This is a genomic window from Bifidobacterium felsineum (assembly GCF_002802915.1).
Lineage (GTDB): Bacteria > Actinomycetota > Actinomycetes > Actinomycetales > Bifidobacteriaceae > Bifidobacterium > Bifidobacterium felsineum.
The window spans coordinates 225,174-455,859 of the sequence record NZ_PEBJ01000002.1; the positions used below are offsets into that span (position 1 = coordinate 225,174).

The following is a 230,686-nucleotide window of genomic DNA, read 5'->3' on the forward strand; positions in this document are numbered from 1 at the left end:
CTATTCCTGCGTAGCTCAGTTGGCAGAGCATCCGACTGTTAATCGGACGGTCGCTGGTTCAAGCCCAGCCGCAGGAGCCACCTGAAACCTCTTGATTTCCAAGGGGTTTCGTCGTTTTTAAGAATCTTCCATCCGACCAGAATGGGTCCAGTAGTCAATAGTAGTCAATAAATTCACCCTCCCATTTCTTCGAGCATTCCTCAACGATTAATGGCTATTGTGTGCTGTGTCTTCGCTGTTCGCAACGCTGCTAGTTGACGATTTCTGTCGCCCTGCGTGTAGTCGCCAAAACAGCCCCAATATTTTGGGTAAATATCGCTGATGCCCCCATAGTCAGGTTTGACACTCATAGAAGGATTGCTACATGAGTTTATGTAAACAGGTTCGCTTATGTGGATAACTTTGCAAGCTCGAACCACATACCCCGTTTTGGGTAGACAACACTGATGGACATGCCTCAAGGTTGTAGAGGACCGTCAACGTAGACGGTCATACAACAGCGAACGGATAGGCGTGCGCTGATGTATTGAAAGGGGAATTGATGATACATGGGTATTGGTTCGATTGGCGGCGGCAATCGGCTCGACGGGCCGCCAGACAGCGCGAACAGGAGCGAAGACAGGCCGAGGAGCGTCAGACTTGGATTGATGCACTGGTGGCGGCTGCCGTAGCTCTTGGTTTACTGCTGTCTCTTCTGGTGGGATTGCTGGTTTCCGGTTCGGGGAAAGACGATTCCATTCATGTTGGGGATGCGCTGGTACAACAGCTTTCGGCTGATTCCGCCGGATTGATTCCAGCTGATTTTACCGACATGTCAGCGCTGGAACGGCACGTTGATTCCTCATGCTCAGCTCGATTTGATTGGCCTGTTTCGAATGTGCAGATTAACCAATCATTTGACCGTCCTATTACGCCTTGGGCTCCGGGACATCGCGGTGTCGATCTTATTGCTGGTTCCGGTGAGACGATAACGGCTCCCCATGCCGGAACAATCAGTTTCGCGGGGCGCGTGGGCGGCAAAGATGTGGTGAGCATCCGACATCGTGGGGGAGTGACGTCGACCTTCGAACCTGCGACTACCGATTTAACACTCGGTTCTGCCGTCAGCAGGGGAGAGATTGTCGGCACGGTGGAAGGTGATTCAGATCACTGCGAATCGCATTGCCTTCACTGGGGACTGAAACGAGGTGCGGATGATTACCTCAATCCTGAGCGCTACGCGGCCAGCGGCAAAATCGTGCTTAAGGAATGAAGCAACTGGCAGATAATCACAAACCGGCGTCAGCCAGAGTGATGTATCCAGGATCGATCAATGTGGCTTTAAGATTGCTTGCGCTTACGGCTACCACCGGCTCATTCAACGTCGGTATCTTTTTGACGCCGCCAACCTCGGTATTACGTACCGAGGCCATTGAGCTGATGGATTTACCAGTATTGAGTCGTCCGCACATTTCCGCGAGGTCAGAGGCCAAGGCCTGACGGTTTTCAATGCCGGTCATCCATTGTTTGCCATTCACCACGGAAGGGATGCTGGAAATGTACGCGCCATAACCAGTGACCAGCGGCCACTGTGCATCCTTGGCCTTCGCATCGGTGGAGTCATCTGCACCGTCAGCGTTCTGGGAGTCATTGGACTCGTCGTTTTCCGGGGATTTGATTGGATCGGGAACCTGCTGACGAGCAAGATCCTTCTTGCCGGTGATATTGCCCACGATTCCGGAAATGGTGATTTGCGGATTGATATCCGCGGCGGACCCGGTGTATCCCAGATCGTCGAGTTCTTTGACTACTTCGGAGGCGATGTAATCGTTCATGGCGATAATGCCGTCGATGCGAGTCGGGGTCGTTGAGCTGCTGAGCTTCTCCAGACGTTTGGCAAGCACTCTGGCAGTGGCTCCATCCTTGCTCACATCATAGGCGACGCTCATCCAATCGTTTTCAGTTGAATCGCTGGTAAGGGTGCCGGAGGGACTCTCAATCACGCCTTTTTCGTAATAGGAGCCGAGTACCTGCCAGATGCCGCGGAATGCTTCTTGCGCGAAGGTGGAGTCACCGCTTGTGCCGTCTTCGTCGGATATGGTATACGGCAGCATTACCTCAATATGCTTCGGATTGTCTTTGCTCGCTTTGTCGAGTTCGAGCTTCGCGGCGAGTTTTTCTGCTTGCAGATGTCCGATGGTCCGGGCGTCGGAAAACTGCACGAAGGCGTCCGGCTTGTAGCCTTCGATGCTGTTAGCCAGCAACACCACATGCATGCCGGATTCCTGGGCGAGTTTCAAGGAGGAAACCAGCCGTTTCACGGCCTGGGTCTGTGTCTCGTCGGTCGAGGTGCTGGAGTCGCCGTCTGAGGACTCAGCTGCGTTGGAGGACCCGGAAGAACTGTTTGCGTTGCCCTCGCCCTCATCGGCGTTGGCTGAACCTTCGCTGGTGCTTTCTTCGGTGCTGAGTTCCTGGCTGACATAATCGCCGTACTGTCTGGTCGAATCATCGGCCTTGACCACAGGTGCGACCAGCAATGTCATGTTGTCTGGTGTCAGTGCGATGCCCGAATCTTCGGAAGTGGTCTTTCCCGACAAATGATCAACTACGAAATCCTGGATGGCGCGGCTCTGCTTATCCAACGAATCGGAAGTGGTGTGGCTGATATTCTTCTTCTTGAACCCATAGTCGGTCAATGCGCCGGTCAGCTCAGGCGTGAGTTTGGCCCACTTGTTCAACGGTGTCTGCTGGTTGAGCGTAATACCGTCGGAAGGGGTGAAGATTGCCGCCGCACCTACGGAGGAGGAAGTCAGCGTGGTCTTCGAGGTATCAGTCTGTGATTGCTCATCGGTATCGGAAGCGCACGCGGTCAAGGACAATGCCATGGCGCAGGTGAGAGCAATGGCGGTGATGATGGTGGCAGAGCGGCGTGCGAACCCCATAAGCGAACGGAACCTCCTTGGAGAATCGGTATACAACACACTGTGCCACGATTGTAGTAGAGAGGTTATGAAAAATCCCGGATACATGCATGATAAAGGCACATATCCGGGATAAATCAGGGGAGCAATCCGACTATGAATGGTTCTTCAGGCCAGAGCCTTCTGCAGATTCTCGTCCAGCGCATTCATGAATCCTTCGGTGTCGAGCCATGGTTCATCAGGGCCGATCAGCATGGCGAGATCCTTGGTCATCTGGCCTCCTTCGACGGTGTCGATAATGACCTTTTCCAGAGTTTCGGCGAAGTGGCGTACCTCAGGAGTGCCATCCAGGTCAGCGCGATGCTTCAGACCGCCGGTCCAAGCGAAGATGGATGCAATCGGATTGGTGGAGGTCTTTTCGCCCTTGAGCCAACGGCGGTAGTGGCGGGTCACTGTGCCATGGGCGGCCTCAGCCTCGACGGTCTGTCCATCGGGGGTCATCAGCACGGAAGTCATCAGGCCTAATGAGCCGAAACCTTGTGCCACGGAATCGGACTGCACGTCACCGTCATAGTTCTTGCAGGCCCAGATGTAGCCGCCGTGCCATTTGAGGGAGCTGGCCACCATATCGTCAATCAAACGGTGTTCGTAGGTCAGACCTTCGGCGGCGAACTTGTCCCTGTATTCGGTTTCGAACACTTCGGCGAAGATATCCTTGAACTGTCCGTCATATGCCTTCAAAATCGTGTTCTTGGTGGACAGGTACACCGGGTAGTGGCGCATCAATCCATAGTTGAAGCATGCACGGGCGAATCCGCGAATCGAATCATTCACGTTGTACTGCACCTGTGCCACGCCACCGTCCGGCCCGTAGTTGTACACCACATGCTGAATGGGTTCGGAGCCGTCGTCCGGCGTGAAAGTGACGGTCAGCTGGCCTGCACCCGGAACCTTGAAGTCAGTGGCTTTGTACTGATCGCCGAATGCATGACGAGCCACTACGATCGGCTTGGTCCAGCCTGGCACCAGGCGCGGCACATTACTCATCACAATGGGCTCGCGGAAGATCGTGCCGCCCAAGATGTTGCGGATGGTTCCATTGGGGGACTTCCACATCTTCTTCAGACCGAATTCCTTGACGCGGGCCTCATCGGGCGTGATGGTCGCGCATTTGACGCCAACGTGATGCTTCTGGATGGCATGTGCCGCATCGATGGTCACCTGATCGTCGGTTTCGTCACGATGCTGGATTCCCAGATCGTAATAGTCGAGGTTGATGTCGAGATACGGCAGAATCAGCCTATCCTTGATGTCTTTCCAGATCACGCGGGTCATCTCATCGCCGTCTAGTTCAACAACGGTGCCTTCGACCTTGATTTTGGCCATGCTTCCTCCTGATTGTTCTTCGCGGAATGCTCTAGTCATATCGCAAGTTTGTAACGAGGCGATCCATCATTCGAGAATATGGACACAAGCTGAGGGGCGTCCGTCCCGGGCAATAGTCTTAAAGCCATGTCTCAGGAAATTGAAATCGGTTTGGGTAAAAAAGGCCATCTCGGCTATGCGCTTGATGATGTGGCCATCGTTCCTTCACGTCGTACGCGCGACCCCGAGGATGTCTCCACCTCTTGGCAGATCGACGCTTATGAGTTCGATGTGCCGGTGATCGGTGCTCCCATGGACTCGGTCACCAGCCCCGCCACCGCCATTCAGATGGGCAAGATGGGCGCATTGGGAGTGCTTGATCTGGAAGGCCTGTGGACTCGTTACGAGGACCCGACGTCTTTGCTGGATGAGATTTCCCAGCTGCCTGCCGAGGAGGCCACCTCCCGTATTCAGCAGATTTATGCCGAGCCGGTCAAGCCGGAGCTCATCACCCAGCGTCTGCATGAGATTCGCGCTGCAGGCGTCACTGTGGCCGGTGCTCTGTCTCCGCAGCGCACCCAGCAGTTCTACTCGACCGTGGTCGATGCCGGTGTGGACCTGTTCGTGATTCGCGGCACAGTGGTTTCTGCCGAACACGTATCCTCTTCCCATGAGCCGTTGAATCTGAAGAAGTTCATCTATGACCTCGATGTGCCGGTGATCGTCGGCGGTGCCGCCAACTACACTGCCGCTCTGCACCTGATGCGCACCGGTGCGGCCGGCGTACTGGTCGGCTTTGGCGGCGGCGCGGTTTCCGCAACCCGCCAGACCTTGGGCGTTCAGGCTCCGATGGCCACTGCCATCGCGGACGTGGCTGAAGCCCGCCGTGATTACATGGACGAATCCGGTGGCCGCTATGTGCAGGTGATTGCCGACGGTGGCATGGGTGATTCCGGCAGCTTTGTCAAGGCACTTGCCTTGGGAGCCGACGCGGTGATGCTCGGCGCTCCGCTGGCACGTGCCACTGAAGCTCCAGGCAAAGGCACGCATTGGGGTTCGGAAGCCCGTCATCAGACGTTGCCTCGTGGCTATCGCACCACAGTCGGTACTGTGGCGCCGCTCGAGCAGATTCTGTTCGGCCCCAGCCATCAGGCGGATGGAAAGACCAACTTCATCGGCGCATTGAAGCGTGCCATGGCTTCCACCGGCTATGTCGATGTGAAGAACTTCCAGCGTTGCGGCATGGTGGTCAACCCCTATTCCGTTCGCTGAATGAATTCGATAGCGGGGTGGTTGCTCCGCGTCGGTATCCATTGACGAATACGCTCGCGAAATTCGACAAATCATATGCATTCGTCGAATTTCGCGGGCGTTTTTATACGCATAGCTGAGCCGTTTTGATTTTCTTCGGTTTTCGTGGTGGTCTGGGTAATAGATATAGCCAAGGGAGGCTGTGTCATGAAGAAGGGGATCATAGGTGATTTGCCATGGATTATTTTGGCTATTTCTACAACCGTCGTACGCCATTGCCGAGTTTTGATGGTTTTATAACCGTGGAACTCTCGGATCGTCCGGTCCGTTACCATATTCAACCGTTGTTCCCGAGCGGGCTCAACGCCCAGGAATGCCACAGCATGGCGATGGCGGCATGTCGAATCGCATGCAATTGCGCGGACGCCATCCGCGGCAAGCTGAGCGTCGATCGTCTGCAGCGAGCCCTGACCGCACCTTGTTTGGAGCGGTTGCAGACCATGCAATACCTGCTTGACATCCATATGGTCACGCATCCTGATATCAAAGCGAAGTTCTGCTATCTTCCCACTGTTCCCAATCTGATCGATGGCATGATCACCAACGACAAGACCATGGAAATGACGGTGTTGATGACCATCGGACGAGAGAACCTCCGCGTCAACCTGAAGATGCGATATATAGGGTCCCGTTGGATGTGCGTTTTCGCTGATCTGGGCTGATTCAGAGTGGGTCGGCGCATAACGTACTTCACACATGGGCGATGCGTGCGGCGTTGTGATATGACGCTTCGCCTATAGTGGAGCGTATGCGTGAACATGTTGAAGAACCTAGGTACGTCACCACCGATGAGGACACAGTCTTCTCGCTGCTGGCCAGGCGGGCGGCCCGCACCCCGAACGACACCATTGCCGAATGGCAGGACGATGAGACCCATCAGTGGCATAGCGTGACCGCCAATGAGATGCTCGCCCGCGTGCGTGAAGTGGCGAAAGGACTCATGGGACTTGGTGTCAAAGCCGGCACCATGGTGCTGATCTATTCGCCCACCTGCTATGAGTGGGGGGTCGCCGACTTCGCATGCGCTGCCATCGGTGCCGTGGTCGTACCTGTGTATGAGACCGATTCCGCCAAGCAAACCGCCGGAATCATTGAGGAAGTCGATCCCGCGATCGCCTTCGCAGGCGATTTCCAACGTGCCCAGACGCTTGAGCAGATCCGTGTCAATCATCCGGGTATGAAGTATGTCTTCAATTTCAAGGCGGATGGCCTCGATGCGGTGGCTGATTTCGGCCACGGTATCAGCGATGAGGCCTTGGACGCCGCCATCGCCAGGATCAAGGCGGATGATTTGCTCACCGTCGTTTACACCTCCGGCTCCACCGGCAAGCCCAAGGGGGCCATGCTCTCCAACCGCAACTACACGCATATTGTGCTCAACGGTTATGAGATTCTGAACGGCATGCTGTATCAGGACAATCGTTTGCTGCTATTCCTGCCGCTGGCCCATTGCTTTGCACGCTACATCCAGTACGTATGCATCGGTGGTTGTGGCGTGGTGGGATACATTCCCAATGCCAAGCATCTGTTGGCGGATATACGTAGCTTCAAGCCCACATATCTGCTTGGTGTGCCGCGAGTATTCGAAAAGGTGTACAACGCCGCCTCCCAGAAGGCCGGTGCAGGCATCCAAGGCTATATCTTCGCCCAGTCGGTGAAGCATTTCGTCAAGTGGAGCAAGGATGAACAGGCCGGGCGCGGCCACTCGCTGATCGAGCGCATGCGCCACTCCTTCTTCATGGCCACCGTCGGCAAGTCGATTCGCTCCGCACTCGGACCGAACCTGAAATGGCTTGCCTGCGGCGGAGCGCCACTCAACGTCGATCTTGCCCATTTCTTCAATGGCATGGACGACATTACTTTCATCCAAGGCTACGGCATGACCGAAACTGCGGCTCCCATGCTCGTCAATTGGGAGGATGACAACGAGGTCGGTTCCGTAGGCAAGCCCGGTCCCGGCATGGGCGTGCGCTTGGGAGAGGACGACGAAATTGAACTCACCGGTCCGAATGTGTTCCTTGGCTACTACAAGCAGCCGGAACTCACCGCCGAAGCCATGACCGCTGACGGTTGGATCAAGACCGGAGATTTGGGCCGTATCGATGACCGCGGTTTCACGTTTATCACCGGCCGCAAGAAAGACATCATCATCACTGCAGGCGGCAAGAACATCAGCCCGGCACCGATGGAGGACGTTATCGATACCTGTCCGATCGTCGCCCATGCGGTGGTGGTGGGCGATGGCAAGCCGTTCGTTTCCGCTCTGATTGAGCTTGATCCGGACATGCTGCACTCCTGGCTGGAAGGTCAGGGGCTCAATGCCGACATGACTCTTGAGGAAGCCAAGGATAATGATGCGGTTCGCGCATTCATTCAGCAATACATCGATCAGGCCAATGCCAATGTATCCCGAGCCGAATCCGTGCGTAAGTTCGTGGTTCTCGATGAGGAATTCAGCCAGGATCGCGGCACATTGACGCCGAGCATGAAAGTAGTGCGTCCCAAGGTGCTGCAACGCTATGCCTCCATCATCGAAGAGGATCTCTACGCGCCAAAGCCGTCGAACAAGCCGCTTCCTGCCACCGCCAAGATTATCGACAGCACGTCCGAGACGGTCAAAAAGGCTTCCGAGCAGGTCAAGCAGGCTTCCGAACAGGTGAAGACCAGCGTGTCTGATTCGCTTGCTAGCGTGCAGGAGAAAATCAAGAAGACAAAGGCCGAATCCGAGCAGGAAGAACCTGCCGCCGAAGTCGAAGGCGATTCCGCCGGCGTTGATGAGAAGAACGAGGAGTAATACCAGTGGCCATTCGCGAAATCCGAGTCGTGCCCGATCCCGTGCTGCGCACACCATGCGATGAAATCAAGGAAATCACCCCGGCTGTGCGTCGTCTGGTGGACGATTTGCTTGAGACGGTGAACGATCCCGGCCGTGCCGGCTTGTCCGCCAATCAGATCGGTGTGAGTCTGCGCGCGTTCTCTTACAACATCGATGGCAAAATCGGATACATCCTTAATCCGGTGATCGAGGAAACCTCCGGCGAGCAGTATGGCGACGAAGGTTGTCTGTCGGTGCCGGGACTGTGGTACAAGACGCGTAGGGCCGATTATGCCCGCGTGCGTGGCATCGATCTGGATGGCAAGGAAGTCGTACTGGAGGGGCATGGGTTGATGGGCCGCATGCTGCAGCACGAATGCGACCATTTGGATGGCCACGTGTACCTGGACCGACTCGAAAAAGAGGAACGCCGTGAAGCGTTGCGCTATATGCGCAATCGTTCGTCCAAGTGATCCATCCGCATCACCCAAACGCCAAAGCTCTCCTACGCACTGCGAGGAGAGCTTTGGTTTAGGTGCTGTGATATTCTTGAAACTTGTGTGCCACCCCGGCAATGAGCGCGGTCGCAAGCGCTCGGAGCCACCCAATATCGTCTACCGGCGCACAACAAATTCGCGTCATGCTCGCGACGGCCTGTGTCGGTCGGCTACAAACCCGGATAAAACGGGGGAGTTGCTGCACGCAGGTGCGCATGACCAGGCAAGAACCGACAATGAAAGGTAGTAATACCATGGCTCAGATCACTATGAGCGAAATGCTGAAGGCTGGCCTGCACTTCGGCCATCAGACCCGTCGTTGGAACCCGAAGATGAAGCAGTTCATCCTCACCCAGCGCAACGGCATCCACATCATCAACCTGTTCAAGTCGCTCGACATGATCGACAAGGCGTACGACTTCATCAAGACCACCGTTGCTCACAACGGCACCGTGCTCTTCGTCGGCACCAAGAAGCAGGCTCAGGAAGCCATCGCCGCCCAGGCCACCCGCGTGAACATGCCGTACGTTTCCGAGCGCTGGCTCGGCGGTATGCTGACCAACTTCCAGACCGTTTCCAAGCGCGTGAACCGTCTCAAGGAACTTGAGGAGATGGACTTCACCGACGTGCACGGTTCCGGCCTGACCAAGAAGGAACTGCTCCTGCTCGAGCGCGAGAAGGACAAGCTGAACAAGCAGCTTGGCGGTATCCGCAACATGAACCGCACCCCGTCCGCCATGTTCGTCGTCGATATCACCAAGGAATCCCTGGCTGTCGAGGAAGCTCACAAGCTGGGCATCCCGGTTGTGGCCATCGTCGACACCAACGCCGATCCCGACGTTGTCGATTACCCGATTCCGGCCAACGATGACGCCATCCGCGGCATCGAACTGCTCACCAGCCTCATGGCTGACGCCGTCGCCGAGGGCCTGCTGGAGCGTTCCGGCCAGGCTGCCAAGGCCGCTGACTCCGAGCAGCCGATGGCTGCTTGGGAGAAGGAGCTCCTGACCAATGAGGCTCCCGCTGAGGCTGCTGCTCCGGCCGCCGCCGAAGCTGAAACCGCCGAGGCCCCGAAGGCTGAGTGATGCTCTACGATGGGAAGTGCCTGAACAAGCGCTTCCCATCCGTTTTGGGTAAGCAACATCTTCTTAAAGGAGAATAATCAATGGCAGCAATTACCGCCGCACTGATCAAGCAGGTTCGTGAGGACACCGGCGCCGGCATGCTCGACGTCAAGAAGGCCCTGACCGAAGCCGAAGGTGACGTGGCCCGCGCCAAGGAAATCATCCGCGCCAAGGGCATCGCCGCAGCCGGCAAGCGTGAAGGCCGCAAGGCTCAGGAAGGCACCATTGCCTCCAAGGTCGTCGAAGGCGCAGAAGGCGAGACCGGTTACGCCGTCGAGCTGAACTCCGAGACCGACTTCGTGGCCAAGACTCCGAAGTTCGTCGAGTTCGCTGACGAGGTGCTCGGCTACGCCGTCGCCGCCGAGGCCAACAATGCTGAAGAGCTGGAAGCCGCCAAGGCTGGCGACTCCACCGTGAAGGTCGCCATCGAGGAAGCCGCCGCTCTGTTCGGCGAGCACGTCAAGGTCGGCCAGTTCGCCAAGATCTCCGGCGAGCATGTCGAGATCTACGCTCACAAGAAGTCCGCTGAGATGCCGCCAAGCATCGTCGCCATGATCGCCACCGATAAGGCTGGCGCCGCTGTGGCTCACGAAGCTGCTCTGCAGATCTCCGCTATGGGCGCCAAGTGGCTGACTCGCGAAGATGTCCCGGCTGATGTGGTCGAGTCCGAGCGTCGTGTGGCCACCGAGAAGTCCCAGGCCGAGGGCAAGCCCGAGAAGATCATTCCGAAGATCGTCGAAGGCCGTCTCAACGCTTTCTTCAAGGAAGTCGTGCTGCTCGAGCAGCCGTTCGTCAAGGATCCGTCCAAGACCGTCGGCAAGCTGTTCGAGGAAGTGGGCGGCAAGGCCACTGCCTTCGCCCGCATCGAGGTCGGCAAGGGCGAAGAGGAGTGAGCATAACGCTCATCTGATGCGCCTGTCGCATTGTTAAGAAACGTCATCCAAGGCGGAGTCTTTGGATGACGTTTTTTGTTGCGCGGGTGTCGCTGCACAGGGTGTCGTTGTAAGCCGATACCCTTATCTACGGATATTTTTCAGGCACTTTTCGTGGATTCAAGGAAAGGCAACATAAATGACTGAAAGCGATAAGCCGCGTAGGGTCTTGCTCAAGCTGTCCGGCGAGGCATTCGGTGGCGGCAAAGTCGGCATCGACACCCATGTGGTTCGCCGCATCGCAGAGGAAATTGTTCCTGCCGTTCAGCAGGGCGTTCAGGTCGCCATCGTGGTTGGTGGCGGTAACTTCTTCCGCGGCGCAGAACTGCAGCAGGCAGGCATCGACCGTTCCCGCGGCGATTACATGGGCATGCTCGGCACGGTGATGAACTGCCTCGCTCTGCAGGATTTCCTTGAGCAGGAAGGCCAGTCCACTCGTGTGCAGACCGCTATCACCATGGGTCAGGTCGCTGAGCCGTACATCCCGCTGAAGGCCATTCGTCATCTCGAAAAGGGCCGCGTGGTCATCTTCGGTGCAGGTGCCGGTATGCCGTACTTCTCCACCGACACGGTTTCCGTACAGCGTTCGTTGGAAATCCACTGCGACGAAGTGCTGATGGGCAAGAATGGCGTGGATGGCGTCTATACCGCTGACCCGCGCAAGGACCCGAACGCCAAGCGTTTCGTCACCCTGAGCTACAACCGCGCTCTGGTCGACAACCTCGCCGTCATGGATGCCTCTGCACTGTCCATGGCCCGCGACAACCGCAAGCTCATCCGAGTTTTCGGCCTCGAAGGTGCCGGCAATGTGACCCGCGCTCTTGTTGGCGACGAAATCGGCACGCTGGTCTCCACCGCCGAGTCGCGCGTGGCTGAATGAGTTTTGACGCCTACAATCGAATAACAAGCGTTCATCGAAGAACACAACCGTCCAACAACAAGGAGTGAATATGTCTCTTATCGATCAGGCCAAGGAACAGATGGCCAAGACCGTGGAAAACACGAAGGAGAACTTCTCCGGCATTCGCACCGGTCGCGCCAACCCGGCCCTGCTCAACGGCATCATGGTCGACTACTACGGTGCACCGACCCCAATCAAGGCCGTGGCATCCATTGGCGTGCCGGAGCCGCGTACCCTCGCCGTCACCCCATTCGATGCTTCTCAGGCAGCAGCCGTGGAGAAGGCCATCCGCAACTCCGACCTCGGCATCAGCCCGAACCGTGACGGCAACGTCATTCGCCTGACCATGCCGGAACTCACTGAGGATCGTCGTAAGGAATACGTCAAGCTTGCCAAGGGCAAGGCCGAAGACGGCAAGGTCGCAGTGCGCAACATTCGTCGTAAGACCAAGGAAACCATCGATAAGTCCGTCAAGGATGGCGATATGGGCGAGGATGAAGGCGATCGCCTGCTCAAGGACCTCGACAAGGTCACCAAGTCCGTCACTGATGAAATCGATGCTCTGCTGGAAACCAAGCAGAAGGAGATCATGGAGGTCTGAGAGGGCCATTCAGAAAGACGCATTATGGAACGTAACGAACAACTGCACGAAGAGGCCGAGGAAGCTCTCGATCAGATCAACAAGAAGACCGGCCGCAATATGCCCCAAGCCATAGGCACGGCCGTGCTGCTGGTCGCCTTGATTCTGGGATGCCTGCTCCTAAGCGTTGACCTGTTCGTGCTGTTGGTCGTCGTATTCATGATTCTGGCATTATGGGAGCTTAGAGTGGATTTCGCCACGGTCGGGCTTCATATTCCAGTGGTCATGCTGTGGATTTGCTCGGCGTTTACGCTGATCGCCACTTATTTTGCGCCTTACCATCTCATTGCGATGTCGCTCAGCGTCATCGTTTCCATCATTCTCGTGGCCATTGCGGCAAGCGCGAAGCTGAGTTTCGGCAATCGTCTTTCTCTGGCGGTTGCCGGCAAGCTTTCCAGTACAGATGCCAGCGCACGTCTGGAATCCTCGTTCAACCATGATGGTGGCGAACTCCATCATTCACGTTTGAGCCATGTTGCGGTATCGGTGCTCACCGTGCTGTATATTCCGCTGCTGGCCAGCTGCATTATCATCCCTTTGACGTTTAACGGCCACCCGGTAGCCCATGCCATCATGCTCGTCTTTCTGCCGGCCCTTTCGGATACCGGCGGCTTGTTCGCGGGAGCATGGCTCGGCAAACACAAGCTCAGCCCGCGCATTTCACCGAAGAAATCCGTGGAAGGTCTGATTGGATCGATGCTGTTCGCCATGATCGGTGCTTTCGCCGTGTTTGCCTGTACCTATGATTCCGCTACTTGGGCGAGTCGCTGGTGGGTTCCGATTATCGCCGGCGTATTGATTGGCGCAGTTGGCACATTCGGCGATTTATGCGCTTCCATGCTTAAGCGTGATATCGGCATTAAGGACATGGGCCACCTGCTTAAAGGCCATGGTGGCGTGATGGATCGCGTGGATTCCATTCTGATGAGTGCTCCGTTCACCTGCGCATTGCTATGGGTTACTGGCCTGTAGACAGACAGTCGTTCGTTGCAACGAATCATGATGATGGCGTCTTACTCAAGAAAGGTGAGACGCCATCGCTGTTACGATGTGGCAACGCACATCGCCGTGAACTTCTATTTGATTGATGAGAGTGAAGCAGCATATGACTACGCATGACACTGATACTCCGGAAACCGGCATCACGCCCGGCGGCACTTCCGGTGCTTTCCGCGATGTGCTTTCTAAAGATCACGCTCGTCGAGGCAAGCCGCCGCTGCATTTCGTCGATATGACGCCTGAAGAACGAATCGTCAAAGCGGCCGAATTGGGTCTGCCGAAATTCCGTGCCAAGCAGCTGGCCAATCATTATTACGGCCATTTCGATGTGAACGCTGCGGAATTCACTGATTTTCCGGCAGCCAAGCGCGCTGAGGCCGCCGAAGCGTTCTTCCCGCAACTCATCACCGAAGTCACCCGACAGGTGGCCGATCAGGGAACCACAATCAAGACGTTGTGGAGACTATTCGATGGATCGCTGATCGAATCCGTACTGATGCGGTATCCGACCCGCACCACGCTTTGCATCTCCTCACAGGTGGGTTGCGGCATGGGATGCCCATTCTGCGCAACCGGCAAGCTTGGCCTTACCCGCAACATGTCCGCCGGTGAGATTGTGGAACAGGTGCGAGTGGCCGCGAAAATGATGCGTGACGGTGAAGTCGCCGGTGGGGAAGGCCGCCTGAGCAACATCGTGTTCATGGGCATGGGAGAGCCCATGGGCAACTATAAATCCGTGCTGTCCGCCGTCCGGCAAATATCCGCCATGCCTCCTGAGGGCTTTGGCATCTCGGCGCGAAACATCACCGTCTCCACCGTGGGCGTAGTGCCCGGCATCAAGAAACTCACGGCCGAAGGCATTCCGGTGCGTCTCGCCGTCTCCCTGCACGCGCCGAGCGATGAGCTGCGTGACGAACTGGTGCCGATGAACAAACGCTTCAATACCACCCAGGTGTTGGATGCCGCCCACGATTACTGGCTCGCCTCGAAACGACGCGTCAGCATTGAATACGCATTGATGCGCGGTATCAACGATCAGGCTGAACATGCCCGCCTGCTGGCGAAACGTCTGAATCATTATGGCGATAATTGGGCCCATGTGAATCCGATTCCGCTCAACCCAATCGAGGGGTCCAAGTGGACGGCCTCGAAGCCTGAAGACGAGCGTCGTTTCTTGGAAATCCTGCATGATGCCGGTATCACCGCCACATTGCGCGACACGCGCGGTCAGGATATTGATGGCGCCTGCGGCCAGCTGGCAGCCAAGGAACGCTAAGACAGTATTTTGCAGTCGGCCTCAACCTTGAATCACTAAGGTTGAGGCCTATTTTTTGATTAACGGCAGTCCATTGATGCTCCGTCGGCCCGTTCTCATATTGCAGAAACATGATGTACGCATGACATGGGAAGTAGGTAGGCTGAAGGACTGTAGCAATCGAAACCGAACAGGGGAGTGAAGCATGTCGCTGGCGGTACGAGTCATCCCGTGCCTGGACGTGGACAACGGTCGCGTGGTGAAAGGTGTGCATTTCGAGAACCTGAAGGATGCCGGCGACCCGGTGGAACTGGCGGCTGAATACTACCGTCAGGGCGCCGATGAGCTCACCTTCCTGGATGTCACCGCATCCAGCTCGCATCGCAACACCATGATCGACGTGGTTTCCCGCACCGCCGAACAGGTGTTCATTCCGATGACGGTCGGCGGTGGCGTTCGTACACCTGAAGACGTCGACTCATTGCTGCGTTGCGGTGCAGACAAGGTCGGTGTTAATACCGCTGCCATCAATGATCCCTCGCTGATCAGCCGTGTGGCCGAACGATTCGGCAATCAGGTGTTGGTGCTTTCCGTGGATGCGCGCCGTGAAAAGGGCGAACAGCATACGCAATCCGGTTTCGAAGTGACCACGATGGGTGGCCGCAAATCCACCGGCATTGATGCGATTTGGTGGGTTAAGCGTGCCGAAGAACTTGGTGCCGGTGAGATTCTGCTCAACTCCATGGATGCGGATGGCACCCAGCAAGGCTTTGACCTTGAAATGATCCGTGAGGTCCGTAAGGAAGTCAAGATTCCGATTATCGCTTCTGGTGGCGCCGGCAAGGTGGAGGATTTTCCGCCGGCGATTGAAGCCGGAGCCAATGCGGTTCTGGCCGCTTCGGTATTCCATTACGGCATCATGACCATCGCGGATGTCAAGGCCGAGCTGAAAAAACACGGTTACACCGTGCGGTGATAACGTAGCACAAGCGGTTTGGGACTCTGAGGCTCGGCCAATGGGCTGGCCACGTAAAAGATGCAGACGCATCAAAGGCAGATAGGTAAGCATGACTGATATCACGTACGATAATGCAACCGAACTTGATCCACGCATCGCTTCGCGATTGAAGCGTGATGCCAAAGGCTTGGTCGCCGCGGTAATCCAGCAGTACGACACCCATGAGGTGTTGATGGTCGGTTACATGAATGATGAGGCGCTCCGCAGAACGCTGACTACTGGCCGTGTGACATTCTGGTCCCGCTCCCGTCAGGAATACTGGCGAAAGGGTGACACCTCCGGTCATGTGCAGTATGTGAAAGGCGTGTCTCTTGATTGCGATGGTGACGCATTATTGGTTGAAGTCGACCAGGTTGGCGCCGCATGCCATACCGGCAAACGTAGTTGCTTCCTTGAGGGCGGCCCATTGCCGGTAGTCGAAGGACATCGTCCCGCTGAACAGGGGAAAGAGGACTGACTGATGAGCGAATGCAGCGTCAAGCACCTGAAGTGGGGAGCCACATGGCCCAGCCGCGAACAATTCCATGAATTGGCCGATCAGGGGTACCGTGTGATTCCTATTGTCCGTCGCTTACTTGCCGATTCCCTGACTCCGGTTGGCTTCTACGAGCGTCTAGCCGGTGGCCGTAGCGGCACCTTCATCCTTGAATCCGCTGAGTTTGGCGGCAGTTGGAGCCGCTATAGCTTTATTGGCGTCAACTCGATGGCGCAGCTTCGCTCCAACAATGGGCAGGCCGATTGGCTCGGCAAAGTGCCGGTTGGTGTTCCCACCGAAGGCGATGTTGTCGAAGTTGCACATGCAGCGTTGAAAACCCTGAAAGCCCCACACGTAGAAGGTCTGCCGAACCTGACTTCTGGCTTGGTCGGTACGGTCGGTTGGGATGCCATCCGTCACTGGGAGCCAACCTTGCGCGCCAAGGCGCCGAACGAGACCGGCCAGCCGGAGACTGTGCTGGCGTTGGCCACCGATATTGCCGTGGTCGATCACGTTTCCGGATCGGTTTGGCTCATTGCAAACGCCGTCAACGTGGATAACAAGCCCACCCGCGCCGACAACGCCTACAACGAGGCCGTGGCGCGCCTTGACCAGATGCAGCGCGATGCGGCCACGCCAACGCCGGGCGAAGCTCGCGTCAACGTGCTGGACGAATCCGTTCCCCAACCGGAATTGCGGTTCCGCACGGAGAAGAGCCACTATGAGCATGCGGTCGAGGAAGCCAAGCGTCACATCATTGATGGCGACGTGTTCCAGGTGGTTATCTCCCAGCGCCTCGACATCGATTCTCCTGCCGACCCGTTTGACGTCTACCGTGTGCTGCGCACACTGAATCCAAGCCCATACATGTATTTCATGGCGTTGACCGATGCCGAAGGACGTGACTTCAACGTGATTGGCTCCAGCCCGGAAACCCTGATCAAGGTGGACAACGGCCATGCCATGACCTTCCCGATTGCCGGCTCCCGCCCGCGCGGCGCCACCCCGGAGGAAGACGAGAAACTCGCCAAGGAACTGCTCGCTGATCCGAAGGAACGCAGCGAACATATCATGCTCGTGGATTTGTCCCGCAACGATTTGAGCAAGGTATGCGTGCCGCAATCCGTGGATGTCGTGCAGCTCATGGATATCAAGCGCTTCAGCCATATCATGCACATCTGTTCAACGGTCACCGGTAAGGTCGATCCGTCGCTGACCGCCTTCGACGTGTTCAAGTCCGCATTCCCGGCTGGTACGCTTTCCGGCGCACCGAAGCCACGTGCAGTGGAGATCATCGACGAGCTTGAACCCGCGGATCGTGGCATTTACGGCGGCACGGTCGGTTACTTCGATTTCTCCGGCAACATGGATATGGCCATCGCCATTCGCACCGCGTTCCTGCGCGACCATGAGGCAAGCGTGCAGGCCGGCGCCGGCATTGTGCTTGACTCCGTGCCTGCAAATGAATGGCAGGAGACCCGCAACAAAGCAGAAGCCAGCGTCGAAGCCGTGCAGATTGCAGCCCAGCTGCGCGAACTGTAATTCAAGTTGGCAATGTTGTTCTGACATTCCTGAATTGGAAAGAGCATGCGGCTGTTCCACTATTGTGGGTGAAACAGCCGCATTTGCATATCGCTGAGTCAGCTCATAGCATTCATCACAGTCCGTTGACATTCACGCTGGAATAATCGGACCTACTTCGACTCTTTTCTATGCTTACGTTCCAGCAGATAGTAACCTGCGTAACAGCAGATCACGAATGGAATCATGCAGTACAGTGTGCTGCGCTGTGTTTCATCCAACACAACCAACACGAGTGCGCCAATGCACATCACAATCGCTAACCAGGGGAGTACTGGGTATCCTGGTGCCTTATAGCCGAGCTCGTCGACGGTATGGCCGGAAGCCACCCATTCGCGGCGGAATCGGATATGACACACGCATACGGAGAACCACACCACCAGCGTCGCCAAACCGGAAACGGCCACCAGCACCAGATACACGGTGGATGCGGCGATTACCGAAGACAGCAGAGCCAACAGCGAACCGGCCATGCTGAACAGCACCGCCCACACCGGTACGCCATGGAAATTCGTTTTGGCGAATCGTGCGGGAATCAGGTGCTCCTTGGCCAGTGACCACACCATACGTGAGCACACATACAAGCCGGAATTCGCTGCCGAGAGCACGGCCGTCAACACTACAAAATTCATCACATCGCCAGCGAACGGCATGCCGATGGACTGGAATACCAGCACGAACGGACTGGTCTCCACGCCGGCCTGGTGCCAAGGAATCAGTGCAGCCATCACCAGAATCGAACCAATGAAGAACATCGCAAGACGGAACACCGTGGTGTGCACGGCCTTCGGAATCGCCTTGCCGGGATCCTTCGTCTCGCCGGCGGCGACGCCCACCACCTCAGTGCCGGAGAACGCAAACACCACCGTAAGCAGTGTGGCGAACACAGGGGCGATGCCATTTGGGAACCATCCGTCGGCAACGAAGTTGGTGAATAAAGGAGCCTCTGTCTGCCCGGTAATTGGAATCGCTCCGAAAATAGCCAACAAGCCGATCACGATGAAAGCCACGATGGCGAACACCTTGATGGACGCAAACCAGAATTCCGCTTCGCCATACAAACGGACGGACAGGATATTCAGCACGAACACCACGGCGATGAATGCAGCCGACCATATCCATGCCGGCGAATGCGGGAACCACCGTTGCATGAGCAGTCCGGCCGCCGTGAACTCACTGGCCAGTGCCACTGCCCAGTTCAGCCAATACAGAATCGCGATGGTGAATGCAGTGCCGGGACCAATGAAGCGCTTCGCATACATGTGGAAGCTGCCGGCATATGGCATGGCCACGGACAGTTCGCCGAGCGACACCATCACGCAATATACCAAAAGCGAGCCGACTGCATACGCCAGAATCGCACCGAGAGGTCCAGCTTGATGAATCGTATAACCGGAACTGACGAACAGACCGGTGCCGATGACGCCGCCGAGGGAAATCATCGTCAGATGGCGTGACTCCATTTTTCGTTCAAGACCGGTTTCCTCGGTGGATTTGCCTGTGCCGGCGTCCGCCATGCTGGGCTCCTTTATGGTTGTGCACGGCGTGACCGTGCCGAAATAGTGCCGAATATCACATCATACCGGTTGATATGGCAAAACGATGTGGATGCATGGCGCAGCCTTTGGTTTATAAGACTATTTGAGGTATCAAACGCATATAGTGACGAGTGACGAACAAGTATAACAAGCGATGGTGATACAGGGTCGCATGATGGCTGGTAAAGAGGGCTTACATGGCGCAACATCTCACACAACGTCGGATTCGGAATAAACATGGAAGAGGAATTGTCGCTGCAATCATTGCTATCGCATTGATGATTGTGGGCGGCATATCCACCGGATGGTACATTGCTTCACAATTGAAAACCGCACAATCGACACCACCGGCAACGATATCCCAGAAACCGGTGACTGCCACTTACGAGCACAGTCCGGTTGATTTCAATGGCAACGGTGTGGACGATTATGGCGATATCGTAGCCGGTGCGCGCAAAGACGCTGAAGCCAGACCGCAATATGACGATGGCTACTATCAAGGCGGTTACCCGCCTGCTGATCGCGGTGCCTGCACCGATCTGGTTTGGCGAGCATTCCGCGAAGCCGGCTATGATCTGAAGTCCATGGTAGATGCGGATATTGCCGCCGATCCAGGCAGCTACGCATCGGTTGCGCCCAATCCTGATCCCAATATTGATTTCCGTCGTACTGGCGTGTTGGATGTGTTTTTCGCTAAATACGGGCAGACGCTGACCACGAATACCGCGGACATCAGTGCTTGGCAAGCCGGTGATATCGTCGTATTCGAACATACTCGCCATATCGGTGTGATTTCCGACAAGCGAGATGATGGTGGCTTGCCATATGTGTTGCACAACATGGGGCAGCAGCAGCGCGAAAACGACTACTTTGCGTTCAAACGGCATATGACCGTGACCGGTCATTACCGGTTTGACGCGTCAAAGGTGCCACAGCAGGTATTAAAGGCGTGGCAACAGTAGCACCGGCTGAGAATAGATTTATTGCTCCGCTTCCTTGTCGGAGTGGAATACCAGAATGCCCTTGGCGGAATTCGTGATGGAAAATGTCGTCAGTGTCCAGCCCTGGGCTTCCATCTCATTGGCTTTGGCCTCAACTTGCTGTGCCATGCTCGCAGCTCGTGGAGCATAACTCAACACCACTGTCTTGTACATATCGGTCTCCTTGACGTGCGGCTATCCATACGTCTTACGAATGTAGCCTCCCAGTCTTTCAAGAAGACAATCCCTCAATGAATATTTGGTGATGCAGCAGCCTGATGCCGTATCACCAAATATGCTGACTAGAGGTTTTCGATTTGGGCTCCAAACGGCCAGAGCGCCAGCTTCGCCATTTTGAATGACTGCAAACCGAATGGAATGCCGATGATGGTAATGCAGTTGAGCACGCCGGCAGCCACGTAGCCCAGTGCCATCCAGATGCCGACCAGTACCACCCAGACGATGTTGGCAAGCGTGGAGCCGAGCCCGCCGCCGTAACGCACGGTTTTGCCGAACGGTGTCAACGTAAGGCCCGCCATCTTAAAGGCCTGGATACCGAGCGGAATGCCGACAATCGAGATGCACAGCACAAGTCCCACCAGAGCCCAGCCGATGGCGATTTCAATGCCTCCCAGAATAATCCACAGAATATTGCCGATGAGTCGCATCATAATCCTTCCCTCGTAACTCGATTATCGCCAACAACATTCCATTATCATTCAAGTTCGTGTGCTGAATTATCAGGGGCTTTCCGGATGCAACCCTGAATTTTGTTTGGACTGGGAGTACGACGAGAACAATCGAGAGCGTATGTTCGTAGCCACGGTCGATTTCACTTGCGATGGCAGCGACATGTCATTATCCAAGGGACCCCAATCCATGACCTGGTATCTGCGATTGAATAATGATGGCAAGACCTGGACGGACATCGACCACGGTAACGGGTGAGCTCAGGGTTGTTCCCAGCTATGCGTCAGAGAATCACTGCTGCTGAGACTGATCGTGTTGGTTGCGCTGATGGCGCTCCCAAAGATATCCGGCTATGTCCAAGACAAGGCCCAGAACGGCTATAGCGGTGATGAACGGATTCTCACCTATGGAAACAATGAGAAGAAATACATAGCAGACAATCCGCGCTACAAGCCACCAATTGATAGTCATGAATTCATGGTACTGCCGGAAAGCTGGTTTTTCTAGCGATGCTGAGTGTCTCACAGGCGGGGCAAACCATATCGGCTACCGTAAGATAATCGGTAGCAATGTAGTCAATGAAAGGCGAAGATAAGCATGGAATTGTTCATTGGGTCGCATCTGTCAACGACTGGCGGATGGAACGCATTGCTTAAGCGCTCCCATGATGAGAACGGCACGGCATTCGCTTTCTTCCCGCGCTCTCCGTATGGCAAGCGGTCGAAAGCGCTGAGCCCGGCACAAGCAGGGGAGTTCGGTGCACAGTTGAAAGCAGAAGGCTATGGGCCGCTGGTAGTACATGCACCCTATGTCTACAATCTCGCCGGTAAGGATGAAGCTAAGCGCCAATTCGCCATTGAAGCATTGATTGAAGATATTGAGCTGTTGACTCCAATTCGCGAAGCCGGACAGGAAACCTACATCAATATCCATCCGGGCTCCCATGTGGGGCAAGGGTCTGAAACCGGCTGCAGACTCATCAGCAATGGGCTCAACCGAGTCATCGAACGCGCGAACGGCATTCCGATACTGTTGGAAACCATGGCAGGTAAAGGCACGGAGTGTGGCCGAAACTTCGAAGAGCTCGCCACCATCATGGATGGTATTGAAAACAAGGCAAACATCGGCATCACTTTCGACACCTGCCATGTGTTCGACGCCGGCTATGATCTGGTGAACGATTACGACGATGTGATGGGCCGATTGGATGAGATTGTTGGTCTGGACACAGTCAAAGCCATCCATGTGAACGACTCCCAATTCGGGCTCGCCTCGCATAAGGACCGTCATGCCAACATCGGCGACGGGCAGCTGGGTATTCCGTTCTTCACACGACTCGTGAACGACCCGGTTATAGCGAAGCTGCCAATGATTCTGGAAACCAAGGAACAGACGCCGACCACGCATCGTGAGGAGATCGCACTGCTGCGTTCACTCGTACACCAGCAGTAAATAGCCCAGAATGTAGGACGGCTGCGGCCTTTACCCCCATAGTGACCTAGAGTGACGCATGATCGACTACCAGCAAAGGGAGGATCATGTCGGTTCTGGACGAATTGGTAGCGGGCGCGCTGGAGGACCAGCAGACCCGCGAACGCACTGTGTCGTTGGAGGATGTCAAGAAGGCCGCACTTGCGGCACCGGCTCCGATTGACGCGATGCGATGGCTTAAGCGCGCAGACGGCATTCCGGTGATTGCCGAAATCAAGCGCGCGTCTCCGTCCAAAGGTCATCTGTCCGACATTCCGGATCCCGCCGGTTTGGCCCGCGAATATGAGAAGGGCGGCGCAAGCGCCATATCCGTGCTTACCGAAGGCCGCCGGTTCCTTGGGTCGCTTGACGATTTGGATAAGGTCCGCGCAGCCGTGCACATTCCAGTGCTGCGCAAGGATTTCATTGTCACTGATTACCAGATTTACGAGGCTCGCGCGCACGGTGCTGATTTGGTGCTGCTAATTGTGGCGGCACTCGACGATGCCAAGCTCAAGCATCTGCTCGATTTGGCGCACGAGCTCAATATGACTGTGCTCGTGGAAACGCATACGCGTGAGGAAATCGAACGCGCGCGTAAGGCTGGTGCCCGAGTAATCGGCATTAACGCGCGCAACCTGAAGAACCTGCGTGTGGATGTCAACAAATACAATGAACTTGCCGCCGATCTGCCCGAAGACGTCATCAAAGTGGCGGAATCCGGTGTATTCGGCGCAGTGGAAGTGGAAGACTACGCCCGTGCAGGAGCGGACGCGGTTTTGGTCGGCGAAGGCGTGGCTACCGCCGATGACCATGAACTTGCAGTGGAACGACTAGTAAAGGCAGGAGCACAAGTGAAAGCATCCGAAACCACCCCGTTAAGCGAGCATCAGGGACCGTACTGGGGACAGTTCGGCGGCCGTTATGTGCCGGAAGCCCTCATCACCGCACTTGACGAACTGGAACACGTCTACAACGAAGCCAAGGCCGATCCGGAATTCCATAAGGAATTCATGACCCTGCAGCAGCGTTACGTGGGCCGTCCGAGCCCGCTGACCGAAGCTCCACGTTTCGCCAAGCTCGTGAAGGACAAGACCGGCCTCGATGCACGCATTTTCCTGAAGCGCGAAGACCTGAATCACACGGGTGCCCACAAGATCAACAACGCGCTCGGTCAGGCACTGCTCGTCAAGCGCATGGGTAAGACTCGCGTGATTGCAGAAACCGGTGCCGGCCAGCACGGTGTGGCCACCGCTACGGTATGCGCCATGCTCGGCCTCAAGTGCCGCATCTACATGGGCCAGATTGATGCCCGCCGTCAGGCCCTGAATGTGGCCCGTATGCGTATGCTCGGCGCTGAAGTGGTCGAGGTGACGCTCGGCGACCGCATTCTGAAGGACGCCATCAACGAAGCATTGCGCGATTGGGTGACCAACGTCAAGGACACGCATTATCTGCTTGGCACGGTGGCCGGTCCGCATCCGTTCCCAGCTATGGTGCGCGACTTCCAGAAGATCATCGGCGAGGAGGCCAAGCAGCAGTTGCAGGACTGGTATGGCATCGACCATCCGGACGCAATCTGCGCCTGCGTGGGCGGCGGCTCCAACGCCATTGGTGTGATGAACGCCTTCCTCGATGACGATCGCGTGAACCTGTACGGCTACGAGGCCGGTGGCAATGGCCCAGAATCCGGCAAGCACGCCATTCGCTTCGCGCCCGGCACCGGTCAGCTCGGCATGTTCCAAGGTGCCAAGAGCTACCTGCTGGAGACTGACGAAGGCCAAACCCTCGACACTTACTCCATCTCCGCAGGCCTTGATTACGCATCCGTCGGCCCTGAGCACGCTTGGCTCAAAGATATCGGCCGTGTGAACTACTCCTGGGCCACCGACGAGGAGGCCATGAACGCCTTCCGCGACCTGAGCCAGACCGAAGGCATCATCCCGGCAATCGAAAGCTCCCACGCCGTGGCAGGTGCCTACAAGGCTGCTGCAGACTTGAAGGCCAAGGGCTACGACAAGGCTGTGATGATTATCAACATCTCCGGTCGTGGCGACAAGGACATGGCCACTGCTGGCAAATGGTTCGGCTACCTCACCGATGATCAGGCCAAGGCCCTGGACGTCACCGGCGCGCACGGCAACACCGTGGCATGAATTACAGCAAATAAGTAGATAGCCTCCCATCAGTCAGCAATCGCTGGAAGCTCCCCTCCAGAGGGGAGCCAAGGGAGGGCTAGAAGGAGATTTTTGATATGACCAACACAGCAACCACGCCATCCGGCCAGCCGCTGGGCATCAGCCACAAGCCCAGCCAGACCGAGGCCATGTTCACCAAATTCAAGGCTCAGAACAAGCCCGCCTTCATCGGCTACCTGCCATACGGCTTCCCTGATCCGGAAGTCTCTCTTGATGCGCTCAAGACGATGGTCGAGCACGGTGTTGACGCAGTGGAAATCGGTTTGCCGTATTCCGACCCAGTGATGGACGGTCCGGTGATTCAAGCCGCATCCTCCATCGCCTTGAAGAACGGCGAAACCATCAAACGTGTATTCGAGGCCGTGGAAACCGTAGCCAATGCCGGCGGCGTACCGCTCATCATGAGCTACTGGAATCTCATCTACCACTATGGCGTTGAACGTTTCGCCACCGATTTCGAGAACGCCGGCGGTGCAGGCCTCATCACTCCGGATTTGATTCCGGACGAGGCTGGTGAATGGATCGAAGCCTCCGACCGCCACGGTCTGGACCGCATCTTCCTGGTCTCCCCAGACTCCGCCGACAACCGTCTGGAAACCGTGGCTCGCAATGCTCGTGGCTTCGTCTATGCCGCCGCCCGCATGGGCGTCACCGGTGAACGTTCCACCATCGACGCTTCCCCGGAAGTGCTCGTGGAACGTACCCGCAAGGCTGGTGCCAAGAACGTGTGCGTGGGCATTGGTGTGTCCACGGCTGAGCAAGGCGCCAAGGTCGGCTCCTACGCCGATGGTGTGATCGTCGGCTCCGCTTTGGTCCACACGCTGCTCGCCGATGACAACAAGACCGCTCGCGATACGAGCGAAGGTTTGAAGTTGCTCGCCTCCAAGAGCGAGGAACTTGCCGAGGGTATTCATAACGCTCGATGAACTTTCTGGCGAGTCACTACCTTGTTGCGTCCATGACGCAGTAGGGTAGTGACTCGGCAAGTACGAATAACGAGCATGAATACGGCACAACACGAGGCATTATGAATCTGGCTTATATACCATCACCGACCTTTTCGCAGTTCAAAATTGGCCCGGTAACCATCCACATGTATGCCATCTGCATCCTGATTGGCGTCTGTGTCGCGGTATGGATTCTCACCAAACGGTGGAAGCGCTACGGTGGTACCTTCGATCAGATTCTCGATACCACATTGGTCACTGTGCCCTGTGCATTGGTGGGTGCACGCCTCTACCACTGCATTACTACGCCATACGATTACTTCCCTCCAACTGGTCAGCTCATTAACCTTGTCAAGGTGTGGGAAGGCGGTATGGCCATCTTCGGTGGTATCTCCGTGGGTACTCTGGTCGCATTCCTGTGGTGCAGGCACAAGCATTATCCGTTTGCCATTTTTGCCGATGCCATCGCGCCGGCCTTGCCCGTCGCCCAGGCCATTGGTCGTCTTGGCAACTGGTTCAACCAGGAGCTGTACGGATGGCCCACAAATCTGCCGTGGGGTTTGAAGCTCAACGATGCCGAGGCCATTGGCAAATCCGAAATTTGCTACAACGGATCGCAATGCCCGGATTATAAGACCACCTTGTTCCATCCCACATTCCTTTATGAAATGATTTGGAACCTTATCGGGGCAGCGCTCATCATCTACATCGGCTCCAAACTGTACGACCGTCTCAAGGCCGGCCAACAGTTCGCCATGTATCTGATGTGGTATGGACTCGGTCGTACTTGGATCGAGAACGTGCGCATCAACTACTCGACGGTAATCCTGGGCCTCAGGACCAACGTGTGGACAGCCATTATCGTATTCATCATCGGATGTGTTCTCTTTGTGGTGCTGTACCAATACGGGCCGGATTCCAAGGCTCAGGCGCAGCGACTCGCCGCGGTCACCGCCGATGAACTCGAGCGCCAGCGTATCCAAGAAGAGCGGGATGCTCAAAACAAGCGCAAATAACCAGTAAAACGTGGAAAAATAGTAAAGCCTAGTCCCATTGCAAAGATAAGGTAAGGAACCATGAGCAAGATCGCAATCGCACCTAGCATTCTGTCCGCCGATTTCTGCAACCTTGAGCGTGATCTCAAGGCCATCTCCAACGCTGACCTGGTTCACGTTGACGTCATGGATCATCATTTCGTGCCGAACCTGACCCTTGGCGAACCAATCGTCGGCCGTATCTGCCAGGTCACCGACCTGCCGGTTGACGTGCATCTGATGATCGAGGACCCTGATCGTTGGGCCCCCGAGTATGCGAAGCTCGGTGCCGCGTCCGTGTCTTTCCATATGGGTGCCACCCACGCTCCGGTGCGCTTGGCCCGTCAGCTGCGTGACATGGGCTGCAAGGCCTGCTTCGCTGTTCGTCCGGCTGAACCGGTCGAACCGATTTTCGACATCCTCGACGAATTCGATATGATTCTCGTCATGACCGTCGAGCCCGGTTTCGGTGGCCAGAAGTTCCTGGACAACCAAATGGCCAAGGTCCGCCGTCTGCGTGACGAGATCACCCGCCGCGGGCTGAAGACCCGTATCCAGGTTGACGGCGGCGTGAGCCCCAAGACTGCTCACATCGTTGCCGAAGCCGGTGCCGATGTGCTTGTGGCAGGTTCCGCCGTATACGGTGCCGAAAGCCCGGCACAGGCCATCGACGATATTCGCGCCAAGGCCGAAGCCGCTTATAAGGACTGAAATCAGTCATAATGAATGCCCCTAGCAGGGCTTCCACATATAAGGAAAACATAATGAAGACGTTTGAATCCCTGTTCGCCGAACTTTCCGAGAAGGCCAAGACCCGTCCGGAAGGCTCTTTGACCGTTGATGAGCTCGATAAGGGCACCCATTTCATCGGTAAGAAGATCATCGAAGAGGCCGGTGAGACTTGGATGGCCGCTGAATACGAAGGCGCTGACCGTACCGCCGAAGAAATGAGCCAGCTCATTTACCACGTGCAGGTCATGATGATCAAGCATGGCCTCACTCTTGAGGATGTATACAAGCACCTGTGATTCTTGTAAGGCCCGGTGCCGAGTGGCCCGGGCCTACTCAATATTTGGGCTGATTCGCTCAATACTTATCAATAGCCAATAACCAACTCCCGATAGGGGAGAGGAGACATCATGCTGAGAATCGCCGTACCCAACAAGGGAATGCTGTCCGAGCCGGCATGGAACATGCTTGCCGAGGCAGGCTACCGTCTGCGCACGAACACTCGCCAGCTCGTGGTTCAGGATCCCGACAACGACATTGAGTTGTTCTACCTGCGTCCGCTCGATATCGCGGTGTATGTGGGACGCGGTGCCATCGATGTCGGCATCACCGGAGAGGATCTGCTGAAGAACTCCGGCACTGCCGCCCTCGAGCATCTGCCGCTCGGCTTCGGAGCTTCGACCTTCCGTTTCGCCGCCCCGAACGAGTCCCCGATTTCCACGCTTGAGGACATTCAAGGCAAGCGAGTGGGCACCACGTTCGACAAGCTCGTTCATGACTACCTGGTAGAGCATGGTGTCGAAGCGGAAACCATTCATTTGGATGGTGCTGTGGAATCTTCCGTGCAGCTGGGTGTCGCCGATCTTATCGCCGATGTGGTCTCCACTGGTACCACGCTGCGCAACGCCGGTCTGCGTGTGTTCTCCGAGCCGCTGATGCATTCCGAGGCCTGCTTGATTCGCTCCCCGCGTCTGGACAAGGATGATCCGCGTCTGGCTGTGCTGTCCCGCCGTCTTAAGGGCGTGCTCACCGCACACCAGTACGTGCTGATGGACTACGACATTCCAGTCAGCAAGGTCGCTGCCGCCGTGGCTGTGACCCCGGGATTCGAAAGCCCGACGATTTCCCCGCTGCATGACAAGCAGTGGAATGCCGTCCGAGTCATGGTGCCCAAGGCTAAAGTCAACCAGCTTATGGATGATTTGTATGAAGTTGGCGCACGAGGCATCATTGTTACCGCACTGCAAGCCTCCCGTATTTAAACTATTAAGCCGTTATGACCCATCAGCCTGTTGATACGAAATACAGTCCGGAAGCTCGTGATATCTACTTCACGATTCCGAATTTGATCAGTGCGCTAAGAATCATTTCGATTCCGTTCATCACCGCATTGATCTCACACCATCAGATGATTGCGGCATTGTCATTGATTGCTATTTCATCGGCATCTGATGGAGTCGACGGCATTATCGCACGCAAATTCAACCAGGTCAGCAAGATCGGCCAGATTCTTGATCCTCTGGCCGATAGGCTGCTGATTATCTGTTCGATTCTCGCCCTCGGACTTGCGGGCATCATTCCTATGTGGATGCTTATCGTCGTTGGCCTGCGCGACCTATGGATGGCGATCCAGGTGCTGTGGCTCGCCCAATATGGGTATGGGCCGTTACCGGTGCATTTCGTTGGAAAAGCAGGCACTGCCTTGCTGATGATCTCCATCGTTGCGTTGATCGTAGCTGACTTGGGCACCAGCGCATTCTTCCACACACTGTATCTGGCGGCTCTTGCGGCTGGTGTCTGGGGAATCGCAATGTATTGGCTCGCCGGATATATCTATACCCGTCAGGGAGTAACCTTACTGCGCAAGGAACTGGGGGAGAAGTATGGCGCATGATTCCGTTGCACCGGTCTCTTTCCCTGTACCGCAGGAGAATACGCCGGTGCATCGTCGCGCCATTTTCTCCCATTCCATACGTGGCATAGACTCCCATCATGCGCTTGCCGCAACCGATGATGCCGCCATCCGAGTCCGGCGTCGACGTAAAACCGATGATGATTCCCTACGCCTCATCGATGATTTGGTCAATCGTCCGATGGACCCGATGTTCTCGGATTCCAGATTGGTTCATGAGCATCGTTCTGCGGTATCAATATGGTTCAACCGCATTGTCGTGTTCCTCATCTGTGTAGGCGTCGGTTTTGCCGGCAGCCTATTCGTCCAGCAGTTGCAGTCCGATCCCCGCAAGCAGGTCAGGCAGACCCTGATTGGTCAGCTGGAGGACCGAAACGATACGATTACGCAACTTACAGATGACGTCAACGCATTAAAGACCCAGGTCGATGACCAGTCGAAGAAAATTTCCGGCAATGTGAAAAGCGATACCTTGATTCAGGATGAATTGGTCAACGGCACTGTGAGGGTAACAGGCCCGGGAATCACCATGACATTGGCCGATCCGATTGCCGCAAGTCAATCCGATCAGTCCACCTCTACCCGCGTAGGTACCAGCAGCAACATTCGTATCGTCACTGATTTGGATTTGCAGCAGCTTGTATCTCTGATGTTCAGCAACGGTGCAGAGGCCATCGCCATCAACGGCAATCGCATTGGTGCGCAAACCTCCATTCGCAAGGCCGGCGGGCATATTCTCATTGGCATGACCGCCATCGAAAGCCCATACACCATTGAGGCCATTGGCGATAAAAATGTGCTTGCGGAGCAGATGGGCAGCAAAAAACTTGCAAGCCTTTACGATTCATTCAAAAAAGCCGGTATCTACCCTCAGGTAAGTACATCGAATTCGATTACACTTGAAGCAGCAGTAGCTGGTGATATCCAGTATGCAGAGAGGAATGAGTAATGGCAGCGGTTCTAGGTCTGATTATCGGAGTTGTTGTCGGCGTGTTTGTGCGCCCGGACATCCCCGTTGTTGTGCAGCCCTATTTGCCGATTATGGTGGTCGCCGCTCTTGATGCCCTGCTCGGCGCCGCACGAGCTTATTTCGAACGCAGCTTCTCCGACCGAGTGTTCGTCATCTCCTTCCTGGCTAATGTAATCACCGCAACGTTGCTCGTGTTCCTCGGCAATCAGCTTGGTGTGGGATCCCAGTTGCAGACCGCAGTCATTGTGGTGCTCGGCATTCGAATCTTCTCCAACGTGTCCGCCATCAGACGATTTATCTTCAGAGGCTGACCCATGGCACATAGATCCCGATCAGACAACATGCTGGAGAAGCTTCATAACCAGCATGCCCAAGATAAAGTCAACGACCGGATGGAAACCGGTTCGTTCCCTAAAGTGCGCAAAAAACCACGCAGGGATTTGAACCGCCATACCAATCGTTCTCGCCTCATATCCTCCATTCTGGTCATGTTCATGTGCGCGTTGCTGGGCTTCGCCTATATGAGTCAGATCAACAACACCAAATCGACATATGAGACATTGGACGAAAACGAACTGGTTCGTCTGCTCAATGAGTCGAACACGCAGATTTCCAATCTTGAACAGCGTAAAAGCCAGCTTTCCAGCCAGCTCAATTCATTGAAATCCGCTGCCAACGAGCAGGAGCAGGCACGCAAGATCGCGAAACAGAATGAGGAGACCAGCGGGCTGATTTCCGGTAGATTGGCGGCACGCGGCAGGGGAGTGACCGTCACCATCAGCAAAGGAACTTCCGCTAAAGTCGACGCTTCGATTATGTTCAATTTAATCGAGGAGCTGCGCAACGCCGGAGCGGAGGTCATGGCTGTGAATACAGTCCGTGTGGTTGCTTCGACCTATATTCAGGATGCTGACGGCGGGCTGGTCTGCGATGGAATCACTATTGAACCGCCGTATACCGTCAAGGCGATTGGCAATCCACAGGAACTATCCAACGCGGTCGATATCGCAGGCGGAGTCGGCGCTCAACTTCAAGTCAAATATGGTGCTACTGTCGATGTACAGTCTTCGGACAACATCATCATTGACGAAGTGCGTGAAGCTACGCAAAATAAGTATGCAAAGACGGTAGAATGAGGAGTTATGACTGATCCGATTCCAAGCGCAGGCGAAACCACCATCATTGGTCTGCCTGCTATTAATGTGTTGCCCGTTACCTCCACCGGCGATCGTCCGCTGACCCAGGAGGATTTGGATACCATTACCCGTCTGTCTGATGGTACGGCTCTGCTGATTTCCACCAGAGGAGCGGTTTCCGGTTCCCGTTACCTGCTTGATGAGGATGAGATCACCGTAGGTCGCGATCCTCGCGCCGATATTCTCCTTGACGATTCCACCGTGTCTCGTCAGCATGCGGTGTTCCGCCGAGTCAATGGACAGTTCTCGGTCATTGATGCGGGAAGCCTGAATGGCACCTATGTGAACCGTCAGCGAGTCGATCAGGCGGTGCTGAAGAACGGTGACGAAATCATGATCGGCAAGTTCCGTCTCGTCTTCTTTACCAAATCCGCCGTTATCTCTCAATAGTTTTTGACTCTGCACGCCTTACACTGGTTTGAGGAATTGCAAATCATGCGGTTACTCGCCAGTGTGGGTGAAGGAGTGTGTGATGGGAGCAACGGGTCTGCATCTTCATATTCCGCTCGAGGAGCGTGATAGTTTGAACGATGAAGCGATTCAGGGGGAGTTGTTCTCCAATGCTGATGAGCAGGAGGCCAAGCGCGGCTACCGCGGCACTGTGGCCTCCAAAGTGGCTGGCATTACTTATCGGCAGCTCGACTACTGGGCACGTAAGCAGATTGTCGAGCCTTCGATAACCCCATCGCACGGTTCTGGTTCACGCCGACTATATTCGTTCAAGGATGTGGTGATTCTCGCCGTGTCCAAACGATTGCTGGATGCCGGCGTGAATCTGCAGAATGTCACTGCAGCCATTGGTTTTCTGACTCAACGAAGCGTTGAACAGTTGGCTCATGTCACCATCATGTGCGACGGCCAGCATGTGCATGAGTGCACCACCAGCGAGCAAATGCTCGAGCTGCTGCAGAGCGGCAAGGCGGTGTTCGCCGTCTCGGTCGGCTCATTATGGCACCAGATTGAAGCGGCCTTGGAACACGAGGATTACGTTGACTTGGAAGCACAACCAATGAAAATAAGCGCCAATCGGCCAATCGACGAGCTGACTGCCATGCGCATGCGCAAAAAGCTCGAGGCTCGACGACTGCAGCGTGAAATGGCTTGAGACTAGACCCCTGGGACGATTTGTTGATGCTAATCGGCAAATCGTCTTTTTGTTATTCACACATCATCGCTGAATATTACTGACTGGAACTCAACAATACGGAGATTGATATGACGATGTTCGTCGAACTTTTGCCGGCATTGCTATGGATTATTGCAGCGGTACTTGCGGTCAACATCATTGGTCTGACTGTGATACGCGGTCATGTGTTGACTCCACGCAGCAAACGTCCACCAGTATTCCCAGTGAGTTGGAATATGGTGATGTTGCATGTGGTCTCGTTTGTGATGGCAATTGTACCTTTCCCGGTATATGCGTTGACCGCTGACCAGATGGATATCGATGTACGCGAATTCTATGAGATGAATGCGTTCATAGCGGCAATCATCATCATCGTCCTGGTAATGCTTGAAATTCTGGTGATGTATGTTCAGGCGCACAACGCGATGGAAACTGAGATGGACCGGCAACTAGGCCTCGCTGTCCATCACGACAAGCCTACAGAAAAATAGCCGATAATGTACGTTATGTCAGATTGTTTCGCTTCATCTCCTTACCGGTGTATATGGGGACTGCCCCTTTGATCTCGATAATCTGTGATGTGTTTTTAGATATTCGTCATCTCGCCCAATGCAGTGATAGGACACAAGCAGCTGAGGGGTCAGGTATGGTATGTTCGGGCATAAAGCTTGGCCAATGCGCTTCACGCATTCCTCGCAGCATAGCCGCTCACTTCGCCTACGGACAGTTCACTGGACTGTCCGTAATACGGCTCAGCCCAGAGCGATCCCGAACATACCATACCTGACCCCTCAGCGTCAGATGCTATATACCAATCAGTGCGAAGCGAAGTAACGATTCACGGCGTCTTCAAGCTGATCGGTGGTTTCGATGATTTCGTAGACGCCGTGTTCTTCCATTTCACCTTCCGGAGCATATCCCCAACGACATCCAATGGTATCCAGTCCGCAAGCACGGGCACCATCGATATCGGTGTAACGGTCGCCAATCATGACGGCCTTATCCCCTTGTGCCGCGTCAAAACCGATTTTATCGAAGCAGTAACGGATAACCTGATCCTTATCGAGGCGCGTGTTGTCTTTGGACGCACCATAGATGCCGTCGAGCAGTTCGGTCAGATGGAAATGCTCACAAATCGGAATGCACTGGTATTCGGGTTTGCAGCTGGCCAATGCCAGATAGTAACCATCTTCGCGTAGTTTCTGCAGCTGCTCACGAATCCCAGGGAATACGACATTCACCAGGCGGCCAGGCACTTTGTTGCCGGGCTCGTTCGGATCATCGAACACGGCTTTATCCGCGTAGTAGCTTCGGTAAATATCCACTGCGTGGTCGAGCTCATCATCCGGTACGTGATTACGCTGCAAAGATTCGATGATGGCAGGTCCGATGAATCGCTTCAACTCAGCGTCATCGGGAACCGGACGTCCCAATGCCTCAAAGGTTTTAACTACGGAAGCGATGATACCGCCATCGGACTTGGTCAGCGTGCCATCGAGATCAAGTAGAACAACGTTCCTCGGATGCTGTGCCATGGTGAGGTACTCCCCTGTTTTCTTTCTATAGCGTGTTTGTCGCCCACTAATATGTGATGACGGCGACAGGTCCAGCAATGATTATGCCCAGTCGGTTTGACTGGGCATTGGTTTACGTGTTGTTCACCCACGTATAGTTGGAATCCAACGGGCTACTTGCTCACTCGTAATCCGGAATCCAACCGTCGCGATGCATCTGCAGACGCTTCTCCAGCAGCTTGGCCAATTCCTCTTCACTACGACGCTCCAGCAGCATATCCCAGTGAGTGCGGCTCGGCTTGCTGATTTCGTCAGCTTCACGATCCTCATCGCCTTCGCGGTGAGCTACGGCACCACAGCGGCATTCCCACTCATCAGGCACCTCAGCACCTTCAGCAAACGGCAAGATGGTACGGTGACCCTTCGGGCACACGTATGCCACATCGTTTCTTGCAGCGAAATCCACGTTGTCATCAGATTCCAGCGACTTCGCTCCGATGCTCATACCCCTGAGGCTACGTTCTGCCATATTGGCATCCTCCTTGCAATTTCAGTAACCGTACTACTGTACGTAACAGTTCGGACTTGATTGGTATTCCCATGCACGTGTGCTGGCTGGTTATTCCACCCCGGAGTAGGAGACGATTCCACGATTCACGCGATCAGCCGCTTCGTGTGCGATATTCTGCAATGCTTCTCCCCCATCCATCGGCAAGGGCCCGGCGACTGCGATCTGTTGCAAGACGTCGGCCAGGCGTTTTGCTGTGCGTACGAAATCACCGCCGGTCATATCCGTCCCGTAGAGGCATGCCGCCAGTGACCCGCCATCGGCCCACTCATACATGATGTCCACAATGCCGCAATCCGGTTGTGAGGTTTCTTCCAGACCATTGTCTTCGCACAACGCATCAATATTGGCGCAGACGCCTTTGAGCTTGGAAGCTGCGATGGCGATCTTGCCGGAAGTTCCCCCTGGATAGTGGCGTGGCTCCCCCTGCGATCCTCGACGCGACTCATACACGAGGCAGGATAGTACCGCCGCGAATCCGTTGGCATCGAGTTTCTTGAAGATTCCCGCGAGCAGTGCTTCACACAATTCGAGATCATGCTCACTGTAGATTCGACGCAGCAATCGTCCCTTGTCGGTAAGGGTCATGTCGATACTGCCATCTTCGTGTTCATGACGTTCCAGATAGTTGAGCTGACACAGGATATCGCAGATATGGTCGAACTGCCGTGCCACGGAACCGGTTCGGGAATCATAGCGGTTTTGCACGCGTGCAAGCTCTCGCGTCTCTCTGGCCCATCGGTGCCCCCACTTGAGGTGTTGCTGTAGATCCGGGCAATCGCGGCAGGGATGCTCGTGCTCGGCTTTGCGCAAGGTGCGGATTTCTTCATCCAATCGTTGGAAAGCTTCAGAACGTTCCTTATCGGTAAGGAATACCTCATGCTTGAGTTTCTTGCGACCTTCCTTCTCGATATCGCTGAGTTTCGTGCGAATGGTCATGAACTCTTTGAAATCACCGTGATTGCATTGGAATGCCTGTTCATAGCCTTTCAGCGCGGTTTTCAGTGTAGTGATCTGCGATTCGAGTTGCCATGCCGATTCATTGGCCTCCCATTGGGCAAACGACTGATCCAATGTGACGCGGGCCGTTTCGTAATCGCTGGAGTTCAGCAGGTTCACGGCCATATTGAACGTCGGTCGGAAACTGGAATGCAATGGATAGACGCGCTTGGACGACAGTGCGGCGGCAGTGGCTGGTATGAAATCCTGATGATCGACGACGATGGCATGGCCGATGGTATCGATGCCTCGACGACCAGCGCGCCCAGTGAGCTGTGTGAACTCGCCAGGTGTCAATGCCACGTGCCCAGTACCATTGAATTTCTCTAGTTTTTCCACCACCACACAACGGGCTGGCATATTGATGCCTAATGCCAAGGTCTCGGTGGCGAATACCATCTTGACCAAACCCTCTTCAAAGAGCCGTTCGACGATTTGCCGGAAGAGAGCGATCATACCGGCATGATGGGAGGCGAATCCTTCCTCCAAAGCGAACCGGAACTTCGAGAAGTGCAGGGCTTTCAAATCCTCTTGATTGAGCTGTCCCTCCACCATCTCGTCCACGATGCGACGAATCTTGACGGCTTCCTCATCCGTAGTGAGTTCCAGACCGGCATTGATGCATTGTTCCACAGCCTGATCGCACCCATTACGGGAGAAGATGAAGTAGATTCCCGGCAGCATGCCGAGGAAATTCAATTCATCGACAACCGCCCAGCGGCGTGGAGTATGCCGCTGTGGTTTGGGCGTATGCCCCTTAGGTCCTTTGCCTTTGAACCCTTTACGCTTATCCGGCCGTTGTTCGCCGCGGCGTCTTGCCGCCTTGCGATCAAAACGGTCAAGGGTATTAATTAATTCCGGATTCAACTTCGTGGTTTGCTGTCCGCTACCATCACGGCGATAGAGATCGAGCACCTGAGGTTCGGTGTGGTCGTCTGCCTGCACGATAACATGCTGTTCCAATGGCACCGGGCGATGCTCGCTGATCACCAATTTGGTATCGCCTCGAACCGATGCGATCCAGTTGGAGAAATCCTCCACATTAGACACCGTTGCGGAAAGCCCGACGATTTTCACCGTTTTCGGGAGATGGATGATGACTTCCTCCCAGACCGGGCCACGGAACCGGTCAGCAAGATAATGCACCTCATCCAAAATCACATAGCGTAAGGCCGTAAGCGTTGTAGAGCGTTCGTAAATCATATTACGAAGCACTTCGGTGGTCATCACCACGATGTCGGCTTCGGAGTTGATGGAGGTGTCTCCAGTGAGTAGGCCTACCTTATCCGGACCATACACCTCAACGAGATCGTGGTATTTCTGATTGCTCAGCGCTTTGATTGGTGTCGTATAGAATGCTTTGACATTGCGATCCTGTGCAAGATAAATGGCGAAGTCCGCCACCACTGTTTTGCCTGCACCCGTGGGAGCGGCGACGAGCACATTGCTACCTGCTTCAAGAGCTTCATTGGCTTCGGTCTGGAAGTCATCCAAATCAAACGGTAATGTGGCAGCGAATCGAGCCGCAACCGAAGCACGACGCTGTTTGACCTTCTGAAATGATGCGTACCGCTGTGAAGGACTCAGCGTTGTCGTGGATGCTTCAGCCTTCTTGTGATGGTGACGTGCCATGATGCTTTCTATCTCGTGGATGGACCAGTTTAGCTATTGAACTTCTTCCATCTGCTCCAAGTTTGAATATGGCGTTCCCGCTTGGCGGCCTGAAGCTCAATAACCTCTGCGTGGGCATCGGCATAACGTTCTTGTGCCACACGCAATGGCTGGGTGAACGTGATGGGCGTCTCCGGACGCACAACATCATCAGCTTGGCCCATTGCAGCGATTTTTTCGCCTACGCGTGCACCGATCTCACTGGAATCACGTAAGGCTCGCATACCATGCATTCCCGCATATACCAGTCCGGCGATGATCATGGCCAGCATGAACAACGCCAGCACCAGCCATATCCACCAAGGCATAGGAACTCCTTACTTATCCGCACTCAGGCTGAGCTCTCGTTCGGCTCGAGCGACAATCATCGTTCGCAAGGTCTCCGGGGCAACCGCGGTGATATGCCTTGCGTGAGCGATGCAGAATGCCACGAACCACGAATCGGAGGAAACCGTCAGATGGACCTTCTCCCCCGCTCCGCATTGTTCGACTGTGGCGCCAGGCAACGTCTTGATGAATGACAAATCAGCCTGATCGGTGATGAACACTGCTTCAGTACCGTTATCGAAACTCCACTTGCGCAGTTCGCTGACCGGCATGTTCGGCACATCGACAGGCTTGGTGGGCTTGACCATTTCAGCCTTTTCGATGCGGGCTAGACGGAGCACCTGCCAAGTGCGGGGCTTGCCGTTCGCCTTGTCAATGGTCTTGTCTTTGGAAACGTATGCTTTCTTTTCCTTTGGAGCCGCCGATCCAACATCAGTGTATACGGCTGCGTAGTAAACGCCCTCATCAATGAAGATTTTTGCAGGGGCGACAAGCTTGCGACGTGTACGGCCTGTGCTATCGGTGTACTCCATGTCAAGCAGACAATCCGTATTGATGGCGCGCTTGACTACGGAGAAGCTGCGGGGTTCCAGCTCATAGCCGGTCAGGCTCAGCCACGGTGTCTGGCCAGGAGTCACGTGTCGACGAAGACGCTCATACAAAGACTCCGCCTGTGCGCGCTGTTTATCCGGCAATAGTGGCGAATGCGCCAGATAGCTTACGGATGCGGTCAGCATGCTCAAATACTGCGGCGAAATACCAGCAAGACGCTCCAAGCCCAGGGAATTCGTGGCGGAGACAATGCCTTCAGCATCCAGAAGCGGCCAGTCAATGTCAAAGAACTGGCTACCTGCCATCTCACCATCATCGGAGACGGTGGTGAGGGTATTGATGTCCTTGTGAATGATATTGACGAACTTCTTCAGCTCATCATCGTTCTTCGGCTTGCCGATGAAACGAACAGCAAGCTCACTCAAGGAGAATTCCTCGCCAAGATGAGCGGATAGGAACAACATCAAACGCAGTCGGCGATCCACCTCACTGCCGGTCTGGAATGCAGAACCATTTTTCTTGCTCTGGGCTTTGATTGATTCCGGATCACCGGGCTCACTCACATCGCGGCTAATCGATGGAGACACCACGGAAGCGCTGACCGGGCCGGCGGATTCATCTGCCAGGACGAACTGGCTTGCGGCATGGAGGCGACGATGATATGCGTCCACGGCTTCCTGCGGACTCACAATGGTGGCGCCAGGATGCTCAAGCACATACATGGCCAGATCGTCGGAATCCGTGTATGCCACATTCAGGTGTTCGCCATCCACATCAATGGTGGCGGCGAAACGGCGTGAATCAATAACCTTGACGAGAGAATCAGGAATATGCTGTGTTCCAAGTCCAGGCGCGATGGAGTCGAGACCCAGACCGGGAATCGGCGTCTGCGGCACGCGAGGTGTGGTGCGGGAAGCGCGTTGCGCAATCTGCGACTGGTCTGGCTCAGAGGAAATGGCCATCGAGCGTGCCAAATAATTGGCAGAAGCCAACACAGGCATGTCTTCCGGTTCGAACATCAGTCGAATACGCGGCTCATCGCCGAGCTGAAGACGGTAGGAAGCGAAATCCTGTCCCTCTGACTTAGAGGAGTATTCGGGCTGCCGTGATTCGATGGCGATGCCCATGGCGGCTAGCTTGGCGCGGTCGCGCTGGAACTGTTTGGCGAATGCTGCTTTAGCTGCCTGATCAGCCAATTCCCCATAAGAGTCGGCGTATGCCTTGACCCGCTGCGCGATTTGGCGGGAAGTAAGCCATTGCGGGAACGCAGACGATAACACGGCCAGTACATCTAGCTCGTGCTTACCCCACTTGTCGGAAAAACGCCGACGCCCGCTTGTACCTTCTGCCATTAGTCCTCACGTATAGATATTGTTTCGTTATAAGTGTGTGTGAGTTTTTAATCTCACGCTCCCTCTATCTTAGAGGGTTTTTTCTGTAATATGTGTCATTTCACGAAATTTAACGGCTCTTTTTTGTGGGAGCCGTTAAATTCCGTGCGTAAATCACACCCAATCGTCAGGTTCGATGCCCTGCGGGCCAACGTATTCGCCGTTCGGCACGTAGCTGGGTTCTTCCTTGTCTTCCAATTTGGCATCAGCGAACATCATCACATCTCGACCGAACGTCCAATCGCCTCGAATCGTTACCGAATTGGCGGCAGCCAGTGAAGGAACCGCATAGGGGAAGCGCTCGTCAAAATCGTGGATGTTCTTATAGAAGCGTGGATCAAGATCGACGTTCGGGAAGATGTAGTTGCCATCTTCCATTTCATACGTATCAGTCAGATGGAAGCGGTCGGAACGCATGATGAACAGATCATTGGTGGTCTTCACCGGCAGGAATCGCATGCGATCGACCTGGACGCAGATGGCACCATTGAACAGGCCGATCGCGGCCCCCATAGCGGTCTCAAGCTGAATTACCTGCTCGGTGTCCGGGTTTGTGGGATCTACGGTCTTCTTATTGCGAATTACAGGCAACGGCAGCACGCCATTGTATTCGGCCAGCTTGGCCTTCAGCGCGTCAATACGGATCCAAATCGAATTGGTGTTGAAGTAAGGATGCTTCTTGATGTCTTGCGCAGCGGCCTTATCATCCGGATGCACCTGGCTCATTTCGCGTAGCATAAGACGTCCAGTGACCTTATCACGTACGATATGGCCACCTTTGCGGTCGGCCGGGGTACGAGTGGCGACTTCGGCCATGAAAGGTGCGCCGGTGTTTTCGAAATGCTGGGCGAGTGTTCGAGATGGACGAGCGCCAAGGTTGTCTGAATTCGAGATGAACAGATATTTGAAGCCATGCTCTTCGAGTACGTCAAGCAGTCCCGATTCCCAAATCGTGGAGAACAGGTCGCCGTGGCCCGGTGGGCACCATTCCAGTTCGGGGTTCTGCGGGAAGCTGACCGGCTCTCCGGTCGCGGCCACCAGCTTAGGTTCCTGATGTTGGATGATTTCCATGGGGATTTCGGTCTGCTCAAACTTACGATTGTATTTGAGCACCTTCATCGTATCCGAGGAAGTGCGGAAAGAGTTCATGAAGGTCAATGGCAGTTCCACGTTCAGACGCGCGCGAGCGGTGAGCACCTGACCGATGATGATGTCGATGAATCGCATCTGTTTTGCCTTATGACGGCGCACAGGCAGCAAAGACTTCGCGCAATCGAGACCCATGGAAGTGCCGAGGCCTCCGTTAAGCTTCAGGAACGCGGTTTTGGAGAATGCGTCCACGGCCTTGTCATGGTTGATGGTTTCGTATACGTCATGGAAGCTTGGTACGTGTTCCAATGGCTCGATATCATCTTCGCGAATCCAGCTGGATGCCTCTTCATGACGCCATACGTTGAACAGATGATGGAACTGGTTGATGGCGGTTTCGCTCATACCATGCTCGCGCATTTTTGCGGCCGAGTGCTCGAAGATTGCATCATCGGTGTTCATGGCGAGTTTGTCTGCGTTGGTGGCACCAGTTTTCGCGGCGAGGTTTTGCTCCTCATCGTTTGGCTGGAGGCCATCGGTTGGTTCGGTCATTCAGGTCCCTTTCATCAAAACTACAAGGCACTAGTCTATCGCGTGATTGTGCGCAGTACTTCGTAATACGCACAATAAGGTGGTTCTATTCTGGTGAACGGAGCATGAACTACTGATTGCAGTGTTTTTCGTTCCTTATATGCGGAAAAACAAAAGGTCCGGAATCACTCTGATTCCGGACCTATCTGTCGGACCAGCGGGATTTGAACCCGCGACCCCTTGACCCCCAGTCAAGTGCGCTACCAAACTGCGCTATGGTCCGATGTTGCAAAAGCAACAGTCAGGCAATTTACCATGCATTGCCGAACTCTCAAAATCAGAAGCGTGTCGTATGGGAAGATGACTCATGGCAAGTTGAATTCCAACGTAGCCTATAGCTTATAGCCGCAATGTGCTATATGCTGAATCGCACCAACTCGCTGGCCACCATGCAGACGGTATCGTCGGTCATAATTCCATTAATCGCACGCTGATTGAACAGCGTATCAACCCATAACCTGTAGGAGGAATAATCCTGGTCAGTCGGCAGCGGGCTGTGCGAATGTGAATCCATATACGCTTGCCAGGACTTGCGTGTGTAATGGATCGGGTTGGGGAATGCGTGAAGCTCAGGATTATGGAAGAACGCGGCTGTCGTGTCTTTGAAGTGCCGGATGCTGCCTGTGATGATGTCGCCATCCTCACCGTATCGATCTGCGCGCAGTGCCGAGTCGAACGATGTGACGTTGTATAGCGATACCAGTAGATACCGTCCATCACGCGCGATGCGCCGGCATTCGGCCGCGAACCGGTCCGGGGCGAACCAGTGCATTGCCTGGGCCACGGTGATGACATCCACGCTTTGTGCAGGAAGCCCAGTATCGTCGGCTGTGCCATCGTGAACAGTCACATTGGCGAACTCGCGCATATTCTGAACCAGTTCCGTACGCATATCTGCATCTGGTTCTACGGCGTGGACAGGTACACCCAAGCCGGCAATGGCACTGGTGAACTTACCGGTACCGGCTCCTATATCCGCGATTGTCGCATTATCGCGAGCGGTCTCGCCGAGTTCATGCCGTATCACATCATCGATGTACCGGATTGCCGTTGCAGGATAGCCCGGCCTTCCTTCCGCATAGACTTGAGCCTTGCCGTGAAATTTCGTCTGTTCCATACTTTCAGCTTAGGCATTTCTTAAGCAGTATAGACTAACTAGGCCGAATCCACGTCGCCGATTAAGGAAGATGAACATCATGACCGATAAAGTCGCCAACTACCATCAGGCGAGGTTGATTGTCGAACAGATTAACGGTGGCGCTACCATGTGAAGGATTTCTGGGAGTATAAAATCCTCGCACTATTACAGAATCTGTAGGACGATCTTCTGGACGCGGCAGGAATCACGCATAGTATTCTTGACCTTCTGTTGAAACCGATTTGGAGATGGCTTTAAATCCTTCGCTTACACGACCCACAACCATCACGGTATTCCGTGGTGGTTTTTCTTATGCTCGGATTAGCTCGCGCGGTCATAGGTCGGAAAGACAGACTGCAGCATTTATATAATTGTTAGATGCGCACTTACGGGAAGTGCAGGGGAATCATGAGCTACGGACTCTGATGTGTGGTTGACGGAGGCACGCGACATGGCCAGTTATGAGCAGATCAAGCAGTTTGCGGAGTCGCATCCCAATCAGGCCTGTATTATCGAGCATGAAATTGCGATTGTGAATCTGGAATCAGGGGCGAGGGTATTCGACATTACCAAGGCTGCGGCCACCTACATCGTTGAGTCCAAGGAAGGCATGTTCGCTGTCGTTGCTTCAGCTGTGGGACATCTGAAGTGGCGGCAGCTCGGCCGTGTTTTGGGATTGCATCAGATTCATCTGGCATCACCGGAGATGGTCAAGGAACATACGGGCTACGATGTTGGCACGGTCGGTCCGCTGTTCCTGAACGGTGTGCGTATGTTCTTCGACAACAGACTTCTGCAACATGACATGGTGTATTGCGGTACGGAGGATGCACACCACACGCTCGCCATCGCGCCCAAGCTCATCATCGACAGCAATGATATCGCTGGCTATTTCAATAGCGACGAATACCTGAAGTAGAACATCACCATAGAGTAGGGGGCTTGCATGATGCTCATCGAGCATCATGCAAGCCCCCTATCTTCATACAAGCGGCGTATGCAAGCAGCATCGCTGGTACACCGCGCTAGAACACTACTTGCGCTTCTTCTTTTCGCGAATGTTTACCGAAATCTGGATTGGCGTTCCTTCGAAGCCGAACTCCTCACGAAGCTGGCGTTCGATGTAACGGCGGTAGCCGTGCTCCAAGAAGCCGGTGGCGAAGATTACGAAACGTGGCGGGCGCGTGGAAGCTTGCGTGGCGAACAGGATACGCGGCTGCTTGCCACCTCGCAATGGATGCGGATGCGCGGCCTGAATCTTACCAAGGAACGCGTTGAGCTTGCCGGTGGGGATACGCTGGTCCCAGGATTCCAGAGCGGTATGCATCGCATTGGACAGACGATTCGTGTGCCAGCCTGTCTTGGCGGAAAGGTTCACACGCTGAGCCCAGGTCACGCGGTCGAACTCGGTGTTCCACAAACGTTCCAAACGCTGTTTGTCGAATTCGTCCATCGCATCCCATTTATTGAACACCAGCACGATTGCGCGGCCGGCATCCACGGCGGTGGACATAACTTTCAGATCCTGATCGGAAATCGGCTGGGAGGCATCGAACAGAATCAGTGCCAGTTCGGAACGCTCGATTGCGGCTTGGGTGCGTAGCGAGGAATAGTATTCCGCGCCTGTCAGTTTATGCTGGCGTCGCTTGATGCCTGCAGTATCAATGAACAGCCAGTTCTCACCGTCGATATCGATGATTTCATCAACGGGGTCGCGTGTGGTACCGGCCAGATCGTTGACCACCGAACGCTCCTCGCGAGCCAGTTGGTTGAGCAGGGAGGACTTGCCCACATTCGGGCGGCCGACCAGCGCGATACGACGCAGATTGGAAGGAGTCAGGAATCCGGAGGTCTTCTCTGCCTTCTTGAGCTTGTCAAGTGCGGCATCGAGCAGTTCGCCCACACCTCTGCCGTGCATGGCGGAAACCGGATACGGTTCGCCCAAACCAAGCTTCCAGAATTCAGCGGCCATATATTCGCTGGCGTGGTCATCGATTTTATTGACGGCCAACGTCACCGGCTTGCCGGCGGCGCGCAGCATCTTGACAATACGCTCATCGGTATCGGTCATGCCCACCTGAGCATCCACCACGAACACCACAGCGTCGGCAAGCTGAACAGCCACCTGAGCCTGAGAGGCAATGGCGGAGTCGATGCCCTCTACATCGGCCTCCCAACCACCGGTATCCACAAGCTTGAAATCAGTGCCGGCCCATTCGGCATCGTAGCTTACGCGGTCGCGCGTCACACCCGGGGTGTCCTCCACCACAGCGGCGCGGCGGCCGAGGATACGGTTCACGAGGGAGGACTTGCCCACATTCGGGCGGCCCACTACAGCCAACACGCCTACCGGCTTGGGGCCCGACTTGCGCGTGCCTTCGGTAAAGCCGCGTCCGGAAATCAGTGCCTCATCCGCCTCGTCGAGATCGTAGCCTTCGAGATTGGCGGCGTACTGTTCATATTCCTGATTCTCGATGGCGTCTTCCACCAAACCGATGAGCACATCAAGCGTATGCTCGAAATCCATATCGGAGTTGTCGACGGTGGTCACGCCATCCGCCGCGGTCATAAAGCTGGTGACCTTGGAATCGGCCTTATCTCGGGCGGCGACATCTTCAGCACCTACGCCTGAGACGGCTTGACCGGTGCGACGAGCCTGACGGACCTCCTCGCGGGCGGTCAGCAGCACGCGCACCTCGGCATCCGGAGCGACGACAGTCGTGATATCGCGGCCCTCGGCCACGATGCCCAAGCCGCCGGAGAAAGAATCCGCAGAAGCCTCACGAGCGATATAGGCGCGCTGCGCAGCAATCAGCACATTGCGCACGGGAATCACATTGGAGACCTTCGATACATGGGAGGAGACCTCCGAAGAGCGAATGGCCTCGGAAATATCCTCGTCGTCGGCGAAGACTCGTGGATCATCAGGATCCACGGAAATATCGAAGTGATCGCCGGTGAAGAACTCGCCCACCGCTTCGGTGACGATGCGCTCATCCACGGTCTCGGCATCAAGGTCGATGCCCTGCTTCAAGCACCACCATGCACAGGCACGATACATGGCACCTGTATCGAGGTAAGCGTATCCGAAATATTTGGCCAATGCCTTCGATGTGGACGATTTCCCCACACCGGCAGGGCCGTCAATGGCAACGCGGATCACAGACCGACCTCCTTGGAAAGCGAACGCACTTCAGTCTGGGACAGCACACGGTAGGAACCGGATTTCAGATCGCCAAGTTTGATCGGACCAATCTGGGTGCGAACCAGTCGCTTGACCGGGAACCCAATCGAGCCGAAGATACGGCGGACAATGCGGTTTTTACCGGAATGCAGCACGACTTTAACCATCGTGTAATCGCGGTTGGCGTCGATAATGGCGCAGTGATCGAGCTTGATCCAGCCGTCATCGAGCTGCACGCCGGTCTTCACCAGACGACGGCACACGGTGCCGGACAGCTTGCCCTCGACGGTGGCGATATAGGTCTTCTCGACCTCGTATTTCGGATGCATGACGTGCTGAGACAGCTCGCCGTCATTGGTCATCAAGATAAGGCCTTCGGAATCGTAATCCAAACGGCCCATGTGGAAGATGCGTTCGTACTTATCTCCCACGATATCGCGCAATGTATAGCGGCCCTTCGGATCGTCCATTGCGGACAGTACCTTGCGCGGCTTGTTCAGTGCGAGGGTCACATGGTTCGGGTTCACGCGTACACGAGAACCATCCACACGCACCTGCTGAGTTTTGGGGTTCACGCGGGAACCGAGTTCGGTGACCAGTTCGCCATCTACTTCAACGCGACCTTCGATGATCATGTCCTCGCACTTGCGGCGAGATCCGAAGCCCGCCTGAGCGAGAAGCTTCTGAAGACGAATGGAATTGGAATCATCATGCGCTTTCTGAGCGCGAGAATATGCGTTTGGCATCGTTCTCCCAACGTGGCCGGGCAGGTTGTTATGTCAACCTGAATCTAACAATCGGGTTGGCGTGGCTGAAATTCTCAGCTATTTCCAACCTTTACATAATACCGCATGGCCGGACTACTGATAGACTGGCAACCGTTTGTGCGGGTTCTCCCGCCTTCCAATAGATGAAAAGGATTGCAAATCATGGAAGAAACTAAGCAACAGCCTCTGGCCTTGCGCGTCTGCGCCGAATTGGCCGGCAGCCTTCTGCTGTGCTTCGCCATCTACGCGTTCTCCACATGGGGATCCGCCGTATATGGTGTGAATGTCGTATTCATCCCGTTCGCCACCGGTTTGGCCTACGCGGTGATCACTTCACTGTTCTCCCGCATTTCCGGTGGACAACTGAACCCGGCGGTCACCGTGGCCGCGGTGCTGACTTCTAAGACTCCGCTGGTGGAGGGCATCCTGTATGTGATTGCCCAGGTTGTCGGTGCCATCGCAGCTGCGTTCGCCGTAGTCAAGCTGCTTCCTACTTCCGAGCAGGTCGCGGCCAAAGTGTGGCTCTCCCCTGCTGTCAATGGTTTTGAGCAGGGTTCCGTTTCTTACACGCTGCTTACCCAGTATGGTATTACGTTCTCCGTAACTTTGGCGATTGCCGTGGAGGTCGTTGCTTCCCTGATCGTCGTGGGCGCGGCGATGTCTTCGATGAACAAGGCTGATGAATTCAATGGCCGTTACGCACTCACAATGGGTGGCGCCTATGCCATTGCCGTAGCTATCAGCTATCCGGTGACCGGTGCTGGTCTCAATCCGGCTCGCTCCACTGGTATTGCTTTGGCTGCAGTGAATGAAGGACTGACGCAGAATCCGCTGCAGCAGCTGTGGGTCTTCTGGATTGCGCCGGTTCTTGCCGCCGCCATTGTGGCTCTGGTGATGATCGTAGTGCAGATGGCTACTGCCGCAAAGCCGAAGGCTGTAGCCGATGCTGTCGCAGAAACCGCCGAGGGCGGGGACGTCGAGCAGGAGCCGCTTGATGACGCTTCTGACGCGTCAGCGGAAGAAGGCGCTGGAGAACAGGCCGAAGAAGCTGAAGTACGTGATCAGCAGACCGAATCCCAGAGCGATGCCGATGAAGGAGTCGAACGCGACTGATCGCACTTTCCACGGGCTTTTCTCGCGCATAGCCAGTCGAATCAGCCCGGTGGTGATGGCCGTCACGGATAGTAATACCGTGGCGGCCATTGTGTATCCGAAGCCCGCCACGACGGCAACGGCAACGACAACACCCAGAACGATCCATTCGAACCAAGGCTTGCCTTCATGCGCTTCGGATACAAAGGGATGATTATGCATGGTGCTCTTTCCTGCGATACTTGAAAACGATTATTCACATATATGATACGGCTCCCACCACCAATAAGTGATGGGAGCCGCATCGCTTGCTATAGTGTCGCAAGCAAATCAGTGATCAGTAACGATCAGTGGAAGAAGTGACGGGTACCGGTCAGATACATGGTCACGCCAGCCTTCTTGGCGGCTTCGATGACTTCTTCATCACGGATCGAACCACCAGGCTGTACGATGGCCTTCACGCCTGCGTCGATGAGCACCTGCGCACCATCGGCGAACGGGAAGAACGCATCGGATGCGGCAACGGAACCAGTGGCACGATCAGCACCATCGGCCAGCGTATTGGCGCGCTCGACCGCTAGATGGCAGGAATCCACACGGTTGACCTGGCCCATACCGATGCCCACGGTCGCCTGATCGTGAGCCAGCAGAATGGCGTTGGACTTCACGCAGCGGATGGCGCGCCAAGCAAACACCAAATCCTTCAGGGTATCGGCATCAGCAGCTTCGCCGGAAACCAGCTTCCAAGCATCGGGATCGTCACCGGTGGCATTGATCAGATCAGTGTCCTGAACCAACAAGCCGCCATCGATCTGACGCACAGATTCGTGGCCCTTCGGCGGCTCGGCAACCTTCAGAATACGCAGGTTCTTCTTTTTGGTCTGCAGCAGTTCCAGAGCATCGGCGTCATAGTCAGGAGCCACGATGACCTCGGTGAAAATCGGTCGTACGCTCTCGGCCATTTCAAGCGTCACCTTGGAGTTGCAGGCAATCACGCCGCCGTAAGCACTCATCGGATCGCAAGCGTGAGCTTTCTTGTGCGCTTCGGCCGCAGTGGCGCCGATGGCCAGGCCGCATGGATTGTTGTGCTTGACCACGGCAACAGCGATGGCAGGAGCCATATCCCACACGGTACGCCATGCGGCATCGGCATCCACATAGTTGTTGTAGCTCATCGGCTTGCCGCCAAGCTGCTCGGCATGCGCGAAGCCGGTCTGATTCAGCGGGTCAACATACAAGGCAGCTTGCTGATGGGAGTTCTCACCGTAGCGAAGGGTGTGAGCACGATCCCAGGTGCGGGTGTATTGTGCCGGGAACTTCTGGGAGTTGACTTCAGTACCCTGATCATCCTTATCCACTTCAACGGATTCCAGGGAAGCTGGCTTCGTCCAGTGCTTGGAGGTCCATTCATTGATTGTTGCGTCGTAGGCAGCGGTGTGAGCGAAAGCCTTGGCCGCAAGCCACTTGCGTTCTTCCAGAGAGAATCCGGTGCCGTCTGCCACTCGGGCGGCGACCAATGCATAATCGGCAGGATCGGTCACAATGGCGACGGTCGCATGGTTCTTTGCTGCGCCACGCACCATGGACGGGCCGCCGATGTCGATTTTTTCGATGGTGTCGGCCTCATTGGCGCCGGAACGAACGGTGTCGGCGAACGGATACAGGTTCACGACGACCAAATCGAACGGCTTGATGCCAAATTCCTCAAGCTGCCTGGCATGCTCCGGATTGGTCATATCGGCGAGGATACCGGCGTGAATATAAGGATGCAGCGTCTTGACACGACCGTCCAGGCATTCGGGGAAACCGGTGACATCAGACACCTCAGTAACCTTGACGCCCAGCTCGGCGAGCTTCTTTGCGGTTGATCCAGTGGATACGACTTCGGTACCTGCCTTCACGAACGCGTCGGCGAGTACTTCGATTCCCTCCTTGTGGAAAACGGAAACCAGTGCCCGTCGTATCGGCCTGTTCGTGTTTGTCATCCTTGTTCCTCCTTGGATTCTTGGGGTTGTGACACGTCTGATTTCGGCTTGGTGCTGGCACTTGAAGCCGAAGGAACGGTGACGTTGGAAGACTTGGTTTTTCCAACTATCCAGAATATCGAAAAAACGAGTGCTGTGCCAATCAACGCGACAAGCCATGCCGTTGCGAGTCCTAATGCCGTTGGGTGGCCGACGGCCCTGGTGGAGACCATGACATTCACGCCTACATCGGCAAGACGATGCTTGCCCAATGAACCGTTCGATAGCGCGAACAGCAGTGTGAAGCCCAAGGATACGAGTACGGCGCCTATGCAGAACGAGACCGCGGGATAGACCAAATCCAGCACCACTGAGGCGCGCATACGTGCATCGCGCACTTTCATCGGTCGGTACTGGAGTCCCTGAGGCAGGAAAAGCACAAGAAGACCGACGAGAAGAGCGACTGCGAACGGGGTGTACATGGCAACGGTACGCCACATTTCGCTGGTTACCGGTTCGGGAAGAATGCCGAACGCCGGTACCGCGGGCAGTGAATTGGACTGACCCACCCATAGCGTGAAGTTGGCGAGTTCCCCGATGGCGAACCCTGCGCCGAACAGCCAGGATATGGCCCAGATCATTACGTTCGGCAACCATATCAGCATGGCTGTGGTGGTGAGGATTCGTGATCCCATCTCCATGCCCGACATATTGAATATGGACACCACTGCCGCGTTGTTAAGCACTATCCAGATGATGACCGTGATGAATCCGGCAACAAGATACAATGCCGACACGATGGCACCGATAATGCCACCTAAGGTGAGTGAACGAACGGCTTGCGTGGAGAACAGTTCCCGCGCTTTCATATTCATCGACTTCAAGAAGTCGGAGTGAATCAGTACTGCAAGACCGTAGCCTAGAGCAAAGATGAGTGCGGCTTTGAGCAGGACCAGCCATTGCGGGTCAACCAATCCCCCGCCTATCGAGCGTCTGAACGACTCGTTGATGATTAGCCAAGTAACTAAACCGGCCGCTCCCGCATGGATGGAAAGAGCCTTCAGCCTGATGATCAAGGCCTCAATAAGCCAGATCAGCAAAACGGTAAGAAGCAGGGGAATAATGGTAAGCGTTACGGCATCGGTCTCGAAACCGGAACCTTCGCTTAGCAGCACTATCGCCTGCGTAAGCGTTACCGTGCTGCCCGTGAGATTGTCACCGCCTTCTTCCATGGAGATGACGAGCAGCATCAAGGCTATGTAACATCCGATTGCAATGGCATACACAGCCATGGATGCGAGAGCGACAACTATCCCCCGCACCCATTGGCGTATCACTGTTTTCATAAAGACCGTTCTACAGGCGATCAGATGATATTGGCCTTAGCAAGCAAATCACGCATGATTTGCGCAGCTTGGCCAGGAGTTTTACCTACAGGGATTCCCGCTGCTTCAAGAGCGTCCTTCTTGTCCTGGGCAGTGCCCTTGCCGCCGGAGACAATGGCACCGGCATGGCCCATCTGCTTACCTTCAGGAGCAGTGAAACCTGCGATATAGGCAACAACGGGCTTGGTCATATGCTCTTTGGCCCATGCAGCTGCCTCCTGCTCGGCGAAGCCGCCGATTTCACCGATCATCATGACGGCCTTGGTGTTGGGATCGGCCTCGAAAGCCTCCAATGCCTCAAGCAGGGTGGTGCCGACGATTGGATCGCCACCAGCACCAAGGCACGCCGTGAATCCGATGTCGGAAAGCTCACCCATCAGTTGGTAGGTCAAGGTGCCGGACTTCGACACCAGACCCAGAGGGCCACGTCCCACGATGCCGTCCGGGATAATGCCGAGATTGACGCCGGGGTCTCCCAATGTGACCAGTCCCGGGCAATTCGGGCCGATGATACGCACGCCCCTCTCCAGGGCCAGCTCGACGAAGTATGCGGAATCCGCTACCGGAATACCCTCAGTGATTACAACGATGAGCTTGATGCCGGCTTCCACGGCTTCCACAATCGCGTTCTTGGCAAAACGCGGAGGTACGAACACTACACTGGCCTGTGCGCCAGTGGCCTCACGTGCCTCACCGCAGGTGGCATACACCGGTATGTCCACGTCTTCGCCATTGCGGGCGGCTGCAAAGGTCACAGCCGTGCCTGCCTTACGTGGGTTGACACCACCGACGATGTTGGTGCCGGCCTTGAGCATACGGGCGGTGTGAGTCATGCCCTGATGACCGGTTATGCCCTGAACGATGACGGGTGCTCCGTCTTCAACAAACAACATCAGCGAATCTCCTTGGACTGAGTGGCCTCAGCGGCAAGTTGGGCAGCCTTCTGAGCTGCGCCTTCCATGGTTTCAGACACATGAATGGTCGGATTGGCGGCCTCGGCGAGAATATGCAGGCCTTCGGCTGCCGCATTGCCATCGAAACGTACGACGATTGGCTTGGAACTGCCCAGTGTCTTGACGGCTTCGAGAATGCCGTTGGCCACCTCCACGCAGGAGGTGATGCCACCATAGACATTGATGAATACCGATTCGACCTGCGGATCGGAAAGCACGATTTCGAGGCTTTGGGCCATGACCGCGGCGGAAGCACCGCCACCGATGTCCAGGAAGTTTGCCGGTTTGATGCCGGTTCCCTGCTCCTCGCCTGCGCCCGATACGGCGTCGAGCGAGCTCATGACAAGGCCTGCGCCATTGCCGATGACGCCTACTTCGCCGTGCAGGTGCACATAATGCAGTCCATGCTCACGAGCTTTCTGCTCGAACGGATCGGGGATGATCGGGTCGACGAAACGTGTCCATCCATCATGGCGGAATGCGGCATTGTCATCCAAGGAGATTTTTGCGTCAAGTGCGCAAAGTTGCTTGGTGGATTCGTCATCCGGGTCACCGATCTTGGCCAACGGGTTGATCTCCACCAGCGTGGCGTCGTTCTCCTTGAAGCAGCGCCACATCTTCAGCAGAATCTGAGCGGCCTGATCGACGTCAGCATGATAGAAACCGATGCTTTCGGCCATCTTGGTCGCGGCCTCAAGGTCGAAGTCGCCCAGTGCTTCAATGTGCAGGCGCTTGACCGATTCCGGGTGCTCTTTGGCGATTTCCTCAACCTCGGTGCCACCGTTGGCGGTGGCGAGTACATCAAAATCACGGGAAGTGCGATCCACGGAAATGGACACGTAGTATTCGTGCAGGATGTTCTTGGCTTCAGCCACCAGCACACCGGACACCTTGTGACCATGGATGGTCATCGGAAGGATGCTCTCCGATTCAAGAATGGCCTCATCGCGATTGTGAGCGATTTTCACACCGCCCGCCTGACCACGATGTCCGATTTTTACCTGTGCCTTGATAACGCATGGGTAACCGATTTTATCGGCGGCTTCGGCGACTTCATGGGAGTTCTGGGCGAAAATGGCACCCGGAGTGGGGATGTCCTGTTCCTCAAGCAACTCTCGCGCCTGGTATTCGTAAAGGTCCATGGATCCTTCCCTAATGAAATGAATAATCCGGCATGTAACTGTACATGTTACATGCCGGACCTCATAAAGCGGCGATTAACTGGTGAGACAATCAGGCTGGCATCGAAATAAGCGAGCTCACTGGCACATCGCCCAATTTGTCAAGACCATCCAAGCCATTGAGCTTCATCACGAAGCTGAATCCTGCGACCTTGCCTCCGGCCTTCTCGATGAGATCGGCCGCGGCTTTGGCGGTGCCGCCGGTGGCGATAAGATCGTCGACGACCAATACACGTTCACCCTCATGAATCGCGCTGGTCTCGATCTCAACGCTTGCCGTGCCGTACTCGAGGTCATACGACTCGCCGATGGTCTCCGGCGGAAGCTTGCCCGCCTTGCGGACGGCAATGAACCCCTTGTTGAAGTGTTCGGCAAGGGATGGTCCGAACAAGAAGCCTCGGGACTCAAGTCCGGCGATGGCATCGAATTCATCCGGCTTCACTGGCAGCGCTTCCTCAAGCGCCTTGAGCAGGATTTTAAGACCGCGCGGATCGGCAATCACCGGCATGAAATCACGGAAGATAATACCTTCTTTCGGGAATCCCGGTACGGAACGAACGAGGGAGACCAGATATTCGGCATCTTCCTTGCCTACGATGTTGAGTGCTTCGATTGTGATATCCGACTGTGCCATGTTGCTCGCCTTTATCAGTTAGTAACGGATGACTGCTCTACCTAGGAAAACCCTACTTGGTCTCAGTTTCGTTGTTGTTGCCTTCTGTGGCATCGGACTGGGAATCGCCTTCGACAACGGTGGTGTCGATCGGCTCCTGTCCGGCCTCGTCATTGGCGGGAGCCTCGTTGGAATCCTCCTGCTGCAGCGGGTTGCCGTTCTCGTCAACCTCGTCATCGGAGACGTACGCGGGGCGAACATATTCGCGGGCAATGGCATTGAAACCGAAACGAAGCTTGGAGCCTTCGGAGTCGATGACGATCTCCTCGTACTGCTCGTCGACTTCCACGACCTTACCGATGACCTGACCAATGGTGATGACCTCAGTGCCCGGCTTCAGGTTACGACGGAAGTCCTGCTTCTCGGCCTGCTGCTGCTTGGCCTTCTTGGACTGCCACCACATCATGCCACCGATGACCACGATCATGACGATAAGCATTGCGTATGAAGAATTCACGGAAAACTCCTTTAGAACAACGGCTAAGACATCTATTGACATATAGCCGGATTGTGCAAACAGGCAAAAGTCTAGAAGAGCTTGCTGACATCATCGCTGGGAGTGAGACCCAGATGCTGCCATGCCTTTTCGGTTGCCACACGTCCCTTGGGCGTTCGAATCAGGAAGCCTTCACGCACCAGATACGGTTCGCATACCGTCTCCACTGTCTCCGATTCCTCGCCTACCATAGCGGCAAGATTGTTAAGTCCTACTGGCCCTCCATTGAAGTTGCGCACGATGGCATTCAAGACGGCGATATCCAAACGATCCAAACCTTCCGAATCGATTTGATACAAGGCCAAGGCTTCCTTTACATCCGCCGGACGTACCACGATAAGGTCATGGACGATGGCCCAATCGCGTACGCGGCGCAGCAGCCGGTTGGCGATACGCGGTGTGCCACGGGAGCGTAACGCCAATTCATGTGCCGAGCCTTCATCCAAATTGACGCCCAACACATTGGCTGAACGTTCGATCAGCTTCTCCAGCTCCTCATGTGGATAGAAGTCCAAATGGGCGGTAAAGCCGAAACGAGCTCTCAACGGGCTGGGCAGCATGCCCTCGCGCGTGGTAGCACCAATTACGGTAAAGCGAGGAAGAGTGAGCGGAATGGAGCTTGCTCCCGGGCCCTTGCCGACCATGACGTCCACACGGAAATCCTCCATGGCAATATAGAGCAACTCTTCCGCGGCTCTTGGCAGACGATGGATTTCGTCGATGAACAGGACCTCTCCAGTGTCCAGAGAACTCAGAATCGAGGCCAAGTCCCCCGCATGCTGAACAGCCGGCCCGGAAGTAACGCGAATCGGCACCTCTAATTCGTTGGCTACAATCATGGCCAACGTGGTTTTACCGAGTCCTGGAGGACCCGCAAGCAGAATATGATCCGGTGGAACATCACGTTTGCGAGCGGCGTCCAGGAACAACTGGAGCTGAGCTTTGAGTCTAGGCTGGCCGATGAAACCATCCAGAACATGTGGGCGCAGCTCTTCGTCGCTGACGGGCTCATTGCCGATCGGCTGCGAGGAAACCATGCGCAGGGATTCCTCATTGGCACCGGTGTTTGACGTGCCGAAATCCAGTGATTCGTTCATTAACGTCCCCTATCCATAAGCGCGAGGGCGAAGCGTAGCACTCGTGGCACGTCCTCAGCGGCCAGCGGTGTATTGATGTCGTTGTCGGCAATGGCTTCTTTCACCGCCTGCTGTGCATCCTGCTGACGCCATCCCAGGGAGATCAGACCTTCCACAACCTGTTCCATACCGGCGTCCACTGGCTGATGCGTTGCGACCTCAGGAGCCTTAGCTCCTTCGATTTGAGACAGGTCAATAGATCCTTTCAGTTCCAGAATGATTTTCTGCGCACCTTTCTTGCCGAGGCCCGGGGCCTTGGCAAGGGCTGTCGCGTCATTATCGGCAATGGCATGTGCAAGTTGGATCGGAGTCAGTGTGGACAGTAACGATTGCGCGACCTTCGGCCCGATACCGGATACCTTGATGAGTTGGAGGAAGGTTCTCTTGGCGTCCTTATCAAGAAAACCATGTAACGTTACGGCGTCCTGAGAAATATTCATATAGGTATACACGCGGGTTTCCTGGCCGACGTGTATTCTGCCGAGATCGGAAACCGACATCCGAACCTCGTACCCGACTCCCCCAACATCGATGAGTGCGCTATCGGATTCCACCGACTCGACTCGGCCGGTTAGCATACCAATCATTTATGCTCCCTTCACGCCGTGGCATGCATGCATATGGCAGTAATGCATGCGCAATCACATAATCGAACAACTGTTCGAAGTATACTACATACCACGGTCGTGGTTCATACGGCGACGTGCCGTGTGCTGTGCGGCTTCGGCCCATTGCCGTTGTGCGGGAGTCAAGTGTTGCTCCCGTTCTCCGCCTTGTAGTGCGCCTGCTGGGCGCAGAGCATGACATATGGCCAATGCCAGAGCATCGGCGGCGTCGGCCGGAGTGGGCATTTTCGTGAGATTCAGGATACGTGTGACCATACGCTCCACTTGGATTTTCTGCGCCTGTCCATTGCCGGTGATTGCCAATTTCGCTTCGGTCGGTGTATGCAAGGCAACAGGGATATTGCGCTGCGCGGCTGCCAGCATGGCCAGTCCCGCAGCTTGTGCCGTGCCGAGTACGGTGTTGCGGTTGGACTGTGCAAACACACGTTCGATGGATACGCTATCGGGGGCGAAACGATCCATTTTTTCAGACAATCCATTGTAGATTGCTAACAGACGCAGATCTTGGGAGATGTCCGGAGAAGATCGAACAACGTCGACGTGAATAAACGAAAGCCGGCGATGCTCGCCGGCTTCGATCACGCCGACCCCGCAGCGTGTAAGCCCGGGATCGACGCCAAGAATAATCACTGGTGATTACTCCTCATCAAGCTGGGCCATGACCTCGTCGGAAGCGGTCCAGTTGGAGTAGATGTTCTGCACATCGTCCAGATCATCGAGGTTATCGATGAGTTTGGAGACCTTGCGAGCATCGTCGAGGCTCAGTTCCACCTCGTTCTTCGGCTGCATGACCTGATCAGCGGAATCGTAGTCGAAGCCTGCCTCCTGCAGGGCCTTACGTACGGTGAACAGATCGGACGGGCCGGTGATGACGGTGTAGACTTCGCCGTCATCGGTCACATCTTCGGCACCAGCCTCAGCGGCAGTCTCGAAGAGCTTGTCGTAATCCACGCCTTCGGAAGGAACCACGATCTGGCCCTTACGCTCGAAGTTGAAGGACACGGAACCGGAGGTGGCCAGAGAGCCGTTGCCCTTGGTCAGGGTGGAACGGACTTCTGCGGCAGCACGGTTGCGGTTATCGGTCAGGCACTCGATGATGAGGCCGACGCCTGCGGGAGCGTAGCCCTCGTATACGATGTCCTCGTAGTTGGCGGCACCGTCTTCGGCACCGGAACCACGCTTGACGGCGCGGGCGATGTTATCTGCCGGCATGGAGGCCTTCTTGGCCTTGTAGATGGCGTCGTACAGGGACGGGTTACCGTCCGGGTCACCACCGCCGAGACGGGCGGCGATTTCGATGTTCTTGATGAGCTTGGCGAAGAGCTTGCCGCGCTTAGCGTCGATAGCGGCCTTCTTGTGCTTGGTGGTCGCCCACTTGGAATGACCTGACATTGGTGCTCCTAGCGATTAAACGAATGATGTCAAACGGAATGATTGTAGGCCGGTAATCAGACATAGCCGATTACCGGCCTTATGCATCTGCATTGAGATTGAGGAGATTAGTCCTCGACGGCGGCCTTGAAGTCGTCGGCGGAGTTGACCTGAACGCGCTTCTTGATCACAGTGAGAATCTGTTCGCGGGCCTGGTCAACCGGTACACCATTGAGCTGGCTACCGTCACGGAAGCGGAAGCTCACGGCGTTGTTGTTCATGTCTTCCTCACCAACGATGAGGATGAACGGCACCTTGGACTTGGATGCGTTGCGAATCTTCTTGCCGAAGCGATCGTCAGAGTAGTCGATCTCGCAGCGGACCATGTCCTCTTCCAGCGACTTGACGAACTCGGCCAGATGCGGTGCGAACTCGTCGGCAACCGGAACGCCAAGTACCTGGACCGGCGCCAGCCATGCCGGGAACGCGCCTGCGTAGTGCTCGAGCAACACGGCGAAGAAGCGCTCGATGGAGCCGAACAGTGCGCGGTGAATCATCACAGGGCGCTGATGGGTGCCATCCTTGGCGATGTATTCGAGCTGGAAACGCTCGGGCAGGTTGAAGTCGAGCTGGATGGTCGAGACCTGCCAGGTGCGGCCGATGGCGTCACGGGCCTGCACGGAGATCTTCGGGCCGTAGAAGGCGGCGCCACCCGGATCAGCCACGAGGTCGAGGTGGGATGCCTCAGCGACTTCACGCAAGGTGTTGGTGGCTTCCTCCCAGATTTCATCGGAGCCGACGTACTTGTCTGGATCCTTGGTGGAAAGCTCCAGGTAGAAGTCGGACAGACCGAAGTCGCGCAGCACCTTGAGCACGAAGGTCAGGAGGTTGGTCAGTTCGTCCTTCATCTGCTCGCGGGTGCAGTAGATGTGGGAATCGTCCTGAGTCAAGCCGCGCACGCGGGTCAGGCCATGCACTTCGCCGGACTTCTCATAGCGGTACACAGTGCCGAACTCGAAGAGGCGCAGCGGCAGCTCACGGTAGGAACGCTGGCGGGACTTGAAGATCAGGTTGTGCATCGGGCAGTTCATTGGCTTCAGGTAGTAGTCGGCACCCGGCTTGGTCACGTTGCCTTCCGCGTCGTATTCCTCATCGAGGTGCATCGGCGGGTACATGCCGTCCTTGTACCAGTGCAGGTGTCCGGAAGTCTCGTACAGACCGCCCTTGGTGATGTGCGGGGTCTGCACGAAGCTGTAGTGGTACTTGCGGTGCATCTCACGGGAGTAATCCTCCATCGCGTTGATTACCGCGGCACCCTTCGGATGGAACACGGCCAGACCAGGGCCGATTTCCTCCGGGAAGGAGAACAGATCCATCTCGGCACCGAGCTTACGGTGGTCGCGCTTGGCGGCCTCCTCCAGACGGGTCTGATAGGCCTTCAGATCTTCCTTCGTGGCCCATGCGGTGCCGTAGATGCGCTGCATGGTCGGGTTCTTCTCGGAACCACGCCAGTATGCGGCTGCGGAACGCTCGATCTTGAATGCCTTGATGTAACGGGTGTTCGGCAGGTGAGGTCCGCGGCACAGATCCTTCCAGACCACATTGCCGTCACGGTCCACGTTGTCGTAGAAGCTCAGTTCCTTTTCGGAAATCTCAGTGGCTGCGGCCGGGTCGAGATGAGCTTCCTTGTCCTTGATGAGCTCGATCTTGAACGGCTGGTCAGCTTCCTCGGCCAGTGCTTCCTCTTCGGTCACGGAGCGGCGGCGGAAGGACTGGGAGGATTTGACGATGCGCTGCATGTGCTTCTCAATCTCCTTCAGATCTTCCGGCGTGAACGGCTTATCAACCTGGAAGTCGTAGTAGAAGCCGTCCTTGATGACCGGGCCAACGCCGAGCTTGGCGTTCGGGAAGAGTTCCTGCACGGCCTGGGCCATGACGTGGGTGGCCGAGTGACGCATGATGGCAAGGCCGTCTTCGGAATCGAGGGCGATCGGCATTACGGAGTCACCGTCGTTCAGCGGAGTGTAGAGGTCACGATTCTCGCCGTTGATCTTCACTGCGATGATGTTCTTGTCTTCCGCGAACAGCTCTACGCCAGTGGTGGTTGCTTCCACCTCCTTCGCTTCGCCGTTGACTGTTATGGAGATGGTAGCTTGCGCCATGATTTGTCCTTTTCTATCGGGGCCCGCGGTACTAATGTGCAGGCCTGGACTGGTTAATCAACAGTGGACACGATAGGCACTGCATCAGACAATAGCTCAGACGCGTTGTTATCGTTAACGGGATTGGGCGCTGATGGTTGTGATGCATATGCTCCGGCACACTCAAGGTCGTTCGGCCAAGCCTACGGTCGGAGCACACGCACAACCACCAGCTGCGAATAGCGAATCATGTGTCGGAATATAAGAAAACCTCGCCGAAGCGAGGCTGTTGAACTGGAGCGGACAACGGGACTCGAACCCGCGGTCTCAACCTTGGCAAGGTTGCGCTTTACCAACTAAGCTATGTCCGCAAAGAATCCTGCCGTGAGAAGCAAGATTCAGTGGGCGATGTAGGAATCGAACCTACGACCCCTTCGGTGTGAACGAAGTGCGCTAGCCGCTGCGCCAATCGCCCGAATCAATCGGTATTCAATTATTCCAAGATGAATCTCTTCACCTGTGGTGGGCGATACAAGATTCGAACTTGTGACCCCTTCCGTGTCAGGGAAGTGCGCTACCACTGCGCCAACCGCCCGGGCCTGCATTTGGTGGCAGCAAATTTCTTTACTGCCGTCCGAGGTGGGTACGAGAGTCGAACTCGTCTATACGGCTTTGCAGGCCGCTGCCTAACCGCTTGGCTAACCCACCGTAAGGTCTGTCAACTCATCGGACCTAGAGCGGACAACGGGACTCGAACCCGCGGTCTCAACCTTGGCAAGGTTGCGCTTTACCAACTAAGCTATGTCCGCAATGCTCTCTGCAGTGTTCCCTGCCGAAGCACGAGTGATTACTATACTCACATGCATGTAGTTCGTCCAATCACGGCGTGTCGCCTTGCTGCGGGGCTTGCTCGCTGATGGCTAAAGCACGCATGCAACGCGACTTCGGCACGTTACTCTAGAGGCATGAGTGAAGAAGCGCAGATGTCGAACCCGGTGCTCATTGCCGCGTTCGAAGGATGGAACGACGCATGCCAAGCCGCTACCAACGTTATTCGCTATCTTGTAGGCCGATATGAGTCCCGAGAGATCCGTCATATCAGCTGCGATGGGTATTACGACTATCAAGTGGCTCGTCCTATGATGTGCCATGCCGCCGGTTATGCAAACCTCATCTGGCCTCAGACCACGTTTTATGACATCGCCTTGTCGCCGCAGTACCATCTTTATGCGCAAATTGCTCCGGAGCCCAACTATCGGTGGCGTCAATATTGCAATGAGAGTTTGGCGATTGCCGAGGAACTCGATGTGAATCAAATCATCACCATGGGGTCGATGTTCTCTGATTGCCCGCACACCAGACCATTGCCCTTGTCGATCAGCGATAGTAAATGCCAATGCGAAGGCGATCGTGAGTATAACGGTCCTGTGGGTATTCCCACCGTTCTGGATGTGGCCGCCGCGGATCAGGGATTCGCCCATGCTTCCATGTGGGTTTCCATTCCTCAATACCTTGGCAGTGATGAGTGCGCTGCAGGCACCATACGACTTCTTCATGCACTTGGCAAACACATCGGATACACCTTTGACACCGGCGACTTGCAGTCCAAAGCCGAACAGTGGAAAGCGCAGGCGTCGGTTCTGGTCAGATGCAATGATCAGCTGGGCGATTACGTAAGTCATCTAGAACATGAATACGATTTGAAGAAAAAGGCTGACGAGGAAGCATCACTGGGAGCGCCGCAGGCCGAACAATTGGTCAGGGAAGCGGAAGATTATCTAAGGCAAATGGGCGAATGATGCGGACACGATTATCTGCAGCAGCTATGTGCTTCCGGATATAAGAGTGGGGTACCTGCCATGGCAAAAGGCAGGTACCCCACTCTTGTTCTGTTGAATTGCGTATGGGATTACGCGAGCTAGGCCGCAGCAGCGACGGACGGATCGATAGCCGGCAAGATACCCATCAGCAGTAGGATGGCGACCACCACGGCAAGGCCGATGCGGTAGATGGCGAAGGCCTTGTAGGAGAAGGTGGAGACGAACTTCAGGAAGCCGATGATGACGATGTAGCCGAGGATGAAGCAGACGATGGTAGCTACGATTGTCGGACCCCAACCGGGGAACATTGCATCGGTCTTATAGTTCTTTACGGCCTTAACGGCTTCCAGCAGGCCGGAGCCGAACACTGCAGGAATGGCCATCAGGAAGCTCAAACGGACGGCGGCCTCACGCTCATAACCGAGCGCACGCCCAACGGTAATCGTGCCGCCGGAGCGGGAAACGCCAGGAATCAGAGCCAGGGACTGGCCAAGACCGAACAGGAAGGCGTCGCGATACGTCATATCAGCCATGGTCTTGGACTGACGAGCTCGCGCATCCACAAGCCACAGCAGAATACCGAACAGGAACAGCACGGTCACGGTAATCCACAGATTACGCAGCGTAGTCTCAATCACATTCTGCAAGGTGAAGCCCAGAATGACAATCGGAATCGAACCGACGATAACATTCCAGCCCATCGTGGCGTAGTAATCGCCACGGCCCATGCGGGATTTGAAATCCTTGCCGTTCTTGCCGAACAAGCAGGAGAACCAATGAGTCAGAATGTTGATGATATCGTGACGGAAATACAGGATGACGGCAAGTTCAGTGCCGATTTGAATGATAGCGGTGAATGCGGCACCCGGATCGGAGCCCAGCATCAAATCACCGAAAATACGTATATGCGCGCTGGAGGACACCGGCAGATACTCGGTCAGCGCCTGAATAATGCCAAGAACAATGGCTTGGAAGAAATTCATAACCCCTCTTAATTGCTTACCTATCTCGTAGTTATGACGATGAACACACTACCTAATGGGGTGTAGAACGACACTAAGAATTGCTGACATACTTGGCTTTTACAATACATACGGTACCAGTTACGAGGAAGGGAACAACAATGGCGACGTATCGTAAAAGCAGGGCGTTTGCGCCTCAAGGTTTCTTCGAATGCGAAGGCAAGGGCCTGCAATGGCTCGGTGCAGCACACGCGCAAGGCGGCCCGCGCGTGGTCAAGGTATACGGCTGGGGTAAGGATTATCTGGACATCGAGCGGGTGAGCAGCTCCTCCCCCACGGCGAAGGCCGCATACGATTTTGGTGCCGCTCTGGCTCGAATGCATGACGCCGGTGCCGAATATTTCGGCTCCGCGCCGGATGGGTATGACGGCACTTGCTATTTTGGCCCATTGCAAGATCCGGTGAAGATGGACACCGGTACATGGAACGATCCGATTAGTTATTTCGCCGAAGGGCGGTTGCGCCCGATGGTGGAGCTCGGTGTGAAGCGTGGCGAACTTGACCAGCGCGACGTGGACCTGACTGAGCATGTGATTGAAGCGCTTCCCGATCTGATGGGCCGCGCCGCCGACGATAAGCCGGCTCGAATTCATGGCGATTTGTGGAGCGGCAATGTGATGTGGACGGCTGATTCCGGTCACAGTGAAGCCGTTCTGATTGATCCGGCCGCACATGGTGGCCATCGTGAAGAAGATTTGGCCATGTTGCATCTGTTCGGCATGAGCTACCTGACGCAAATCACCGAAGGCTATCAGTCGGTGCATCCGCTGAAGGCCGGGTGGCAGGAGCGCCTAACCTTGTGGCAGCTCTACCCCATCGCCGGCCATTGCGTGTTCTTTGGCGGCGGTTACGTGAGCGAATACCGTTCGATGTGCCGCTCGTTGCTCGGCTGAATTTGATTCATTAATACGCAATAACTAATAGTAAAAAAAGGTGTGGGTTGTCTTCATCGGCAAGACAACCCACACCTCTTTTTGCGTGTGTGCTCAGCTCAGCGCGTCCTTCAATTTGCTGAAAAATCCGGCTTTCTTCTGCCCGGCCTGCGGGCGGGATGCCTGAGATACATGGGTAGCACCGGTGTCATGCGAGGCGGCGAATTGCTCGATGAGGCTACGCTCATTGTCATCCAGTTTCGTGGGGATGAGCACATTCACATGCGCGATGAGATCGCCGCGTTCATCGTTGTTGCGGATGTTGGTGACGCCGAGGCCCTTCAACGTTACGGTGTCTTCCGGCTGGCAGCCAGCGGGAATGCTCACGGTCTTCTTGCCGTCGAACGTGTCGATATCCAGATCATGGCCGAGCACGGCCCAGCTCATTGGCACCTGAATCCAGCAATGCAGATTATCACCATCGCGGGTGAACTGCTTGTCTGCACGGATGCGAATATCAATGTACAGGTCACCGGCAGCGCCGCCGCCCTCGCCAACTTCGCCCTGATTGGCAAGACGCAAACGCGCGTTGTCCTTGATGCCGGCCGGTACGGTGACGCCGACATTACGCGTCGTGCGCACGCGCCCATGCCCCATGCAGCTTGGACAAGGATTATTGATGATGGTTCCGTGGCCTTCGCAACGTTCGCAAGGCGCGGAAGTCATCATCTGGCCGAGCATGGTACGAACCACTTTCTGCATGAACCCTTGGCCATGGCAATCCGGGCAAGTTACCGGCTGAGATCCGCCCTGTGCGCCGGACCCGCCACATTCCTGGCACAGCGAGAACGTGTTGATCTTCACATGAGCTGTGCCACCGAAGACCGCGGTCTTCAAGTCGATGGAGGCGGAGGCCAGGGCGTCACGACCAGGTTGAGTACGCGGCACCGGGCCCTGCGCGCCACCGCCGAAGGCGGATCCGAAGAACGTTGAGAATACGTCGTTCATATCGCCGAAGCCGCCGGAGAAACCACCGGCACCTGCGTTCGGATCGTTGGGATCCACGCCGGAATCGTACATGCGGCGCTTATCCGGATTGGATAGCACTTCGTATGCGTTGTTGACTTCCTTGAACTTATCTTCGAATTCCGGACCGGCGATGTCGGGGTGGTATTTACGGCTGAGCTTACGGTATGCCTTCTTGATCTCCGTATCGCTCGCGTTACGGTCAACGCCTAGGGTCTCGTAATAATCTGCCACTGATGATTCCTTTTGTGTTCGTTGAGTCTGCGGGTTATTGTGCCACAGCCCTCGGTCAGTCTGAGGTTGCTGATCGCTTTGGGCTGGCGAACCTAGCTTTCCGGACCGCTCTTCGAGATGAATGCGGTGAGATATCTGGCGACGGCCTTGACCGCAGCCATGGTCGCCGCATAATCCATGTGGGTCGGGCCGATGGAACCGACGAATGCGACCGGATCGTTGCTGGTGCCGCCGGTGACGGAGCCTTCCTCTTGCGTAGGGGTGTCATGACGGGAAGAGGCATTGGTGCTGCGACCGTAACCACTGCTGACCACTGAGGCGTGCAGCAGGCCCGGCGTATGGCTTTCCGACCCGATAGCGACTCCCACGCCAGATGCGTTGGACTCCTCGCTAAGGTTGCTCATCAATTTCATCAGCACCACTTGTTCCTCGAGTGCGTCGAATAATGGTGCGAGATCAGCCAGAGAACGGGAATGTGCCAGATATGAGGCGCCTGACATATACAGTTCATTGGCTCGTTCATCCAGCGCCATCGATTCAAAGGCGTCAGCCAATGCTTTGGCCACCTCCCGTACGTCTTCGTAACCGGTGCTGTCCGCAATGGAACGAACTTTCTCCCCCGCTTTCGACAGTGATAATCCATCGCACTGTTCGTTGACGGCAGAGGAAAGATGATTGACTTCGTCGATGACGGGCATCTCATCGACGGCGAGACCATGTTGGGCGACACGTCCTGTGTCGGTGATGATTACGGCGAGCAACGTGTTCATGGCTACCGGAACCATTTCGACGTGGCGAAGCGTTGCCTTGGCGAGCGACGGGGACGCGACGACAGCTACCTGACCGGTGATTTCGGAAAGCAATCGGGCCGAACGCTGCAACGCGTCCTTAAGGCTTACCGATCCGGACAGAAAGCTGTTGATGCCGCGTCTTTGGGCTTCGTTAAGGGGAACTACGGTGGCAAGACGATCCACGAAATACCGGTATCCCTTTTCCGTGGGCACTCGTCCGGCTGAAGTATGAGGCTGAATGAGATAGCCCTCATCTTCAAGTGCCGCCATGTCGTTGCGAATGGTGGCTGAGCTGACACCGAGATCGTGGTCTTTGGTGAGCGATGTGGAACCGACCGGCTCCTGCGAGCGAATGTAGTCTTCAACCACGGCGCGCAGTACCAGCATGCGTCTTGATTGCGTCATGCGCGCCTCCTTTATATATGCACCTAATGTTCATGCGGCGTATATTCCGTGTTCGGTCTGTGTGCTCCTTGGCGACACGCTGATTGGGCATTATTGCAGCGTTCGGCGTGTCTTGCACGGCTCGGATGTCCTTGAAGAGTCCACAAACGGCCTTATGCATATTGTATTAGCACTCATTGGTTTCGAGTGCTAATACGTTCGTCGGTAGCGAAGGAATGTCAATTGTGAACGCTAACAGAACACAACTTACCAAAACACGCCAAATATGCACCACAAACGTCTTCTTACGACGTTAACATGGTAACCGCAATGTGAGGGCGTCTAGCGCCCGGCACAAGCCGGATACGCGGCCCGACCAATTGGAAGGAAAGTAAATCCATGACCGAATTCAAGGAGACCGAGCTCGACGAGCGCGCCATCGCAATGGCGAAGGTCCTTTCGGCTGACGCGGTTGAGAAGGCTGGTTCCGGCCACCCCGGTTCCCCCATCTCCCTGGCGCCTGTCGCCTACACCCTGTACCAGCACTTCATCAAGCACGATCCTAACGATCCCAACTGGGAAGGCCGCGATCGCTTCATCCTTTCCGGCGGTCATGCTTCCCTCACCCAGTACGTCCAGCTGTACTTCTCCGGCTACGGCGTGACCCTGGATGATCTCAAGCACTTCCGTGGCGGCGCCGACACTCGCACCCCGGGCCACCCTGAGTACGGCCTGACCCCGGGCATCGAAATGACCACCGGCCCGCTGGGCCAGGGCTTCGCCTCTGCCATCGGCTTCGCCTACGGCGAGCGTTTCCAGCGTGGTCTGCTCGATCCGGAGACCCCGAAGGAAGATTCCCCGTTCTACCACAAGATCTGGGCCATCTGCGGCGAAGGCGACATCGAGGAAGGTATTTCCGGCGAGGCCGCTGCTCTGGCTGCTAACCAGAAGCTCGGCAACCTGACCGTGATCTTCGACGCCAACCGTATCCAGATCGAAGGCGACACCAACCTGGTGCTGGCCGAGGATGTGCTCAAGCGCTTCCAGGCCTATGGCTGGTACACCGATGAGTTCAGCTTCATCCAGCCTGACGGCTCCTACAAGGAAGACATCGAAGGTCTGGCTGACGTGATCGCCAAGGCTGAGGCCGCCGCTCCGGACCAGCCGAAGCTCATCAAGGTTCACTCCCTGATTGCATGGCCGACCCCGGGCAAGACCAACGATCCGTCTTCCCACGGCTCCAAGCTCGGTGCCGAAGCCGTTGCCGGCCTGAAGAAGGTCCTCGGCTACGATCCGGAAGAGTCCTTCCACGTCGACGAAGAGGCTCTGGCTCACGCTCGCAAGGTTGCCGAGCGTGGTCTCGAGGCTCACAAGGCATGGGATGAGAAGTTCGACGCTTGGCGTAAAGCCAACCCGGACAAGGCTGCCCTGTACGACCGCATCAAGGCCGGCGAGCTGCCGGAGGGCTTCGACAAGGCCATCGATGACCTTGAGGCCACCTTCGAAGTCGGCAAGGGCGTCGCTACCCGTGGCGCTTCCGGCTCCGTGCTGAACGCCATCGCCGCTGTCATGCCGGAACTCTGGGGCGGCTCCGCCGACCTCGGTGGCTCCAACAAGACCGATCTGAAGGGCGCTGCCACCTTCGCTCCTGCAGAGTGCGCCACCAAGCAGTGGCCGAACTGCAACGAGTTCGGCCGTCAGCTGCACTTCGGCGTGCGTGAGTTCACCATGGGCTGCATCACCAACGGCATCCTGCTGGGCTCTCACACCCGTCCGTTCGGCGGCACCTTCTTCATGTTCTCCGACTACGAGCGTTCCGCCGTCCGTCTGGCCGCACTCATGGAGATTCCGAACCTCTACGTCTGGACCCACGATTCCGTGGCCGTCGGCGAAGATGGTCCGACCCACCAGCCGGTTGAGCACCTCGCTTCCTTCCGCGCCATCCCGCAGCTCGAGGTCATCCGCCCTGCCGATGCTTTCGAGACCGCCGAAGCCTACCGTTACTTCTTCGAGAAGAAGAACACGCTGCCGGGCGCCATGGTGCTGACCCGCCAGGGTGTGCCGGTCCTGGCTGAGACCGCCGCCAAGGCTAAGGAAGGCGTCAAGAAGGGCGCTTACGTGCTCGTCGACACCGAGGGCACTCCGGACGTCATCATCATGGCTTCCGGTTCCGAAGTCCAGTGGGCTGTCGCCGCCGCCAAGACCCTGGCCGAGAAGGGTGTCAAGGCCCGCGTGGTTTCCTTCCCGTCCATGGAATGGTTCGAGGAGCAGGACGCCGAGTACAAGGAGGCCGTGCTTCCGGCTTCCGTCAAGGCCCGCGTCTCCGTCGAGGCCGGCGTTGCCATGCCGTGGTACAAGTACCTCGGTTCCTACGGCAAGCCTGTCTCCATCGAGCAGTTCGGTCTGCAGGGTGATGGCGCTCAGAACATGATCGACCTTGGCATCACCGCCGAGCACGTGGTCGAGGCTGCTGAGGCTTCCATCGCCGAGGCCAACGCCTGATATCAAGCTCGATAGCTTGAACAAATAAATATTTCGGTTCCCCTCTTAAGGGAGGGGAACCAATAACAAGGAGAAAAATATGACTGAAGCAACTCAGCGTACGTCTGACAATGGCGTTTCCATCTGGCTGGACGATCTGTCCCGCTCCCGCATCGAGTCCGGCTCCCTGCAGGACCTCATCGCCAACAAGAACGTGGTCGGCGTTACCACCAACCCGTCCATCTTCCAGAAGGCCCTGAGCCAGGTCGGCCCGTACGATGCTCAGCTCAAGGAGCTCGGCAAGGTCGACGTTGAGACCGCCGTTCGCGAGCTCACCACCACCGACGTGCGCAACGCCACCGACATCTTCCGTGAGATCGCCGAGAAGACCGACTTCGTCGACGGCCGTGTCTCCATCGAAGTTGACCCGCGTCTGGCTCACGAGACCGAAGCCACCGAGAAGCAGGCTGTCGAGCTGTGGGAGAAGGTCAACCGTCCGAACGCCATGATCAAGATCCCGGCAACTCTCGAAGGCCTGCCAGCCATCACCGCTACCCTGGCTAAGGGCATCTCCGTGAACGTCACCCTAATCTTCTCTCTCGAGCGTTACGAGCAGGTCATCGACGCTTACATCGAAGGCATCGCTCAGGCTGCCGCCAACGGCCACGACCTGAAGCACATCGGCTCCGTCGCTTCCTTCTTCGTCTCCCGCGTGGACACCGCTGTGGACAAGCTGCTGGAAGCCAACGGCTCCGACGAGGCCAAGGCTCTGGAGGGCAAGGCTGCTGTGGCCAACGCTCGCCTGGCTTACGAGCTGTTCGAGAAGAAGTTCGCCTCCGATCCGCGTTGGGCCGAGCTGGCTGCCAAGGGCGCCAAGGTTCAGCGTCCGCTGTGGGCCTCCACCGGCACCAAGAACCCGGCTTACTCTGACTGCAAGTACGTTGACGAGCTGGTTGCTCCGCACATCGTCAACACCATGCCGGAGAAGACCCTGAACGCTCTGGCCGATCACGGCAACGGCGCTCCGTCCATCGAGGGCACCTACGAAGAGTCTCACGCCATCATCAACAAGCTGGCTGAGCTCGGCATCAACCTGAAGGACGTCACCGACAAGCTGGAGGCCGACGGTGTCGCCGCCTTCATCAAGTCCTGGGATTCCGTGCTGGCTGACGTTCAGTCTGGCATCGATCGCGTGAACGCCTGAGACAAACTGATGTGATGTATTCTTAGTATTGCATCGCCAGTGTTGAGTGAGCCTCCTGACCGATTCGGTCAGGAGGCTCATTTGTTTTTTCACGACACCCAATTATCTGCGACGTCGCACGCATCCCACAAAAGCCGCATCACGCAATAAACAATGACTTCCGGTCAATGGCAGCATTCATGCGACGATTACAATGATTCAAGCCACCTCTGCATACGGCGCAATCCCTCCGCGGTATCTTCCGCAGTACCCACATACGACAAACGCGCATAACCTTGGCCGCGCGAACCGAAACCGGACGCAGGCGTGACCACGACCTTAGCTTCATTCAACAGTCGTACCGCAAAATCGTGATCATTCATTCCAGTATCCTTGACATTAATCAGTACGTAGAATGCGCCATCAGGTGTATTGCAGCTCACCAGAGGCATTTGCTGCACGGCTTTAACGACCATATCCCTGTTCGTACGGTATGCCTCAATCATTGTGGCAAGAATATCCGCGGAACCTTCCAGCGCAGCGACTGCGCCCATTTGCAATGCACCCGGTACGCAGGACACCACATTCTCCTGCATGATCATCATCTGATCGATAACGGCTTTTGGCCCGAATGCACAGCCGATACGCCAGCCTGTCATCGCAAAGGTTTTGGAGAACGAATCAACAATGATTGTATGGTCCAGCATATCAGGCATCGAAGCGATTGAAAGGCAACGAACGTGGTCATCATAAACAAATGCCCGATACACTTCATCGCTGATTACCCATAGATCATGACGTTTCACCACTTCAGCGATTGCAGCAAGCTCGTCCGGTTCAATAATGGCTCCAGTGGGATTGGAGGGTGAGTTCAGCAGCAATGCTTTGGTATTGGGCGTGATTGCAGCCTCAACATCAGCCGCCTGCATACGGAACCCATTACGCTCGTGCAAAGGCACCGGCACTACATTCGCATGCACCATTTGCACTTGCCCAAAATAATTGGCATATCCAGGATCGGGAATCAGAATGTCATCATCCTCATCCAAGGTGGCGATCATTGCCAGATACATGGCTTCCATACCGCCGGCCGTGATGATGACATTATCTTCAGGCTCGTACGCAATACCATCTTGCCGAAATCGATACTGACACCATGCGCGACGCAACGCCGCTGTTCCTCGGTTCGGCGTGTAATGGGTGTCCCCATGAATAGCTGCCTCATATGCGGCATCAATCATTGGTCGAGGCGTGTCGAATCCCGGCTCCCCTATGGCAAATGAAATCGCATTCGGCACATGTGAGGCAAGCTCGAACATCTCCCTAACACTTGGATACATGGCGCTTTGCGCACGATGAGAAATAGCAGGCATCCCCTTATACCTCCCGACACTACAAGATGTTTTTGTCTCAGCAATGGTTGCATTGTAAGACATAGTATGTTTCAAGCCATGTTGAATGGACAGGTATATGGTCGTGAGCGAAGCAGCATGGTGACCGAAACGTGAGCACCCATGTGACATGGCCATACAAGATTCTTGCCGCGATGTTTTGCGACTGGTATGTTCGCAAATTGAGAGAGCAATTGTTTTTTTATACCACCATCATTGGCAGCCGTATGGCTAAGGCCGTTCTGCTGACGTGAAAGGATACCATGCGCACACTGAACAGACGTCAACGATTGGTGATGACCTTCACTTTCTTCTCCATGTTCTTTGGTGCCGGTAACCTCATTTTCCCGCCATTTGTGGGTGCTCAGGCAGGTGCGGCCACGATTCCTGCGGCCATCGGTTTTATCGTGTCCGCGGTTGGTCTGCCTATTCTCGGTGTGCTGGCAGTCACCTTCGCCGGTGGCTTTGACAAGCTTGCTGGCCGCGTCTCCCCCAAGTTTGCGTTGCTGCTGGGCGTTGCCATCATCCTGACCATCGGCCCGTGCTTCGCGATTCCCCGCACCGCCACCACCTCATTTGAAATGATGGTGGCACCATTTACTCCGGATAGTTCTCGTTGGATTGCTCAGCTGGTCTATTCTCTGGTGTTCTTCGCTTTGTCGTTTGTGTTCGCCCAGCATCCAGAGAAACTATCCAAAGTGCTTGGACGGTTTATGGGGCCATTGTTGTTGATTTTGATCGCGATACTATTCATCGTCTGCTTGGTCCATGGCATTGACACTGCCGCCGATCCTTCCGGCAATTATCAGACAAATCAGATGGCCCGAGGCTTTTTGGACGGCTATCAGACCATGGATCTGCTCGCTGCGCTGTACTTCGGCATTGTGATTTCCGCGAATATACGTGCGCTCGATATTTCCGAAGAGGCGCAGGTACAGCGTGAAACCGCTTTCGCCGGGCTTGGCACAGGAGTGCTGCTCATTCTGATCTACGGTGCATTGAGCTACGTAGGTACGGTATCCGGGTCCATCACTGCCATCAATGCGGATAGTGACACCGGCGCCACAGTGTTGACGAATCTCACCGGTGTGGTGTTCGGTACTGCAGGCACGGCTTTCCTCGGTGTGGTGTTCGTCATTGCTTGCCTCAACGTCTGCACTGGTCTTATTTGCACCTGTGCAACCTACTTTCATACCAAGTTCCCCACGGTGGCCGGCCGTTCGGTCAGCTACCGTGCCTGGCAAGTACTGTTTACCATTTTCAGCTTCATTGTCTCCAACGCAGGATTGAGTCTTATCATCAAGGTCTCCGTCCCGGTGCTTTCGGCGTTGTATCCGATTTCGATTGTGCTGGTGTTGCTGGCGATTACCCATAAGGTGTTTGCGGCACGATTCCGTCGCGTGTATTTCTGGACCGTGCTGATGGTGGGCATTGTGGCGTTTATCGGATGTGTCGCGTCACTTGCCACGGTGTTTGGTGGATCGTTGCCTTGGCTGGAGATGGCATTGAATCTGCTCCCGCTGCAGCAACAGCAGCTGGGCTGGCTGATTCCCGCAATAATCGGATTGGCCATTGGCGTGGTGGATTCATTGAGAACAGCTCAGAAGGCTTAAGGCGCCAGGTGGTCCTCATAAACGACGCTCTGTGAGACGATTATCAACAACGTAGCCGCTGCACTGATAAGGTACCCATCGTATGGTTTGCTTGCCGTGCGATGATTGCATGGTCGGCAAATGATGTTGACATAACCGTATTTCATCATGGTTGCTTCAACGTTTTGGCTGAAGAGACCATGTCTCGTTAAGGAGTGATTCCATGACGTATCAGCATAATGCGCCGTTCCGTGCCGACGTGGTCGGTAGTTTCCTTCGCCCTGCCGAATTGAAAGCCGCCCGAGCTGACTTCGAGGCTGGCCGCATCGATGCCTCCGAGCTGAAGGCGGTGGAAGACAAGGCCATCATTGATTTGGTTGCCAAGCAGAAGGCCGCAGGACTGCATGTGATCACCGATGGTGAGTTTCGTCGTGCCTACTGGCATCTTGATTTCATGTGGGGATTGAACGGCGTTAAGCGCGGCACCGCTCCGATTCTGTTCAAGGGCTCCGATGGCACGCCCGTGACTGAAGCTGCTGGCGTTGACGGTGAGCTCAACGGTGAGCATCATCCGTTTGTGGAGCACTACAAGTTTGTAAAGGCTCTGGAGGATGACAACACCATTGCCAAGCAGACTGTGCCCTCCCCCGCTCAGACGCTGTTCGTATTGCAGCAGGGCATTGCCGAAGAGGCTAACAGCCCGTACAAGGATAATGACGCTCTGGCCGAAGCGATCGCCAACGCCTATATTCAGGTGGCGCATGATCTGTATGAAGCCGGCTGCCGTACACTCCAGTTTGATGATTGTACGTGGGGTGCGTTCGTATCCGAAGACTTCAAGGATACGGTATTCGGCGTGGATGCCAAGACCGTGCAACGCCAGTATGCCGCTGTGAACAATGCGGTGATTGCGGCCGTGCCGGCAGATATGGTGGTGACCACGCATATCTGCCGTGGTAACTACCAGTCCCAGTGGTTCTCCGCGGGCGGTTATGGTCAGGTCGCCGACGTACTCTTCGGTGAAGAAAATGTCGCTGCCTATTATCTTGAGTTCGATGACGATCGTTCCGGTGATTTCGAACCATTGGCCAAGGTGTCCGGAGACAAGAAGGTGGTGCTCGGTCTGATCACTTCCAAGAAGCCGGAACTGGAGGATCCTGAGACGATCAAGGCTCGTATCGCCGAAGCCGCACAGTATGTGCCGTTGGAACGCCTATGCCTGTCCACGCAGTGTGGCTTCGCCTCCACTGAGGAAGGCAACCATCTGACCGAAGACCAGCAGTGGGCCAAGATCACTCTTGTTCGTTCCATTGCTGAAGAGGTGTGGGGCTAACTAGTTCATATACATTGATGCAGTGATGGGTGGGGATGCGATGCCTGACCGTAAGCTTGGCCGAACGGCCTTGAGTGTGTCAGGCATCACATCCCCACCCATCACTGCAATAGGAGCTAGTTTTTATTTCGGGACGTTATACGCTCGCAGTTAGTTTCTCTTGTGATCTATTAGCTCAGCTTTGCCAATAATAGCTGAAGAAGTTGGCGATCTTGTTTGTAGCGTCCTTGAGCACTTCGATACGTGGTAGATACACGATACGGAAGTGATCGGGCTCTCCCCAATTGAAGCCGCCGCCGCGCGTAATCAGAATACGTTCATCATGGAGCAGATCAAGGGCAAACTGCTCATCATCATGGATGTTGAACTTCTTCACATCAATCTTCGGGAAGATGTAGAACGCAGCCTTGGGCTTGACCGCAGTCAAGCCGGGGATGGCGTTGATCGCGTTATAGATGTATTCGCGCTGCTCGTAGAGTCGACCGCCGGGCACGATGTAGTCATTGACGCTTTGATGACCGCCGAGTGCCGTCTGCACAATGGATTGAGCCGGCACATTCGAGCAGATACGCATGTTCGCCAGCATGTTGATGCCCTCGATGTAATCCTTGGCGATGCGCTTGTTGCCGGAAAGCACCATCCAACCCACACGATAACCGGCAATCATATGCGACTTCGACAAACCGGAGAAAGTGACACAGAACAGATCAGGGGCAAGCGACGCGATGGACGTATGCTTGAGCCCGTCCATGACCAGGCGATCATAAATCTCATCGGAGAAAATGATGAGCTGATGTTCGCGCGCGATATCCACGATTTGCTGCAGCACTTCCGTCGGGTAAAGCGCTCCGGTCGGATTGTTCGGGTTGATGAGCACGATGGCCACCGTACGGTCGGTAATCTTGGAACGGATGTCATCAATGTCCGGGTACCATTCGGATTGTTCATCACATACGTAATGTACGGCGGTGCCGCCAGCCAGATTCACGCAGGCGGTCCATAGCGGATAATCAGGGCTTGGAATCAATACTTCGTCGCCATCATCCAGCAAAGCGGACATGCACAGATTGATCAGCTCGCTGACGCCATTGCCGGTATAGATATCGTCGATGGTCACGTTTGGCAGGTTTTTCAGCTGTGCGTACTGCATGATGGCCTTGCGCGCGGAGAACAGTCCCTTGGACGGTGAGTAGCCTTCCGTATCGGTCAGCTGATGTGCCATATCGTACACGACTTCGTCCGGCGTGCGGAAGCCGAATGGTGCCGGGTTGCCGATGTTCAATTTCAGGATGTGCGTGCCGTCCGCCTCCATGCGGGCTGCCTCATCAACCACCGGGCCTCGCACATCGTACAGTACATTGTCGAGTTTGTGTGATTTGCCGAATGCACGGCGACGGCCGACTGGAATCTCGGCATCAAGACTTGCATCCTTGCCATGTTCAGGACGGAATTCCCCTGTCGATGTGCTGCCTGTGTCAATCGCTGTTTGAGAATTTGCAGTGCCAGACACCTGATCGGCGGCGTGCTCGCTGGATTCACCGCGCAGCCAGTTCACGTCCACGTCCAATTCATTGGCCAGGAAATCCAGCACGTCCTCACGCGGCATGGTTTTACCAGCAACATATTGGCTGATATGGCTTTTGCCCATTTTGACGCCACGGTGTTCCGCCGCATGCACCAAATCGACCTGCTTCAATCCTCTGCTGTCCATGGCGCTGCGCAAACGCTGGGCGAATACCGTGACGGTCATAGTCCCTCCAAACAGAAGTTCAATTTCATGTTGAACAACGGTTCAAAGACTACACCTAGTTCAATTCGAGTTCAATTTGCGTGTTGTAACAATGGAAATAATAAGAATGCCGTAATGAGGGTCTGCATTACGGCACTGTGCAAACCTCATTACGGCAAAAGGAATACCTATGCGATTGCCGCTAGTTCTTCGCGGGAAGGGCAGGTTGCTGGACCGCGTCGGGTGACGGAAATCGCGGCGGCCACATTGGCCGTTCGGACCGCATCGTGAAGTGATGCTCCTCGAATCAACTCCGCACTCATCACGCCTACATGGCAATCGCCGGCCCCATTGGTATCCACTGCATGCACATGATGAGAGGGAATCAGCTCGGCTTGCCCACCGGGCTCGGCGCACAGCCAAGCACCTGATGCGCCGGCACGGAGAATAACCGGTGCCTGAACAGCCGTGCTTAACAATGTGCAGGTGCTGCCAGTGTCATCCAATGAAGAACCGGATATGCCCAATCTACGAGCTAATGCAAGGGCCTCTTCATAATTGCACGACCAAATGGGTCTATGCGCGATGATTGCGGACAGCAAACGATCTTCCGCCCCCGCGGTAACCGAGGATGGATCGAAAACCGTAGTGAATTCGTGGGATCGGTATCGTTCAAGGAATGTCAGCAGGCCGCGAGCCGTGGGATGTGCGAACGTATAGCCGTTGATATGCACGATATCGTCTTTCGCCGGCTCAATCGTGTCGAAGCAATGTTCATCGCCTTGGGTTTCCGCGCCTCGCACGGTGACGAACGTACGTTCGGCTCGAGCATCCGTCATGGCCATGCAAATACCGGAATCGCGGGAGAAATCGGTAAGACCGATATGTTCGATGCCATCGGCGGCCAAGGCCTCACGAATCTGTGACGCCCATGGACCGGTACCGATAATGCCGCCATGAGCAGCAGCGACTCCCATTTGCCGCACAGCATGCAGAATATTGAAACTGGAACCCACACGCGCCACGGCCTCATCGGCGAAGGCATCGCCACCTGGCTCAGGAACACGGTCGATGCGCATGGTCAGATCGACCAGCATCTGTCCTAACGAAATGACTTTGCTCACTGTTCACCGCTCCTGGAGATGGCCAGCAGTTCCTTGGCTACCTGCTTCATATCGATATGGTTGACTTCCTGAACCGTACGGACCATATCATCAGGGAATCCTCCGGTACCGTGAACGGCACCGAGCATGGCACCGACCATCGCGCCAATGGTGTCAGTGTCGCCACCGATATTCGCGGCCACGCACAATGCGTCATAGGGACGCTGTGCATATCGTGTGGCGATGGCGAAGGCCGCGGGCACGGATTCATTGGCTTCCACGCTGGTACCTACTAGCGCACGCAACTGCTCGCCGAACATGTCATGGTCATAGATATCGCCGGATTGCGAATCAGCATGCTCTCGCGCCCAATTGATGGCCCAGCGGGTACGAGCGATTACCGATGCCTTGGGGGACCAATGCCCCACTTCCATGCCTTCGAAACGGTTCATGGCAAGATATGCGGTGACATAATTCAATGCCATCATCATGGCTTCGCCGGCGTCGGCGCCTTCCAGGCCGTAGCTTACGGTCGCCGCGATGAGCATGGTGGATTCAATGCCTTGCGTGGTGTTATGAGTCACGATGGAGGAACGGCGAGCGATATCCGCCAAATGAGTGTCCGGTCGGTTGGCGATTCCTATAGGGCAGGCGCGCATGGCACCACCATTGGTAGTGCCATGGATACCCGTAAGGTTCACGTCCACGCCGGCCTTGAACTGTTCCAACGCGGATTTGGTGGAGGGGCCAAGCAGGTCAAGAGAGCCCTTGGCCTTCATATCATCCTCCCAGTTGAGCAATGACTGTGCGTACTGGTGGATGTCCAGTTCGCCTGCCCCGGCAATCAACTGGTTTGCCAATACCAACGCCTGCTCGGTGTCATCAGTGATGGAGCCGGCTTTCATATTGGGAGCTATTGGTTGCTTCGGTGAGGCGTCCACGAAGGTCCGTATGGGTTTCACGCCATATTCCGAACGAATTTGATCGGCTGACATGCTTTGCGTGGGCATGCCCAGCGCATCGCCGATGGCAAGCCCAATCAGCGCGCCATACGCGCGCTCCTCCAACATATTGTTGTTCATAATTCCTACTGTAGCCACGACTCAATCCATTGGGCGACGCCGTCCTCATTGTTTGTGGGACAGATTTCGTCTGCGATTTCGAGCACTTTCGGATTTGCGTTGGCCACGGCAACTCCCCTGCCTGCGGCACGCATCATATTGATATCAATCAGATCATCGCCGAACGCGACGGTGTCTTCGATTCGCACTCCCAGTCGTTCACAGATCACACTGAGCGCATGCTCCTTGCTCGCCTGCGGGTTCATCAGCATCCACATCACACCTTCCGAGATGGATATGCTGAAATCATCAGGAATCAAAGGGCGCAAGGCATCCCACTGATCCGGTTCCGGGAAGATCGTGATCTTGTCAGCGATTCCTTGCGGCACATTGCCATCGGGTTCCATCTGGAAGTTCGTATATTGGAATGCCTGGGTTTTCCAATACTGGCGAACATCGAAATTGGTGTATCTGACGTCGTTCATCACAATGCCCAATTGCAGTCCCGGCATTGACTTGAGTAACTGCAGACATACTTCACAGGCACGTTGGGCGGGAAATCCAATTTTCACCAGATTGGGATTATCCTCAGCGGACGCGGAAGTGAGGGATTCGAAATCGGAATGGGATGGATCGAAATCAATTAGTGCTCCGTTGAGATAGATCACAGCGTCTACCGGAAGCATCTGAGCGAATCGCAGTCCGGTGCTGACCGGGCGCGCGGTGGCGATGGCGAATTGATAGCCGGCATCATGAGCCCGTTCGATGACATCGATGCTGCGCTGGGTGATGGAACGGTTTTCGAACACCTCTGCATCGTGCAGCAACGTGCCATCGAGGTCAGCGACCAGAAGTTTGGGTCTATTGGTCGACGTGTTGGTCGGCATATTGGTCACAGCAGCCCCTTGCAATGTTCGCGCACGAGTTCGGCGGAATGATGGAGCTTTTCCCGCTCGTCATTATTAAGATCAAGTTCCACGATTTCGTTCGCACCGTTGGCACGCAGTTCGGTGGGAACACCGAGGAATACGTCATGTTCGCCGTATTCACCATCCAACAGGGTGGACACCGGTACGATACGTCGTTCATCCCACAGGATTGTCTGCACGATGCCGGCCACGGTGGATGCGATACCGTAGTTCGTACCGTGTTTGGCGGCGACGATTTCATTGCCACGCGTGCGGGTTTTCTCTTCGATTTCAGTCGTGGACACAGAAGAGAATCGATCTTGATTGTCAGCAAGGAATCGGCTGAATGGTTTGCCTCCGAGTGAGACCGTGGACCATGCGGTGAACTGGGAGTTGCCATGTTCGCCCATCACGAAGCCGCCCACATTACGAGGATCCAGACCGGTTTCCTCGCCGATGATGGTCTTCAGGCGGGAGGTGTCGAGTGCTGTGCCAGTGCCTAACACCTGCGTGCGGGGCAAGCCTGAACGCTTCCAGGCGTACCAGGCCATAACGTCGACCGGGTTGGAAACCATGACTATGACACCGTTGAATCCTGAGGCCATCACATGGTCGACTACATCGCCGACTAGGCCCACGGTGAAGCCAAGCTCAGCCATGCGCGTTGAATTCGCCGGTGGCTTACGGCCTACGGTGATGACTACGATATCGGCGTCCTTGCATTCGGTGTAATCTCCGGCATGCACCTTGACATGACGATCCTGGAATTCGCTGCCATCATCAAGATCGTGGGCTTCGGCGATGGCTTTTTCCATGAAGTGGTCGATGAGCACCAGCTCATTGCATAGACCATGTGTGACGATGGCATATGCGGCAGTGGAACCCACTTGGCCGGTGCCGACGATAACGACTTTATTACGGTTCATCGTAACCATATTGCTCTCCTCTTGTTGAATGCCTGTTGCTGGACGCCGCCGTGCGCTCGATAACGTAAAGTCGCTTACGGATGAGCGAAACGAATACGACCCATGACCGATGCACGGTCATGGGTCGTATGAAGCATATGCGAATAATCAGCCCAAGTTGAACTTGGTCATCATATCGAGGCCGATAATCAGGGCCACCCAAATCAGGGCAATGATGACGGTCCAGCGGTTCAGGTTCTTCTCTGCCACACCGGAAGTGCCAGCATTCTGGGTCAGACCGCCGCCGAACATATCGGACAAGCCGCCGCCCTTGCCCTTGTGCATGAGGATGAGCAGGGTCAGCAAGCAGCTGAGCACGACGACAATAACTTCGAGCGTGATCTTAAGAGCGGTCACAGGGTACCTCCGAGTTCAAATTACTGTTGAATAGCATAGCGCACATGTGGGAAAACTGTGGCATTATGACCGAGATTTTGTGGTTTTCAATGCCAACCGTGCGATTTTGGTCAGTTCCTGAGCATCCAGCGACGCGCCTCCGATAAGGAATCCGTCCACATCTGGCTGGGAAATCAGTTCCGCGGCGTTCTTCGAGGTGACCGATCCGCCGTACAGGATGCGGGCGGTGTCAGCCACGGATTGATTGAATGTCGTTTTCAAATCTTCACGGATGGCATTGGCCGCCTCCTGAGCTGTTTGCGGAGTGGCGACCATGCCTGTGCCGATGGCCCAGACCGGCTCGTAGGCAACGATAAGTTTGGAGGCTTCTTCGGTGTTCAGGTCGCGGGTCACATCATGGACTTGCCCTACTGCGAAATCCAGCTCAATGCCTTGACGACGCTCCTCGAAGCTTTCTCCCACACAGAGAATCGGCTGCATGCCCGCAGCAAGAACGGCTCGTACCTGGTCGACGATGTTGGCATCGTCTTCAGGATGATACTTGCGGCGCTCGGAATGCCCGACAATCACATATTTGCAGCCCAAACTAGCCAGCATATCAGCGGAAACATCGCCGGTGAATGCGCCTTGGGTGGTTACGGAAACCGATTGTGCGCCATAGTTGATGTGCAGCTTGTCCGCTTCGACAAGTACCTGCACACTACGCAGGGAGGTGAAGGAAGGGAACAGCGCGACCTCGCAGCGTTTGAAATCGAAATGCGCGTCTCGCAGTAGCCAGACCAGCTTCTGCACGAAGTAGGTGGCTTCCAAATGGTTGAAGTTCATCTTCCAGTTACCGGCTACCAGCGGAATACGTCGCGATGCCATTCTTATCCTTTCCCCCTCAAGCATGCCTTAAAGCATAATAGGCTCCCCTATGGTAAGGGGAGCCTATTTCAACCGGAAGCCGGTTACTACTCCAGAACCTTCAGGCCCGGCAGCTCCTTGCCCTCAAGGAATTCGAGGGAAGCGCCACCACCAGTGGAGATGTGGGAGAAACCATCCTCCGGGAAGCCGAGGTTACGCACTGCGGAAGCGGAGTCACCACCTCCAACGATGGTGAATGCGCCGGCTGCAGTGGCGTCGACGAGGCCCTGAGCCACAGCCTTGGTGCCAGCTGCGAACTCCGGAATCTCGAACACGCCCATCGGGCCGTTCCACACGACGGTCTTGGAGTCGACGATCTTGTCGTGGAAGAGCTTCTGGGACTCCGGGCCGATGTCCAGACCCATCTTGTCGGCTGGGATGGCGTCAGCGGCAACGACCTCCGGGGCGACCGGGGTGTCACCAGCCGGGAAGCCGGGGTTCACGACGATATCGGTCGGCAGCACGAGCTCAACGCCGTTCTTCTCGGCGGTCTCGATGTAGCCCTTGACCTTGTCGAGCTGATCCTCTTCGAGCAGGGAGGTACCGACCTCGTAGCCCTTGGCCTTGAGGAAGGTGAATACCATGCCGCCGCCGATGACCAGACGGTTGGCTTTATCGAGCAGGTTCTCGATCACACCGAGCTTGTCGGAGACCTTGGAACCGCCGAGCACCACGGTGAACGGACGCTCCGGGTTCTCGGTGGCCTTGGACAGAGCCTTGACTTCCTTCTCGACCAGCAGACCTGCAGCAGCCGGCAGATCAGCAGCCACATCGTAGTCGGAACCCTGAGCGCGGTGCACGACACCGAAACCGTCGGAAACAAAGACCTCGCCGAGGGCGGCGATCTTCTTGGCGTACGGAGCACGTACGGCCGGATCCTTGCTGGTCTCTTCCGGGTTGAAGCGAACGTTCTCGAGCAGCACAACGTCACCGTCGTTCATTGCGGCAACCTTGGCCTGGGCGTCCTCGCCGTAGGTGTCCTTGGCCAGCGGCACGGTGATGCCGAGCAGCTCGCCGAGGCGGGCGGCAACCGGGGCCAGGCTCAGCTCAGGAACGACCTTGCCCTTCGGGCGGCCGAGGTGAGCCATCAGAATGACCTTTGCGCCTTCTTCGCGCAGAGCCTTGATGGTCGGCAGGGCGGCCTTGATACGACCGTCATCGGTGATCGTAGTGCCGTCCAGCGGGACGTTGAAATCAGCACGCATCAGAACGCGCTTGCCCTTGAGATCTCCAAGATCCTTGAGTGTCTTCATGAATATCCTTTCCTTGACGTTCGACGCCAAAGTGGCCAGTTTTGCCAATTTGCATATTACAGGCATTGAAGAACAAAACACCGCATTGCCTCACAGGGCGAATGCGGTGTTGTGAATTCGTTATAACACGAGCTGAAAGTCTTACTTCGCTTCCGCGGCACGTGCCTTCTCGGTCTTCTCGGCGAGCTGCAGCAGACGACGGATTCGGCCTGCGATAGCATCCTTGGTGATCTGCGGCTCGGCGATTTTACCGAGTTCCTCCAAGCTCTTATCCACATGGTCGATACGCAGTTGGCCGGCCTGACGCAGATTCTCAGGGATGTTATCGCCAAGAATCTCGAATGCACGCTGCACCTTTTCGCTGGCCTCGGCTGCCGCCTTGGCGCTACGACGCATATTCGCGTCATCGAAGTTCGCCAGACGGTTCGCCTTGCCGCGGGTCTCGCCATCCGAACGCTTGCCAGTCCACTCACGAACCGAACGGGAGGCTCCCATCGACTTCAACATGCGCTCAATGGCATCGGGATCCTTGAGCGTCACGCGTTCCGAGGTACGAGTAGTGCGATGCTTGGCCTGGAATCCCAGACGACGAGCCATACCGCACAATGCCATAGCGGCCTCTTCGGAAGGACATGCAATATCCAGGAAGCTTGCCTTGCCTGGTTCGGACAGCATGCCGCGAGCCATGAATGCGCCGCGCCAGGAAGCCTTGATCTGGGCGATGGAGCCATTGACCACTTCGGCCGGCAGACCATGAACCTGCTGCTTGCGGCGGTCAACCAGACCGGTCTGCAATGCGAGTGCCACAACGTTGCGGGTCACCAGCACGATATAGGTCTCCACCGGACCGTTTTGCGTCTGACGAGTCTGATGCTTGATTTCGGCTTCATGCCCGAATACGTTCCTTAACGTATCGCGCAGCCATTCCGCCGCTTCGAGCGAGGTGTATATGGATCGAATCACATATGCGTTCTGCACGCGGTGAAGTCCACCACCAAAGCGAATCATGGTTGCCGCCTGGGCCTTGATCGCGGCTGGCGAATCACCTTCAAAAGCTGCCAATTCGCTTTTGACGTCGTCCAGAAGAGCCAAGATCCAACCTCCTACAGTCTCGTTCTTCCCAATGCTTCAGCCGCTTCGTGCCGTCGCACGCCGGAAGCCATCGGCTTACTGTGATACCTAATCTCGTGGACAAGCGAACCCGTTCGATAGGGTTTTCGGGCATCGCTTTCTCGCAGTGTGGTCACTCAGGATGAGTGATGTTTGTGCTGCTCCCTTGCGGAAACAGTGACTTTCAGCCCATGAGCTCGAAGCCTGCGAGCTAACTCCTCACTCATGGCGACTGAACGATGCTGACCACCTGTGCAGCCGATGGCAATAGTCACGAAATGCTTATCCTCGCGTGCGTAGCCTTCCAGCGCGGTTTCGATGGCTTTTTCGTAAGCGTCTAGAAATTCCGTGGCGCCTTTGCTGGAAAGCACGTAATCGGCAACCGGTTTGTCGTGTCCGGTGAGTTCTCGCAAACTCGGCACCCAGAATGGATTGGGCAGGAATCGAACGTCGGCAACGAAATCGGCATCGATGGGGGTGCCGTATTTGAATCCGAAGCTGAAGATGTGTACGGCCACAGTGGTCGGACCGGAGCCAAGCATCGTCTCGTACAGTTTGGTGGATAGCTGATGAATGCTGAGCGCACTGGTGTCGATGACCCAGTCGGCACGTTCCTTCAGATTGCTCAGCAGATGGCGTTCCTCCAAAATGCCATCGATCAGACGGTTACCGTGCTGTAATGGATGCGGTCGACGCACGGATTCATACCGCTTGATCAGCACGTCGTTACTGGCATCGAGGAACAGGATGCGGGTTTTGACGCCAAGGTCATCCAAATGGCTTAATACGGCGGCCAAATCATCGAAATAGCTGCGGGAGCGCACATCGATGACTGCGGCAAGCTTATGGATGCCACTATCGGAACCTGATGTGGTCATCATGTCTACAAGCGGCACCAACAGCTTAGGCGGCAGGTTGTCGACCACATACCAGCCCATATCCTCCACGGTCCCTGCAGCACGAGAACGCCCTGCACCGGACATGCCGGTGATGAGCAATACTTCGAACGCATCAGCCGGGTTCGGCTGGTCCGTTGCATTCGTATGTGCGGATTCGGACTGCTTGCTGGCAGGATTCGGTGTTTGTAAATCCATCACAAAGCCTCCTCAAGTGCGTTACGCATGGCAATTTCCAGCTGATCGTCTTCCGTGGTGGTGTCTTGGAGGCGCTTATCCGCGTCACTTGGCGGATCGTTATCCCAGATACCGGTCATGAGCAGTACTTGAATAAGAGCTTGGTACAGCAGCATTCCCTCACCGCCAATAGCATTGCCGCCATGCGCACGCCAAGCGGTCATGAGTTGCGTGGGACGCGGATCGTACACCACATCCAGCAGGAGGCCGGTCAGTGTCGCTTGAGACGTGCTAATGCCCGTAGCGATACCATCAGCGGCATGACCGGGAATCGTATTAATCACATATATGGATTCCTGAGCGGCTGCGAGCAAAGCCTCTTCGTCGGCAATATTGATTTCGCTATATGGTGCCGCTGTGGCGATATAGCGTTCAGCCAAGGGCCGCAGCGCTGTGTTCTTCCCCGGATGGCGTGCCGCAATGGTCACGTGTCCGATTTCCGACATCATGCTTAATGCCGCCAATGCCGAAGTGGCGGTATTACCATTGCCGATGATCAACGCTTTGCCAGCTCGATTCGGCTGATGATGGAGGGCAAGTTCGCGATTGGCATGATCAAATGCCAATTGAATGCCAACGACATCGGTGTTGTACAACTTGATATCTGGCTTGCCATGCGGCCATGCCGGGTCATCAGTTGTATTGGACCAATCGAACACCGCGGTGTTGGCCACCTTCAGTTCTCGCGCCCAAAGGTTTGTTGGAACACCATAGGGCTGAATGGTTCGTTTCAGCGGCATGGTCAGACTGAGACCAGCCCAAGACGAATCCAAGGACTTAAGGAAAGCATCAAGATCGCCTTCGTCGACTTCATGCTTGTCATAGAACCAGTCATCCAGATGTAATGCCTTATATGCCGCATTATGAAGTACAGGTGAGAGTGAATGTGCAATCGGTCTGCCAAGCACCGCGCAACGATGGTTGATCATTTCCCCTCCTTCGACTGCTCTCCATGCTAGCTGAAGTTATAGGCAGATGCGGTTACGTCATAAGAAAACATACCGTTGTGCAGGGTTTGTTGCGTTGTATCGGGAACTCATACGTTTTCCGATGCGGTTGCATCAGCAACATGCAGCGCCTGATATAACGCCTCGGCCTTCGCTTTGCCGATACCGTTGACTTTCATGAAATCGTCTACAGTGGCTTCTCGCATGGCTTTGACGGAACCGAAATGATTGAGCAGCCGCTTCTGGTAGCTTTCGCCGATTCCCGGGATCTCATCCAGCGCACTGCGTAAGGCACCTTTACGCCGCTGCTGACGATGATAGGTGATGGCGAATCGATGCGATTCGTCGCGCACTCGTTGCAATAGGTACATGCCCTCGGATTGGCGCTTCAAGATAATCGGGTAATCATCGTCCGGCACCCAGACCTCTTCCAATCGTTTGGCTAGTCCGCATACGGCGACATCATCTACTCCGCAATCCTTAAGTGCCTTCGCTGCGGCCATGACCTGCGGCTTGCCGCCATCGACCACAACAAGATTTGGCTTGTAGGCGAAGTGATGACGATCAGTGTTCTGCTGCACGGTTTCAGCAGGCTGCTTATTGATTTCGGCATTGGCCGTAGCTGCTGCTTTGGCTGCTGCAACCCGATGCTCGGCGTCCATGCTCTCGCCGGAATCTCCAGCAATATTGCCGTGTTTGAACCTACGGGTGAGCGTTTCATAGAGCGCCGATAAATCATCCACTGCACCTTTGCCATCCTTGCCACGAATAGCAAAGCGGCGGTATTCGGACTTTTTGGCGATTGCATCCTCGAACACCACCATTGAAGCCACCTGGAAGGCGCCGCCGACGGTGTTGGAGATGTCGTAGCACTCGATGCGCAGCGGAGCCTCATCGAGGAACAGCGCTTTGGCCACATCATTCATGGCCTGTGTACGAGCGCCCATATCCGAGATACGGCTGAGCTTGCTGCGCTGCAACGCCTGGTTGGCGTTTTCATTGGCACGGTCCATCAGCTGTTTTTTGTCGCCGCGTGAAGCCATGCGAATGCTGACCGCTCCCCCGCGTAAACCAGTCAGCCAATCCTCCAGTTCTGCTTGGCGACTTGGCTCGATGGGCACGATGATTTCACGCGGCACGGGTGCAATGGGCGCCAACAGATCTGCACGTCCGGTAACTTCCTGACGATTGTTGCGCTCACGGGTCGCTTTAGCCCGGGCGACGGCATCGGTTGCGGTGATGGTTTGCGTGGAACCAATGGCTTCGCGTTGTTCTTGTATAGATGCTGCTCCCCTATTGACCTGTTTGGCCTTCGGCTTGCTCGCGGCCGCATCCGAATACACCTGTACAATCAGATCGGCCATCAAATCGCCGTCGGAGATATCTTCGACTCGTTCCACGCTCCAGTTGCGTTCGCCGCGAATGGCACCTGCGCGCACATAGAACGCGTGCACGGAGGCTTCCAGTTCGTCTGTGGCGAAGCCGAATACGTCGGCATCCACATCCTGATCGAAAACGACGGCATTCTGCTGCACCACGGTTTCCAGCATCTGAATCTGGTCACGCAGGCGAGCGGCTTTCTCGAATTCCAGCTCAGCGCTGGCTTCTTTCATTTCTCGTGTCAGCTGTGCGATATATGAACGACCGAGACGCCCAGTCATGACGCCTACCAATTGTTCAGCGAGCTTGCGGTGCTCTGCGGGGGCAATCTTACCGATGCAAGGAGCGGAACATTTGCCAATCGAAGCAAACAGGCATGGGCGTCCTGTCAATTCAGCTTTGTGAAAAACGTTAGGCGTACAGGTGCGTACGGGGAATGTGCGCAGCAGCCTATCTAGGCTATGACGTAGTTCCCAGACCTTCGCATATGGTCCGAAATATCGGGTATCCCGGCGTTTGCGTGAACGTGTGACCCAGACGCGTGGAATCCGCTCCCCTGTGCTGACCGCCAGATATGGATAGGTTTTATCGTCACGGAATTGCACGTTGAACCGCGGGTCAAACTCCTTGATCCACGTGTATTCCAACGTCAACGATTCCAGCTCAGTACCCACCACTGTCCATTCGAGACTTCTGGCGGTGAGCACCATCGTTTGCGTGCGCGGATGCAGAAGGTATAGCGGCTGGAAATAATTGGTCAGGCGATTACGCAGGTTCTTTGCCTTGCCCACATAAATGACTCGGCCCTCACCATCGCGCCATTTGTAGACGCCTGGTTTCGCTGGGATATCCGATGTCTTTGGACGGAACAGATCACGCGAATCACCGAGCAGTGGAGCGCCATTCGCATTGACCGGCGCTTCCACTCCGCTTTCAACCGCTGCACTGCTGGTCGTGCTCTCTGCTATCAATGCCGAAGCGGTCTTCCGCCATTCATCCGGACTATGCCGTTCAATATCGTTCGTCATAACCCTTCCTTGCTCCGGATTGTTGCTGATGGGAGGTGTGGGCTGGGGTGAGTGTTGTAAGACCGTAAGCTTGGCCGAACGGCCTTGAGTGTGTCGCACAACACTCACCCCAGCCCACAGCGGTCAACTCAAATCGAGGTTCACAGCATTGGTTTAAGGAACTTGCCGGTCCAGGACTCGGCGCATTCAGCCACCTGCTCTGGCGTACCTTGCGTGACGATGGTACCGCCTCCATCGCCGCCTTCAGGCCCCAGGTCAATCAGCCAATCCGCTTCCTTAATCACATCGAGATTATGTTCGATGACAATCACCGTATTGCCCTTATCGACCAAAGACTGCAGCATCTTGAGCAACTTGTTGACGTCTTCGAAGTGCAGACCGGTGGTCGGCTCGTCCAGGATATAGACGGTTTTACCGTCCGAACGACGTTGCAGTTCAGTGGCGAGTTTCACGCGCTGTGATTCACCACCGGAAAGTGTTGGAGCGGGTTGTCCCAATCGAATATAGCCAAGTCCCACATCCACCAAGGTTTTCAGATAACGGGAGATACCGGTGTATGCCTTGAAGAAGTCAGCGGCCTCTTCAATGGGCATATCGAGAATGTCGGAAACGGTTTTCCCGTTGTATTTCACTTCAAGGGTTTCACGGTTGTAGCGTTTGCCATGGCATGTTTCGCATTCCACGTACACGTCCGGCAGGAAGTTCATCTCGATCTTCAGCGTGCCATCACCATGGCAGGCTTCACATCGACCGCCTTTGACGTTGAAACTGAAACGGCCGGGACCATAGCCACGTACCTGTGCTTCCGGCGTCTTGGCGAAAAGCGTACGGATCTTATCCCACACGCCGGTGTACGTGGCGGGATTGGACCGTGGCGTACGACCGATCGGGTTCTGGTCCACGTGGATCACCTTGCGCACCTGGTCCACGCCTTCGACGCGCGTATGCTTGCCTGGCACGATGCGAGCACCGTTGAGCTTGTCGGCAAGCACCGGGTACAGAATCGTGTTCACCAAGGAGGATTTGCCGGAGCCGGAAACACCGGTGACCACGGTGAAGACACCAAGCGGGAAGCTCACGTTGATGTTCTTCAAGTTGTTCTCACGGGCGCCTACCACTTTAAGCATCTTGGTCTTATTGACTTTGCGCCGATGGGTCGGCACGGCGATTTCACGGCGGTGCGCGATGTAATCGCCGGTAATGGAGCGCTTGGCTTCGATCAAATGCTTTGCAGGGCCTGAGTAGATGACCTCGCCACCGTGTTCGCCGGCACCTGGGCCGATATCCACCAGCCAGTCGGCCTGACGAATCGTGTCTTCATCATGTTCGACCACAATCAGCGTATTGCCGAGGTCGCGCAGATGATGCAAGGTCTCGATCAGACGTTCGTTGTCGCGTTGATGCAGACCGATGGACGGCTCGTCGAGCACGTACATGACGCCGACCAAGCCAGAGCCGATTTGCGTGGCCAAACGGATACGCTGCGCCTCGCCGCCGGAAAGCGTGGCTGCCGCACGGGACAGTGTCAGATAGTCGAGACCGACATCGTTGAGGAAACCAAGACGGGCCTTGATTTCCTTCAAGACTTCGCCGGCAATCAATTGCGCCGAACCTTCGAGTTTCAGTCCATTGACCCATTCGAGCTCACGGACCACCGGCATATCGCAAACATCGAAAATGGATTTGCCGTTCACGGTAACCGAAAGTACTTCCGGCTTCAAACGGCGGCCATGGCACACCTGGCATGGCACTTCACGCATGTAGGACTCGTAATATTCGCGCATGGACTGCGAATCGGTTTCATCATGGCGACGCATCAACGTGCGTACCACGCCCTCGAATCCGGTGGAGTATTCGCGCAGACGGCCCCAACGATTGCGGTAGGAAACATCCACCTTGAAGTCGTGACCGTAGAGAATGTCGTGCTTGACATCCTCCGGCAAATCCTTCCATGGGGTCTTCATCGAGAAACCCATCTCCCGGGCCAGACCTTCGAGCACATGACCGTAATACTGGGAGGTCATCTTCGTGTTGCTCCACGGTTCGATGACACCTTCAGCCAGTGACTTCTCCGGGTCGGAGATTACAAGTTCCGGGTCGATTTCCAGTTTGAACCCAAGACCGGTGCACGCCGGGCATGCGCCATAGGGGGCGTTGAAGGAGAAGGTACGTGGCTCGATTTCGTCGAGCTCCAAGGTGTGCCCGTTCGGGCAGCTGCGATGTTCGGAGAATGGTCGGCGGCGGGTCGGAGAGCCCGCTTCTTCGTCCACGAAATCGATGACGATGCTGCCGTTGGCCAGTTTCAGTGCGGTTTCCACTGAATCGGTCAAGCGCTGACGAATACCGTCCTTGATTACCAGACGGTCCACCACCACTTCGATGGTGTGCTTCTTCTGCTTGGTAAGCTTGATGTCTTCCGAGAGCTGCTTCATCTCGCCGTCGATCAATGCACGCGCATAGCCGTCGGAGCGCAGCAATTCCAGCATATCCACGAACTCACCCTTACGGCCTTTGGCCACTGGTGCGAGAATCTGGAATCGCGTGCGTTCAGGATAACCCAGCAGCGTATCAACGATCTGTTGCGGGGTCTGCGAAGCCACTGGTTCGCCGCATTCCGGGCAGTGTGGAACACCGGTACGTGCAAACAGCAATCGCAGATAATCGTAGATTTCGGTAATCGTGCCCACAGTGGATCGTGGGTTGCGATTCGTGGTTTTCTGGTCGATGGATACGGCCGGGCTCAGTCCTTCGATGAAGTCGACGTCGGGCTTGTCCATCTGTCCTAGGAACTGACGTGCATAGGCGGACAGGGACTCCACATAGCGACGTTGGCCTTCGGCGAACAGGGTATCGAAGGCGAGCGAGGATTTGCCGGAACCCGACAAACCAGTAAACACCACCATGCGATTACGAGGAATCGCCAAGTCAACATTCTTCAGGTTATGCTCGCGCGCACCCTGGATCGTAATCTTCAAGTCGTTGGGAATATGGGAGATATCAGCCACCAGCGAACCGTCATGCTCGATAAGTGGGGCTTTTTTGATTTCGCGGCTCAGAAATGAGTCACTGGTCATCACTTTTTCTACGATGACCTCGCCGTTCTTGCCTTTTCCGGCTTTCACTCCCCCAGCCGTGCGCTTTGTGCCAGTCTGCGCTGCCGCCACCGCAATCCCGCCTTCCTATGCGTGCATACATGAGTACCAAACCAAGGCACCAATTGATATCAATCTGCCCCAAGAATACCCGAACACCAGACTACAGTCGAACGCTTGTTCGATGGCGTGTTCAAAACGTAGATGCATGCCAAACGTACAAAAAAGGCCTCGGACAATACCTCCGAGGCCTTAGTGAATCATTGAGAATTATGCGTAGCGCTTACTCGAGTGCAATGCCCTTCTTCTCAGGGATGAAGAACATCGTGATGAACGCGATGATGTAAATGGATGCGACGGCAGCCAGCGCGAAGCCGAATCCATGGCCGGTGGCGATGGCTGCGATAACGACCGGGCCCAGACCGCCGCCGATGAAACGACCGGTGTTGTACAGGGCGGTTTGTGCGGTGGCGCGCAGTTCGGTCGGGAACAGCTCGGAAATCAGTGCACCGTAGCCACCGATCATACCGTTTGCGAACATGCCCATGAAGAAGCCGCCTACCAGCAATGCGGTCGGATCCTTCAACTGGCTGTAAATCACCACCATGATGGCGGCACCGATTTGGAAGATCCAGAATGCCGGACGACGACCAAGATGGTCGGCGAGGAAGCCGAACACGGAGATGCCAAGCATCATGCCGAGCACGGTGACGGCGGTCCAGATGCCGGTGGAGGTCAGGGACAGGTTCAGTTCGGTGTTGAGGTAGCTGGGCAGCCAGGTCATGATGCCGAAGTAACCGCAGTTTTGCACAGTGCACAGGATGATGATGGCGATGGAGAAACGCACGCGTTCCGGCGTGGAGAACAGCTGACGGATGGAGCCATGTTCCTTGGCGGTTTGGCGGTGCTTCAAATACAGCGGCGGTTCAGGTACGAACACGCGGATGAAGATGGCCACAATAGCCGGGACGATGCCGATGGCGAACAGGCCACGCCATCCAAAGGCGGTCAGAATCGGAGCGCTCAGCAGGGAGGCCAGCAGTACACCCACTTGGAAGCCAAGACCGACGCCGGAAGTCGCCTTGGCGCGGTTTTCCGGGCTGGATGCTTCTGCGGCGATGGCCATGCCGATGCCGAATTCAGCGCCGATGCCTACGCCGGCGAGGAAGCGGAACAATGCCATCAGGAAGAAGTTCGGCGCAAACGCGGAGAACAGCGTGAATACGCCGAAGAAAACCACTGAATAGGTCAGCACGCGAATGCGGCCGTACTTATCTGCCATGCGTCCGAACACGAGGCCGCCCAGGAAGGCGCCGGCCAACGTGATGGTGGTCAGTGTGCTTGCCGTGGTCTTGTCGATGTTGAAGCTGGCCATGATGCCGGACATCGCGAAGCCCGGAATCATCAGATCAAGGCCGTCGAGCGCGTGCCCGACCGCCGAGGAGAATACTGCCAGGCCGGCGTAATGCTTCATGCCGCTGGCCTTATCCACCGTTTCCTTTTCTGCCATGAACATGGCTATCCCTCCGCTCTTCTCGTTACGGTTCGGCGGAAGATTGTAATAGATAAGGCGAACAGACGGTGAACGAGGTATGTCGAATCGTCTGTTCTGACTTACCGATCCATGCAGCACCGCAGCTGTTCATCAACAGATTTACACGTCAGAATAGGCTAGGCGTATGCATTTGCCGCAATGGGCGAATCAGCTTATGCCCATTATCGGTTGGACCGAATGCGGCAACCTCATGAAAGGCGAGGTTGCGGGAAATCTCGACACCGCGTTTCTGTATATCCGGAATCAATGAAGCACCATCGACTGAGCGATCAAGCCATGCATCGGTGAAATCGTGCGACACAAGCACCGGCATACGGTCATGAACCGTGGCAGGGCCGTCCACAGCCTGGCAGGTGAGTATCGTCGCGGTCAACAGCCACGGGGATTGCCCTTCTCTCCACCACGAAAACAATCCGGCCAGATACAGTGTTGCGTCATCCGGTGCGTGAAAATAATACGGCCGGCGACCGTGAAATTCGTAGTACCCGGAAGCGGGAATGATCGCTCGCATTGACCTGGCGGAATCCGCGAACGTAGGCCTGTTGCAAGCCGATTCGACGCGGGCGTTGTATGTGGGGTATGTCAGTTCTTTACTGTTGTTCCATGCCGGAATCAATGACCAATATGCGTTGGCCAGATGACGCCGTCCATCCTTCCCCTGCGCCACAATGCCAATGCTCTTTTTGGGTGTGATGTTGTACGACGGCTGCGGGAGTTCGGCGGGGTCCGAATCGTCCTTATCCACGCTGAATTGCTCCGCAATCGCATCCCAATCCAAGTCAGCCGCAAAACACCTGCACATAGCGTGAAGCATACCATCGCGTAATTCGCGAGTGGGTTCTTGGTCTGTCAGTCCAATCTGTTCGCATCGATGATTCGGTCATCAAGGAACCAGTAATCGTGCGGGTCACCACGCAATGCAGTGAATGGCACCGGCTCCACATTAGCGGCGGCTGCCTTGTCAAGCAGATAACGGCGTACGATCCACGGATATTCCAGCACACCGGACTTGAGCTCGATGATATTCGTAACGGTCGCACCGGAAACTCCGAAATCCGCGCCGATCTGTTCCGCAGTCAATCCAAGCAAAGCCATATTCTCACGGAATTCACGTATGGTCGCCATACGTTGCTCAGTAGTCAAAGACATGTCACACTTCCCCCTCTTATCAGTGCAAGATTCGGTATACAATTTACTTTCGAATTATGCGCACAGCAACATACCGGTTTACTGCATGGATAAGAATGAATTATCAGTAGTTGGTCATTTCGAGTTCCGGCCCCATGTCTTCGGTTTGGGTGCGGCCGGTCTCGTGGAAGCCGATATGCCGATAGAAACCTTGTGCGTTGTCGTTGAACCCAGCGACCCAAAGCACGAGCCGGTCGTTACCGATGGCCTGTTTCCCGGCTTCGACCAGCATGCGTCCGACGCCCCGCCGATGCCGGTCGGCCAGCACGTACAATGAGGCCAGTTCCGTCGCCTCGGGACGATCGGCCGGAGGGCGTGGGGATCGCAGCAGTTCGGCGAATCCGATCACATGATCGTCGTCAAGCGCCACCAGCATGACCTGATTAGGGTCCTTGGCGTGAGCCTCGGTGAGCCTCAACGCGAACTGCGGTGTGATGATATCCACGATCTCCTGTGGGATATGCCCCTGATTGAGTTCCCTCCATGTACGGGATTGCACCTGCGCCTTCTCCTCGAACCATCGAGGTTCAATCGGAGCAATGCGAATTATCATTCCGTCTCTCTTTCATTTTCATTGTGGTTCAGAGGGACAGGATTCTTGGAGGATACTTCATTGGCTTCTCCGTTCGCGCCATTGCCTCCGGATGCCCATATGAGAAGGGCTCCAGCGAAAGAAACAACGATAATGCCGGACACAGCCATAAGTGTGATTGTTTGTCGTAGAATCAACGCGGCGATAACCACGCTCATAGCCGGGTCGATGGAAAACAGCGTACCAACCACACGAGCTGATGTGATGCGTCCCGACAGTGTGTCCATCGTGTAGGGAATCACTACACCTAACGCGGCCGAAGCAGCGATAATGCCCCATTGGGAGGGCGTCACATGCGTGGCGTGACCGATAGATATCGGTAACGTGGCGAGAGCGGCCACCGTGACGGACAGGGAGAGCCCGTCCAACCCACTGCCTGACTTGCCGACCTTGTCGGCGAACAATGTATAAAGGCCGAAGCAGAAAGCCGACCCTAGCGCGAACAGGTAGCCAGTCGGGTTGAAGTAGCCGCCCGGCGTGAATGAGATCAATCCAACACCCGCCAGCGCGACTATCGCGCACAGGCCTTCGCGCCAGTGATGCGAACCAGCTAGGGCGACCACGCAGGGGCCGAGGAATTCCAAAGTGACGGCCACACCCATCGGGATGCGGTCGATGGCCGAATACAGGCAAATGTTCATCGCCGCCATCGCCAGCCCATAGACCACGATGCCCAGCCATTCGCCTTTCGACCTGCCGGTCAATTTCGGACGAACCAGAGCAAGCATGACGATTGCGGCAACGAGCATGCGCATTGAACTGACCGGAATTGGTTTCAACGCATCGAACAATGATGCCGACAGTGAAGACGAAGTCTGTATGCCGAGAGAACCGACCATCACCATGACAGCCGCAGCCACCACGCGGCCACGTTCAGAGCGTAGTATTTGAAGCTTCTGCAATATTCCCCCTCCAATCGTGAATGCCCCCACTATCACGCGTCACCAATGATACTATTCAGCTTTCTCATCGCTTCTCGAACCAGCCGGACCAGTCGACTACGGCCTCGATATTATTGCCGTCCGGATCCAGCACGAACGCCGAATAGTAGCCGGGATGGTAAGGCCTAGGCCCAGGCGCGCCATTGTCCCGGCCACCAGCTGCTAGCGCGGCTTGATAGAACGCCTCTACGGCTTCATGATCGGGGGCGAGGAACGCGATATGGGTGACCGGCGAGGATTCCGCATCATCCATCGGTGAAACATAGAAATCGGAGTGGGGTGTGCCATCGTTCACGCCGAAGCCGATTGTCGGTTCGTGATGCGCTTTGGCGATGTATCCCAGTGGCGCGAGCGCCTTTTCATAGAACGCGATGCTGCGTTCAATATCTTTTACATGTAACGTGATGTGGTCCAACATGACTGTCACTGTACGCGGCGGTGTTTGAAGACGCATGTGTGGCGTGTTTGCAACTAATCAACGGACAGTCTGCATTGGTGTAACGCCTTAGTACATGGATAGTGGTCACCTTCAGGCTGGTACTTTGTTGACCGCATTCGCGAGGTTTTATCAGCCGGCAGAGGAACGGCTCGCGCATGAACGGCCTGCTGCGTGACAATGATGGGGACGTGAGGCACGGGCGAAGCAAGGATGGCGGCATGCCGGCCGTTCGACCGTGGGACGTCGCAACAATTCCATACGTTGTGTGAAGGGATGACATCATGGCTGATCAGCGTGTGAAGATTGGCGACAGCGATCTGGAGGTGTTCCCGCTGGTTTTGGGTGGCAACACGTTCGGTTGGACGAGCGACGAGGCGACCAGCCGCAAGGTTTTGGATTCCTATGTGGAAGCCGGCGGCAACTTCATCGACACCGCCGACGTGTATTCGGCGTGGGCTCCGGGCAATGCGGGTGGTGAGTCCGAGATTATCCTCGGTCGCTGGCTAGCCGTGCGCGGCCATCGCGACCAAGTGGTCATCGCCACGAAGGTGAGCGAGCACCCGCAGTACAAGGGCCTTACACATGACAACGTGATCGCCGCGGCGAATGAGTCGCTGCTGCGTCTCGGCGTCGATACGATCGATCTGTACTACGCGCACTTCGATGACAAGAGCACGCCGCTTGAGGAGACCGCAGCCGCGTTCGACGAGCTTGTCAAGGCCGGCAAGATTCGCGCGATTGGCCTGTCGAACTATACGGCCGACCGTATCGAGGAATGGTTCAGCATTGCCCGCGAACACGGCTATGCGCTGCCGGTCGCCTTGGAGCCGCACTACAACCTCGTGACTCGCGGCAACTACGAGCGTACGCTTGCGCCGGTCGCCGCACGTGAGAATCTCGCCGTGTTCCCGTACTTCTCGCTGGCCGCTGGCTTCCTGACCGGCAAGTACCGTTCAGCAGCCGACGCGGAAGGCAAGGCGCGTCAGGGCATGGTCGCCGACTATCTCAATACCGACGGTTTCGCTGTGGTCGATGCGCTTGACGCGGTGGCCAAAGCGCACGGTGTGGCAATTGCCACGGTCGCGCTAGCCTGGCTGCGCCATCGTCCGCAGGTTGCTGGCCCGATCGCTTCCGTACGTACGCCCGAACAACTGCCGGCGCTGCTCGATTCCGTGGACCTCAATCTGACGGATGATGAAATCGCCGCACTCGACAAAGCATCTGAACCGTTCGCTAAGTAACGCCGCGATGGTTGGAAACGAAGGGCACAACATCGACGTTGTGCCCTTCGTCAGTGGGCTATCATAAGTAAATAGAAGCGTTGCGGGAACGGTCAGTGGAGACTCCCCGCGACGGATCCATCATTATCAGTCATAGGAGACTTGCATGTACGTCGTTCTGGAATCGTTCGCATACGACTAAGCGGATTGACGGTTCTTTTTCACGTCGCTCCCCTATCGCTGCGAGCTAATTAAGGCTCGCGCGATATGTCGTTATGCCTGATTTCCGAACGTTCCCATGAACGTGATTTGCGATTGTCATAATCAGCCGTAATCCGATGGGCTATCGCATGCCGTTCATAGCAGTCATGAAACGAGTTTCACCATGAACACCGATATCCACTCGCCCAATCATCCCGTTGCCAAGTCCGCGCACAATTCTCGTTCACTATGGTGTTTGTCCGCATACCGCAACTGGTTCATTGCCGATACAGCCGACGTGTTCGCAGTCAGTTTGCGAACATTTGTCATACCGCTGATTGGTCTCGCCCTGTCCGGCTCGACTTTTATCTCGGGGTTACTGGTCACCATCGAATCCGCTATAGGGCTGGTACTTATGTCGATTGGTGGCGCAATAGCCGATCGTCACGACCGTAGACGGTTAATGATTCTGCTCGGTCTTATCGGCATGGTCTTATCTGCTGCACCGACTGTTCTTCTCGCTTTCGACATAATGAATACAACAGCATTCATGCTGTTTGTCATTTTGTTCGCCGTGATGAACGGTCTGTTGGGGCCTTCCAACGATGCCATGCTCAAATCAATCGTACCGATGGAACGATTCGCCAAAGCACAGGCAATACGCGAGGCGCGCGAATCCTGCGTCGAACTATCCAGTGGCGCGATTGGCGGATTATTGTATAGGATTGCCGTCTGGTTCCCGTTCCTCGCATCCACAGTGCTTTATCTGGCAGCGGCCCTCACCACATTGGCATTGCCGAGGAAGACGGCAGTCGTAACCGAGAACGGACCATCAGATCAGCAAACTGACAGTAGCGCAACGACAAATCCGCCATTTCTCGACCAGTTCATTGAAGGTTGGCAATGGACGCTGACCAGACGAACGGTTCTTGCAACCATCATTCAAGGCGCGGTCATCAACGTCGCCTGCTACGGAAGCATCATTGGCGTGCAAATCATGCTCGCATCACGCGGCACAGACGCTGCACTCATCGGCCTAGTGAGCACAGCCACAGGCATTGCCGCATTGATTGGTTCGCTTGCCGCCGGTTGGCTGGTCGAACATATTCCGACCGGCAAACTCATCATGCTCACTTTTACCGTGTTCACGCTTGCGATGATTCCTCTGCTGTTTGCCGATTCATACATCGTAATCGTCGCATGTATGGTGGCTGCCTCCCTACTGTTCCCGGCACTTAATGCCGGTGAACTCGGGTTCATCTACGGACGGACGCCGGATGATATGCAAGGAAGAGTGTCTACCGTATTCGAGACTGCAATCGGTGTCCCCGGCGCTTTGACGCCCGCACTGGTCGGCTGGCTGTTGCAAACACCTCAGTTTGGTTTCCAAGCGGTCATGATGCTGGTTGTTGTCTGTTCGGGCGTTGGTCTGCTGCTTGCTTGCATCACTCCAACGCGGAATATCCCGCTGCCGGCGCAGTGGGAACAAGCTGAGCTTTAAGGCAAAAGTTTTATTGTCATCCATTGCTATCTTTGGGCAATGGATGACAATGAACGTGGAACCCCGATACATTGCCATAATTGGTATGTCTAGAGCAGGCAGATTCACGGTTCGAATGAAAAGGAAAACAACATGGGTAGCAGTACAGAGGGCAACCAGGAACAGACTTCGAATGCACAACGCGGATATTGTCTGCCAACTGGCTTTGAACGGTGCTCGAAGCTGAAACCAGTCGCACAGGCTTCGAGTGCGTTGGAGCGGGTCAAGGCCATTGTGGACATCCTGTATTCGCCGGGTGGCTGTCCTTGGGATGGCAAGCAGACGAATCGTTCGCTTCTTAAGCCATTACTTGAAGAGACCTATGAGTATGTAGATGCAGTTGAAACGAACGACAGGGATAACATGCGCGAAGAACTGGGCGACGTGTTGCTGCAGTCGGTGTTTCAAGCACGGGTATGTGCTGCCGACCTCACCGATCCGTTCGATATTGACGAGGTGGCCGATCGTCTGGTGAACAAACTCATTACCCGCCATCCGCACGTCTTCGAGCCTGATGATGACGCTGATGATGCAGAAAATGAGGCGCAAGTCAATGAGTCTACGCTTTCCACGGAGGAGACACTCGCTCTGTGGGAACGGATGAAACAGCAGGAGAAGCATCGCAAGTCCGTACTCGAAGGCATTTCACACGCACAAGGTGCGTTGCCTCGTGCCGCCAAAGTGGTTTCTCGCATCATGAAATCAGTGCACAAGGATGAACTACTCACCGTATTTGATGATGCAATCAAGACGAATAATGCTCAGTACTACAATGAAGAAGCCATATCGGATTCACCAATCACAACGAATCCTTCTCATTCGAAGGCCTCGATTTATGCCGACGAAATCCTCGCCATTGTACGTCATGCTCAATCTGAAGGAATCGACATCGAAGCTGCGTTACGCAATCGACTGCGTGACGCAGAAACCGTCATCGTCTCGCATGAGCAAAAACTTGACGACGAAGCATGATTATTGTTAGAAAGCGCTCCGCTATGTAAGCCGTTGAGTATGCGCATGGTTCGGTTTAGCGTGTACTTTTGCCGTTAACCGGGTCGCTTCGATTTTCCAGACTGTAACGGCATTGACCTGTGCATCGGTGAATTCGACGTGTGGCATGTGCGCTTGATGTGCCATAAGCAGCTGTAATCCACGCCGACGTTCCTCGATATCGTCCACAATCGAGGCGATTCCATTGCCGATTACCGAGGTAAAAGCCTCACCCCAATTGCAGGCCATGCGGCCTTCGATGACCTCGCAGTCAGCCCGCATGGCGAACGATACCGGCAGACGATTGTTTGCAGCACGGATGGCGTCAAGTTTACGCCATCCATGCGGATATTGATTGCGACGCTTCAGTCGTATTCATGTCCTCTTCGTCCAGACCGTCCAGGCTGGCTTCGCGCAGGGAGGTGAGGCCGGTGTCGGGATCTTTGTAGGTCACGTAGGCCTTGGTGGATACCTCGAGGATCTCACTGGTCTTGCTTTCCGGAGCGGAGACGATGACTTGGAAACCGAGACGCGGCAGCACACTCAACGCACGCTGCGTGTACCGACCATCCGCCTTGATCAACGCTTCGTCAAGGAACAGTGTGGTGTAACTTGGCTTCAACCGGTTCTCCATGCCGCCGCCAAGCAGATAAATCAGCGCAGCACCATAGACGAACGAAGTGAGCTCCTGCAATGCGCCGCCTGATCGGCCACCGGTCGAGGTAATGCGCTCATCCGGGCCATCCGCGTGATGCACGATGGCGTAGAATGAGGAACGGCATCGCGGGTCAAGATTACGGGCGCCATACTGTTTGATGCCATTGGCATCCTTGACTTGAGCGAGCTCATCCTTCAGCAGCGTAATCATTGGAGCGCACGCGGCAAAAGTACGGCGGGACTCAGTGCGCTTTGCAGCATCATTCACCTCCCCATTCGCGCTTTTCCAATCATTCAAAATGCCGATGGCTCGAGTGAGCTGACTGGAGAACACGCGCTCCGGTCGACGCACATCCGCCTGCAGGGACAGGCTGCCGTGCTTGGGGCCGAATTGTTGGCCTTTGAGCATGGCGTTGATGCGATCGAGCTGGTCGTGGATATCGGTGGCATCCGTATCGATGGCACGTTTGATGGTCAGGAAGCTCATCAGTAACTGTTCAAGGCAACGCTGGTATTCGGCTTCCGTGGCCGTGGTGGCAGCCAGTTGCGTGAGACTTTCGAGCTCATCGAGATAGTAGCGGTAGTCTTCCACGCTGGCGGTGAGCGCGTCATCGTCCGCCGCCCAAATGCCGATATAGGCACTCATCTTCGATTCGACGGCCGTACGTGCGGCATCGGCTTGCGCTTTCAGCATGGTGATGCGCGCATCAATATGCTTGATCATGCCGTCGAGCACGCGTTCGGCGAAATCAGACGAAGCAGCACCAGCGCCAATAATCATATGTGCGCGCATCGCCGCACCTTCCAGGCCGGCGAAGCGATTCTCATAGGCTTCGGCCAGTGCGGCAGCCACATCGTCCGGCATGGTTTGCGCGGCTGAAGATTCCTTACCCGCATGTTCCTCTGTAGCGTACGCATGATGATTCAGCCACAAGAGTGCCGCTTCCACAGCCTGCGAGGCTGATGTTGCAGCCTGTTCGGCTCGCATGCGGCGCTCATCCAATTGCTCCAGTTCAGCGGACAATTCATCCTTGCGCGCGGCAAGTTCGGCGAGCTTGGGATCGTTCTTGATGGAGGCAATAGAAGCTTCGATATCCGCGATGGCCTTGCGCGCTCCATCGATGTCGATGCGCTCCCACGACGTGTAGGCAAGCTGATTGGCGAGTTCGAGTTCGCGATGTAGCTTATCCGACTGCTGCCTGGCTGCTGTGTAATCGTCGTTCGCTTGTTCCAGTGCTTCCTGAGACTGGCTAATCTGCTGCTCAAGACTCTTCAGATAAGCTTCATTGACGAAGCCGATGACCTGTGCGCGATCTTTGATGCCATGTTGGCCGCGTGCACCGGATTTGATCTGACCGTCTGTCTGCACTTGGCGCGTGGAACGGTCGCTGTCATCGATAGCGTTCACGCACAGTGCATCGTAACGTTCGGATTGGGTCTGCGAGCGCAGCCATCCGACGAATGGCGAATCCTCGCGGTAACGCAGTTTGCCGGAGAGCCATTCGTCTTCAGCATGTTCGGATGCTGTGACGTCGGCTCCATCGGCATGTTCATAATCGCGCGTGGTATCCACGAATTGCCATGTGCGTCGGCTCATCGCGTGCGGGTCGATGGTGCTAACTTTTGCGGCGAAGCCTTGTTCGTGGCGCTTATCAACCAGAATGGTTTGCGCGAAAGATCCGTAGGCCACGTTCATGGCGATGCGCCAACGTTCGTCGCCCTCCTTGACATCCATGAGTTCTGCGACATAGGGCAGATCCGTCGGCATGAGTCCGGTGGCGCGAGCCAGCATCGCACGGGTTTCATCCATGTGCTGGGTGATGCGGGTACGTTGGGATTTCTGTCGATCGTAGTCGCGCTGCAGCTTTTCGAGTGTGTCTCGGGCGGCTGCTCGTGTGTTCATGGCCGAAGCGAGCTGTTCCTCGCATTCGCTGATACGTTCATCGTAAGTTCGTTTGAATTCCACGGCGTTGATGCGTCGTTCGGTCCATGCTTGTTCGCTGGCGGGTAGCTGCTCATCTATGGATACGAACGTTTGTTCGATGCGTTTGCGGGTGGATTCGGTCTCCTCCAACGCGCGCTTGGCTTGGCTCAATTCCATTTCGAGTCGGGTGAGATTGCCGCCATCCAATCCTTGCATTTGGCTGCGGATCATGTCGATACGGCTGCGCAGGTTTTCCGCATTGCGTCGCGCATTGCGCGCTTCGGATTCGTAGGCCTGTGCTTCGCTGCGGTCAATAGGCAGCTGTGCGCTGACTTCCGCGCACATGCGCGTCATGGCCCAGTCGCGCAGCGTTTTCGACACTTCCGCAGTGGAATCATCGTTCGACTTCACAATATCGAACATATGTACGCACTGATTGGCTTTGGCATACTCGCCATAGGCGTCCTGAATGCCGTGCAACGCATCCATGCGCTTGGTCTTCTCCTCCATCGCATGGAAGTTCGCATCGTAGCGTTCGTAATCCTCGACCGCGGTGCGTGCGAGTTCCAATGCCTCCGGCACACCAAGTACACCTTGTTTGAAGATGTCGTCGAGCCTAGATGGAGCGTCTGCGGACTGGATCTTATGCAGCAGTCGGCAAGCCTCCTCGCTCAAGCCCATGATCGACCAGATATGACTGTGAAAAGCTTCCGCACTGGGGAAAGTCAGGCAGTCGGGGTAGGTATCGCGCAACTGGCCGGGCGTGAACGGGGATTCGCGGTATTGGTCCATGAGCCTTGGATCGATGGACTTGCCCCAGACCGCGTATTGACGGCGAACATCGGCGCGGCCGTCGCCGGGCTGCAGATAGAGGAATTTGGCGCAGGACAGGATCTGCCCGGAAGTCTGGTTCCGGTAAGTGTCCACGATGGCGCCCCATACCGCCTGCGGCGCGCCGGTCGTCTTGTCCTTGCCACGCAAGTAGATGGGCTCGTCACCGTGCTCGGTGCTGCCAACGCCGATCATGCCTCTCAAATACGTGTAATCGCTGCGCTCGGAGCGCCCGGAGTTGGATGCCTTGTTGAACGGGGTGCCGGTCGGATACAGCAGGGAAATCTGCGCATCCACCAATGTGGATTTACCGGATTCGCTGGCACCGGCGAGCAGGGTCACAGGGAGGGCGGAGTCCGTAGATGGACGGAACTCATGGTAGCCCTCATAGGAACCCCAGTTGACGAGTCTGCGGCTGACCATCATCCAACGGTCGGCGATCATCTGCAGTTCTGCGGCTGCCATCGTCACTCCCCTTCCTTCATAATGCTGTCGGTATCGTTCGCGGCGCCATGCTCATTTTCGACATTGCCAATCGTCGTTTGAGCGTCACCATCTGCAGCATCGAACAATGGTTCGGTAAAGAGGCTTTCGTCTGGGATATCGTCAGTTGATTCATTCGAATCAACATCTGAGGATTCCGCCGATCCGGCATCCATGACATTCGATTCGCTCGAATCAGCCGTATCACCCAGATTCCTCGCTGCAGTATCCAACCAGGTATCAGCCAGTTCACGATCAAGCACCACAGGCACCAGCGGGGTGATAAGATACATGGCTTCATCGTCCAACCGGTTCAGATACCCGTAGGTGATCATCGCGGAGACGATGGCGCTCACCTGCTTCAGCACGCTCTCCTCATCGTTGCGTGAAGCGAGATATCCAGCACCCGAGGCGAGTGCGGCGCGAATCTCCTCGAAGCTCACCAGCCATTCGGACTGGTCGGTTCGCGTGTTCTCATATTCGAGCACGCGAATACGGAGGAACGCGAGCAAGGCCGCCTCCTCGCGTTTCAGGCTGGCTCGGGTTTTCAGGGCACGCAACGCCACATTGTCATTGGCCACTGGAGTGGCGTACATGATGCGGTAGCGTTCGTTGACCACGAGAGCGAGCAGATCGTTGTTGAGCGAGCGTTCCACTGCCTCACGATTGTCGTTGACCAGATCATAGAGTTGCCCGGAAATATAGCGTTCGCGTTTCAAAGCGATGGCGGCCATGCGCGCGTCCGCAGTCATATCGCCGTGGTCGTCTTCAAACAGGGCGTACGGGTTGGCGACTGGTTCGCTCATGCTCATCCTTCCTCCACGATGCTGTCAAGTTCTTCCAATGTTGCCCAAACCGGGCTCGTAATCCAGTCTCTTGGCGTTCCATCCAAGGCGATGCAATGCCAGACCACGCCGGCTGCAGGGCTTGCCGTTGACTCGTCGCTTGGAATTCCGTTTGATGCACTCGCCGCCGGCAGGCTTCCGAGGAATCCGACGATTTCGCTTTCTCGGCGTTCCCTCTCCGGTAGACGATTGAAGCTGGCGGCAACATTGACTGTGCCGTGTTCGATGGCAGGATTGCGGCGAATCAGTTCCACCATGTGCTTGAGGCGCGGGCCTCCGCCTTCGACCATGTCCTTGAGATTGACTTGTGGAACTTGTTGATCGTCAGCGTCCAAGGATTCCAAGCCTGGGGTTTCGGTGTAGGTCATCGAACGTGCCGGACGCATCGGCAGCGGGGCGAACAAGGCACTCGCCGTATCGGTGTCATATGGTCGTGCACTGTCGCCAGCATGGGCTTTCGCATCCGCGTTGAGGCTCACATAGAGTCGGTTCAAGCGGCTCATCATCGTGCGGTAACGCGTATCGGTCTGCTGGCGGACCAGTCGGCTGATGGCCTCGTCGGAGACACGCATCTGATGGCGTACCGCTTCGATACCGTCATAGATGCGGGAAAGCTCGTCTCGAATCTGTCCCAATAGCGCCGCGGACTCCCCTGCCAGGTACGGGGTTTTGGCGATGTCTCGCAAAGCGGAGTCGATCTGCTGGCGGCCTTCGTCGGTGATGATTACTTGGAAGGCGTCTTCGAATCGGCGGCCGGAATCGGATTCGCTGAACGATCGACGGTATTCCTCGTGATACCGGTTCAGGGTTTCATCCACACTCATGTCTCCGGCCTGCATGCGGCGGCGCAACGCATCGCCGTTGTCACGTTCGGTAAGCACCAGTTCGCGCAGATCAATCGGCACGCCGCGCAGCGTGTTATGGATTACGGCAATCACATCCTCCACCTGAGCCTGGCTCAACGTGGCATGCTGTTGGCCCTGTTGGATGCGTTTGATTTCATGCTTGCGTTCCTTAATCTCGCTGTTGAGCAGCCGGACACGTTCGCCGGGGTCAGCGGTCAACTGCATGCGCGCATGTTCGATTTCCATGATGATGCTGTTCGCTTGAGCGCCAGACAATGCGCGGGATTCGTCTTCCAAGCGGCTTAAGGCTTCGATGGCGCGATGTGCGCGGGCGGTGAGCCTGTAGAGGAATCGGTGGGAGACGGCATCATGCGAGTTGGCGAGCCAGGCGTAGTCGCCTTCACCTTCGCGGGTCAGATCGGCGAGAATGCGATGGGCGGCTTCTCCGTAAGACTGGTCTTTCAGTGTGTATTCACCGCTGGAGGCCAGCAGTTCCAGACTGTTTGCGAACCGCTCCTCCACGGTTTCGCGCGGCAGCTCACCGGTCAACGGGTCGAATGCTGCACGCAGTAGTGCCACATACAGCATGGCATGCTGACGCAAAAGAAGACGAAGCACGCCGGTTTCGTAAATCGGCCGCAGACGTTCCATTTCCCGTCTGATATCGCCCATGCGTCTCCTTTGCGTCGTGCCAGAACAACGTATCGACGCTAGCACACTGGGAGGAAAGAACTACTCCCCGCGCAACGCCTCCGTGGGCGTGAGTCTAGCCGCGCGCGATGCCGGATAGAAGCCGGCGATGATGCCGACCAACACTGCGGCACCCCATGCGGCAGGCAATCCAGTCCAATCCAAGGTCAATGGCTGGCTGGCGTTCACAGCAACGCTTATGGCAGTAGCCGCTCCGATTACAACGCCTGCCAGTCCACCGATAGCTGACAATAAAGCCGCCTCAGTAACAAATTGCATGCGAATATTGCCGGGCGTGGCACCGAGCGCACGTCGCAATCCGATTTCTCCGCGTCGTTCCATCACCGTGACGATCATCATGTTCGCGATGCTCATGCCACCCACGGCGAGCGCGATGGCACCGATCATGAGTCCTAACGTGGTGAGCGAGTCATTGGTGGCATTGCGAGCTTGGGACAGGTTCGCCGAAGCCGCAACGGATACGTTGCCTCCGGACAGGTTCGCCGCATGAGCGATGATGCGGCGCAAGGATTCGGCGTTGCCTGGCTTGGTACGCACGTAAATCTGGCTGATCTGCTGTATTGATTCCTTTTGATCGGGATAGTGATTGATCGCCCATTTGGCTCCGATGATGACGGATGAGTTGATAGATTGCGCCTGCGGGGTGGCTTCAAGAATGCCGATGACGCCATACCATTCGTTATCGATGAGAATACGGTCGCCCGGCTGGTTAACGCCGAGCCGATAGGCGGCCTCGGAGCCAAGGACCGCGACCGGCAGGCTTTCATTGTGCGTGTTGATTCCATGACCCTGGCCGAAAGTGGCGTCGACTGCTTGGAGCGCGCCCGGCTTCATAACGGATACGGCAAGGGCGTTGCCGTTCGTCTTGGGGACAAGCTCGTTTTTGAAAACTTGCGCATCCTTGGGTGGGGTGAGGAATACGCCGACTTGTTCAACATCGGGTTGGCGGGCGATGGTGTCAGGCGCATAGGCGGGCAATGGGACGGACTGGCCTGTTGCATCCTGACCGGGGGCAACGACCTGCAGGTTCGCGCCGAGCGCGTCGAGTTGAGCAAGCAGAGCGGCCTGATTGGAGGCGGCGATGCCGGAGAGTGCCACATAGGCGGCGACTCCCAGTGCGATGCCCAGAGAGGCGAGAATGGTACGAGAGACACGGCCCGTGGCGCCAATCCATGCCGTGTGCAGGAGATCGGCCAGACGCGTGACGAAGGGCTTACGCATGGTTATCTCCTTATCCGAGTTCCGTAACCACACCGTCCTGGATATGCAGACGGCGTGGGAATCGTGCGGCAATGCTGGGATCATGGGTGACAACTACAAGGCTTGCGCCCTGATCGGCAGCACCCATGAGCAGTTCGATGATGGCGTGGCCGGTGTCGGTATCGAGTGCGCCAGTGGGCTCGTCAGCGAAGATGATGTCGGGCTGCTTGACCAATGCCCGGGCTATGGCGACGCGCTGCTGTTCTCCGCCGGACAGTTGGGAAGGTTTGTGGAATATGCGTTCGCCAAGACCAACCTGTTCCAGCGCTTCCGTGGCCCGTTCTCGACGAGCGCCACGAGGCAACGTAGTGTATTGCAGTCCGGTCATCACATTCTCCAGAGCCGAGACGGTGGCGATGAGATGGAACTGTTGAAATACGAATCCGATGCGCGCGGCTCTGAGCTCACTGCGACGTTTCTCCCCCATTGCGGCCACGTCCGAGCCATCATAAGACAACGTGCCAGAGGTTGGCATATCCAAAGTACCCAGCAAAGACAGCAAGGTGGATTTGCCGGAACCGGATGGGCCCACGATGGCGACGCGCTCGCCGTGGCCAATGGTCAACGTCGTGCTGTGCAGAATCTCCAGCGGACTGCCGTCCCTGCCGGTAAACGCTTTGGTAACACCATCGAGCATCAGTAGTGCGGTCATGAGACCACCACCTTGTCGCCTTCCTTCAGACCGTTGGCTTTGGTGATTTGCGCCTGAGCGCCCGCCACCAATCCGATCCCCACAGTGATGCGTTTGATCTCGTTGCCGCGAATTACCTCGACCGCATACGAATTGCCTGCACCGGCAATCAGTGCGGTGACCGGTACGATGAGCGTTTCCGTGTTTGCCGCTGCAGCGTTCGGCACGATGACTTGAATGGCTGCGGGGCCGAATTGCGCCACCTGCGTCTGGTCTGGGAAATCGATGCGTACGGATGGTGAGGTGACCTGCCCATCCTTGCCAGTGGATTGGCCACCTTGGTCGACAGTGGCGAGTGTGGTATCGACTGTGGTGTTATCCGGCAGAATCACCTGCGCCTTATCCCCGGCTTTGAATGTGGCGGCCTGGGTTGCGGTAATCGTGGATTGCGCATGCAGGGTCACGCCCGTGTAACTGGCTGGGCTCACGTTGGTGTCTCCAAGTTTGGCGTTTACGGTTTTGATGCGAATGGGAGCTGAAGCTGACAAAGCAACCGATCCGGGATTGAACACCCCATTGACCGCGTCGCCGGTGAGTCCGAGAGACCGCTGCCATTGTTTGATGGCCTCCCGGGTCAACCAATTGGCATGCGGCCCGACTTCGCCGGTATAGAAACCAAGTTCCTTAAGATTCTGCTCCAACTGCGTCACATCTGGACCATCCGCAATACCCACTTCGATAGTGCGCCAGAATGGGCGCTCGCCGTGGAAGAGTGGTACCGGCACGCCATCCATTTCATACACCTGTTCGCCGGTGTTGATTTGCTTGCCGGCGACCGGCAGTTGGGTGATGATGCCGGTTGCGGCGGCGAAATCGGAGGCATCATCGTATTGGAGAGTCGCGCCTAACCGTGTTTCGGCATTGAGCACGCCTTTCGTGACCGGCTGCGCGCGCAAGGTTGTCACATCTATGTTCTGCGAAGACGATTGACTACCAGCAGTCATGTGACCGATAAGAGTCCACGGGCGTGTGATCACGCAGGTAGCGGTGAGGCCTATCACTGCGATGAGCACAATGATAATGGTGATGATTCTGCGGCGTTTGGAGAATCGTCGTGCTTCCGTTCGCGTCATGATGATGCTCCTATCAATGTGCCGCCTGTTGTACGGCGAAGGTGTCGTATGGGTAGTCGCCTATCCAGCCGAAGATTACGGGCGTATCGTTTGCCGGGCATTCCTGGAAGAAGCGCCGTACATCCTCTTCCGGCACAGTGTTCGGAATCACGATGGTCAATGGGTGTTCGCCGCTTGGATCGGCGATCCAGCTAAAACCTTTGGCTCGGGCATCCTGTGCGTATTTCAATACGGCGGCTTTATCTTCCTCTGATGCATTGGCATCTTGGTCCGTAGCGCTGAACGTGGACTGCGAAAAGGCAGGGACTGCAACTTCACAGGCAGCGTAGTCGGCTTGTTTGGATGCGTATGGTGATCCGGCCATGTCTGTCGAGGTCCGGAAAATCACGTAGTTCCAGTCCTCTTTGGTGATGCTGTTGCCGATGCCACCTGACGATTTAACATTTGGATAGAGTTCAGGTGGCGTTGTATGGTAATGCTCCTCTGTGCCGTCCTCAAGGTATCTGATTTCGGATTGTGCGGGATTACCGGCCGCATCAAGTTCCACCACGCCTACTTGACTATTGTCCCATCCGACCGATCGCGCATCGAAGCCTTTGCTGGTAAGGCAGGATACAAATCGTTTGACCTCGATACTGGGTTCTTCCGGCCCATCATTATCCTTTGAGTTCGAAGTGCTGATGGAAGTGTCGGTTTTGTCAGCAGCAGCCGCATCGGCTCTACTGTTCACGGTGAATGGCGATGAGCATGCCGCCAACATGATCAGACACAGTGCAGACGCAGTAGTGCCGACTATGACCTGCTCGAATCTACGACAAATGTTCCGCCCCTCGATATCCTGATGCGGTTTCATGGCGTCCCCCAATTTCTCATTCCAATCATCAACGATCGGATACAAAGAGATACTGATGTGAAAGCATTCCGTGCTTCATTGCCGGATGGATGCGCGTTCAGGAAACCACTCCCATGGCTTCATCCATAACTTTAGTGTAGTCGTAACCGAAATCATCTGGCGTTCCATCAAAACCGTAGGTGATGTGCGCGTCGCCGACAGGACATTCCTTGAAGAACCGACGTAATTCGTTCTCGCTTACGGTTTTGGGAATAAGGATGGTGGTCGGCTCATTACCGGTCGGATCGGCCACCCAGCTGAAGCCTTTTTCACGGGCATTCTTGGCGAAGTCGAGTGCCGCCTGCTTATCCGCTTCGGAATAAGTTGGCGTCTGGCTCAAATCCTGTGCAGGTTGGGCGAAGTTCGGATTCTTAGCCTCGCAGTCCGCATAATCCTGCCGCTTCGACTCGTAAGGGCTGCCAGCTAGTGCGGTGGAATCTTTGAACGCCACCCATATGGTGCCGTAGTCGATGGAAGTGAACATGGAATTGGCGTACATCTGCTGGGTAGTGGAATCGGTGTTCACGCTCATGCCGTTATCGGCGGCTTCAACCGGTTGACCATTAGCGTCGAGCATGCGCAGCATGACCATGTTCTTGGTGGTTGGAGCCTTCCTCTTGTTGGACGAATCAGGCATTCCGGGCGCAGCCGCAGCTTGTGCTTCGAAGCCTTTGTCAGTCAGGCAAGAGACGAACTTTTTGGCATTGGCATCGGTCGCAAGATTATCCGTAGACCCAGTGGTATTACCGGCATCACTGGTATTCGATGCCTGATTGGTGAATGGTGTGGAGCATCCAGCGAGCGCAATCAAGCACAATGCCGATGCGGAAGCAACCGCTAATGTGCGCCTTAGATGTTGATCAGGAATGTGATTGAAGATGCTAACCATGATGGCTCCTTTCGGCAGACGATTCACATGTGTGATGGCTTCATCAAACCTCGTCCGCAGTGGCATGTCGGTGAGAAATCGTTTTACTTTCGCCTTACCTGGTTTTCGAATACTTCAGACTCCAGCTAGGTTCGCTGAGTCTACTGCTGTCGTTCGTTGAGGATTTGGTTGTAGGCGGCGCATTCCCCGGAGCATGAGGCCCCGAACGGAATACCGTCATGACTAGGCCACCGATCGCCGGAATAGGTGTCGAAGAACCGCTTTAGCTCCTCATAGGACACATCGGAGGGAATCTCAACGGCCTGAGATTCCCCTGGCTCGGGGTCGGCCATCCAATTGAATCCGTCCGAACGAGCTTTACGGGCGAAGTCGATTAAGATCTGCTGCTTGTCGGAATCCGTGGATGTTGAACCGGCTGAGCCGCCGCCCGAGGTACTGGAGCTCGAATAATTCGGTTGCGCGAAATCAGGATTCGCGGCCTCGCATGCCGCATAGTCGGCTTGCTTGTCCGCATAAATGGAGCCGGTGAGCGACTTGGAATTCTTGAATCCCACCCATGCGCCTTCCTTGGCGGAGACGATGGTATACATCACGTCCGGGTAGAGCGGGTCCGAATCCGCGCTGATCACCACTCCAGGACCAGGCACAATTGGAGTACGGTCTGCTCCGAGCCGCCGAACCACTACGGTGGTTTGCGGCGCATCATCGGACGATGAGCCGAGAGGTTGCAACGCATAGCTTCCCGTGACTTTCGCATCGAAACCTTTTTCAACCAGACAGGCTGTGAATCGTTTGGCAATGGTCTCAAGTTCAGCAGTACTGAAGTTGGCTGATGGATTGTTGCTGGAGTCGTCTGCCGTACTTGTATCAGCGTTCTTGCCACTTGATTTCGTGCTGACATTGTCTGTGTCAACGGTCATAGTCGAAGATGAGCATGATGCCGTTCCAATTAGGCAGGTCAATACCAGAAGACTCGCCATCATGTTGCGAATAAACATTCGGGCATGTGCTCTGCCGTCGCTCTGTTCGCGTGTCATGATCCCCTCACTTCCCGCTGAATGAATCACCGCTTCGCTGCGGTTACTATCATTCAATCTCTGTTACGGTGCATCGACAGTGAGGAAAAGGATTACTTTCGCCTTACCTTAAACGCTCGAGAATAAACGCATAGCGCATAATTAGGCGGATAATTGAGTGTACTGGACATGGGCGAAGGGGCACAGCATGAGGATTCTGATTGTTGAGGATGACCGCGAACTGGCGGCCGCATTGGATGATGCCCTGCGCTACGAAGGGTACGCCACGAGAATGGCAGCGACCGGCGTTGAGGCGTTGAGAATTCTCGCCGAGCAGAACATAGACATCGTGCTGCTGGACCGAGATCTGCCGGTGCTGTCCGGTGACGCGGTAATGGCTACCATCGCGGCGAACCGTATTCCCGTGGCGGTGATCATGCTCACTGCGGCCGCTGAGATAAGCGACCGGGTGAGCGGGCTTGATCTTGGTGCCGATGATTATCTGACTAAGCCATTCGCCTACCCGGAACTTTTGGCTCGAATCCGAGCACTGCAGCGTCGTGCAGGCAAAGGCCAGGCTACGGCCGCGGTGCTCACGCACGGCGATCTGACCCTCGACACCACACGGCGTCTTGTGTTTCGCGATCAAGGCCGCACTCTCGTCAAACTCACTCCCAAGGAGTATGGCATACTGCTTGAGCTCATGCGTGCGGACGGCGGCTATGTAAGCGTGAACGAACTTTATGAAACCGTTTGGGATGACGCATCCGTATCCGAACCAGCTGACGTGATCAAAACCACCATCTACTCATTGCGGCGCAAACTCGGCGATGCCCAAACCATCGAATCCACGCGCGGGGAAGGATACCGTCTCGCATGAACCGTTGTATGAACTGGGGCTTGGTTCCCCTTGTCAGGGGAGCTGGCATGCGAAGCATGACTGAGGGGTAGTCCTATGCAGGCATTCCAATCATTACGCACCCGCGTTACCGCCGTTGCCAGCAAGCTCGCACCAAAATCATTCCGTGCGAAAATCACCCTGGCCATCGCGCTCATCATCATTTTGATGATGACGGCGTTGATAGTCACGCAGAACGTCATCGTGGCACGCACCACCGCGGAAGCAAGTCAGACGATGACAATGTGCGCTAATTCGGACGGCACCATTTCCGTCACCACGGGCGCGGACGCCGAAACCGGTCCTGCCATCAACGGTACTGGAGACAGCGCATTAGTCTGCTATACGGGTACGAGGCGAAACCTCGATGGCATGAAACTATACGTGCCCTTTAATTCCGGGGAATGGGACACGGCGAAGGAACAAACCAAAAACGGTGGCCCTTGGATTCTCGACGAATACAACGGCGTGATGATCAATACGGCGAATGTCGTCACCAACACATTGACCACCACCATGCGCACGGTCTCGATCATCGCACTGGCGATTTTTGGCATCATCGCAGTGCTTGCAGCATGGTTCATCGGCACGATGCTTTCCCGACGAGTCACCACAGTGGACCGCCAAGTGGCAGCCCTGCAACCGAACGATTTAAGCGCCAGAATCAACGTGCACCCCGGCAATGACGATATCGACCGACTGGTCGATTCCATCAATGGCATGCTCGATCGCGTGGAGGCCAGCGCGACTGCCGAACGACGATTTGTATCCAACGCCTCCCACGAATTGCGCACGCCCATCGCCGCCGTGGAAACCAATCTTGACGCGCCACTAACCCAAGGACGCTTTCCCGCCGACGTGGAACCATCGGTGCGTCGTGCGCTCGCAGCCAATAGACGTGGAGCCGAACTTGTGCAGGCGCTGCTTACCTTGTCTCGCATCCAAAGCGGCACGATTGGCGGCGATGCAACTCCCGAAACCTCAGGCGATATCGACTTGCGCGAATGCGTAAACCAAGCACTCATAGATGTCGATACGGTAATTGCCGATAATGCGATTACCGTCAACGTGGAAGGCGATGCCGCTGTGTCTGCTAACCCGGCATTGCTGAAACTTGCCGTAGGCAATCTGCTACGCAATGCTGCAATGCATAACGTGGAGAACGGGTCCATTGACGTGGCAATCAGTTCCGTGCAAGATACTCATGGCGACAGCGACAATTCCACGACTCAAGTATCACTGACCGTGACCAACTCCACCGATGAAACACTGCCCGATGATTTGACCGAGCTTATCCAACCGTTCCATCGCGGCCAGAATTCACGTATCAGCGCCGCGCCCGGCGTTGGCCTCGGTCTTTCCATTGGGGATGCCGCCTGCCAGGCCATGCATGCTGCCCTGGAACTCACCCAGCCCACCCCCAACACGTTCCAAGCCACCATCCGATTCCAAAATTAGGTATTGCCTTTCCCTGCAATCCCCGATACATTGGCGAGAGGTATTTGTTCCCTCGTATGAAACGGAAAGTATTGTGACCGCTTCGAATTCGCCCGCTGACAACACCATTCAGACTTCCAACCAGAACTCCGGCAAGCCAACCGAATCCGGCAAACTCGAAGTCGCCGACCTGATCACCATTGGCGTATTCGCTGCGCTCTACTTCGTGATGGTGTGCGTGGCCACGTTGGTCAGCACCCTGTTCACCGGTGGCTTCGGTTCCATCTTCCTGCCCGCCATCGCCGCGCTGATTTCCGGATGCGTCTACATGTTGCTTGCCGCTCGACTCGGCAAGTTCGGCGGCATCACGGTCATGGGCGTGGTCATTGGCTTGTTCCTGTTTATCTCCGGTCATTTCGTGCTTTCATTCATCGCCAGCATCGTGTTCCCGGTTGCCGCCGACCTCATCGCACGCGCCGGCAGGTACAAAAACAAGGCATTACTGCTCGTCAGCTACGTGGTGTTCTCCTATGGACTTACCGGCCCGATCTTGCCGCTTTGGTTCATGAAAGACGCCTACATCGCCAGCCTTCAGGCTCGCGGCAAGGATGCGGCCTACATTGATGGCGTGTTCGCCAATATCAACACCGGCACGTTCTTCATCTCGATGGCCGCGATTCTGGTGTGTGCCATTATTGGTGGTTGGTTTGGTCAGAAGATGATGAAGAAGCACTTCATCAAGGCCGGCATCGTCTGATGCATTCCACCAATACTTCGACTAAGGCGTACCTGTCCGATACAGGTACGCCTTTGTGTGTTGAGAGCGTTGCTATGACCTTCAGCCACAGCTCAAATCAACGCACGCTAGACCCTCGAACCAAACTATTTCTTCTTTTAGCCGCCAATCTCATGTTGTTCTTCCACGTGAGCGTCATCACACAGCTCATCATGGTCGTGCTGTTTTTGCTGCCACTTGCAGTCGCGGGCCGTTGGAAGCTGACTGTAAATTTCGCTCTTACTTACGCAGTTCTCACAGGACTGGGTTTCCTGGATCCAGACGCTTTAGGCTCGCCGTGGCTCCATGTGGTTTCCGCGTTGGCGGTCGGCTGCACGATGATGCTGCCCTGTTTCATCACCGGCGCGTATGCATTCACCACTACCTCTCCCAGCGCATTTATCTGCGCGATGCGGCGCATGCATGCGCCTGAATCCGTGGTGATTCCTTGTGTGGTCGTGATTCGATTCTTCCCCACCATCGCCGAGGACTACCGGCAGATTCGCAATGCGATGGCTCTGCGCGGCATTGCGGCAGGCGGTTGGGGTCTGCTCCGGCACCCTGCACAATCATTGGAATATATTCTTATCCCACTGTTGATGAACGCCACTAATGTGGCTCAGGATCTGTCCGTTGCGGCACTGACCAAAGGGCTCGGCCGTGAAGGAGCGCACACCTCTCGCACTGAGATCCGCATGCGTATCGTGGATTGGATCATGATGATTGTTGCACTGATTCCGTTGGCGCTTGATATTGCCGGAGTGATTCACTGATGACATCCGAAGTTTATTCCAACAACGTGTCGTTTACTTATGAACAGGCTGACGAGTTGTCTCTAATCAACACCATGTTGAGTATTCCGAGCGGACAGTGCGTTGTACTTTGCGGTGCCAGCGGTTGCGGTAAGACCACATATTCGCGCATCGTCAACGGCTTGATTCCGCAATTCTTCCACGGCGAATTCAGTGGAGAACAGCATACTTGCGGCATCGATACAGCTGCCGAGCCCATCGACAAGCTCACTCCCCTGGTCGGCAGCGTATTCCAGAATCCCAAAACGCAATACTTCAACGCCAAAGTCATTGACGAGTTAGCGTTTCCCGCGGAAAACATGGGACTGTCGCCGGAAGAAATCAACCATCGAATCGCTGAAATCGCACAACGATTCAATATCGAACCATTGTTGCAGCGCAGCATCTTCCATCTTTCCGGAGGTCAGAAGCAGCGCATCGCCCTGGCTGCAGCATCCATGCTGAGTCCAAGGCTGCTGGTGCTGGACGAGCCCACCAGCAATTTGGATACGGTGGCGATTACGGAAATGCGTGAGCTTGTTGCACAACTCAAGGCTTCAGGCATAACCATCGTCATAGCCGAGCATCGTCTCGCTTGGCTGAACGGCATCGCCGACCGATACATCATTTTCGACAGCGGACACATTGCACACGAATACGAAGCCGACGAATTCCTTGCGCTCTCCCCTGGTTGCATTGCCGCGATGGGAATGCGTGCTCTTGATTTGCAGCCATACAGGCAACGTATCAAAGCACTCGAATCACTAACTGATGTGAAAAAAACTTCAGCTTCGGACATCAACGATTCAGGCTCTGCGTCGACACAACATGACGATGCTACGGCAACCCATTTAGGCTCATCGCCGTTGCTGTCAACGCACGATCTTGTTATCGGCTATCGAGGACGCGACGGCTTCTCGAGAAGCATTCCAGACATTGATCTCTACCCCGGCCAGATCATCGGGCTTATGGGTCATAACGGCTGTGGCAAAACCACGCTGGTACGAACACTAACCGGCCTTATCAAACCGGCATCCGGCACAGTATTGCTGAACGGCAAGCCGACCAAACCTCGTGCCCTCACACGCGCAGGATTCCTGGTCATGCAGGACGTGAACTATCAGCTGTTCTCCGACAGCGTGCGCGAGGAACTGCTACTTGGCCTTGACGAAAGCGACCCAGCAATCATCAAACGCTGTGATCAAGTGCTCGAAGACCTTGACCTCACACGCTTCGCCGACCGGCATCCGATGAGCCTGTCCGGAGGTCAGAAGCAACGCGTAGCCATCGGTTCGGCATTGATGTGCGGCAAAGACCTCATCATTCTGGATGAGCCGACCAGCGGCCTCGACCGCTACCACATGGAACAGGTAGGCGAACTCCTCCGCCAGCTCGCCGAACAAGGCAAAACCGTGCTCGTAGTCACCCACGACGAAGAACTCGCCGCCGGCTGGTGCACCACCATCATCAACCTGGAACACAACGGCAGCACATCGAAACCAAACAGCTAAAGGCATACGCACATTCTTTACGCTAACCGGTCTATTCAAACCGGTAAATATCTACTGCCGCGATTGATGCGCTCATATATTCGAGGCATGAGACGCAGAGCAACACAACACGATAACAGCACGAATGATTTCGAAGAATGGCCGGACACCAAACAAGCCTTCGGTAATTTCGTCGTCAATACATCCAACCAATTGGCGGTGAGCAAACCATGACGATAGTCAAACTTGAATGGACCGCTGATATGCCGTCGAACTCACCTTATGCTCTTGACGCGAACCATAGAAGAAGGATGAGTCGAAAGAATTTTCATCAGGCGGGAGAGGCTCTGTCGGATCTTCTGAATGCCGTTCTCGAAACGAGCACTACGGTTGAATGGTATAACGATTATTCGGCTGAAATTGTTCCGATGATTGATGAGGAACAGGAATGCTCATCAGACGATGGCGTCCATACAAACGACGTATTCGAGCTCGATGAGGCTTTGTTCGATGATATTGATTGGAAGTTGCAGGATGCGCTGACTTTAATCGCGGATGTTCAACGCATTGGCCAGAAGGGAGTAGTGAGCATCGATTTTGCCGATGGCTGCATCCAATTACCGCAGCACGATTTCATCCGAATGAGCAACAGATATGCTCTACTGAATCGCGTTGCAACTCATCGGGATTCGTTAACGCGAATCACAGAATTCAGAACCGGATTCATGACCGTGCGAACTGAAAAATACGTGATCCCTCTGAATCGACATTGGCTCCGCGACTTCAACAAAGGACTCGAAATCGCACTCTATGCCATGCGCATCAGTCAACTGTCATGATTCGGCAATCCTGTACTGCCAACATCTGCATAAAGACTTGCAAGGTATTCTCCATCCCCTCGCAAAGTATCGCACAGGGATGGCGGGGATAGTATTTCGATGATGCGATCGTCGGCATATTGCAATGCCCACCAAAGTGTCGCTTTTTCATTCGCAGTGATCCACACATCATACGTGTGCTTATCGAGCTGAGTGACTTGCGCCGCATCAAACCAATCGTAAATGGGCTCAAGAGTATCCTTAATCCGCAAATGAATTGGAATTGCTTTGTCATCCATTGGATATGGGCGCTCCCCCATGTGTTTATCCCAATCGAATGGAGTGCCCGGCTCAGGGTTGAAACTGTCCAGTGTGCGCATCAACGAATGATTGCTTTCATTTACCGCTAAATCACGGAAACGTTCCACATGCAGATAGCTCAAATTGTTATGCTGATGCATGTGGCAAATCAGATAGTATTTGCCGTTTCGATACATCAATCGGTATGGGTCAGCTGCATATTTTTTCACATTGCCATCAGCGTCTTTCCTCGGCACTAAAGTCCCGTCAACATCATAGGTGCAGTAGCGGAATGTAATAGCCCACTCATGAACGATTGCGTCATTTAGCAACTCGATATTATTCAGGAACTCACGGTTGTAGTTGCGCGGAGTGCTCATCTTGCCGAGAGCACTGAGCTGACTGGATTGCCCGGCAAAAGCATATACTTTCGCGATAAGGTCATGCAGATATTCACTATCCGATCGAGAAAGGATTGCCCCGTCGGCAAGCAATCTCATTTGAGCGGTATCGAAAATAGGTTCGATATACCAACCCGGGCGCGGGTCGGCGCTTTCGGCATGCTTCAAATCCTTGTGCTCAATTCGTCCAATCTTACGACCGAATGGCTGCATTGCCTGCAACGTATGGCAGATGGGAACGAACCGTTTTTTCCGTGACTCCAAGCTGATTGGCAATCCAAACCGCTGTAATGCCATGCTCCCGGTCAGTGTTCTTATCAAGCAGTTCAAGAATGATTATAACAATCTCTGCAGTGGACACTGCTGCATAATGCGAAACAGCCATGCTCGATCTCCTCTAGAAGCACGAACCCATGAAACAACCGGGAGAAATATACGCTAGATTGCGCCCCTCATTTCCCCTAATTCTCAAGCTTATCGAGATACTCTTTTTCTTTTGAGAGCATCTTATCGATTGCGGTGCGCAGCTTATTCTCTACTGCTTGAGGATTTACATCGGTCTTATCTTCATATTTCAGCGAATCAATATGAGTTGGGACAGAGATAATCTTCCTGTATCTGTTAGTCGGGAGAACAGTTTGTTTGTTACCAATTTCTTTGACCAGTCGATTCATGCGTTCAACTACAACTTCTGATTGGTTTAGAGGCCCAAGTTCAAGTTTGATTGAGGGATTACTCAGCGGTGGATAAACCCAATATGTATAGGTTCGGCTATTATCTCCCCAACTGCCCCTCCGGTTTTGATTGTTGAGTAGATATTTATCCATACGTCCTGTAGTGAATCCAAGGTACCGTCCTGGCTCATGTTCACCGTGACACCACGTAAACGCTCCCTTACTCTTATACTCATTAAGTACTTTAAGATAGATGGCTCTCAGCTCTCCATCAAGACTGTCATCACCGACATAACGCGCATATACCATGTCAAATACAGGGGCATATTTCAAGTACAAGTTTTTTGCTAGTTCATCGAGCTCTTTGTCTTCCACAATAGCCTCTTTCTTCAACATCCGAACATAATCATTAATGATGGTTCCACTTTTCGATTCGGCGTATGGCACAAGACCATCAAAAATGCGTGCAATGGTCTCATAACTTATGGGTATCCATTCATCTGGATTCTTGCACTGTTGCTCAGGCGCTGGTTCTCCTCCTGGAGATAAAAGCACATACACCCTGCACCAGCCAGGATATGTATTTTCTACATAATCGTAATAATTATCCAACTGCCGGTCATGTAATTGAGAGTCAACCTTGTTCTCAATACAGAGCACCAGACGTTCATTACTGTCATAACAAAGTATGTCAATACGCCTTTTTTTCGCACCCGTTGTGACCTCACGCTCAACCGCGAGATTGGATAAATCCTTCACCGCAAAAGAAGCGAATCCTTCCGGATGGGCCTTATAGAGCTCGGCAAGGAGACGGCGAATAAATAAATCGTCCAGCCCATGAGGATTAGACGGTTCAAGAAGCCATGCAAGGAACGCGCTGTGGCGTATTTCCTGACGACTCATGCCGACCATATCGAACATGTTAGGTTTATGCAACAAACTATTGGCCTCAAGGAAATCCAGATCCGACAGCATAGTCATTGCTAAACTTACAGGCTCTATCGTTTTTACCGGTTCACTCATACCAGTCATATTACCTATTGTCACCCGTATGATTCCATTAGTAATCTCAAGAGTAATCTTGGAATCAATAGGCAATAGAGATGTTGCCAGTAGGCAATACTACAAAATTCCAATGGCCAATCGTACCGATTACCTCAAAAACAAAATGCACTGAAAAGAGGAGCACATGACCGATACATCCACAAGTTTCAACCTAACTGATTGGCTAGGCGATTGGGAGAGCTTCGAGCATTACATTGATGCTGAGGATGAAACCGTTCGCGGCACTTGGGATGAGGCCGAGCAGGCTGTGCTCGCCAATCCTCAGATGGCTCCGATGGCAGCTAACGGCATCCGCAAGTTCTGGGCAATGGCCTGTTCCACCACCAGTCCGGAGAACATCATTCATATTGGGTATTGGACTGTGGGCGAACCGAACAATGCCGATGCCGACGTGAGCATTACTTGGTATGCGGAAGACAACACCAACCTTGACGCCTATGACTATCGCATCGATCATGTGATTGCACATGGTTTGGAAGGTTCGCCGACTTACGTGTTCGTAACTGATGACTCACACGCGGAAGATAGTCCATTCCGTTGGCTGTTGGCCATTGCGCCACTGCCTTCGCGCACCGCATTCGCCGAGGGTGGTCTGCTCAGTCACCTACATTTCCAGTATGCCAACGACTTGCACACGCTCGTTGAGGCTGACGGTTCCGGTACAGAGGTCCTGCGCAATCCGCGCTGGTATGCGACGATGTGCGCGGATGAAGGCACGGCTGAAGACCGTTGCCGGATTATTCGTGCGCTGCATCATCTGGACTGAGTCACTAATCCGCGCAGTTACTGCCAGTATTGGGCGGAAAAGCGGCAGTAACTGCGCGTCTGCATCGTTGACACGCGCAGTTACTGCCTCTCCGACCGTCAGAACAGGCAGTAACTGCGCGGAAGTTGGACTCTGAACCTCAGCTGTTGCGGTTGATTTCGATGTCGGTGACGGTGAGGTTTGCCTCGTTGATGAGGTTGAACAGAATCACCTCGGCCAGCGGGCCGGGCTGCATGAACGTATGTTGCTTTTCTTCGGACACGTAATCGTGGCTATCGCGGTAGAACGCGGTGTCGATGCCACCCGGGTAGACGGCTACGACCTTGACGCTGGTGCCCTTGTATGCGGCTTGCAGGCTCTTGGTGTAGCCTTTCTCACCCCACTTGGTGGCGCAGTACACGCTTTCGTTCGCATTGCCGCGGGTGGCGGCGGTGCTCATGATCTGCGCGATCTTGACGTCCTGCTCGCCGCAAGCTTTCAGGGTTTCCACGGTCCACAGAATCATACCTTTCAAACCTTTGAGGCACTTGTCCACGTCCGCGGCTTCGTAGGCGGTCGGCACTTTGAACGATGGTTGGCCGGCGTTGTTGATGAGCAAATCGATATGGCCGAGGGAAGCAATCTCCGCCACGGACTTGCGTACGAAGTCCTCGTCGGTGATGTCACCCACGTAGGCGCGGTACGATTCGGCCGGCCATTGCGCGGTCAATTCGGCTTGGCGTTCAGCGTTGAAGTCGACGCCAGCCACCAGCCAACCGGCTTCGATCAGCTGGCTGGCGAACTCGTAACCGAGTCCCAATGCGCTACCGGTAACAATGGCGATCTTCTGTCCTGCTGCAGTGGTCATAGCACTCCCTCCGTTGTGATGTATCGAGGATTACTGAATTGCCTTCATTATCTCGTGAGGACTCCCCGAGTCGCGCACCTACTGCTGAGGAATAACGTGTGCGGCCTCAAGGCGTACCGAAGGAAGGCGCACGAAGGTACGTAGACTGAGGAGCAACGCAGAGTACACTCCGTTATTCCTCAGCAACGAGCTCCAGGTAGGAGTCGTTCCACAGATCCTCGTCGCCGTCAGGCATGAGCAGCACGCGCTCCGGGTTCAGGGCCTCAACAGCGCCCTCATCGTGGGTGACGAGCACGATGGCGCCCTCATACTTGGCAATGGCCTTCAAGATCTCTGCGCGGGAGGCCGGATCAAGGTTGTTGGTGGGCTCATCGAGCAGCAGCACATTGGCGCGTGAAGTCACCAGAGTCGCCAATGCCAGACGGGTTTTCTCGCCACCGGAGAGCACACGCGCCGGCTTCATCGCGTCATCGCCGGAGAACAGGAACGAACCCAAGATGGAACGCGCATGGGTATCATCCAATTCGGGAGCCACATGCTGCAGGTTCTCCAGCACGGTGGCATCCAAATCCAACGTATCGTGCTCCTGAGCGAAGTAACCGATCTTGCAGCCGTGGCCATAATCCACCGAACCGGTATCCGGCTCCTCGATGTGTGCGAGCAGGCGCAGCGTCGTGGTCTTACCGGCACCGTTGTATCCCAGAATGACCACGCGCGAACCCTTATCGATGGCCAGATTCACGCCGGCGAACACGATGTTAGAACCATAGGCCTTGGAAATATCCTTGGCCATGATCGGGGTCTTGCCGCATGGTGCAGGCTCCGGGAAACGGATGTCCGCCACCTTCTCTTTCTTCTGCGCCTCCGACGTGTTTTCCAACAGCTTTTCGGCACGGCGCATCATATTCTGGGCGGCCACGGCTTTGGTCGCCTTGGCGTGCAGGCGAATGCCCTGCTTCATCAGACGTTCAGCCTTCTTCTCCGCCACTTCGCGCTCACGACGGCGACGCTCCTCGTCCACCACGCGCTGATGCAGATAAGCCTTCCAGCTCAGCGAATACATGTCGATCTGGCCAAGCTGCGCGTCAAGATGCCAGACCTTGTTCACCACTTCATCGAGTAGTTCGGTGGAGTGGGAAATCACGAGGAATCCACCCTCGTACTTCTTCAAATATCCGCGAAGCCATTCAATGGAATCGGCATCTAAATGGTTGGTGGGCTCGTCAAGAATCAACGTATCGGCGTCGGAGAACAGGATGCGCGCCAGTTCGATACGACGTCGCTGACCACCGGAAAGCGTGCCGAGCTCCTGCTGCATGGTCTCCTGCGGCAGGCCGAGCGACGCCGCCATGGAAATCGCCTCGGACTGTGCCGCGTAACCGCCGGCCTTGTCGAAGTCCTGCATGGCCTTGTCATAGCGGGCCATAGCTTTCGTCATCACATCAGGATCCGGGTCGGTCATCTCCTTCTCGGCCTTGCGGATGCGGTTGATGATGGTGGCGATGTCGCGTGCGCTCATCATGCGGTCCAGCGCTGTCTGCGAAGGATCTGCGGCATGCGTATCCTGCGGCAGATAACCGAGCTTGCCGGACACGCGAACCTTACCGGCAGTGGGCAGCATATCACCGGTGATCACGCGAGTCAGCGTGGTCTTACCGGCACCGTTGCGGCCAACCAGACCAATTTTGTCGCCCTTGGCCACATGGAAGTTGGTGGGGTGCAATAAGGTACGTGCGCCGATCTGAATCTCCAGACCCTGTGCCTCAATCGCCATACCTCACCCTTCGCTTTCCATACCATGCAGTAATTGCAGCATCTCAAAAATAACCAACAGACCATAGTAACGGATGCCGTGAAGAATCAGTCAATCATCAGATTCATACCAGCGTTCGCTGCGGGCAAGGACAGCATAAGACAGCTAAAATCAGCATCAGTACATTTCCGCACCGTGAAGGGGACTGCTATGGAATACGCCGATGATGTCGACCGCCGCGAATTGCTGCTGCACAGCGCTTATGATGCGCAGACGGTACGTGATATGGAACGTCCGCTTCTTGATAAAGGAATACCGCTGATGCGCATGGCCGCACAAGCCGTGGCACATACAGCCGCTGGCATGCTTGACGATGAGGATCTGGCACTTGAGGATTCGTCCGTCGTATTGCTTGCGGGCGCAGGCGACAATGGTGGCGATGGCCTGTTCGCTGCGGCCGCGTTGGCTCAGGAGGGCGCAGCAGTGACCGCTGTGGCTGTGGGCAAGTCGCTGCATGAGGCTGGATTCGCGGAATTCGTGCGCGCCGGAGGCAAGGTGCTGGTGCTTGATCCCGCCGCTGAAATCCCAGGATGCGCTTCAGGATTCTCCGCTGGCGAAGCCGGCGAACGCCTGCAGGCCGCTGTCTCGCTGATTAATAAATCTCACCTGGTAATCGATGCAATGACCGGCATCGGCATTCATGGCGCGCTTCGCGGCATTCCAGCAGCCTTGGCCGCAGCCGTTGGGCTCGACGGCGAAGTGCCGAACGAACCAGCTCTGCCCGGCCGCGAATCCTCCCGTGATTATCCGCTGATTCTTGCCGTGGACGCACCTTCCGGCGTCGGTGTGGATGATGGTTCGCTGCCCGGCCCATACCTGCCCGCAAACGTGACAGTGACATTCGGGGCGATGAAACCGTGCGCTGTACTGCCTCCTGCCACGTTCGGATGCGGTCGCATTCAACTGGTTGATTTCGGTTTTTCCATTGATGATGTGGAACCCTCCGTGGAGGTCGTCGACCACCTGTTTGCCTCGGATGCGATTCGACTCCCCCACTATGAGGATTCCAAGTATGCACGTGGCGTGGTCGGCTTGGTGACCGGTTCGCAGCGTTACCCCGGTGCCGCAGTACTCACCGCTCGTGCAGCCGCGCGAGCCAATACCGGCATGATTCGCTATCTTGGCCCAGAGCGCGCGCAAAACATGGTGTTGGCTGCACTGCCGGAAGCCGTGCTGGGCAAGGGCCATGTGCAGTCCTGGGTTGTGGGTTCCGGTGTTCCCGTGGCGGATGCGGCAGGCGCGGATGCCGATGCGCAGCGTGACACAATCGGCGCATTGCTCAAGCATTATGCGCTTAACGGAGACGCTGCAGCTGATGATATCGCGTATGACATGCCTCCGATTGTGGTGGATGCCGGCGCGCTTGATCTGCTCCCGTCCCATGTTCCCAACCAAGTGGTGATCACTCCACATGCCGGTGAAATGGCGGCATTGCTGAACAGGCTGGAAGGTATGAATCATGCTGATGCCGATGAGACTCATTCGGCTTCCCAGTCCGCCGATCAGTCTTCGCCGCTTTCCGCTTCGGCGGCCAATCCGATAGCACAGGAGAATGCTGACGCCGAGGCTGCCCCCTCTGGCCGTCCACAGCATGCGTCCGCCAATGAGGATGCCCGCTACACCGCACAGGACGTGCAATCGAATCCATTGGCCGCAGCCCGTCGCGTGCACGAGCTGACCGGCGCCACGGTACTGCTCAAGGGTGCGATCACCATTGTGGTGGATGAGGACCATGTGTATGTGTCCGGCAGCGCTCCCGCTTGGTTGGCCACGGCTGGTGCCGGCGATGTGTTGGCAGGATTGCTCGGCGCGTTGCTTGCCCAACAGCCTGACGGCATCACTACGGCGGAAACCGTGGCCGCTGCAGCCTATCTTCATGGAGCGGCGGCGGCCATCGCATCTGAATCCGAACAGCATGGCTGGCAGGAACCGGAATTGATTGGTGGACGTGAACACCGTCAGCAGTTCCTGACGATTGGTCATCCGATTGTTGCCAGTGATGTGATCCGCGCGATTCCAGATGCCATCGCCGATGTGATTGCTTAGCCCCACCACAACGTACACTGAAAACCAAATACCGTTCCCTTATTCATGAGGAGCTTGTATGGCTAACTCCCCCATCACTGATGTGATTTTTGATTTCTGCGGCGTGCTGCTGGATTGGAACACCCGCGCCTGTCTGGAAGGCAAGTTCCCTGACGACGTAGTGGCCGCCATTTGCGCGCCGGATGATCCTCACGGATTCTTCCACTATGAGGATCGTATGGATGCCGGTGAGGATTTCGCCGACATTTACCCAGACGTGGTACGTGAGCAGGGCGAAGACATCGCGCAGATATTCAAGTACTACATCGACCATTACGCGGACGCGTTGCCGCGCACGCTACCCGGCATGGTCGAGCTGCTCGCCGATTTGAAGGCTCACGGCTATGGCGTATGGGGTCTGACGAACTGGTCCCATGAAACCTTCCATCTGGCATTTGAGAAGTTCCCACGCATTGAGCAGCTGTTGGACGGCACTGTGGTGTCCGGCGTGGAGAAGATGCATAAGCCGAACGCGGACATCTATGAGTTGGCCTTGAAGCGCTTCGGTTTGAAGGCCGAGCAATGTGTCTTCTTTGACGATACTGCCAAGAACGTGGTCGGAGCCAACGAAGTGGGCATTCACGGCGTGCTGTTCGAAGGCGCCATCGCAGCCCGCGATAGTCTCACTCAGCTTGGTGTACGACTGTAAGCTGTCATTGCAATCGATAGCAATCGTCATTACCTTTGTATGTTTGCGCAACAACCAACCCTGCGCGAACATACAAAGGATTATTCATCTATTGCGTCAAAACTGATCGTCAGTTTGCGGCCCATTCCCTGCGCCAAGGCTTCCAGAGAGCGGAACGAGGGATTGATATGCGCCTGTTCGATGCGGCTGATGGTGATGCGTGAAATACCGGAGCTATCCGCCAGCTGATCCTGACTCATGCCAGCATCTTCGCGAGCCTTGCGCAACGCTTCACCCACTTCCGGGTACACATGTTCCTTATCAGCCACCACTACCCCCTTTTATGCGCCGATGCATAATCACAACCATCGCAATTATAAGCTGAAGAGCTTGCATATCTCACTATTCGCTCGCCGTAGTGGGCAACATCTGGTATAACTGTACCCCACGGCCATGCTCGCTGATATAACTGTGGTTTATGACTCTGCTTCAGCTGAAATACATCGTCAAAATCGTCGAATGCGGTTCGATGAACGAGGCCTCCCACGCCCTGTACGTCTCCCAGCCGGCACTGAGCTCCTCCGTCAAGGAACTGGAGAACGAGCTCGGCATTGAAATCTTCACCCGCTCCTCCCAAGGCATCGCCCTGACCGTGGACGGCGCAGAATTCCTGACCTACGCCCGCCAGGTGCTTGACCAGGCCGACCTTCTGGAAGAGCGTTACAAGCATGCCAAGCCCCGCAAGCAGCTGTGCCAGGTTTCCACCCAGCACTACATGTTCGCTGTCGAGGCATTCGTGGAAATGATCAACTCCATCAAGTCCGACGAGTACGAGTTCACCATCCGTGAGACCCGCACGCGCGATATCATCAACCAGGTCGCCAACATGCAGTCCGAAATCGGCATCCTGTATTTGTCCGATTTCAACAAGGATGTAATTGGCAAGCTGCTGCGTGAAAAGCATCTGGAATTCCACCCGCTGTTCCGTGCTCCGCTGCACGTGTTCATCTCGCGCAACAACCCGTTGGCCGCCAAGAAGCTCATCACGATGGAGGATCTGAAGCCGTATCCGTTCATCCAGTATGAGCAGGGCGAGGAAGGCTCCTTCTACTTCTACGAAGAAGCAGTCTGGCCGGAATACTCCCCCAAGCAGATTAATGTGACCGACCGTGCCACGATCTTGAACTTCATCATCGGTCTCAACGGCTACACCGTGTGCACCGGCATCGACAACGGCGACCTCAACAATGAGAAAATCGTTACGGTTCCGCTCGATTCCGACGAGACCATGCTGGTCGGCTGGATCACCAATGAGCGCGCCAAGCTCTCCAAGGCTGCCGAAACCTATCTTGAAAAGCTCAAGTCCGTGGTTGCAGACCACGGCTACAAGCTCATCGACTGACACTGCAGGCCGTCCGGCGACATTGGTGGCGAGGCGTCCGGTCATTCCGGCATCACGATAGCTTGCAATCATGCCGACGGGGACTATGGCGCCAGGCTGCAGTCCCCGTCTGTTCTACCGCCGCACCCTGCGCTCATAGCGTCGATAGAATGCCCCGAGTAGTAACGCCGCCGCCAGCGTGAACGGGATGCCCGCACCCGCGGCGACCCGGTAATCCATGGCGGCCATGTTCAACGCGACGCCACCGATCGCAGCACCGAAAGAGTTGCCGAGATTGAAGCCGATCTGCACCAACGCAGATCCCAGCATCTCGCCGCCGCCGTCACCAACCTCCCCGGCCTCGACCATAAGCAACTGCTGCGGGGCATTGACGAAGAACATGCTGCATGCGCACAGGAACGTGAGCAGCACGGCGAGCACCATCGGACCATGGCTCAGGGCAATCAGCACCAAGCCGATGCAGGACGCCGACTGTCCAACCGCCGCCGCGCCTCCCGGCTTCCACGCGTCCGAAAGCCGCCCACCGGTCAGCGCGCCAACCACCATGCCGAGCCCGGCCACAGCCATCAGTGCCGGCACCGCCGCCGAAGCGAAGCCGTTGGTCGAGGTCAGCCAGGGCGACACGTAACTCCACCAGCAGAAGATGCCAGTGTTGCCCGCTAACACCGCCAATACAATCATCCATGGGCCGGGATGTTTCAGGAATGCGAACTGGCCGGCCAGACCAGTGTCCTTGATGGCAGGCACCTGCGGCACCCAGGCCACCAGCATCACAATGGTCAGAACTCCCCACGCGCCCAGGAATGCAAAAGCGAGCCGCCATGACATGAACTCGCCAAGCACGGTTCCCAGAGGTACGCCCAGCATGTTGGCTATGGTCTGCCCGGTCAAAGTTACCGCCACTGCCCGCGCCTCCTTGCCTGGCTCGGCAAGCTCCTTGGCCACAATCGCTGCCGTGCCGAAATACGCGCCATGCGGTAGACCGGAGATGAACCGTGCCGTAATCATCATCGCGTATCCGCCGCTGAGCGCCACCATCGTATTGCCTAGAACAATCAGTACCGCGAAAAGCACCAGCAACGTCCTTGGCATAATGCGCCGACCAAACACCAGGAACAACGTGCCCACACATACGCCAAGCGCGTATGCAGAAATGAAGTGGCCAGCGTCAGGAATGCTTACCGCCATATCCAGCGCGGATTGAGGCAACACCCCCATCATCACGAATTCGGCTGCACCAAGCGCAAATGTGCCAACCGCCAATGCCAATAACGCCTTGCTGTTACGATGACGCGCGGCCACTGTTTCTATAACCACATACAGCCTTACTACTTGTGGCATCATTGCCATAACCGGATAGATATCGCTAACACTAGCGTTCTTCAAGTTTTTTTAACTTTCATTCTTATCTGATAAATGTACTTAATTCCGATGATTTGTGACTTCTTATTGCTCTTGTCTTAGTTTAAATCCTAGGAATATTAGCTATATATACGAACTAAAAAGAAAAAAATCCTGTCACAAAGCATCGTTCCTCAGCCACAAACATTGTACGATTCCCCGTTTCTAATCATCTTCTACGCCCTAATCTGTTCAATCGTCAGCCCTAAAAACCTTTTAGAAAAAAGGGGCAGACAGAAGCCAATAGTTACAAGCCGCGACTCGCGGCATTACAAAGGAGTTAGATGATGGACGGAATGATGAAGGCAGCATATCTTCCAGGTAACAGCACTGTTGATCTGCGTGAAATTCCAATTCCGACCCCTGGTTACGGCCAGGTATTGGTCAAGATGAAAGCCTCCACAATCTGCGGAAGCGATATTCGCGCAATCTACCGCGAGCACACCGGAAAGGGCCCAGAAGGATACCAAAACAAAGTTGCCGGTCATGAACCGTGTGGACAGGTAGTCGAAGAAGGCCCCGGCGTACGCCGATTCAAGGCCGGATCACGTGTAATTGTCTATCACATCTCTGGCTGTGGTCTGTGCCACGACTGCCGTATGGGTTATCAAATCTCCTGTTCCTCCCCACTTCGTGCAGCCTACGGCTGGCAGCGGGACGGAGGCATGGAAGAATATGTGGTTTGTGATGAGAAAGATCTTATCGAGCTACCCGACGAGCTAACTTATACAGACGGCGCTCAAGTAGCCTGCGGCTTTGGCACCGTATACGAGGGAATCGAAAAGATTGGCATTTCCGGAAACGATGCCGTACTAGTCACCGGCCTTGGTCCAGTCGGTTTGGCTACTCTAATGTTGGCTCGTAAGCTTGGGGCCAATAAGCTTATCGGCGTAGAAAATAACCCGTACCGTCTTGAATTAGCAAAAAAGATGAATCTGGCGGATGTAGTTCTTGACTCAAATGAAAACACTGTTGATGAAATTCTCGCCTTGACCGGCGGCCAAGGCGTAGAACGTGCCATTGATACTTCCGGTGCCGACCCGGCACGTCAGATCGCTATTCGAGCCACTCGAGCATGGGGCCGAATCGCCTTGGTTGGCGAAGGGGGCACTGTGCATTTCAACCCCAGCCCAGATATGCTACATGGGCAAAAAACTGTCTATGGAAGTTGGGTCACCAGCCTGGCTCGCATGGAAACACTCGTTGAGGAACTCGTCCGGTGGAATCTTCACCCAGAGGAACTCGTTACCAATCGTTTTTCAATCGATGACGTATCCAAAGCCTATGAACTGATGGATGAAGGTAAGTGCGGTAAAGTCGCCATTTGTTTTGACGAGGAACTGAGATAACCCTTATCAAGTATTTCCGCATTTCCCTACAGCAAGCAACAAGGAGGTTGTTTATGAAACTGTATTCCATCCATGATCCGGAGTTCGCATCCTATGGCATGCCCTTGCCTGGAGGATATGACTTTTCGCGATTCATCTCAATCCTTAACGCGATTACTGAAGCACCTTCTGACAAGGTAATCTACGTTCCTGATGACAAACGACTTTCAAGTGCCATTCCTGGACTCGATTTGCGTGATCGATTATTTGGTGGTTTAGACATTCAAGTCGGTTATTGCAACGGAAGCAATACAAAGCTTAATTGTCTTGAATGCCATAGAGGACTTGAAGTCCTTGTTGCTGCTGATGACGTCATTCTGCTATTGGCACATAAATCCGAAATGGTTGATAACAGACTAAATACAGACGCCGTAAAAGCCTTTTATGTTCCTAAAGGTGAAGCCGTACTGTATTACGAAACAACCATGCATTATGCACCGTGCCGCGTTGATGGTCCATTCCGTACCGCAATCATTCTTTTCAAAGGAACCAATACCGAAAAACCACGAATTACTGAAAAGAACTCTGAGGACCAAATTCTTTTTGCACGCAATAAATGGCTGATCGCGCATCCCGATGCCCCTGAGGTAAACGATGGAGCGGTCATCGGTCTTGATGGCAAAAATTTGGATGTGCTCATCGATCTCGATTGAAGCCAATAACCATAGCAAGGCACCAAGCACTGTCGCTTGAATCCCTCAAGGAATCATATTCAACAATCATCAAATTACAAAAAGGATTGGAACCATGAATAACGTAAAAATCATGAAAGCTCTCGCTTCAGTTTCCGCGCTCGCTCTTTGCAGTGGATTATCCGCATGTGGGTCCAAATCAGCACAAGACGATAAAACCCTGACCTTCTTAGATGGGTATTCGCAATATAACGAAGATACCCCCTGGGCTAAAGCAATACGTGAATGTGCCCCTGATGGTTACACGGTTGAGCGTCTACTTCAAGACGAAACTCTGAGTCCGTTAACCACATCAGTAAGAGAGGACAACGCTCCGGATATTTCCATGATCGATGTCACAGTTCTACCTACTGTCGTGGATGCCGGCATGGTGGTCGATCTTGAGGCCGCCGGCGTTGATACCACTGGTTTCTATGACAGTATTATCGACTCCGGTAAGGTTGATGGTGTTCAGTATGGCATCAGTTATGGCATCAATACGTTGGGCTTGTATTACAAGCCGGACATCCTCGAGAAGGCCGGCGTGGACCCGGCCTCCATCACGGATTGGGATTCGCTGAACGCGGCGATCGGGAAGGTGGTGGACGCCGGCTACAAGGGCATCACGTTCTCGGGCATCGCGACCGAGGAGGGCGTCTTCCAGTATCTGCCGTGGTTCTGGGGTGCGGGCGGGGACCTGTCCAAGCCCGATTCGCAGGCCGCCCAGGACGCCCGCGACCTGCTGGCCGGCTGGGTGAGCAAGGGGTGGGCCCCGAAGTCCTCCACCACGAACAACCAATCCGCAGCATGGGACGTGTTCTTAAGTGGCGATTATGGTTTTTCGGAAATGGGCTCTTGGCAAGCGAAAAGTGCCTCAGAAAACGGATATAAGATTCTTTCCATTCCATCAAAGAATGGAGGGGAAGGAGCCCCCGTCCCGGCTGGTGGTGAGTTCCTTGTTCTTCCGTATCACAAGACCGCCAATGACGCCAAGCAGAAGGCCGCGGCCGAGTTCGTCAACTGCATGACTGACACCAACCTGCTCGCGGTTGCCGAAGCAGCTGGATATCTGGCGTCAAAAGAAGATGTCCGACAGCAGCAGTTTGAAGATGAGCCCTATATGAAGGAGTGGGAGGATCCAGCAGAGCATGCACAAGGTCGCACCACCAAGCTGGGAATCAAATATGAATCCGTGTCCTCTGGATTTGCACAGAAATTGCAAAGTGCTTTAAACGGAAAGTGAGAATCATGTTATGTGGTGTTCGAATCGTTTATAACGATTCGAACACCACCGAAATTCTTTACTAATTTATAGATTTACCCTTATTGGTAAGAGGAAGAATGAATATTAAATGTAACAGTTCTCCCACTGTAATAACTCGGCAGATTTCCACTAGTTTCTTTTATCGGTATCGTTCGCGGTTGGCTGCGTTTGGTTTTGCTGCTCCGTTGATTGTGTATTTGTTGTTGTTCTATGTGTCGCCGTTGGTGCAGAACGTGTCGATGAGTCTGCATCGGTATACGCGTAGGACGTTCGTGACTGGTGATGCGCCGTTCACGGGGTTGGATGTGTATCGGGAGGTTGTGTCGTCTTCGGAGTTCTGGGTGACGTTGGGGCAGACGTTGGTGTTCGTGTTCGCGTCAATCGCGGTGCAGTACGCGTTGGGGTTGGCGTTGGCGGTGTTCTTCAACCAGAATTTCCGTCTGTCGGGTTTCCTTCGTGGCATTTTCCTGGTGCCGTGGTTGTTGCCGCCGATGGTGTCGGGCACGACGTGGCAGTGGATGATGGACGCGGACAACGGGATCCTGAACCGGTTCCTGGGGTTGTTCGGCGTGGGGCCGGTGTGGTGGTTGCAGGCGGACAATTCCCTGTGGGCGGTGATTATAGCGAATATCTGGCTGGGTATCCCGTTCAATCTGGTGATCCTGTATTCGGGTTTGCAGAACATCAACGGGGATCTGTACGAGGCGGCGTCGATCGACGGGTGCAACGGGTGGCAGCGGTTCTGGAGGATCACGTTCCCCCTGTTGCGTCCGGTGACGTTGATCACGCTGATGCTGGGTTTCGTGTACACGCTCAAGACGGTGGACATCATCTGGCTGATGACGCAGGGCACGGGCACGTCGCAGACGCTGGCGACCTGGGCGTACGCGCTGGCGTTCGCGAAGGGCAGCCATATGACGATCCAGTATTCGGAGGCCTCGGTGATCGGCACGATCCTGATCCTGGTGGCTTTGGTGTTCGCGTTCGTGTACCTGTGGGCGCAGAAGAGGGAAGAGGAGGCGTGAGATGAGGCATCGTCCTACCTGGTGGAAGACGCTTGTCGCGCTGGCGTTGACGGGGATCATGCTGTTCCCGATGTATTGGATGGTGAACATCTCGTTCACGCAGCGCCGGTCGATCCGTTCGGCGGACCTGTGGCCGAGGGACTTCACGCTGGCGAACTACGGGTCGGTGTTCAGGACGCAGCTGCCGTATCTGGGCACGTCGCTGCTGATCGCGTTCAGCGTCGTATTGGTGACGCTCGTGATCGCGCTGCCGGCGTCGTATTCGATCAGCTTCCTGGATTTCGCGGGCGCGAGGAGCATGAACTTCGTGCTGATCCTGGCGCAGATGATCCCGGCGGTGGTCATGTCGCTGGGCTTCTACTCGCTGTTCAACGACCTGGGGCTCCTGGACTCGATACCGGGGCTGATCCTGGCGGACAGCACCCTGTCGATCCCGTTCGCGGTGATCCTGCAGACCGCGTTCATGCAAACCATGCCGAAGTCCCTGATCGAGGCCGCGAAGATCGACGGCGCGTCGGACTGGACGATCTTCACGCGGATCGTGATACCCCTGTCGCGCAACACGATCGTGACCACGTCCCTGTTCGCGTTCCTGTGGGCCTGGTCCGATTTCATGTTCGCGTCCACGCTGAACCCGGGAGGCGGCAAGCTCAGGCCGATCACGATGGGCATCTACGACTTCATCTCCGCGAACAACGAGGAGTGGGGGCCGTTGATGGCCACGGCCGTGCTCGCCTCCGTGCCCACCGCGGTGCTGCTGCTGGTGGCCCAGAAGTACGTGGCCGCGGGCGTGACCGCCGGCGCCATCAAGGACTGACATATTCGTTCGCGAGAAACGTAAACAAGATCGTCAAAGGAGAATGATCATGACCCAATTCACGTTATCCGCCGACGGGTCCGCGCTGCTGTGGACCGGAGACGGCGAGTACCTTCGTGTCGAGCCGTGGGGAGACAACAGCGTGCGCGTGCGCTCGGCGCGCATGCACCCGGTCGAGGACACCGCATGGGCCCTCACGGGGAAGCCATCGACAGAGGGCTTCCGTATCGAGATCGACGAGGAAAAGGACGAGGCCGTCGTGTCGAACGGCGGGATCGTCGTCAGGGCCCGGGCCCGCCACTGGTGGAACGGGTGCCAGGGGTACGAGGCGTTCGTCTGCCGCCTGTCCTTCCACAAGGCCGACGGCACGCTCCTGTTCGAGGAGACCGGCGAGGGCGGCTCCCTGAACCTCAGGGCCCGCGCCTACCGGCCCATCACCGGCGGCGACCACGAGATCTCGGTCTCCTTCCTGGCTCCTAGGGACGAGCACCTGTACGGCATGGGCGAATACCAGCAGGACACGCTCGACCTCAAGGGCTGCGCGCTCGAGCTCGCCCACCGCAACTCCCAGGCGTCGGTGCCGTTCGTGGTCTCCTCGGCCGGATACGGGTTCCTGTGGAACAACCCCGCGATCGGCTCGGTCGAGTTCGCGTCCAACCGGACCCGGTGGGTTGCGCGCTCGAGCCGCCAGCTCGACTACTGGGTCACCGCGGGCGACACGCCCGCTCAGATCGAGTCCCAGTACGCCGACGCGACCGGCCACGCGCCGGCCATGCCCGAATGGGGGCTCGGCTTCTGGCAGTGCAAGCTGCGCTACTGGAACCAGGAGCAGCTCCTCGAGACCGCCCGCGAGTTCAAACGCCGCGGCATCCCCCTCGACCTGATCGTCATCGACTTCTTCCACTGGCCCCGCATGGGCGACTTCCGCTTCGAGGACGAGTTCTGGCCCGACCCCAAGGCCATGTGCGACGAACTGCACGACATGGGCGTCAGGCTCATGGTCTCCGTATGGCCCCAGGTCGCGCTCACCAGCGAGAACTACGTCGAGCTCAAGTCCAGGAACCTGCTCGTGCGCCCCGAACGCGGCGAGGACATCGCCATGATGGCCTGGGAGCCGTGCACGTTCATCGACGCGACCAACCCCGCCACCCGCGACTACGTATGGGACAAATGCCGCAGGAACTACGCCGACCTCGGGGTCGACGCGTTCTGGCTCGACGAGGCCGAACCCGAATACGGCTCCTACGACTTCGAGAACTGGCGCTACCACGCCGGACCCAACGAACAGGTCGGCAACATCTACCCCGTCGAATACAACCGCGGCTTCTACGAGGGCCAGCAGGCCATGGGACGCGACGGCGAGATCGTCAACCTCACCCGCTGCGCGTGGGCCGGCTCCCAGAAATACGGGGCCCTGGTCTGGAGCGGCGACGTCGGCTCCACGTTCAAGGACCTCAAAGCCCAGATCACCTGCGCGATCCACATGGGCATGGCCGGCATCCCCTGGTTCACCACCGACATGGGCGGCTTCCACAACGGCGACATCGAATCCGACGCGTTCCGCGAACTGTTCGTCCGCTGGGCCCAGTTCTCCTGCTTCCTGCCCGTCATGCGCAACCACGGCAACCGCAGCCTCCACGAGCCGGAACACACCCGCGACCAGGCCACCCCCCTCGACAGGGGACACGAGGCCATCCTCTACGAGGAGGGCGCCCTCAAGGAAATGGTCCGCGCCAAGGACGGCACGCCCCGCTTCTACTCCGGGGCCGACAACGAGCCATGGAGCATGGGCCGGCAGGTCGAGGACATCCTCGTCAAATACATCCGCGTGCGCGAGGCCATGCGCCCCTACACGCGCGAACTGTTCGACCAGGCCCACAGGAACGGCCAACCCCTCGTGCGCGGACTCTTCTACGAATTCCCCCACGACCCGAACACCGCCGACATCAACGACGAATACATGTTCGGCCCCGACCTGCTCATAGCCCCCGTCACCCAGGCCGGCGCCACCAGCCGAACCGTCTACCTGCCCGGCGGCCCCGACACCACCTGGACCAACCTCCACGACAACACCACCCACCCAGGCGGCACCCACGTCCAGGCCAACGCGCCACTCGACGTCATCCCCGTCTACGCACGCAACAACCAACACCACAACCTAACCAACCTGATATAAGTGAATGGCCGAGGCATATTTTACCCAATCAATGCCCCGGCCATTCACTTATATGCAATGCTCTTTTCCACTCATCCAAGAATGGCACGTAAAAAATTGAGATTGATCTCGGTATCATTATGCAATCTATCCCTCTGCTGTCGGTAGCGGGCAGGAGTCATAGCATATATGGTTTTAAACTGTTTCGTAAGCACTTCCACACTTCCATACCCACAACGCTTAGCAATCTCGTTAAGACTCATATCCGTAAGCATGAGAAGGTCGCTAGCCTTTGTTACTCGAATACGATTTATGTAGTCCTTAATTGTCAAGCCTGATTCACGACGAAATTCACGAGATAAATAGCTACGATTCATATTCAATTGGGCAGCGACTTCATTAACACCAATTGGCTCTAGATAATGATCGGCAATATAATCCATAGTTCGCCTAGTAATCTCTCCGTATGCAAGATTCATACCAGGCACAGTTTCAGAAACAATTTGTTCCGAAAGCTGATGAAGAAACTCATACGTGAGTGAGTTCAGTTTCAACTCATCTTCCGGAGTACTTCTCGAGTGGGATAGGCAACTAACGATAATACGGAGGAATTCCAACGCATTTTTGACGCGCAATGTATCATGACCTCGAGCTAAGCCCAATGCAGCAAGATAATATTCAGCATTTTCACCATTGAAGCCAAGCCATAGATACGTCCAAGGATGTGCCTGTGATGTTATAAAGGATGCTCCGTCATCGGGACGAATTATAAAACCTTCATTACGATTTAAATGGTATTGCATTCCATTAGAAATGAGTCGCCCTTCACCCTCAATGACCAAGTAAATCGTGTAAGCGCTACGCATTGCAGGCCCGTAACCGTATCCAGGCTTTGGCTGAGAGATACCGCAAAAAGAAAAGCCCAACCCTCGGATCACATGCGTTGGACGCAATATGTAATATATAGAATCTTCCGCCATTGGAATCCAATCTACAGTCCAATTTATCCTGAAGACTCAGTATAAAATTTGTAGAACAAATCACACGCAGCGACTCTCGCTCACAAGAATAAAAAAGGCAATGTGGATAAAAAAGTATAAGCTTTATGTACTTAAATACATTCAGAATTGTCTGTTGACCGCGTCAGCACCGTATCTACCGAACTGGGAATCACTGCTCGCGGTGCTTGTGCTCCAGAATGTGGGAATGATTCGTGTACCTGAAGGACTGTAATTACTGTACGTCTTAACCACGCAATCGGCACCAGGCTCACATGTAACACCACTGTCGCCTATTGCATAACCTGCATCCACGACATTTCCCGCAGCATCCACTGCCTGGTAATACACCTCAAAAAATGTCAATGCATTCTGCGAATTATTATGCACCGTAATTGGCACCCGATATGAGAATGACGATTGCTGCAAGATATCACCAATTGCCGTCACCGTCAGCATCGGAGTTTCGGACTGTTGCTGGGCCTGCTTGATTTCCTGAATCAGCTGCCCATACTTTTCCTGGTCTCGTTTGAGCTGATCGACCTGACTTCCCGCTTCCCGCAGCTGCCGCTGCCGGTTGTCTACATCCTGCTTTGATTCCTCGAGATCACTGTTGGCCCATTTTAGGTTCTCGGCTTCCTTGCGGTATTGCGGGCTTTCCTGGACAACCACGGAACGGCCGCCCATATTCCATCCGACAATACCTGCGCCAATCAATGCGGCAACACAGGCTAAAGCCATCAGCACTCGTGCACCTATAGCAAGACGCCGGGCGAGTATCCCATTATCATCGCGGGAAACCATCGTCTTTACAGCGGTGAACGCATCATCGACAATATCGAATAATCGATCCGGCAAGACCTTCCCTTCAACGTCACGCTCACGAAGGAACGGATGCCATTGTGCACCGTCATTGCGAGGATCGGCTTCCTTATTCGTCGTTTGCGTCGTCTTCGAAGCGTTGCATTGTGGTTGTTTCTCACTCATGGAATCACCGCCGTTTTCACGTCCTCGGTGTATTGACCGTCGATGCTTTCTGTCGAATCAGGATATTTGGTACTTGTTACTGATGCTTCGAACTTTGTTGGCTTGATGGTGGCACCGGAGAATCCTGCATCTTTGACCATGTCCTCCACCACCACCGTCTTACCTGGGTACACGACGATATTTGATGCATAGGCGCTTTCGTCACCGTCAAGCACCGCACCATCTTTGCCAATGATCTGGTAATCCACATAAGCGCTGTACATCACATGGCCCGTATTATTCCGTATGGTAATCCTCGGGTAATAGTACAGGTCAATACCTCCACCTAGCTCCGTGTACCACGGGTCAATATCCGGGCTTATGGATTCCACGATCAGACCAGGCTGGCCAGCCTGAACATCTGCCGCATATTGTTGATATAGCTTCTTGTCTTCGTCAAGCTGCTTCTGCTGCTCGACTACTTTCTTGCGTAAATCGTCGCGTTCCTCGGTCAGGTCTTTGGTTTTCTTGCGATTTTCGGCGGTCTCGCCTTTGACTTTCTTGGTTTGTGCTGCCAAAGCCAGATATGTCTGATCAGTGGTGGGATCTTTCGTGGCACGTCCGATGGCAAACGCTACACCAAACGCTAATGCCACGGCGGCGATAACCGCCACAATCATCCCAACGATGCGCCAGAATCCGGAACCTTCCCTCATACCTCCACTGTACTGAGGTTGATAGTTATGCTGAGGCGAAGTCACCTAAAGTTCATTTTTGGATATCGATAATCCGCAATGAAACATGCTTTATTTGGTAGGAATCACCGCACTGGCAGCAGTCGCCGCGAACCCCTTGACCACTTCGATCATCACATCGCGGTCTTCCGCGTCGATGTTGCGCGCTGCCGCCAGCATCAGCGGCAATGATTGCGTCCAGTGCGCGGTCAGTTCGCCGAATGTACGGTATCCGCCGGCTTCGAAAATGGCGAATAGGTTTTCGATGAACCTGCGGCGATGCTCGTCGTCATACTTGGCCATCCAGCCGTTGACTGTGCGCGCCAAGTATTGTGCGCTGGAAGCCAGCCCTGACGCTTGGACGAACCGACCATGATCAACCTGCCAGTGCAGGGCGAAATGTTGCATGATGCCGATGCCATCGCTGCTGACTACCGTGTAGCCATCGCTCAACTGTTCGCGGGTTTCGAACAGCATGCCGATAATCGAGGAGCCCGGTACTGACTTATGCACTTTGGATTCAATGCGCTGGAAGCCGGGCATGGCAAAGAAATCATCGTCAAAACCAGGACCATCATGCGAAAAGATCGCTATAGTACGGTCTTGGATCTCACGCGCCGCACAGGCGGCGGCATATACCGCGAGATTGCCGCCTTTGGAATGGCCACCAACCATGATCGGACCTTTCCAGCACCGCGCCACATGAGTGAGATATTCCGTTGCCGCTTTCTGGGATGCGACCGGTCTGCGGAAGGCCATGGTGAAATCCTCTTTCCATCCGACGATGGAGCTGTCAGTACCACGGAACGACACATATAAGGTGTTGGATTCATCACCGAGAGCGAATGCGCATGCCGAGAATTGCTTGGTGGTTTCCGGGTCGAATTCATCCACATATTCGCCAACACGAACGTTCCGCCAGCGTGGGCTTTCGCACATCGCACGCAGCAAATCCACGTTCATCTGCGGCGACCATACTTTGCCAAACATGGCGTCGTAGCATTCGGCGCGCAGCAGATCGCGGATGGAAACCATCGGCATTGATGATTGCTCAGTTGATTCGATTGATATCGGTGAGCTCGCTTGATATCGCCGCACGTTATCCGGCATGCGCGCATATGCCAGCTGCGCCAGTGCCAGACTGTCCGTCTCGTTGAACAACGAAGCGGCAAACGTATCAAAATGCTCCCGGATATCGTCCGTGATGTTTCCCATGGCAGTTTCCTTGTATGGCTTAGGCAAGTAAAGGGAGGATTCTCAACGAGACCCTCCCTTTACTGCAACACTTTAAAACGCCGCATCATCATATCGACGGATAATACTTGTGCACATCAACTTTGTCGGCAAGTTCTCGCATTCCCTTGGCATTCTGCCTGTCGAGAGTCCCACCCTTCGCCAGCTTGTCCGCTTTAGAGTCAATGGCATGCTGCATGCCTGAGAAATACGACAGCGCCATTACGATTATCGCCAGAACCGCAACCATTATTTCCATGGTCATCGCCCCTTCATTGCACTGTAAAACGTGTGCATGTTCATAATAGTCCCGTAAATGAAAAACGCTCCTTGTACAAGGAGCGTTTCCAATGGCGGCGAACAGAATGCCGTTACGCGATCATGCGCCGTACTGTTCGAGGTAGGCTTCGGCACGCTGCTTGATGTCATGGTCGAGCAGCGGAGTGCCGTCGGCCTTCTTCATCTTGGCGGCGGCGTCGAAAATCTCACGCACGTTGGCGATGGCGAGCACCGGGAAGCCGAACTCCTGCTCCACGGCCTTGACTGCGGACAGGTCTGAATCCTTGGTCTTCTCCATACGATCCACGGAGAGCACCAGACCCACGACTTCGACGTTGGCTTCGGCCTTGAGCTTCGGGATGACTTCGCGCACTGCGGTACCGGCGGTCATCACATCGTCCACAAGCAGTACTTTCATGCCGTCGGTGAGCGGGGTACCAACCATCCAGCCGCCATCGCCGTGATCCTTCTTCTCCTTACGGTCGAAGGTGTATCCGACGGCCATGTTATGGCCCGCGGTCAGTGCGATTGCCGTGGAGACGGCCAGCGGAATGCCCTTGTATGCCGGACCGAACACGGTGTCGATGTCGCGCGGGATCGTGTTGTGTACGATGGCTTGGCTGATCTTCTCGGCATAGAAGGCACCCAGAGTCGCGATCTTCTTGCCGTTATCGAATGCTCCGGCGTTGATGAAATACGGGCTCTTGCGGCCGGACTTCAACGTGAAGTCGCCGAACTTCAATGCGTTGGATTCCAACAGGAATTCCGTAAAACGATGTGCAAGCGTTTCTGCCATAGCATTTACCTCCAAGTTTTGCCTGCGGCCAGTTTAGCAGCGAGCTCGGGACGCTCATCCAGCAGGTCATCCAATTCACGGGCGATGCGCAGCGGCGCCACCGGGTCGAAGAGCGCTGCCGCACCCACTTCCACGGCGTTCGCGCCGGCATACAGGTATTCCAATGCCTTCTCACCGGAGTCAATGCCGCCAATGCCAATAATCGGAATCTCCGGCAACGCGGTGCGCACACGGTACACGGCGGCAATGCCGATAGGCAGCACAGCCGGGCCGGATACACCGCCGGTCTTATTGGCGATAATCGGCTCACCAGTGCGGATATTAAGTCTCATGCCGAGAACGGTGTTGATCATGCTCAGCGCATCGGCCCCATGTTCCACGGCCACGCGAGCCGGCACGGTGATGTCGGTGACATTCGGCGTAAGCTTGACGATCATCGGCTTGTCAGTCATCGGGCGCAGTTTGTCCATCAACGTGGCCAGAGCCACCGGATCGGTACCGACGCTCATGCCGCCATGGGTCACGTTCGGGCAGCTGACGTTGATTTCAAGCATGTCCGCTTCGGAGTCGGCGAGCTTGGCGACCACCTGCATGTAATCGTCATCGCAGTGTCCGGCCACGTTGGCGATGACCATTGCGCCGGCCTTCTTCAGCTTGGGCAAATCGTCTTCAAGATAGTGATCCACGCCGGGATTCTGCAAACCGACAGCGTTGAGGTTCGAGGCTGGCCCTTCCGCGGTACGCGGGGAAGGATTGCCTTCCCATGGAATCGGTGAGCATCCCTTGGTGCAGACGGCACCAAGCTGACTGACATCGTAGAACCAACGGACGGCCGCATACTGGAAGGTACCGGAGGCAGTGCCGACCGGGTTCTTCCAGGTGACGCCGGCAACCTGAGTGGAATGCTTCCACTCGTGCGGCTCGTAGATGTTGATGTGCTTGTCGGCTTGCTGTGCAGCGGTTGCAGCAGTGTTGGCGTTCATCGTCACTTCCCCCATCCGAGCTGTTCGCGGGTGAATACCGGACCGTCGGAGCAGACCTTGAGGCGGCCGTCCACCGTGTCCACAGTGCACAGCACGCAAGTGCCGTATCCGCAGCCCATGCGCTGTTCCATGCTCAGCTGTGCCGGCATATCACGTTCGGCTGCCCATGCGGCGACTGCCTTCATCATCGGCAGCGGACCGCAGGAAAGGATGGTGGGTGAGTGATCGGTGACATAGAGGTCACCGGACTGCTCCAACTGATTCAGCAGGTCTACGACATTGCCCTGCGCATTGTCGATGTTGAAGGAGCGGTCGGTGTAGCGGGAAACGAATTCCTCACCGAAGTGGGCGTCACGGTAGCCGATGACGGAGGTTGCCACGGAACCGGCCATATCGGCGATTTTCTGGGCCGCATACACCAGTGGCGGCACACCAAGTCCGCCGCCGACGAGGATATAGTTGGCGTCCTGTTTCAGGTTGAAGCCACGACCAAGCGGACCGAGCACGTCCACAGTGTCGCCGGCTTCGAGCTGAGCAAGCTGCTCAGTGCCGTGACCGATAACGGCGAAAATCACACTGACTTCGTCGCTTTCGACTTCGCTGACGCCAAACGGGCGGGGCATCAGCATGAAATCGTCGTGCGTGAACAGGTTCACGAACTGGGCAGGCTTGGCATGGGATGCGATGAATGCGTCACGGAAAGTAAGACGCACCACATGGTCGGTCAGTTCGCGCACAGCCGTGACTTCCACGGTGTGACGCGGCGGGAAGAATCCCGATGCAGTGGCTTCAGCCACCACATCATGCGTTGGGGTGAAGGTAGTCATGGGAATCCTTATCTAAGTCCTGGTCTGCCAATCAGCGATAGACGGCGATACGCAGGGCGTCACGCATATCGAGAGCAGCTTGGCGGGCGCTTTCAGCAACCAGATTCAGCGCATCATCAGCGCTCATAGATTCGGAGTACTTGCCGCTCTTCTTCCATGCGCCGATGATGCCGCGAGAGGAATTGACGAGTGCGCCACTACCGTTGGCATCGAACATACCGGCAACGTCCTGAGCGGTACCACCCTGGGCTCCATAGCCTGGCACCAAGAAGAAGGTGTGCGGCATGCGGGCACGCAGTGCGCGGCCCTCTTCTGGATGCGTGGCACCGACCACAGCACCAACACGGGAGTAACCGTGCTCGCCAATGGTTTCGGCACCCCAGCCTTCCACAAGGTCGGCCACATGTTCGTAGACCTTCTTGCCGTCAGCCAGATCAAGCATCTGCAGTTCACTGGACGACGGGTTGGAGGTACGCACCAGCACGAAAATGTCCTTGTCGGCTTCGGTGGCAGCCTGAACGAACGGAGTGATGCCATCCGTGCCGAGATATGGGTTCACGGTCACGGCATCCTCGTGCCATGGGTCGAAAGCAGAGCCATCTTCCGCAGCGGCGGCCACGCCGTTCAAATGATGCGCGTAGGCGGCGGCGGTGGAGCCGATGTCGCCGCGCTTCACGTCACCGAGTACATACAGACCCTGCTGGGCCGCGTATTCGCAGGTCATCGTGTACACGTCCACGCCAGCCGGGCCGAGTGCCTCGTACATGGCGATTTGCGGCTTGACCGCTGGCACGATATCCGCCACGGCATCAATGATGGTGCGGTTGAATTCGAAGTAGGCGACCGCCAGCTGGGCTGCAGGCAGCTCTTCCGGGGAATCCACCGAATCGCGCACCTCATCGGCGAAGCTGGCCACCACTTGCGGCGGAACCAATGCCTCGGTAGGGTCCAGTCCCACGACGGACGGGTTCTGTACGTTATTGATTGCTTCGATCAGGCGATCCATCGAAGTCCTTTCTGTTGAGTCTCTCCCCCAGTCATGCTTCGCATGACAGCCCTCTCGTCAGAGGGGGCCTGTTCTTTACAATCGGCTGAACATGAATTGGGAGCCGATGATGGTGGCGAGTGGACGACCGGTGACCTTCCAGCCGCCGAACGGGGTGTTGCGTGCCGCGGAGTGGAATTGTTCCGGGTCCACGGTCCATTCCTCGTCGGTGTTGAGGATGGCCAAATCCACATGCTCGGCATCCTCCACGCGGCTCAAATCAAGCAGACGGTTCACGCCTTCGCGCTGAGCCGTGTGGCCCTCCCCTGCCGTGGTATCAGTAGCTTCTGCGGTTTCCTCGGCGATTACACCTTCCGGGTCATCACCAGTAGGTGCCGGCTCAGCCCAGTCCTCCACGAGTGCGGCGATATCCGTGGCATCGTGACCCATCAGAGCCTCCGGGGCTACAGACATGAGTTCAATCAGTCGCTCATCTGAAATATGGCCACCATCCACCAACACCTTGTGGCATACGCCGTACGCGCATTCCAGACCAATGATGCCATTGGGCGCTTCAAGGAAGCCCAAGGCCTTCTCATCCATTGTATGCGGCGCATGATCAGTGGCCAACAAGTCAACCGTGCCATCGGCAATGGCTGCGATAGTGGCCTTACGGTCAGCTTCAGAACGCAACGGCGGATTCATCTTGGCCAGCGTGCCGTATTCCAACAGCGCTTCATCACTCAGGGCCAGATAGTGCGGTGCGGTTTCGCAAGTGATTGGCAGGCCTTCGGCCTTGGCCTTACGAATCGCCTCGAACGAAATCGCAGTGCTCACATGCTGGAAGTGCACATGGATGCCGGTACGACGTGCAGCCTCGATATCGCGAGCCACAATCTTAAGCTCAGTATCTTCTGGAATACCGGGAACACCAAGCTGGCGGGAAACAGGGCCTTCATTGACGGCACCGGTATCGTGATGCTCACAGTGTTCAATCAGATACAGATCGGATGCCTTGGCATTGGCCAGTACTTCGTCCAGAATCGGCTCAGGAACGGCGGCACCATCGTCGCTAATGGCGGTAACCGGATGCTCGTTCATGGCCGGGGTCTTGAGCTCATCATCGAATCCAGGCACGTACTTGAGCCAATCGGCGGTATCGCTTGCCTCCTTGCCTGCACGATCCTTGGATGCGCACACGCACAGGTCATAGCGGACCGGGAGCTTCACACCATGTGCGGCATCGTAGTTCTGCAGGAAATCAATGACGTTGCTGAAGCCGGCCTCGCGTACCTCGCGCGCGCCCGGCTTATCGGCGGCAGCGTCGGCATCAGTCACCGGCTGGCCATCGAGCGCAGGCAACGTGTTCGGCATGATGAGCACGTTCGTGTATCCGCCGGATGCCGAGGCACGGCAACCGGAAATCATGGACTCTTTATAGGTCTGGCCGGGATCGCGGAAGTGCACATGCGGGTCTGCGAAACCGGGGGCCGCAGTCAGTCCTGTGGCATCGATATCAGCACCGTCGTGCACGGTGTCGGTATCGGCGAAGTAGGCGTCGGCAAGGCCTGGAACCACCAAATCGATGATTTCGCCGGTGTTCCAGACCTTAATGTTGCGCAGTGTGATGCTCACAGTTTGGCTTCCTCGTCGCAGTAGTCGCAGCGGTATTCGAGGCGATCGGAATGCACCAGATGGAACATCTGCTTGATGTCATGCTCGCTGGTGGTCACGCAGCGTGGGTTGACGCACTTGATGACGCCGACGACATGTTCAGGCAGGTGCGGCTGCTTCTTTTCGACAATGTGTCCGCCGCGTACCACGTCCACCGTGGCCTGACGTGCCACGAAACCAAGTACATCAAGATCGATGTCCTTGTCATCCTCGATTTTGATGATGTCCTTGGAACCGAAGCGCTTGGACGTGGTGTTCATAATCAGCGCGAGCTTGGTTTTGGATGGATCTATCTTCAGATATTCCAGTACCTTCAGAGAGGTGCCGGCCGGCACATGATCGATGATGATGCCGTTAACGATGCTGGTGACTTCCATCAGGCTTGCACCTCCTTGGGGTTAAGCGGTTCGTAGCCGGGTAGGTCATCGCCTACCACGGAGCTTTCTAGGGCCATGCGCATGAGCATGCCGTTCTTGACCTGTTCGAAGTAGGCAGCGCGCGGATCGTCGTCCACTTCCACAGCAATCTCGTTGACTCGTGGCAGCGGATGCAGCACAGCCATATGCGGCTTGGCAAGCGCCAGCTTGTCCTCATCGAGGATGTAGGTATCGCGCAAACGCAGGTAATCGTCTTCGTTGAAGAAGCGTTCCTTTTGCACACGGGTCATATACAGCACGTCAAGGTCGCCGATCACAGAGGCCAGATCGCGCACTTCCACGTAGGAGCAGGTCGGCGTGGCGTTGATGCGGTCGATGACGTATTGCGGGGTCTTGAGCTCGTCCGGACTGATGAGAATGAACCGCACGTTGCCGAAACGGCAGAGGGTTTCGATCAGGGAGTGCACGGTACGGCCGAAGGTCAAGTCGCCGCACAGGCCCACGGTCAGATCGGTGATGCGGCCGAAGCGGGACTGCAGCGTAGCCAGATCGGCCAGCGTCTGGGTGGGATGCATGTGGCCGCCGTCACCGGCGTTGATCACCGGCACGGAAGCGGCGCGGGATGCCACGAGGGCGGCACCTTCCTTCGGGTGGCGGATGGCGACCACGTCCACGTAGTTCGACACGGTTTTCAGGGTGTCGGAAATCGTCTCGCCCTTGGTCACGGAGGCCAGCTGGGCGCCAGCGAAGCCGATGACCTTGCCGCCGAGTCGCAGCATTGCGGTTTCGAAGCTGAGGCGGGTGCGGGTGGAAGGCTCGTAGAACAAGGTGGCGAGCACGCGGCCTTCGCAGGTGTGGGAGACCTCCTTGCGATGGGCGTCGATGTACTCGGCCTTATGCAACATTTCGAGAATCTGATTGGTAGACAAGTCGTCAAGCGTCACAACGCTTTTGCCGACCATGGGTGTTTCTTTAGACAAGGCTCACCTTTTCGCTCGTGGTTACAGGTGGCCACCCTTATGTGACCTTATCTAACTTACGCCATTTTTCGGACAGCTGCGTTCACCGAGTGTTCACCCTATCGCTGGGCGCGGCGGCGGTTGGCGGCCAGACGCGGAGCGATGACGTGCATGCGTGGCTTTGCGGGCTTCTGCGGCGCGCCAGAGGCTCCCGAACGGCCGGCAACTGGCACACCACCGGTAACAGCATCGTCTTCGACCTGACCGTAGAACAACCGCTGGCATACATCACGGCATTTACGCATGACACCAAGCAAATCGTTCTCGAAATGCTGACCGCGATGGGCACCATAACCAAGGTATACGGCAATGCCGCCCAGCGAGTACATGTCATCCGGCAGAATATCCGCCTGGTTGGCACGACCGGACCATAAGTAATTGCCGTTGCGCGCCGCTGTGCAAGTGGTCCATGCCTTGCGAAGCTGGATGGCATCGATAGCACTGATCAGCTTCTTATCTTCCAGCACCTGCAACGCCTCCAAGGTGCCGTTGACACGCAAATCCTTGATGTCGCCAGCATGTTGGAGCTGGAGCAACTGCACGGTCCATTCCACATCGGAGAGTCCACCCTTGCCGAGCTTTAGATGGCGTTCGCGACGCACACCACGCGGCAGCCGTTCGGCTTCCATACGCGCCTTGAGCTTGCGAATGCTTTGCAATTCGGCGTCGCTAAGCTCCTGAGTCGGATAACGCAGCGGGTCGGCGATATTGATGAGGAAGTCGCGTGCCAGTTCCGCGTCGCCTGCCGCATAGCGGGCGCGCAACAGTGCCTGATGCTCCCAAGTCGAAGCCCACGATCCGTAATATTCCTCGCAGGAGGCATACGAGCGCACGATCGGACCGTTCTTGCCTTCCGGCCGCAGGTCAAGATCGAGTTCAATCTTCGGTTCAAACGTGGTCGGACCCTGCAAAATATTGCGCAGATCCTCCACCGTCTTCTTGGCGAACGCGTTCGCCTGCGCATCATCGGCATCGTCTGCCGGTCGATAAATCAGAATGGCATCGGCGTCGGAGCTGAAGTTCACTTCGCGCCCACCGTAGCGGCCCATGGCGATCACCGCAATGTCAGCCGGAGCGGATTCCAAACCGAACGCAGCAGTCTGATGACGTACGGCCCATGTGAGCGAAGCATCGATGATGGCATCGTAGACGTCGGTCATCGCCTTCAGACAGGTTGCATCGTCCATGACTCCGCTCATCCAGGCCAAGCCGATGCGCTCAATCTCATGGCGTCGCATCGCGCGCACGGAATTGGCGAATTCGTTCATGCTTGAGCCGAATCGTTCCAGAGCGGAATTCGTTTGAATATCCAGAGCCTTGCGAGTGCGGGCCTTGAGATTGTCATCATCGCCAAGCCAACTGATGGATTCCACTGACTTGTTGAGCGCGTCGCCAAGGAACCGGGAGTTGGAGAGAATATGGCACAGGCGCTGTGCCGCCGACGTGGAATCGCGCAGGAAACCAAGATAACCGGATTGGGTGCCGAAGTTCTCCTCCAGCTTGCGCCAGTTGAGCAGACCCATATCCGGATTCTGTCCCTCCCCCAGCCATTGCAATACGGCTGGCAGAATAATGCGATTGATTTTCGCCGCGCGCCCGACGCCTGCAGTGAGTGCCTGCACGTGCCGGATGGCGGCATCCGGATCGCCGAAGCCGATGGAAGCGAAACGCTCCTGTGCCGCGGCATTGCTCAGCGTAATCTGATCATTTTCAAGCTGAGCACTGACCGGCAGCATCGGACGGTAGTAGATATCGAGATGAAGATGACGAACCTCGCGGCGGGTGTCATCGTACTTCTCCACGAGCTCTTCGGGATGCAGACCGAAGGCACGGGCCAGTCGACGCAGTTCCTGATTCTGATTAAGCTCGTCGACATCGATATCACGCTTCTTTTCCAGACCGCCAACAGAGGCGCGGCCCAGATCCGGGAAGAGATGCGTGCGTTTCAGCGACCAGATTTGCTGGCGATGCTCCATCACACGTTCGAAACGGTAATCCTGGGACATACGCACGGCCTGTTTGCGGGAGATATAGCCGCCTTCGGAGAGTCGTTGCAGCGAGTCCAATGTATTGCTGGTGCGCAGTGATTCATCGGTTCGACCGTGTACCAGTTGCAGCATCTGCACGGTGAACTCCACATCCCTCAGACCACCGCGACCAAGTTTTATTTCACGGTCTTTCAGGGGAGCCGGAATCAAATCTTCGACGCGCCTGCGCATTTTCTGGCAGTCATAAACGAAGTTCTTGCGCTTGGATGCACTCCATACGAACGGACGGGTCATATCCATATAGGCTTGGCCGAGCTCCGGGTCGCCGGCCACTGGGCGCGCCTTGAGCAATGCCTGGAACTCCCAGTTTTCCGCCCACTGCTCGTAATAGTTCTTGTGCGATTCAAGCACGCGGACCAGCTGACCGTCCTTGCCTTCCGGGCGAAGGCCACCGTCGATTTGCCATAACGGCTGCTCGGCGACGCCCATAATCGCCGACTGGCATACGCGCTGCAATGTGGTGCCCATCTTGGTGCCCACACGAATCAGCGTCTGATGGTCAACTTCTTTGCTGGCCGGCTCCACCACGTAAATCAAATCGACATCGGACACATAATTCAATTCCTGAGCACCGAGTTTGCCCATGCCGATGATGGTGAAGCGCACCTGATCGCTGCCTTCGACTTCCTTGCGGGCGATGGCCAGAGCACCTTCCAATGCCGCGTCGGCCAAATCGGAAAGCTCGTGGCTGATGGTCGGCTGGATAACGGTAGGGTCGTCGGCGGTGGCATCCTGTGCGATGATGGCGGCAAGCTGCCGGCGGTAGCTTGCGCGCAAGGCAGTCGCCGCTTCGGCAAGATCCTTGGTTGCCTTGGGACTGGCTTTTTCCTCCGGGTCCGCGCCCACAGCGTTGAGCAGGCGCGCGCGACGCTGGTCATGATTGAACAAGTGGCTATTGCAATGGTCGACGGCAGCCGCTTCCACCAAATCCGGCTTGAAACACATGAACTTGCCCACGGCATCGGACACACCGAGTACGGTGATGAGACGTTTGAGCGCATCGCCATCCGGCATAACTTGCTTGAGATCACGGCCGCTGGATTGCATGGCGTTGACGATGTCCACAAAGTTGCGCAGGGCAATGTCTGGATCACCGGCGTGGGAGAGATAACCGAGCAGTTCGCTGCGATGGGAATCAGAGATCCCATCTGTCTTCAACTGGTCGAACAGCTCACGAGCCTTATCGAGGTCCTGCAATCCCGCCCTGATCAGCGACATGGCACTGGGTTTGAACGTCGTCATTGCTTCCATAAGTTTCCACTATATACGCTTGTGGCCTCTGCGCCTTGCATTCTCCTATCTGAATGCTCCGCACAGAGGCCACAATTCAGCCGCAACTACTCGCCGAACAGGGATTTGACGTTACGCCAGATGCGGCGGGTAGTGGCCGGATGGTTCATGGTATACAAATGCACACCATCAACGTCGTGAGCAACCAAATCGGCAATCTGCTCGGACGCGTACAAGATACCGGCATTGTGTAGTGCCTCGGCATTGCCTTCCCAACGGGTGAGCAACTCATCAAGATGCTCTGGAATGCGCGAGGCATTGCGTTCGGCCATGCGGCGGACCGACTTGGCACCACGCACCGGCATGATGCCGGCTTCGATTGGCACTGTGATGCCAGCTGCGCGAACCTTGTCGCGGAAACGGTAGAAATCATCATTGTCGTAGAACAGCTGGGTAATCAGATGGGTGACGCCGGCATCCACCTTGATTTTCAAATGTTCAATATCCTTATCCAAGGATTCGGCCTGATAATGGCCTTCGGGATAGCATGCGCCGAATACAGTGAAGTTTGGTTTGCGTTCGCGAATATAGGCCACCAAATCGCTGGCGTGTTCGAATGCGCCAACCACTTGTTCGCCGTCAATGTAGTCGCCGCGCAAGGCCAGTACCGTGTTTACTCCGGCGTTCTCGAACATGTCCAATGCCTCATCGATTTTGGCTTTGTCCGAATAGAGGGCGGTCAGGTGGGCGACTGCCGGAATGCGGTATTCGTTCACGATGGTGTTGGCTATGCGGGCGGTGGCGGTGCGGTCGGAATGCGTGCCGTGACCGTAGGTGACGGAGATGAAGTCCGGCTTCAGATCTTCGATGCCATCCAGCGTGTCATAAATGGTTCCCACCGGAGCATCTCGCTTAGGCGGGAAAACTTCCAATGAAAACATCGGCGTATGCATAATAAGGTCCTTTGATATAAAGTGGCTCCCTCTGTTGAGGGAGCCACAACATAAGATGCGTTACTTAGCGAGCTTGGCGCGGACGGCCTTGGCGGCGGCGACCAGATGCTCGAGGCTTGGCCAGGTTTCGGCGTTGCCGCGGGTCTTCAGACCGCAGTCCGGGTTGATCCAGACCTTGTTCACGTCCATCTTGTCAAGGATTTCGTAGATACGGTCTTCGATTTCCTTCTCAGACGGGATACGCGGCGAGTGGATGTCGTAGACGCCCGGGCCGGCTTCGGTTTCGAAGTGGGCATCGTGGATGGCATCGAGCACCACCAGGTCGCCACGGGAGGCTTCGAAGGAGATCACGTCGGCATCCATCGCGTCGATGTCGCGAATGATGTCGTTGAACTCGGAGTAGCACATGTGCGTGTGAATCTGGGTGGTGGGCTTTACTGCGGAGTGCACCAGACGGAAGGCGGGCACTGCCCAGTCGAGGTACTTGACATGCCAATCAGACTTGCGAAGCGGCAGTTTCTCGCGCAAAGCGGCCTCATCGATCTGGATGACCTTGATGCCAGCGGCTTCGAGGTCGAGCACTTCGTCGCGGATGGCGAGGGCCAGCTGCTTGGTCTGCTCCTCGTGGGTGATGTCCTCACGCGGCCAGGACCAGTTCAGGATGGTGACCGGGCCGGTGAGCATGCCCTTCATCACATGGCTGGTGCGGGACTGTGCGTATGCGGACCATGCCACGGTGATCGGCTTGGCGCGGGAGACGTCGCCCCAGACGATCGGAGGCTTCACGCAACGGGTGCCGTAGGACTGCACCCAAGCGTTCTTGGTGAACAGGAAGCCGTTCAGGTTCTGGCCGAAGTATTCGACCATGTCGTTGCGTTCGAATTCGCCGTGGACCAGCACATCGAGGCCGATTTCCTCCTGATGCTTGATGCAGGCGTCAATCTGAGCTTTGATGAACTCGTCGTAGGCTTCCTTGGTGATTTCGCCCTTACGGAACTTGGCGCGCTCGGCACGCACTTCCTTGGTTTGCGGGAAGGAGCCGATGGTGGTGGTAGGCAGCAGCGGCAGACCCAGAGCTTCGCGCTGCAGCTTCTGACGCTCTTCACGAGCGGGCTGGCGCACGTAATCGTCGGCGGTCAGGCCGTTCACGCGCTCGGCAACGGCCGGGTCGGCAGCCACGCGGGTGCCGTCGAACAGAGCCTGGTTGGCGGCGAGGGCCTCGGAAGCCTTCTTTTCGTCCTCAGTGGCGTCGGCGAGTACAGCAACTTCCTTGAGCTCGCCGAGCTTCTCGACGGCGAAGGCGAAGTGCTTCAGGTCTTCAGCCGGAATGCCGGTCTCGCCTTCGGTGCTGAATGGCACGTGCAGCAAGGAAGATGCGGTGGAGACGGCCACGTTCGGGGTAACCTGCTTCAGTGCGTCCACGAGGCCAAGGGAAGTGGCGTAGTTGTTGCGCCAGATGTTGCGGCCGTTGATCACGCCGGCGAAGATGGTGGTGTTGGAAGCCACGCCGTACTTGGCCACGGCTTCGAGGTTCTCCTCGCGGCCTTCGTTCAGGTCCAAACCGATGCCGTCAAAGCCGAGCAGGTTCACGGTTTCGTACACGTCGGCAATGTGGCCGAAGTAGGTGTTGAGTAGCACCTTGACGCCGGCCTTGGCGGTCAGGATCTTGGTGTACAGGGCCTTGAAGAGCTCCACGTCGCCCGGTTCCTTGTCGAGCACGAGGTATGGCTCGTCAAGCTGCAGCCATTCGGCACCCAGTTCGTTGAACTTGGTGAGCACTTCGGCGTAGACGGCGGCGACGGCATTGACGAGGCCCTTGTCGTATTCAAGCTTCTGGGCGTTGGTGCCACGGGCCAGCTTGAGGAAGGTGTACGGGCCGATCAGCACCGGCTTGGTGAGGACGCCGAGGGCCTTAGCCTCGTTGAACTCGTCGAACGGCTTAGTGGAGTTGAGCTTGATCTCCTCGCCGGGCTCAACTTCAGGCACTAGATAGTGGTAGTTGGTGGTGAACCACTTCTTCATCGGCAGAGCGGTGACGTCGCCCTTCTCGCCCTGGTAGCCACGGGCCATGGCGAAGAGCGTGTCTTCCTGGTTTTCGAAGGCGAGACGCTCGTAACGCTTCGGGATGACGTTGAGGAGGATGGCGGTGTCCAGCAGCTGATCAAAGTAGCTGAAGTCGTTACTTGGAATCAGGTCGATACCAGCGGCCTGCTGCAGCTTCCAGTGCTTGGCGCGCAGCTCGGCGGCGGTGGTCTTGACGGCGGCCAGATCGTTGGCGCCCTTCCAGTAACCTTCGATGATCTTCTTCAGTTCACGGTTCTGGCCAATACGCGGGAAACCGGAGACGGAAGTCAGAGTGGACATGAATCCTCCAATGTATGCGTTCGTAACCCGACTTAGGCTATCAAAACATCACAGATTCAGACTCATAAGAACACTTTGAGTGTCGTTATAGGGGGAACTTATAGCCGCATTGGAAATCAGTCAAAATCCTTGACGTTGATTACGGCGAGCAATTCTCCGCTGTGCACCTGCCATTCGTCGAACGGCTTATCAGAGCCGAAAATCACAATGGACGCCGGTGAAAGTCCCAGGTTCAGCAAATCAAGACGCTCGGCATCGGAATCCGCGGAGGCGATCCATTGCGAGGCGATGGACACCGTGGGCTCGTGGCCGACGATCATAAATACGCGCTGCTTGGGCTTGACGTGCGCCAATTCATCGAAGACGGCCTGCACTCCCCCGTCATACAGATTGATACGATAGTCCACTATGGGATCGTCGCCGAAGATCTTCAGCATCTTATCCAAGGTCTGGCGCGTGCGGGTCGCCGCCGAGCAGGAGATCTGGTCAGGCTTAAGCCCAAGCACTTCGATGCCTTTGCCCACGGTCTTGGCTTGCTTCAAACCCTTGTCCGTGAGCTCGCGTTCAAGGTCATCCTTGCCGCCGAACGGCTCGGCCTTGGCATGCCTCATGATGATGAGAATATGCTTGTATTTCTTGGCCGCTTTGGCTACTTTGCTCAGCTTGATGCCCACTTTGAGGCTCCCTTTCTAAAGGTATGCAACGCTCACAACAACCGCATATAGAAGATTTATTATAGTCCTGTTGTGAGCGTTCACATAACCATTCAGGAATTCTCCTCACCAAGTTGGTTCAATTCGCCGACCTGACGGTTCAAATCGCGCAGCACCTTGCGTAGCTTGTGATCGGAGATGTCGCGCAGTTCCAACTCCTCCAGACGTGCTTCGCGTTGCTCATCGGTCAACTCATCCACGTCGGTCACCGTATCCTTGGAATAACGTTCGCGCTTCCTCAATGCGGCGAATCCCGGTGCCATCGCACGCGAAATCACCAGGAAACCGGTGTGGCCAATCATTTGATGGTCCGGGCGAACCGCCAATCCCTGTGCCTTCCATGTACGCTCAAGTGTCTCCTGAATCTGTGGCTCGGTCCAGCAACCTGCCGCGCGCAAAGCCTCAGCCAGTCGGCTCATCTGCGTGGTGGTAGTCACGTAGCAGACCAGCACACCGCCTGGGGCGATCACCTGATACGCCTGCTCCAAGCGATTCCAAGGGTCAAGCATGTCGAGCATGATGCGATCGAACCAATGTTCAGGCAGGTCGGTGGCCACAGAGTCGAAGTCACCAGTCAGCAAACGCCACCACGAAGGCTTTTCACCGTAATATAGCGTGGCGTTCGCCTCAGCAACGCGAGCAAATTCAGAGCGCAATTCGATGGTGGTCAGATGGCCCGACTCCCCCACGGCATCCAGCAGGTTCAGGCTCATGGCGCCCGAGCCGGCGCCGGATTCCAGCACTCGCAGACCGGAACGAATATCGCCGAGTTGAATCACCTGAGCAATATCCTTCGGGTACATGATTTGTGCGCCGCGCGGCATCGAAAGCACGTAGTCGGCCAAACGCGGACGCATCGCCGCGTACTCCCAGCCACCGATGGCACGCGAGGACTTCCACGGCTTGTTCTTGTCTTTCTCCGGATAGACCTGGTTCACCTGCGCCTCGCGCTTGGCGTGCACGGTGGTGATCACCGTGCCCTCCACTGCACCAATCACATCGTCGTGCAGGATCAGACCATGCTCGGTTTGCGTGGAGCCGCCCGGCACCAGCTGGTCGGTGATTTTCTTGCCCTTACGGTCGGTGAACTGCACCTTCTCACCCGCAACAAACGCTCCACGCCTAGGATTCATGGATTTCTCCTTGCCGATAACTCAATGAATTCGCTTTCAAATCTGATATAAGATGACTCAGTCTAATGCTGCCATGAGAGAATCTCTCACCTTGCTCTAGCGAGACGGAGCACAGCATTCCTTCAAATGCTGCTGCAGTCCCTCATCGACTGCAAACAGGTAAAGGCCATGCACTCCACGCTTAAGGAGAACATTTAGTTCATGCTTAATGTTCTCTTCAGAATAGTCCGTCTCCAAATCCTTGCGTTTGTTGGTCGCTAAATAATTGTGGCTCTTTTGAGGATTGAAGATAATTTTTCCATTTCGGTATTGCACCGAAGGACCAATAATCACTCCAGCATAATTCAAATCAAAACCTTGGATGGTAAAGGTGGAACCAATTTCATCGATGGTATATTCCTTTTCCGCCCATGCCAGATTCTTATCGATAGACTTTTGAGCGGGATCAGTCAGTTGATAGTTCCAAGGCTTGCAGAAACGACTTTGATCTGTATCGCCCGGAATATACCCTTTATCGTCACCATCATTAAGGCCCATACACCAGTGTCCTGAGTCATCACGATGCATCATCACATTCCAGTATCCATTGGGATCATCGTCATTGGTAGATGAGGAATATTTCCAATCATATGTAGCGAGCACACGGGATAATCCGGAACCATTCCATCCACCAGCAGTAAGTTGCGATTTCTCCTTTATCGCTTCAAAGAGCGCGACAGGGGAATCGAACACCTTAATGTCATAAGGCTGGCCATCAGGACCGTAGTTCGCATGATCCTGAGGAATCGGCCCGAAATCCTTTCCCTCAGTAAACCGATTAATCCAATCGACAATTTCTTGACTTGCCGCAATGCGGAACTGGTCCTTCAACTGAATATGAGCAACATCGATAGGTACGGATGGCAGTCCGTCTTCTTCGCCTAAACAAACAGTGCAGAAATCACCGATTTTCCCGACGCTCTGAGCGCTTTCCTCATTTATCGGCTTATTAGTTTTCCTCGGGAACAACCGTTCAAGAACAGACGAATGCCATTGTTGTCGAGCCTGAAGTATTTGCTCTGGATCGAATACCGCGATGACCATACGCGCGCGTCGGAGAATATCATAAAGCTGGTTCTTGCCTGAGTAGCCCTGAGTACCTTGCGTTGTAAGAAGATGTGCTTCGTCGATAAGCACAATATCGGCTTTACCTTTCGGCTTATCAGGGATGCCTCGCCCATGACCATTCGTTTCACTAAAGCGATTGATAAACTGGCTGGGAAGCATCACCACTTCATTTGATTTCTTCTGCAATCCAAGCTTTAAGGCAATTTGGTTATAGACGTGTACTTGTTCCTTGTGATTGACCAGGAGATACGTGGAGAGATTGCCATTCCGCCAGGAATATAATGTCGATTGTTCCTCGTCATCAGAATATGTATCACCCTGAATACCAATCTCCGTGGCAATACGGTAAAACAGATGGCTCAACAGCACAGTCTTCCCTGTTCCAGCAGCACCTTGGACGAAAATAAGCTTGGAATTCTTTACCGAATCAGTATCATGCAGACGAGGCATGAATAATGCATCAAGCTGTGCAAGAATCTCCTCTTCGGCATCAATTTGACGAGAACTTAGACGATGGAAAGGAGAGGCTTTGAACAATGCCGAATCGCGAATGATTTCCTCTGCTGGGAAAAGTTCAGGGGCATCCTGATGCAGTCCCAGCCATATCTTAGAAAAGATGTTGTTGAACTGATCGGATGTGTAATATTTCCCTTGCGCATTCGTACGACGATTATTCAGTTTCTTGACTGAATCAGTACTTGACATGTAATGCATGAGACGGTTTTCGACGTCCAACGTCAAAGACTTGTTGAATATCGGATGCGCAATCACATACTGTTCGAATGCATCGGCATCCTTATTAACCGCCTCGGCAACTTCCCGCCAATCATCCCGTTTCCGGGCATCCTGTGTAAGGTGCTCAAATGTCCGATGCCTTATATCATTTGTTTCACCGATATATACCGTATATTCGTTTTTATTGGAGTATCGGTTCTTTCCTTCCGAATACACGATGTATACCGTAGGATACGACAGAATGTAAGACATGATTTCTTCCAGGTTAGAGCCATGCTCAATCATGTCTTTCGACCGACCATCGGAACGTTTGTTCAGCGCATCTTCAAAATCTTCTTCCGCATACTTGCCGTACGGAAGCTTAATAATGGTAGGTCTCAAATGCTCAATGCCCATAGATACATTATGTCCATCACCACCAAAGTCTGAGACAACGACATTCAACAGGCTCTAGAATGACAAATATGATTAGCGACGATACTGTTCAGTCAATACGCAAGTTCACAGCAGAACGCAATTGGGAACAATTCCACACACCAGCCAATTTGGCGAAATCCATATGCATTGAAGCAGCGGAATTATTGGAATGCTATCAATGGGTTCCGGAAGCCCCTGCCTCAGATACAGAACATGCTCAAGAAGAACTGGCGGACGTCCTCACATATTGCATTATGATGGCCGATGCACTGGGCGTTGATATGGATGACATCATCACGAATAAGCTGGCAAAGACGAAGCTCAAATATCCATCCGATGCCGTTCGTAATAATTTCAATGAATACGAAGCCAGACATCACAGTGCAAGATTGAGAAACTAATGACTAATTGCATTAGGAGTAAAACCATGCGACTTCAGGTGAACGGAAAAATCAGCACGCACATTGATGGATCTGCAAACAATAGGCCCCTGTTCCTCATGTTCCACGGATATGGGAACGATGAGAACGAAATGGCGCGGATTATTGATGCGGTGTATGCGGTTGAGGACGAGAAGCCCGATTATCTGTCGTTCCGCGGAACTTACGCACGGCCTTACATGGGCGGACACTACTGGTATCCGGACGGCTGTGGCGTGGATGAACGGCAGCGCGAGTGCGCATCCGTGGGCAAAGCATTAGTTCAGTTATTGGATTCCGCAGCCTTTGCGGACCGCAAGAAGATATTAATCGGTTTCTCACAGGGTGGATATCTTTCCTACCGACTAGTTCAGGCATATCCGAATCTGTTTGACGCAGCTATCTTGCTCAGCCCATCGTTCAAGGGCGAAGAGGACGTTCAGCTCAACTCCTCGATCCAGTTCTTCCTGGCTTACGGTTCTTCGGACCGCACGATTCCGTTGCCTGACCAGCACAATGCTCGCACAGTATTGGAAGACGCCGGCCATTTGACGTATCGCGAATACCCAGGCATGGGCCACGCCATCTGCGATGAGGAAATTGCCGATATCCGTGACTTCGTGAACCATTTATAGCTCGGTTGTATGGATATCTCTCTTGCGAGGGGTACATTCAACCGTTCACAGATATCTATCTGCTTTGCGAGGGGTATTCCAGCGTTGAAACATGAAGTATTAACGTTGGAATGATGCCACTCATATATGAGGTTTCCTCATTCAGGTACCCCTTACAAAGCAGTTAGGTATCCGAAGCCCAGCCAATATACCCCTTGTAAGGGAGATATGTACTCGTAGCTCTGCACTGCAGAAGTAGCGAAAGTTTTGAAGCCTCTAACGCACGTCCCATTCGGGCTTCCAGGAGTATTGCATGTCGTAGGCTGAGGCCCAGAACATGTATTCGTTCTCCACGCCGGTCACGAAGATGTCCACGAGTTCCTGCTTACGCTCCTCGCTCAGGTCCTCAACAAGTTCTTCGATGTGTGCGATCAGCCATGCGGAGGAGCTCCAGAATTCCTCGGTCTTGTACATGTCAACCCAGCTCTTGTACGGGTTGCTTTCCAGCGAATCACCAAATTCTGCGGCGAGACGCTGACCGTAGTCGGCATACACCCATGCGCACGGCAGCACGGCCACGAGAATATCCACGAGCGGATTGCCATAAGCGATGGAAAGAATATTTGACGTATAGGCGCGGGCGAATGCGGACTGACGAACGTTGTTCATCTCTTCGGCACTGATGCCGTAGCTTGCCATGTATTTACGGTGCATGGCGGATTCCACGTTGAAAATCGCGTTCTGTACGTTGGCCATGAACCGCATGATTTCAGGATCCTGCGTCTTGGTGAGTGCGAGTGCGTGCACTTTGGCGTAATCGTTCAGATAACGGTAGTCTTGCAGCAGGTAGAACGCGAACTTTTCGCGAGCCAGTGTGCCGTTGCCAAGTTCGCGCAGGAACGGCTGATTGTAGCCTTCCTCCCACACAAGGTCCGCGGCCTTACGCAGTCGTTGAGCGAATGGCGGCAGATGGTCGAGCGTGATGGGTCCGAATGTAGTGGCGTCAAAAGCCATGCGTGCTCCCTTCGATGGTGTTAGCCAACAGGTTCCAAGGGTCAGGCGTCTTGCCTATCTCAACCTGGCATCCCGCATCCCTCTATTCCGCGTAGGATGCAAACAAACCAGGTTCCCCTGCAACGGCCTCATTATACGGGGTCAATGCCATTTACAACACCCCGTACACAGCCCGCGTAATGCAATAATCCGCGAGATTGCCTCGCTATAGTGAGCAATGAGGAAGCCGATTGTATGCCGTTTGTGTGCACATACAACGGCACAAACATCGACAAACCACAACAAAGGAGTTCAGTATGGCACTGATGGAACCACCGGCAATTCCGGTTCGCAAGGCACACGATGGATTGGAGCTCCCGGCCATCGGTTTTGGCACGTATAAGGTCAACGGCTTCGCGGGCGCTGAAGCTATTAAGTCCGCGCTTGAGGTCGGCTACCGTCTGATTGATTCAGCATTCAACTATGAGAATGAGGGCATCGTCGGTAAGGCGATTCGCGAATCAGAAGTGCCGCGCGAGGATATCATTGTGGCTTCGAAGCTGCCGGGCCGCCATCATCAGTATGATCAGGCTCGTGCGACCATTGAGGAATCCGTGGCTCGCATGGGTTTGGATTACATCGACCTGTATCTGATTCACTGGCCGAACCCGTCCCAGGGCCAGTTCGTAGAGGCTTGGCAGGCATTGGTTGACGCTCAAAAGCAGGGCATCGTCAAGCACATCGGCGTAAGCAACTTCCTGCCCGGCCATATCGATCTGCTCATCCGCGCTACCGGTGTGACTCCGGCCGTGAATCAGGTGGAACTGCATCCGTTCTTCCAGCAGAACGAGCAGCGCGCCTACGATGATGCGCACGGCATCATCACCGAGGCATGGAGTCCGCTCGGCCGAGCCAACCAGATGTTGAAAGATCCGACCATCGTACGCATTGCCGAAAAGCATGGCGTCTCCCCTGTGGCCGCGATTCTGCGCTGGCACCTGCAGTTGGGTGATGTGGCGATTCCAAAGTCAATGCACGCCGATCGTCAGCGTGCGAACCTCGACCTAACCGGTTTCGAGCTGGATGAGCAGGATATGCAGGATATTGCTGCAATGGATAATCCGGAGGGTTACACCTTCGGCCAGAACCCGCATTGGCATGAGGAAGACTGAGCCTTTGCCGTGACTGCAGCGTACAGCCTCACACGCTGTCCCTCATGCAAATGTTAACTTCCTGAACTTTTAAGCGAGCCTATCGCAGATACTCTGATTGTCTGTGATAGGCTCGCCCTATTGATGGCAACAATGACGCCGCCACCGAACAGAACGGAGATTATTATGACCGACGCTTCCGTATTCGACCAATATCCACTCGACCAGTGGAAAGAGCCATCCCACCGCATCATGGACCGTTTCTCGCTTGCCGGCAAGAAGGGATTCGTGACCGGAGGCGCAGGTGGTCTCGGCCGTAATGTGGCTGCAGCTTGGGCCGAGGCCGGTGCCGACGTGGCGATTGTGGATTTGCCTCGAACCAAGGAAACGCTCGAGCCACTCGCTCAGGAACTCTCTGAGCGTTATGGTGTAAAGGTTGTGCCGCTCTACTGCGATGTGTCCGATAAGGCACAGGTCGATGCATTGAAGTCCTCACTGGTTGAGTCGCTTGGCACTGTGGATGTGGCGTTCATCAACGCCGGCGTGAACGTGCCGGGCGATAATGCCGACGAGCCATATGAGGTTTGGCAGAAGACCATTGACATCAACTTGACCGGCGCCTATCTGACAGCGCAAATCGCGCAGCACATCATGCGCGAGCATAATCATGGTGGCTCTTTGGTGTTCACATCGTCGCTGTCCGCACACAATGCGAACTTCATCGCCGGCGGTCCTTCCCCGGTGGCCGCATACGGTGCTTCCAAGGCCGGCATCTACGAATACGCGCGCTACTTGGCGGCTGCGCTGGCCCCGTATGGCATTCGCTCGAACGCCATCTCCCCCGGCTATGTTTGGTCCGGCATTTTCGAAGGCCGTATCGTTCCCGAAGCACACGATATGATGACCGCTCCCGTGCCAATGCATCGCTTCGGCACCAATGAGGAGATCGCTACCGCAGTATTGTTCCTCGCCAGCGATGCATCTTCGTATGTGACCGGCACCAACCTACAGGTCGACGGCGGCTACTCCGTGTACTAACTACCCCTGCCGACTGATACCCGTCTCCGCCAAATCCAGCTCCCCTTGTCAGGGGAGCTGTCGGCGTCAGCCGACTGAGGGGTAGTTCCCACGAGTCACTCAGTTCAACTCCCCTGCCGGCTGATGCCGCCTTTGTGACCGGTCGCTTTGAATGGCTGTGCGTGCCGCATCGTCATATTCGATGTTCCACGCACAGCCGTTTTGTTTGCGAGCGCATTGCCGCTATTCGTCTGTTTGTCACCGTCCTTCGCCTGCCCTGGAACACTCATGTTCTTGGCCTGCAACGCCTTCACCCATCGCTCATCCATACACACGCACCTTATCGTTCTATCGTTCAACCGACCATCTATCGTAATTGAGGATCAGCGAAGCGTCGATTGTGTAGGACTGGCAGTGTTTGTCGCGCCGATTCGAGGGCATTGCGATCAAAGTTAGCGGTGATGAGTTCGGGGCTGTTGCTGCCAGCTTCGGCAAGGACTTCGCCAAGCGGACTGATGATGCGACTGCAACCGATGTTACGATGACTAACTTCGCTGCACGCCAGCACATAGCAAGTGTTCTCCACTGCTCGTGCAGCCGTCATCAGTTTCCAATGATATTCCTTGAGAGATCCCCGTACCCATGCGGCGGCAACTACGATGGCATCCGCTCCTCGCACGGCCAGAGAGCGTGCGGTTTCAGGGAAACGCACGTCATAGCAGGTCATGACGCCGACCTTCCAACCATCGATATCCACGATAGGCGGCATTTTTGTGCCGGGCTGAACCACTGCGGTCTCCTTAGCCGAAAACGCATCATAAAGATGCAACTTCCGATAAGTTGCCACAATTTCGCCGCCGCGAATCACCAAAAACACATTGGATACTCGAGAATCCGCAACACCTTCAAGCGAAGCGATATGCACCGTGCCCATCAAGGTGATATTTCGCTTGGTGCTAATGGCTTTGAGCCCCGCAACAAACGCCCCGTCAATAGGCTGCGCATGGGCGGCCGCGAACGCATCATCATCGCCGTCGCGCGCAATCAGCCCTTCGGGAAGCACAAGTAATCGAGCACCCTGAGTTGCAGCATCGCGAACGAATTCATCAATAACCGCAAGGTTACGTTCCGGTTCGCGTGCCACGGTGAACTGCGCGATGGCCACGGGCAATCCGGCAGCACGGCAATCGTTGCTCATGTGTCTTCCTGCTACTCGTCAAAATCCGCTTGCACAAGGGATGCGGATTCCGCGGTCAATGACCCGTTTTCAGATAATAAAGGCGTATCCAATACCGCTTTGATAGAAGCCGCAGTCGATGCCGCCGCCGCTACTGCATGCTTGCTCTCAAGCGTAAATTGCGAATAATCGACGCCCTCAGTATCGATAATGTGTTCCAATTCGTAAATCAAAGGCAGGAATTTAGCATCCAGTCGAGCCAATAACGCATAGAACATGGAGCTGCGTCGGCGTATGGCAACGCACTGATCGATTCCAGCCATCATTTCTTCGCAGTATTGGTCGGTTTTGGCTGACTGGGTTTTGGCCTCTTCGAGATTTTTACCGCCTTTGGCACCAACGATGGCGCCCATCACTAGCAGTGCGGGTCCGGCGACTAATCCTCCAAGAACGGCAGCTCCTCCGGCCACACCCATTCCACCAGCGGCCAAAGAACCACCGCCAAAGAATGCCAGTGTGGCATTGGATGCTGCAGCGCCGCTCAATGCGCTAATGGCGGTTCCAGAGGATGCCGTCGCGAAAGTGGTGGCTGCACTGTATGCGCCAAATGCGGTAAGTGCCCCGCTGGCGATTCCCGTGACCCCGCCTTGCATAAGAGAAGACGCTATATTGCCCATAGATTCAAGCTCTTCAAAAGCGGCTTTATCAATGCGGAGTTTTTCCAATTCATCTAGACCTTCCGATGGTGTGAAATCCACGTTCTTCAGTTGGCCGAATGCGTTAAGGAAGCGCTTCACATTCCCGTCCAGCACAATAATCTTCTCTTTGCCCAGCGCATTGAGCGATCGCGAACACTGCTCACGAAGTTGTTCGAGGCGATTGGCGGCCCAACGAATACGATTATTAGAGTTGACATTCAGACGGTCGGCTTTGAACTGATCCATACCGCCCTTGGCACCCATTCCAACTCCAGCTATACCGCCAACAGCGGCAAGTCCCATGAACAACGGTGCAATGAAAATCGGCATACTATCATCCTCCTCTTTGAGCTCTACCGCTTGCCACCAAATAATCCGCCAACGAAACCTTTAACTGCGTTGGCTGCATTCTCTGCCTGTTTTTGTGCTTCTCTCGCTGCACGATCGGCTTGCTTTCGTACCTCATTGCCAACCGGATTCAACGCATCGCCAACTGTTTTCATAGCGGAATTAACAGCATCGCCAGCTTGCGCCACGCCGGGAGTATTGGCAACAACATGCTTCACCGTATCGGCGGCCTCCTGCATACCCTGCTGCACCTGCCCAACCACTGGAGCCACCGCCTTGTCAACGTTCTCCTTGGCAATATCGAAGACATCTTTTTGCACGGTCATGGCCACAGGCGCCTGCGGGACCATTTCATCTGCCACCAACTGAGTCGCGGCAAGCTGAATCGCCTCTTCGCGTTCGTGAAGAGTCTCGACCACAGGTTGCACTTCAGCATACGGATAATTTGATGACGTGATCCATGCCAACTCCTCCCGTACTGATTGAGCAGCTCTCATCAGGTGCTCCATTTCGGGATATATTGAACGTTCCTTGATAACCGTTCTTGCAATATGGCGGATGAGTTTTCGCTCAGTCTGGTCGTAATGCCCATCCGCATACGCCACAGCCAGCATGTTCCACAGCAGCAACCGGGATGTCACTCCGTTTACGGAATCACCATGCTTCGACACGGCTTGATCAACACCTTCAACTATCACGTCATATCGGTCATCATCTTTATCGGAATACCGCGATACATAACCATCGCAGGAAGCCACCAACTGCTCTGCATATTCGTGGAAATGATTGTTGTCCAATTCCTCACCGATACCGTTGAACAGTTCCAATTCTTCTGCTGTGACGGCACCGTCCACTGCCATCAGATAATAGAATGCTTGCAAAGCAGCTTTGCGCTGAATGTAGGTCATTGCTTCTCCTGACTCTTCTATAGAACAAAGTCTTCGTCGGAGTTCATCATGTCATCGAACTCCTGCTGGGTACGGAATCGCAGCTGGTATCCCAAAGCCTCCTGCACCGTGGCATTGCCGGCCAGGTATCCATTGATGTCATGGGCGAGAATAGCTTCATCCATAGCGTCGAAACTCGCATTGAATGTTTCTGTCTTATCAGCCAGATACCTATCGACCGCTTTATTGAAGTCATCACGATACTGACGAATCAGTTCGACGGCTTCGGCACACTCTTGTTCCACACGAATACGTTCCTCTTTCGCCATTTCGTATTCGTGTAGCGCCGTTGCAAGCTCTTCATATACGGCGATGGCAGCGGCATAACCAAGCGTGCTACCCAACATGCCAGCCGCAATAGCTGCGGCTCCAGTGAAGCCAGCTGCACTGACAGCGGATGTCGCGGCAGCAGTGCCCATTACCGCGCCTAATTGTCCAAGACCCTGCTGCCCCATCTGTTCGATGCATTGAGCTGCGGTCAACTCGCCGCGGCAATACCCTGCAATAGCTTTTGACACGTCAGCGGTTGTGGATACTAGAGTAGCTGCGACATTGGTTTTGGATAGACTACGCACATATCCATTCGATGCATTCTGCATTGCGCTTTTGATGACGGTGCCCGAGAATGCCGTGGCGTAACTGAATGCTGCAGCTGTCGCAGTATCTGCTCCTACACGTTTCGCTGCCTCTTGTGGCTCAATAGTGCCGTTGATGCAACCGACGAGGTTACGAACCAACGAGGTTCCACCGCCAATCAGCGCGCCGGTTTTCGCTTGTGCCATGCCCGAACGATGTGCCAATTTGGCCACGTCCTTGGTCACTGTAAGCTTCGGGTGCACAACTGCCTGTTCAGCTTCGTGTTTGGTTAGCCCGCTTTTACGAAGACTTTTCTTAATAGTGTGGAGCTTATCGATCTCTTGCTGGACACGTTCGGAGGATTCTTTCGAGAGCTGCCCGGAATCCAGTTTGCGTTGCATGTTTTGTATCTGAGCATCAATACCGTCAGGCCCGTTTCCCATCAGCACGTCATAATAATCATCAGGAATATCCATGATGACACCGCTGTCGCGATACTTCGCATACTCCTTGCTCTTCAAAGCCTTCAGCAGAGCTTTAGGACTGCTTCCCACGAATTTCATCTGGGACTCGGAATCAGCCAGAATGTCCCCATAGGCATCAATTTCAACGATGTCGACGATGAGATCGTTGGCTTTGCCTTTCACCGCATCATAGCGCTTGAACCGTTCCGATTCACCGCTGATAATATGCTCAGCATTCCTTCGGGCAGATGATTCAACTTCCGCGCTAAAACCGGCTAGCTGTTTCACCCCTTGTCTGCCGGCCATCTCGGCATTAGCTTTCAGGCTATTGTGCGGCACTGGTTTGACGCCAATACCACCTGTTTCATGATCGACACCACCGTATGCCACAAGATGTTCCTTAGCTGCTGCACCAAAACGTTGCACCGTTTCCGCAGCGGCACCCTCCAAAGCCTGCTGCATAATACGGTGTTCCTTGTCGTGCTGCGATTCATGATTCGCGTGCGTGACGTCATTGTCAGCTTTTGCGACCATTGCATGCTCCTTTCACACGGCCGTGTAAGGCCTTACCATAATGTTCCTCTCGGTCAGCTATCGCTGGCAATCCCCCTTCACACCAAACCGAGAGTGCGGAAGGCGTTGGCGAGGCCGTTGTCGTGGATGTCGCTGGTCTGCAAGTTACAGAATTTCTCGATGCCGTGAATTGCATTGCCCATTGCAACCGAAGTGCCTGCAGCCTTGAGCATGGCAGTGTCGTTATCCGAATCACCGATGGCAATCGTGTCGGCAATGGTATAGCCAAGCGCATCGGCCACGTCGCGCACAGCAGTGCCTTTATCGATGCCATTGATCAGCAGCTCGCCATTGTTCGGGGAGATTTTGTCATACGAGCCGTGCACCGTCTCGAACCAGGGAGACAAATCACGTTTGGTTTGCTCAAAGGTCACATCCGGATCCGGTCCGGTGAAATAAGAGCCTTTGCTGACCTTGATGGTTTCTCCCAGCGTGGAACCGAACGACACTTCCACCTCATCTATGAGATGCCAGAACTTCGCGAACTCACCACGGTTGAACGTCTTGCCTTTGGACTCCAAATGGCGGCGATAGCCTTCGGAAATGTACATGCCGTCCGCACCTTGCCATTGGTAGCTTTCGATATGGTGCAATTTGAAGTATTCCATTGCTGCATCCACCGCCGCAGCCGGCACCAGATGTTGGAACAGCAGCGTATCGCCGACATTGGCTTGTGCGCCGGCCACGGAGACCACGCCATCAAAACCCAAGTCCAGAATGCTGCGCTCGATTTTCGGCATGGAGCGACCGGTGCAGATGAACAGCTTGTGCCCGTTACGCTGAGCCTCATGGCAAGCTTCCTGCGCGGATTCGGGCACTACGTGATTCTCGTCCGCCAACGTGCCGTCAATGTCAATGAAAACAAGTTTGCTTGTGGTCATGATGCCGTTGTATCACACTGCGTAGGCGGACCAGCGGCCGTGGCTGTGCTCGACTTCGATGGGCATGCCAAACAGGTCGGAGAGACGCTCGTCGGTCAGGCCTTCTTCAAGTGGACCTGAGTAGACGATGGTACCAGCGCCGGGATTACCCATCGCGTCGATGCCATCGCTGGTGGCGTCTTCGGCCGGAATGGGCTTCCTTCCCATGATGGCGATGTGGTCAAATCCTGCGGGGATCTCCTCGAGACGGTGGGTCACGAGCACTACCGCGCGATCAGAGTTCTCTTCGCCGATACGGCTCAACGTACGCATCACCTGTTCGCGCCCACCCAGGTCAAGGCCTGTGGTCGGCTCGTCCATGATGAGCAGTTCGGGGTTGCCCATCAGCGCGCGAGCAATGAGCACTCGCGTGCGTTCGCCTTCAGACAGGCGCCACATCTGCTTGCCTTCCAAGTAGCCCACGCGGAAGTCATGCAAAAGTTGACGCGCGCGGGCATATTCCGCCTCGGTGTAGGTGTCCTGCCAGCGGCCGGTCACTGCGGAAAGGCCCGTGACCACGGCGTCCAGCGGATCTTCGAAATCAGGGAATTGACGGCCCAAATCAGCGGATGCGAGACCAATACGCGTGCGAAGCTTAAACACATCGTACTTTCCGAGCTGATGGCCAAGGATGAACACGCGGCCTTCCGACGGGAAGGTTCGGGTGGCGAGCATGCCCACCGCCGTTGATTTGCCGATACCGTTCGGTCCGAACAGCACCCACCGCTCCCCTGCCTTGACGGTCAGGTTTACGTCGGTGATGATCACGCGGCGATTGCGGCGAAATTCAACATTGTCGAGTTGCAGAACGGTGGTAGGCATAGTGAAAAATCCTAAAAAATAACAATTATATTGACAACAGAAAGGGAGAGGCTCGTCTATAGACGGTCTCTCCCTCCGTCACGCTACACGTGCCACCTCGTCCGGCAATTATTGACAGGCTTCGCCTGCTTTTTGCTAGTTTGACTGTCGTCAAACACCTCACCTACGTACAGCCCACTGGACTGTACGCTTTACGGTTCGGTCCTATCAGAGGGAGGCTGGGATAGGTCAATTCAGTAGATACCTCTTGCCAGAGGGAAGCTCAGCAGGGCTTACTTCTTCTGTTCGTCGAGGACGGACTGATAGACCTTGACAGTTTCGTCGGCGATGGATTCCCAGCTGAACACATCGCGGGCACGTTCGTAGCCAGCCTGGCCCATCTTCTTGCGAAGTTCCGGATCGGCCATGATCTTGTTGATTGCATCAGCCATGTCATGCACGAACTTATCCGGGTTGGTCGGCGTGCCAGTACCATCGTGCAGCTGATCGATCGGCACCAGGAAACCGGTCTCGCCATCAACCACAACCTCAGGGATACCGCCGGTGGCGGAAGCCACCACAGGTAGACCGCAAGCCATGGCCTCAAGGTTCACAATGCCCAGCGGCTCGTAAATGGACGGGCAGATGAAGGCATCGCAGCCATGCTCCAGAGCGGACAGCTCGTTCTTCGGCAGCATCTCCTCAATCCACACGATGTTGCCGCGCTCCTTGTCGAGCTCAGCGAACGAGGTCTTGACCTCTTCCATGATCTCCGGGGTATCCGGAGCGCCAGCGCACAGCACCACCTGAACGTCTGGGTTCACGAAGTGCAGCGCCTTCAGCAGGTACGGCAAACCCTTCTGACGGGTGATACGACCCACGAACAGCAGGGTCGGCTTGGAACGGTCGATGTTGTAACGCTCGAAGACCTTCCAGCCCGGATCATCGTCGGCCGGAGTGGCGAATTCAGACATAGTGATGCCGTTGTAGACCACGACCACCTTATCCGGGTCAAGGCTCGGGTAAGCGGCAAGAATATCCTTCTTCATGCCGCCGGAGACGGCAATCACACGGTCGGCATGCTCGTAAGCATCCTTCTCAGCCCAGGAGCTCAGGTTGTAACCGCCGCCGAGCTGCTCGCGCTTCCATGGACGGAACGGTTCCAGGGAATGAGCGGTGATAACCAGTGGCGTGCCATGCAGCATTTTGGCCAGGTAGCCGGCAAGGCATGCATACCAGGTGTGGGCGTGAATGATGTCCGCATCGACATCGTTGGCGATCTGCAGATCCACGCCAAAAGTCTTCAGAGCAGGGTTCGCATCAGCGAGTTCGACCGGAGTGCCATAGCCCACAACCTTGAGGCTGCCCTTGGCTTCGGTGGCATTCGGAATCGCGGGAACATCAGCCTCAGTGCGCTTGCCATCAAACGCGCGCACGGTCACATCGATACGTTCGGCCAGAACCTTGGACAACTCTTCGGCGTGCACGCCAGCGCCACCATAGACGTGCGGTGGGTATTCGCGGGTGAGAATGTCGACCTTCATTGGACTGCCTCTCCTTCTTTCATCAGAACACTGGAAGCAATACCCACTTTAAAGCACAGGGCCCGCAAAAACGCACAACATCCGACGTGCGTTTTGCATTTGCCGGTACATTCGCAACCAACCAATTCTCATCACCCAAGGTCCGTGATTTGACAAGCCTATGAACGCGACACTGGACGGTAGCCATATTCCCATTCTAAACTGAACATATTCGCGCAGGTCTCGAACAAAGGGGTAACATGACCGAGCAACAACCGAAGCATCCATACGGGCAGCCATTACCACCTAATCAATCCAATCCATATCATTCCAATCAGTCCAACCAATATGGTGGATCTTCATATCAAGGAAAACCTTCTCAGCAATCAAATCCATATGTCCAACATCCTCATCCCACTAATCCACAGCAAAGTCCGTATCCTCAACAGCAGTATCCTTACGTTCAGCAAACCAATCCATACGCGCAACCTGGCACATGGTCGAACAATCCGACTGCCTCGTACAGGCCTGCCACCCCACATCCCACGCAATCTCCGTACTATTACGCCCGACCGGTAAAGAAAAGGCGCGGTCTGAGCGGCGGCGGCATCGCAGCCATTGTGATTTCGGTAATTCTGATACCAGTTCTGCTCTTCATAGCGATTACCGCTGGTTTTGCGGCTATGACGAACAAAGCGTTTAATGATGCCGTTCAGCAGTCACAAAGTCAGGCGGAGCAACAGCAGCAGAATGAGCCTAAAGTCACCTATATCACGATGAAGGATCGTCCTTCATATCAGGAAACATATCAGTACGTTAACGGTAAGTATGAGCAGTACAGCCAAGAAGCACTCACCGATTTACAGGGCTTTATGGATAAGTACCGTATCCCCGTCAGCGATGATGGTGGCAAATACGTGACTGACTTCATCGCCGTATTAGGCAAATATTCTTCGAATCTGAAACTTATCGGGGACACCATCGGCATTGATGCCAACGAGATGGACGACGTGATTGCCTCCTACAAAACCGATACGGATACAGTAGAGTCTCATTTCAAGAAAGGCGAGCCGCTTGAGGTGCAGATTACACTCAAGGGCACTAATGGTGATACGTATACAGTCGATGGCCAGAATTCCGTGGAATTGAAACCGTTATGGGCGGACTTGGAACCGAAAATCGCTGCGGCTGCCAATAATATGGGGGCAAATTACAAAGAAAGCGCTCAGAAAATCGTTGAGCTCGCTGGCTTACAAATCAACTGGGATTTCAAAGCCGGCATGCAATACTGCACCAAATCTTCTTCGAATAACCCGGATATGCAAACACTCGAGGATAAAGAAACCTTTGCGTACTATTGCCCGGTTACGCCAAACGTTATTTACGCTAATACGGATGCCAATGGCTGGGATACGGATTATGCGCCCGCCGCAGCGATTCGTCACGAACTCGCCCACCATGCCATTCACATGTATTGCGGCACCATTCAGCCGCCGGTGGTGGTGCAGGACGGTGTGAATCGTTTCGAAGGTGTGACGAACAGCTATGCCATCAAGTATTTGGGAGCGGATGCGAATTGGCTTAAGCAAAGCGCACAGTATGCCGCGCAGAATCATCATGAGCAGTATCTGATGAATGATTTCACCGATAAGGCCGCTGAGGCGATTCATAGAGGTGAATGCGAGGCGATTCAGTAGTAGAAACTGCTCAATGACACGTGAAAGAGGCAGTATCTGCGCTGACCTACCTGTATGCCGCGCAGTTACTGCCTCTTTACATAGCAGAACAAGCAGTAACTGCGCGTCTTATTCGTATGTACGCGCAGTTACTGCCTCTTCTAATAACAAAAAAGGCAGTAACTGCGCATGTTCTTCGTGCAGACGCGCAGATACTGCCTGTTACAAACGATTACCGTTACTACTGCGAGATCAGACGGCGGTGCCGTTCTGATCGAGGTTTGGATTATCCTTCGAGTTACCTGCGGTGAAGAACAGGCTTACCACGCCGACGATGAATACGCCAGACACGGTGGCGATAAGCCACATCGGATGGGTTGGCAGCCACATCACCACGAAGAATGCGATGATGGCCAAGGCGATCAACGTCCAACTGCCCACGCGGAACCATTGGCGAACCGAATGCGGTGCCTTGAACATCTTCGGATTCGAATAGTTCGGATTGGTGGTCAGCAGGGTTTCGGTCTCCTCGACGTTGCCGCCGCTCGGCTTCCATTCCTTGCCATCCGTACCTTCCTGCAGGCGGATGGACTTCTGCTGCAGCTGGTATTCGTCAATCATTCCCGAACGGCCGCGACCCTGGGTCTGATCGTATTGCGACGGCACTCCCCTACGGTTAGCTTTGGCTTGGGCACGACGTTCTCGACGATTCGGCATATGAGTACTCCTACTTTGGAAAAAACAAATCCTGCGGTAGATAATACCGCAGGATTCGCTATGGCAACCGTATTTGGTTAATCAGCGAGGCAACATCATCGGACGGTCAGACGCCTTGATCGGGGCCGGCAGCTCGCTAGTCTTCTCGCTGGAGAGGTACTCGTCCACGGCAGCAGCGCAGGAGCGGCCTTCCGCGATGGCCCAGACCACGAGGCTCTGGCCACGGCCAGCATCGCCGCAAACGAACACGCCATCCTGAGAAGTGGCGAAGTTGTCGTTGCGGGCGATGTTGCCGCGCTTGTCGAGCTCGACCGGCAGCTGGTCGACCAGTGTGGTGGTGTCCGGGTGCAGGAAGCCCACGGAGATGAGCACCAGATCGGCCGGAATCACGCGCTCAGTGCCAGGCTGGCGAGTGAACGGACCGTTCTCGCCGGGGGCCACGTTCACAATCTTCAGACCGGTCACGTGACCATGCTCGTCAGCAACGAAGCCTTCGGCGGTGGCGGAGTTCTCGATGGTGACCTTGGACTGCTCCTCTTCGGAACCAACGAAGTTCACAGAATCGGTGCTGTACAGATAAGTACCACCCTCAGCCATGGATGTGGTCTTCTGGTAGGTGCGGGCGAAGGTCGGCCACGGCTGGTTGGCCGGGCGGGTCTCCGGCTCCTTCGGCATGATCTGCAGCACGGTGACATCCTTGGCGCCCTGACGGATGGAGGTGCCGAGGCAGTCGGAACCGGTGTCGCCGCCGCCGATGACCACCACATGCTTGTCCTTAGCGGTGATGTCGTTGACCGGCTTGACGCCGAAGACGCGGCGGGTAGCGTCCGGCAGGAAGTCGAGGGCGAAGTGGATGCCGTCGAGCTCGCGGCCCGGAATCTTCATATCGCGAGGCACGCGGGAGCCGATGGCCACGACCACGGCATCATAACGGTCGCGCAGTTCATCCCAGGAGATGTCCTTGCCGATTTCCACGTTGGTGCGGAAGCGGGTGCCTTCGGCCTCCATCTGCTCCACACGGCGGTCGAGCAGACCCTTCTCGAGCTTGAAGTTCGGAATGCCGTAGCGCATCAGGCCACCGATGGCATCGTCCTTTTCGTAGACGACCACGGTATGGCCGGCACGGGTCAGCTGCTGGGCGGCAGCCAGACCTGCAGGGCCGGAGCCGACCACGGCCACGGTCTGATCGGTCAGTCGCTGCGGCGGCAGAGGCTTGACGTAATCCAGATCCCATGCCTGGTCGATGATTGTGCATTCGTCGTTCTTGATCATGGTCGGCGGCTGGTGGATGCCGAGCACGCAGGCCTGTTCACACAGGGCCGGGCAGATGCGGCCGGTCACTTCAGGGAAGTTGTTAGTCTGGGAAAGACGGTTATAGGCGTCCTCCCACTTGCCCTGACGGACCAGATCATTGAACTCAGGAATCACGTTGCCGAGCGGGCATCCGGTCATGCAGAACGGGGTGCCACAATCCATGCAGCGTGCAGCCTGTTCGCGAGTCCACGGCTGGAGACCAGATTCGGCGTGCACGTCGAACCAGTCCTTGATACGTTCCTCAATGGGGCGTTCGGCCAGCTCGCGGCGGGTACGGACTTTCAGGAATCCTCTTGGGTCGCCCATGTCAGCGCACTCCTTCCGTGACGTGCTCGTAAACCTTCTCCCAGGCTCCAGGCGAATTGAAATCGATGTTGTTGGCCTTGGCTTCTTCCATGGCCTTGGTCATAGCCAAGTACTGCTTCGGAACCACATGGGTGAAACGCTTGACGGTTTCGTTCCAGTCTTCCAGCAGGGCTGCGGCGAACTGGGAACCGGTCTCTTCAGCGTGCTGCTTGACGAGGTCATGCACCAGCTTGGCGGTTTCGGCGTTCAACGACTTGAACAGCAAGCTGCCGGACTTGATGGCACCCGGGTTGACCTTCTTCATGTCGAGGTCAAGCACGTAGGTGTTACCACCGGAGAAACCTGCACCGAAGTTGCGTCCGGTTGGGCCGAGCACTACGACGGTGCCACCGGTCATGTATTCGCAGCCGTGGTCGCCCACGCCTTCCACCACGAAGGTGGCACCGGAGTTACGCACGGCGAAGCGTTCGCCTGCGCGGCCTGCCACGAACATCTGGCCAGAGGTGGCACCGAAACCGGTGACGTTGCCGGCGATGACGTTCTCGTGCTTATCGAAGGTGACACCTTCCTCGGCACGGATAATCATGCGACCGCCGGAGAGGCCCTTGCCGGCGTAATCGTTGACTTCACCGTAAATGCGCAAGGTTTCGCCGCGCGGGATGAAGGCACCAATGGACTGGCCTCCGGAGCCGTGCAGGGTCATGTCGATGGTGTCGTCCGGCAGACCTGCCTCGCCGTAACGGCGGGTAATCTCGTAGCCGACCATCGTGCCGACCGTACGGTTGACGTTGCGAATCGGCATCTCGATGCGCACAGGCTCCTTGCGTTCAAGCGCCGGCTCGGCGAGCTTGATGAGCTCATTGTCCAGAGCCTTTTCGAGCTCATGGTTCTGCTCGATGGTCTGGTGCAGGATGGTGCCCGGAACCGGGCCGGCCTGCTTCAAGACGTTGCTCAAATCAATGCCGTCGGACTTCCAACGCTTGATGGCTTCGTTCTGGTCGAGGCACTCGACGTGGCCGATGGCCTCTTCGAGGGTCTTGAAACCAAGCTGGGCCAGAATCTCGCGCACTTCCTCAGCGATGAACATGAAGAAGTTGACCACGTGCTCGGGCTTGCCGCGGAAGCGGGCGCGCAGTTCCGGATCCTGGGTGGCGATGCCCTGCGGGCAGGTGTTCTTCTGGCATGCGCGCATCATGACGCAGCCTTCGACGATCAAGGCAGCGGTGGCGAAGCCGAATTCCTCGGCACCGAGCAGTGCTGCGATGACCACGTCGCGACCGGTCTTGAGCTCGCCGTCGCACTGGACGACGATGCGGGAGCGCAGGCCGTTCAGAATCAGCGTCTGCTGGGTTTCGGACAGACCGATCTCCCACGGGGTGCCGGCGTGCTTGATGGCGTTGAGCGGGGCTGCACCCGTACCGCCGTCGTAGCCGGAGATGAGCACCACGTCGGCATGGCACTTGGCCACGCCAGCGGCAATGGTGCCCACACCGAACTCGGAAACGAGCTTGACGTGGATACGAGCCTTCGGGTTGGCCATCTTCGCATCGTTGATCAGCTGCTTCAGATCCTCGATGGAATAGATGTCGTGGTGCGGCGGTGGGGAGATGAGCTCCACGCCCGGGGTGGCGTGACGCACGTGGGCGATCCACGGCGGAACCTTGGCACCCGGCAGGTGGCCACCTTCACCAGGCTTGGCACCCTGTGCGAGCTTGATCTGCAAATCGGTGGCATGCACCAGGTAATCGGAAGTGACGCCGAAGCGAGCGGATGCGATCTGCTTGATGCGGCTGTAACGCTGCGGATCGTTGATACGATCCTCGGATTCGCCACCCTCACCGGAGTTGGAGCGTGCGCCGATGGAGTTCATCGCAAGGGCGAGCGTCTCGTGGGCTTCCTGGGAGATGGAGCCGTAGCTCATGGCGCCGGTGGAGAAGCGCTTGACGATTTCGCTTGCCGGTTCGACCTCGGAGATGTCGATGGGCTTGCGGGTGTTCTTGAACTTCATCAGGCCACGCAGGGTCATGATGCGGTTCGAAGTGTCGTTGATGTGGTGCGAGTACTTCTTGAACATCTGGTAGTCACCGCGCTGGGTGGACTGCTGGAGCAGGAAGATGGCTTCCGGATCGTTCAGGTGGTCTTCGCCAGTGCGACGCCACTTGTAGTCGCCACCAGTACGCAGGTTGCGATGGGGTGCTGCGGTCCACTGGTTCGGATAGGCCACGCGATGGCGGATGGCTACTTCCTCGGCGATCTCATCCAGGCCGACGCCACCCACACGGGAGGTGGTGCCGGTGAAGTATTCGTCCACAACTTCCTGGCTCAAGCCCACGGCTTCGAACAGCTGTGCGCCACGATAGCTCATGATAGTGGAGACGCCCATCTTGGACATGATCTTGAGCACGCCGGTGGAGAGAGCCTTGGTGAGGTTCTTCACGGCGGTGCGCTCATCTACCTTGAGGTAGCCGGTGCGAGCCAGGTTCTCCACGGATTCGAAGGCCAGGTACGGGTTCACGCAGGCGGCACCGTAGGCGATGAGCAGTGCCACATGGTGAATCTCGCGCACATCGCCGGCTTCAACGGCCATGGAGATCTGGGTGCGGGTGTGGCGGCGCAGCAGGTGATGCTGCACGGCTGCGGTCAGCAGCAGGGACGGGATCGGACCCCACGTATGGTTGGAGTCACGATCGGAAAGCACGATGAAGTTCTTGCCGTTTTCGATGGCTTCGTCGATTTCAGCAAAGATCTCGTCAAGGCGCTCCTTCAGAGCCTTGCCGCCACCGGCCACCTGGTAGAGGCCCTTGACCACGTACGGGCGGTAGTAATCGCCCAGAATGCGGGCGCGGTCGAGGCGCTTCAACTGGGCCATCTCATCGGAGTTGACCACAGGCAGCGGAATCAGGATCTTCTTGGCGTGCAGCTCGGAATCGGCCAGCAGGTTCGGCTCCGGACCGATGGCGGATTCGAGGGAGGTGACAATCTCCTCGCGCTCCCAGTCCAACGGCGGGTTGGTGACCTGTGCGAACTTCTGCATGAAGTAGTCGAACAGCATGCGGCTGCGCTTGGAGAGGGCTGGCAGCGGGGTGTCGTTACCCATGGAGCCAAGAGGCTCCTTGCCGGTGTTGGCCATCGGGGTCAGGAGCAGCTTCAGGTCTTCCTCGGTGTAGCCGAATGCGCGCTGGCGGCGCTGCACGGACTGGCCGGAGTGGCTCACATGCTCACGCTTCGGCAGATCGGAAAGCTCCACGGAGTTGCCTTCGACCCACTTGCGGTACGGGTGCTGGGCGGCGAGGTTCTTCTTGATCTCCTCGTCTGGAATGATGCGGCCTTCGGCGGTGTCGACAAGGAACATCTTGCCTGGCTCCAAACGGCCCTTGGACACGATGTGATCCTGCTCGGTTTCCGGCAGCACGCCGGCTTCGGAGGCGAGCACGATATAGCCGTCATCGGTGAGCTGCCAGCGGCCGGGGCGGAAGCCGTTGCGGTCAAGCAGAGCGCCGACCTGGGTGCCATCGGTGAAGACGATGTCGGCCGGGCCATCCCACGGCTCGATCAGCGTGTTGTTGTACTCGTAGAAGGCGCGCACGTCCGGGTCGAGATCGTTGTTCTTTTCCCATGCCGGCGGCAGCATCATGCAGATGGCGTGCGGCAGGGAGCGGCCGGCGAGGTGCAGCAGTTCGAGGCACTCGTCGAAGGTGCCGGAATCGGAATAACCCGGGGTGGTGATCGGCAGCAGCGGCTTGAATTCGCCGAGCAGCTCGGAGCTCAGGCGGCCTTCGCGGGCGGACAGCCAGTTGCGGTTGCCCTGAATGGTGTTGATTTCACCATTGTGTGCGATCAGACGGAACGGCTGTGCGAGCGGCCAGCTCGGGAACGTGTTGGTGGAGAAGCGAGAGTGGACGATGGCAACGGTGGCCTTCATGCGCTCGTCAACCAAATCCGGGAAGAAGTGGGTGAGCTGCATGGTGGTGAGCATGCCCTTGTACGTGATGGTACGGGCGGAGAGGGAGGCGAAGTAGACGCCGACCTCATGCTCCACACGCTTGCGGATGCGGAAGGTCTTGCGGTCGAGCTCCACACCACCCAAGGAACCGTCTTCGGAGGCGATGACCAGGGTCTTGAAGCCCGGCATTGCGGCCAGCGCCTGCAGGCCGAGGCCGTCCGGGTTGGTGGGGACCACGCGCCATGCAAGGACTTCGAGACCTTCCTCGCGCACGATCTTGGCGATGGCCTGTTCCTGCTGGCCGGAGGTTTCGATATCGCGGTCGAGGAATGCGATGCCTGCGGCGTAATGGCCGGCTTCCGGCAGTTCCGCGGGCACGGTGGCGCGCATGAACTCGTCCGGCATGCTCATCAGGATGCCGGCGCCATCACCAGTGTTTTCCTCGGCGCCCACGGCACCACGGTGATCGAGGTTGACCAGCACCTCGATGGCGTCCTTGACGATCTTATGTTCAGGGCGCTTGTTCAGAGTGGTGACCATACCCACACCACAGGCGTCATGCTCGTTGGAGGGGTCATACATGCCGTCCGGAGCATGGACCGTGAGATCAAGCGGGGCTTTGAATGTCACCGAAATCACCTCAATTGCTTATGGGCGCGCTAACAACGTGCCACTTCTCTAAGTTGCTGTTGACAGCGTAGCGTCGCGTTATGTCTTTTACGTTTCGCTGTCCATATACCGAGTAGGCGAAAATGTCAAGAGTCAATTTTACGCAATTTTGGGACACTTATAGAACCGGCCGCGTCACAGGTAATTTCACATCCCATGACGCAGCCATTCGTACTATTCCACCGATTTCAACGCGGCGAGCATGTCCACCGTGCGCAATCGCCGGTACACCACCGCACCCAGCAGCGCCAGCACTGCCGCAATCAGCACCAGGGGCACCACGAACGCGGCCCTGCCGAGCGCCGGATCGAACATCACCTCGTCCGGCGGCACTTCGGTGATGATGTACTGGTGCAGCCATCCGCCGAACGCGTAACCGCCCAGAATGCCCAGCGCGGACAACACGATGGTTTCGCGGTAGATATACATCGTGGTCTCATTCGAATGGAAACCAAGCACCTTGATGGTCGAGAGTTCGCGGATTCGCTCGGAAACATTGAGATTGGTGAGGTTGTAGAGAATCACGATGGCGAGCAAAGCCGCCACCAAGATCAGCACTTCCATGATCTGGTTAAGCGAATCCACGATGGTGGCCACCTGATTCTTCATCGTAGTGTTCTGCACCACTGACCTGACGCCATCCACTTTCATGAATCGTGCGCCTTGCTTTTCGGCGTTCTCGATGCTGTTCTCCTTGAGCTTCACCATGTATGCATTCGACTGGTAATCCTTATGAAATACATGCTCGTATTCGCCAGAGCTCATCACCATGAAATGCCCGATGTACATTTCGGTGACGCCGTCCACGCGCACGCGTCGGTTCACACCATTGCTGTCGGTTACGGTGACGGTATCCCCCACTTTGGCGTTCAGCATGTCCGCCATGCGTTCGGAGATGATCGCTCCGCGATCGGTGAGCACCTGCGGCTTACGCCCAACCCGCGAGCGCAACGTCAGATAATCCCCGAAGTTGTAGGCGTCATCGGTGACCAGCAACGTAATGCTTTGCTTGTCGTGCTCCTTACCGGAGGTTTTAGTGAGTTCCTCATAACGAATCGGCGTAGAGGAGTCGACAGCAGACCTTTCCATGGAGTCGGCCACCGCCTTGTTTTGTTCCTCATTGTTATCGCTGCGCTCGGCCACGATGAGGTCATAGTGGATGATCTCATCGAACTGTCGTTCGCCGATTTGCCCGATGGAGGCCTGTACGCCGAGTCCAGCGGTCAGCAGCGCAACGGCTCCTGCCACACCGAAGATGGTCATGAGGCCGCGCGTCTTGTATCGGAATAGATTACGAGCGGTGACTTTGCGTGTGAAGTTCAGTCGATTCCACAGAGGCTTGATGCGCTCCAAGAAGATTTTCGAACCTTTGGCCGGCGGCTTCGGCAACAGCAGGGCTGCGGGCTTCTCCCGCAGTTCACGGTATGCGGCGAGCATGGCCGGCACCACGGCACTCACCCAAGCGAGCAGGAATGCCACCGCTGTCACAACCGGATGGAACACCAGCGCGATGCGCGGCACGGTGAAGCCGTCGCTGTATGCATGGTAGACGATCATCGGCAGCAGTGTATGGCCGAGGAGCACGCCGAAAATCGTGCCGATGGTGGAAGCGGTGAACCCGTAGAACACGAATTTCTTCAGGATGTCCTGATTGCCGTAGCCCAAGGCCTTCAGCGTACCGGAGTTGGTACGCTCCTCATCCACCATGCGGCCCATAGTGGTGAAGGTTACCAATGCGGCCACAAAGTACAGGAACACCGGAAAGATCATCGCCAACTTTTCCACGATGTTCGCAATAATCTCGTAGACTCGGTAGCCTTCCGAAGTCAATCCTTCTCGGCGTCCATCAATTGAGTACGCGGGTACTTCGAGCGTGTCCACTTTTTCGCGGGCCAATGCGATGTCATGTTCGGCTTTTTTGATTTTCTGCTCGGCGGCCGGCTTGGCATCGTTGAATTCCTGCAACTTCTGGTTGTATTCATCCTCCGCTTTTTCGATGCTTCGGTTGCCTTCGATCAGCTGGCTTGCTCCCGCCGATGCACTGGCCGGGGCACTGGATACAGCCGAGCCCAATTCGCTCTGCTTATTAGCCAACTGATTGGCGGCATCCGCAATGGCTGCAGCGTTCTGCTGGTATTCCTCACTGCCCTGCTCGAGAGCTGAGGCACTGGAGTTCCACTGCTGCAACGCCGTGTTGTATTCGCCGAGTTTGTTGTTGTATTCCTTCGCTGCATCGTTGTATGCCTGCAATGCTTTGTCATACTGCGCTTTCACGCTGGTATACGCATTGCCGGCGAGCCCGGAATCGGCCCAGGATTGCAGCGCCGCACCTGTTTTATCCAGCACTGTTTTGGATGTGTCCAACGCTGTGCGAGCCATATCCAATTGTGTTTTGGCGTCGGAAAGCTGTTGCCAGGCCACACCAAGCTGACCTTGTCCTTGGCTCAGCTGCTGCCCACCCGCTACCAACTTGGTTTGTGCCGCAGTTAATTGTGAACCTGCGGAGGCGATCTGCGCACTGGCACCAGAAAGTTCTGCCAGTGCCGATGATGCCTGATCAACTGCTTGAATGCTGCCATCGGCCAACTGGTCTTTGCCTGATTCGATTTGCGCTTTGGCATCATCCAACTGTGTCTGCGCGTCACTGAGCTGCTGCTTGGCTGCATCGACTTGGGACTGTGCCTTATCGATCTGTTGACGGCGTTCATCTTTAATGGAATTCTCACGGGCCTTAGGCTGATCGGCAAGACGCTTGGTCAAGGTGTCCTTATGCGCCTGCACAAGGTCTCGGTATTCGCTGGTCCAATAATCGACATTTTGCGTGTCGTTGAAGGTCACGCGGCCGATCATCTTCACCTTGGATTCGAAAGCGGCATCTGTCACCACTGCGTAACCGTCGAGTTCGCCGGTGCCCGCCGTGGATTGGCCGAGGTTCACGTTCGATAATCCTTCAGTGGAATTCACGAATCCGACTACCGTGTATCGGCTATGCTTCAGGACCTTGTCTCCCGCAATATCTGGCTGTTCGCTGATGGTGATGGTGCTATCGATGGCGTACTTACTCCGCTCGGTGCGGTCCAATGCGATTTCGTTGGCCTTATTCGGCAGCCGACCTTCTTCGACGGCGAATGTGGAGATGGTTTTCGGATTGGAGTAGACGCGCAGGCTGTGGTTGCTGTTTTTGATGGTCACGTCTTTGAAATAGCCGAATTCCGCGGATTTGACGCCGGTGGTATTGCGAACGATGCGCGCATCTTCATCGGTCAGACCATAGTCGCTGATAACAGTAACGTCAGCCAGATGATTGGTGTTGTAGTAGTCGGTGCCGGTGATACGCATGTTCGGTCCAGTAACGAACAGTCCGACGAGCGCGAAAGATCCGAGCAGCATCAGGCTCACGATGGAAAGAAAACGGCCCTTGGATTTGTTCAGGGTAGCGAAGATATCTTTCCAAAGCATGTGTTTGCGCAGCATCCCAGTCTTTGTCGCCCTACTTCGTCTATGGCTGCGGCGAGCCGATGCCATAGAATCATCAGTTTCGTCGGTAACCAGAAAATCATTGAAATCGGCCATGTTTACCACTCCAAATCCTTGATATCCATCGGATGTTCATTGATTTCAATGGATTTGACGCGCGCATCATGCATATGAATGACACGATCCGCTATAGGTGCGATGGCCGAGTTATGCGTCACAATCACCACGGTGGCGCCTTTCTTGCGGCTTTGGTCCTGCAAGATCTGCAGCACCTGTTTGCCGGTGTTGTAGTCAAGCGCACCGGTCGGCTCATCACACAGCAGAATCTTCGGATTCTTTGCCACGGCTCTAGCGATGGCCACACGCTGCTGTTCGCCACCGGAAAGCTGGGCTGGGAAGTTGTCGATACGATCCTTGAGCCCAACGTCGATCAACGTCTGTACTGGGTCCTGCGCGTCTTTGACGATTTCCGAGGCAAGTTCCACGTTCTCCTTGGCGGTCAGATTGGCCACGAGATTGTAGAACTGGAAGACGAAGCCGATGTCGTAGCGACGATAGTCAGTGAGCTGGTGAGCATTGTAGTTGGAGATGTCTTTGCCGTCGATGATGACTTGGCCTTCAGAATTGGTGTCCATGCCGCCCAGAATGTTGAGCACAGTTGATTTGCCGGCACCGGACGCACCGAGGATGATGGCCAATTCGCCTTTCTCAATGTCGAAACTGACATCATTATTAGCTGTGATGGTGGTGCTGCCCGTTTGATAGCGCTTGAAACTGTGGACCATTTCGATGTATGCCATGAAGATTTCCTTGATTAAACAACGTGTTGATTTATTGCCTGCATCGTAATTTCGTGAAGAACAGTCAGTCAATGACCACAATTAGGCAAAATGTCTAAATTGGACACTTTCGGGAATATTGCCGATTCTGCACACTAATCAGACAACGTGTTGATAGAATCGATGATTGCGCGATGCATAAAAGAGAAGAGCAGAACAAGAGCGGAGGCAGCAATGACTGGTAAGCGCAATACCAAAACCGAGGCGAAAATCAAGGCGGCGTTTACCTCACTAATGCAGTCCAAAGGATTCGATGCCATGACCGTGAGCGACATCGCCCGCGCGGCCGGTATCAATCGCGGCACGTTCTATATGCATTACATCGATAAGTTCGACCTACGCCAGCAGCTCATCGACGACACCATCGCCGATCTGACCGAGATTCTCGTGGAGAATTCGGATGATAACGGGCAGACCGTGACCTCCGACGGCAAAGCGATTTGCGATGCCTTCAAAGAAGAAGCCATCGCCAAAGCGCTGCATTACGTCAAGGATGATTACGCCTTCTTTAACGCGATCTCCCGTTCAGGTACCGATATGCAGCTGTACGACCGCCTGAAGAACGTGCTGAAGCAGCTTATCGTAGCCCAAGCCAAGCGATTCGACGAAGAGCCCAAGCATGACTACAACGGCATTCCCGCCGATTATGCGATGGAGATTCTCGTTTCCGCCGTCTCCTCAATCATCTGGCTGTGGATTCGCCGTGGCTGCAAGGAGACCCCGGAACAGATATGTCACATCATCGAAACCAATAAAACCACAGCACCGGTTGACGTGCTGTGGTGATCATGCTGCAACGGGCGCTGTAGACCGACGCACCACCACGTCAGTCGGCATGATGACATCGCGAATGTCATTCAAACCGGCATCGGCGGCGGTCTGTTCATCGCCATCGACCAGTCCCTGATGACCTCCGTGCTGCCGAACCCAGATCAGGCCGCCAAGGACCTGTCCTTCATCAACGCCATGGGCACCGTCGGCCAGATGCTCGCCCCGCTGCTGGGCGCCTGGGTCTTCCACCAGTTCGGTTACGCCGGCCGGTTCCCGATGGGCTTCATCGTGCTCACCCTCGGCGCACTGTCCATCCTCGGTATGAAGAACGTGAAGTGATTCTCGTCAGCTTCTGACTACTCCTGTTTAGGGGCGTGGCTCGTCATGGCCACGCCCCTTTTCCGTATGTACTACTCTCCCAGACGTTTCCGCACCTCATCCGGGTCGACGTTCAATTCGGGCCAATGTTGGTCCATACGTCGCATTGCATCACGTAGTAATTCACTGACCACCGCACGGGAATACCAACGGTTATCGGCAGGAACCAAATACCATGGCGCGGTATCGGTGCTCGTACGTTCGAACACCTCCTGCCACGCGGCCATGTAATCATCCCAACGTTCACGAGCATCCAAATCAGAGATATCGAACTTCCAGTATTTTGTGGGATCTTCCAGTCGCCCCAGAAAATGCTTGCGCTGCTCCTCCTTGCTGGACACCAGAAAGATTTTAATGATCGTGCACCCATCTGCAACCAATTGTGATTCGAACTCATTGATACGCTCGTAGCGCGGCCGCCATACCGATTCCGGATATGTGCCGTATACATGCGGCATCACCACATCCTCATAATGCGAGCGATCGAATATGGAAATCCAACCCGGTTGCGGCAATTCCTTCTCCACACGCCACAGAAAATCGTGGCCGAGCTCTTCTTCGGTGGGCTTGCCAAATCCCTTGTAATGCATACCCATCGGATTGCCCTGATTGAATACATGACGCACGATGCCGCCTTTGCCCGAAGCATCCATGCCTTGCAGCACGATCAATAGACGTTGATGAGAGCCACGTGAACCATTGGCATACATAAGCATCTGATATCTGGCCAAATCATCGGAAGACAGCTCGATGAAACGCTCCCCATCCGCCTTGGATCCTTCAAATCCCGGAGTGGAACCTGGGTCCACATCCGTAAGGCTCATATTTGCTTGAAACATGAGCTGTTGCGCCGGAGACAACGACCATACACTGCTCAGCAGTTCACTTGCCTTCGCGGCGGCTGCAAGCTGTCCGGCTGCAGTATGTTCCTCACTGATTGCGGATATGCAATCCGAGGCGCGGTCCAGCATCTTATTCATACGCTTTGATTGCTCCCGCTGACGTTTGACCGTATCTTTACGCTTATCGTCTTTGCTCATCAGCGCACCCCCATTGGTATAGTCTCCAGTGACTATTTGAGAACCACAATGTACTCTTCACTGAAATTACATCTATCGTACACTGCGTTTTTAGTTTGCATGCCAACTAAAAACGATAGTATAGGAATCAGAACAACGATCATTCGCTGCCGCTCATCGCACTTGTATTAAAGGAAGCAAAACAATGCTGGATGACGAACTGCATTTCCTGCTGTTGCGCGCGTTCAACCATTCCAATCGAAGAATCGATGAGGCGATTCGCCGCATCGGCCTTCTGCCGGGACAACCCAAAATCATCGAGTGTTTAGCCGAACAGGATGGACGTACCGCCAAAGAAATCTGCGCCGAATGCATTCTCGATAAGTCCACAATGACCGGCCTGCTGAACCGCATGGAACTACGCGGCCTTGTACGGCGCGAAGTGCATGAAACCGACAAACGGTCATATCGCGTGTTTCTTACCAAATCAGGGCGCGACTACGCCACCCGCATCGCAGCAATCATGCATCAAGCCGACGAATTAGCCATGCAAGGCATGAGCGAAACGGAACGAAAGACTTTACGCGAAGGTTTGCGCCATGTCATAGCCAACATCGAACAGGAGGAAGAGGAATAAATCATGCCATATTTCGCGAAGCGTTTGGTATCGATGCTCGTGGGACTTGCCATCGAGTCGTTTGGCATCGCGCTGATCACCAAAAGCAATCTCGGCACTTCGCCGATATCCAGTATTGCATGGGTGGTGACGTTGAGATTCCCCTGGATCAGCTTCGGTATCACCACGTTCGCGATGAACGCGATATTCGTTCTTATCGAAGTCATATTGTTGCGCCGCGACTTCCATCCAGTACAGTATCTGCAATTGGCGGTCACGTTCTGGTTCGCCGCCACGCTGGATGTGAGCATGGTGTTGCTTCAATGGTTCTCCCCACTTCATGGTGGCTGCACGGCATCGGTCTGCTGTTAGGCACCACGCTGCTGGCGTTTGGCATCTGTATGGAGGTCGCGCCAAAGCTCATCATGGTGCCCGGTGAAGGTATCGTGCGCGCGTTTTCCATGGTGACCAAGGTGCGCTTCGGCACGGTCAAGGTCTGCTTCGATATCTCACTGATCGTGATCGCCAGCGTACTCTCGTTCATCTTCTTCGGCCGGCTTAACGGGCTCGGCATCGGCACAATCATCGCGGCCGCCATCACCGGAGTGATCGTGAACTTCTTCAACCGCCACGTCCGCTTCGTCGCGCCCACGGATCCTCGCATCAAAACCACCGGCACCACAGTACCTTCTCAAACCACCGACTAACAACAGTTGCTATTACGATGGGAACCATGACGAATACAGAACAATTGACCGAATCAACTGCGACTCATGCACCAGCGCGCCTCGAAGCTGGCGAGTACGCACCGGACTTCATGCTGCCAGCCGTCAACCCGGACGGCAGCGAATCTGAAATCACGCTTTCCAAACTCACCGCACAGGGTAAAAGCGTGATTCTGTACTTCTATCCGGCTGCGATGACGCCCGGCTGCACCACAGAAGCATGCGATTTCCGCGACAATATGGCGCGACTAAGCACACTGGGCTATACGGTTCTCGGAGTCTCCAAGGATCCGGTAGCTAAATTGCAGAAGTTCCGCGAACGCGACCATCTCTCATTTCCATTGCTTTCTGACCCCGATTTGACTGTTCATAAGCTGTACGCCGCTTACGGGGAGAAAAAGCTCTACGGCAAGACGCATGTGGGCGTATTGCGATCCACGTTTGCGATTGACGCCAACGGAACCATTGAACTGGCACGCTACAATGTGCGCGCCAAGGGGCATGTAGAGTCGTTGCTGAAGAAGCTGGCCTAACAGGCCGCTTCCGAAGCACGCAGACATGGCCGCCCCTGCACGATTTCAACTTGGGCAGGTGGCATATCAACACCTTTTCGCTTGGCCTGAATTTGTTCGAAGAGCATCCGAAAAGCCCGCTGCCCCATCTCATGGAAGTTCTGCGTGTAGCTGGTCAGCGGCGGCTCCCACAGAGCGTCGAACGCCATGTCATCGAAGCCGATGACGCTTATGTCTTGGGGAACCTTGCGGCCAGCTTCTCTCAGACCTTTGATAACAGCAATGGCCAGCTCATCGGTTGCGGCGAAAATCGCCGTGACACCCTTGCGCCGCCCTAGCTTTTTACCTGCCGCAACTGCCTTATCCAATCGTCCGACCGGCACCGTAATCGACTCGGGTACGTCAATCCCCTGCTCTTTAAGTGCATCCCGCCAGCCATTGGTGCGGGAATTATCCCCTGTTTCCTGATCCCATTGCACATGGAACACCATCTTGTGTCCCAAATCAAGCAGATGCATGGTCATCCACCGGCCACCTTCACGTTCAGCGTTGATGACCTGATAATCACCATCGCCAAATCCGCCACCGACCACTACGGTTGGGATGCCTTGTGGAATCACTTTCAACGCTTCCACACCGGCCCAACCGTACTCATAGACGAGCACGCCAGCGGGTCGTACGGCTAGACCCATACGTACACGAGCCTCCACGGAGGCAATGTCTGATTCATCCAACGAGACGATATTCAAAAGAAAACCACGCTTGCGCGCCGCCGCCTCAACCCCGTGATTGGTGGCGGACGTAGAGAATTCATCCGGCTTGGAGGCGAACACCACCACCGAATCCATCTCCTGATTGGACAAGGCGCGAGCCGCCATGCTCGGCTCATAGCCAAGTTCCTTGATGGCTGCCGCAATACGTTTACGCTTGTCTTCGGCGATTTTCGCAGTGCCGTTAAGATATCGGGAAACCGTTGGCGCCGAGACGTCGGCAAGTTTGGCCACATCTTTGATGACCGGGCGTGAATGCCCCGTAGTTCTCGCCATGGTCTTCCCCTTCGAACTCAAATCCTCAGCAACGCACTACCTGTTCCCACAATAGAAACACGTCGGCACAAATATGTTCGCCGTAGTGCAACCCACGTCCGCTACGTATTTCCCCACCCCACAGCCTCTTAATCACTCGAACATGTCGAACCGGTTCGATTCAAGCGGGAGTAAGAATGGCGGAATATCAGGCGAAACGCCGATGACCTTGCGGTAACTTGTCAAGAACGATTTCCCGCGGTATTCTGAAACCGGTTTCAAACGAAACCGCAAACAATTCAAAGCCCTCCGGCTTTGACTAACGAAAGGAAACAATCATGTCTCTCAAGGATTCTATGCTGCGCGGCCTCGCTCTCTACGGCGCCAACTCCATGGCTCAGTCCGGCATGAAGAACGGCCAGGTTATCGCTGACATCGTCAACGACGCCGAGAAGATCGCCCGCTGAATCATCGGCGCTTAAACGCTCACGAGATCGCATATATCGGCGTTCTCAACCGACCGAATAGGTCACACAACTGAAGATTCGATAATTCAACAGTCAGCATGCAGCTGGCATAACTGAATAATCGGACAACGGCGTCCGCTTCATTCTTTTTTCGTACATGTACTAACTATGTATGGCTCCCCTCAGAGAGGGAAGCCTAAGGCGAGGTCACTCATACACGCGGTCCAACATTTGGTCGATTTGTTGGAATCGCTCCACACTTGGCCTGAATACCGGCCGTCCAGCGGCCACCACCAGTGCCGGATGCTCCAACGCATGCAAATCCTGAAGCGGATTCGTATTCAACACCAGCAGATCAGCGGCTTTACCCACCTCCAGGGAGCCGGTCACATCATCCACGCCAAGCACTTGCGCATTCACCTGCGTGGCAGCATGAACCGCCTGGGCCGGTGTGAAGCCAGCGAAACGAGTCAGCAGCACCAGCTCACGCCAGGTGGCATACTGCGGTACGAACGTCATACCGGTATCCGTTCCGACACCCACCATGAGGCCCGCCTCATGCGCCTGACGGGCACCGGTCACCATGCCCTCGACCACGGTCTTGGAATTCTCCAGTTGAATGTCCGTAATACCAGTCACCTTCTGGTCAATCATTGTGAGTGGCAATCCAGCGGACAATGTCGGCACCAGAGCGGAATAGCCGCGCAACGAATTTGGATTATGACGGAACAGCGCAATCAGCTCATCATCGAGAACACTGCCGTGTTCGATGGTATCCACGCCGGCTTCAAGCGCACGGCGTACGCCTTCGGCACTTTGCGCATGAGCTCCCACGATAATGCCGTTTTCATGTGCCACTTCGCAAATGGCGCGCATCTGTTCCACGCTCATCTGCGGACTGCCGGCCTCGCCGATTTTCTGCGCATCGGTCACTCCCCCGGTCGCCGCGATTTTGATGGCATTAGCGCCATGCTCAATATTGCGCAATGCACAAGCGCGGGCTTCTTCAGGCGTGGAACTCGTGAGCGCAATCAACGGCGCTCCGTGTCCTTCTGGAATCGCCATCAGTGGGCCAGACGCCAGGATTCGCGGTCCAGCAGTCTCGCCAGCGGCAATCCGCTCTCGCAAATCCACCACTTCGTAACCCACATCGCCAAGCGTGCGGATAGTGGTAACACCAGATTCCAGTAAGGTTTTCGCGTTTTGCGCAACCGTCGAAGCCATATATGGTTTGCCGAGTGCCGAATGCACGAATCTTGCCACCAGTCGCTGCCCCTGAGGCGTGGCAAGCTTGGGATTGAGCGGCTTGCCTTGCGCAAACAGATGCGTATGCGCATTAATCAGGCCAGGCATCACGGTTTTGCCGGTGCCGTCCAAGTAATGGTATTCCTCGGGAATGCTGGTTTCGGTGCTGGGCGCCACCTGTTCGATACGACCGGCCGCATTCACCAGAACGGTCATGTTGTTGCGCACGGTTCCCGATTCGTCGCCTGCAACAACACGAACATGGGCTAGCGCAAACGGTTCGATAACAGACTGGTAGCGACTCATGGCATAGGCTCCTTCATCGGATGGCCGGCGCTATCAGTCTCGTATATCTGTCTCACGTCGACCGAGTAGCGCCCTTTCCCATAAGCCTACCCCTATTGCAATCACTATTTCAGTTCATCGTCACCGTACTGGAGGGCAGCTTGTTGGTTTTTGCCATCGCACGGCTTACCGGCGTATACAACGTAAAACCAGTGAGCAAGGCAATGGATATATGCCTACACGTCCCATCTGCTCCCAATAGGTGGTGGTCGAACCGACCGTCGCAGAATTCACCGGCAAGGATGTGTCATACGCCAGCATCGATGACATCGCCGGCATCGTCTCCTGCCATCCCGTTCGCGACGCTATAGGCCCCGACCATTCGTACCGCCCGAGTCCAGGCGAGTGAACCGTGCCATAACCGTTGCGGGAACAAGCTTGGCCGCCAAACGGTACGCCTTGTAGAACATCAGCGGCGTGTATTCGCCGCAGCCGCGCTCCGCGAGGCTCAACGACCGTTCGACTGTCCTGGCAAGGTTTAGGTACGGCAACATGCCGATTTTGCCGCCGCCCGAACCACGCACGTTCATCTCGGTGTCCATGTTGCCGGGACTGAGCAGCATGATGTTCACGCCGCGGCGGCGTTCCTCCTCGCGAATCGCGAATACGAGCGAGCGCACATATGCCTTGCTGGCCCCATAGACCGCCTGCCACGGCATCGGCGCGAATGCGGATACCGAGCCCGTGACAATCTCGAAACTTCCCCGGCTCATGTATGGCAGACATGTACGGTTGATCATCGTCATCCCCTTAACGTTGAGATCAATCATCGCAAGCATGTCGTCCGGTTCCATGTCACGCAGCAGGCCTTCGCGCTCGTAACCGGCGTTGTTGACGAGCACGCGTATCACCGGCTTCGCGTCGGCCAGCAGTTCGCCGAGGCCGCCGTAATTGGAGGAGTCGGCAAGGTCGAGCGGTACGACGCGAAAGGCTGCGTGCGTCGATGAGGCAAGCTCCGACGCGAGCGCCTTGAGGCGTTCGCGCCTGCGCGCGATCAGCCATATTTCATCGAGCTGTTGATATCGGTTGGCGATATGGCGCGCGAATTCGCGGCCAAGGCCGGACGACGAGCCGGTGATGATGGCGATGTCCATTACATGATCCTTTCTCATATATTCCCGCGTATCCCCATCGGCACCGTTTCAATGTGCACGATGGCTTGTTCCGGTCGCCCGTTGGCGTCCTCGAATCACTGCCGTCCTTTGCGCCGGCGAGGGGTGAGCGCAGCGGGACCATGCTGTTTGAGAGCGAACAGTAGCGCACGCATTCCGCCGATACGCGGATTCGGGCGTTTGCCACGCGCGATGCGGTGCATTTGCAGTTCGAACCAACTGATGACGAGGATGCCGCCGAACGCCTTGTCGAGCGGCTTGATGCCGGTCGAGACCCGCGGCAGGTCCACACTTCCCTGCCAACCGTCGCGAATGATGCGGTTCGGCAGGTCAAGCACAAGTGCGAGCGGGCGTGCGATGCCGATCATCTGCGTGATACCTTCGCCAAGCGCATGCTCCATGTCGGTCGCGTTGCGGAATCCGCCGGTCAGAGCAATCGGCACATTCAGCTCACCTTTGATGCGGCGAGCGAAGTCGGTGAAGTAGACACCTCGCCTGCGATCCTCAGCGGCGCCATCATTGGTCTGGATGACCGGCTTGGAGTATGTGCCGCCGGAGATGTCGATGAGGTCGACGCCACGCTTCTCCAGCTGCTTCATGACCCAAATGGATTCCTCTTCATTGAACCCGCCCGGCGCTCCATCCCGCTCGTTGACTTTGATGGCAATCGGCACATCGGACGAGTTGAGCTTCACGGCAATCGGGAAGTTCGGCCCGACCACAGCACGCACCGCATCAAATACGTCAAACAGGAATCGGGCGCGGTTTTCTAGGCTGCCGCCATATTCATCGGTACGACGATTATCAAGCGGCGAGAGGAACTGGTTGATCAGGTAGCCATGTGCCGCATGAATCTCCACACCGGTGAAGCCGGCCTTCTTGGCGATGCGTGCCGTATTGGCGAATCGGCGAATAATGTCATGGATCTGCTCATGCGTCAGCTCGGTTGGTTCGGCGAAGAACTTGCCGTATTCGCCGTCCACTTTGCCTGCACTCGGGGCAAGAGGATGCCGGTTGATGGTGATGGGCGACTGGCGGCCGGGATGGTTGATCTGCATCCAGCAGTGCGCGCCGTTTTCGGTGCCGGCTTCCGCCCATCGGCGCAGCATGGCGAGGTCTCGCTCATCTTCGACGGCGACGTTGCCTGGCTCACCAAGCTGCGTGCGATCGACCATCACATTGCCTGTGACGAGCACTCCGGCGCCGCCTTGCGCCCAAGTGCGGTATAGGTGCACATGCGCTTCGGTCGGCGCGCAGTCGCGCCCGGCGAGCGCCTCGTTCATCGCGGACTTGTAGAACCGGTTCTTCACCGTTACGCCGCAGGGCAGGGTCAGTGGTTCAGCAGTAAGCGTTGCAGCCATGTCATTCGCCATGATATTCAACTTTCCATACGTCCATATTTTTACAGTTGTCTAAATTAGCATAAGCTTGGACAAGTGCAAAATTATGGACGTTAGACTATGCTGCCAATTATGAAGAAAGACCTCACCGGCAAGATCACACGCGGCACACAGCGCACGCTCGACGCATTCTTCTCGGCAATCACAACATTGCTCGCCGAAAAACCTTTCGCCGACATCAGCGTCAACGAACTGTGCGAACACGCCGGATATCCGCGCGCCACGTTCTACAACTACTTCGAGGACCGCGACGACCTGCTCGCCTACTGCTGGACCGCACTGTCCAAACAGGCCGACCTCGCCGACCTCACGTCGACCGCGCCCGAACATCGCGTCGATACGGCGCTTGACGCCATGGCTGATCTGCTGGAGTCCAACACCGAACTGCTACGCGCGATCCTGAGGAATAATTCCCCCGAGGGACCACTGTTCTCCAGCCTGCACGGTTTCATCGAGCGTCAGGCGCGCGCGATCATCCGCACCTGCATCGACCGCGATCGGTTCACGCTGCCGGTGGACCTGATCGCCGACCATTACGCGAACACGGTGATGCTGGTGCTCGACTGGGCATACCTGCGCGGCCATGCACTCAACCGTGAGCAATTGCATGATTACACGCATGCCCTGCTGCATGGCGTGGAGTAGCCTTACTTTCCCCTGCGCAAGAAAACAAGCGGGATGATAATCAGCGGCGCCGCGCAGACGCCCATGGCAATGAACGTCAGGTTCAAGCCATGCATATCCGCCGCGATCGTATTCATTCCGCCGGCATGCGCGGAGGCCGCCAGCGCGGTCATGAGGCCCACGAACACCGCCTGACCGATTGCGCCGGCGATTGTGCGCAGCGCTGTGAGCAGCGCATTCGCATCGGCAAGACGCCCCTCCCCCGCCGAGGCGGTGCCCCATGTCACGAGTGGCATCATCAGGCAACCAATCGCCAGCGAGCGCACGACATTGATTGTGGCGGCCACCCAAATCGACGCCGACAGCGGCAACAACCCCATGCACAGGTTGCTTACAGTCAGGCAAATACCACCAATGAGGAACAGTCGCCGCACGCCGAACCAGTCGTACAGCCGGCCTGCCATCGGACTGATAATCGCCATGGCAAACGAACCAGGCAGACTCACCAAACCTGCCATTGACGCGGAACCGCCTTTGATGGTCTGCACGTAGAGCGGCAGCATCACAGACGAACCCATCATCGCAAAGTACAGCAGCATGCTGCCGATCACACTCAACGCGAATCCGCGGTTGCGCAGAATGCGAACGTCCAGGAACGGGCGTTCACGCTTGAGCTGTAGCACTACAAACCAGACGGATGCCGCAACGCCCAGCACCAGCGGCAGAAGTACCGTTGTGCTGACGAACGGCATGGAGCCGATGTTGCCAATGCCGAGCGTCACGCCGCCGAACGCGATGATGCTCACGGCGAAGGACAGCACGTCGAAGGACCGCTTGGATGTTTTGAGCACATTGCCGAACACTAGGCATGCGGCGACGAGAGAGACCGCCATCACAGCGATCACCAAGTAGAAGATCGAACGCCATCCGAATGCGTCGACCATCAATCCGGACAATGTCGGTGCAATCACCGGCGTGACGCCAACCGCGAGCCCATACCAGCCCATAACCGTGCCGCGACTGTCCGGATAAATGGTCAGGAGCACGACCTGCGCCATCGACATCAACAGTCCGTTGCCACAGGCCTGCACCACGCGACCAATCATGATGACGGCGAATGGTACCGGGAGCACACAGACCAGCGAACCGACGATGAATAGCATCGCGCCAGCGAGATACAGCGGTTTGGTCGGGAACCGCGTGATAAGGAATGCAGTCAGCGGCATCACGATGCCCATGGCAAGTGAATAGCCGCTGGTCAGCCATTGGCCCGTCTGCATGGTAACGCCTAAATCGGCGGCAATAGGCGGTAGAGCCGTGGTGAGCGCTGTCGCCATGATGGTGGTGGCGATGCACGAAAGCAATATGTTGACGAAAATGAGTGTACGGCGACGGTTGCTTAATGACGGTTGTTCAAAGTAAGACATGATGCCGTTTCGTTTTATTGGTGTTGTTTGTCAAGCTTTTGGTAATGAAATCATCACATCAAACATGTCAAATGCCGACGAAATCGAAGAAATGCTCGATTATCGCATCGTTGAGCAAACGACCTTTGCGCGTAGGAACAACGCGGGTGTGATGCTTGGCATCTGAAGTGATGGTGATGAGTCCTTCTTCGACCATCGGCTGCAATTGGGCCACCTCAATGGGTTTCAAGCTTATTGACGCATCATCCGCGGCGATCGGGCCGTCTATTGCGGCGATTGTCTGATTGATGTGATTCAGATCGAGGCCCTCGTGGATGCGCAGGCCGAGCATGATGAGTTCCTCAAGGTTCTCAGTCGGTGTGATTTCCTCGCTGCCACCCCATGGGATGCGGTTCTCGTTGACGGCAGTGCCCCACAGTCGCGGATGCGCAATATCCCATGCGCGCAAGGCATCGAACGACGGCCGGGCGTTGTAATGGCTGTGCGCACCAGGGCCAAGACCTGCCCAGTCAACGTTGCGCCAGTAGCCGAGATTGTGCTGGCTTTCATATCCAGGTCGGGCCCAATTCGACACTTCGTACCATTGGAGACCAGCTGCCGTGAACAAATCGTCGGCTATCTCATATTTGGCTGCTTCATCATCGTCGTTCGGCTTAGGCAAGGTACCGGCAGCAATCTGACGGCCCATTTTGGTGGTCGGTTCCACAGTCAGCGCATATGCGGAAATATGATTGACACCTAAGTCGATGGCAGTCTGCACTGAGGTACGCCAATCATCCAGGCTCTCCCCTGGCGCGCCATAGATCAGATCCACGCTGGAGCGCAGTCCGGCCTTGTTCGCCGCCTCAACGCCGGCTGCCACATTGGCCGGTGTATGGGTTCGATCCAGCGTTTTGAGCACATGCGGCACCGCAGACTGCATGCCGAAGGAGATGCGAGTGAAACCACCTTCAGCAAGGCGATTGATGTAATACTCGTTGACCGTGTCAGGATTGGCTTCGGTGGTGATTTCAGCGCCTGATTGGATTCCCCAAATTCTGCGGATGGCATCAAGCATGGCCACCAAATCATCGGCTGAAAGAATGGTCGGCGTACCGCCGCCGAAGAACACGGTGGAAACTGCCGGCTCTTCGATTCCGTGGTCGAGTTGCCATTGCTTGGTCAATGCCATCTCGCGAATGACCATGTTGGCGTAATTGCCGCGCGAGGCCCCCGCGCCAAGATCGACTGCCGTGTATGTGTTGAAATCACAGTAACCGCAACGGCGAAGGCAGAACGGCACGTGGATGTAGATTTCGTAGGTCATCCTGCGGAAAATCTCCTTAAACTCTATCCTTGCCGCCTCCGGCTCTGCAATTATGGACCTCGCTGCGCGAGGACCCAATCCAACCTTCGCTCGACTATCGTCTCACTCAGGCTGAGCCTACGAACAGTCCACTGGACTGTCCGCTTAACGGCTCAGCCTTCCGTCTTCTGGGCGGCGCGGATCTTGTCCTTGGTGTCACGGTCGTTGGATTCCTCGCCGGTGGAGAGCGCTGCGATGAATGCCTCCTGCGGGACCTCCACATGGCCGAGCATCTTCATGCGCTTCTTGCCGGCCTTCTGCTTTTCGAGCAGCTTGCGTTTACGGGTGATATCACCGCCGTAGCACTTGGCCAACACATCCTTGCGCAGTGCGCGAATGTTCTCACGGGCGATGATGCGCGAACCGATAGCGGCCTGAATCGGAATCTCGAACTGCTGGCGCGGAATAAGGCCACGCAGTTTCTTGGTCATCATCACACCGTAGCTGTATGCCTTGTCGCGGTGCACGATGGCGCTGAACGCATCCACCTTCTCGCCCTGAATGAGAATATCCACCTTGACCAGATCAGCGGTCTGCTCGCCATCCTCATGGTAGTCAAGCGACGCGTAGCCCTTGGTGCGGGACTTCAGCTGATCGAAGAAATCAAACACGATTTCCGCCAGCGGAATGCGATAATGCATTTCCACACGGTCGGTGGAGATGTATTCCATCGTGCCCATGATGCCACGATGGTCCTGGCACAAATCCATCACAGCACCGATGAATTCCTTCGGCGTGATGATATCGGCGGCCACCATCGGCTCCACGATCTTCTTGATCTTGCCGTCTGGGAATTCGCTCGGGTTGGTCACATGATGTTCGCTACCGTCTTCGGCGGTCACATCATAGGTGACGTTCGGCGCGGTCTGAATCAGATCCAAACCGAACTCGCGGGACAGTCGCTCGTTCACAATCTCCATGTGCAACAGACCCAGGAAGCCGCAGCGGAAGCCGAAGCCCAACGCTACGGAGGTTTCCGGCGTGTAGATCAGGGCGGCATCATTGAGCTTGAGCTTGTCGAGAGCGTCACGCAGTTCCGGGAACTGGGCATTGTCAATCGGGAAGAGGCCGGCGTACACCATCGGCTTGGGATCACGGTAACCGGGCAGCGGCTCGGTTGCAGGGCGAATCGCAGAAGTCAGGGTGTCGCCCACCTTGGACTGGCTCACATCCTTGGCGCCGGTGATGATGTAGCCGACTTCGCCGGCACCGAGCGCCTTAGTGCGCATCATATCCGGGCTGATGACGCCGATCTCAATCGGATCATGGGTCATGCCGATACCCATCATGTGCACTTTTTCACGGTCGCGCAGCTCGCCATCCTCCATACGGATGTAGGTCACGATACCGCGGTAGGAGTCGTAGACGGAATCGAAGATCAGCGCGCGAGCCGGAGCCTCCGGATCGCCATGCGGCGCCGGTACTTCCAAAACAATACGGTCAAGCAATTCGGCTACGCCTTCGCCGGTCTTGCCGGAAACGCGCAGCACATCATCCGGCTTGCAGCCAATCAAACCTGCGATTTCCTCGGCGTGCTTGTCCGGCTCCGCGGACGGCAAATCAATTTTGTTGAGCACCGGAATGATGGTCAGATCATGGTCGATGGCCATGTACAGGTTGGAGAGGGTCTGCGCCTCGATACCCTGCGTGGCGTCCACCAGCAGTACCGCGCCTTCGCATGCGGCCAGCGCGCGGGAAACCTCGTAGGTGAAGTCCACATGGCCAGGGGTGTCGATCATGCCAAGCGTGTATTCAGTGCCGTCGAACGTCCACGGCACACGCACAGCCTGAGATTTGATGGTGATGCCACGTTCCTGCTCGATGTCCATACGGTCAAGGAAACGGTCACGCATCTCACGTTCGGGCACGATGCCGCTCAACTGCAGGATGCGATCGGCCACGGTGGACTTGCCGTGATCGATATGCGCGATGATGCAGAAGTTGCGAATCAGTGACTGATCAGTGGAACCCGGCTGATTGTGTTGGACGACCAACGCATTCCTCCTCTTGGCATATACTCAAACTTCACCTAGTGTAGCCGAGGGACTGTATTCGGCGTGGCATCGCGCGGGTTTTTCCGGGGTGCATGCTATCCTCTTACTTTTGTATGTCCTTGTAAAACACATCGTTTGGAGTAAACGTGGCAAACATTAAGTCGCAGAAGAAGCGCGTGCTCACCAATGAGAAGCGTCACCTTCGCAACGTGGCTGTGAAGTCCGGCCTGAAGACCGCTATCCGCGCCACTCGCGAAGCTATCGCCGCCGGTGACAAGGCTGCCGCCGAGGCCGCCTACAAGGTCGCTGCCCAGAAGCTCGACAAGGCTGCTGGCGCTGGCGTGATTCACAAGAACCAGGCCGCTAACCGCAAGTCCGGCCTCGCTGTGGCAATCAACGCTCTGTGAGCATAAGCCTTTCAAGGTTTTAAAAGCCCTGCAGTCCATCTGGATTGCAGGGCTTTTGCGTATTATTTATGCAACGAATCATTCATCGCGATCAGCTACATCCTTCATATCCTTATCCTTCTCGGAGTGCGGCGTGATATCCGGCCGCTCAAGATAGCGCTTCTCCCTTGGCAAATACACATGCGTGCGAGGCATCGCGCCGGGCATGGTGACATTGAACGCCACCGAAAGCAGTCGAATCGCCACCACGATGATGACGATCAGCACGTCAAGCACCATTTCGGAGCGCATATCGAACCAACCGTAGCGCACACCACGCCATACCAGCACAGTCAGAATGCATCCGACGAATGAAGGAATCGCATAGAGATGCTTATCCCGAATGATCATCGGTACGTCACCGATAAAGATGTCTCGAATCAGACCGCCAGCCAAAGCCGTGAACATGCCAAGGAACACGGCCGTCATGCCGGAGGTGCCAAATGCCAATGATTTCGCAGTGCCGTTGACTGCGAAAAGACCAAGCCCCAATGCGTCGATGAAGGTCATGGTCCATTTGAATTTTTTGATTTCCGGATGGGCGATCACCACAATTACGCCCGAGAACAATGTGGTCAGCACATAGCCTTTGTCGGTGATGCCCACCGGTGGCAGATCCCCCAACATCACATCGCGGAACAAACCGCCACCGAGGGCGGTCAACCAACCGCAGAACATGATGGAGAAAATGTCATAACCTTTTTGGATTGCGGCCAATCCGCCGGACAGTCCCCAACACAGAATGGCGAGATATTCAATGCCGATGAATACCGCATTGCTCTCCAATGCCACCTGCATGAGTCGCTCCCCTTCTTGTACCGCTCACCGGATTCACATGCCGTAACGAGCCTACACCTTTTCCACAACAGAAAAGACCTCTTGGAATCATAACGAATCCAAGAGGTCTTTATCAATCGTTACTGAGAATTATTCTCAGCACACCTTCCACATCCAGTTGTGCGGATCCTCGACTTCACCGAGCTGGATGCCGAGGAGCTCGTTGCGCAGGGCAACGGTCAGCTCACCGGAGTTGCCGTCGGCGACGGTCACGTCGAACTTCTCGGACTTGAAGCGGCCAATCGGGGTGATGATGGCGGCGGTACCGCAAGCGAACACCTCGGTGACTTCGCCGGACTTGATGTCCTCAAGCAGCTGCTCAAGCGGAATCATGGTCTCAACCACGTCACGGCCCTTATCCTGCAGCAGCTGGATGAGGGAGCGACGGGTCACACCCGGCAGAATGTTACCGGTCAGGGACGGAGTCTCAACATGGCCATCCTTGTGGACAACCATCATGTTCATGCCACCAAGCTCCTCAAGATAGGTCTTGGTTGCAGCATCGACGAAGCAGACCTGCTGGCAGCCGTTGGCAATACCGGTGTATTCGCCGAGCAGGGATGCGGCGTAGTTGCCACCGCACTTGGCGAAACCAGTGCCGCCAGGGCCGGTGCGGAACCACTTGTCTTCAACCCAGATGCTCACCGGCTTCACGCCACCCGGGAAGTACGGACCGGAAGGAGATGCGATCACGCAGTAATCGACTTCCTGCGGAGCGCGCACACCGAGGAACGGCTCTGAGGCGAACATGAACGGACGCATGTACAGCGTGTACTCACGACGGGACGGAACCCAAGCGGCATCGCGCTTGACCAGTGCGGCCACAGATCCCAGGAAGTCATCGATCGGCAGTTCCGGCAGGTACAGACGCTTGGCGGAGTTCTGGAAACGCTCGGCGTTAGCATCCGGGCGGAACAGCCAAGTGGAACCGTCAGCGTGACGGTAAGCCTTCAGACCTTCGAAGCACTCCTGTGCGTAGTGCAGCACGGAAGCACCCGGATCCATCTTCAGCGGAGCGTACGGCTCAACGCGGCGATCGGACCAGCCTTCACCCTTGGTCCAGGTCATGTGGGTCATGTTGTCGGAGAACACCTGGCCGAAAGCCGGCTTATCGATGAGGGACTGACGCTTCTCATCAGATGCGGGGTTATCGTTCGGCAGTACGGTGAACGGTTCGGTGAGCTTATCAAGCGCCGCCGGATCGTGGTGCGTGTTTTCAGTCATTAGTCATTACTTCTTCTTGACTTGGCGGTGTGAGCCGCCGTGATAATGGTCTGCTGCGCTTGTGGCGCAAGCTCTGTGCATACTCTTACACACCTGCGTGTATTGCGGGTGAGAGTTTTCACATGGTGAAAAACGAAGAACCCGCATTCTAGATTCCTCTAGACGCGGGTTCGACGATTTTGTTATGAGTTCGTCTGTGCGCTATCGCGTTTCAGACGAATGACTCACTTGGCGTCGGCAGCCGGAGCAGCAGCGGCAGCGTCGGCGGCCGGAGCGGCAGCAGCTTCCGGAGCAGCGGTGGACTCAGTAGCGTCCTCCGGCACCTCAACGGTGACCACGGACTCTTCCGGATCCTCAACATCGAGCTCAACACCCTCAGGCAGCACGACGTCCTTAGCGAACACCTTGGTGCCGTCGGTCAGGCCTTCGACGCTCACGACGATCTTCTCCGGCAGGTTGGCGACATCAGCGCGGACCTTGAGCTCCTGGATGTCGACGAATGCCACAGCAGCGCCCTTCGGGGTGCCCTCGACGAACACCGGCACCTCGACGTCGATCTTCTCGCCAGCCTTGACCTCGAGGAAGTCGATGTGCTCGATGATGCGCTTGACCGGGTTCTTCTGCACGTCCTTGACGACGGCCATCTTGGTCTCGCCGCCGAAGGAGATGGAGAACAGAGCGTTGGTGTGACGCAGAGCCAGGGTGGTCTCACGCATCGGCAGGGTCACGAATGCCGGCTCGGTGCCGCCAGCGTAGATGGTGGCCGGAATCTTCTTGGCAACGCGCAGACGGCGGGCAACGCCCTTGCCGAACTCGGTACGAGCTTCGCCTTCAAGCTTGATAGTGGTAGCCATAATGGGTACTCCTTGTTTTCGGTGTTACTTATCGTTTTGTCTGTTTGACGCCACGACGCGCCGCAGACCAACACCCAAGGAGGTGACATCTTACGCCGAGTCGATAACGAAAGTCAGCGCAATACGCCGCTTTCCTCGCCAAAGCAACAGGAATCAAGTATATACAAGGCCATGACTTTCATGTATTGGTCCTATATTTGATAGTGGAATGTAGGAATCGAGGGCCGCGATGAAGCGCATGACTAGAAATCTTATTATTGGCGCGGCAGTCACAACCGCTGTAACCAGTGCCAGCACTTTTGCCATCGCTGATTTTATGTTTCATCTTTCGCTTGATAAGCATTGTGCGAAGTGGATGAAAAAGTTGATGTCCCATGATGCCGCTGCCGACTATCTGGAAACACCACATGTTGATGCGGACGAAGAACGGGAAGCTTCGCAATGGTTTGAAAGCACTAAACAACCGGTCACCACTGCCAGCGAGGATGGGTTGAAACTGCACGGATGGCTATTCGATCCGGACAGCAACTCCCTTGTACCTCATCTTTATGCCATTTGCATGCACGGCTACACTGGCACTCCTGCCGAGATGGCAAAATACGCACATCGATTCGCTCGCATGGGATTCACCGTATTGGTTCCTGCCCAGCGCTGCCATGAGCTCAGCGAAGGTAGATTCGTGGGCATGGGCTGGTTGGAACGCCGTGATCTGATGCGTTGGATTCATTTGATTGTGGAGAGCGACTCCGAAGCCCGCATACTGCTGGATGGCATTTCTATGGGTGCGGCAACCGTGATGATGGCGGTAGGCGAACCGGATTTGCCGCGCAATGTGGTAGCGGCCATTGAGGATTGCGGCTACTCCTCGGTTTGGGATCAATTCCTCTATAACGCAAAAGGCATGTACCATCTTCCCAAGCGTTGGATGGCAATACCAACGGTGGCCGCTATGAGCAAGATTGCAAAGCATGTGGCAGGATACGATTTCACAGAAGCATCGAGCATCGACTCGCTTCGTCATACGACGATTCCTATGATGTTCATTCATGGCAGCGACGATGTGTTCGTGGATCCGGCTTTTCTAGACCGCAACTTCGCGGCCTGTGCCAGTATCGATCGCGAACGCCTACTGGTTCCAGGAGCCACCCACGCCATGAGCGCCAGCACTCATCCGAAGCTCTATTGGAGCCGTGTCACCAACTTCGTGAAGCGCACCTTCAAACTATAAAGACAAAAAATGGCTCCCCTCATCGAGGGGAGCCAGTAACACTCCATCAGGCCAACAATGCAATTGCTTGCGTAATGCGTGCGGCTTCTAGGCGCACCGAAGGAAGCGGTACACAGGGTACCGCGACTGAGGAGCAACGATGCTGACACTCCATTACGCGAGCAATTCCTTGACGGCGGCTATGACGGCTTGCAAACTCTTCTTCGCATCGCCGAACAGCATCTGCGTGTTGTCCTCGAAGTAGAGCTCGTTCTGGATGCCGGCGTAACCCATGCCGCGGCCACGCTTCATGACCACCACATTCTGGGCCTTGTCAACGTCGAGAATCGGCATGCCGGAAACCGGGGTGCCGGGGCGTCGTGCGGCAGGGTTGGTCACGTCGTTCGCACCGACGACCAGCGCCACATTGGCTTGCGGGAACTGCGGGTTGATTTCATCAAGATCAACGAGCTCCTCATATGGCACATTGGCCTCAGCAAGGAGCACATTCATATGGCCCGGCATACGGCCTGCCACTGGGTGAATGGCGTAGGAGACTTCCACACCGTGCCCCTTGAGCAGCTCGCCAAGGTCAGCCAGCTCACGCTGGGCTTGAGCCTGAGCCAAGCCGAAGCCCGGTACGAAGATAACCTTTTCAGCGTAGACGAGCTGAACGGCCAGATCATCTGGCGTGGTTTCCTTCATCGTGCCTTCCGGCCCATCACCAGCTGAAGCAGCATCGGACCCGCCGCCGAAACCGCCGGCGAGGACGGAAAGCAGCGGACGGTTCATGGCCTGGGCCATCAGAATGGACAAGGTCACACCAGCAGAACCAACCAACGCGCCAGCCACGATCAGGGCCACATTGTCAATGGCGAGACCGGACATGGCCACTGCGGTACCGGTGCAGGCGTTGAGCACGGAGATAACGACCGGCATATCCGCGCCACCAATCGGAATGACGAAGACCAGGCCATAGCACAGAGCAAACACGGTGGTGAGAATCGACCAGAGCAGTCGCTGTTCAGGCTGCACGCACAGCATCACCAGAGAGGCGATGGACAGCACGGCGAACAGAATGTTCCACACACCCTTGCCTGGCAGAGCCAGTTTCTTGACCCACTTGATGCCCTGCAGTTTGCCGGCGGCGATCAGCGAACCGGTGAAGGTCACGGAGCCGATCAGGATGCCGAGGCCCGCGGTGATGAGCACCACGATATCCGGGGTGCCTTCCTTGGTGAGAATGTCGTTCAAAGCCACGAGAGCTGCTGCGCCGCCGCCCACAGTGTTGAAGACGGAGACCAGCTGCGGCATATCGGTCATCTTGACCTTCTTGGCGGAGACCACACCAGCCACGGCACCGATCAGAATGCCGACGACCAATACCACCACGGCCACGATGTTCACGAATCCCTTGGCGAACAGCACCACAAAAGCCATGAGTACGGCAACGATCATGCCGAACGCGGAGATCTGATTGCCTTTACGCGCGGTTTTCGGGGAATTCATGAAATGCAGACCGACCACGAACATGACGGCCGAGAACAAATACACGAACCATGCAACGATGTCGATGGTTCCCACGGATGCGGAGGTCATTACTTCGACTCTCCCTTCTTTTCATTCTTGTTGGACTTGAACATCTCCAGCATGCGGTCAGTGACCACATAACCGCCGACCACGTTCATCGTGCCGAGCACGGCGGCCAGGAAGATGAACACGTAGGCTAACGGACTATTGGCCTCGGCGGCCACAATCACCACACCGACGATGACGATGCCGTGGATGGAGTTGGCGCCGGACATCAGCGGCGTATGCAAGGTTGCCGGCACCTTGCCGATGACCTCAATGCCGATGAGCAATGCGAGCACAAACAACGTAATGGATACAACGAGTGTAGGCATGATATTTCCTTCTTCCTTGTCTCACTCGGACTTCACGGCCGGCTCTTCGGCACGACCTGCGACCACCAGAGCGTCATCCAGCTCTTCACTCAGGTCCTGGCTGAGTTTGCCGTCGCGGATGAAGTGGACCAGAATATCGGCGACGTTGCGCGCCAGCAGATTCGAGGCGGTGGTAGCCACACCGGAAGCCAGATACGGAGCACCGATCAGCTTGACGCCGCCCTCAGTGACCTGCTCCCCTACTGCGGAACCTTCAACATTGCCGCCCAGTTCGGAAGCAGCACAGTCAACGATTACAGCGCCACGATGCAAGCCGTTGACACCGGCCGCGGTCAGCAATACCGGCGGTTTGCGGCCGGGGACCTTGGCTGTGGTGATGATGATATCGAAGCCCGCGGCCTTCTCATCGACCGCCGCCTGCTGCTGGGCCTGTTCCTCGGCGGTCAACGCACGGGCGTAACCACCTTCACCCTGGCCCTTGGAAAAATCAAGGCCCAAATCGAGGAACTTGGCACCAAGTGACTCGACTTCGCCCTGCGAGGCCGGACGCACATCATAGGCGGTCACCACGGCGCCCAATCGACGCAACGTGCCGATGGCCTGCAGACCGGCGATACCGGCGCCCAGCACCAAGGCCTTGGCCGGACGAATGGTGCCGGCAGCGGTGGTCATCATCGGCAGGAACGAACCATAGGCATCGGCTGCGGTGATGGCCGCCTTATAGCCCATAACCGAATTCTGAGAAGTCATCTCATCCATTGACTGTGCACTGGAGAGCTTACGCGGCAGCTTCTCGATACCGATACCAACCAATCCCGCCTTCTCGAGAGCAGCAATGTAATCGGCATCCGTAAAGGAGCCGAGCATACCGATAACCCACTGCCCCGGCTTCAACGAGGCCACGATCTCAGCAGACGGCCTATCCACAAAGCCGAGCGCATCAGCTTCGGCGAGCACTGCAGCACGGTCGGTGACTTTCGCACCGGCTTTTTCATAATCCTCATCGGTGTATTCGGCGGCCATGCCGGCACCGGATTCAATAATCGAGGCAACACCGCCCCTCTTCAACCGGGTGACGATATCCGGCGTCAACGCAACGCGGGATTCCGTTTCGGATGTTTCATTCAAAACTCCGAAGACCACGGTGGCTTCTTGGGTTTCAGCCATGAGAGCCCTTTCTGTTCTACTTTGAATGGAAATGGTTATCCAACTCGTAAGTGTAACCGCAAATCGCGAAGAAAGACGCTTATTTCTTACGGTTGCATAGGCTTTTCCTACGGTTGCGTAAGGTGACGAGTTCGTCTTGCGCGATTACAATTTGAACTTTGAGAAGCGTTTGGCGTGGCCTTGCCATGCCCCAACGGCATTGAAATGTATAGCAGGAGCAAGAATTGTCGGTTATCAATTCCTTCACGCAGCACACCATCAACCTCACCCGCAAGGCACTGAGGCTTGGATCCGACTTCGTTCATCCAGTTCATGACGACACTCCGGACGAACCGGATTATCTCTCCAACTCCGATGTGCCGGTCGAGTCGAATATCGAACTGCCCCACACCGACGATTGGGATGACGGCCATCTGACTACCACCGAAATCGACCCGGCAACCGGCCTGTTGACCACCACGACCGAAGGCAATCCCGAGCTTGACGAAGGTACGTCCATCTACGACCTGTACGCCGATCGTGCCGAGCGTATGGGCGATGAGCCGCTGTACACCTACAAGTCCGGTAATGATTGGGTGACCGTGACCGCCAACGAATTCCTCGCCGAAGTGCGTGCCGTGGCCAAGGGCCTGCTGCACTACGGCTTGAAGAAGGGCGACGGCGTGGCCTTCATGTGCCGCACCTCGTATGAATGGGATTTGACCGACGCCGCGGTCATGGCTTGCGGTGGCGTGCTGGCCACCATCTATGACACCGACTCCGCCGAGCAGATTCGCAATATCGTGAACAATTCCGATGCACGTCTGCTCATTGTGCAGACCACGGACATGCGCGACAAGGCTGATGGCGCCGTCGAGGAATGTCCGTCGCTCGAGCACATCGTGTGCATCGACAACGGTGGTCTGGATGAAATCAAGGCGTACGGCGCCGGAGTCTCCGATGCCGAGCTGGACGAACGCATCGACTCCATCAAGAAGACCGACCTGTGCTCGATTGTGTACACTTCCGGTTCCACCGCTGCGCCAAAGGGCGTGGAGATGACGCATGAGCATTACTGCCAGACCGCTCTGAATCTGCCGAATTACATGCCTGATCTGCTGCATGATAAGAAGAACACGATTCTGCTGTTCCTGCCTCAGGCTCACTCCTTTGCTCGTGCCATCAACTACATTGTGGTGGCTTCCAATATTCATATCTATATCGCGCAAGGTATCAAGACGCTGATCTCCGATTTGCAGGTGGCCAAGCCGTCCATCATGATCGTGGTGCCTCGTGTGTTGGAGAAGGTGTACAACGCCGCATCTCAGAAGGCTGGTCATGGCCCGAAGGGCGTGGTGTTCGCATCTGCCGTGGTGGCGGCACAGAACTATATGAAGGAAATCTCCGCCAACGGCAAGGCCGGCGCATTGACCCGCACCAAGCGTGCGGCATTCGACCCGGTGGTGTACTCCTCGCTGCGTGAGGTGCTGGGTGGCCGCGCCAAGTGGATTGTGGCTGGCGGCGCTCCGTTGGATCCGGATCTGCTTGCCTTCTTCCGTGGTGCAGGCGTGCCGGTCTATGAGGGCTATGGTTTGACCGAGACCACCGCTCCTTGCGCGTTCAACCCGCTGGGAACCCCATTCCATGCCGGTTCCGTGGGCATCGCATTCCCCGGATTCTCGCTGCGCATTGCCGAAGATGGCGAGATTCAGGTGAAGGGCCGTGCCGTGTTCCCGCGTTATCACAAGAACGATGAGGCCACTGAACTGTCCTTCACCGAAGACGGCTGGTATGCCACTGGCGATCTTGGCCGTATTGACAATGATGGCTTCCTCTACATCACCGGCCGTAAGAAAGATTTAATCATCACCGCAGGCGGCAAGAATGTCTCCCCCGGACCGATCGAAGAGGTCATCCAGCGCTGCGAGATCGTTTCCCAGGCGTTGGTGCTCGGCGATAAGCGCCCGTTCATCTCCGCGCTGGTTACCTTGGATGAGGATTCCCTGCGCCCATGGCTGGCTTCCAAGGGTCTGGACGAGAACATGTCCATGGAGGACGCTGCACAGAACGCTGCGGTTCGTGCCGAAGTGCAGAAGTGGGTCGATCAGGCCAATGAGGGTGTATCCCGCGCCGAGTCGGTGCGTAAGTTCATCATTCTGCCGGAGGAATTCACTCAGGAGAACGGTCTGATGACTGCCTCCATGAAGGTGATTCGTCCGAAGGTGATCAAGCGCTACACCACCCTCCTCAACACTCAGATGTACGTGGCCCGCAAGAAGTAACAAGTATTGCACCAACTTACGAAGGCTTCCTCCCCACGAGGAAGCCTTCTTGCATATTCGCCGTCCACTGCAGCATATATGCAAAAGCTCCCCTCGCAGAGGGGAGCCAGAAACCATTTTCGCAGACGCGATAGCGAGCTGCGAGGCGATCCTAAGCAGCTGGCTAGAAGCCGAGCTTCTCCAACTGCTTAGGATCGGACTGCCAGCCCTTGGCCACCTTGACGTGGAGGTCAAGTTTGGCCTTCTGGCCGACGATGCGGTTGACCGGCGTGCGCAGCTTCTTCTTGACATATGTCAGATTCGAAGCGCCCTTGCCGATGATGATCGGCTTCTGGGAGTCACGCTCCACGTAGATGGACACGTGCACTTGTGCTTTGCCGTCATAACCGACGCCGGTTTCATTGTCTTCCGGATAATCGATGGAATCGACCACTACAGCCAAGGAGTGCGGCAGCTCATCGTCCAATGCTTCCAGGAAGGTGCCGCGAATCAGCTCGGCGATGGTCTCCTCCGGACGCTCCTCGCTAATCTGATCGTCAGGATACATCTGCGGGCCTTCCGGCATATGCTCAATCAGCACGTTTTTGACTTCGGCCAGATTGTCGTGTTCCAACGCGCTCACCGGCACAATGTCCGCAAAATCGGCGAACTCGTTGATCTCCATCAGCTTGTTGATCAATTCGCTGCGGTTCAGCTCATCGATCTTGGTCACAACGGCAATCAGCGGAACCTTCCAGGCAAACGTGCCATCGTCGCGTTTTGTCGCGAAATCAGAGCGCAAGCGGGAAAGAATACGCTTGTCGCCGGGGCCGATCTCCTGGTCGGCAGGCAGCAGGAAAGCGACCTCGTCCACGTCAGACAAGGATTCTTCCACTACATCGTTCAGGCGCTGGCCGAGCAACGTGCGCGGACGGTGAATACCGGGAGTGTCCACCAGCACCAACTGCGCATGATTGGTGGTGAGAATGCCACGAATCGCCTTACGCGTGGTTTCCGGGCGAGACGATGCAATAGCGATCTGCTTGCCGATCAACGCATTAATCAGCGTGGACTTGCCTACGTTCGGGCGGCCTACCACAGCCACGAATCCGGAACGGTATGGCACATTCTCCTGCGATGCCTCGGATGCGGATTCATTGCCGGCGTTCACTGTATTGTTCTGATCGCTCATCTCACTCCTTGTTGGCGGTCTTATCGTCGTCGGCGGATGCCTCGCCGTCTTCCTCGCTGGTCTTGCTATCTTCCTCGCCGCCCTCGACGTGCGCCGGCTCCACCACAATCGTGGAAACCTTCTTACGACGTCCTGCGGAATCGACTGCGGTCAGACGCAATCCACGGGTCACTGCGGAGGCACCGACGATTGGCACGCGACCCAGCAGCTTGGTCAACAAACCGTATACCGTATCGACATCATCCTCATCGATATCGATCTCAAAGATCTCCTCGAGATCGGCAATAGGCGTACGCGCCGGCATCTTCCACTTGTTGTCGCCGATCTTCTCCGGCTCACTACGTTGAGTGCGATCGTGCTCGTCTTCAAGCTCGCCCACAATCTGCTCAAGCGTATCCTCAATGGTCACCATGCCTGCGATGCCACCGTATTCGTCCACCACAACAGCCACATGCTGGCGAGAACGCTGCATCTCATGGAACAGATCATCCACCGGCTTGGATTCCGGTACCAGCAATGGCTGGCGAACGATGGATTCCACCTCGCGATTCAATGCCGCTGGATTAAATGCTGTGGCGCGAACGGCATCCTTCAGATACGCAACGCCAATCAAATCATCCACATCCTCGCCGATGACCGGTACTCGAGAGAAACCGGAACGGGAGAACAGTTTCAATGCCGAGGCAAGCGTAGTATCTCGCTCCATGCAAATCATGTCGGTGCGCGGCACCATGATTTCACGGGTCAGCGTATCGGAAAGAGTAAGCACATTGCGCAGCATCTCCGATACTTCAGGATCGAAATCATTGGATTCCACCAGTCGATCGATGGCGGCCTTCCCCTGCTCGAGCTGGATTTTCTCCAGTTCCTCGTCATCGGAAAGATCGGAATCCTTGGACTTACGCCCCTGCGCCTTGCCGTTCTTTTCCGAACCGATGCGAGCGAATGGTGTGAGTTTGCACCCCAGTGAGACGATACGTGAGTGGGCGAGCATGATATCGACCGGCTTGGCCATGCCCGCGGTTCGAGGACGCACTAGCACGGAGACCACTGCCACGATAATGGCGAACAAGAATCCAGTGAGCAGGCTTGCCCATAGCGGCGCTCCCCACAGCGAGGTGATGGAGCATACCAGTACGCCGTCCAGCACATTGCAGGTGATACGGAAGAAGGCACAACTGCCAGCTGTGGCATAGCGATTGGCGATCAGACGCTGCACCCTATGGATCTTGTCGATCTTCTTCATCTTCAGGAACTGGCTCGCCTCGGAGTCGGTTTGCACTTCCAGAATGAGGTTGTTGAGGCTGGCTCGGGTCACACGTGCCACTGCACCTTCGGCAGCAGCCATGGTCAGCGAAAGCCACACAAATATGCCTGCGACCAGAACGAGGATGACGGTAAGGGAAATGACCGTGGTACTGAGATACTCCATGTTGGTAAGTGCCATCCTTAAGGGTCTTATTGCTTGGCGTTCAAATCACGGCCAGTACCGTGAGAGGCATCATACAGCGCAAGGGCGTCCGGGGTGCCGGCAGGCAACGTGGCTTGGACGTTGGCGTCCTGACGCAAGGCAAAGAATGTAAGCAGAAGCTGGCGTTGCAAACCGAACATCTGACGCTCCTGATCAGGCGTCACATGATCGTAACCGAGCAGATGAAGAATGCCATGGATGGTGAGCAGCAGCATCTCCTGCATCGTGCTGTGCCCGGCCGCCGCAGCCTGCTGCGCCGCGACCCAGGGGCAGATCACGATATCGCCCAGAACGCCTTCCATCACGGTTTTTCCATCTCCCGGGCGCAATTCATCCATCGGGAAGCTCATCACATCGGTAGGACCTTCAAGATTCATCCAACGCATGTGCAGCTCGGCAATGGGATCCGGATCGACGAACATGATGGTCAGATCGGACTGTGTGCTCACCCTCATCTGGTCAAGAACCCATATGCCCAGATCGGAGAACACTTTGGGATCGATATTCCATGGTGTTTCGTTGGTTACATCAACGCTCATCAATTTCCTCGCTTGGGGTTTCCGTCTTGTTCACTCGCTTGCCGTGATGCTGCTCCCGTCCCATCGCTCGGTGGTCGCCGGCTATGGCGGCATGACGGTCATATGCAGCGACAATCTTGCCCACCAACTGGTGGCGAACCACATCTTCGGTGTTGAGATGCACGAAGGCGATGTCATCGATACCTTCAAGGATGCGTTCGATTGTGGCCAGTCCTGAACGTGGCACAGCGAGATCGACCTGCGTGATATCGCCGGTAATCACCATTCTGGTGTTGAATCCCAGACGGGTGAGGAACATTTTCATCTGCTGTTCCGTAGTGTTCTGCGCTTCGTCGAGAATGACGAATGCGTCATTCAGCGTGCGGCCACGCATATAGGCCAGCGGTGCCACCTCAATGGTGTTGTCATCCATCAGGCGCTTCAGCTGATCGGCTCCCAGCATGTCGCCCAACGCGTCATAAAGCGGGCGAAGATACGGATCGACTTTGTCGTTTAATGTTCCTGGGAGGAATCCAAGATTCTCGCCGGCTTCCACGGCAGGACGCGTCAGGATAATGCGACGAATCTGCTTGTCTTGGAACGCGCGTACGGCCTTGGCCACCGCAAGATATGTCTTACCGGTACCTGCCGGGCCAATGCCAAAGGTGATGGTGTGCGATTCAATCGCGCTCACATACGCTATCTGGCCAGCAGTCTTGGCTCGCACGGGGACACCGGCCGCGAATGTGATCACGCCGGGGACCGTTGGTTTACGGTACAGCGACTCATGTGCACCGTTCGTACGAGCATGGGTACGTTCGAGCGCGGTGGATTGCACCAGTTTGTCATGCGCTGGACCATGACCGGGATGTTCGAGCCGCACATGGTTCTTCAGCACATTTTGATCAAGCATACGACGCACGGTGTCGGCATCCATAGGCGCGGTGTATGCCGCCTGGATAATCGTATGAATCAGATCCTCGGCCTGCGCCGCCTGGGCTTCGGTCTGCTTGGACCTTGATACGATCGCCACGCGATTGCCGCGCACGATAATGGTCAGTTCCGGGAACGCACGCTCCACCTCACGAATGACCTCATCGACCGGTCCGAACACGGCCACCGGGTCCAGTTGGGAGGGGACGGTAATGGTACGTGTAGTTGTTGCCACGAAAAGCGAATCCTATTCGTCGAGCTTTTCACCGGTGAGCACATGCGCATGCACATGGAAGACCGTCTGGCCAGCATCCAAACCGGTGTTGAACACCAAACGGTATGCGCCGTGGAAAGATTCATCGGCGATGTGCTGGGCGATGGAAACGATGTGGGCCAGCTCCTCGGGATCAGCGGCGGCGAGCTCAGCGGCGTTGGCGTAATGCTTCTTCGGCACTATCAGCACATGCACCTTGGCTTTCGGATTAATGTCCTTGAAGGCGTATGTGGTGTCGTCTTCGTAAACCTTGGTGCTGGGAATCTCACCGGCGATGATTTTGCAGAACAAGCACTCGCTGGATTCGCTCATCGTATTCCTCGTCTTTCTTCGGTTGTTGTGCTAGGCATCAGCTTAGCGCGGGGCCATGTCCCGTTATTCGTAACGGCCCAATGCTCGGGACAGCAACGACAACGCAACCGGACCGGCTGTGGCGGCACGCAGAATATTGCTGCCCAGCACGCAGCTGATTGCTCCAGCTTGAGTGAATTCTTCCACTTCCTGTTCGCTGATGCCGCCTTCGGGCCCTACCACCACATTCACCGTGCGCGGCTTACCATCCGCGAGACTGCGTTCCATCAGTTGCGTAACCTTGGCTTCCACACCATTCCACGTATCGGTGGCATCCTGATGGAGCACCACAACCAAATCGCCATGCACGCAGGCCCTACGACAGATTGCCACCACTTGCTTGCTGGAAACGCATTCCTCCAGCTGAGGTTTGAACGCACGACGGGACTGTTCCGTAGCCGCAGTAAGCACCGCCGACCATTTCTTATCGGTACGGCCCGCTTTCCACTTGGCGATTGAACGGTCGGCCTGCCACGGTATCACCTGATCGACGCCAATCTGAGTGGCCATATCAATCGCCTGCTCATCATGGCCTGTTTTCGCCAACGCCTGAATCAGCGCAAGCCTCGTCACCGGTTCAGGTTCCCTCCATACCTCATCGACCTCGGCAAGTCCGGCTTCGGGATCAGACATCACCGCATGGATGCGAAGACCATTGCCATCCGAAAGCTGCAAACCATCACCGCTCTTCAAACGCATGGCCTGAACGGCGTGGCGCTTGATGTGCGCAGGCAATGTCAGCTTCCAGCCGGCATGCAGCTCATCACTGTTCACCGGTACGTCGTCAACGGTCGGGTCGAATAGGAATAACGCATCAGTCATGACTTCTAGGCTACACGCGACACGCCGAAAGACACGCTCAAATTGCATCCGCGTAATTTCATGCTAAAGTACTTACTCGTTGTCCAAACGACACCTGCCCGGGTGGCGGAATGGTAGACGCGCTAGCTTGAGGTGCTAGTGCCTATTTTATACAGGCGTACGGGTTCAAGTCCCGTCTCGGGCACAGAACAAACCCCTTGCACTGCAAGGGGTTTTTCAGTATCTGCCGTAATACTGATTCCGTTCACAGCAAGTCGCATTCGCAGTAGCAGTCATGAAAGGGCATCATGCAGTTCGTTATGCTCCAAACCGTCGATGATCCTCGCGTCGAAGCCTATGTCAGCCTGACTGAAATGCAGTTGCGCAACCGACTCGAGCCGGCAAAAGGGATGTTCATCGCCGAATCCCCGAAGGTCATCGACCGTGCGCTGGCTGCCGGGCGTGAGCCGTTGTCTCTGCTGGTCGAGGAGCAGTGGTTGGAAGGTATGAACGATACCTTTGCTTTCATCGACGCGCATTGGGGCAATGAGATTCCCGTCTATGTGGCCTCCGCGGAACAGCTGAAGCGTTTGACCGGCTATCGTCTGCATCGCGGCGCATTATGCGCTATGCGGCGCTGGCCGCTGCCTTCCGTGGCCGAGGTGTGCGCGAACGCCACGCGCGTAGCTGTTATGGAGAACATCGTCGATCACACCAATGTCGGCGCACTGATGCGTTCGGCCGCAGCGCTCGACGTCGATGCCGTATTGGTCACCCCCTCTTGCGGGGACCCGCTGTATCGCCGAGCCGCACGTGTGTCAATGGGCACGGTGTTTCAGGTTCCGTGGACGCGTATCACCGGATTCAATGAAGACGGCACCGAGGATAAGCATTATTGGCCATTTAAGGGCATTGACGAATTGAAGTCCCTGGGATTCACCACTGTCGCCATGGCCCTCGAAGATCGTTCAATATCATTGGAGGAACTTACTCGCCGTCTCAATACGTCCGAAACCGATCCGCTGCACATCGCCAAGCTCGCCCTCATCTTCGGCACCGAAGGTGACGGCCTGTCCCATCACACCATCGCACGTGCAGATCTTACGGTGAAGATTCCGATGAGCCATGGAGTAGACAGCCTGAACGTGGCCGCCTCCAGCGCCGTCGCATTCTATGCGACACGCCATTGAGCTTTGTCTGTAGGCCGCCGTATACGCCGATTCACAGGCAAAACCCGTTTGTACCGGACAATTTCGCACAACTATTCATCACAAGTTCACGGCACGCGGAAGCGATAACCTTGCGTGTTCGTTTTTTTCTGCAATTATTAACTATGTAAACCAAATGCAACGAAGCGTTTGGCCAAGCAGTACGGTGTCGAAAGACGCTTAGACAAGAGAGGATAATAGCGATGGCCAAGAATCCTAAGATTCTGTCAATTGTGCTTGCAGGCGGCGAGGGGACCCGCCTGATGCCGTTAACCCGAGATCGTGCAAAGCCCGCCGTTCCATTCGGCGGCGTATACCGCTTGATCGATTTTCCGTTGAGCAATCTGGTCAACTCCGGTTACCGTCAGGTGGTTGTACTCACCCAGTACAAGTCGCATTCCCTTGACCGTCATATTTCCCAGGTCTGGCGTTTCTCCCCGCTTCTGGGTTCCTACGTCTCCCCTGTGCCGGCTCAGCAGCGTCTCGGCAAGCACTGGTACCTCGGTTCCGCCGACGCCATCTACCAGACCATCAACATCATTGAGGATGTGCAGCCCGATATCGTGGTAATTGTGGGCGCCGATCACGTCTACCGCATGGACTTCGAGCAGATGGTGCAGCAGCACATCGAATCCGGCGCTGAGTTCACCGTCGCCGGCATCCGCCAGCCCATCGAGCAGTCAAACCAGTTCGGTGTTATCGGCGTCGATCCAGAACACCCGAACATGATCAAGAACTTCCAGGAGAAGCCGACCACCACTACCGGTCTGCCGGACAACCCGAACCAGATCTTGGCCTCCATGGGCAACTATGTAGCCAACACCAAGGCTCTGTTCGAGGCTCTGGCTCTTGATGAGAAGGCCGCCGATACCAAGCACGATATGGGCGGTGACATCGCCCCGTACTTCGCTTCCCGCAACGAAGCCGGCGTCTACGACTTCAATTCCAACGAGATTCCGGGTTCCACCGCCACCGATCACGCATACTGGCGTGACGTTGGTACCATCAAGCAGTTCTACGATGCACACATGGATTTGATTGCCTATGTGCCGGAGTTCAATCTGTACAACCAGGATTGGCCTATTTACACGATGTCCGGCAACCTTCCGCCGGCAAAGTTCGTGCACGCAGGCCGTGACCGTCTGGGCCATGCCACGGATTCCATCGTCTCCCCCGGCGTGATCGTCTCCGGCGGCGAGGTGCACCACTCCGTGCTCTCCCCCAACGTCCGCATCCACTCCTGGGCTCAGATTGTCGATTCCGTGCTCTTCGACGGCGTGGTCATCAACCGTCGTGCACGCGTGTACAAGGCCATTCTTGATAAGAACGTGGTGCTTACCGAGAATTCCACGGTCGGCATCGACACCGAGCACGATCTGGCTCGTGGCTTCACGGTCACGCCGGACGGCATCACCGTAGTGCCGAAGAACACCATCGTCGATGACTGATTGACGGTACGATAAACCCCGCAGCTATCCGGTTGCGGGGTTTTCTATTATCGCTTATTGCCTTATCGCAAATCGTAGTCCATTACCAGTGAGGCTCCCTCTCTTGGAGAAGGAGCCTCATGCAATGCAATCAATCAAATCAGTACGTCGGCATGTTTTCGAAGTTGAAGCCAAGCGCGGCGAGCTGATCGCGGCCTTCCGGCGTAATGCGATCCATCGTCCAACGAGGGTCCCATGTCCAATCGATGCGGAACTCCTCCACCAAACCGGCAAGCGTGGAGGCGCATTCGTCCTCAATCAGGTCGGTCAGCGGGCAGGCTGGCGTGGTAAGCGTCATGGTGATGATGGCACGGCCGAGTTCGTCGATCTCGATGCCATACACCAGACCAAGATCAATCACATCGATGCCCAACTCAGGGTCGATCACCTGATGCAATGCCTCGCGTACATCTTCCGCGGTGGCACGGCCAATATCGTCCACGGCCTTCAGAGGGATATCGCTGCCATCGGACTGTTCGTCATCGGAGCAACCACACTGACCATGATGGTTGCCGCAAGCACATGTATCGTCATTATGCTCTGCAGGCGCAACCGGATGGCCATTCGGGAAACCCTTGGCCAATGCGGGATTCATCATCACGCGGCGGGAAGCCTCCTCATCCTTCAGCACATCGTTGACAGCGTCAAAGATGGACGGCTGCGGCTCAGGAACCAGATTATTGTCCGTCATAATTACCTCAGTTCTTTGCGGCGAGGGCTTTGGCGATGGAGTCCTTCAGCCCTTCCCAGCCTAGCAGAGCGCATTTGATACGCATAGGGTATTTCGACACACCTTGGAACACTACAGCATCGCCCAGCTCGTCTTCCAGAGCCTCATCATTCAGGCCCGCGCCACGCGATTCCATGAGCTTGTGGAACACCTGCTCCAGTTGCATGGCTTCGTCAACGCTTTTGCCGTCCACAAGATCAACCATCACGGACAAGCTGGCCTGTGAGATGGAACAACCATGGCCGTCCCATACCAAACGCTTAATGGTGTGAGGCTCATCATCGGAAACCTCGACATGAACGGTGGCCTCGTCACCGCAGGTGGGGTTGAACTGATGGGATTCGCCCGGAGTGCAGTACTCATGCACCGCCTGAACCGTGGTATTGCCAGCAGCTGCTCCAGAAGCTTCTGAAGCAGCATCCGGAGCAAAGGATTCCTTACCGTGCGGGTGCTTGGATGCCTCGAGGATGACCTCCTGGTACATCTGCTCGAGTTCATCTCCGGTCATACCAAAATCACTCATAATCTTTTCTGCTACTCCACTTCGAAGAACTTGCGGATGCCCTCGGCGGCCTCAACCAGTGCCTTGGCATCGTCCACGGAATTGTAGACGCCACTGGAAGCACGATTGGAGGCATACAGACCGAAATGACGATGCACCGGCTGGGCACAGTGATGGCCAACACGAATGGCGATACCTTGTGCATCGATGTATTGGCCGACATCGTGTGGGTGCACGCCGGCCACATCGAAGGCCACGGTTCCGATGCGGTCCTTGTTCTCGCGCGGACCGAGGATCCTGATGCCATCGATATCGCCGAGCTTCAGCAATTCGTTGGTGATGGTGCGCTCATGGGCCTCGATGTTTTCGAGTCCGATGTGCATCATCCATTCGGCGGCGACACCAGCGGCCACCACCTGTGCCACCGGCTGGGTACCGGCTTCGAAGCGGGCGGGCGGAGCCATGTACTGTGCTTCATGGTCCATGTAGGCAAGCTCAACCATGGAACCACCGAAATTGGCCGGAGGCAGCGCTTCAAGCATTTCGCGCTTGCCATAGAGGAAGCCGACGCCGGTTGGTCCATACATCTTGTGTGCACTCCAAGCGGCGAAGTCAACATCCAGTGTATGGAAATCGACCTTCAAATGTGGCACGGACTGGCATGCGTCCAGAATGAAAACAGCACCCACTTCATGGGCACGCTTGATGATCGGAGCCACGTTGGTGATGGCACCGGTGGTGTTACCCACATGGGTTACGGCCACGACCTTGGTGCGTTCAGTGATGACTTCGTCGAGGTTGTCCGTGCGTACACGGCCATCTTCAGTCAGATCGATCCACTTGAACGTGGCACCGGTGCGGTAGGCAAGCTCTTGGAATGGCAGCAGCACCGAGTGATGCTCAGCACGCGAGACGACGATTTCATCACCTGGCTTCAAGGCAAAACGCTTGGCGGCCTCTCCCCCGCGGCCCAGTGAAGCATTGCCGAATGCGGTGGCCAGCAGATTCAGGCCGGCGGTCGCACCACCGGTGACCACGATCTCCTCCTGGCCTTCTTCGGCATTGGCGCCAACCAGCTTGGCCACCTTGGCACGAGCTTCCTCAAAAGCCAAAGTGGACCGTGCAGCCAACTCATGCGCACCGCGATGCACACCGGCGTTGATCGTGCGGTAGAAGTTCGCTTCAGCGTCAATCACGCATTCAGGCTTCTGCGAGGTTGCCGCAGAGTCGAGGTATACGAGCGGATGCCCGTGAATCTCCTGGTCCAGAATCGGGAACTGATCCCGAATCGCCTTAAAATCAACCATCATTTTCCCCTTAGGTTTTTCCTACGGCTAGGAGTGCAGGGCTGGGATGTGCTGTTCCCGACCGTAGGCTTGGCCGAACAGCCTTGAGTGTGTCGGGAATAGTACATCCCAGCCCTGCACGGCCTCAAGCAATGCTAAGCCAGAGCGGATTCGGAGTCGGCGCCTTCGGGCAGGTAGGCGTCGTAGCCGTTCTCTTCGAGCTCGTCAGCCAGCTCCGGACCACCGGTCTTGACGAAGTGACCGTCCGCGAACACGTGCACGATATCCGGCTTGATGTACTTCAAGATGCGGGTGTAGTGGGTGACCATGAGGATGCCGAACTGGTTGGCTTCCTTGGCACGGTTCACGCCTTCGGACACGATACGCAGAGCATCCACATCGAGGCCGGAGTCGGTCTCGTCGAGAATGGCGAACTTCGGCTTCAGGAGTTCGAGCTGGAGCACCTCAGCGCGCTTCTTCTCGCCGCCGGAGAAGCCTTCGTTCACGGAACGGGTGGCGAACTTCGGGTCCATCTTGAGGCGCTTCATGGCTGCGGAAAGGTCTTTGGCCCACTGACGGATGCCAGGTGCCTCACCATCGATTTCGGTCTTGGCGGTCCTGAGGAAGTTGGTCATGGAGACGCCGGGAACCTCCACCGGGTACTGCATGGCAAGGAACAGGCCCGCCTTGGCACGCTCATCCGGAGTCATCTTCAGGATGTCCTGACCGTCCAGCAAGGCTTCGCCGGAATCGACGACATACTTGGGATGACCAGCCAGCGTGTATGCCAGAGTGGACTTACCGGAACCGTTGGGGCCCATGATTGCGTGGGTTTCACCGGAGTGAACGGTCAGGCTGGCGCCTTTGAGGATCTCCTTGGTGCCTTCCTTGGTTTCCACGTGGACGTGCAGGTCCTTGATTTCGAGTGTTGACATATTAATGCTCCTAAAACGTTCGTTGTTACTTGTCTTCGAGGACCTGCGTCATGGCTGCGTCTTCTCCACGAGCCAGGCGGCGGTCAATGACGTCCATCAGATGTTCTGAAATGGCAGGAATGCCAATTTCCTCCACGAGTTCGCCGAAGAAGCCACGTACCACGAGCTTGCGGGCTTCAGCTTCGGGAATGCCGCGTGATTCGAGGTAGAACAGCTCTTCATCATCGAATCGGCCCACGGAGGAAGCGTGGCCTGCGCCAATGATATTGCCGTTTTCGATCTCCAAATTCGGCTCGGAATCGGCGATGGCTCCCGGAGTCAGTACCAGGTTACGGTTGAGCTCATAGGAGTCGGTACCAGGAGCGGTCGGCTGAATCAGCGCATTGCCCACCCATGTGGAGTGTGCGCCCTTGCCGTCAAGTGCACCCTTGTAGACGACGCGTGACTTGCAGTCAGGGTGATTGTGCACCACCATCGTGCGATGTTCGATATGTTCACCAGGATCAACGAAGTAAATGCCGAGCATGTTGAGATCACCCTGCTCGCCGCCGAAGTCCTGATCCATGCGAATGCGAACGATGTCGCCGCTCAGGGTAACGACAGAGTGGCGCAGGGATGCGCCTTCTCCGACGTGAATGCGGTGGTTGCCGACATGCTTTGCGGTTTTCGCCCATTCCTGGATGAACGTGGTGGAGATGTGGGAGTCCTTGCCGGTGGTGATTTCCACACCTTCGGCAAGTCGCGCATCACCGTCATGTTCCACGACAACGTCTGCATGGGCACGGTCGGCAGCGGCGATCACCAGATGGAAGGCATCGAGATCGGCACCTGCTCCATGCACTTTGACGAGCACCGGCTGGGCGATTTCACCATTCAGCTCGAGAACAGTGGCCGTTGCACCAGAGTTCCATTCCACTGCGGACACACGGTCGTTCGGCTTGGAGACAGTTCCAGAGAGTCCTTCTCCGAGCTTGACCTGAGAAAGCTTTACGCCTTCGGCAAGGGGGGAACCGTCAATCATCGACACTTCAATCTGAGTTTCGCCAGACGGCTTGAACACAGTGAAGAATTCATCGATACGTTCAATCGGAGTGTAACGCCAATCATCCTGCTTGCGGTCAGGCATCGGATAATCATTCGCATCGAACGAGCGAACGGCATGGTCCACCGAGGATGGCATGGCTGCCGGAACGGCATACGGATCATTGGGGTCCGCGACCGGAATCTTGATTTCCTTGACGGGTTTTGTTGTATCGGCCATTGGTATCAGCCCACCGATCCTTCCATCTGAAGTTCCACAAGTCTGTTGAGTTCGAGCGCGTATTCCATCGGCAGCTCACGGCTGATCGGTTCGACGAAGCCGCGCACGATCATGCCTTGGGCCTCTTCTTCGGTAAGACCGCGGCTCATCAGATAGAAGAGCTGGTCTTCGGAAATCTTGGAGACGGTGGCTTCGTGTGCCATGGACACATCGTCTTCGCGAACGTCAACGTGCGGATATGTATCGGAACGGGAGAAGTCATCCACCAGTAGAGCATCGCACACGGTGGAGTTGGAGGAGCCTTCCGCGCCCTTGACGATTTTGACCAAACCGCGGTATGCGGAGCGGCCGCCACCACGTGAAATGGACTTCGCGACAATCGTGGAAGAGGTGTGTGGGGCCAGATGAATCATCTTGGCACCGGTATCCTGATACTGCCCCTTGCCGGCGAAGCCGAGGGACATCGTGGATGCCTTGGCATATGGTTCGGCGAGAATGCAGGCTGGATACTTCATCGTGGCCTTGGAACCGATGTTGCCGTCCACCCATTCCATCGTGCCGCCCTCGCGCACGTAGGCACGCTGGGTCACGAGGTTGTAGACATTGTTCGACCAGTTCTGCACGGTGGTGTAGCGCACACGAGCATGCTTCTCGACAATGATCTCCACGATGGCGGCGTGCAGGGAATCCTCAGACCAAATTGGAGCGGTGCAGCCTTCCACGTAATGCACGTAGGAGCCTTCGTCGGCGATGATCAGCGTGCGTTCGAACTGGCCCATTGCCGGGGTGTTGATACGGAAGTAAGCCTGCAGCGGGATATCGACGTGCACGCCCTTCGGCACGTAGACGAAGGAACCGCCAGACCATGCGGCAGTGTTCAATGCACCGAACTTGTTGTCTTCCGGAGGTACGACCGTGCCGAAATACTTCTTGACCAGCTCAGGGTATTCGCGCACTGCGGTGTCGGTGTCCACGAAGATGACGCCCTTCTTCTTCAGGTCTTCCTGAATGGAATTGTAAATCACTTCGGACTCGTACTGGGCGGCGACGCCGGAGACCAAACGCTTCTTTTCGGCTTCCGGAATACCCAGACGATCATAGGTATTGCGAATATCGTCCGGCAGCTCATCCCAGCTCTTAGCCTGCTTGTCGATCGGCTTGACGTAGTACTTGAAGTCGTCGGCGTTGAATCCGGAAAGATCGACGCCCCACTTGGGCATAGGCTTTTCAAGGAATGCCTTGAAACCGCGCAATCGCATGTCAAGCATCCACTGCGGTTCGCCCTTGTCCGCGCTGATCGCACGTACGACGTTTTCGTCAATACCTCGCTTGGCTGCTTCACCAGCGGCGTCGGAATCATGCCAGCCGTAGCTGTAGTCACCGAACTGGCTGATGATTTCATCGTCCTTTTTGATTTTATCCTCGTTGACGCGGGTACGATCTGCCACGTACTGGCTCATCTCCACGTCAGCGGCGGCGTTTGGTGCTGTGTTTTCGCTCACCATCCTGCCTTCCTTATCACTCACTAGTCCTAGGTAAACCTAACAGAACCTGTGGCGAAACACTACTAGCCACACTGAATATTGGCTATGCGCTTACGTGATGTATGGCACAAAGCAATGGGGCCCATCCGAAGATGGGCCCCATACTCAATGATTCATTCCTTTATGCCTGCACATGCACGGACGTACCATCAAGGCACCAGCCGTAGAACCATTCAGCGACATCCCAGCCGATGCCGACGCAGCCATGGGAAGTATTGGCATTCATAGCGCCGATTGCAGCATCAGACATCGGGGAAACGATACGATGAATCGCGCACCCGGACTTGGAGAAGTAGTTCACAAAGCCGACATCCTTGACATCCCACTTCGAGGACGAGCCATCAGAGAGCGTCAGATTGCCGCTCATATCCTGCGACTGGTACTTGAGCCAGATCTTAAAGTCACCGGTGGGAGTGCACAAATCACCAGTGCATTGACCGGTTCCGCGAACATTGCCTTCACCCGCAGACATATTCATCGTCTTGATGAGCTGGTCGTTCTCATAGGCGTATACCTTGCCATCAGACAAATCAACCACCACATGCCGCTTAGTGGTTTTGGTCTGCATCGGATCAACGGTACCTTCAACCGTTACAGAGCCATTGCCCTTAGCAAGGGCTTCAATGGCATCCTGACCCACATGAGTATCGGCCCCCTCGGCAACGGTCACGCCGTCATGTCCTTCTTTGATGACCTTTAATTCGTCACCATCATTATTCACAACGACTTCTCGGTCTTCACGACCGGTATGCAGATTCTTCTTGATGGTGTTCTCGTAATACTGCTGAAGTTTTTCGGAATCAAACACCACATAACCATTGCGGGTTTCCTGCGAAGACAACTTACCGTTGGTATTAGCGTCAACACGCATGGAGGAGGCTAGCGCCGATGCATCAATCGCAGCAATAGCATGGTCCTTGACCTTGATTTCCACCGGTGTCTTCACCAAGTTATCAAGGGTGGTCTTCGCCTCATTGGCGATGGTATCGGTAACCACTGGTTCCGTGCTTTTCAGGGAAACGGTGACGGCCTTTGCAGGCTCATTGCCTAAGGACTTCACCGACGCAAGTGCAGACTGCGCCACTGGCTTGGCATCAAGACCCTCACCTTGCTGGCCTGCAATAACGTCGAAACCGTTACCATCAGCATTAAGCTGTACCTTGGCGTCCACGGGCTTGACTTCGTTCACACCCAGTTTGGCATTGAGGGTCGCATTATCCGCCGCGGCAGTGTTGGCAGGAGCAGCCGTGACATTCTTTTTCACCCAGAATGCGTACTGCTGCCACCATGCATCGCCCCGCTTGGCGTTGAGCACATCGGAGGCAATGGCATCGGAATCGACGCTCAGTCCAAGGTCTTTAAGAGAAACTTTGGCGGTTCGGCCCTCGTATTTGACCGATACAGTGGCATTGCTCACCGCATCGTCAATCTGCTCGGCGATATGGCTCTGGCTCTGGCCCATCACCGGGTTGCCCCACAGGGTCACACCCGGCAACGCGTGTGATTGGAAGAACCAGAATCCTCCGCCAAGGCCCGCGGCAAAAACAGCCACCACGCCAAGCACAATCCATGGCCAAATCACATGACGCTTACCATGCCTGACTTGTAATGTATGATCGTCAATCTCCTGGATTGGTTGAGCGACATCGAACGGGGGGAACACAGCAGTCGTTTCCCCATCGCTTACCGACCTCGCAGCACCGGGCTGAGGCGCACCCATCATCTGACCGTAGTTATCCGTCATCTTGAACTCTTACATGTTTTGTTGCCGTTCGTACAATGCCTGTACGTTTGCGTCTCATTATGCACTAAGGCCATGAATTCCTCATGAATCCATGGCCTTAGTAAGCACTCAGCGTACGTGATTTACATCACGCCTATTGGTTCAACGTGCCTGCTGGTGGTCCAGGGCGGCCTTTACCAGGCCGGCGAACAGCGGGTGCGGCTTGGTCGGGCGGGACTTGAACTCCGGGTGGGCCTGGGTGGCCACGTAGAACGGATGCACGTCCTGCGGAAGCTCAACGAACTCTGTGAGCTCGCCGTCCGGGCTCTGGCCGGAGATACGCAGACCGCCTTCGCGCAGGCGATCCTTGTAGGCCACGTTGACCTCGTAACGGTGGCGGTGACGCTCGGTGACGTGCGTGGTGCCGTAGAGTTCGGCGACCAGAGAGCCTTCCTCCAGCTCTGCCGGGTAGGAGCCGAGGCGCATGGTGTGGCCCATGTCGCCCTTGCCGGCCACGATGTCCTTCTGCTCTTCCATCGTGGCGATCACCGGATTGGCGCAATCCGGTTCGAACTCGGTGGAGTTGGCGTCTTCGATGCCGAGCACGTGGCGGGCGTATTCGATGACCATGGACTGCAGGCCGAGGCACAGACCAAGGGCGGGCAGACGGTTCTCGCGGGCGAACTTCAGCGCGCCGATCTTGCCTTCGATGCCGCGGATGCCGAAACCGCCAGGAATCACAATGCCGTCGATGTTGTCAAGGGCGGCTGCAGCGCCTTCAGTGGTTTCGCAACGATCGGCGGCAACCCACTTGACGTTGACCTTGGCCCAATTGGCGAAACCGCCGGCCTTGATGGCCTCGGTGACGGACAGGTAGGCGTCCGGCAGGTCGATGTACTTGCCGACGATGGCGATGTTGACCTCGTGCTTGGGGTGGTGCACGCGCTCGAGCAGGTCGGCCCATTCATCCCAATCGACGTCATGGAACGGCAGACCGAGCTCACGCACCACGTAGGCGTCAAGGCCTTCTTCGAACAGGATCTTCGGCACATCGTAGATGCTCGGGGCATCCACGCAGTTGACCACGCCTTCCGGATCCACATCGCACATCAGGGAGATCTTGTCCTTGATGCCCTGGTTCAGCGGACGATCGGAACGCAGCACCAGCGCATCCGGGGAGATGCCGAGCTGACGCAGCATCATCACGGAATGCTGGGTCGGCTTGGTCTTGAGCTCATGTGCGGCGGAGATGTAAGGCACCAGGGAGACATGCACGAACATGCAGTTCTCCGGGCCGAGATCGCGACGCACTTCACGTGCGGCCTCAAGGAATGGCTGGGATTCGATATCGCCCACGGTGCCGCCGATTTCGGTGATGATCACATCGACATCATCGGATGCCTGGGCGCGCATACGGGACTTGATCTCATTGGTGATGTGCGGAATGACCTGCACGCACTGGCCGAGGTATTCGCCGGCTCGCTCCTTGCGCAGCACCTCCTGGTAAATCTGGCCGGTCGTAACATTGGCCTTCTGGGAAAGGAAAACATCAAGGAAGCGCTCGTAGTGGCCGATATCCAAATCGGTCTCAGCACCATCCTCGGTCACGTAGACTTCGCCATGCTGGAATGGGTTCATAGTACCCGGATCCACGTTGATGTACGGATCCAGCTTCTGCTGGAGCACATGAATGCCACGGCTGCGCAACAAACGTCCAAGGGACGAAGCGGTCAGACCTTTACCGAGGGAGGAAACAACACCACCGGTGACGAAAATATGCTTGGTGACGTGTTCTTGAGAATTGCCATGTGTTCTTCTAACCATGGAATTTCACTCTATCATCCGCGCATGACGCGACGTCAAACGTGTGTTCCCTCCCTCAGTTGTGTCTGCACGACAATCAGTCGGCAATCAGATGGGCGATGGCCTCAATAGCGAGTTTGTACCCATAGAAACCCATGCCGGTAATGGTTCCGGTGGCAACTGGGCTGATCACTGAGCGCTTGCGGAATTCATCGCGCGCGGATGGATTGGAAATGTGCACTTCCATCAGTGGCAGTCCGGCATCACCCACCATGTGTGCGGCATCGGCAAGCGCATAGCTGTAATGAGTGAAAGCGGCCGGGTTCATGACCACCGGGGTTTTCTCGTCGGCGGCCTGATGCATCCAATGGACCATCTCGGCTTCATCATCGGTTTGACGGACCTCGACTTCGAGACCGAGTTCCTTGCCCCACTCAGTGCACAGGCGGCGAAGCTCTTGAAGATCCTGGCGACCGTATACATCAGGCTGGCGCACGCCAAGACGACCGAGATTCGGACCATTGACAACGATGATTTTGGTCATGTTTGCTCCTTAGTGCTGGATACGGCGGAAGGCTTCTTCCACATCGTCGACGGATGGATTGTCGAGGTGAACGACGTGGCCGATGGAGTCAAGCACCACGAACCGCAGTTCATTGCCCCGTGCCTTCTTGTCGCGATGCATCAGTGCGAGCACATCTTCGAACGATCCACCATTCCATGATGTCGGCAGCCCCAGCGAGGAAAGCAGCGAACGATGATAATCCACCAGATCGCGGTCAATCAGACCCATGATATTGGCTAACTCGGCTGCATACACCATGCCTACCGCAACTGCATTGCCATGACGCCAACGGAAGTGCTCCAGCTTCTCGATGGCATGGCCCAGTGTATGACCGTAGTTCAGGAATTCGCGAAGTCCCTTTTCCTTCAGGTCGGAGGAGACGTGGTAAGCCTTGACTCTCACCGTACGCTCGATAAGCTCGGCCACCACATCTTCAAGAGGAGATCCCAGGAATGCCTGACCATTGAAGTTCCTCAGCTCGCCTGCATGTTCTTCGAGAATATGCAGAATCTCAGAATCCCGGATGAAGCCGGACTTGGCCACTTCTCCGAGGCCTTCGATGAAAATGTCGTTGGGCAACGAAGCCAACGTGGTCATATCGGCCAATACACCGGCCGGCGTATAGAACGATCCGACCAGGTTCTTGCCCTGTGGCGTATTGATGCCGGTTTTGCCTCCGGTCGAAGCATCAACCATAGCCAACAACGAGGTCGGGCAGTTGACGTAACGGATGCCACGCATCCACGTCGCCGCAACGAAGCCAGCCAAATCGGTGGCCGCGCCACCGCCGAGGCCCACTACCGCGTCAGAACGGGTGAACCCTTCGGTCCCGAGGCGTTCCCATATGCCGTTGGCGACGGTGATGGTCTTGCCAGGTTCGGCATCCGGAATCACGATGTCAGAAACCTCATAACCGCCTTGACGCAACAGAGCGCGTGCGCGATCGGAATGACGTTGCACCGGCTGGGTATGAATCAGCGCGATCTTCTTCGGCTGGGGGCCAAGCACATCCACCAGACGATTCATCGCGCCCTCACCGATGGCCACGTCGTAGGGTTCGATGGCCGTACCATCCACATGGACGATTCGTTGAGAAACCATATCTATCACTTTCTTAGCGGCGCCTTGTGGGGTCAGGCCGCGAGTATGAACGTGGACATTGGACACCTCGTGGAACACGGGGTCACGCTGTTTATAGAGTTTTTTCCATCGGGCGTTGGCATCTCCATTGAGCATAGGTCTGCCACCGCCTCGGTTTGCGCGCTCCATGGCCTCTTGCGGGTCGGCGTCCAGATACACCACTTTGCCGCCATGGCCAATGTATGTGGCTAATTCGCGCTGGGTGGAAGGAGTCATCGGCGCTCCTCCGCCAAGGGAGAAAATGCCTTCAAAGTCCTCGAGGAAGTCGGCGATGACATCGGCTTCGACTTCGCGGAACGCCGGTTCACCGTACTGTTCGAAGTACGCGGGAATCTTCATACCGACTTCGTGTTCGATCTCCGCGTCCGCGTCGGCAAAAGGAAGGTGCAGCATATGTGCGACTTCCTTGCCAACGCGTGTTTTGCCGGCACCCATCATGCCAAGAATTACTGCGTAAGGGCGTGCTGCCATATCATCAAATCCCGGTTATCAGCGCATGTGCTCAGGCCAAGAAGCAAGATACGCTTCAAGGTTGCGATGCGTTTCCTCAACACTGTCTCCGCCGAACTTGTCTAATGCATATTGGGCAAGGGTAAGACGCACCATAGCTTCAGCCACCACGGCTGCAGCTGGCACTGCAGTGCTGTCGGAACGCTGGTTGATGGCCTTCGCTGCTTCCCCGGTCAACACATCCACAGTGCGCAGAGCCTTCGGAATGGAAGGAATTGGCTTCATGGCACCACGCACGCGAATCACCTGTCCGTTGGACATGCCGCCTTCGATGCCGCCGGCACGGTTTGAGAGTCGATCAATGCGACCATCCGCATTTACCACGATTTCATCATGGGCCTGAGAACCGGGGCGAGCAGCCTCAAGGAAACCATCACCGATTTCCACTCCCTTGAACGCCTGAATGCCCATAATGGCACTTGCCAGAGCCGCGTCAAGACGACGATCGGATTCCACATAGGTGCCGATACCTGCAGGCACACCGTATGCGAGCACCTCCACTACACCGCCAAGGGTATCCGCGGCCTTCTTGGCTTCGTCGATACGCTCGATGATGCGCTGTTCGCCTTCTTTGTCGAGAGTGCGCACCGGAGAGGCATCCAAAGCATCCACATCATCAGGAGTAGGCAATGGCAGATCGGGGTTCGTGCTGACTCCTCCGAGTGCCACTACATGAGACACCGTGCGAATGCCAAATGCCTGCTCAAGGAATTGACGGGCGACTTCGCCAAGTGCCACACGGGAAGCGGTTTCACGGGCACTCGAGCGTTCCAGCACCGGACGGGCATCATCGAAACCGTATTTACGCATGCCGGTCAGATCGGCATGGCCAGGGCGCGGACGGCTCAGCGGCGCGTTGCGGCCTTCACGCGGCAGGTCATGGTCAAGGGCGTCTGCACTCATCACTTCGGTCCACTTGGGCCATTCAGTGTTGGCGATTTCAATGGCAATCGGCGAGCCGAGCGTCAAGCCGTGGCGCACGCCGGTGAGCAGACGGACCTGATCCTGTTCGAACTTCATGCGGGCTCCGCGGCCGTAGCCAAGACGGCGACGGGCAAGAGCACCGACGATATCATTCGTGCTGATACGGATGCCGGCCGGCAGTCCTTCAATCATCGCCACCAAGGCCTCTCCGTGAGACTCCCCCGCCGTCTGCCAGCGCAACATAGCAAATCCCTCTCATATCAATGGTCAATAACTAGGGGATAATGGTAAGCCATGGCGTACCTGTTCACTCTTCCCGGTCTGCTATGTGAGCTTGCGCTGTCCATTGAGGACATGCGCACAAGACGGGTCCCCTGGCCTTGGGTGGCATCAGGTGCCTTGCTGCAGCTGATTGCTGTATTCATTTACGGCGTGATGACCAACGACCTGTTTGCCTTTCTGCAGGCACTCCTATTCACGGTACTGTGTTGTCTGATTCAATGTGCGCTGGCGCTGATTGTTCCACGTTCTTTGGGATTCGGAGATGTGACTGCTTTGGTTCCCATCGGTCTTGCGGTAGGAATGTTTGGCCTCTCCCCTGTCGTGATCTGGTGGCTGGCCATGGGCGTATGCGGCCTTATTTGGATTGGTTGCTGGACCAAGTTCACCGCGAGCAATGCATCGGCACATACCGGCAAAGTACCGTATGTGCCGGTGATATTCATGTCGGCGATTATCGCCCTTGCATTGAATGCAATCGTCTGAATCACCGGACTTGTGCATATATACGTTAAGTGCCTCCCATCAGGGAGGCACTTAACGAAATCACTGCTGGTTTTCGGCTTGCCATTGACGCAGCTCGGCTACGTTCTTGTCATGCTCTTCAGCGGTGGTTGCGAACTTGGTTTCACCCGTATCAAGATTCACAGTGCAGAAGTACAGCCAATCACCGCTTTCCGGATTCATGGCTGCCTGGATGGCATTATCTCCCGGATTGCTGATCGGTGTCGGCGGCAGCCCTGCGATCTTATAGGTGTTGTATGGGTTCGATTCGTCCTGGAGCATCGCAGTGGTCACATCGGCCGGCTGCACGTTATTGCCATAGGCGACCGTCGAATCCATGCCCAACGACATGCCTTGCGCAAGACGGTTTTCGATGACCCTGGTCACTTTGCCGTAATAATCGGCTTTATTGACTTCGGCTTCCGCGATGGATGCGATGATCATCACGCGTTCGCGGTCGGCGCCGGAAGGCACACCAAGGTCATCCAGTTTAGCGACGCGCTTATCGACCATGTCCTTGAGAATGTCCGAAGCACTGTTCATGCCTTTGACATTGTAGGTGCCGGGTTCCAGCCAGCCTTCGAAACTGCCGTTCGCTTCGGCAGGCAAAATGCCATCACCCTTGTTGTTGATAATGGCTTCGAAATCGGACTGCGCGATGCCCGACAAGGTTGCAGCATCAGTGATGACGGCACTGACTCGCTCGCCTGGGCGTACTTCAAGGAACCCCGCCGCCTTCGAACTGTCGGTGAGAATGGTGAGTACATCGGAAGCCGCCATATGCTTTTTGAGCGTAAAGGTTCCCGGGTAGAGTTTGGAATCGTTCGCACTTACCAAGCTCGTAAAAGCATCCGTGGATTTGATGACCTCGGCTTTCAGCAGACTTTTGGCGATTTCCATGGCGCCTTGGCCTTCGCTGAC

General features: G+C 55.8%; 202 protein-coding genes, 8 tRNA genes and 3 pseudogenes (1 of these 213 running past the window's edge). 78 read left to right on the top strand and 135 right to left on the bottom strand.

Going from position 1 to position 230,686, the window contains the following annotated elements; all coding sequences use genetic code 11:
* Window positions 1–4: 4 nt before the first annotated feature.
* Together CSQ86_RS04540 and CSQ86_RS04545 are read left to right on the top strand one after the other, a co-directional pair.
* Window positions 5–80 (top strand) — tRNA-Asn (locus CSQ86_RS04540).
* 461 nt (window positions 81–541) lie between these two features.
* Entirely contained in the window at window positions 542–1,252 is a 711-nt protein-coding gene (locus tag CSQ86_RS04545) for a M23 family metallopeptidase (protein WP_100493933.1), read from the top strand.
* A 16-nt stretch (window positions 1,253–1,268) separates the two neighbouring features.
* Here the strand turns inward: CSQ86_RS04545 and CSQ86_RS04550 are convergent, their stop codons facing one another.
* A complete protein-coding gene (locus tag CSQ86_RS04550; RefSeq protein WP_100493934.1) occupies window positions 1,269–2,921 on the bottom strand; it encodes a substrate-binding domain-containing protein in 1,653 nt (550 codons plus the stop codon).
* Between the two features lie 147 nt (window positions 2,922–3,068).
* Window positions 3,069–4,286, bottom strand: coding sequence for an NADP-dependent isocitrate dehydrogenase (locus CSQ86_RS04555; protein ID WP_100493935.1), 1,218 nt, complete (start codon window positions 4,284–4,286; stop codon window positions 3,069–3,071).
* Window positions 4,287–4,412: 126 nt separating this feature from the next.
* Here CSQ86_RS04555 and CSQ86_RS04560 point away from each other — a divergent pair, with 126 nt between their 5' ends.
* The 13 genes from CSQ86_RS04560 (at window position 4,413) to trpE (ending at window position 17,774) form a co-directional block, all read left to right on the top strand.
* Window positions 4,413–5,537 (top strand): GuaB3 family IMP dehydrogenase-related protein, encoded by a 1,125-nt coding sequence (locus tag CSQ86_RS04560; protein WP_100493936.1) that lies wholly within the window; start codon window positions 4,413–4,415, stop codon window positions 5,535–5,537.
* 215 nt (window positions 5,538–5,752) lie between these two features.
* Complete coding sequence (locus CSQ86_RS04565) at window positions 5,753–6,238, top strand: hypothetical protein (RefSeq protein WP_240542367.1); 486 nt, start codon at window positions 5,753–5,755, stop codon at window positions 6,236–6,238.
* Between the two features lie 86 nt (window positions 6,239–6,324).
* On the top strand, window positions 6,325–8,370 hold the full coding sequence (locus tag CSQ86_RS04570) for an AMP-dependent synthetase/ligase (protein WP_100493937.1): 2,046 nt from the start codon (window positions 6,325–6,327) through the stop codon (window positions 8,368–8,370).
* A 5-nt stretch (window positions 8,371–8,375) separates the two neighbouring features.
* Window positions 8,376–8,864: a peptide deformylase gene (gene def / locus CSQ86_RS04575; protein WP_100493938.1), complete on the top strand. Its 489-nt coding sequence runs from the start codon at window positions 8,376–8,378 to the stop codon at window positions 8,862–8,864.
* 278 nt (window positions 8,865–9,142) lie between these two features.
* Window positions 9,143–9,973, top strand: a complete 831-nt coding sequence (gene rpsB / locus CSQ86_RS04580) for a 30S ribosomal protein S2 (protein ID WP_100493939.1) — start codon at window positions 9,143–9,145, stop codon at window positions 9,971–9,973.
* An 80-nt stretch (window positions 9,974–10,053) separates the two neighbouring features.
* A complete protein-coding gene (gene tsf, locus CSQ86_RS04585; protein WP_033891153.1) occupies window positions 10,054–10,905 on the top strand; it encodes a translation elongation factor Ts in 852 nt (283 codons plus the stop codon).
* A 178-nt stretch (window positions 10,906–11,083) separates the two neighbouring features.
* The gene (gene pyrH / locus CSQ86_RS04590; RefSeq protein WP_100493940.1) at window positions 11,084–11,824 is read left to right on the top strand and encodes a UMP kinase; all 741 of its coding nucleotides are present in this window, start codon (window positions 11,084–11,086) and stop codon (window positions 11,822–11,824) included.
* 70 nt (window positions 11,825–11,894) lie between these two features.
* On the top strand, window positions 11,895–12,446 hold the full coding sequence (gene frr / locus CSQ86_RS04595; protein ID WP_100493941.1) for a ribosome recycling factor: 552 nt from the start codon (window positions 11,895–11,897) through the stop codon (window positions 12,444–12,446).
* A 24-nt stretch (window positions 12,447–12,470) separates the two neighbouring features.
* The gene (locus CSQ86_RS04600) at window positions 12,471–13,457 is read left to right on the top strand and encodes a phosphatidate cytidylyltransferase (RefSeq protein ID WP_100493942.1); all 987 of its coding nucleotides are present in this window, start codon (window positions 12,471–12,473) and stop codon (window positions 13,455–13,457) included.
* A gap of 133 nt (window positions 13,458–13,590) precedes the next feature.
* Window positions 13,591–14,760 carry a dual-specificity RNA methyltransferase RlmN gene (rlmN, locus tag CSQ86_RS04605; protein WP_100493943.1) on the top strand — a complete coding sequence of 390 codons (1,170 nt, stop codon included), beginning with the start codon at window positions 13,591–13,593 and terminating at the stop codon, window positions 14,758–14,760.
* 184 nt (window positions 14,761–14,944) lie between these two features.
* Window positions 14,945–15,715: an imidazole glycerol phosphate synthase subunit HisF gene (gene hisF, locus CSQ86_RS04610; RefSeq protein WP_100493944.1), complete on the top strand. Its 771-nt coding sequence runs from the start codon at window positions 14,945–14,947 to the stop codon at window positions 15,713–15,715.
* A 91-nt stretch (window positions 15,716–15,806) separates the two neighbouring features.
* Window positions 15,807–16,214 carry a phosphoribosyl-AMP cyclohydrolase gene (hisI, locus tag CSQ86_RS04615; protein ID WP_100493945.1) on the top strand — a complete coding sequence of 136 codons (408 nt, stop codon included), beginning with the start codon at window positions 15,807–15,809 and terminating at the stop codon, window positions 16,212–16,214.
* A 3-nt stretch (window positions 16,215–16,217) separates the two neighbouring features.
* On the top strand, window positions 16,218–17,774 hold the full coding sequence (gene trpE, locus CSQ86_RS04620) for an anthranilate synthase component I (protein WP_100493946.1): 1,557 nt from the start codon (window positions 16,218–16,220) through the stop codon (window positions 17,772–17,774).
* A gap of 152 nt (window positions 17,775–17,926) precedes the next feature.
* On the opposite strand, the gene CSQ86_RS04625 is transcribed toward trpE, so the two are convergent.
* The gene (locus CSQ86_RS04625) at window positions 17,927–19,330 is read right to left on the bottom strand and encodes an amino acid permease (RefSeq protein WP_100493947.1); all 1,404 of its coding nucleotides are present in this window, start codon (window positions 19,328–19,330) and stop codon (window positions 17,927–17,929) included.
* A 218-nt stretch (window positions 19,331–19,548) separates the two neighbouring features.
* Between CSQ86_RS04625 and CSQ86_RS04630 the strand changes: the two genes are divergently transcribed.
* Complete coding sequence (locus tag CSQ86_RS04630; RefSeq protein WP_165773748.1) at window positions 19,549–20,313, top strand: DUF1287 domain-containing protein; 765 nt, start codon at window positions 19,549–19,551, stop codon at window positions 20,311–20,313.
* A gap of 18 nt (window positions 20,314–20,331) precedes the next feature.
* On the opposite strand, the gene CSQ86_RS09985 is transcribed toward CSQ86_RS04630, so the two are convergent.
* Together CSQ86_RS09985 and CSQ86_RS04635 are read right to left on the bottom strand one after the other, a co-directional pair.
* The gene (locus tag CSQ86_RS09985) at window positions 20,332–20,460 is read right to left on the bottom strand and encodes a hypothetical protein (RefSeq protein ID WP_279324741.1); all 129 of its coding nucleotides are present in this window, start codon (window positions 20,458–20,460) and stop codon (window positions 20,332–20,334) included.
* A 173-nt stretch (window positions 20,461–20,633) separates the two neighbouring features.
* Window positions 20,634–20,999: a YccF domain-containing protein gene (locus CSQ86_RS04635; protein ID WP_100493949.1), complete on the bottom strand. Its 366-nt coding sequence runs from the start codon at window positions 20,997–20,999 to the stop codon at window positions 20,634–20,636.
* A 61-nt stretch (window positions 21,000–21,060) separates the two neighbouring features.
* Between CSQ86_RS04635 and CSQ86_RS09715 the strand changes: the two genes are divergently transcribed.
* The 16 genes from CSQ86_RS09715 (at window position 21,061) to CSQ86_RS04710 (ending at window position 33,094) form a co-directional block, all read left to right on the top strand.
* Entirely contained in the window at window positions 21,061–21,279 is a 219-nt protein-coding gene (locus CSQ86_RS09715) for a hypothetical protein (protein ID WP_133119264.1), read from the top strand.
* 54 nt (window positions 21,280–21,333) lie between these two features.
* On the top strand, window positions 21,334–21,528 hold the full coding sequence (locus CSQ86_RS09720) for a hypothetical protein (RefSeq protein WP_133119265.1): 195 nt from the start codon (window positions 21,334–21,336) through the stop codon (window positions 21,526–21,528).
* A 90-nt stretch (window positions 21,529–21,618) separates the two neighbouring features.
* Window positions 21,619–22,473, top strand: a complete 855-nt coding sequence (locus CSQ86_RS04645) for a deoxyribonuclease IV (RefSeq protein ID WP_100493951.1) — start codon at window positions 21,619–21,621, stop codon at window positions 22,471–22,473.
* Window positions 22,474–22,559: 86 nt separating this feature from the next.
* Window positions 22,560–24,647, top strand: a complete 2,088-nt coding sequence (locus tag CSQ86_RS04650; protein WP_100493952.1) for a bifunctional indole-3-glycerol phosphate synthase/tryptophan synthase subunit beta — start codon at window positions 22,560–22,562, stop codon at window positions 24,645–24,647.
* Between the two features lie 98 nt (window positions 24,648–24,745).
* Window positions 24,746–25,615, top strand: coding sequence for a tryptophan synthase subunit alpha (gene trpA, locus CSQ86_RS04655; protein WP_100493953.1), 870 nt, complete (start codon window positions 24,746–24,748; stop codon window positions 25,613–25,615).
* 101 nt (window positions 25,616–25,716) lie between these two features.
* Entirely contained in the window at window positions 25,717–26,652 is a 936-nt protein-coding gene (gene lgt / locus CSQ86_RS04660) for a prolipoprotein diacylglyceryl transferase (RefSeq protein WP_100493954.1), read from the top strand.
* Between the two features lie 60 nt (window positions 26,653–26,712).
* Complete coding sequence (gene rpe, locus CSQ86_RS04665) at window positions 26,713–27,381, top strand: ribulose-phosphate 3-epimerase (RefSeq protein ID WP_033891136.1); 669 nt, start codon at window positions 26,713–26,715, stop codon at window positions 27,379–27,381.
* 53 nt (window positions 27,382–27,434) lie between these two features.
* On the top strand, window positions 27,435–27,698 hold the full coding sequence (locus CSQ86_RS04670) for a phosphoribosyl-ATP diphosphatase (protein WP_100493955.1): 264 nt from the start codon (window positions 27,435–27,437) through the stop codon (window positions 27,696–27,698).
* 111 nt (window positions 27,699–27,809) lie between these two features.
* On the top strand, window positions 27,810–28,661 hold the full coding sequence (gene hisG, locus CSQ86_RS04675) for an ATP phosphoribosyltransferase (protein ID WP_100493956.1): 852 nt from the start codon (window positions 27,810–27,812) through the stop codon (window positions 28,659–28,661).
* Window positions 28,662–28,675: 14 nt separating this feature from the next.
* Window positions 28,676–29,293, top strand: a complete 618-nt coding sequence (locus CSQ86_RS04680; protein WP_100493957.1) for a CDP-alcohol phosphatidyltransferase family protein — start codon at window positions 28,676–28,678, stop codon at window positions 29,291–29,293.
* Window positions 29,283–30,260, top strand: a complete 978-nt coding sequence (locus CSQ86_RS04685; protein WP_100493958.1) for a DUF881 domain-containing protein — start codon at window positions 29,283–29,285, stop codon at window positions 30,258–30,260. The genes CSQ86_RS04680 and CSQ86_RS04685 overlap by 11 nt, the downstream gene beginning before the upstream one ends.
* The gene (locus CSQ86_RS04690; RefSeq protein ID WP_100493959.1) at window positions 30,260–30,592 is read left to right on the top strand and encodes a small basic family protein; all 333 of its coding nucleotides are present in this window, start codon (window positions 30,260–30,262) and stop codon (window positions 30,590–30,592) included. The genes CSQ86_RS04685 and CSQ86_RS04690 overlap by 1 nt, the downstream gene beginning before the upstream one ends.
* Window positions 30,593–30,595: 3 nt before the next feature.
* On the top strand, window positions 30,596–31,417 hold the full coding sequence (locus CSQ86_RS04695) for a DUF881 domain-containing protein (RefSeq protein WP_100493960.1): 822 nt from the start codon (window positions 30,596–30,598) through the stop codon (window positions 31,415–31,417).
* Window positions 31,418–31,423: 6 nt separating this feature from the next.
* A complete protein-coding gene (locus CSQ86_RS04700; protein ID WP_100493961.1) occupies window positions 31,424–31,867 on the top strand; it encodes an FHA domain-containing protein in 444 nt (147 codons plus the stop codon).
* 82 nt (window positions 31,868–31,949) lie between these two features.
* Window positions 31,950–32,582: a MerR family transcriptional regulator gene (locus tag CSQ86_RS04705; protein WP_100493962.1), complete on the top strand. Its 633-nt coding sequence runs from the start codon at window positions 31,950–31,952 to the stop codon at window positions 32,580–32,582.
* Window positions 32,583–32,692: 110 nt separating this feature from the next.
* Window positions 32,693–33,094, top strand: a complete 402-nt coding sequence (locus tag CSQ86_RS04710; protein WP_100493963.1) for a hypothetical protein — start codon at window positions 32,693–32,695, stop codon at window positions 33,092–33,094.
* Between the two features lie 324 nt (window positions 33,095–33,418).
* Here CSQ86_RS04710 and CSQ86_RS04715 read toward each other — a convergent pair whose 3' ends face one another.
* The 8 genes from CSQ86_RS04715 to CSQ86_RS04750 all read right to left on the bottom strand — a co-directional run bounded on the left by CSQ86_RS04715 (window position 33,419) and on the right by CSQ86_RS04750 (window position 42,422).
* Window positions 33,419–34,138 carry an HAD hydrolase-like protein gene (locus CSQ86_RS04715; protein ID WP_100493964.1) on the bottom strand — a complete coding sequence of 240 codons (720 nt, stop codon included), beginning with the start codon at window positions 34,136–34,138 and terminating at the stop codon, window positions 33,419–33,421.
* Window positions 34,139–34,298: 160 nt separating this feature from the next.
* Window positions 34,299–34,646, bottom strand: a complete 348-nt coding sequence (locus CSQ86_RS04720; RefSeq protein ID WP_100493965.1) for an RNA polymerase-binding protein RbpA — start codon at window positions 34,644–34,646, stop codon at window positions 34,299–34,301.
* Between the two features lie 90 nt (window positions 34,647–34,736).
* Window positions 34,737–37,316, bottom strand: a complete 2,580-nt coding sequence (locus tag CSQ86_RS04725; protein ID WP_100493966.1) for a DEAD/DEAH box helicase — start codon at window positions 37,314–37,316, stop codon at window positions 34,737–34,739.
* Between the two features lie 29 nt (window positions 37,317–37,345).
* Window positions 37,346–37,663: a hypothetical protein gene (locus tag CSQ86_RS04730; RefSeq protein ID WP_100493967.1), complete on the bottom strand. Its 318-nt coding sequence runs from the start codon at window positions 37,661–37,663 to the stop codon at window positions 37,346–37,348.
* A gap of 9 nt (window positions 37,664–37,672) precedes the next feature.
* Window positions 37,673–39,586, bottom strand: a complete 1,914-nt coding sequence (locus CSQ86_RS04735) for a helix-turn-helix transcriptional regulator (protein ID WP_100493968.1) — start codon at window positions 39,584–39,586, stop codon at window positions 37,673–37,675.
* A gap of 153 nt (window positions 39,587–39,739) precedes the next feature.
* The gene (locus CSQ86_RS04740; RefSeq protein WP_100494265.1) at window positions 39,740–41,176 is read right to left on the bottom strand and encodes a UTP--glucose-1-phosphate uridylyltransferase; all 1,437 of its coding nucleotides are present in this window, start codon (window positions 41,174–41,176) and stop codon (window positions 39,740–39,742) included.
* 278 nt (window positions 41,177–41,454) lie between these two features.
* Window positions 41,455–41,528 (bottom strand) — tRNA-Pro (locus CSQ86_RS04745).
* A 132-nt stretch (window positions 41,529–41,660) separates the two neighbouring features.
* Window positions 41,661–42,422 (bottom strand): class I SAM-dependent methyltransferase, encoded by a 762-nt coding sequence (locus CSQ86_RS04750; RefSeq protein ID WP_100493969.1) that lies wholly within the window; start codon window positions 42,420–42,422, stop codon window positions 41,661–41,663.
* Between the two features lie 472 nt (window positions 42,423–42,894).
* On the opposite strand from CSQ86_RS04750, the gene CSQ86_RS04755 reads away from it, so the two are divergent.
* Window positions 42,895–43,362, top strand: a complete 468-nt coding sequence (locus tag CSQ86_RS04755) for an aminoacyl-tRNA deacylase (RefSeq protein ID WP_100493970.1) — start codon at window positions 42,895–42,897, stop codon at window positions 43,360–43,362.
* Between the two features lie 114 nt (window positions 43,363–43,476).
* Here the strand turns inward: CSQ86_RS04755 and der are convergent, their stop codons facing one another.
* Together der and CSQ86_RS04765 are read right to left on the bottom strand one after the other, a co-directional pair.
* Window positions 43,477–45,606 carry a bifunctional cytidylate kinase/GTPase Der gene (der, locus tag CSQ86_RS04760; protein WP_100493971.1) on the bottom strand — a complete coding sequence of 710 codons (2,130 nt, stop codon included), beginning with the start codon at window positions 45,604–45,606 and terminating at the stop codon, window positions 43,477–43,479.
* Window positions 45,603–46,373, bottom strand: coding sequence for a pseudouridine synthase (locus CSQ86_RS04765; RefSeq protein WP_100493972.1), 771 nt, complete (start codon window positions 46,371–46,373; stop codon window positions 45,603–45,605). Before CSQ86_RS04765 ends, der begins: the two co-directional genes overlap by 4 nt.
* 183 nt (window positions 46,374–46,556) lie before the next feature.
* Here CSQ86_RS04765 and CSQ86_RS04770 point away from each other — a divergent pair, with 183 nt between their 5' ends.
* Window positions 46,557–47,507, top strand: a complete 951-nt coding sequence (locus CSQ86_RS04770) for an MIP/aquaporin family protein (protein ID WP_100493973.1) — start codon at window positions 46,557–46,559, stop codon at window positions 47,505–47,507.
* On the opposite strand, the gene CSQ86_RS04775 is transcribed toward CSQ86_RS04770, so the two are convergent.
* The 17 genes from CSQ86_RS04775 to CSQ86_RS04855 all read right to left on the bottom strand — a co-directional run bounded on the left by CSQ86_RS04775 (window position 47,406) and on the right by CSQ86_RS04855 (window position 60,221).
* Window positions 47,406–47,708 (bottom strand): DUF3017 domain-containing protein, encoded by a 303-nt coding sequence (locus CSQ86_RS04775; RefSeq protein ID WP_100493974.1) that lies wholly within the window; start codon window positions 47,706–47,708, stop codon window positions 47,406–47,408. The genes CSQ86_RS04770 and CSQ86_RS04775 overlap by 102 nt on opposite strands.
* A 125-nt stretch (window positions 47,709–47,833) precedes the next feature.
* On the bottom strand, window positions 47,834–49,471 hold the full coding sequence (purH, locus tag CSQ86_RS04780) for a bifunctional phosphoribosylaminoimidazolecarboxamide formyltransferase/IMP cyclohydrolase (RefSeq protein ID WP_240542344.1): 1,638 nt from the start codon (window positions 49,469–49,471) through the stop codon (window positions 47,834–47,836).
* Window positions 49,468–50,700 (bottom strand): cell division protein PerM, encoded by a 1,233-nt coding sequence (locus CSQ86_RS04785; RefSeq protein WP_479855846.1) that lies wholly within the window; start codon window positions 50,698–50,700, stop codon window positions 49,468–49,470. The genes purH and CSQ86_RS04785 overlap by 4 nt, the downstream gene beginning before the upstream one ends.
* A 116-nt stretch (window positions 50,701–50,816) precedes the next feature.
* Window positions 50,817–51,728 (bottom strand): succinate--CoA ligase subunit alpha, encoded by a 912-nt coding sequence (sucD, locus tag CSQ86_RS04790; RefSeq protein WP_100493975.1) that lies wholly within the window; start codon window positions 51,726–51,728, stop codon window positions 50,817–50,819.
* Window positions 51,728–52,945, bottom strand: a complete 1,218-nt coding sequence (gene sucC, locus CSQ86_RS04795; protein WP_279324744.1) for an ADP-forming succinate--CoA ligase subunit beta — start codon at window positions 52,943–52,945, stop codon at window positions 51,728–51,730. Before sucC ends, sucD begins: the two co-directional genes overlap by 1 nt.
* Window positions 52,946–53,021: 76 nt before the next feature.
* Window positions 53,022–53,603: an adenine phosphoribosyltransferase gene (locus CSQ86_RS04800; RefSeq protein ID WP_100493977.1), complete on the bottom strand. Its 582-nt coding sequence runs from the start codon at window positions 53,601–53,603 to the stop codon at window positions 53,022–53,024.
* A gap of 52 nt (window positions 53,604–53,655) precedes the next feature.
* Window positions 53,656–54,081 (bottom strand): preprotein translocase subunit YajC, encoded by a 426-nt coding sequence (locus CSQ86_RS04805; protein ID WP_100494267.1) that lies wholly within the window; start codon window positions 54,079–54,081, stop codon window positions 53,656–53,658.
* Window positions 54,082–54,170: 89 nt separating this feature from the next.
* A complete protein-coding gene (gene ruvB / locus CSQ86_RS04810) occupies window positions 54,171–55,235 on the bottom strand; it encodes a Holliday junction branch migration DNA helicase RuvB (RefSeq protein ID WP_100493978.1) in 1,065 nt (354 codons plus the stop codon).
* The gene (gene ruvA / locus CSQ86_RS04815) at window positions 55,235–55,861 is read right to left on the bottom strand and encodes a Holliday junction branch migration protein RuvA (protein ID WP_100493979.1); all 627 of its coding nucleotides are present in this window, start codon (window positions 55,859–55,861) and stop codon (window positions 55,235–55,237) included. Before ruvA ends, ruvB begins: the two co-directional genes overlap by 1 nt.
* An 84-nt stretch (window positions 55,862–55,945) precedes the next feature.
* Window positions 55,946–56,530: a crossover junction endodeoxyribonuclease RuvC gene (ruvC, locus tag CSQ86_RS04820; RefSeq protein ID WP_100493980.1), complete on the bottom strand. Its 585-nt coding sequence runs from the start codon at window positions 56,528–56,530 to the stop codon at window positions 55,946–55,948.
* Window positions 56,531–56,536: 6 nt separating this feature from the next.
* Entirely contained in the window at window positions 56,537–57,292 is a 756-nt protein-coding gene (locus CSQ86_RS04825; RefSeq protein ID WP_100493981.1) for a YebC/PmpR family DNA-binding transcriptional regulator, read from the bottom strand.
* Between the two features lie 107 nt (window positions 57,293–57,399).
* On the bottom strand, window positions 57,400–59,433 hold the full coding sequence (thrS, locus tag CSQ86_RS04830; RefSeq protein WP_100493982.1) for a threonine--tRNA ligase: 2,034 nt from the start codon (window positions 59,431–59,433) through the stop codon (window positions 57,400–57,402).
* A 274-nt stretch (window positions 59,434–59,707) separates the two neighbouring features.
* A tRNA-Gly gene (locus CSQ86_RS04835) sits at window positions 59,708–59,783 on the bottom strand.
* A gap of 31 nt (window positions 59,784–59,814) precedes the next feature.
* Window positions 59,815–59,887 (bottom strand) — tRNA-Val (locus CSQ86_RS04840).
* A gap of 45 nt (window positions 59,888–59,932) precedes the next feature.
* Window positions 59,933–60,007, bottom strand: a tRNA-Val gene (locus CSQ86_RS04845).
* A gap of 42 nt (window positions 60,008–60,049) precedes the next feature.
* Window positions 60,050–60,120: transfer RNA gene (locus CSQ86_RS04850), tRNA-Cys, on the bottom strand.
* Between the two features lie 28 nt (window positions 60,121–60,148).
* Window positions 60,149–60,221 (bottom strand) — tRNA-Gly (locus tag CSQ86_RS04855).
* A gap of 156 nt (window positions 60,222–60,377) precedes the next feature.
* Between CSQ86_RS04855 and CSQ86_RS04860 the strand changes: the two genes are divergently transcribed.
* The gene (locus CSQ86_RS04860) at window positions 60,378–61,211 is read left to right on the top strand and encodes a PAC2 family protein (RefSeq protein ID WP_100493983.1); all 834 of its coding nucleotides are present in this window, start codon (window positions 60,378–60,380) and stop codon (window positions 61,209–61,211) included.
* A gap of 119 nt (window positions 61,212–61,330) precedes the next feature.
* Here CSQ86_RS04860 and CSQ86_RS04865 read toward each other — a convergent pair whose 3' ends face one another.
* Complete coding sequence (locus CSQ86_RS04865) at window positions 61,331–62,215, bottom strand: undecaprenyl-diphosphate phosphatase (RefSeq protein WP_100493984.1); 885 nt, start codon at window positions 62,213–62,215, stop codon at window positions 61,331–61,333.
* Window positions 62,216–62,355: 140 nt separating this feature from the next.
* Here CSQ86_RS04865 and CSQ86_RS04870 point away from each other — a divergent pair, with 140 nt between their 5' ends.
* Window positions 62,356–63,147: a fructosamine kinase family protein gene (locus CSQ86_RS04870; RefSeq protein ID WP_100493985.1), complete on the top strand. Its 792-nt coding sequence runs from the start codon at window positions 62,356–62,358 to the stop codon at window positions 63,145–63,147.
* Between the two features lie 93 nt (window positions 63,148–63,240).
* Here CSQ86_RS04870 and dnaJ read toward each other — a convergent pair whose 3' ends face one another.
* Together dnaJ and hrcA are read right to left on the bottom strand one after the other, a co-directional pair.
* Entirely contained in the window at window positions 63,241–64,386 is a 1,146-nt protein-coding gene (gene dnaJ, locus CSQ86_RS04875; protein ID WP_100493986.1) for a molecular chaperone DnaJ, read from the bottom strand.
* A 92-nt stretch (window positions 64,387–64,478) separates the two neighbouring features.
* Window positions 64,479–65,582: a heat-inducible transcriptional repressor HrcA gene (hrcA, locus tag CSQ86_RS04880; RefSeq protein WP_100493987.1), complete on the bottom strand. Its 1,104-nt coding sequence runs from the start codon at window positions 65,580–65,582 to the stop codon at window positions 64,479–64,481.
* Window positions 65,583–65,960: 378 nt separating this feature from the next.
* On the opposite strand from hrcA, the gene tkt reads away from it, so the two are divergent.
* Together tkt and tal are read left to right on the top strand one after the other, a co-directional pair.
* Complete coding sequence (gene tkt, locus CSQ86_RS04885) at window positions 65,961–68,063, top strand: transketolase (RefSeq protein ID WP_100493988.1); 2,103 nt, start codon at window positions 65,961–65,963, stop codon at window positions 68,061–68,063.
* Window positions 68,064–68,142: 79 nt separating this feature from the next.
* Window positions 68,143–69,246, top strand: a complete 1,104-nt coding sequence (tal, locus tag CSQ86_RS04890; RefSeq protein ID WP_100493989.1) for a transaldolase — start codon at window positions 68,143–68,145, stop codon at window positions 69,244–69,246.
* 188 nt (window positions 69,247–69,434) lie between these two features.
* Here the strand turns inward: tal and CSQ86_RS04895 are convergent, their stop codons facing one another.
* The gene (locus CSQ86_RS04895; protein WP_165773749.1) at window positions 69,435–70,661 is read right to left on the bottom strand and encodes a pyridoxal phosphate-dependent aminotransferase; all 1,227 of its coding nucleotides are present in this window, start codon (window positions 70,659–70,661) and stop codon (window positions 69,435–69,437) included.
* A 218-nt stretch (window positions 70,662–70,879) separates the two neighbouring features.
* Between CSQ86_RS04895 and brnQ the strand changes: the two genes are divergently transcribed.
* Both brnQ and CSQ86_RS04905 read left to right on the top strand, forming a co-directional pair.
* Window positions 70,880–72,229, top strand: a complete 1,350-nt coding sequence (gene brnQ / locus CSQ86_RS04900; RefSeq protein ID WP_100493991.1) for a branched-chain amino acid transport system II carrier protein — start codon at window positions 70,880–70,882, stop codon at window positions 72,227–72,229.
* Between the two features lie 202 nt (window positions 72,230–72,431).
* Entirely contained in the window at window positions 72,432–73,541 is a 1,110-nt protein-coding gene (locus tag CSQ86_RS04905) for a 5-methyltetrahydropteroyltriglutamate--homocysteine S-methyltransferase (RefSeq protein ID WP_100493992.1), read from the top strand.
* Window positions 73,542–73,716: 175 nt separating this feature from the next.
* On the opposite strand, the gene CSQ86_RS04910 is transcribed toward CSQ86_RS04905, so the two are convergent.
* From CSQ86_RS04910 to CSQ86_RS05000, 19 genes are all read right to left on the bottom strand, one after another.
* The gene (locus CSQ86_RS04910) at window positions 73,717–75,291 is read right to left on the bottom strand and encodes an aminotransferase class I/II-fold pyridoxal phosphate-dependent enzyme (protein ID WP_100493993.1); all 1,575 of its coding nucleotides are present in this window, start codon (window positions 75,289–75,291) and stop codon (window positions 73,717–73,719) included.
* 167 nt (window positions 75,292–75,458) lie between these two features.
* Window positions 75,459–76,394, bottom strand: coding sequence for a PfkB family carbohydrate kinase (locus tag CSQ86_RS04915; RefSeq protein ID WP_243387620.1), 936 nt, complete (start codon window positions 76,392–76,394; stop codon window positions 75,459–75,461).
* The gene (locus CSQ86_RS04920; protein ID WP_100493994.1) at window positions 76,391–77,455 is read right to left on the bottom strand and encodes an ADP-ribosylglycohydrolase family protein; all 1,065 of its coding nucleotides are present in this window, start codon (window positions 77,453–77,455) and stop codon (window positions 76,391–76,393) included. Before CSQ86_RS04920 ends, CSQ86_RS04915 begins: the two co-directional genes overlap by 4 nt.
* A 5-nt stretch (window positions 77,456–77,460) precedes the next feature.
* Window positions 77,461–78,321, bottom strand: coding sequence for an HAD family hydrolase (locus CSQ86_RS04925; protein WP_100494269.1), 861 nt, complete (start codon window positions 78,319–78,321; stop codon window positions 77,461–77,463).
* Between the two features lie 5 nt (window positions 78,322–78,326).
* Window positions 78,327–79,277 (bottom strand): L-lactate dehydrogenase, encoded by a 951-nt coding sequence (locus tag CSQ86_RS04930; protein ID WP_100493995.1) that lies wholly within the window; start codon window positions 79,275–79,277, stop codon window positions 78,327–78,329.
* A 138-nt stretch (window positions 79,278–79,415) separates the two neighbouring features.
* A complete protein-coding gene (gene secG, locus CSQ86_RS04935) occupies window positions 79,416–79,664 on the bottom strand; it encodes a preprotein translocase subunit SecG (protein ID WP_033890868.1) in 249 nt (82 codons plus the stop codon).
* A gap of 63 nt (window positions 79,665–79,727) precedes the next feature.
* A complete protein-coding gene (gene tpiA / locus CSQ86_RS04940) occupies window positions 79,728–80,531 on the bottom strand; it encodes a triose-phosphate isomerase (protein ID WP_100493996.1) in 804 nt (267 codons plus the stop codon).
* An 86-nt stretch (window positions 80,532–80,617) separates the two neighbouring features.
* The gene (locus CSQ86_RS04945) at window positions 80,618–81,823 is read right to left on the bottom strand and encodes a phosphoglycerate kinase (protein ID WP_100493997.1); all 1,206 of its coding nucleotides are present in this window, start codon (window positions 81,821–81,823) and stop codon (window positions 80,618–80,620) included.
* Between the two features lie 141 nt (window positions 81,824–81,964).
* Entirely contained in the window at window positions 81,965–82,915 is a 951-nt protein-coding gene (gene whiA, locus CSQ86_RS04950) for a DNA-binding protein WhiA (protein ID WP_100493998.1), read from the bottom strand.
* A gap of 155 nt (window positions 82,916–83,070) precedes the next feature.
* Complete coding sequence (gene rapZ / locus CSQ86_RS04955; protein WP_100493999.1) at window positions 83,071–84,027, bottom strand: RNase adapter RapZ; 957 nt, start codon at window positions 84,025–84,027, stop codon at window positions 83,071–83,073.
* Window positions 84,027–84,995, bottom strand: coding sequence for a shikimate dehydrogenase family protein (locus CSQ86_RS04960; RefSeq protein ID WP_100494000.1), 969 nt, complete (start codon window positions 84,993–84,995; stop codon window positions 84,027–84,029). The genes rapZ and CSQ86_RS04960 overlap by 1 nt, the downstream gene beginning before the upstream one ends.
* Window positions 84,996–85,102: 107 nt before the next feature.
* Window positions 85,103–87,421, bottom strand: a complete 2,319-nt coding sequence (uvrC, locus tag CSQ86_RS04965) for an excinuclease ABC subunit UvrC (protein ID WP_100494001.1) — start codon at window positions 87,419–87,421, stop codon at window positions 85,103–85,105.
* A 140-nt stretch (window positions 87,422–87,561) separates the two neighbouring features.
* Window positions 87,562–90,591, bottom strand: coding sequence for an excinuclease ABC subunit UvrA (uvrA, locus tag CSQ86_RS04970; RefSeq protein WP_100494002.1), 3,030 nt, complete (start codon window positions 90,589–90,591; stop codon window positions 87,562–87,564).
* Between the two features lie 205 nt (window positions 90,592–90,796).
* The gene (locus CSQ86_RS04975; RefSeq protein ID WP_207761554.1) at window positions 90,797–92,023 is read right to left on the bottom strand and encodes an MFS transporter; all 1,227 of its coding nucleotides are present in this window, start codon (window positions 92,021–92,023) and stop codon (window positions 90,797–90,799) included.
* A gap of 151 nt (window positions 92,024–92,174) precedes the next feature.
* Window positions 92,175–92,870: an SOS response-associated peptidase gene (locus CSQ86_RS04980; RefSeq protein WP_100494003.1), complete on the bottom strand. Its 696-nt coding sequence runs from the start codon at window positions 92,868–92,870 to the stop codon at window positions 92,175–92,177.
* A 47-nt stretch (window positions 92,871–92,917) separates the two neighbouring features.
* Entirely contained in the window at window positions 92,918–93,217 is a 300-nt protein-coding gene (locus tag CSQ86_RS04985) for a DUF2316 family protein (protein ID WP_100494004.1), read from the bottom strand.
* Window positions 93,218–93,320: 103 nt separating this feature from the next.
* Window positions 93,321–93,809 (bottom strand): GNAT family N-acetyltransferase, encoded by a 489-nt coding sequence (locus tag CSQ86_RS04990; RefSeq protein WP_100494005.1) that lies wholly within the window; start codon window positions 93,807–93,809, stop codon window positions 93,321–93,323.
* A complete protein-coding gene (locus CSQ86_RS04995; protein WP_243387622.1) occupies window positions 93,806–94,750 on the bottom strand; it encodes an EamA family transporter in 945 nt (314 codons plus the stop codon). Before CSQ86_RS04995 ends, CSQ86_RS04990 begins: the two co-directional genes overlap by 4 nt.
* A gap of 64 nt (window positions 94,751–94,814) precedes the next feature.
* On the bottom strand, window positions 94,815–95,207 hold the full coding sequence (locus CSQ86_RS05000; RefSeq protein WP_100494006.1) for a VOC family protein: 393 nt from the start codon (window positions 95,205–95,207) through the stop codon (window positions 94,815–94,817).
* Window positions 95,208–95,509: 302 nt separating this feature from the next.
* Here CSQ86_RS05000 and CSQ86_RS05005 point away from each other — a divergent pair, with 302 nt between their 5' ends.
* The 3 genes from CSQ86_RS05005 to CSQ86_RS05015 all read left to right on the top strand — a co-directional run bounded on the left by CSQ86_RS05005 (window position 95,510) and on the right by CSQ86_RS05015 (window position 99,161).
* Window positions 95,510–96,469, top strand: a complete 960-nt coding sequence (locus tag CSQ86_RS05005) for an aldo/keto reductase (RefSeq protein WP_100494007.1) — start codon at window positions 95,510–95,512, stop codon at window positions 96,467–96,469.
* Between the two features lie 364 nt (window positions 96,470–96,833).
* Window positions 96,834–98,150, top strand: coding sequence for an MFS transporter (locus CSQ86_RS05010; RefSeq protein WP_100494008.1), 1,317 nt, complete (start codon window positions 96,834–96,836; stop codon window positions 98,148–98,150).
* A gap of 132 nt (window positions 98,151–98,282) precedes the next feature.
* The gene (locus CSQ86_RS05015) at window positions 98,283–99,161 is read left to right on the top strand and encodes a nucleoside triphosphate pyrophosphohydrolase (RefSeq protein ID WP_100494009.1); all 879 of its coding nucleotides are present in this window, start codon (window positions 98,283–98,285) and stop codon (window positions 99,159–99,161) included.
* 21 nt (window positions 99,162–99,182) lie between these two features.
* Here CSQ86_RS05015 and CSQ86_RS05020 read toward each other — a convergent pair.
* The 10 genes and pseudogenes from CSQ86_RS05020 to CSQ86_RS05065 all read right to left on the bottom strand — a co-directional run.
* Window positions 99,183–99,527, bottom strand: a pseudogene (locus tag CSQ86_RS05020) (pyridoxamine 5'-phosphate oxidase family protein); the annotation flags it as partial.
* Complete coding sequence (locus CSQ86_RS05025) at window positions 99,511–103,056, bottom strand: ATP-binding protein (RefSeq protein ID WP_100494010.1); 3,546 nt, start codon at window positions 103,054–103,056, stop codon at window positions 99,511–99,513. The pseudogene CSQ86_RS05020 and the gene CSQ86_RS05025, both read right to left, overlap by 17 nt.
* 2 nt (window positions 103,057–103,058) lie before the next feature.
* Window positions 103,059–103,880 (bottom strand): DUF4194 domain-containing protein, encoded by an 822-nt coding sequence (locus CSQ86_RS05030; RefSeq protein WP_240542312.1) that lies wholly within the window; start codon window positions 103,878–103,880, stop codon window positions 103,059–103,061.
* 2 nt (window positions 103,881–103,882) lie between these two features.
* A complete protein-coding gene (locus CSQ86_RS05035; protein ID WP_100494012.1) occupies window positions 103,883–105,436 on the bottom strand; it encodes a DUF3375 domain-containing protein in 1,554 nt (517 codons plus the stop codon).
* A 60-nt stretch (window positions 105,437–105,496) separates the two neighbouring features.
* Window positions 105,497–106,696: an ABC transporter permease gene (locus CSQ86_RS05040; protein WP_165773750.1), complete on the bottom strand. Its 1,200-nt coding sequence runs from the start codon at window positions 106,694–106,696 to the stop codon at window positions 105,497–105,499.
* Between the two features lie 10 nt (window positions 106,697–106,706).
* Window positions 106,707–107,387, bottom strand: a complete 681-nt coding sequence (locus CSQ86_RS05045) for an ABC transporter ATP-binding protein (protein ID WP_100494014.1) — start codon at window positions 107,385–107,387, stop codon at window positions 106,707–106,709.
* Window positions 107,384–108,499 (bottom strand): peptidoglycan-binding protein, encoded by a 1,116-nt coding sequence (locus CSQ86_RS05050; protein ID WP_100494015.1) that lies wholly within the window; start codon window positions 108,497–108,499, stop codon window positions 107,384–107,386. The genes CSQ86_RS05045 and CSQ86_RS05050 overlap by 4 nt, the downstream gene beginning before the upstream one ends.
* Before the next feature lie 13 nt (window positions 108,500–108,512).
* The gene (locus tag CSQ86_RS05055) at window positions 108,513–109,352 is read right to left on the bottom strand and encodes a hypothetical protein (protein WP_133119266.1); all 840 of its coding nucleotides are present in this window, start codon (window positions 109,350–109,352) and stop codon (window positions 108,513–108,515) included.
* A 97-nt stretch (window positions 109,353–109,449) separates the two neighbouring features.
* Entirely contained in the window at window positions 109,450–110,280 is an 831-nt protein-coding gene (locus tag CSQ86_RS05060; protein ID WP_100494017.1) for a hypothetical protein, read from the bottom strand.
* Between the two features lie 140 nt (window positions 110,281–110,420).
* Window positions 110,421–111,200 carry a hypothetical protein gene (locus tag CSQ86_RS05065; protein ID WP_100494018.1) on the bottom strand — a complete coding sequence of 260 codons (780 nt, stop codon included), beginning with the start codon at window positions 111,198–111,200 and terminating at the stop codon, window positions 110,421–110,423.
* Window positions 111,201–111,504: 304 nt separating this feature from the next.
* On the opposite strand from CSQ86_RS05065, the gene CSQ86_RS05070 reads away from it, so the two are divergent.
* The 6 genes from CSQ86_RS05070 to CSQ86_RS05095 all read left to right on the top strand — a co-directional run bounded on the left by CSQ86_RS05070 (window position 111,505) and on the right by CSQ86_RS05095 (window position 117,526).
* Window positions 111,505–112,176 (top strand): response regulator transcription factor, encoded by a 672-nt coding sequence (locus CSQ86_RS05070; protein ID WP_100494019.1) that lies wholly within the window; start codon window positions 111,505–111,507, stop codon window positions 112,174–112,176.
* Window positions 112,177–112,251: 75 nt separating this feature from the next.
* Complete coding sequence (locus CSQ86_RS05075; RefSeq protein ID WP_100494020.1) at window positions 112,252–113,652, top strand: sensor histidine kinase; 1,401 nt, start codon at window positions 112,252–112,254, stop codon at window positions 113,650–113,652.
* A gap of 73 nt (window positions 113,653–113,725) precedes the next feature.
* A complete protein-coding gene (locus tag CSQ86_RS05080; RefSeq protein ID WP_100494021.1) occupies window positions 113,726–114,388 on the top strand; it encodes an MptD family putative ECF transporter S component in 663 nt (220 codons plus the stop codon).
* Window positions 114,389–114,462: 74 nt separating this feature from the next.
* Window positions 114,463–115,179, top strand: coding sequence for an energy-coupling factor transporter transmembrane component T (locus tag CSQ86_RS05085; protein WP_100494022.1), 717 nt, complete (start codon window positions 114,463–114,465; stop codon window positions 115,177–115,179).
* Window positions 115,179–116,708, top strand: coding sequence for an ABC transporter ATP-binding protein (locus CSQ86_RS05090; protein ID WP_100494023.1), 1,530 nt, complete (start codon window positions 115,179–115,181; stop codon window positions 116,706–116,708). The genes CSQ86_RS05085 and CSQ86_RS05090 overlap by 1 nt, the downstream gene beginning before the upstream one ends.
* A gap of 209 nt (window positions 116,709–116,917) precedes the next feature.
* On the top strand, window positions 116,918–117,526 hold the full coding sequence (locus tag CSQ86_RS05095; RefSeq protein ID WP_133119267.1) for a hypothetical protein: 609 nt from the start codon (window positions 116,918–116,920) through the stop codon (window positions 117,524–117,526).
* Here the strand turns inward: CSQ86_RS05095 and CSQ86_RS05100 are convergent.
* Window positions 117,514–118,503, bottom strand: coding sequence for a helix-turn-helix transcriptional regulator (locus CSQ86_RS05100; protein WP_243387624.1), 990 nt, complete (start codon window positions 118,501–118,503; stop codon window positions 117,514–117,516). The two genes, CSQ86_RS05095 and CSQ86_RS05100, sit on opposite strands and share 13 nt — an antisense overlap.
* Window positions 118,504–118,667: 164 nt before the next feature.
* The gene (locus CSQ86_RS05105; RefSeq protein WP_100494025.1) at window positions 118,668–119,912 is read right to left on the bottom strand and encodes a PDDEXK-like family protein; all 1,245 of its coding nucleotides are present in this window, start codon (window positions 119,910–119,912) and stop codon (window positions 118,668–118,670) included.
* Between the two features lie 157 nt (window positions 119,913–120,069).
* On the opposite strand from CSQ86_RS05105, the gene CSQ86_RS05110 reads away from it, so the two are divergent.
* A complete protein-coding gene (locus CSQ86_RS05110) occupies window positions 120,070–120,711 on the top strand; it encodes a hypothetical protein (RefSeq protein WP_100494026.1) in 642 nt (213 codons plus the stop codon).
* A gap of 139 nt (window positions 120,712–120,850) precedes the next feature.
* On the opposite strand, the gene CSQ86_RS05115 is transcribed toward CSQ86_RS05110, so the two are convergent.
* On the bottom strand, window positions 120,851–121,558 hold the full coding sequence (locus CSQ86_RS05115; protein ID WP_100494027.1) for an SDR family NAD(P)-dependent oxidoreductase: 708 nt from the start codon (window positions 121,556–121,558) through the stop codon (window positions 120,851–120,853).
* A 172-nt stretch (window positions 121,559–121,730) separates the two neighbouring features.
* Window positions 121,731–123,332 (bottom strand): ABC-F family ATP-binding cassette domain-containing protein, encoded by a 1,602-nt coding sequence (locus tag CSQ86_RS05120; RefSeq protein ID WP_100494028.1) that lies wholly within the window; start codon window positions 123,330–123,332, stop codon window positions 121,731–121,733.
* 189 nt (window positions 123,333–123,521) lie between these two features.
* Between CSQ86_RS05120 and CSQ86_RS05125 the strand changes: the two genes are divergently transcribed.
* Entirely contained in the window at window positions 123,522–125,417 is a 1,896-nt protein-coding gene (locus CSQ86_RS05125) for a bifunctional ADP-dependent NAD(P)H-hydrate dehydratase/NAD(P)H-hydrate epimerase (RefSeq protein WP_243387626.1), read from the top strand.
* Window positions 125,418–125,475: 58 nt separating this feature from the next.
* Window positions 125,476–126,105: an HAD family hydrolase gene (locus CSQ86_RS05135; protein ID WP_100494029.1), complete on the top strand. Its 630-nt coding sequence runs from the start codon at window positions 125,476–125,478 to the stop codon at window positions 126,103–126,105.
* Window positions 126,106–126,185: 80 nt separating this feature from the next.
* Here the strand turns inward: CSQ86_RS05135 and CSQ86_RS05140 are convergent, their stop codons facing one another.
* Entirely contained in the window at window positions 126,186–126,413 is a 228-nt protein-coding gene (locus CSQ86_RS05140) for a helix-turn-helix domain-containing protein (RefSeq protein ID WP_100494030.1), read from the bottom strand.
* A 149-nt stretch (window positions 126,414–126,562) separates the two neighbouring features.
* Between CSQ86_RS05140 and CSQ86_RS05145 the strand changes: the two genes are divergently transcribed.
* Entirely contained in the window at window positions 126,563–127,486 is a 924-nt protein-coding gene (locus CSQ86_RS05145) for a LysR family transcriptional regulator (protein ID WP_100494031.1), read from the top strand.
* Between the two features lie 114 nt (window positions 127,487–127,600).
* Here CSQ86_RS05145 and CSQ86_RS05150 read toward each other — a convergent pair whose 3' ends face one another.
* Entirely contained in the window at window positions 127,601–128,803 is a 1,203-nt protein-coding gene (locus tag CSQ86_RS05150; RefSeq protein WP_243387634.1) for an MFS transporter, read from the bottom strand.
* A 368-nt stretch (window positions 128,804–129,171) separates the two neighbouring features.
* Here CSQ86_RS05150 and CSQ86_RS05155 point away from each other — a divergent pair, with 368 nt between their 5' ends.
* The 6 genes from CSQ86_RS05155 to CSQ86_RS05180 all read left to right on the top strand — a co-directional run bounded on the left by CSQ86_RS05155 (window position 129,172) and on the right by CSQ86_RS05180 (window position 136,228).
* Window positions 129,172–130,236: a zinc-dependent alcohol dehydrogenase family protein gene (locus CSQ86_RS05155; protein ID WP_243387637.1), complete on the top strand. Its 1,065-nt coding sequence runs from the start codon at window positions 129,172–129,174 to the stop codon at window positions 130,234–130,236.
* Window positions 130,237–130,289: 53 nt separating this feature from the next.
* Window positions 130,290–130,928 carry a DUF4867 family protein gene (locus CSQ86_RS05160; protein ID WP_100494033.1) on the top strand — a complete coding sequence of 213 codons (639 nt, stop codon included), beginning with the start codon at window positions 130,290–130,292 and terminating at the stop codon, window positions 130,926–130,928.
* Between the two features lie 94 nt (window positions 130,929–131,022).
* Window positions 131,023–132,189, top strand: a complete 1,167-nt coding sequence (locus tag CSQ86_RS05165) for an ABC transporter substrate-binding protein (protein ID WP_100494034.1) — start codon at window positions 131,023–131,025, stop codon at window positions 132,187–132,189.
* A gap of 179 nt (window positions 132,190–132,368) precedes the next feature.
* Window positions 132,369–133,235: a carbohydrate ABC transporter permease gene (locus CSQ86_RS05170; protein ID WP_243387639.1), complete on the top strand. Its 867-nt coding sequence runs from the start codon at window positions 132,369–132,371 to the stop codon at window positions 133,233–133,235.
* Between the two features lies 1 nt (window position 133,236).
* Window positions 133,237–134,052 carry a carbohydrate ABC transporter permease gene (locus tag CSQ86_RS05175; protein ID WP_100494036.1) on the top strand — a complete coding sequence of 272 codons (816 nt, stop codon included), beginning with the start codon at window positions 133,237–133,239 and terminating at the stop codon, window positions 134,050–134,052.
* 49 nt (window positions 134,053–134,101) lie between these two features.
* A complete protein-coding gene (locus tag CSQ86_RS05180; RefSeq protein ID WP_100494037.1) occupies window positions 134,102–136,228 on the top strand; it encodes a TIM-barrel domain-containing protein in 2,127 nt (708 codons plus the stop codon).
* Window positions 136,229–136,299: 71 nt separating this feature from the next.
* On the opposite strand, the gene CSQ86_RS05185 is transcribed toward CSQ86_RS05180, so the two are convergent.
* The 18 genes from CSQ86_RS05185 to CSQ86_RS05270 all read right to left on the bottom strand — a co-directional run bounded on the left by CSQ86_RS05185 (window position 136,300) and on the right by CSQ86_RS05270 (window position 157,757).
* Window positions 136,300–137,187, bottom strand: coding sequence for an AraC family transcriptional regulator (locus tag CSQ86_RS05185; RefSeq protein ID WP_100494038.1), 888 nt, complete (start codon window positions 137,185–137,187; stop codon window positions 136,300–136,302).
* Window positions 137,188–137,328: 141 nt separating this feature from the next.
* Window positions 137,329–138,192, bottom strand: a complete 864-nt coding sequence (locus CSQ86_RS05190) for a hypothetical protein (protein WP_100494039.1) — start codon at window positions 138,190–138,192, stop codon at window positions 137,329–137,331.
* Entirely contained in the window at window positions 138,189–138,887 is a 699-nt protein-coding gene (locus CSQ86_RS05195) for a hypothetical protein (protein ID WP_100494040.1), read from the bottom strand. Before CSQ86_RS05195 ends, CSQ86_RS05190 begins: the two co-directional genes overlap by 4 nt.
* Before the next feature lie 90 nt (window positions 138,888–138,977).
* Complete coding sequence (locus CSQ86_RS05200) at window positions 138,978–140,120, bottom strand: DUF2974 domain-containing protein (RefSeq protein WP_100494041.1); 1,143 nt, start codon at window positions 140,118–140,120, stop codon at window positions 138,978–138,980.
* Between the two features lie 88 nt (window positions 140,121–140,208).
* Window positions 140,209–140,403, bottom strand: a complete 195-nt coding sequence (locus CSQ86_RS05205; RefSeq protein ID WP_100494042.1) for a hypothetical protein — start codon at window positions 140,401–140,403, stop codon at window positions 140,209–140,211.
* A 114-nt stretch (window positions 140,404–140,517) separates the two neighbouring features.
* On the bottom strand, window positions 140,518–141,213 hold the full coding sequence (pyrE, locus tag CSQ86_RS05210; RefSeq protein WP_100494043.1) for an orotate phosphoribosyltransferase: 696 nt from the start codon (window positions 141,211–141,213) through the stop codon (window positions 140,518–140,520).
* Window positions 141,214–141,218: 5 nt separating this feature from the next.
* The gene (locus CSQ86_RS05215) at window positions 141,219–142,211 is read right to left on the bottom strand and encodes a dihydroorotate dehydrogenase (protein ID WP_423734806.1); all 993 of its coding nucleotides are present in this window, start codon (window positions 142,209–142,211) and stop codon (window positions 141,219–141,221) included.
* Window positions 142,199–143,023, bottom strand: coding sequence for a dihydroorotate dehydrogenase electron transfer subunit (locus tag CSQ86_RS05220; RefSeq protein WP_100494045.1), 825 nt, complete (start codon window positions 143,021–143,023; stop codon window positions 142,199–142,201). The genes CSQ86_RS05215 and CSQ86_RS05220 overlap by 13 nt, the downstream gene beginning before the upstream one ends.
* A gap of 31 nt (window positions 143,024–143,054) precedes the next feature.
* On the bottom strand, window positions 143,055–144,029 hold the full coding sequence (gene pyrF, locus CSQ86_RS05225; protein ID WP_100494046.1) for an orotidine-5'-phosphate decarboxylase: 975 nt from the start codon (window positions 144,027–144,029) through the stop codon (window positions 143,055–143,057).
* Between the two features lie 75 nt (window positions 144,030–144,104).
* On the bottom strand, window positions 144,105–145,643 hold the full coding sequence (locus CSQ86_RS05230) for a dihydroorotase (protein ID WP_100494047.1): 1,539 nt from the start codon (window positions 145,641–145,643) through the stop codon (window positions 144,105–144,107).
* Window positions 145,640–146,059 (bottom strand): aspartate carbamoyltransferase regulatory subunit, encoded by a 420-nt coding sequence (locus CSQ86_RS05235; protein ID WP_100494048.1) that lies wholly within the window; start codon window positions 146,057–146,059, stop codon window positions 145,640–145,642. Before CSQ86_RS05235 ends, CSQ86_RS05230 begins: the two co-directional genes overlap by 4 nt.
* Window positions 146,059–147,021: an aspartate carbamoyltransferase gene (pyrB, locus tag CSQ86_RS05240; RefSeq protein WP_100494049.1), complete on the bottom strand. Its 963-nt coding sequence runs from the start codon at window positions 147,019–147,021 to the stop codon at window positions 146,059–146,061. The genes CSQ86_RS05235 and pyrB overlap by 1 nt, the downstream gene beginning before the upstream one ends.
* A gap of 116 nt (window positions 147,022–147,137) precedes the next feature.
* Window positions 147,138–150,368, bottom strand: coding sequence for a bifunctional [glutamine synthetase] adenylyltransferase/[glutamine synthetase]-adenylyl-L-tyrosine phosphorylase (locus CSQ86_RS05245; RefSeq protein WP_423734809.1), 3,231 nt, complete (start codon window positions 150,366–150,368; stop codon window positions 147,138–147,140).
* A 95-nt stretch (window positions 150,369–150,463) separates the two neighbouring features.
* Window positions 150,464–151,309, bottom strand: a complete 846-nt coding sequence (gene metF, locus CSQ86_RS05250) for a methylenetetrahydrofolate reductase [NAD(P)H] (RefSeq protein ID WP_100494051.1) — start codon at window positions 151,307–151,309, stop codon at window positions 150,464–150,466.
* A 60-nt stretch (window positions 151,310–151,369) separates the two neighbouring features.
* On the bottom strand, window positions 151,370–153,673 hold the full coding sequence (gene metE, locus CSQ86_RS05255; RefSeq protein ID WP_100494052.1) for a 5-methyltetrahydropteroyltriglutamate--homocysteine S-methyltransferase: 2,304 nt from the start codon (window positions 153,671–153,673) through the stop codon (window positions 151,370–151,372).
* A 116-nt stretch (window positions 153,674–153,789) separates the two neighbouring features.
* On the bottom strand, window positions 153,790–154,347 hold the full coding sequence (locus CSQ86_RS05260) for a SixA phosphatase family protein (RefSeq protein ID WP_100494053.1): 558 nt from the start codon (window positions 154,345–154,347) through the stop codon (window positions 153,790–153,792).
* A 92-nt stretch (window positions 154,348–154,439) separates the two neighbouring features.
* Window positions 154,440–155,519, bottom strand: coding sequence for a tRNA (adenine-N1)-methyltransferase (locus tag CSQ86_RS05265; RefSeq protein ID WP_100494054.1), 1,080 nt, complete (start codon window positions 155,517–155,519; stop codon window positions 154,440–154,442).
* A gap of 96 nt (window positions 155,520–155,615) precedes the next feature.
* On the bottom strand, window positions 155,616–157,757 hold the full coding sequence (locus tag CSQ86_RS05270; protein ID WP_100494055.1) for a DUF2075 domain-containing protein: 2,142 nt from the start codon (window positions 157,755–157,757) through the stop codon (window positions 155,616–155,618).
* A gap of 68 nt (window positions 157,758–157,825) precedes the next feature.
* Here CSQ86_RS05270 and CSQ86_RS05275 point away from each other — a divergent pair, with 68 nt between their 5' ends.
* Together CSQ86_RS05275 and CSQ86_RS05280 are read left to right on the top strand one after the other, a co-directional pair.
* Window positions 157,826–158,179, top strand: coding sequence for a nucleotide pyrophosphohydrolase (locus CSQ86_RS05275; protein ID WP_100494273.1), 354 nt, complete (start codon window positions 157,826–157,828; stop codon window positions 158,177–158,179).
* 26 nt (window positions 158,180–158,205) lie between these two features.
* Window positions 158,206–158,832, top strand: coding sequence for an alpha/beta hydrolase (locus tag CSQ86_RS05280; protein ID WP_100494056.1), 627 nt, complete (start codon window positions 158,206–158,208; stop codon window positions 158,830–158,832).
* Window positions 158,833–159,087: 255 nt separating this feature from the next.
* Here CSQ86_RS05280 and tenA read toward each other — a convergent pair whose 3' ends face one another.
* Window positions 159,088–159,825, bottom strand: a complete 738-nt coding sequence (gene tenA, locus CSQ86_RS05285; protein WP_100494057.1) for a thiaminase II — start codon at window positions 159,823–159,825, stop codon at window positions 159,088–159,090.
* A 302-nt stretch (window positions 159,826–160,127) separates the two neighbouring features.
* On the opposite strand from tenA, the gene CSQ86_RS05290 reads away from it, so the two are divergent.
* Window positions 160,128–160,976 (top strand): aldo/keto reductase, encoded by an 849-nt coding sequence (locus tag CSQ86_RS05290; protein WP_100494274.1) that lies wholly within the window; start codon window positions 160,128–160,130, stop codon window positions 160,974–160,976.
* 165 nt (window positions 160,977–161,141) lie between these two features.
* Window positions 161,142–161,993: an SDR family NAD(P)-dependent oxidoreductase gene (locus CSQ86_RS05295; RefSeq protein ID WP_243387642.1), complete on the top strand. Its 852-nt coding sequence runs from the start codon at window positions 161,142–161,144 to the stop codon at window positions 161,991–161,993.
* 104 nt (window positions 161,994–162,097) lie between these two features.
* Here CSQ86_RS05295 and CSQ86_RS05300 read toward each other — a convergent pair whose 3' ends face one another.
* The 8 genes and pseudogenes from CSQ86_RS05300 to glgA all read right to left on the bottom strand — a co-directional run bounded on the left by CSQ86_RS05300 (window position 162,098) and on the right by glgA (window position 170,020).
* Window positions 162,098–162,301 (bottom strand): hypothetical protein, encoded by a 204-nt coding sequence (locus CSQ86_RS05300; protein ID WP_100494059.1) that lies wholly within the window; start codon window positions 162,299–162,301, stop codon window positions 162,098–162,100.
* Window positions 162,302–162,339: 38 nt separating this feature from the next.
* Window positions 162,340–163,170, bottom strand: coding sequence for a nitrilase-related carbon-nitrogen hydrolase (locus tag CSQ86_RS05305; protein WP_100494060.1), 831 nt, complete (start codon window positions 163,168–163,170; stop codon window positions 162,340–162,342).
* An 11-nt stretch (window positions 163,171–163,181) separates the two neighbouring features.
* A complete protein-coding gene (locus tag CSQ86_RS05310) occupies window positions 163,182–164,177 on the bottom strand; it encodes a hypothetical protein (RefSeq protein WP_100494061.1) in 996 nt (331 codons plus the stop codon).
* A gap of 23 nt (window positions 164,178–164,200) precedes the next feature.
* Complete coding sequence (locus CSQ86_RS05315; RefSeq protein WP_100494062.1) at window positions 164,201–165,103, bottom strand: tellurite resistance TerB family protein; 903 nt, start codon at window positions 165,101–165,103, stop codon at window positions 164,201–164,203.
* 17 nt (window positions 165,104–165,120) lie between these two features.
* Window positions 165,121–166,716, bottom strand: coding sequence for a hypothetical protein (locus tag CSQ86_RS05320; protein ID WP_100494063.1), 1,596 nt, complete (start codon window positions 166,714–166,716; stop codon window positions 165,121–165,123).
* Between the two features lie 77 nt (window positions 166,717–166,793).
* Window positions 166,794–167,639, bottom strand: a complete 846-nt coding sequence (locus tag CSQ86_RS05325) for an HAD family hydrolase (protein ID WP_165773772.1) — start codon at window positions 167,637–167,639, stop codon at window positions 166,794–166,796.
* 329 nt (window positions 167,640–167,968) lie between these two features.
* A pseudogene (locus CSQ86_RS10105) lies at window positions 167,969–168,497 on the bottom strand (ABC transporter ATP-binding protein); the annotation flags it as partial.
* A gap of 272 nt (window positions 168,498–168,769) precedes the next feature.
* Window positions 168,770–170,020: a glycogen synthase gene (glgA, locus tag CSQ86_RS05335; RefSeq protein WP_100494066.1), complete on the bottom strand. Its 1,251-nt coding sequence runs from the start codon at window positions 170,018–170,020 to the stop codon at window positions 168,770–168,772.
* A 239-nt stretch (window positions 170,021–170,259) separates the two neighbouring features.
* On the opposite strand from glgA, the gene CSQ86_RS05340 reads away from it, so the two are divergent.
* Window positions 170,260–171,696 (top strand): hypothetical protein, encoded by a 1,437-nt coding sequence (locus CSQ86_RS05340; RefSeq protein WP_133119268.1) that lies wholly within the window; start codon window positions 170,260–170,262, stop codon window positions 171,694–171,696.
* A 231-nt stretch (window positions 171,697–171,927) separates the two neighbouring features.
* Here CSQ86_RS05340 and CSQ86_RS05345 read toward each other — a convergent pair whose 3' ends face one another.
* From CSQ86_RS05345 to CSQ86_RS05365, 5 genes are all read right to left on the bottom strand, one after another.
* Window positions 171,928–172,392, bottom strand: coding sequence for a hypothetical protein (locus CSQ86_RS05345; protein WP_100494068.1), 465 nt, complete (start codon window positions 172,390–172,392; stop codon window positions 171,928–171,930).
* Between the two features lie 81 nt (window positions 172,393–172,473).
* Window positions 172,474–174,012, bottom strand: a complete 1,539-nt coding sequence (locus tag CSQ86_RS05350; protein WP_100494069.1) for a glutamate synthase subunit beta — start codon at window positions 174,010–174,012, stop codon at window positions 172,474–172,476.
* Window position 174,013: 1 nt separating this feature from the next.
* Entirely contained in the window at window positions 174,014–178,585 is a 4,572-nt protein-coding gene (gene gltB, locus CSQ86_RS05355) for a glutamate synthase large subunit (RefSeq protein WP_100494070.1), read from the bottom strand.
* A 213-nt stretch (window positions 178,586–178,798) separates the two neighbouring features.
* The gene (locus CSQ86_RS05360; protein WP_243387644.1) at window positions 178,799–182,083 is read right to left on the bottom strand and encodes an ABC transporter permease; all 3,285 of its coding nucleotides are present in this window, start codon (window positions 182,081–182,083) and stop codon (window positions 178,799–178,801) included.
* Window positions 182,084–182,199: 116 nt separating this feature from the next.
* On the bottom strand, window positions 182,200–182,901 hold the full coding sequence (locus CSQ86_RS05365) for an ABC transporter ATP-binding protein (protein WP_100494071.1): 702 nt from the start codon (window positions 182,899–182,901) through the stop codon (window positions 182,200–182,202).
* Window positions 182,902–183,114: 213 nt separating this feature from the next.
* Between CSQ86_RS05365 and CSQ86_RS05370 the strand changes: the two genes are divergently transcribed.
* Window positions 183,115–183,726, top strand: a complete 612-nt coding sequence (locus CSQ86_RS05370) for a TetR/AcrR family transcriptional regulator (RefSeq protein ID WP_100494072.1) — start codon at window positions 183,115–183,117, stop codon at window positions 183,724–183,726.
* Between the two features lie 120 nt (window positions 183,727–183,846).
* Entirely contained in the window at window positions 183,847–184,050 is a 204-nt protein-coding gene (locus CSQ86_RS05375) for a hypothetical protein (protein ID WP_100494073.1), read from the top strand.
* A 71-nt stretch (window positions 184,051–184,121) separates the two neighbouring features.
* Here the strand turns inward: CSQ86_RS05375 and CSQ86_RS05380 are convergent, their stop codons facing one another.
* Entirely contained in the window at window positions 184,122–185,129 is a 1,008-nt protein-coding gene (locus tag CSQ86_RS05380; protein ID WP_100494074.1) for a PPK2 family polyphosphate kinase, read from the bottom strand.
* A gap of 184 nt (window positions 185,130–185,313) precedes the next feature.
* Between CSQ86_RS05380 and CSQ86_RS05385 the strand changes: the two genes are divergently transcribed.
* The 3 genes and pseudogenes from CSQ86_RS05385 (at window position 185,314) to bcp (ending at window position 186,982) form a co-directional block, all read left to right on the top strand.
* Window positions 185,314–185,745 carry a MarR family winged helix-turn-helix transcriptional regulator gene (locus CSQ86_RS05385; protein ID WP_100494075.1) on the top strand — a complete coding sequence of 144 codons (432 nt, stop codon included), beginning with the start codon at window positions 185,314–185,316 and terminating at the stop codon, window positions 185,743–185,745.
* A gap of 33 nt (window positions 185,746–185,778) precedes the next feature.
* Window positions 185,779–186,431 (top strand): annotated as a pseudogene (locus CSQ86_RS10155) (YczE/YyaS/YitT family protein).
* Window positions 186,432–186,448: 17 nt separating this feature from the next.
* Window positions 186,449–186,982 carry a thioredoxin-dependent thiol peroxidase gene (gene bcp, locus CSQ86_RS05395; protein WP_100494076.1) on the top strand — a complete coding sequence of 178 codons (534 nt, stop codon included), beginning with the start codon at window positions 186,449–186,451 and terminating at the stop codon, window positions 186,980–186,982.
* Here the strand turns inward: bcp and CSQ86_RS05400 are convergent.
* A complete protein-coding gene (locus CSQ86_RS05400; protein ID WP_100494077.1) occupies window positions 186,979–188,007 on the bottom strand; it encodes a LacI family DNA-binding transcriptional regulator in 1,029 nt (342 codons plus the stop codon). The genes bcp and CSQ86_RS05400 overlap by 4 nt on opposite strands.
* A gap of 317 nt (window positions 188,008–188,324) precedes the next feature.
* On the opposite strand from CSQ86_RS05400, the gene CSQ86_RS10000 reads away from it, so the two are divergent.
* The gene (locus CSQ86_RS10000) at window positions 188,325–188,453 is read left to right on the top strand and encodes a hypothetical protein (protein WP_276312770.1); all 129 of its coding nucleotides are present in this window, start codon (window positions 188,325–188,327) and stop codon (window positions 188,451–188,453) included.
* A gap of 207 nt (window positions 188,454–188,660) precedes the next feature.
* On the opposite strand, the gene CSQ86_RS05405 is transcribed toward CSQ86_RS10000, so the two are convergent.
* From CSQ86_RS05405 to CSQ86_RS05415, 3 genes are all read right to left on the bottom strand, one after another.
* Window positions 188,661–190,004, bottom strand: a complete 1,344-nt coding sequence (locus CSQ86_RS05405; protein ID WP_100494078.1) for a metal-dependent hydrolase family protein — start codon at window positions 190,002–190,004, stop codon at window positions 188,661–188,663.
* Window positions 190,005–190,348: 344 nt separating this feature from the next.
* Window positions 190,349–191,137, bottom strand: a complete 789-nt coding sequence (locus CSQ86_RS05410) for an SDR family NAD(P)-dependent oxidoreductase (RefSeq protein WP_100494079.1) — start codon at window positions 191,135–191,137, stop codon at window positions 190,349–190,351.
* Between the two features lie 95 nt (window positions 191,138–191,232).
* Window positions 191,233–192,516, bottom strand: coding sequence for an NADH:flavin oxidoreductase/NADH oxidase family protein (locus CSQ86_RS05415; protein ID WP_100494276.1), 1,284 nt, complete (start codon window positions 192,514–192,516; stop codon window positions 191,233–191,235).
* 111 nt (window positions 192,517–192,627) lie between these two features.
* Here CSQ86_RS05415 and CSQ86_RS05420 point away from each other — a divergent pair, with 111 nt between their 5' ends.
* A complete protein-coding gene (locus CSQ86_RS05420) occupies window positions 192,628–193,200 on the top strand; it encodes a TetR/AcrR family transcriptional regulator (protein ID WP_165773751.1) in 573 nt (190 codons plus the stop codon).
* 2 nt (window positions 193,201–193,202) lie between these two features.
* Here CSQ86_RS05420 and CSQ86_RS05425 read toward each other — a convergent pair whose 3' ends face one another.
* From CSQ86_RS05425 to lepA, 3 genes are all read right to left on the bottom strand, one after another.
* The gene (locus tag CSQ86_RS05425) at window positions 193,203–194,606 is read right to left on the bottom strand and encodes a DHA2 family efflux MFS transporter permease subunit (RefSeq protein WP_100494081.1); all 1,404 of its coding nucleotides are present in this window, start codon (window positions 194,604–194,606) and stop codon (window positions 193,203–193,205) included.
* 67 nt (window positions 194,607–194,673) lie between these two features.
* Window positions 194,674–195,912 (bottom strand): radical SAM family heme chaperone HemW, encoded by a 1,239-nt coding sequence (hemW, locus tag CSQ86_RS05430; protein ID WP_100494082.1) that lies wholly within the window; start codon window positions 195,910–195,912, stop codon window positions 194,674–194,676.
* Between the two features lie 152 nt (window positions 195,913–196,064).
* Entirely contained in the window at window positions 196,065–197,945 is a 1,881-nt protein-coding gene (gene lepA / locus CSQ86_RS05435; RefSeq protein ID WP_100494083.1) for a translation elongation factor 4, read from the bottom strand.
* A gap of 146 nt (window positions 197,946–198,091) precedes the next feature.
* Here lepA and rpsT point away from each other — a divergent pair, with 146 nt between their 5' ends.
* On the top strand, window positions 198,092–198,352 hold the full coding sequence (gene rpsT / locus CSQ86_RS05440) for a 30S ribosomal protein S20 (protein WP_033890964.1): 261 nt from the start codon (window positions 198,092–198,094) through the stop codon (window positions 198,350–198,352).
* 78 nt (window positions 198,353–198,430) lie between these two features.
* Here the strand turns inward: rpsT and CSQ86_RS05445 are convergent, their stop codons facing one another.
* From CSQ86_RS05445 to CSQ86_RS05455, 3 genes are all read right to left on the bottom strand, one after another.
* Window positions 198,431–199,189, bottom strand: coding sequence for a trimeric intracellular cation channel family protein (locus tag CSQ86_RS05445; protein WP_100494084.1), 759 nt, complete (start codon window positions 199,187–199,189; stop codon window positions 198,431–198,433).
* A 135-nt stretch (window positions 199,190–199,324) separates the two neighbouring features.
* Entirely contained in the window at window positions 199,325–200,452 is a 1,128-nt protein-coding gene (locus CSQ86_RS05450; RefSeq protein WP_100494085.1) for a branched-chain amino acid aminotransferase, read from the bottom strand.
* 224 nt (window positions 200,453–200,676) lie between these two features.
* Window positions 200,677–201,306, bottom strand: coding sequence for a 50S ribosomal protein L25/general stress protein Ctc (locus CSQ86_RS05455; RefSeq protein WP_100494086.1), 630 nt, complete (start codon window positions 201,304–201,306; stop codon window positions 200,677–200,679).
* A 229-nt stretch (window positions 201,307–201,535) separates the two neighbouring features.
* Between CSQ86_RS05455 and CSQ86_RS05460 the strand changes: the two genes are divergently transcribed.
* On the top strand, window positions 201,536–202,534 hold the full coding sequence (locus CSQ86_RS05460) for an alpha/beta hydrolase (RefSeq protein WP_100494087.1): 999 nt from the start codon (window positions 201,536–201,538) through the stop codon (window positions 202,532–202,534).
* Between the two features lie 153 nt (window positions 202,535–202,687).
* Here the strand turns inward: CSQ86_RS05460 and CSQ86_RS05465 are convergent, their stop codons facing one another.
* The 3 genes from CSQ86_RS05465 to CSQ86_RS05475 are packed head-to-tail and all read right to left on the bottom strand — an operon-like array spanning window position 202,688 to window position 205,584.
* The gene (locus CSQ86_RS05465) at window positions 202,688–204,112 is read right to left on the bottom strand and encodes an NAD(P)(+) transhydrogenase (Re/Si-specific) subunit beta (RefSeq protein WP_100494088.1); all 1,425 of its coding nucleotides are present in this window, start codon (window positions 204,110–204,112) and stop codon (window positions 202,688–202,690) included.
* Window positions 204,112–204,417 carry an NAD(P) transhydrogenase subunit alpha part 2 gene (locus CSQ86_RS05470; protein ID WP_033890970.1) on the bottom strand — a complete coding sequence of 102 codons (306 nt, stop codon included), beginning with the start codon at window positions 204,415–204,417 and terminating at the stop codon, window positions 204,112–204,114. Before CSQ86_RS05470 ends, CSQ86_RS05465 begins: the two co-directional genes overlap by 1 nt.
* Window positions 204,418–204,438: 21 nt before the next feature.
* Window positions 204,439–205,584, bottom strand: a complete 1,146-nt coding sequence (locus CSQ86_RS05475; RefSeq protein ID WP_100494089.1) for an NAD(P) transhydrogenase subunit alpha — start codon at window positions 205,582–205,584, stop codon at window positions 204,439–204,441.
* Window positions 205,585–205,808: 224 nt separating this feature from the next.
* Here CSQ86_RS05475 and CSQ86_RS05480 point away from each other — a divergent pair, with 224 nt between their 5' ends.
* Window positions 205,809–207,845: an AMP-dependent synthetase/ligase gene (locus CSQ86_RS05480; RefSeq protein WP_100494090.1), complete on the top strand. Its 2,037-nt coding sequence runs from the start codon at window positions 205,809–205,811 to the stop codon at window positions 207,843–207,845.
* Window positions 207,846–208,008: 163 nt separating this feature from the next.
* On the opposite strand, the gene era is transcribed toward CSQ86_RS05480, so the two are convergent.
* The 6 genes from era to CSQ86_RS05510 all read right to left on the bottom strand — a co-directional run bounded on the left by era (window position 208,009) and on the right by CSQ86_RS05510 (window position 213,385).
* On the bottom strand, window positions 208,009–209,016 hold the full coding sequence (gene era, locus CSQ86_RS05485; protein ID WP_100494091.1) for a GTPase Era: 1,008 nt from the start codon (window positions 209,014–209,016) through the stop codon (window positions 208,009–208,011).
* A gap of 1 nt (window position 209,017) precedes the next feature.
* On the bottom strand, window positions 209,018–210,448 hold the full coding sequence (locus tag CSQ86_RS05490; protein ID WP_100494092.1) for a hemolysin family protein: 1,431 nt from the start codon (window positions 210,446–210,448) through the stop codon (window positions 209,018–209,020).
* Window positions 210,449–210,474: 26 nt separating this feature from the next.
* On the bottom strand, window positions 210,475–211,026 hold the full coding sequence (ybeY, locus tag CSQ86_RS05495; RefSeq protein ID WP_100494093.1) for an rRNA maturation RNase YbeY: 552 nt from the start codon (window positions 211,024–211,026) through the stop codon (window positions 210,475–210,477).
* Window positions 211,016–212,173: a PhoH family protein gene (locus CSQ86_RS05500; protein WP_243387646.1), complete on the bottom strand. Its 1,158-nt coding sequence runs from the start codon at window positions 212,171–212,173 to the stop codon at window positions 211,016–211,018. Before CSQ86_RS05500 ends, ybeY begins: the two co-directional genes overlap by 11 nt.
* A gap of 12 nt (window positions 212,174–212,185) precedes the next feature.
* Window positions 212,186–212,524 (bottom strand): histidine triad nucleotide-binding protein, encoded by a 339-nt coding sequence (locus CSQ86_RS05505; protein ID WP_100494094.1) that lies wholly within the window; start codon window positions 212,522–212,524, stop codon window positions 212,186–212,188.
* A gap of 63 nt (window positions 212,525–212,587) precedes the next feature.
* The gene (locus CSQ86_RS05510; protein ID WP_100494095.1) at window positions 212,588–213,385 is read right to left on the bottom strand and encodes a 16S rRNA (uracil(1498)-N(3))-methyltransferase; all 798 of its coding nucleotides are present in this window, start codon (window positions 213,383–213,385) and stop codon (window positions 212,588–212,590) included.
* A 96-nt stretch (window positions 213,386–213,481) separates the two neighbouring features.
* On the opposite strand from CSQ86_RS05510, the gene CSQ86_RS05515 reads away from it, so the two are divergent.
* The 3 genes from CSQ86_RS05515 (at window position 213,482) to glgC (ending at window position 216,020) form a co-directional block, all read left to right on the top strand.
* Window positions 213,482–213,569 (top strand) — tRNA-Leu (locus CSQ86_RS05515).
* 103 nt (window positions 213,570–213,672) lie between these two features.
* A complete protein-coding gene (locus tag CSQ86_RS05520; protein WP_100494096.1) occupies window positions 213,673–214,554 on the top strand; it encodes a TrmH family RNA methyltransferase in 882 nt (293 codons plus the stop codon).
* 221 nt (window positions 214,555–214,775) lie between these two features.
* Window positions 214,776–216,020: a glucose-1-phosphate adenylyltransferase gene (gene glgC, locus CSQ86_RS05525; protein WP_100494097.1), complete on the top strand. Its 1,245-nt coding sequence runs from the start codon at window positions 214,776–214,778 to the stop codon at window positions 216,018–216,020.
* 139 nt (window positions 216,021–216,159) lie between these two features.
* Here glgC and CSQ86_RS05530 read toward each other — a convergent pair whose 3' ends face one another.
* The 11 genes from CSQ86_RS05530 to aroC all read right to left on the bottom strand — a co-directional run bounded on the left by CSQ86_RS05530 (window position 216,160) and on the right by aroC (window position 229,225).
* Window positions 216,160–216,750 (bottom strand): metal-sulfur cluster assembly factor, encoded by a 591-nt coding sequence (locus CSQ86_RS05530; protein WP_100494098.1) that lies wholly within the window; start codon window positions 216,748–216,750, stop codon window positions 216,160–216,162.
* Window positions 216,751–216,757: 7 nt separating this feature from the next.
* Window positions 216,758–217,312 (bottom strand): Fe-S cluster assembly sulfur transfer protein SufU, encoded by a 555-nt coding sequence (gene sufU, locus CSQ86_RS05535; RefSeq protein WP_165773752.1) that lies wholly within the window; start codon window positions 217,310–217,312, stop codon window positions 216,758–216,760.
* Window positions 217,313–217,323: 11 nt separating this feature from the next.
* Window positions 217,324–218,598: a cysteine desulfurase gene (locus CSQ86_RS05540; protein WP_100494100.1), complete on the bottom strand. Its 1,275-nt coding sequence runs from the start codon at window positions 218,596–218,598 to the stop codon at window positions 217,324–217,326.
* A 134-nt stretch (window positions 218,599–218,732) separates the two neighbouring features.
* Window positions 218,733–219,512 carry a Fe-S cluster assembly ATPase SufC gene (gene sufC / locus CSQ86_RS05545; protein ID WP_100494101.1) on the bottom strand — a complete coding sequence of 260 codons (780 nt, stop codon included), beginning with the start codon at window positions 219,510–219,512 and terminating at the stop codon, window positions 218,733–218,735.
* Window positions 219,513–219,537: 25 nt separating this feature from the next.
* Entirely contained in the window at window positions 219,538–220,773 is a 1,236-nt protein-coding gene (gene sufD, locus CSQ86_RS05550) for a Fe-S cluster assembly protein SufD (RefSeq protein WP_100494102.1), read from the bottom strand.
* Window positions 220,774–220,778: 5 nt separating this feature from the next.
* A complete protein-coding gene (gene sufB / locus CSQ86_RS05555; protein ID WP_100494103.1) occupies window positions 220,779–222,278 on the bottom strand; it encodes a Fe-S cluster assembly protein SufB in 1,500 nt (499 codons plus the stop codon).
* A gap of 160 nt (window positions 222,279–222,438) precedes the next feature.
* Entirely contained in the window at window positions 222,439–224,061 is a 1,623-nt protein-coding gene (locus CSQ86_RS05560) for a L,D-transpeptidase (RefSeq protein ID WP_100494104.1), read from the bottom strand.
* Between the two features lie 141 nt (window positions 224,062–224,202).
* Window positions 224,203–225,864, bottom strand: a complete 1,662-nt coding sequence (locus CSQ86_RS05565; RefSeq protein ID WP_100494105.1) for a CTP synthase — start codon at window positions 225,862–225,864, stop codon at window positions 224,203–224,205.
* Between the two features lie 76 nt (window positions 225,865–225,940).
* The gene (gene aroQ, locus CSQ86_RS05575) at window positions 225,941–226,387 is read right to left on the bottom strand and encodes a type II 3-dehydroquinate dehydratase (RefSeq protein ID WP_100494106.1); all 447 of its coding nucleotides are present in this window, start codon (window positions 226,385–226,387) and stop codon (window positions 225,941–225,943) included.
* Between the two features lie 9 nt (window positions 226,388–226,396).
* Window positions 226,397–228,019, bottom strand: coding sequence for a bifunctional shikimate kinase/3-dehydroquinate synthase (locus tag CSQ86_RS05580; protein WP_100494107.1), 1,623 nt, complete (start codon window positions 228,017–228,019; stop codon window positions 226,397–226,399).
* 18 nt (window positions 228,020–228,037) lie between these two features.
* On the bottom strand, window positions 228,038–229,225 hold the full coding sequence (gene aroC / locus CSQ86_RS05585; RefSeq protein ID WP_100494108.1) for a chorismate synthase: 1,188 nt from the start codon (window positions 229,223–229,225) through the stop codon (window positions 228,038–228,040).
* A gap of 51 nt (window positions 229,226–229,276) precedes the next feature.
* Here aroC and CSQ86_RS05590 point away from each other — a divergent pair, with 51 nt between their 5' ends.
* Window positions 229,277–229,747: a prepilin peptidase gene (locus CSQ86_RS05590; RefSeq protein WP_100494109.1), complete on the top strand. Its 471-nt coding sequence runs from the start codon at window positions 229,277–229,279 to the stop codon at window positions 229,745–229,747.
* Window positions 229,748–229,807: 60 nt separating this feature from the next.
* Here the strand turns inward: CSQ86_RS05590 and mltG are convergent, their stop codons facing one another.
* On the bottom strand, window positions 229,808–230,686 hold the 3' portion of the coding sequence (mltG, locus tag CSQ86_RS05595; RefSeq protein ID WP_100494110.1) for an endolytic transglycosylase MltG. It continues 309 nt past the right edge of the window; the window shows 879 of its 1,188 coding nt (coding positions 310–1,188); its start codon lies off the right edge, out of view; it ends in the stop codon at window positions 229,808–229,810.

Coding starts and splice junctions, on each gene's coding strand:
- CSQ86_RS04545 (WP_100493933.1), top strand. CDS start 542: ATGATACATGGGTATTGGTTCGATTGGCGGCGGCAATCGGCTCGACGG.
- CSQ86_RS04550 (WP_100493934.1), bottom strand. CDS start 2,921: ATGGGGTTCGCACGCCGCTCTGCCACCATCATCACCGCCATTGCTCTC.
- CSQ86_RS04555 (WP_100493935.1), bottom strand. CDS start 4,286: ATGGCCAAAATCAAGGTCGAAGGCACCGTTGTTGAACTAGACGGCGAT.
- CSQ86_RS04560 (WP_100493936.1), top strand. CDS start 4,413: ATGTCTCAGGAAATTGAAATCGGTTTGGGTAAAAAAGGCCATCTCGGC.
- CSQ86_RS04565 (WP_240542367.1), top strand. CDS start 5,753: ATGGATTATTTTGGCTATTTCTACAACCGTCGTACGCCATTGCCGAGT.
- CSQ86_RS04570 (WP_100493937.1), top strand. CDS start 6,325: ATGCGTGAACATGTTGAAGAACCTAGGTACGTCACCACCGATGAGGAC.
- rpsB (WP_100493939.1), top strand. CDS start 9,143: ATGGCTCAGATCACTATGAGCGAAATGCTGAAGGCTGGCCTGCACTTC.
- tsf (WP_033891153.1), top strand. CDS start 10,054: ATGGCAGCAATTACCGCCGCACTGATCAAGCAGGTTCGTGAGGACACC.
- pyrH (WP_100493940.1), top strand. CDS start 11,084: ATGACTGAAAGCGATAAGCCGCGTAGGGTCTTGCTCAAGCTGTCCGGC.
- frr (WP_100493941.1), top strand. CDS start 11,895: ATGTCTCTTATCGATCAGGCCAAGGAACAGATGGCCAAGACCGTGGAA.
- CSQ86_RS04600 (WP_100493942.1), top strand. CDS start 12,471: ATGGAACGTAACGAACAACTGCACGAAGAGGCCGAGGAAGCTCTCGAT.
- rlmN (WP_100493943.1), top strand. CDS start 13,591: ATGACTACGCATGACACTGATACTCCGGAAACCGGCATCACGCCCGGC.
- hisF (WP_100493944.1), top strand. CDS start 14,945: ATGTCGCTGGCGGTACGAGTCATCCCGTGCCTGGACGTGGACAACGGT.
- hisI (WP_100493945.1), top strand. CDS start 15,807: ATGACTGATATCACGTACGATAATGCAACCGAACTTGATCCACGCATC.
- trpE (WP_100493946.1), top strand. CDS start 16,218: ATGAGCGAATGCAGCGTCAAGCACCTGAAGTGGGGAGCCACATGGCCC.
- CSQ86_RS04625 (WP_100493947.1), bottom strand. CDS start 19,330: ATGGCGGACGCCGGCACAGGCAAATCCACCGAGGAAACCGGTCTTGAA.
- CSQ86_RS04630 (WP_165773748.1), top strand. CDS start 19,549: ATGGCGCAACATCTCACACAACGTCGGATTCGGAATAAACATGGAAGA.
- CSQ86_RS09985 (WP_279324741.1), bottom strand. CDS start 20,460: ATGGCACAGCAAGTTGAGGCCAAAGCCAATGAGATGGAAGCCCAGGGC.
- CSQ86_RS04635 (WP_100493949.1), bottom strand. CDS start 20,999: ATGCGACTCATCGGCAATATTCTGTGGATTATTCTGGGAGGCATTGAA.
- CSQ86_RS04645 (WP_100493951.1), top strand. CDS start 21,619: ATGGAATTGTTCATTGGGTCGCATCTGTCAACGACTGGCGGATGGAAC.
- CSQ86_RS04650 (WP_100493952.1), top strand. CDS start 22,560: ATGTCGGTTCTGGACGAATTGGTAGCGGGCGCGCTGGAGGACCAGCAG.
- trpA (WP_100493953.1), top strand. CDS start 24,746: ATGACCAACACAGCAACCACGCCATCCGGCCAGCCGCTGGGCATCAGC.
- lgt (WP_100493954.1), top strand. CDS start 25,717: ATGAATCTGGCTTATATACCATCACCGACCTTTTCGCAGTTCAAAATT.
- rpe (WP_033891136.1), top strand. CDS start 26,713: ATGAGCAAGATCGCAATCGCACCTAGCATTCTGTCCGCCGATTTCTGC.
- CSQ86_RS04670 (WP_100493955.1), top strand. CDS start 27,435: ATGAAGACGTTTGAATCCCTGTTCGCCGAACTTTCCGAGAAGGCCAAG.
- hisG (WP_100493956.1), top strand. CDS start 27,810: ATGCTGAGAATCGCCGTACCCAACAAGGGAATGCTGTCCGAGCCGGCA.
- CSQ86_RS04680 (WP_100493957.1), top strand. CDS start 28,676: ATGACCCATCAGCCTGTTGATACGAAATACAGTCCGGAAGCTCGTGAT.
- CSQ86_RS04685 (WP_100493958.1), top strand. CDS start 29,283: ATGGCGCATGATTCCGTTGCACCGGTCTCTTTCCCTGTACCGCAGGAG.
- CSQ86_RS04690 (WP_100493959.1), top strand. CDS start 30,260: ATGGCAGCGGTTCTAGGTCTGATTATCGGAGTTGTTGTCGGCGTGTTT.
- CSQ86_RS04695 (WP_100493960.1), top strand. CDS start 30,596: ATGGCACATAGATCCCGATCAGACAACATGCTGGAGAAGCTTCATAAC.
- CSQ86_RS04700 (WP_100493961.1), top strand. CDS start 31,424: ATGACTGATCCGATTCCAAGCGCAGGCGAAACCACCATCATTGGTCTG.
- CSQ86_RS04705 (WP_100493962.1), top strand. CDS start 31,950: ATGGGAGCAACGGGTCTGCATCTTCATATTCCGCTCGAGGAGCGTGAT.
- CSQ86_RS04710 (WP_100493963.1), top strand. CDS start 32,693: ATGACGATGTTCGTCGAACTTTTGCCGGCATTGCTATGGATTATTGCA.
- CSQ86_RS04715 (WP_100493964.1), bottom strand. CDS start 34,138: ATGGCACAGCATCCGAGGAACGTTGTTCTACTTGATCTCGATGGCACG.
- CSQ86_RS04720 (WP_100493965.1), bottom strand. CDS start 34,646: ATGGCAGAACGTAGCCTCAGGGGTATGAGCATCGGAGCGAAGTCGCTG.
- CSQ86_RS04725 (WP_100493966.1), bottom strand. CDS start 37,316: ATGGCACGTCACCATCACAAGAAGGCTGAAGCATCCACGACAACGCTG.
- CSQ86_RS04730 (WP_100493967.1), bottom strand. CDS start 37,663: ATGCCTTGGTGGATATGGCTGGTGCTGGCGTTGTTCATGCTGGCCATG.
- CSQ86_RS04735 (WP_100493968.1), bottom strand. CDS start 39,586: ATGGCAGAAGGTACAAGCGGGCGTCGGCGTTTTTCCGACAAGTGGGGT.
- CSQ86_RS04740 (WP_100494265.1), bottom strand. CDS start 41,176: ATGAACACCGATGATGCAATCTTCGAGCACTCGGCCGCAAAAATGCGC.
- CSQ86_RS04750 (WP_100493969.1), bottom strand. CDS start 42,422: ATGGAACAGACGAAATTTCACGGCAAGGCTCAAGTCTATGCGGAAGGA.
- CSQ86_RS04755 (WP_100493970.1), top strand. CDS start 42,895: ATGGCCAGTTATGAGCAGATCAAGCAGTTTGCGGAGTCGCATCCCAAT.
- CSQ86_RS04765 (WP_100493972.1), bottom strand. CDS start 46,373: ATGCCAAACGCATATTCTCGCGCTCAGAAAGCGCATGATGATTCCAAT.
- CSQ86_RS04770 (WP_100493973.1), top strand. CDS start 46,557: ATGGAAGAAACTAAGCAACAGCCTCTGGCCTTGCGCGTCTGCGCCGAA.
- CSQ86_RS04775 (WP_100493974.1), bottom strand. CDS start 47,708: ATGCATAATCATCCCTTTGTATCCGAAGCGCATGAAGGCAAGCCTTGG.
- purH (WP_240542344.1), bottom strand. CDS start 49,471: ATGACAAACACGAACAGGCCGATACGACGGGCACTGGTTTCCGTTTTC.
- CSQ86_RS04785 (WP_479855846.1), bottom strand. CDS start 50,700: ATGCTGCTCGTCATCTCCATGGAAGAAGGCGGTGACAATCTCACGGGC.
- sucD (WP_100493975.1), bottom strand. CDS start 51,728: ATGTTGTTTGTTGAAGACGGAGCACCCGTCATCGTTCAGGGCATAACC.
- CSQ86_RS04800 (WP_100493977.1), bottom strand. CDS start 53,603: ATGGCACAGTCGGATATCACAATCGAAGCACTCAACATCGTAGGCAAG.
- CSQ86_RS04805 (WP_100494267.1), bottom strand. CDS start 54,081: ATGCTTATCGTCATGATCGTGGTCATCGGTGGCATGATGTGGTGGCAG.
- ruvB (WP_100493978.1), bottom strand. CDS start 55,235: ATGAACGAATCACTGGATTTCGGCACGTCAAACACCGGTGCCAATGAG.
- ruvA (WP_100493979.1), bottom strand. CDS start 55,861: ATGATTGGTATGCTAACCGGCCGAGTCGAGTCGGTGGAATCCGATAGC.
- CSQ86_RS04825 (WP_100493981.1), bottom strand. CDS start 57,292: ATGTCAGGTCATTCCAAGTGGGCGACCACCAAGCACAAGAAGGCCGCT.
- thrS (WP_100493982.1), bottom strand. CDS start 59,433: ATGGCGCAAGCTACCATCTCCATAACAGTCAACGGCGAAGCGAAGGAG.
- CSQ86_RS04860 (WP_100493983.1), top strand. CDS start 60,378: ATGAGTGAAGAAGCGCAGATGTCGAACCCGGTGCTCATTGCCGCGTTC.
- CSQ86_RS04865 (WP_100493984.1), bottom strand. CDS start 62,215: ATGAATTTCTTCCAAGCCATTGTTCTTGGCATTATTCAGGCGCTGACC.
- CSQ86_RS04870 (WP_100493985.1), top strand. CDS start 62,356: ATGGCGACGTATCGTAAAAGCAGGGCGTTTGCGCCTCAAGGTTTCTTC.
- hrcA (WP_100493987.1), bottom strand. CDS start 65,582: ATGACGCAATCAAGACGCATGCTGGTACTGCGCGCCGTGGTTGAAGAC.
- tkt (WP_100493988.1), top strand. CDS start 65,961: ATGACCGAATTCAAGGAGACCGAGCTCGACGAGCGCGCCATCGCAATG.
- tal (WP_100493989.1), top strand. CDS start 68,143: ATGACTGAAGCAACTCAGCGTACGTCTGACAATGGCGTTTCCATCTGG.
- CSQ86_RS04895 (WP_165773749.1), bottom strand. CDS start 70,661: ATGTCTTACAATGCAACCATTGCTGAGACAAAAACATCTTGTAGTGTC.
- brnQ (WP_100493991.1), top strand. CDS start 70,880: ATGCGCACACTGAACAGACGTCAACGATTGGTGATGACCTTCACTTTC.
- CSQ86_RS04905 (WP_100493992.1), top strand. CDS start 72,432: ATGACGTATCAGCATAATGCGCCGTTCCGTGCCGACGTGGTCGGTAGT.
- CSQ86_RS04910 (WP_100493993.1), bottom strand. CDS start 75,291: ATGACCGTCACGGTATTCGCCCAGCGTTTGCGCAGCGCCATGGACAGC.
- CSQ86_RS04920 (WP_100493994.1), bottom strand. CDS start 77,455: ATGAACAACAATATGTTGGAGGAGCGCGCGTATGGCGCGCTGATTGGG.
- CSQ86_RS04925 (WP_100494269.1), bottom strand. CDS start 78,321: ATGCCGACCAACACGTCGACCAATAGACCCAAACTTCTGGTCGCTGAC.
- CSQ86_RS04930 (WP_100493995.1), bottom strand. CDS start 79,277: ATGGTTACGATGAACCGTAATAAAGTCGTTATCGTCGGCACCGGCCAA.
- tpiA (WP_100493996.1), bottom strand. CDS start 80,531: ATGGCATCGCGACGTATTCCGCTGGTAGCCGGTAACTGGAAGATGAAC.
- CSQ86_RS04945 (WP_100493997.1), bottom strand. CDS start 81,823: ATGAAGACACTCAAGGATCTTGGAGATCTCAAGGGCAAGCGCGTTCTG.
- rapZ (WP_100493999.1), bottom strand. CDS start 84,027: ATGGATTTACAAACACCGAATCCTGCCAGCAAGCAGTCCGAATCCGCA.
- CSQ86_RS04960 (WP_100494000.1), bottom strand. CDS start 84,995: ATGATCAACCATCGTTGCGCGGTGCTTGGCAGACCGATTGCACATTCA.
- uvrC (WP_100494001.1), bottom strand. CDS start 87,421: ATGACGAACGATATTGAACGGCATAGTCCGGATGAATGGCGGAAGACC.
- CSQ86_RS04975 (WP_207761554.1), bottom strand. CDS start 92,023: ATGGCAGAAAAGGAAACGGTGGATAAGGCCAGCGGCATGAAGCATTAC.
- CSQ86_RS04980 (WP_100494003.1), bottom strand. CDS start 92,870: ATGTGCAGGTGTTTTGCGGCTGACTTGGATTGGGATGCGATTGCGGAG.
- CSQ86_RS04985 (WP_100494004.1), bottom strand. CDS start 93,217: ATGTCTTTGACTACTGAGCAACGTATGGCGACCATACGTGAATTCCGT.
- CSQ86_RS04990 (WP_100494005.1), bottom strand. CDS start 93,809: ATGATAATTCGCATTGCTCCGATTGAACCTCGATGGTTCGAGGAGAAG.
- CSQ86_RS05000 (WP_100494006.1), bottom strand. CDS start 95,207: ATGTTGGACCACATCACGTTACATGTAAAAGATATTGAACGCAGCATC.
- CSQ86_RS05005 (WP_100494007.1), top strand. CDS start 95,510: ATGGCTGATCAGCGTGTGAAGATTGGCGACAGCGATCTGGAGGTGTTC.
- CSQ86_RS05010 (WP_100494008.1), top strand. CDS start 96,834: ATGAACACCGATATCCACTCGCCCAATCATCCCGTTGCCAAGTCCGCG.
- CSQ86_RS05015 (WP_100494009.1), top strand. CDS start 98,283: ATGGGTAGCAGTACAGAGGGCAACCAGGAACAGACTTCGAATGCACAA.
- CSQ86_RS05025 (WP_100494010.1), bottom strand. CDS start 103,056: ATGGCAGCCGCAGAACTGCAGATGATCGCCGACCGTTGGATGATGGTC.
- CSQ86_RS05030 (WP_240542312.1), bottom strand. CDS start 103,880: ATGAGCGAACCAGTCGCCAACCCGTACGCCCTGTTTGAAGACGACCAC.
- CSQ86_RS05035 (WP_100494012.1), bottom strand. CDS start 105,436: ATGGGCGATATCAGACGGGAAATGGAACGTCTGCGGCCGATTTACGAA.
- CSQ86_RS05040 (WP_165773750.1), bottom strand. CDS start 106,696: ATGCGTAAGCCCTTCGTCACGCGTCTGGCCGATCTCCTGCACACGGCA.
- CSQ86_RS05045 (WP_100494014.1), bottom strand. CDS start 107,387: ATGACCGCACTACTGATGCTCGATGGTGTTACCAAAGCGTTTACCGGC.
- CSQ86_RS05050 (WP_100494015.1), bottom strand. CDS start 108,499: ATGACGCGAACGGAAGCACGACGATTCTCCAAACGCCGCAGAATCATC.
- CSQ86_RS05055 (WP_133119266.1), bottom strand. CDS start 109,352: ATGAAACCGCATCAGGATATCGAGGGGCGGAACATTTGTCGTAGATTC.
- CSQ86_RS05060 (WP_100494017.1), bottom strand. CDS start 110,280: ATGGTTAGCATCTTCAATCACATTCCTGATCAACATCTAAGGCGCACA.
- CSQ86_RS05065 (WP_100494018.1), bottom strand. CDS start 111,200: ATGACCGTTGACACAGACAATGTCAGCACGAAATCAAGTGGCAAGAAC.
- CSQ86_RS05070 (WP_100494019.1), top strand. CDS start 111,505: ATGAGGATTCTGATTGTTGAGGATGACCGCGAACTGGCGGCCGCATTG.
- CSQ86_RS05075 (WP_100494020.1), top strand. CDS start 112,252: ATGCAGGCATTCCAATCATTACGCACCCGCGTTACCGCCGTTGCCAGC.
- CSQ86_RS05085 (WP_100494022.1), top strand. CDS start 114,463: ATGACCTTCAGCCACAGCTCAAATCAACGCACGCTAGACCCTCGAACC.
- CSQ86_RS05090 (WP_100494023.1), top strand. CDS start 115,179: ATGACATCCGAAGTTTATTCCAACAACGTGTCGTTTACTTATGAACAG.
- CSQ86_RS05095 (WP_133119267.1), top strand. CDS start 116,918: ATGACGATAGTCAAACTTGAATGGACCGCTGATATGCCGTCGAACTCA.
- CSQ86_RS05100 (WP_243387624.1), bottom strand. CDS start 118,503: ATGGCATTACAGCGGTTTGGATTGCCAATCAGCTTGGAGTCACGGAAA.
- CSQ86_RS05105 (WP_100494025.1), bottom strand. CDS start 119,912: ATGACTGGTATGAGTGAACCGGTAAAAACGATAGAGCCTGTAAGTTTA.
- CSQ86_RS05110 (WP_100494026.1), top strand. CDS start 120,070: ATGACCGATACATCCACAAGTTTCAACCTAACTGATTGGCTAGGCGAT.
- CSQ86_RS05115 (WP_100494027.1), bottom strand. CDS start 121,558: ATGACCACTGCAGCAGGACAGAAGATCGCCATTGTTACCGGTAGCGCA.
- CSQ86_RS05120 (WP_100494028.1), bottom strand. CDS start 123,332: ATGGCGATTGAGGCACAGGGTCTGGAGATTCAGATCGGCGCACGTACC.
- CSQ86_RS05125 (WP_243387626.1), top strand. CDS start 123,522: ATGGAATACGCCGATGATGTCGACCGCCGCGAATTGCTGCTGCACAGC.
- CSQ86_RS05135 (WP_100494029.1), top strand. CDS start 125,476: ATGGCTAACTCCCCCATCACTGATGTGATTTTTGATTTCTGCGGCGTG.
- CSQ86_RS05145 (WP_100494031.1), top strand. CDS start 126,563: ATGACTCTGCTTCAGCTGAAATACATCGTCAAAATCGTCGAATGCGGT.
- CSQ86_RS05155 (WP_243387637.1), top strand. CDS start 129,172: ATGATGGACGGAATGATGAAGGCAGCATATCTTCCAGGTAACAGCACT.
- CSQ86_RS05160 (WP_100494033.1), top strand. CDS start 130,290: ATGAAACTGTATTCCATCCATGATCCGGAGTTCGCATCCTATGGCATG.
- CSQ86_RS05165 (WP_100494034.1), top strand. CDS start 131,023: ATGAATAACGTAAAAATCATGAAAGCTCTCGCTTCAGTTTCCGCGCTC.
- CSQ86_RS05175 (WP_100494036.1), top strand. CDS start 133,237: ATGAGGCATCGTCCTACCTGGTGGAAGACGCTTGTCGCGCTGGCGTTG.
- CSQ86_RS05180 (WP_100494037.1), top strand. CDS start 134,102: ATGACCCAATTCACGTTATCCGCCGACGGGTCCGCGCTGCTGTGGACC.
- CSQ86_RS05185 (WP_100494038.1), bottom strand. CDS start 137,187: ATGGCGGAAGATTCTATATATTACATATTGCGTCCAACGCATGTGATC.
- CSQ86_RS05190 (WP_100494039.1), bottom strand. CDS start 138,192: ATGAGTGAGAAACAACCACAATGCAACGCTTCGAAGACGACGCAAACG.
- CSQ86_RS05195 (WP_100494040.1), bottom strand. CDS start 138,887: ATGAGGGAAGGTTCCGGATTCTGGCGCATCGTTGGGATGATTGTGGCG.
- CSQ86_RS05200 (WP_100494041.1), bottom strand. CDS start 140,120: ATGGGAAACATCACGGACGATATCCGGGAGCATTTTGATACGTTTGCC.
- CSQ86_RS05205 (WP_100494042.1), bottom strand. CDS start 140,403: ATGACCATGGAAATAATGGTTGCGGTTCTGGCGATAATCGTAATGGCG.
- pyrE (WP_100494043.1), bottom strand. CDS start 141,213: ATGGCAGAAACGCTTGCACATCGTTTTACGGAATTCCTGTTGGAATCC.
- CSQ86_RS05215 (WP_423734806.1), bottom strand. CDS start 142,211: ATGGGGGAAGTGACGATGAACGCCAACACTGCTGCAACCGCTGCACAG.
- CSQ86_RS05220 (WP_100494045.1), bottom strand. CDS start 143,023: ATGACTACCTTCACCCCAACGCATGATGTGGTGGCTGAAGCCACTGCA.
- pyrF (WP_100494046.1), bottom strand. CDS start 144,029: ATGGATCGCCTGATCGAAGCAATCAATAACGTACAGAACCCGTCCGTC.
- CSQ86_RS05235 (WP_100494048.1), bottom strand. CDS start 146,059: ATGGAAGTCACCAGCATCGTTAACGGCATCATCATCGATCATGTGCCG.
- pyrB (WP_100494049.1), bottom strand. CDS start 147,021: ATGGTCGGCAAAAGCGTTGTGACGCTTGACGACTTGTCTACCAATCAG.
- CSQ86_RS05245 (WP_423734809.1), bottom strand. CDS start 150,368: ATGACGACGTTCAAACCCAGTGCCATGTCGCTGATCAGGGCGGGATTG.
- metF (WP_100494051.1), bottom strand. CDS start 151,309: ATGCATACGCCGATGTTTTCATTGGAAGTTTTCCCGCCTAAGCGAGAT.
- metE (WP_100494052.1), bottom strand. CDS start 153,673: ATGTCCACTCTGACTTCCGTCTCCGGTTTCCCGCGTATTGGCCAGAAC.
- CSQ86_RS05265 (WP_100494054.1), bottom strand. CDS start 155,519: ATGAATCCTAGGCGTGGAGCGTTTGTTGCGGGTGAGAAGGTGCAGTTC.
- CSQ86_RS05270 (WP_100494055.1), bottom strand. CDS start 157,757: ATGGGCATTGAGCATTTGAGACCTACCATTATTAAGCTTCCGTACGGC.
- CSQ86_RS05275 (WP_100494273.1), top strand. CDS start 157,826: ATGATTAGCGACGATACTGTTCAGTCAATACGCAAGTTCACAGCAGAA.
- CSQ86_RS05280 (WP_100494056.1), top strand. CDS start 158,206: ATGCGACTTCAGGTGAACGGAAAAATCAGCACGCACATTGATGGATCT.
- tenA (WP_100494057.1), bottom strand. CDS start 159,825: ATGGCTTTTGACGCCACTACATTCGGACCCATCACGCTCGACCATCTG.
- CSQ86_RS05295 (WP_243387642.1), top strand. CDS start 161,142: ATGACCGACGCTTCCGTATTCGACCAATATCCACTCGACCAGTGGAAA.
- CSQ86_RS05300 (WP_100494059.1), bottom strand. CDS start 162,301: ATGGATGAGCGATGGGTGAAGGCGTTGCAGGCCAAGAACATGAGTGTT.
- CSQ86_RS05305 (WP_100494060.1), bottom strand. CDS start 163,170: ATGAGCAACGATTGCCGTGCTGCCGGATTGCCCGTGGCCATCGCGCAG.
- CSQ86_RS05310 (WP_100494061.1), bottom strand. CDS start 164,177: ATGCCGATTTTCATTGCACCGTTGTTCATGGGACTTGCCGCTGTTGGC.
- CSQ86_RS05315 (WP_100494062.1), bottom strand. CDS start 165,103: ATGACCTACATTCAGCGCAAAGCTGCTTTGCAAGCATTCTATTATCTG.
- CSQ86_RS05320 (WP_100494063.1), bottom strand. CDS start 166,716: ATGGTCGCAAAAGCTGACAATGACGTCACGCACGCGAATCATGAATCG.
- glgA (WP_100494066.1), bottom strand. CDS start 170,020: ATGAAGGTCGACATTCTCACCCGCGAATACCCACCGCACGTCTATGGT.
- CSQ86_RS05340 (WP_133119268.1), top strand. CDS start 170,260: ATGACCGAGCAACAACCGAAGCATCCATACGGGCAGCCATTACCACCT.
- CSQ86_RS05345 (WP_100494068.1), bottom strand. CDS start 172,392: ATGCCGAATCGTCGAGAACGTCGTGCCCAAGCCAAAGCTAACCGTAGG.
- CSQ86_RS05350 (WP_100494069.1), bottom strand. CDS start 174,012: ATGGGCGACCCAAGAGGATTCCTGAAAGTCCGTACCCGCCGCGAGCTG.
- CSQ86_RS05360 (WP_243387644.1), bottom strand. CDS start 182,083: ATGCTTTGGAAAGATATCTTCGCTACCCTGAACAAATCCAAGGGCCGT.
- CSQ86_RS05365 (WP_100494071.1), bottom strand. CDS start 182,901: ATGGCATACATCGAAATGGTCCACAGTTTCAAGCGCTATCAAACGGGC.
- CSQ86_RS05370 (WP_100494072.1), top strand. CDS start 183,115: ATGACTGGTAAGCGCAATACCAAAACCGAGGCGAAAATCAAGGCGGCG.
- CSQ86_RS05375 (WP_100494073.1), top strand. CDS start 183,847: ATGACCTCCGTGCTGCCGAACCCAGATCAGGCCGCCAAGGACCTGTCC.
- CSQ86_RS05380 (WP_100494074.1), bottom strand. CDS start 185,129: ATGAGCAAAGACGATAAGCGTAAAGATACGGTCAAACGTCAGCGGGAG.
- CSQ86_RS05385 (WP_100494075.1), top strand. CDS start 185,314: ATGCTGGATGACGAACTGCATTTCCTGCTGTTGCGCGCGTTCAACCAT.
- bcp (WP_100494076.1), top strand. CDS start 186,449: ATGGGAACCATGACGAATACAGAACAATTGACCGAATCAACTGCGACT.
- CSQ86_RS05400 (WP_100494077.1), bottom strand. CDS start 188,007: ATGGCGAGAACTACGGGGCATTCACGCCCGGTCATCAAAGATGTGGCC.
- CSQ86_RS10000 (WP_276312770.1), top strand. CDS start 188,325: ATGTCTCTCAAGGATTCTATGCTGCGCGGCCTCGCTCTCTACGGCGCC.
- CSQ86_RS05405 (WP_100494078.1), bottom strand. CDS start 190,004: ATGAGTCGCTACCAGTCTGTTATCGAACCGTTTGCGCTAGCCCATGTT.
- CSQ86_RS05410 (WP_100494079.1), bottom strand. CDS start 191,137: ATGGACATCGCCATCATCACCGGCTCGTCGTCCGGCCTTGGCCGCGAA.
- CSQ86_RS05415 (WP_100494276.1), bottom strand. CDS start 192,516: ATGGCTGCAACGCTTACTGCTGAACCACTGACCCTGCCCTGCGGCGTA.
- CSQ86_RS05420 (WP_165773751.1), top strand. CDS start 192,628: ATGAAGAAAGACCTCACCGGCAAGATCACACGCGGCACACAGCGCACG.
- CSQ86_RS05425 (WP_100494081.1), bottom strand. CDS start 194,606: ATGTCTTACTTTGAACAACCGTCATTAAGCAACCGTCGCCGTACACTC.
- hemW (WP_100494082.1), bottom strand. CDS start 195,912: ATGACCTACGAAATCTACATCCACGTGCCGTTCTGCCTTCGCCGTTGC.
- CSQ86_RS05445 (WP_100494084.1), bottom strand. CDS start 199,189: ATGCAGGTGGCATTGGAGAGCAATGCGGTATTCATCGGCATTGAATAT.
- CSQ86_RS05450 (WP_100494085.1), bottom strand. CDS start 200,452: ATGACTGAAAACACGCACCACGATCCGGCGGCGCTTGATAAGCTCACC.
- CSQ86_RS05455 (WP_100494086.1), bottom strand. CDS start 201,306: ATGGCTACCACTATCAAGCTTGAAGGCGAAGCTCGTACCGAGTTCGGC.
- CSQ86_RS05460 (WP_100494087.1), top strand. CDS start 201,536: ATGAAGCGCATGACTAGAAATCTTATTATTGGCGCGGCAGTCACAACC.
- CSQ86_RS05465 (WP_100494088.1), bottom strand. CDS start 204,112: ATGACCTCCGCATCCGTGGGAACCATCGACATCGTTGCATGGTTCGTG.
- CSQ86_RS05470 (WP_033890970.1), bottom strand. CDS start 204,417: ATGCCTACACTCGTTGTATCCATTACGTTGTTTGTGCTCGCATTGCTC.
- CSQ86_RS05475 (WP_100494089.1), bottom strand. CDS start 205,584: ATGGCTGAAACCCAAGAAGCCACCGTGGTCTTCGGAGTTTTGAATGAA.
- era (WP_100494091.1), bottom strand. CDS start 209,016: ATGAGCGATCAGAACAATACAGTGAACGCCGGCAATGAATCCGCATCC.
- CSQ86_RS05490 (WP_100494092.1), bottom strand. CDS start 210,448: ATGGAGTATCTCAGTACCACGGTCATTTCCCTTACCGTCATCCTCGTT.
- ybeY (WP_100494093.1), bottom strand. CDS start 211,026: ATGAGCGTTGATGTAACCAACGAAACACCATGGAATATCGATCCCAAA.
- CSQ86_RS05505 (WP_100494094.1), bottom strand. CDS start 212,524: ATGAGCGAATCCAGCGAGTGCTTGTTCTGCAAAATCATCGCCGGTGAG.
- CSQ86_RS05510 (WP_100494095.1), bottom strand. CDS start 213,385: ATGACTGATGCGTTATTCCTATTCGACCCGACCGTTGACGACGTACCG.
- CSQ86_RS05520 (WP_100494096.1), top strand. CDS start 213,673: ATGCAGTTCGTTATGCTCCAAACCGTCGATGATCCTCGCGTCGAAGCC.
- glgC (WP_100494097.1), top strand. CDS start 214,776: ATGGCCAAGAATCCTAAGATTCTGTCAATTGTGCTTGCAGGCGGCGAG.
- CSQ86_RS05530 (WP_100494098.1), bottom strand. CDS start 216,750: ATGACGGACAATAATCTGGTTCCTGAGCCGCAGCCGTCCATCTTTGAC.
- sufU (WP_165773752.1), bottom strand. CDS start 217,312: ATGAGTGATTTTGGTATGACCGGAGATGAACTCGAGCAGATGTACCAG.
- CSQ86_RS05540 (WP_100494100.1), bottom strand. CDS start 218,598: ATGGTTGATTTTAAGGCGATTCGGGATCAGTTCCCGATTCTGGACCAG.
- sufC (WP_100494101.1), bottom strand. CDS start 219,512: ATGTCAACACTCGAAATCAAGGACCTGCACGTCCACGTGGAAACCAAG.
- sufD (WP_100494102.1), bottom strand. CDS start 220,773: ATGGCCGATACAACAAAACCCGTCAAGGAAATCAAGATTCCGGTCGCG.
- sufB (WP_100494103.1), bottom strand. CDS start 222,278: ATGGTGAGCGAAAACACAGCACCAAACGCCGCCGCTGACGTGGAGATG.
- CSQ86_RS05560 (WP_100494104.1), bottom strand. CDS start 224,061: ATGACGGATAACTACGGTCAGATGATGGGTGCGCCTCAGCCCGGTGCT.
- CSQ86_RS05565 (WP_100494105.1), bottom strand. CDS start 225,864: ATGGTTAGAAGAACACATGGCAATTCTCAAGAACACGTCACCAAGCAT.
- aroQ (WP_100494106.1), bottom strand. CDS start 226,387: ATGACCAAAATCATCGTTGTCAATGGTCCGAATCTCGGTCGTCTTGGC.
- CSQ86_RS05580 (WP_100494107.1), bottom strand. CDS start 228,019: ATGGCAGCACGCCCTTACGCAGTAATTCTTGGCATGATGGGTGCCGGC.
- aroC (WP_100494108.1), bottom strand. CDS start 229,225: ATGTTGCGCTGGCAGACGGCGGGGGAGTCTCACGGAGAGGCCTTGGTG.
- CSQ86_RS05590 (WP_100494109.1), top strand. CDS start 229,277: ATGGCGTACCTGTTCACTCTTCCCGGTCTGCTATGTGAGCTTGCGCTG.